General features: G+C 44.8%; 144 protein-coding genes, 2 tRNA genes, 1 rRNA gene and 1 other RNA gene (1 of these 148 only partly in view). 100 read left to right on the top strand and 48 right to left on the bottom strand.

Annotated features, from left to right (window positions below; genetic code table 11):
• The first annotated feature begins 42 nt into the window (after positions 1-42).
• From rrf to FKN16_RS16725, 6 genes are all read left to right on the top strand, one after another.
• Positions 43-159, top strand: a 5S ribosomal RNA gene (gene rrf, locus FKN16_RS16750).
• Between the two features lie 44 nt (positions 160-203).
• Positions 204-280: transfer RNA gene (locus FKN16_RS16745), tRNA-Asp, on the top strand.
• A 35-nt stretch (positions 281-315) separates the two neighbouring features.
• Positions 316-392 (top strand) — tRNA-Trp (locus tag FKN16_RS16740).
• 335 nt (positions 393-727) lie between these two features.
• Positions 728-1,060, top strand: a complete 333-nt coding sequence (locus FKN16_RS16735; RefSeq protein ID WP_005391613.1) for a DUF1904 domain-containing protein — start codon at positions 728-730, stop codon at positions 1,058-1,060.
• Between the two features lie 12 nt (positions 1,061-1,072).
• Positions 1,073-1,909: a penicillin-insensitive murein endopeptidase gene (gene mepA, locus FKN16_RS16730; protein WP_170903127.1), complete on the top strand. Its 837-nt coding sequence runs from the start codon at positions 1,073-1,075 to the stop codon at positions 1,907-1,909.
• 322 nt (positions 1,910-2,231) lie between these two features.
• The gene (locus FKN16_RS16725; protein ID WP_005391608.1) at positions 2,232-2,540 is read left to right on the top strand and encodes a hypothetical protein; all 309 of its coding nucleotides are present in this window, start codon (positions 2,232-2,234) and stop codon (positions 2,538-2,540) included.
• A gap of 42 nt (positions 2,541-2,582) precedes the next feature.
• On the opposite strand, the gene FKN16_RS16720 is transcribed toward FKN16_RS16725, so the two are convergent.
• The 3 genes from FKN16_RS16720 to rdgC form a co-directional block, all read right to left on the bottom strand.
• Positions 2,583-2,837 carry a YfhL family 4Fe-4S dicluster ferredoxin gene (locus tag FKN16_RS16720; RefSeq protein WP_170903125.1) on the bottom strand — a complete coding sequence of 85 codons (255 nt, stop codon included), beginning with the start codon at positions 2,835-2,837 and terminating at the stop codon, positions 2,583-2,585.
• A 2-nt stretch (positions 2,838-2,839) separates the two neighbouring features.
• Positions 2,840-4,240, bottom strand: coding sequence for a tRNA 5-hydroxyuridine modification protein YegQ (gene yegQ / locus FKN16_RS16715; protein ID WP_006741904.1), 1,401 nt, complete (start codon positions 4,238-4,240; stop codon positions 2,840-2,842).
• Positions 4,241-4,405: 165 nt separating this feature from the next.
• Positions 4,406-5,320 (bottom strand): recombination-associated protein RdgC, encoded by a 915-nt coding sequence (gene rdgC / locus FKN16_RS16710; RefSeq protein WP_005391604.1) that lies wholly within the window; start codon positions 5,318-5,320, stop codon positions 4,406-4,408.
• 224 nt (positions 5,321-5,544) lie between these two features.
• On the opposite strand from rdgC, the gene phoB reads away from it, so the two are divergent.
• Genes phoB through FKN16_RS16695 form a run of 3 tightly spaced genes read left to right on the top strand, consistent with a single transcriptional unit; the run spans position 5,545 to position 8,532 of the window.
• The gene (phoB, locus tag FKN16_RS16705) at positions 5,545-6,234 is read left to right on the top strand and encodes a phosphate regulon transcriptional regulator PhoB (protein WP_005381752.1); all 690 of its coding nucleotides are present in this window, start codon (positions 5,545-5,547) and stop codon (positions 6,232-6,234) included.
• A gap of 40 nt (positions 6,235-6,274) precedes the next feature.
• Positions 6,275-7,573, top strand: coding sequence for a phosphate regulon sensor histidine kinase PhoR (phoR, locus tag FKN16_RS16700; RefSeq protein ID WP_005383667.1), 1,299 nt, complete (start codon positions 6,275-6,277; stop codon positions 7,571-7,573).
• Positions 7,573-8,532 (top strand): phosphate ABC transporter substrate-binding protein, encoded by a 960-nt coding sequence (locus tag FKN16_RS16695; RefSeq protein ID WP_170903123.1) that lies wholly within the window; start codon positions 7,573-7,575, stop codon positions 8,530-8,532. Before phoR ends, FKN16_RS16695 begins: the two co-directional genes overlap by 1 nt.
• 34 nt (positions 8,533-8,566) lie before the next feature.
• On the opposite strand, the gene ppx is transcribed toward FKN16_RS16695, so the two are convergent.
• Positions 8,567-10,072, bottom strand: coding sequence for an exopolyphosphatase (ppx, locus tag FKN16_RS16690; protein WP_170903121.1), 1,506 nt, complete (start codon positions 10,070-10,072; stop codon positions 8,567-8,569).
• The gene (gene ppk1 / locus FKN16_RS16685; RefSeq protein WP_005391598.1) at positions 10,056-12,146 is read right to left on the bottom strand and encodes a polyphosphate kinase 1; all 2,091 of its coding nucleotides are present in this window, start codon (positions 12,144-12,146) and stop codon (positions 10,056-10,058) included. Before ppk1 ends, ppx begins: the two co-directional genes overlap by 17 nt.
• Positions 12,147-12,353: 207 nt before the next feature.
• Between ppk1 and FKN16_RS16680 the strand changes: the two genes are divergently transcribed.
• From FKN16_RS16680 to phoU, 4 genes are read left to right on the top strand one after another with little or no spacing between them, the layout of a single operon-like run.
• Entirely contained in the window at positions 12,354-14,558 is a 2,205-nt protein-coding gene (locus FKN16_RS16680) for an ABC transporter permease subunit (protein WP_170903119.1), read from the top strand.
• A gap of 30 nt (positions 14,559-14,588) precedes the next feature.
• Positions 14,589-16,262 (top strand): phosphate ABC transporter permease PstA, encoded by a 1,674-nt coding sequence (gene pstA / locus FKN16_RS16675; RefSeq protein ID WP_047010198.1) that lies wholly within the window; start codon positions 14,589-14,591, stop codon positions 16,260-16,262.
• 2 nt (positions 16,263-16,264) lie between these two features.
• Entirely contained in the window at positions 16,265-17,083 is an 819-nt protein-coding gene (pstB, locus tag FKN16_RS16670; protein ID WP_005381745.1) for a phosphate ABC transporter ATP-binding protein PstB, read from the top strand.
• A gap of 30 nt (positions 17,084-17,113) precedes the next feature.
• Positions 17,114-17,812, top strand: a complete 699-nt coding sequence (gene phoU / locus FKN16_RS16665; RefSeq protein ID WP_005381744.1) for a phosphate signaling complex protein PhoU — start codon at positions 17,114-17,116, stop codon at positions 17,810-17,812.
• A 62-nt stretch (positions 17,813-17,874) separates the two neighbouring features.
• On the opposite strand, the gene ppk2 is transcribed toward phoU, so the two are convergent.
• The 3 genes from ppk2 to FKN16_RS16650 form a co-directional block, all read right to left on the bottom strand.
• Positions 17,875-18,651 carry a polyphosphate kinase 2 gene (ppk2, locus tag FKN16_RS16660; protein WP_104974456.1) on the bottom strand — a complete coding sequence of 259 codons (777 nt, stop codon included), beginning with the start codon at positions 18,649-18,651 and terminating at the stop codon, positions 17,875-17,877.
• Between the two features lie 70 nt (positions 18,652-18,721).
• Positions 18,722-19,471, bottom strand: coding sequence for a copper homeostasis protein CutC (locus FKN16_RS16655; protein ID WP_170903118.1), 750 nt, complete (start codon positions 19,469-19,471; stop codon positions 18,722-18,724).
• A gap of 277 nt (positions 19,472-19,748) precedes the next feature.
• Positions 19,749-20,360 (bottom strand): peroxiredoxin C, encoded by a 612-nt coding sequence (locus FKN16_RS16650; RefSeq protein ID WP_005381738.1) that lies wholly within the window; start codon positions 20,358-20,360, stop codon positions 19,749-19,751.
• Positions 20,361-20,560: 200 nt separating this feature from the next.
• Here FKN16_RS16650 and FKN16_RS16645 point away from each other — a divergent pair, with 200 nt between their 5' ends.
• The 3 genes from FKN16_RS16645 to aceA all read left to right on the top strand — a co-directional run bounded on the left by FKN16_RS16645 (position 20,561) and on the right by aceA (position 25,135).
• Positions 20,561-21,466, top strand: coding sequence for a hydrogen peroxide-inducible genes activator (locus tag FKN16_RS16645; protein ID WP_005383681.1), 906 nt, complete (start codon positions 20,561-20,563; stop codon positions 21,464-21,466).
• 606 nt (positions 21,467-22,072) lie between these two features.
• Positions 22,073-23,701: a malate synthase A gene (gene aceB / locus FKN16_RS16640; protein WP_170903116.1), complete on the top strand. Its 1,629-nt coding sequence runs from the start codon at positions 22,073-22,075 to the stop codon at positions 23,699-23,701.
• A gap of 120 nt (positions 23,702-23,821) precedes the next feature.
• On the top strand, positions 23,822-25,135 hold the full coding sequence (gene aceA, locus FKN16_RS16635; RefSeq protein ID WP_005391585.1) for an isocitrate lyase: 1,314 nt from the start codon (positions 23,822-23,824) through the stop codon (positions 25,133-25,135).
• Positions 25,136-25,259: 124 nt separating this feature from the next.
• Here the strand turns inward: aceA and FKN16_RS16630 are convergent, their stop codons facing one another.
• Positions 25,260-25,709: a CBS domain-containing protein gene (locus FKN16_RS16630; protein WP_005391583.1), complete on the bottom strand. Its 450-nt coding sequence runs from the start codon at positions 25,707-25,709 to the stop codon at positions 25,260-25,262.
• A gap of 323 nt (positions 25,710-26,032) precedes the next feature.
• On the opposite strand from FKN16_RS16630, the gene FKN16_RS16625 reads away from it, so the two are divergent.
• From FKN16_RS16625 to secF, 6 genes are all read left to right on the top strand, one after another.
• Positions 26,033-27,199, top strand: coding sequence for a serine protease (locus FKN16_RS16625; RefSeq protein ID WP_170903114.1), 1,167 nt, complete (start codon positions 26,033-26,035; stop codon positions 27,197-27,199).
• 270 nt (positions 27,200-27,469) lie between these two features.
• Positions 27,470-28,522, top strand: coding sequence for a tRNA preQ1(34) S-adenosylmethionine ribosyltransferase-isomerase QueA (gene queA, locus FKN16_RS16620; RefSeq protein WP_074190944.1), 1,053 nt, complete (start codon positions 27,470-27,472; stop codon positions 28,520-28,522).
• A gap of 150 nt (positions 28,523-28,672) precedes the next feature.
• A complete protein-coding gene (tgt, locus tag FKN16_RS16615; protein WP_005391577.1) occupies positions 28,673-29,821 on the top strand; it encodes a tRNA guanosine(34) transglycosylase Tgt in 1,149 nt (382 codons plus the stop codon).
• A gap of 166 nt (positions 29,822-29,987) precedes the next feature.
• Positions 29,988-30,317 carry a preprotein translocase subunit YajC gene (gene yajC, locus FKN16_RS16610; RefSeq protein ID WP_005381725.1) on the top strand — a complete coding sequence of 110 codons (330 nt, stop codon included), beginning with the start codon at positions 29,988-29,990 and terminating at the stop codon, positions 30,315-30,317.
• 21 nt (positions 30,318-30,338) lie between these two features.
• Positions 30,339-32,195 carry a protein translocase subunit SecD gene (gene secD / locus FKN16_RS16605; RefSeq protein ID WP_006741889.1) on the top strand — a complete coding sequence of 619 codons (1,857 nt, stop codon included), beginning with the start codon at positions 30,339-30,341 and terminating at the stop codon, positions 32,193-32,195.
• Positions 32,196-32,209: 14 nt separating this feature from the next.
• Positions 32,210-33,157 (top strand): protein translocase subunit SecF, encoded by a 948-nt coding sequence (secF, locus tag FKN16_RS16600; RefSeq protein WP_005391572.1) that lies wholly within the window; start codon positions 32,210-32,212, stop codon positions 33,155-33,157.
• A gap of 209 nt (positions 33,158-33,366) precedes the next feature.
• Here the strand turns inward: secF and suhB are convergent, their stop codons facing one another.
• The gene (gene suhB, locus FKN16_RS16595) at positions 33,367-34,170 is read right to left on the bottom strand and encodes an inositol-1-monophosphatase (RefSeq protein ID WP_047010191.1); all 804 of its coding nucleotides are present in this window, start codon (positions 34,168-34,170) and stop codon (positions 33,367-33,369) included.
• Positions 34,171-34,401: 231 nt separating this feature from the next.
• Between suhB and trmJ the strand changes: the two genes are divergently transcribed.
• The 20 genes from trmJ (at position 34,402) to FKN16_RS16495 (ending at position 53,187) form a co-directional block, all read left to right on the top strand.
• The gene (trmJ, locus tag FKN16_RS16590) at positions 34,402-35,121 is read left to right on the top strand and encodes a tRNA (cytosine(32)/uridine(32)-2'-O)-methyltransferase TrmJ (RefSeq protein WP_006741887.1); all 720 of its coding nucleotides are present in this window, start codon (positions 34,402-34,404) and stop codon (positions 35,119-35,121) included.
• Between the two features lie 125 nt (positions 35,122-35,246).
• Positions 35,247-35,753, top strand: a complete 507-nt coding sequence (iscR, locus tag FKN16_RS16585) for a Fe-S cluster assembly transcriptional regulator IscR (RefSeq protein ID WP_005381720.1) — start codon at positions 35,247-35,249, stop codon at positions 35,751-35,753.
• A 28-nt stretch (positions 35,754-35,781) separates the two neighbouring features.
• On the top strand, positions 35,782-36,996 hold the full coding sequence (locus tag FKN16_RS16580; protein WP_005391556.1) for an IscS subfamily cysteine desulfurase: 1,215 nt from the start codon (positions 35,782-35,784) through the stop codon (positions 36,994-36,996).
• 38 nt (positions 36,997-37,034) lie between these two features.
• Entirely contained in the window at positions 37,035-37,418 is a 384-nt protein-coding gene (iscU, locus tag FKN16_RS16575) for a Fe-S cluster assembly scaffold IscU (protein WP_005381718.1), read from the top strand.
• A 70-nt stretch (positions 37,419-37,488) separates the two neighbouring features.
• Complete coding sequence (gene iscA, locus FKN16_RS16570; protein ID WP_005391554.1) at positions 37,489-37,812, top strand: iron-sulfur cluster assembly protein IscA; 324 nt, start codon at positions 37,489-37,491, stop codon at positions 37,810-37,812.
• 55 nt (positions 37,813-37,867) lie between these two features.
• Positions 37,868-38,383 (top strand): co-chaperone HscB, encoded by a 516-nt coding sequence (hscB, locus tag FKN16_RS16565; protein ID WP_012842113.1) that lies wholly within the window; start codon positions 37,868-37,870, stop codon positions 38,381-38,383.
• A gap of 21 nt (positions 38,384-38,404) precedes the next feature.
• Entirely contained in the window at positions 38,405-40,258 is a 1,854-nt protein-coding gene (gene hscA, locus FKN16_RS16560; protein ID WP_104971307.1) for a Fe-S protein assembly chaperone HscA, read from the top strand.
• 13 nt (positions 40,259-40,271) lie between these two features.
• On the top strand, positions 40,272-40,610 hold the full coding sequence (gene fdx / locus FKN16_RS16555) for an ISC system 2Fe-2S type ferredoxin (RefSeq protein ID WP_005391548.1): 339 nt from the start codon (positions 40,272-40,274) through the stop codon (positions 40,608-40,610).
• 44 nt (positions 40,611-40,654) lie between these two features.
• Positions 40,655-40,849, top strand: coding sequence for a Fe-S cluster assembly protein IscX (iscX, locus tag FKN16_RS16550; RefSeq protein ID WP_005391546.1), 195 nt, complete (start codon positions 40,655-40,657; stop codon positions 40,847-40,849).
• A gap of 161 nt (positions 40,850-41,010) precedes the next feature.
• On the top strand, positions 41,011-42,309 hold the full coding sequence (pepB, locus tag FKN16_RS16545; RefSeq protein ID WP_005391544.1) for an aminopeptidase PepB: 1,299 nt from the start codon (positions 41,011-41,013) through the stop codon (positions 42,307-42,309).
• A gap of 94 nt (positions 42,310-42,403) precedes the next feature.
• Positions 42,404-42,829: a nucleoside-diphosphate kinase gene (gene ndk / locus FKN16_RS16540; RefSeq protein ID WP_005391542.1), complete on the top strand. Its 426-nt coding sequence runs from the start codon at positions 42,404-42,406 to the stop codon at positions 42,827-42,829.
• Positions 42,830-43,206: 377 nt separating this feature from the next.
• Complete coding sequence (locus FKN16_RS16535) at positions 43,207-44,334, top strand: bifunctional tRNA (adenosine(37)-C2)-methyltransferase TrmG/ribosomal RNA large subunit methyltransferase RlmN (protein ID WP_005391540.1); 1,128 nt, start codon at positions 43,207-43,209, stop codon at positions 44,332-44,334.
• 435 nt (positions 44,335-44,769) lie between these two features.
• Positions 44,770-45,720, top strand: coding sequence for a cytoskeleton protein RodZ (gene rodZ / locus FKN16_RS16530; RefSeq protein ID WP_170903113.1), 951 nt, complete (start codon positions 44,770-44,772; stop codon positions 45,718-45,720).
• A gap of 6 nt (positions 45,721-45,726) precedes the next feature.
• Complete coding sequence (gene ispG, locus FKN16_RS16525; RefSeq protein ID WP_005391537.1) at positions 45,727-46,845, top strand: flavodoxin-dependent (E)-4-hydroxy-3-methylbut-2-enyl-diphosphate synthase; 1,119 nt, start codon at positions 45,727-45,729, stop codon at positions 46,843-46,845.
• Between the two features lie 26 nt (positions 46,846-46,871).
• Positions 46,872-48,140 carry a histidine--tRNA ligase gene (gene hisS, locus FKN16_RS16520; protein WP_046874336.1) on the top strand — a complete coding sequence of 423 codons (1,269 nt, stop codon included), beginning with the start codon at positions 46,872-46,874 and terminating at the stop codon, positions 48,138-48,140.
• A 126-nt stretch (positions 48,141-48,266) separates the two neighbouring features.
• A complete protein-coding gene (locus tag FKN16_RS16515) occupies positions 48,267-48,881 on the top strand; it encodes a YfgM family protein (protein WP_170903112.1) in 615 nt (204 codons plus the stop codon).
• A 12-nt stretch (positions 48,882-48,893) separates the two neighbouring features.
• The gene (gene bamB, locus FKN16_RS16510; RefSeq protein WP_005391528.1) at positions 48,894-50,054 is read left to right on the top strand and encodes an outer membrane protein assembly factor BamB; all 1,161 of its coding nucleotides are present in this window, start codon (positions 48,894-48,896) and stop codon (positions 50,052-50,054) included.
• 167 nt (positions 50,055-50,221) lie between these two features.
• The gene (der, locus tag FKN16_RS16505; protein ID WP_005391527.1) at positions 50,222-51,718 is read left to right on the top strand and encodes a ribosome biogenesis GTPase Der; all 1,497 of its coding nucleotides are present in this window, start codon (positions 50,222-50,224) and stop codon (positions 51,716-51,718) included.
• A gap of 59 nt (positions 51,719-51,777) precedes the next feature.
• Positions 51,778-52,653: an alanyl-tRNA editing protein gene (locus FKN16_RS16500; RefSeq protein WP_170903111.1), complete on the top strand. Its 876-nt coding sequence runs from the start codon at positions 51,778-51,780 to the stop codon at positions 52,651-52,653.
• Between the two features lie 309 nt (positions 52,654-52,962).
• Positions 52,963-53,187 carry a zinc ribbon domain-containing protein gene (locus tag FKN16_RS16495; protein ID WP_047010185.1) on the top strand — a complete coding sequence of 75 codons (225 nt, stop codon included), beginning with the start codon at positions 52,963-52,965 and terminating at the stop codon, positions 53,185-53,187.
• A 13-nt stretch (positions 53,188-53,200) separates the two neighbouring features.
• Here FKN16_RS16495 and xseA read toward each other — a convergent pair whose 3' ends face one another.
• The gene (gene xseA, locus FKN16_RS16490; RefSeq protein ID WP_170903110.1) at positions 53,201-54,532 is read right to left on the bottom strand and encodes an exodeoxyribonuclease VII large subunit; all 1,332 of its coding nucleotides are present in this window, start codon (positions 54,530-54,532) and stop codon (positions 53,201-53,203) included.
• Between the two features lie 231 nt (positions 54,533-54,763).
• Between xseA and guaB the strand changes: the two genes are divergently transcribed.
• From guaB to FKN16_RS16465, 5 genes are all read left to right on the top strand, one after another.
• Positions 54,764-56,230, top strand: a complete 1,467-nt coding sequence (guaB, locus tag FKN16_RS16485) for an IMP dehydrogenase (protein WP_005391524.1) — start codon at positions 54,764-54,766, stop codon at positions 56,228-56,230.
• Positions 56,231-56,329: 99 nt separating this feature from the next.
• Positions 56,330-57,883: a glutamine-hydrolyzing GMP synthase gene (gene guaA, locus FKN16_RS16480; protein WP_170903109.1), complete on the top strand. Its 1,554-nt coding sequence runs from the start codon at positions 56,330-56,332 to the stop codon at positions 57,881-57,883.
• Between the two features lie 165 nt (positions 57,884-58,048).
• Entirely contained in the window at positions 58,049-59,572 is a 1,524-nt protein-coding gene (locus FKN16_RS16475; RefSeq protein ID WP_170903108.1) for a Na+/H+ antiporter NhaC family protein, read from the top strand.
• A gap of 212 nt (positions 59,573-59,784) precedes the next feature.
• Positions 59,785-61,488, top strand: coding sequence for a chitinase (locus FKN16_RS16470; RefSeq protein ID WP_170903107.1), 1,704 nt, complete (start codon positions 59,785-59,787; stop codon positions 61,486-61,488).
• A gap of 182 nt (positions 61,489-61,670) precedes the next feature.
• Positions 61,671-62,261: a GPR1/FUN34/YaaH family transporter gene (locus FKN16_RS16465; RefSeq protein ID WP_005391518.1), complete on the top strand. Its 591-nt coding sequence runs from the start codon at positions 61,671-61,673 to the stop codon at positions 62,259-62,261.
• A gap of 99 nt (positions 62,262-62,360) precedes the next feature.
• Here the strand turns inward: FKN16_RS16465 and FKN16_RS16460 are convergent, their stop codons facing one another.
• Both FKN16_RS16460 and FKN16_RS16455 read right to left on the bottom strand, forming a co-directional pair.
• Complete coding sequence (locus FKN16_RS16460; RefSeq protein ID WP_012842106.1) at positions 62,361-63,908, bottom strand: alanine/glycine:cation symporter family protein; 1,548 nt, start codon at positions 63,906-63,908, stop codon at positions 62,361-62,363.
• 307 nt (positions 63,909-64,215) lie between these two features.
• Positions 64,216-65,472, bottom strand: coding sequence for a D-amino acid dehydrogenase (locus tag FKN16_RS16455; RefSeq protein ID WP_170903106.1), 1,257 nt, complete (start codon positions 65,470-65,472; stop codon positions 64,216-64,218).
• A gap of 106 nt (positions 65,473-65,578) precedes the next feature.
• On the opposite strand from FKN16_RS16455, the gene FKN16_RS16450 reads away from it, so the two are divergent.
• Positions 65,579-66,496 carry a LysR substrate-binding domain-containing protein gene (locus FKN16_RS16450; protein WP_170903105.1) on the top strand — a complete coding sequence of 306 codons (918 nt, stop codon included), beginning with the start codon at positions 65,579-65,581 and terminating at the stop codon, positions 66,494-66,496.
• 63 nt (positions 66,497-66,559) lie between these two features.
• On the opposite strand, the gene FKN16_RS16445 is transcribed toward FKN16_RS16450, so the two are convergent.
• Complete coding sequence (locus tag FKN16_RS16445; protein WP_170903104.1) at positions 66,560-68,305, bottom strand: amidohydrolase; 1,746 nt, start codon at positions 68,303-68,305, stop codon at positions 66,560-66,562.
• Between the two features lie 289 nt (positions 68,306-68,594).
• Here FKN16_RS16445 and FKN16_RS16440 point away from each other — a divergent pair, with 289 nt between their 5' ends.
• The 3 genes from FKN16_RS16440 to FKN16_RS16430 all read left to right on the top strand — a co-directional run bounded on the left by FKN16_RS16440 (position 68,595) and on the right by FKN16_RS16430 (position 72,233).
• Positions 68,595-69,863: an O-acetylhomoserine aminocarboxypropyltransferase/cysteine synthase gene (locus FKN16_RS16440; RefSeq protein WP_170903103.1), complete on the top strand. Its 1,269-nt coding sequence runs from the start codon at positions 68,595-68,597 to the stop codon at positions 69,861-69,863.
• A 208-nt stretch (positions 69,864-70,071) separates the two neighbouring features.
• Positions 70,072-71,403 carry an aspartate aminotransferase family protein gene (locus FKN16_RS16435; protein ID WP_170903102.1) on the top strand — a complete coding sequence of 444 codons (1,332 nt, stop codon included), beginning with the start codon at positions 70,072-70,074 and terminating at the stop codon, positions 71,401-71,403.
• A complete protein-coding gene (locus FKN16_RS16430; protein ID WP_170903101.1) occupies positions 71,394-72,233 on the top strand; it encodes a 3-keto-5-aminohexanoate cleavage protein in 840 nt (279 codons plus the stop codon). Before FKN16_RS16435 ends, FKN16_RS16430 begins: the two co-directional genes overlap by 10 nt.
• A 70-nt stretch (positions 72,234-72,303) precedes the next feature.
• On the opposite strand, the gene FKN16_RS16425 is transcribed toward FKN16_RS16430, so the two are convergent.
• The 4 genes from FKN16_RS16425 to FKN16_RS16410 all read right to left on the bottom strand — a co-directional run bounded on the left by FKN16_RS16425 (position 72,304) and on the right by FKN16_RS16410 (position 77,181).
• On the bottom strand, positions 72,304-73,671 hold the full coding sequence (locus FKN16_RS16425) for a Na+/H+ antiporter NhaC family protein (protein ID WP_168187822.1): 1,368 nt from the start codon (positions 73,669-73,671) through the stop codon (positions 72,304-72,306).
• Between the two features lie 180 nt (positions 73,672-73,851).
• Complete coding sequence (locus tag FKN16_RS16420; RefSeq protein WP_005391489.1) at positions 73,852-74,439, bottom strand: DedA family protein; 588 nt, start codon at positions 74,437-74,439, stop codon at positions 73,852-73,854.
• A 204-nt stretch (positions 74,440-74,643) separates the two neighbouring features.
• On the bottom strand, positions 74,644-76,179 hold the full coding sequence (locus tag FKN16_RS16415) for a bifunctional GNAT family N-acetyltransferase/carbon-nitrogen hydrolase family protein (protein ID WP_005391488.1): 1,536 nt from the start codon (positions 76,177-76,179) through the stop codon (positions 74,644-74,646).
• Positions 76,180-76,299: 120 nt separating this feature from the next.
• Positions 76,300-77,181 (bottom strand): LysR family transcriptional regulator, encoded by an 882-nt coding sequence (locus FKN16_RS16410; RefSeq protein WP_170903100.1) that lies wholly within the window; start codon positions 77,179-77,181, stop codon positions 76,300-76,302.
• A gap of 424 nt (positions 77,182-77,605) precedes the next feature.
• Between FKN16_RS16410 and FKN16_RS16405 the strand changes: the two genes are divergently transcribed.
• From FKN16_RS16405 to FKN16_RS16375, 7 genes are all read left to right on the top strand, one after another.
• Positions 77,606-78,169, top strand: coding sequence for a porin family protein (locus tag FKN16_RS16405; protein WP_012842100.1), 564 nt, complete (start codon positions 77,606-77,608; stop codon positions 78,167-78,169).
• A gap of 496 nt (positions 78,170-78,665) precedes the next feature.
• Positions 78,666-79,655: a hypothetical protein gene (locus FKN16_RS16400; RefSeq protein WP_249370554.1), complete on the top strand. Its 990-nt coding sequence runs from the start codon at positions 78,666-78,668 to the stop codon at positions 79,653-79,655.
• A 107-nt stretch (positions 79,656-79,762) separates the two neighbouring features.
• Complete coding sequence (locus tag FKN16_RS16395) at positions 79,763-79,963, top strand: AlpA family transcriptional regulator (protein ID WP_012842097.1); 201 nt, start codon at positions 79,763-79,765, stop codon at positions 79,961-79,963.
• On the top strand, positions 79,956-80,444 hold the full coding sequence (locus tag FKN16_RS16390) for a helix-turn-helix domain-containing protein (protein ID WP_012842096.1): 489 nt from the start codon (positions 79,956-79,958) through the stop codon (positions 80,442-80,444). The genes FKN16_RS16395 and FKN16_RS16390 overlap by 8 nt, the downstream gene beginning before the upstream one ends.
• Positions 80,434-81,534: a site-specific integrase gene (locus tag FKN16_RS16385; RefSeq protein WP_170903131.1), complete on the top strand. Its 1,101-nt coding sequence runs from the start codon at positions 80,434-80,436 to the stop codon at positions 81,532-81,534. Before FKN16_RS16390 ends, FKN16_RS16385 begins: the two co-directional genes overlap by 11 nt.
• A gap of 164 nt (positions 81,535-81,698) precedes the next feature.
• The gene (locus tag FKN16_RS16380) at positions 81,699-82,268 is read left to right on the top strand and encodes a recombinase family protein (RefSeq protein ID WP_031856876.1); all 570 of its coding nucleotides are present in this window, start codon (positions 81,699-81,701) and stop codon (positions 82,266-82,268) included.
• A gap of 80 nt (positions 82,269-82,348) precedes the next feature.
• Positions 82,349-83,224, top strand: coding sequence for a YDG/SRA domain-containing protein (locus FKN16_RS16375; protein WP_170903098.1), 876 nt, complete (start codon positions 82,349-82,351; stop codon positions 83,222-83,224).
• Positions 83,225-83,419: 195 nt separating this feature from the next.
• On the opposite strand, the gene FKN16_RS16370 is transcribed toward FKN16_RS16375, so the two are convergent.
• The 6 genes from FKN16_RS16370 to smpB all read right to left on the bottom strand — a co-directional run bounded on the left by FKN16_RS16370 (position 83,420) and on the right by smpB (position 89,985).
• Positions 83,420-85,084 (bottom strand): ADP-ribosylglycohydrolase family protein, encoded by a 1,665-nt coding sequence (locus FKN16_RS16370; RefSeq protein ID WP_064490262.1) that lies wholly within the window; start codon positions 85,082-85,084, stop codon positions 83,420-83,422.
• A 12-nt stretch (positions 85,085-85,096) separates the two neighbouring features.
• On the bottom strand, positions 85,097-85,735 hold the full coding sequence (locus tag FKN16_RS16365; protein ID WP_170903097.1) for a DarT ssDNA thymidine ADP-ribosyltransferase family protein: 639 nt from the start codon (positions 85,733-85,735) through the stop codon (positions 85,097-85,099).
• Positions 85,732-87,147 carry a 3'-5' exonuclease gene (locus tag FKN16_RS16360; RefSeq protein WP_050550693.1) on the bottom strand — a complete coding sequence of 472 codons (1,416 nt, stop codon included), beginning with the start codon at positions 87,145-87,147 and terminating at the stop codon, positions 85,732-85,734. The genes FKN16_RS16365 and FKN16_RS16360 overlap by 4 nt, the downstream gene beginning before the upstream one ends.
• Positions 87,148-87,652: 505 nt before the next feature.
• Positions 87,653-88,900, bottom strand: a complete 1,248-nt coding sequence (locus tag FKN16_RS16355) for an integrase domain-containing protein (protein WP_031856916.1) — start codon at positions 88,898-88,900, stop codon at positions 87,653-87,655.
• A 165-nt stretch (positions 88,901-89,065) separates the two neighbouring features.
• Positions 89,066-89,433: a transfer-messenger RNA gene (gene ssrA / locus FKN16_RS16350) on the bottom strand.
• Between the two features lie 66 nt (positions 89,434-89,499).
• Positions 89,500-89,985 (bottom strand): SsrA-binding protein SmpB, encoded by a 486-nt coding sequence (gene smpB / locus FKN16_RS16345; protein WP_005391476.1) that lies wholly within the window; start codon positions 89,983-89,985, stop codon positions 89,500-89,502.
• A 118-nt stretch (positions 89,986-90,103) separates the two neighbouring features.
• Between smpB and FKN16_RS16340 the strand changes: the two genes are divergently transcribed.
• Positions 90,104-90,547 (top strand): SRPBCC family protein, encoded by a 444-nt coding sequence (locus FKN16_RS16340; RefSeq protein ID WP_005391473.1) that lies wholly within the window; start codon positions 90,104-90,106, stop codon positions 90,545-90,547.
• Positions 90,537-90,890 (top strand): RnfH family protein, encoded by a 354-nt coding sequence (locus FKN16_RS16335; RefSeq protein ID WP_005391471.1) that lies wholly within the window; start codon positions 90,537-90,539, stop codon positions 90,888-90,890. The genes FKN16_RS16340 and FKN16_RS16335 overlap by 11 nt, the downstream gene beginning before the upstream one ends.
• Positions 90,891-90,998: 108 nt before the next feature.
• Here the strand turns inward: FKN16_RS16335 and bamE are convergent, their stop codons facing one another.
• From bamE to nadK, 4 genes are all read right to left on the bottom strand, one after another.
• Positions 90,999-91,358, bottom strand: coding sequence for an outer membrane protein assembly factor BamE (gene bamE / locus FKN16_RS16330; protein WP_005391468.1), 360 nt, complete (start codon positions 91,356-91,358; stop codon positions 90,999-91,001).
• A 331-nt stretch (positions 91,359-91,689) separates the two neighbouring features.
• Positions 91,690-93,354 (bottom strand): DNA repair protein RecN, encoded by a 1,665-nt coding sequence (gene recN / locus FKN16_RS16325; protein ID WP_170903096.1) that lies wholly within the window; start codon positions 93,352-93,354, stop codon positions 91,690-91,692.
• Positions 93,355-93,522: 168 nt separating this feature from the next.
• Positions 93,523-94,713 (bottom strand): DUF3103 domain-containing protein, encoded by a 1,191-nt coding sequence (locus FKN16_RS16320; RefSeq protein WP_170903095.1) that lies wholly within the window; start codon positions 94,711-94,713, stop codon positions 93,523-93,525.
• 265 nt (positions 94,714-94,978) lie between these two features.
• The gene (gene nadK, locus FKN16_RS16315) at positions 94,979-95,863 is read right to left on the bottom strand and encodes an NAD(+) kinase (protein WP_005391462.1); all 885 of its coding nucleotides are present in this window, start codon (positions 95,861-95,863) and stop codon (positions 94,979-94,981) included.
• 146 nt (positions 95,864-96,009) lie between these two features.
• Here nadK and grpE point away from each other — a divergent pair, with 146 nt between their 5' ends.
• The 4 genes from grpE to dnaJ all read left to right on the top strand — a co-directional run bounded on the left by grpE (position 96,010) and on the right by dnaJ (position 101,913).
• The gene (gene grpE, locus FKN16_RS16310) at positions 96,010-96,606 is read left to right on the top strand and encodes a nucleotide exchange factor GrpE (protein ID WP_012842091.1); all 597 of its coding nucleotides are present in this window, start codon (positions 96,010-96,012) and stop codon (positions 96,604-96,606) included.
• Between the two features lie 417 nt (positions 96,607-97,023).
• Positions 97,024-98,298: a dicarboxylate/amino acid:cation symporter gene (locus FKN16_RS16305; RefSeq protein ID WP_012842090.1), complete on the top strand. Its 1,275-nt coding sequence runs from the start codon at positions 97,024-97,026 to the stop codon at positions 98,296-98,298.
• A gap of 348 nt (positions 98,299-98,646) precedes the next feature.
• Positions 98,647-100,560 (top strand): molecular chaperone DnaK, encoded by a 1,914-nt coding sequence (dnaK, locus tag FKN16_RS16300; protein WP_005391455.1) that lies wholly within the window; start codon positions 98,647-98,649, stop codon positions 100,558-100,560.
• 204 nt (positions 100,561-100,764) lie between these two features.
• Positions 100,765-101,913 carry a molecular chaperone DnaJ gene (dnaJ, locus tag FKN16_RS16295; protein ID WP_005391453.1) on the top strand — a complete coding sequence of 383 codons (1,149 nt, stop codon included), beginning with the start codon at positions 100,765-100,767 and terminating at the stop codon, positions 101,911-101,913.
• Between the two features lie 68 nt (positions 101,914-101,981).
• Here dnaJ and FKN16_RS16290 read toward each other — a convergent pair whose 3' ends face one another.
• The gene (locus FKN16_RS16290; protein ID WP_054867884.1) at positions 101,982-102,413 is read right to left on the bottom strand and encodes a type IV pilin protein; all 432 of its coding nucleotides are present in this window, start codon (positions 102,411-102,413) and stop codon (positions 101,982-101,984) included.
• A gap of 103 nt (positions 102,414-102,516) precedes the next feature.
• Between FKN16_RS16290 and FKN16_RS16285 the strand changes: the two genes are divergently transcribed.
• From FKN16_RS16285 to tadA, 6 genes are all read left to right on the top strand, one after another.
• A complete protein-coding gene (locus FKN16_RS16285) occupies positions 102,517-103,023 on the top strand; it encodes a GspH/FimT family pseudopilin (protein ID WP_017635698.1) in 507 nt (168 codons plus the stop codon).
• A complete protein-coding gene (locus FKN16_RS16280; protein WP_017635697.1) occupies positions 103,004-103,594 on the top strand; it encodes a pilus assembly protein PilW in 591 nt (196 codons plus the stop codon). The genes FKN16_RS16285 and FKN16_RS16280 overlap by 20 nt, the downstream gene beginning before the upstream one ends.
• Positions 103,591-104,901 (top strand): hypothetical protein, encoded by a 1,311-nt coding sequence (locus FKN16_RS16275; protein ID WP_170903094.1) that lies wholly within the window; start codon positions 103,591-103,593, stop codon positions 104,899-104,901. The genes FKN16_RS16280 and FKN16_RS16275 overlap by 4 nt, the downstream gene beginning before the upstream one ends.
• Positions 104,891-105,304, top strand: coding sequence for a prepilin-type N-terminal cleavage/methylation domain-containing protein (locus FKN16_RS16270; RefSeq protein WP_012842085.1), 414 nt, complete (start codon positions 104,891-104,893; stop codon positions 105,302-105,304). Before FKN16_RS16275 ends, FKN16_RS16270 begins: the two co-directional genes overlap by 11 nt.
• Positions 105,305-105,698: 394 nt before the next feature.
• On the top strand, positions 105,699-107,258 hold the full coding sequence (locus tag FKN16_RS16265; RefSeq protein WP_170903093.1) for an AbgT family transporter: 1,560 nt from the start codon (positions 105,699-105,701) through the stop codon (positions 107,256-107,258).
• A 213-nt stretch (positions 107,259-107,471) separates the two neighbouring features.
• On the top strand, positions 107,472-108,020 hold the full coding sequence (gene tadA / locus FKN16_RS16260; RefSeq protein WP_012842084.1) for a tRNA adenosine(34) deaminase TadA: 549 nt from the start codon (positions 107,472-107,474) through the stop codon (positions 108,018-108,020).
• Between the two features lie 586 nt (positions 108,021-108,606).
• Here the strand turns inward: tadA and mltF are convergent.
• Entirely contained in the window at positions 108,607-110,184 is a 1,578-nt protein-coding gene (mltF, locus tag FKN16_RS16255) for a membrane-bound lytic murein transglycosylase MltF (protein WP_065645113.1), read from the bottom strand.
• 298 nt (positions 110,185-110,482) lie between these two features.
• Here mltF and purL point away from each other — a divergent pair, with 298 nt between their 5' ends.
• Positions 110,483-114,376, top strand: a complete 3,894-nt coding sequence (purL, locus tag FKN16_RS16250; RefSeq protein WP_170903092.1) for a phosphoribosylformylglycinamidine synthase — start codon at positions 110,483-110,485, stop codon at positions 114,374-114,376.
• 295 nt (positions 114,377-114,671) lie between these two features.
• The gene (locus tag FKN16_RS16245) at positions 114,672-114,980 is read left to right on the top strand and encodes a DUF3622 domain-containing protein (RefSeq protein ID WP_005391432.1); all 309 of its coding nucleotides are present in this window, start codon (positions 114,672-114,674) and stop codon (positions 114,978-114,980) included.
• Between the two features lie 90 nt (positions 114,981-115,070).
• On the opposite strand, the gene FKN16_RS16240 is transcribed toward FKN16_RS16245, so the two are convergent.
• The 3 genes from FKN16_RS16240 to FKN16_RS16230 all read right to left on the bottom strand — a co-directional run bounded on the left by FKN16_RS16240 (position 115,071) and on the right by FKN16_RS16230 (position 119,151).
• A complete protein-coding gene (locus FKN16_RS16240) occupies positions 115,071-115,514 on the bottom strand; it encodes a DNA-directed RNA polymerase subunit beta (protein WP_170903091.1) in 444 nt (147 codons plus the stop codon).
• Positions 115,515-115,632: 118 nt separating this feature from the next.
• On the bottom strand, positions 115,633-117,819 hold the full coding sequence (locus FKN16_RS16235; RefSeq protein ID WP_170903090.1) for a TonB-dependent receptor: 2,187 nt from the start codon (positions 117,817-117,819) through the stop codon (positions 115,633-115,635).
• 264 nt (positions 117,820-118,083) lie between these two features.
• Positions 118,084-119,151 carry a succinylglutamate desuccinylase/aspartoacylase family protein gene (locus FKN16_RS16230; protein ID WP_005391426.1) on the bottom strand — a complete coding sequence of 356 codons (1,068 nt, stop codon included), beginning with the start codon at positions 119,149-119,151 and terminating at the stop codon, positions 118,084-118,086.
• Between the two features lie 329 nt (positions 119,152-119,480).
• Between FKN16_RS16230 and FKN16_RS16225 the strand changes: the two genes are divergently transcribed.
• Entirely contained in the window at positions 119,481-120,020 is a 540-nt protein-coding gene (locus FKN16_RS16225) for a DUF3332 domain-containing protein (protein WP_104971348.1), read from the top strand.
• 62 nt (positions 120,021-120,082) lie between these two features.
• On the opposite strand, the gene FKN16_RS16220 is transcribed toward FKN16_RS16225, so the two are convergent.
• Entirely contained in the window at positions 120,083-121,555 is a 1,473-nt protein-coding gene (locus FKN16_RS16220) for an aminoacyl-histidine dipeptidase (RefSeq protein WP_170903089.1), read from the bottom strand.
• A 1,024-nt stretch (positions 121,556-122,579) separates the two neighbouring features.
• Between FKN16_RS16220 and FKN16_RS16215 the strand changes: the two genes are divergently transcribed.
• The 14 genes from FKN16_RS16215 to pgpA all read left to right on the top strand — a co-directional run bounded on the left by FKN16_RS16215 (position 122,580) and on the right by pgpA (position 135,457).
• A complete protein-coding gene (locus FKN16_RS16215) occupies positions 122,580-123,869 on the top strand; it encodes an NCS2 family permease (protein WP_006741838.1) in 1,290 nt (429 codons plus the stop codon).
• Between the two features lie 265 nt (positions 123,870-124,134).
• Complete coding sequence (gene tet(34), locus FKN16_RS16210; protein WP_005391418.1) at positions 124,135-124,599, top strand: oxytetracycline resistance phosphoribosyltransferase domain-containing protein Tet(34); 465 nt, start codon at positions 124,135-124,137, stop codon at positions 124,597-124,599.
• Positions 124,600-124,690: 91 nt separating this feature from the next.
• Complete coding sequence (gene frsA / locus FKN16_RS16205) at positions 124,691-125,938, top strand: esterase FrsA (protein WP_005391416.1); 1,248 nt, start codon at positions 124,691-124,693, stop codon at positions 125,936-125,938.
• Between the two features lie 115 nt (positions 125,939-126,053).
• Positions 126,054-126,443, top strand: coding sequence for a sigma factor-binding protein Crl (gene crl, locus FKN16_RS16200; RefSeq protein WP_005391414.1), 390 nt, complete (start codon positions 126,054-126,056; stop codon positions 126,441-126,443).
• Positions 126,444-126,564: 121 nt separating this feature from the next.
• Complete coding sequence (proB, locus tag FKN16_RS16195; protein ID WP_005391413.1) at positions 126,565-127,704, top strand: glutamate 5-kinase; 1,140 nt, start codon at positions 126,565-126,567, stop codon at positions 127,702-127,704.
• Between the two features lie 17 nt (positions 127,705-127,721).
• Complete coding sequence (locus tag FKN16_RS16190) at positions 127,722-128,972, top strand: glutamate-5-semialdehyde dehydrogenase (RefSeq protein WP_074190968.1); 1,251 nt, start codon at positions 127,722-127,724, stop codon at positions 128,970-128,972.
• A 206-nt stretch (positions 128,973-129,178) separates the two neighbouring features.
• Positions 129,179-129,628, top strand: coding sequence for a transcriptional regulator NrdR (nrdR, locus tag FKN16_RS16185; protein WP_005381578.1), 450 nt, complete (start codon positions 129,179-129,181; stop codon positions 129,626-129,628).
• A gap of 7 nt (positions 129,629-129,635) precedes the next feature.
• Positions 129,636-130,763 carry a bifunctional diaminohydroxyphosphoribosylaminopyrimidine deaminase/5-amino-6-(5-phosphoribosylamino)uracil reductase RibD gene (ribD, locus tag FKN16_RS16180; protein ID WP_170903088.1) on the top strand — a complete coding sequence of 376 codons (1,128 nt, stop codon included), beginning with the start codon at positions 129,636-129,638 and terminating at the stop codon, positions 130,761-130,763.
• Positions 130,764-130,771: 8 nt separating this feature from the next.
• Entirely contained in the window at positions 130,772-131,425 is a 654-nt protein-coding gene (locus FKN16_RS16175) for a riboflavin synthase (protein WP_005381574.1), read from the top strand.
• A 173-nt stretch (positions 131,426-131,598) separates the two neighbouring features.
• Positions 131,599-132,708 carry a bifunctional 3,4-dihydroxy-2-butanone-4-phosphate synthase/GTP cyclohydrolase II gene (gene ribBA, locus FKN16_RS16170; RefSeq protein ID WP_005381573.1) on the top strand — a complete coding sequence of 370 codons (1,110 nt, stop codon included), beginning with the start codon at positions 131,599-131,601 and terminating at the stop codon, positions 132,706-132,708.
• A 169-nt stretch (positions 132,709-132,877) separates the two neighbouring features.
• Positions 132,878-133,348: a 6,7-dimethyl-8-ribityllumazine synthase gene (gene ribE, locus FKN16_RS16165; RefSeq protein WP_005381572.1), complete on the top strand. Its 471-nt coding sequence runs from the start codon at positions 132,878-132,880 to the stop codon at positions 133,346-133,348.
• Positions 133,348-133,815, top strand: a complete 468-nt coding sequence (nusB, locus tag FKN16_RS16160; RefSeq protein WP_005381571.1) for a transcription antitermination factor NusB — start codon at positions 133,348-133,350, stop codon at positions 133,813-133,815. The genes ribE and nusB overlap by 1 nt, the downstream gene beginning before the upstream one ends.
• A gap of 78 nt (positions 133,816-133,893) precedes the next feature.
• Positions 133,894-134,859 (top strand): thiamine-phosphate kinase, encoded by a 966-nt coding sequence (gene thiL / locus FKN16_RS16155; protein WP_170903087.1) that lies wholly within the window; start codon positions 133,894-133,896, stop codon positions 134,857-134,859.
• A 91-nt stretch (positions 134,860-134,950) separates the two neighbouring features.
• Positions 134,951-135,457 (top strand): phosphatidylglycerophosphatase A, encoded by a 507-nt coding sequence (pgpA, locus tag FKN16_RS16150; protein WP_170903086.1) that lies wholly within the window; start codon positions 134,951-134,953, stop codon positions 135,455-135,457.
• Positions 135,458-135,503: 46 nt separating this feature from the next.
• On the opposite strand, the gene dxs is transcribed toward pgpA, so the two are convergent.
• From dxs to xseB, 3 genes are read right to left on the bottom strand one after another with little or no spacing between them, the layout of a single operon-like run.
• Positions 135,504-137,369, bottom strand: a complete 1,866-nt coding sequence (dxs, locus tag FKN16_RS16145) for a 1-deoxy-D-xylulose-5-phosphate synthase (RefSeq protein ID WP_046874309.1) — start codon at positions 137,367-137,369, stop codon at positions 135,504-135,506.
• A gap of 20 nt (positions 137,370-137,389) precedes the next feature.
• Positions 137,390-138,274 (bottom strand): (2E,6E)-farnesyl diphosphate synthase, encoded by an 885-nt coding sequence (gene ispA, locus FKN16_RS16140; RefSeq protein ID WP_005391389.1) that lies wholly within the window; start codon positions 138,272-138,274, stop codon positions 137,390-137,392.
• Between the two features lie 21 nt (positions 138,275-138,295).
• Positions 138,296-138,538 (bottom strand): exodeoxyribonuclease VII small subunit, encoded by a 243-nt coding sequence (gene xseB / locus FKN16_RS16135; RefSeq protein ID WP_005381566.1) that lies wholly within the window; start codon positions 138,536-138,538, stop codon positions 138,296-138,298.
• A 263-nt stretch (positions 138,539-138,801) separates the two neighbouring features.
• Here xseB and pomA point away from each other — a divergent pair, with 263 nt between their 5' ends.
• From pomA to rlmM, 7 genes are all read left to right on the top strand, one after another.
• A complete protein-coding gene (gene pomA, locus FKN16_RS16130; protein ID WP_005381564.1) occupies positions 138,802-139,563 on the top strand; it encodes a flagellar motor protein PomA in 762 nt (253 codons plus the stop codon).
• A gap of 14 nt (positions 139,564-139,577) precedes the next feature.
• Complete coding sequence (locus FKN16_RS16125) at positions 139,578-140,525, top strand: flagellar motor protein MotB (protein ID WP_006741833.1); 948 nt, start codon at positions 139,578-139,580, stop codon at positions 140,523-140,525.
• A gap of 211 nt (positions 140,526-140,736) precedes the next feature.
• On the top strand, positions 140,737-142,185 hold the full coding sequence (gene thiI / locus FKN16_RS16120; RefSeq protein ID WP_031780206.1) for a tRNA uracil 4-sulfurtransferase ThiI: 1,449 nt from the start codon (positions 140,737-140,739) through the stop codon (positions 142,183-142,185).
• Between the two features lie 511 nt (positions 142,186-142,696).
• Complete coding sequence (locus tag FKN16_RS16115; protein WP_005391378.1) at positions 142,697-143,617, top strand: transcriptional regulator GcvA; 921 nt, start codon at positions 142,697-142,699, stop codon at positions 143,615-143,617.
• Positions 143,598-144,221, top strand: coding sequence for an alpha/beta fold hydrolase (locus FKN16_RS16110; protein WP_104971354.1), 624 nt, complete (start codon positions 143,598-143,600; stop codon positions 144,219-144,221). The genes FKN16_RS16115 and FKN16_RS16110 overlap by 20 nt, the downstream gene beginning before the upstream one ends.
• On the top strand, positions 144,211-144,609 hold the full coding sequence (locus FKN16_RS16105) for a DUF423 domain-containing protein (protein WP_005391376.1): 399 nt from the start codon (positions 144,211-144,213) through the stop codon (positions 144,607-144,609). Before FKN16_RS16110 ends, FKN16_RS16105 begins: the two co-directional genes overlap by 11 nt.
• Positions 144,606-145,697, top strand: a complete 1,092-nt coding sequence (gene rlmM, locus FKN16_RS16100; RefSeq protein WP_005391375.1) for a 23S rRNA (cytidine(2498)-2'-O)-methyltransferase RlmM — start codon at positions 144,606-144,608, stop codon at positions 145,695-145,697. The genes FKN16_RS16105 and rlmM overlap by 4 nt, the downstream gene beginning before the upstream one ends.
• Positions 145,698-145,805: 108 nt before the next feature.
• Here rlmM and xni read toward each other — a convergent pair whose 3' ends face one another.
• The 5 genes from xni to queF form a co-directional block, all read right to left on the bottom strand.
• Positions 145,806-146,588, bottom strand: coding sequence for a flap endonuclease Xni (gene xni / locus FKN16_RS16095; protein ID WP_005391374.1), 783 nt, complete (start codon positions 146,586-146,588; stop codon positions 145,806-145,808).
• 58 nt (positions 146,589-146,646) lie between these two features.
• On the bottom strand, positions 146,647-148,023 hold the full coding sequence (ppnN, locus tag FKN16_RS16090) for a nucleotide 5'-monophosphate nucleosidase PpnN (protein ID WP_005391372.1): 1,377 nt from the start codon (positions 148,021-148,023) through the stop codon (positions 146,647-146,649).
• A 290-nt stretch (positions 148,024-148,313) separates the two neighbouring features.
• A complete protein-coding gene (locus FKN16_RS16085; protein WP_170903085.1) occupies positions 148,314-149,879 on the bottom strand; it encodes a GGDEF domain-containing protein in 1,566 nt (521 codons plus the stop codon).
• Between the two features lie 98 nt (positions 149,880-149,977).
• Positions 149,978-152,260 (bottom strand): hypothetical protein, encoded by a 2,283-nt coding sequence (locus tag FKN16_RS16080; protein ID WP_005391368.1) that lies wholly within the window; start codon positions 152,258-152,260, stop codon positions 149,978-149,980.
• A gap of 165 nt (positions 152,261-152,425) precedes the next feature.
• Positions 152,426-153,271 carry an NADPH-dependent 7-cyano-7-deazaguanine reductase QueF gene (gene queF / locus FKN16_RS16075; protein ID WP_170903084.1) on the bottom strand — a complete coding sequence of 282 codons (846 nt, stop codon included), beginning with the start codon at positions 153,269-153,271 and terminating at the stop codon, positions 152,426-152,428.
• A 108-nt stretch (positions 153,272-153,379) separates the two neighbouring features.
• Between queF and syd the strand changes: the two genes are divergently transcribed.
• Together syd and FKN16_RS16065 are read left to right on the top strand one after the other, a co-directional pair.
• A complete protein-coding gene (gene syd / locus FKN16_RS16070) occupies positions 153,380-153,925 on the top strand; it encodes a SecY-interacting protein (protein ID WP_053808745.1) in 546 nt (181 codons plus the stop codon).
• 2 nt (positions 153,926-153,927) lie between these two features.
• Positions 153,928-154,704: a Zn-ribbon-containing protein gene (locus FKN16_RS16065; protein ID WP_170903083.1), complete on the top strand. Its 777-nt coding sequence runs from the start codon at positions 153,928-153,930 to the stop codon at positions 154,702-154,704.
• 111 nt (positions 154,705-154,815) lie between these two features.
• On the opposite strand, the gene FKN16_RS16060 is transcribed toward FKN16_RS16065, so the two are convergent.
• From FKN16_RS16060 to metN, 3 genes are read right to left on the bottom strand one after another with little or no spacing between them, the layout of a single operon-like run.
• Complete coding sequence (locus tag FKN16_RS16060; protein WP_005391357.1) at positions 154,816-155,625, bottom strand: MetQ/NlpA family lipoprotein; 810 nt, start codon at positions 155,623-155,625, stop codon at positions 154,816-154,818.
• A gap of 32 nt (positions 155,626-155,657) precedes the next feature.
• Positions 155,658-156,335: a methionine ABC transporter permease gene (locus tag FKN16_RS16055; protein WP_005391355.1), complete on the bottom strand. Its 678-nt coding sequence runs from the start codon at positions 156,333-156,335 to the stop codon at positions 155,658-155,660.
• Entirely contained in the window at positions 156,325-157,359 is a 1,035-nt protein-coding gene (gene metN / locus FKN16_RS16050; protein WP_005391353.1) for a methionine ABC transporter ATP-binding protein MetN, read from the bottom strand. Before metN ends, FKN16_RS16055 begins: the two co-directional genes overlap by 11 nt.
• 341 nt (positions 157,360-157,700) lie before the next feature.
• On the opposite strand from metN, the gene gmhB reads away from it, so the two are divergent.
• The 4 genes from gmhB (at position 157,701) to treC (ending at position 162,679) form a co-directional block, all read left to right on the top strand.
• Positions 157,701-158,252 (top strand): D-glycero-beta-D-manno-heptose 1,7-bisphosphate 7-phosphatase, encoded by a 552-nt coding sequence (gene gmhB, locus FKN16_RS16045; protein WP_005391350.1) that lies wholly within the window; start codon positions 157,701-157,703, stop codon positions 158,250-158,252.
• A 103-nt stretch (positions 158,253-158,355) separates the two neighbouring features.
• Positions 158,356-159,303 (top strand): trehalose operon repressor TreR, encoded by a 948-nt coding sequence (gene treR / locus FKN16_RS16040; RefSeq protein ID WP_047010145.1) that lies wholly within the window; start codon positions 158,356-158,358, stop codon positions 159,301-159,303.
• Positions 159,304-159,481: 178 nt separating this feature from the next.
• Complete coding sequence (gene treB, locus FKN16_RS16035; protein ID WP_046874302.1) at positions 159,482-160,906, top strand: PTS trehalose transporter subunit IIBC; 1,425 nt, start codon at positions 159,482-159,484, stop codon at positions 160,904-160,906.
• Between the two features lie 87 nt (positions 160,907-160,993).
• Positions 160,994-162,679 carry an alpha,alpha-phosphotrehalase gene (gene treC, locus FKN16_RS16030; RefSeq protein ID WP_170903082.1) on the top strand — a complete coding sequence of 562 codons (1,686 nt, stop codon included), beginning with the start codon at positions 160,994-160,996 and terminating at the stop codon, positions 162,677-162,679.
• A gap of 104 nt (positions 162,680-162,783) precedes the next feature.
• Here treC and FKN16_RS16025 read toward each other — a convergent pair whose 3' ends face one another.
• From FKN16_RS16025 to FKN16_RS16015, 3 genes are all read right to left on the bottom strand, one after another.
• Entirely contained in the window at positions 162,784-163,683 is a 900-nt protein-coding gene (locus FKN16_RS16025; RefSeq protein ID WP_170903081.1) for a hypothetical protein, read from the bottom strand.
• A gap of 131 nt (positions 163,684-163,814) precedes the next feature.
• Positions 163,815-165,335: a winged helix-turn-helix domain-containing protein gene (locus FKN16_RS16020; protein WP_170903080.1), complete on the bottom strand. Its 1,521-nt coding sequence runs from the start codon at positions 165,333-165,335 to the stop codon at positions 163,815-163,817.
• A gap of 90 nt (positions 165,336-165,425) precedes the next feature.
• Positions 165,426-165,706: the end of a YitT family protein gene (locus FKN16_RS16015; protein ID WP_031780204.1), read on the bottom strand. Its footprint extends 322 nt past the window's final position; 281 of the gene's 603 nt are visible here — the last part of the coding sequence; its start codon lies beyond the right edge, outside the window — the gene reads right to left on this strand; it ends in the stop codon at positions 165,426-165,428.

The raw sequence follows: 165,706 nt of genomic DNA, 5'->3' as shown, positions 1-165,706 counted from the left end.
AGAACGAGAATTAAGAAACAGCTTTCCGGATTAAAGAATTTGCTTGGCGACCATAGCGTTTTGGACCCACCTGATTTCCATGCCGAACTCAGAAGTGAAACGAAATAGCGCCGATGGTAGTGTGGGGCTTCCCCATGTGAGAGTAGGACATCGCCAGGCTTTAAATTACGGACATTCGTTTTAATAACGGGTGATACCACTGCGGAGTGGTAGTTCAGTTGGTTAGAATACCGGCCTGTCACGCCGGGGGTCGCGGGTTCGAGTCCCGTCCACTCCGCCACTTATTTGAGAGTCGTCTCATTAAACACGAACTGCAGGGGTGTAGCTCCAATTGGCAGAGCAGCGGATTCCAAATCCGCGTGTTGGGAGTTCGAATCTCTCCACCCCTGCCATATATCAAGGCTCTGACTTAGGTCGGAGCCTTTTTCGTTTCTAACGAATAGTTGTCGATATCTGATACATATTGATCTTAAGAACATATTACATCGATGACTTAAGCCATTCTATTTCCTTTGCAATAGATTGCGTCACTAAGCTTCGGTGTATCATTTTACCCCTTCTTACCTCTCTTCATACTCCCATTATTCTTCGTTAGTGAGCTAGTTGATTTACTACTTGATCTATATGACGTGTATAGGAAAGGTTAGTGGTTACATTGGCTTGGATGATCACTGACTTGGTTCCTGTTATTATCATGAGTTAATGCTAATAATTAGGAAGTAAGTTTATGCCACATTTTCGATTCCGTGCTGTAGAGCCGCAAGCTGTTCAGGCACTATCAAAGCCTCTGACGGATGAACTTCAGCCTCTGATGGACTGTCCGCGTGAGGATTTTACTTTTGAGTATATCTACACTACGTTTTTCAATGAGGGCGAGGTGAGTGCTGCATATCCTTTTGTCGAAGTGCTTTGGTTTGACCGTGGTCAGGAAGTACAAGATAAAGTTGCTAAGCTTATTACACAGCAAGTTCGTGGTATTGCTGGTGCAGATATTGATGTTGCAGTTATCTTTTCAGCTTTATCCCCTAAAGCTTATTACGATAATGGCGAACACTACTAAAGGCTAAAAGCTATGAAGCTGAGTTTCATTGTATCTTTGGGTTTATGTTTCTCAGCTTCTGTATACTCTACTCCTTGGGAGTCTGTTGCTAACCCTACCCAAAACTCTTCTTCCTCTATTGGTAGCTATGCTAACGGTTGTTTGGATGGTGCATTACCTTTGCCTCTTGATGGCGTTGGTTATCAAGTTTTACGCAGTAAAACGAAACGCTACTATGGGCACCCTAAAACGATAGAGTTTATTGAAAACCTAGCGCTTAAAGCTCATCAAAATCTCAACACAACGCTGCTTATAGGTGACCTCTCTTTACCAAGAGGAGGAAAGTTTTCTTCTGGCCATTCTAGTCACCAAACTGGGTTAGATATTGATATCTGGTTAAGACTCGCTGACCAACCGCTTTCTTATAACGAATTGCAACTCCCCAAGCCAATGAGTGTGGTGGATTTAAAAGGTTATTCCATACTTAACCATCGCTGGGAGGATAGGCACTTTAAGCTGATTCGATATGCTGCACAGAGTGAGGATGTTGCACGAATTTTTGTACATCCTGTCATTAAGGAGCAGCTTTGCTCGCAAGAAGAAGGCAAAGAACGTTCTTGGTTACGTAAAGTTCGCCCTTGGTGGGGGCATCATTACCACTTCCACGTCAGGTTATCTTGTCCTGAGTCGAGTGGTTACTGTGTTGAACAAGCCCTGCCTCCCGCTGGTGATGGTTGTGGGGTAGAGCTTGCTAGTTGGGGACCGAAAGTTAAGCCTATCGATAAGCCTCCGTCTGCGAAAGTTATTGCTAAGCCCAAGCGAAAAACAACGATTCCACCGCAATGCCAATCACTTATCTCTACTAACTAGAGTGACTCTACAGGTTTATATTCCCTTACGTATCTCTTTTATGAAACTGGAGAAACATCATACTTTTGTCTACAGTGAATAATACCAATACAAAAACTAACCTAATTAGTTTTGGTGACATAATATAGAAATCTAAATTAAACAAAGAGTTGTAGTATAGATAAGTCGTAACTTCTCTGTTTAGAAAGATCTTTCGTCACGATACTTTGGTTTCTTAGCAATATGTCTGTCAGTTGGCTAGCGAAGCAATAACAAGGCAGACAAGTGTGTGAGGTGGGAATGGATACTTCTCCTGCTAGAAGAGTAAATCAAGGATAAAACCATGACTATGATTTGTGCAAAAGAATTTGCAGAGTGGTTAAGACACAGATTTAGCAGTGAAACGAAAGGGGTCTTATTGACTCGGGTTGATGTAAACCACCTGACAGGACGTCAGCGTCTTGATCCCGGATTTGTTAATGATGTGCATTACGAGCTGATGCAATATGGAATGGCTTTTGTTACGGACACGAGCCGAGAAAACTTTTATCTTGTGCCGGTTTCCCAAGCTGAAAATTGGCGAGATAGGTTAGAGTCTCATTTTGAAAAAGAGTTGTTTTGTAATATCTATCCTATTGAAAAGTCGGGTTAAAAAAAGGTTCAACTTTGTCTCCAAAGTTGAACCTACTTGTTCTTATGCTAACCCTTGAATAATCACGAACTTCTCCAGTAACTGCTCTTCTGTTTCTACATGATCCGGGTCTGTGATAATGCATTTTGTAATCGGGCACACTGACTGACAGGTCGGCTTTTCGTAATGTCCCTTACACTCTGTACATAGAGCTGGGTCAATCTCGAAAATGCTTTCTCCCATGCTGATTGCCCCATTGGGGCATTCGGGATCGCACATGTCGCAGTTGATGCATTTGCCAGTAATGAGCAAGGCCATGATTACTTACCAGTCGGGTTACGGGTGTCCTGCCCTGAGTTTAAGTTACGCATCAATAGACCGTATTCTAAATCTAGATCTGCTGGTACTGGAATGAAGACGAAGTGACCATTCCCTTTGGCATCCTCAATAGACTCTGACTTACGGTTTTCCATCGCTTCTAGCGTGAAAACAACATTACCTTTTGGCGTCATTAACTCAAGACTATCACCGACAAGGAATTTGTTTTTCACTTCTACTTCAGCCATATCGCCACGACGTTTACCAGTGAACTCACCGACAAACTGTTGAGCATCAGAGACTGAGTAGCCGTAATCGTAATTCTGGTAGGTGTCGTGAGTATGACGACGTAGGAAGCCTTCGGTATAGCCACGGTGAGCTAGGCTCTCTAGTGTGCCCATTAGGCTTTCATCAAATGGTCGGCCTGCTACAGCATCATCAATCGCTTTACGGTAAACCTGTGCAGTACGAGCACAGTAATAGAATGATTTAGTACGACCTTCGATTTTCAGTGAGTGCACACCCATCTTAGTTAAGCGCTCAACATGCTGTACCGCACGTAGGTCTTTTGAGTTCATGATGTAAGTGCCGTGCTCATCTTCGTACGCTGCCATTTTTTCTTCTGGACGGTGCGCTTCAGAAAGTAGAACGACTTCATCCGTTGGTTTACCACGACCAATTGTGGTTTCAGGGCGTTCGTCTTGTACTTCGACAGGCTGTGCTTCAGATGGGTCAAATTTCTCTACGATATCACCAGCGTCGTTTTCTTTGCCTTCTTCCACTTTGTATTCCCAACGGCACGCGTTGGTGCAAGTGCCTTGGTTAGGATCACGTTTGTTGATGTAACCAGAAAGTAGGCAACGACCAGAATAAGCCATGCATAATGCACCGTGAACGAATACTTCAAGTTCAGTTTCAGGACAATGCTCACGAATTTCTTCGATTTCTTCTAGAGATAGTTCGCGAGAAACGATCACACGTTCCACGCCATTCGCTGCCCAGAACTTAACAGTCGCCCAGTTTACAGCGTTTGCTTGTACAGAAAGGTGAATTGGCATTTCTGGGAAAGCTTCACGAACCATCATGATTAGGCCTGGATCTGACATGATCAATGCGTCAGGACCCATTTCTACGATTGGTTTAAGATCACGGATGAAGGTTTTTAGCTTCGAGTTGTGTGGTTGAATGTTACATACCACATAAAGCTTTTTGCCTAGAGCATGTGCTTCATCGATACCGATTTTTAGGTTTTCGTGGTTAAACTCATTGTTACGTACGCGGAGGCTGTAGCGAGGTTGGCCAGCGTAAACTGCATCTGCGCCGTAGGCGAATGCGTAACGCATGTTTTTCAGGCTTCCCGCAGGAGACAGTAGCTCAGGTACGAATGCTTTCTCAGTTGTCATTGCTCAATTCTCTTTTATCTGATCACAAGTCAGGCCAATTCCACCTAATGGAAATGGGGCGCAAATTTTACGTCAAAATGTGAACTGTGACTAGGGTAATTGTGCTTCAGATAGAAAAACACCCTCAAAAAAAGTGAGGGCGTTATGGTTAACCTTTATACAATGTTAAGCGTTAGGATTTGGTAAGCCGCCTAGCGCATCATATAGGTTGGGTAGGAAAGCACTGAACTCCCCACACATCAGAGAGAAGTCTGCATCAAATCGAGCCGCTTGATCTTCACGTGGAATATCGTCATTTTGATCTTTCAATTCATCAGAGAATTTTAGACGCTTAATACCCGCATCTTCTGTCATGATGAATTCAATACGATCTTGCCAATTAAGTGCAAGCTTCGTTACGACTTTATCTGCTGCGATGTGGTTGCGGATTTCATCTGTGGTCAGCTCTTGCTTCTTACAACGAATCACGCCACCTTCTTCAAGCACGGATTTTAGCTCAGCTTCGTCCATCATGGTGATACCTTGAGGTGTGTCGCCCGTTTTCACCCACTCGGTTAGCGTTGTTTCAATCGCTACTTCTGGAATGGCAGGAACAACAGGTAAACTACCCATGGTTTTACGAAGTAGTGCTAATACGTCTTCCGCTTTTTTGTAGCTGCTTGCGTCAACAAGGATGAACCCTTCTTTTGGCATGATGAGCACGTGAGTGTGGCTGCTGCGGCTAAATGCGCGAGGCAGTAAATCCATTACGATGTCATCTTTCAGGTTGTCTTTCTCTTTCTTCTTCAGAGGACGACCTTCTTGCGCTTCCATTGCTTCTACTTTTGCATTCAATGACTCTTTGATCACTGAGGCAGGTAGCATTTTCTCTTCTTTCTTGGCGCAAATCAGAATGCGGTTTTCTGACACGTGAGTCATCATGTCGCCATGTCTACCCATTGCACTGACCCAACCAAATTTCTGTTTATCTTGACTGCCACATGGGGTGAATCGGAATTCAGACAGTTGAGTTTCTAGTTGTTCGGCGTTGAAAGTAACCTCGCGGTTAACGCGGTATACCAGACAGTTTTTAAACCACATAAATCTTCTCTAGGCTTGATGACAAGGGACTAATCATAGGGAATTTTTGTGCTGATGTCTTAATAGAAATGAAAAATATCCGAATGAACCTCAAAAGAAAGTTATATGAAAATTTGTTTTCAAAGGTCACAAAAGTGTCATAATTGGTAGTGATAATGCTTATGCATAGAGGGGCGCTTTGTCTCTTAAATTCATTAGCTCAACGAACATAAGGTTACTCAATTATGTCTAGAAGGATTCTGGTTGTTGAAGACGAAGCTCCTATTCGCGAAATGCTGTGCTTCGTACTTGAGCAGAAAGGTTACCAAGCGGTAGAAGCGGAAGATTACGATACTGCAGTAACCAAACTGGCTGAACCCTTCCCTGATTTAGTTTTACTGGATTGGATGTTACCAGGCGGCAGCGGCATTAACTTCATCAAGCATATGAAGCGAGAGGAATTAACGCGCAACATTCCAGTTGTGATGCTTACCGCTCGTGGTGAAGAAGAAGATAAAGTGCGCGGTTTAGAAGTCGGTGCGGATGACTACATTACTAAGCCATTTTCTCCTAAAGAGTTGGTTGCCCGCTTAAAAGCGGTGATTCGTCGTGTAACCCCGACCGCACTGGAAGACGTAATTGATGTGCAGGGATTGAAGCTTGATCCTGTATCACACCGTGTCACGGCTAATGATGCACCATTAGATATGGGCCCAACAGAATTTAAAATGCTGCATTTTTTCATGACGCATCAAGAGCGTGTGTACAGCCGTGAGCAGCTATTAAACAATGTTTGGGGTACTAACGTGTATGTCGAAGATCGTACGGTCGATGTTCATATTCGCCGCCTGCGTAAAGCATTGGAAGCCGCAGGTCATGATAAGCTGATCCAAACTGTTCGTGGTGCTGGATACCGCTTCTCGACAAAGGCATAAATTAACACGCAGCTTATCGGTACCATTTCTGGAGTTATGAGTGGTTGAAAGATTAACGTGGAAAAAGCTGGCCTGGGAGCTGGCTTTTTTTTACACCCCATGGGTGATAGTAGGTTGGATATTCGGTTATATGCCGTGGTTGCTTTTGGCAGCTACGGCATTGCAGCTTGTGTGGCATTTGCATAACCAAGTACGTTTATCTTCTTGGTTATGGGATGAAAAGCGCCTGACGCCACCGTCTGGTAGCGGTAACTGGGAATCTTTGTTCAATGGCTTGTATCGCTTACAGCAGCGCCAACGCCGTAAACGCAAAGAGCTTACTAATCTCATTCGCCGATTCAGAAATGGTGCGGAATCGTTACCCGATGCCGTCGTGGTGTTCCGTGCTGAAGGCAATATCGTTTGGTGTAACAAACTGGCTCAACACTTATTGGGTTTCCATTGGCCGGAAGACTCTGGTCAACCTATCTCCAACCTCATTCGTACGCCTGACTTTATCAAGTACCTCAACAAGAAAGACTTCTCTGAGCCATTGGAAATGCGCTCACCACTCAATGTCGAACGCATGCTAGAACTACGTATCGTACCGTATACCGAAGGTGAACATTTGATGGTGGTGCGTGATGTTAGCCAGTTAAAACAACTTGAGGGAATGCGCCGTAATTTCTTTGCTAACGTTTCTCATGAACTGCGTACACCAATGACGGTCCTACAAGGTTATTTGGAGATGACAGAAGACCCTGACATGGTTGTGGGCCCAATGTGGAGTAAAGCGCATGGTGTTATGACGGAGCAGCTCAACCGTATGAACAGTTTGGTGAACCAACTACTGACGCTATCTAAAATTGAAGCGGCACCTATGCATGAGCTTGAAGAAGTCGTGAATGTACCTGCGATGCTCGAAGTACTAGAAAAAGAGGCGGTTAGCCTTAGCGGGGACAACCAACATAAATTGAAATTTGATGTTGATGCTAGCCTACGCGTACTGGGCGATGATGACCAGTTACGTAGTGCTATCTCTAACCTCGTTTATAATGCTGTCAAATACACACCGCCTGGCGCGAACATTAATGTTCGTTGGTTCCAGACATCTCAAGGCGCATGCTTAGAGGTGGAGGACAGTGGTGATGGTATAGAACCTCAGCACCTCCATCGACTTACTGAGCGTTTTTATCGCGTCGATAAAGCAAGATCACGCGATACCGGAGGGAGTGGGTTAGGGTTGGCTATTGTGAAACATGCGCTGAGCCACCATGATTCTCATTTGGAAATTCACAGTGAAGTGGGCGTGGGCAGTAAGTTTTCTTTTGTATTGCCTGAACGTTTGGTGGTGAAATAATGGCATTAAGAGTCGCAAAAGTGTTCAGTCTACTGGCTCTCGCTTGTTCCGGTATGGCTGTCGCTCAAGATAAACCATTGCCGAATTATCATAAAACGACTGGGATTGTCGGTAACTTGCTCTCTGTTGGATCCGATACACTTGCAGGCATGACAACACTTTGGGTGGAAGAGTTTAAATCCATTTACCCGAATATTAATGCGCAAGTCCAAGCGTCTGGCTCTTCCACTGCCCCCCCAGCATTGACCGAACAAACGGCTCAGTTTGGTCCCATGAGCCGCCCTATGCGTTTAAGAGAGGTTGAAGCGTTTGAACGTGAACATGGCTACAAGCCAACGGCGCTTAGGGTTGCGATCGATGCTATCGGTATTTTTGTCCATCAAGACAATCCAATTCAAGGGCTCAACTTTAGTCAGTTAGATGCTTTGTTTTCTGCAACTCTGCGCTGTGGTGAAAGTCAATTTATCACGAACTGGCAGCAACTCGGTCTTGAATCACAGTGGGCAAAGCGCAACGTACAGTTGTTTGGTCGTAACTCCGTTTCTGGAACTTATGGTTACTTCAAAAGCAATGCCTTATGTGGCGGCGATTTTAAAACACGAGTTAACGAGCAGCCAGGCTCAGCGTCAGTTGTGCAAGCTGTTGCCTCAACTATCAGTGGAGTTGGCTATTCTGGTGTTGGTTATCGAGTAGCTGGCGTACGCTTAGTTCCGGTGGCAAAAACGGGGAATGACTACGTGACGCCAACGCGAGAACATATTGTTAGTGGTAAGTACCCACTATCACGTTACTTATATGTATATGTGAATAAGCACCCGGATTACCCATTAACACCAATAGAAGCCGAGTTTATTCGCTTTATTTTCTCCGCTCAGGGGCAAGCGTTGGTTGAGAAAGATGGCTATGTGCCCATTACAGCAGATTTTGCAGAAGAAGAATTAAAAAAAGTCGGCCTGTAAGCCGACTTTTTGTTTAGGTATGAACAGCACGAGATCAGAAAGTGAGTGTCCACTTCGCGCTGTCCCAACGTTCTTGTTCTTCCTGTAAATCAGCATGAAGCAATTTGTTGTTTTCTAGCCATGCTTTATCTGTGCACGTAAGAATCCATTCATCATTTTTGATGGATAAAGTGATGTCAGGCAATGGATCTTCGTTACGCTGTCCATTTAATACGATAGAAAGTCGTAATGTTTTGATGAGGCTTATAACGTCACTCTGTTTATAGAGGTTGAAATCTGGTAGTTCTTGCAATTTGAGCGCTTTACGCTGGAAGCGAGCTAATGTTGCAAGCACTAATTGCTGCTCACGGTTGAAGCCTTGTAGGGTGGAGTGCAACAGAATATAAAAAGAGTGGCGATGGAAACTACGCAAGTTGATACTTAATCCGACTTCATGAAGCAACGCTGCCCACTCTAGTAAGTCAAATAACTCACTCTTTTTTTTAATGCCTAGTTCAGAGCGCACCTGACATAACATCTCACGTGCATGGCCTTTAACACGAGCAGCATGCTCTAAGTCAACCCGGTGTTTGTTGGCTAAATTTTCAGTTGTGCGCATACGTATATCTGAGCGCGCAAAACGCTCTTCCATTTCGTACAACAGACCTTCGCGCAGAGCACCATCGGAGAAAAACATCTGCTCAATGCGAAGTGCTTTGAAAATTGCGGACAAAATCGCCACGCCTGCCGCGAATACGGGCTTACGTTCTTCTGTTAAACCTGTCAGTTCAATCTCTTCAATTGAATCAAAATTACACAGAGTTTCAATAAGCGTGTCCAGTCTCTTCGCGGTGATCAGGCCATCTTCAAAACCTAATCCTACTAGCACTTCTTGAATTGCTTTGATGGTTCCTGATGAGCCGAGAGCGATATCCCAGCCTTTTTTACGGTATGCTGAAGCGATGGACTCGAGTTTTTGCTCGGCGGCTAACATCGCTTTATTGAAGTTTTTCCCAGACAGTTTGCCGTTTTTAAAATATTGCTCTGTAAAGCTGACGCATCCCATCTGTTTACTGTTGAGAAGCTCAGGTTCAAATTCTTGTCCAATGATCATTTCGGTACTGCCGCCACCAATATCAACGACCAACTTGGAGTTTGACTCTACTTGAGTGTGAGCGACACCTAAGTAAATCAAGCGGGCTTCTTCTTCCCCTGGGATGATTTCTATTGGGAAGGGCATCACTTCTTTCGCACGCTCAATGAATAGATGAGCATTTTTAGCGCGTCTTAGTGTGTGTGTCGCGGCGATACGCACATTCGACTCATCAAGCCCTTGCAGTCTCTCAGCGAACATGGCTAAGCACTCTAACGCACGTTCCATCGCGGAATGACTTAAGTTCAATTCACTGTCGAGTCCTGATGCTAAGCGAACACGCTGTTTATGACGGCTAACCAGTTGTAAGTCACTGCCTACAACCTTGGCCACCACCATGTGGAAACTGTTTGAGCCGAGGTCTATCGCGGCAATGTAGCGAGTATCTTGTTCAAGTATTTGAGGCATCTGAATTTTGTTTTCTAGTTTGCTTTTCTATATTTTTAAGATAGTCATAGATAGCGATTTGAGAACGAACTTTTTTGCGATTACCTCGTGGTACGTAAGCGTTGCTCATTTCCTTATCTATAAAACGAGCCTTTACTGTATCGGTAAAATGGATATTCGTTATATCAATAATTCTCTGTTTCAAACGTGGATCACGGACTGGCGCCGCCACCTCAATGCGGTGATCGATATTTCTTGTCATCCAGTCAGCAGAAGAGATATAGACTTGCGGATCGCCATCGTTATGGGTAATCACCACGCGTGGGTGTTCCAAAAAGCGGTCAACAATACTGATGATCCGAATGTTGTCGCTGATTCCCTCAATGCCTGGTACTAAGGAGCACATGCCGCGAATGATCATATTTATCTTCACTCCCGCCGTACTTGCTCCATATAGCTTATTGACGATGCCTTTATCGACTAGGTTATTGACCTTGATCGTAAGGGCGGCTTTCTTTCCTAGCTTGGCATTCGCAATTTCATTATCGATCAGGCGGTAGATTTGGGTACGAGAATTACGTGGAGATACCATGAGGTGATTGAACTTCACTGGGCGATATGGATTCTCAATGTAACCGAAGACATTACGAACTTCGTTAGTGATTTCTTGATCTGCGGTAAGGAGAGAGAAGTCGGTATAAATTCGTGCCGTCTTCTCATGGAAGTTGCCTGTGCCGATGTGCGCGTAGCGAATAATTTCTTCACCTTCACGGCGACTGATCATCAGTAGCTTTGAATGAATCTTAAGGCCAGGCGCTCCGAAGATGACGTGCACACCTGCCTCGGTCAACACTTTTGACCATTCGATATTGGCTTCTTCATCAAAGCGAGCCTGCAGCTCCACGACCACGGTGACATTTTTTCCGTTGTGCACGGCATCAATTAATGAGTTCATCAAGCGAGAATCTTTCGCGACGCGATAAATGTTAATCTTGATACTAAGTACTTTTGGATCGAAGGAGGCCTGGCGTACCAACTCACTAATGTGGTCAAAAGTGTGGTAGGGGTAATAGAGTAGAATATCTTTCGCTTTAATCGCATCAAAGCTGTTAGCGTAACCTTCGAAATCGGCGCATTTCATTGGTGGAAGCGGTTTATTTTCAAGGTACTCTCGCCCAACATTTGGAAACGCAATGAAGTCTTTAAAATTGTGATAGCGGCCGCCGGGGATAAGGTTATCGTAATTAGAGATATTGAGCTTGTTACAAAGAAACTCTAGCATTTGGGGCGGCATATCACGTTCGTAGACGAAGCGAACGGGCTTTGCTGTCAGTCGCTGATTGACACCTTCAGACATTTGTTCGAGCAAGCTGTATTCGATTTCGTTGCGTAAATCGTATTCGGCGTCACGCGTCATTTTCATCGCATAGCCGCTAAGCTCATCATAATCAAAAAAGCCTTTGAACAGCTCATCCAAACAGTGGCGGATAATATTATCAAGTAAGATGATGGTTTTTCGACGCTTTCCTTTCTGTTCTGGTACCATCACAAAGCGGGGAAGGTGATCGGTCGGAATTTCGATCAAAGCGTACTGGTAATGCTCTTCTTTACGTAGCTCTACAGCGATGTAAGCGTACTCGTCTTTGAGAAATTGCAGAACATCGATCTCATCTTTCATTAGCAGAGGGGTGATATGCGGCATGACCTCTCTACGGAAGTATTTCGCGATCCACTTTTGCTGCGATTCATCCAGTTGTTGCTCGTTGACCAAGAAAATGCGACGTCGCGCCATTTCTCGAATCAATTCGCTGTAAAGCTCATCAAATTGTTCGTTAAGCTTGAGTGCTTTCGACTGCATTTTGGTTAACAGTCGTTTAGGGCTATCGCTGCCACCGCGCTCTTGGCTGATTAGGATTCTGCGCTTCACGTCCGCAAAGCGTACTTTGTAAAATTCATCTAAATTGTTGGAAAAAATCCCAAGAAAGCGAATACGTTCGATCAAAGGGACGGTTTTATCGGCAGCTTCTTGTAATACTCGTTCGTTGAAAGACAACCAACTAAGTTCTTTTTCTATATATAGTTTTTCTGCGCTCATAACCTTACCTAGCCAAAAGTGAAGTAATACGTACTCATCTTGGAAAAATGGATGAGTGAGAACATTATGAGATTTTCATTACAGATTTATTTCATACCACGCATTGCATCAGAGTTGTATTCTTTTCAGGTGTTTAATGTGATCTGTAATATAATTGTCATCTTAACGACATATTCTAGTACTAAGTCAAAAAAGGTAGAGATTTAAATGGCACAAGCCGAGTTTTCATTGCAGGAAAAAGATAAGAAACGACTGATAAAAGATCGTTTAGTTCGACTTGCAGTGACATCCGGTGGTGTCGGCGTTCTCGCGGCGCTTATTTTGATCTTTGTCTACCTCGCCATGGTGATCATTCCGCTTTTTTCTGATGCGGAGATCAAAACCAACCAAGCCATTCGAGCCACCCATATTGAAACACCACTGGCGATTTCGGTGGATGATTACGCTCAGCTAGCGTTCGTTCTAACCCAAAGTGGTGAGATTCAATATTTGTCGATGGACGATCCTACGAAGCCTGCAGTGTATAAACAGCAAATCGTCCAGGAACCCGTCGCTTTCTCTCAATCTGCTCCTGGACTAGGTTGGTATGGGTTTGTTGATGGGCAGGGTAAAGCGCACCTTTTCAAGCCTGAATTTAATGCCACGTTGAGAGAAAATACACGTCCTCCGGAAGTGATTGAGCTAGACACCAGCATGGATCTGACGCTGAGTACGCCTCAAGATCCTGTGACTCAGTTTGTGTTTGCAGCTTCAACGCCCTTACCAACAATTGTTTGGCAGACACAAAGCGGTGAAGTGAAGGCTCGTTGGCAAGTGGCTTCGTCTTTGGGTACGCCTCCGACAACGATCGATTTTACGTTCTCTTCAGGCTTTGATGCACCTCAGCAAATGTTATTGACACCTGATGGTGAAACGCTTTATTTGCGCGATGGCTCTGAGTTGATCGTGTTAAAGAAAACCGCACGTAAATTTGCTGTGCGAGAGGTGGTCGACCTCACTCAAGGTGATAAGAAGCACTCCGTTCGTACAATGGACCTACTGGCTGGTGCTTACTCGCTTTTGGTGACACACAACGATGGTCGGGTGTCGCAATGGTTTGATACGCTGCAAGAAGAGAGACGCACGTTAACGCATATTCGTGATTTTAAATTGGCATCAGAGCTTAAGTATTTGTTGCCGGATTCTCATCGCAAAGGATTTTATAGCTTTTACACCAACGGCACGTTGCAAAGCCATTATACAACCAGTGAAAAACTGGTGTTGTTTAAGCGTGCGTACAATCAAGCGCCCGCAATCGCAGCAATGTCTAACAATGAACGCTACTTAATCACTTGGCAAAATAATGAGTTAAATGTTGCGGAAGTGGACAATGCCTATCCGGAAATTTCATTGTCCTCATTATGGCAAGAAGTGTGGTACGAAGGGTATCCTGAGCCTGAATATGTGTGGCAATCGACTTCGGCGAGCGATAACTTCGAGGCTAAGTTCAGCCTAGTACCTATTGCGTTTGGGACGATAAAAGCGGCGATGTTTGCGATGCTGTTTTCAGTACCGCTCGCAGTGCTAGGTGCTATTTATACGGCGTACTTTATGTCACCACGCATGCGTCGTGTCGTAAAACCGTCGATTGAGCTAATGGAAGCACTGCCGACGGTGATCATTGGTTTCCTCGCGGGGTTGTGGTTCGCACCTATTGTCGAAGACCACCTGATTACGATCGTCGTCATGCTGTTTGTTTTGCCCTTGAGCACCATGATTATGGGCGGGGTATGGGCGTTAATACCGCAACCTTTGCGAAATCGTCTGCCTAATGGTTGGCATGCTTTAGTGCTCATGCCTGTCATATTGGTACTGATTGGGCTTGGAGTGTGGATTTCGCCTACGATTGAGCAGACGTTCTTCAGTGGTGATATGCGCTTATTCTTAACCGAGCATGGTATTGGTTACGATCAACGTAATGCATTGGTGGTGGGGTTAGCGATGGGTTTTGCTGTTATCCCGACGATTTTTACCATCGCCGAAGATGCCATTTTCTCTGTGCCGAAGCATTTATCGGATGGCTCTTTGGCATTAGGGGCCACGCCTTGGCAAACTTTAATCTATGTTGTCTTGCTTACCGCAAGTCCGGGTATTTTTTCTGCCATTATGATGGGGCTGGGACGCGCTGTTGGTGAAACCATGATTGTGTTAATGGCAACGGGCAATACGCCATTAATGGATTGGAATATTTTGGAAGGATTGCGCAGCCTGTCAGCAACCATCGCCGTTGAGTTGCCAGAGTCCGAAGTTGGAAGTTCGCATTATCGTCTATTGTTCCTAGCTGCATTGATTTTGTTTGTGTTTACGTTTGCAGTAAACGCGCTTGCGGAGTGGGTTCGTCAAAGACTGAGAGATAAGTACCGTGCGTTGTAATAATGGTTTGAATAAAGAGCGAGTAATGACGTGTTAAATTGGATTCGTTCTGGCGCACCGTGGATATGGCTAACAGGCGGTGCAGTCAGCATCAGTTTGTTGTCGGTATTAGGGTTGTTACTCCTTATCGGCTGGAAAGGCCTGACTTACTTTTGGCCAGCTCCCTTGTATCAGTGGAATGTTGCAGCATTGACGCCTGTACAAGGCGAAGTGCTACATGAAAATACTATTCTGATTGGCCAAGTGTATGAGCGCAGCTTTGTACCGAAGAGTTATCTGCCTGAAAGCGCAGCACAGCAGTTAGAAGACGATGAAGACTTTGCCACGCGACTCAGTATCAAAATCGCTAACCGAGAGTTGTATCCCGCCGATTTTATCTCCGTATTGCAAATGCAGTTGGACGAGCCCACGACGCCAAAAGAGTGGGCTGTGATCGAGCGCAGCAGCGGTGGTTATTTCTTTGGTAAGCTGGTGGCGTTTCAAGATGGCGATAATATATACACCAGTGATATTCAATCGGTACTAAATAAAAAGCTTGATGATGCAGAAACTCTGCGCCATGAGATTGATTCTTTGGTGGTCGATCAGCTTAAAGAGCTTGGTTGGAAGCTAGAGCAGTTGCGATTAGATAAGCGCAAGCATGAGTTGAATGACACGCTGACAGAAAGCTTTTTAAAGGAAAACCAGACGAAAAAAGAGCGGATAGAGAAAGCTCTGGCGACGTTAGATTTACAGCTTGATGGCTTACGATTACAGCTTTCTGGCTATGCCCTGATTGTCGAGGATATGACGGGCTCACAAGTATCGATTCCGCTCGAAGACATTTTGGACTACTGGTACCCAAACCAAATGTCACTGCCTGATAAAGTCATGCACTGGGGGAAGCAGGTTTGGAAGTTTTTATCTGAAGATCCAAGAGAGTCGAACTCTGAAGGAGGCGTGTTCCCTGCGATATTTGGTACGGTTTTCTTAGTACTTATCATGTCGATCATTGTGATGCCACTTGGGGTGATCGCCGCTATCTATCTGCATGAATACGCTAAGAATAACGCTCTAACCAGGGTTATTCGTATTGCGGTTATAAACCTAGCGGGTGTTCCATCGATTGTTTATGGCGTATTTGGTTTAGGCTTCTTTGTTTATACGATTGGTGCCTCTATCGACAACGTATTCTATGCGGAAAAGTTACCGGCACCAACCTTTGGTACGCCGGGTTTGTTATGGTCCGCATTAACCCTTGCCGTGTTGACGCTTCCAGTTGTGATTGTGACGACAGAAGAAGGTTTAACTCGTATTCCGAGTTCAGTACGACATGGCTCTCTGGCACTTGGTGCAACTCAGTTCGAAACCCTATGGCGTGTGGTTTTGCCTATGGCGACGCCAGCTATTATCACAGGGTTGATCCTTGCGATTGCACGTGCAGCTGGCGAAGTAGCGCCACTGATGCTGGTGGGGGTCGTGAAATTGGCATCCAGTTTACCGGTTGACGGGCAATTCCCTTATGTGCATTTGGATAGAAAGTTCATGCATTTAGGTTTTCACATTTACGATGTTGGCTTTCAAACCTCCAACATCGAAGCTGCGCGACCATTAGTTTATGCCACCTCTTTCTTACTCGTGACAGTGATTGTCGGGCTAAACTTAACAGCAATCAGTATTCGCAATAATTTACGAGAAAAATACAGAACGTTAGGACAAGATTAAGTATGTTTAATTTTGATAGTACATTAGGTTATGAGCCACCATTGGACGTTCATAATTTAACGGATGAACAAACAGCAATCTCAATCGAGAACCTTAATCTGTTCTATGGTCAAACTCAGGCGCTGCATGATATTTCGATGCGAATTCCCAAAGGGCGAGTCACCGCTTTTATCGGTCCTTCAGGGTGTGGAAAGTCGACGTTATTACGTTGCATCAATCGCATGAACGACTTAGTGGAAGGGTGTCGAGTCACAGGTAAAGTGCGTCTCCATGGCAAGAATGTTTATCATCCTAATGTCGATGTTGCGACACTTCGACGCCGAGTAGGGATGGTGTTTCAAAGACCCAATCCATTTCCTAAGTCTATTTATGAAAACGTAGTTTATGGCTTACGCTTACAAGGTGTAAAAAACAGCCGCAGCTTAGATGACGCAGTGGAGCGATCCTTGCGCTCGGCGGCGTTGTGGGATGAGGTAAAAGACCGCTTGCATGAGAACGCATTTGGCTTATCTGGTGGTCAGCAACAGCGCTTGGTCATTGCGCGGGCGGTGGCGATTGAGCCGGAAGTCCTGTTATTGGACGAGCCAACATCAGCGTTGGATCCAATCTCAACTTTAACTATTGAAGAGCTTATCAATGAGCTGAAGACTCAATATACTGTCGTTATCGTTACCCATAACATGCAACAAGCGGCGAGAGTGAGCGATCATACTGCATTCATTCATATGGGTAAGTTAATTGAATACTCTGACGCGGACTCGATCTTCACTTCGCCAATGAAGAAACAGACCGAAGATTACATTACGGGTCGCTACGGTTAAGTCGCGACTCTATACGGAATAAGGAAAATCATGCACTTTGGACGTCATATTTCAGGACAGTTTAACGTAGAGCTAGAATCGATTCGTACTCATGTATTAACCATGGGTGGCTTGGTAGAACAGCAGCTTTCGTATGCTATTCAAGCCTTGCATAAAGAGGACATCGAACTGGCGCGTAAGGTTGTGCGTGACGATCATAAAGTGAATGCGATGGAAGTCTCGATCGATGACGCCTGTACACGCATTATTGCTAAGCGTCAGCCAACGGCAAAAGACTTGCGCTTAATCATGGCTATCATCAAAACGATCACTGATTTAGAACGCATCGGTGACGTGGCGACACGCATTGCTTACGTTGCCATTGAAAGCCCATCATCAAAAGAACGACAGTTCCAAGTGTCGTTAGAGCCTCTCTGCCGTCAGGCAATTAATATGCTGCATCAGGTTTTGGATGCGTTTGCCCGCATGGATGTAGAAGCGGCAGCAGAGGTGCACAAACAAGATGACAAACTAGACGCCGAGTATGAAGCGGTGATTCGTCAGTTGATGACCTACATGATGGAAGATCCAAAAAATATCCCCAACATTCTGCAAGTGATGTGGTCGGCACGCGCGATTGAGCGTGTTGGTGACCGCTGCCAGAACATCTGTGAATACATTATTTACTTCGTGAAAGGGAAAGATGTACGCCATCTAGGTGATCAAAGCATTGATGACGTACTGAAGTAACTGATTTCAATAAATAGACCAGCTTTTAGGCTGGTCTATTTATTAGAGAGAGGGAAAGTACATCAATATTTACCGGGCACGAAGGTCTGATCATCAATGGGCGCTCTGACATAACCTTCTTTATTGAGATCAGGTAATTCAATCGGTGGGTACTCAAGCGCTTTGTAATCAATCTGGCTAAGTAAATGGCTGATACAGTTCAAGCGCGCTTTCTTTTTCGAGTCAGAGGGCACGACCCACCAAGGACAGCTCTTCGTATCTGTGTAAGCGAACATTTTATCTTTTGCCTCAGAATACTCGACCCAGCGATGACGTGACTCCAAATCCATTGGGCTGAATTTCCAACGTTTAATCGGCGTATTAATTCGACCTAGAAAACGTTTTTCCTGCTCTTCGTCTGAAACCGAAAACCAATACTTAATCAGAATAATCCCAGAGCGTTGCAACATTCTCTCGAATTCAGGGCAAGAGCGTAAAAACTCTTCGTATTCGTCTGGAGTACAGAACCCCATGACTTTTTCGACACCCGCTCGGTTATACCAACTTCGGTCAAATAAAACGATTTCACCAGCAGATGGTAAATGAGCGACGTAACGTTGGAAGTACCATTGCGTTTTTTCTTTTTCTGTCGGTGCAGGCAGAGCGACCACGCGACAAACACGCGGGTTTAGCTTTTCTGTGATGCGTTTAATCACCCCGCCTTTGCCCGCAGCATCACGGCCTTCAAACAGAACCACCACTTTTAACCCTTTGTGTTTGACCCACTCTTGAAGTTTTACGAGCTCAACTTGAAGGTTTTTGAGCTCCTTTTCGTATTCCTTTTTCTTCAATTTAGACATACACCTTTCCTCACTCCTTGATAAACAATATGTTAGCACTCAAAAGCTATGCGTGTGAGGTTACGGTCGTCTATTTGAGAGCTGCTACGACATCGGTAATGGCTTGTGTACTTGTGATGGGGATTAAGAAATCATCGACATCAGTTGCGCCCATTTTGCTTTGTTCAGCAACAAAGTTCATTTTACTAGGTCGAGTCGTTTTGCCTGACAGATGGATTTCAGGAACTTGAGTGTCTTCTACTAATGCACGTACGTTACTTGCATTAACGCCAGCACCCGCCATGATTGCAATGCGTCCTTGGGCTTGTTCAACAAGAGATTTAAGTGCTTTCTGGCCTGCTGGCGCAGAAGGTGCTAGCCCTGAAGTGAGAATGCGTTCGCAGCCCAAACTGATGACCTCTTCCAATGCTGATTGAGCGTTTCTACATTGATCAAAAGCACGATGGAACGTTACGCCCAGCCCTAATTCCTGTGCGAATTCGCACAGTGCTGTTGCAAAGGGCATGTGGATATCCCCCTCTTGAGTGAGTACACCTAAAACCACACCATCCAAGCCCGATTGGTGAGCCGCTTCAATATCCCAACGCATCATTTCGATCTCTTCTTCACTGTAGAAGAAGTCACCTTGGCGCGGGCGAATCATGGCATAAATAGGAATAGTCGAAATCCTAGCGGCTTGCTGCATAAAGCCATAACTGGGTGTTAGCCCGCCTAAAGCCAAAGAGGAGCAAAGCTCAATCCGAGTGGCGCCGCCAGCAATGGCGTAGTGCAGAGATTCAATATTATCGATACAGACTTCTAGGTGAGTAACCACGTTCATTCATCCTGCTAACGTTACAAATAAGTGTTGTGGCTAAGATATTAACAGGGCCAATAAGCAGAATCTGTATGGAGGGCATGAGAAATAGAGGTAAAGTTTACGCTACAGCGTTACCTCATTTTGGCGGTTTATCTGAAGGTAAAAGAAAGCCCAGAGCATTTGCTCTGGGCTTTGATAGGACTTTACTTAGACTGATTGGCGTTTGCGGTTTTCCGCATTAGCTTTTTGCTTTATATACATCCAACCATCACACCCGTTGAGCTAGGGTGAAGGTCTATTATTTTTTGCCTAGGTCAGCTGCGTGCTCAGATAGGAACGCTGCAACACCTTTTGGAGATGCGTCCATACCTGCTTTACCTTCTTCCCATTGTGCAGGACATACTTCGCCATGCTTCTGGTGGAAGTTAAGAGCGTCAACCATGCGTAGCATTTCGTCGATGTTACGGCCTAGAGGTAGGTCGTTAACTACTTGGTGACGTACAACGCCTTCTTCGTCGATTAGGAAAGAACCACGGAAAGCAACGCCTGCTTCTGGGTGCTCAACGTCGTAAGCTTTACAGATTTCGTGCTTAACGTCAGCAACTAGTGGGTACTTAACTTGACCGATACCGCCATCTTCGATAGCAGTGTTACGCCATGCGTTGTGAGAGAACTGAGAATCGATAGAAACACCGATTACTTCAACACCTTTAGCTTGGAAATCAGCTAGACGGTTGTCGAATGCGATTAGCTCAGATGGGCAAACGAAAGTGAAATCTAGTGGGTAGAAGAATACTACTGCTTTCTTACCTTTAGTGAACTCTGCAAAGTTGAAGTTTTCAACGATTTCACCGTTACCTAGAACAGCTGCTGCAGTAAAATCAGGGGCTTGACGACCTACTAGTACCATTTTTTTTGCTCCTAAAAAGTATGGTTAGTTCCAAACCGAATTCAGTTGTGTCGGTTTGGTCCGTGTTTGTACGAGACAAACTATAGTACAGATTGTAGTATTGAAAAAAGCGAAATAAATAGATTGAGTTAATCGAAAAAAACGATAATAGCAAAACTCTTAACTCGATCACTGGAACGGCGGTAGATACAAATACAATTATGAATAAATGGCCCAGTTTGAAGCAGTTGCACTACTTAGTCACGCTGCATGAAACAAGACATTTTAGTGACGCTGCAGAGCGTTGTTTTGTCAGTCAGTCGACTTTAAGTAAAGGTATTCAAAACTTAGAGGAATTGATTGGTTGTCCATTATATGAAAAGAAAGACAAGAAAAGTCCACTGGTTTTTACCCAAACGGGAGAAATGGTAGTAAAGCAGGGGCGAGAGCTGTTAGCAAAAGGGCAAGATTTGGTCGAGCTTGGACGTATGTGCCAAGGCGACGATATGCAAGGCCAGCTAAAAGTGGGATGCATACCAACAATTGCTCCGTTTTTACTGTGTGATTTGGTGCAAGAGGTTAACTACCGTTTCCCACAACTGAATCTTTTATTAAGAGAAGACACGACAACAAACTTACTTCAAGCGCTTAGACACGGTGAGTTGGATGTGCTCATTTTAGCGTTGCCAGTGGAAATTGACGGTATGGAAAGTCGAGTGGTGGGTAAGGATCCGTTTCGAATGGTTATTAGTGCGAATCAAGCCCAATCGGTGCCTGTGCCGATTCGTTACGCAGATTTACCTGACGAATCCGTCTTTTTATTAGAGAAAGAGCATTGCTTAACGGAACACGCGGTATCTGCGTGTAAATTAACAGATAAAGAAAAAATTAATCCGTTTACAGCAACCAGCCTTCATACTTTGGTGCAAATGGTTGCGAATGGTTTGGGAACAACGTTCATTCCTCAAATGGCTATCGACCACGGCCTGCTACATAACCAGAATTTAGTCGTGATCGATCCCCCAGGAAAGCAAGCCTATCGTGAAATTGGCTTAGTTTGGCGTCCGAGTTCATCAAGAACGAAAACATTTAATCAGCTTGCAGAAGTCGTTTCCGAACTGCTTTAGCTATTAGTATTAGCCTCTACATCTCCATTATTTATCTAAAAGCGCACTGAAAACAGTGCGCTTTCTAGTATTTTATTCTGTTGGTGAACTTTGACTTGTAAAATTTTACAGCTCTTCTTTGATGAAGCTTTCATAAAATAGTGAAATTTCACAATGTTAATTTTACACAAAACCTAGTATGTCTTGTTTGACCCTTGTTTGAATCCACCTTGCCAGCCCTTGTGAATACAAGGTGTTTGTTTGCCAGTCTATATTCATACACTCGTTTGAAATGATAAATCGACCTTAAAATTAATGTAATTTAATTACGTAATAACTTACAAAAATAGGTGTTCGATAGGCGGTTTTTACCCTGCCGAATAAAACTTCGAATTTTCTGTTTTGTTTATCTTGGGGGTTTCGTTAAACCCTTTGTTGAGATAGCTTATTTAAAGGCCGATAAGACTTATGTCTAGATTGAAAATACACATAACATTACGCAATCTATCGACATAGCTAGACGAGTTGAACACAAAGTTAAAGGATGTAATTTGTTGTTCATAACTTACAAATGTAGCTTTACGCTGACTGCCCAAGATGGATAAAGCACGTTAAGGATGAATGATTATGCTTGCTCAGACAGAACAAAAAACACAACAACTAAAGCAAACCCAAGGCATGCTTGAGGTGAATGGAGTCGTTGCTCCAGAACATCAAGCAATTTTCCCTGTTGAAGCCCAAACCTTTTTATCTCTACTGTGTGAAAAATTTGCCGGACGTGTTGAGCAGTTGCTGGAAGCACGAGAAGAGAAGCAAGCGCGTATCGATGCAGGTGAGCTGCCAGACTTTTTACCAGAGACACAAGACATCCGTGAAGGAAGCTGGAAGATCCTGGGAATCCCACAAGATCTGCAAGATCGCCGTGTGGAGATTACCGGACCAACTGATCGCAAGATGGTGATTAACGCACTGAATGCGAATGTAAAAGTGTTTATGGCAGACTTCGAAGATTCAATGTCTCCAGCATGGAGTAAAGTGCTGGATGGGCAAGTGAATTTACGCGATGCCGTGAATGGCACTATCAGTTACACCAACCCAGGGAATGGCAAGCATTATCAGCTGGAAGATGACCCAGCGGTGTTGATCTGCCGTGTTCGCGGCCTTCATTTAAAAGAAAAACACGTTACGTGGCACGGTCAGATCATTCCAGGTGCGCTATTCGATTTCGCTCTGTACTTCTATAACAACTACAAAGCCTTACTTCAAAAAGGCAGCGGCCCTTATTTCTACATTCCAAAACTGCAATCGCATCACGAAGCGAAGTGGTGGAGCGAAGTGTTCCATTTCACGGAAGACTATTTCGGTCTTGATACAGGCACCATCAAAGCGACTGTGCTGATTGAAACTTTACCAGCCGTATTCGAAATGGATGAGATTCTGTTCTCGCTTAAAGAACACATTGTTGGTTTGAACTGTGGTCGCTGGGATTACATCTTTAGCTACATCAAAACCTTGAAGAAGCACTCAGAACGCGTACTGCCAGATCGCCAAGTGGTTACGATGGATAAGCCATTCTTGAACGCTTACTCGCGATTATTGGTGCGTACTTGTCATAAACGAGGTGCTTTCGCGATGGGAGGAATGGCCGCCTTTATCCCAGCGAAAGACCCGCAAGAGAATCAAAAAGTATTAGACAAGATCCAGACTGACAAATCGCTAGAAGCAAACAACGGTCACGACGGTACTTGGGTAGCTCATCCAGGTTTGGCTGACACCGCGATGGAAGTTTTTAGTGCTGTACTGGGCGAGCGCACCAATCAATTGGATGTGAGTCGTTCAGAGGATGCACCTATTACAGCGGCTGAACTACTCGAGCCTTGTGAAGGCGAGCGTACAGAAGCCGGAATGCGCCACAATATTCGTGTTGCGCTGCAATACATCGAAGCTTGGATTTCTGGTAATGGTTGTGTACCGATTTATGGCTTGATGGAAGATGCGGCGACAGCTGAAATCTCTCGCGCTTCTATCTGGCAATGGATTCAACACGGCAAGTCGCTAGATAACGGATTGAAGGTCACTAAGGATCTGTTCGAGCTCTATCTAAAAGAAGAGATTGAAGTAGTGAAACAAGAAATTGGCGAGCAGCGCTACCAAGCGGGTCGATTTGAAGAAGCGGCAGACTTGATGGCAAGGCTCACTACGAGCGATGAGCTGACCAACTTTTTAACAGTTCCTGGTTATGAATACCTGGATTAATAAAGAATAACTGTAACACCAATAACGTGAAGGATTTTCAAGGCAGATAGGGAAGTACTGCCTGAGAACGGAAACTCAACGCACACGCATAAAGTGCAAATTATAAAGAGGGATAGACCAATGACTAACTTAACTCGCCGCCAACAAATTGAAGCTCTGGAAAAAGACTGGGCAACTAACCCGCGCTGGAAAAATGTAAAGCGTACATACACTGCTGAGGAAGTGGTGGAACTGCGTGGCTCTATGGTACCAGCTAACACAATTGCACAACGTGGTGCAGACAAACTTTGGTCACTGGTCAACGGTAGCGCGAAAAAAGGTTACGTAAACTGTCTTGGTGCGTTAACTGGCGGCCAAGCTGTTCAACAAGCTAAAGCTGGTATTGAAGCGATTTACCTATCTGGTTGGCAGGTAGCGGCGGACAACAACACCGCTTCGACGATGTATCCTGACCAGTCTCTATACCCAGTCGATTCTGTACCGTCAGTAGTAAAACGCATCAATAACTCGTTCCGTCGTGCAGACCAAATCCAATGGTCAGCAGGTAAATCGCCTGAAGATGAAGGTGGTATTGATTACTTCCTACCTATCGTAGCGGATGCTGAAGCAGGCTTTGGTGGTGTGCTTAACGCTTACGAGCTCATGAAATCGATGATCGAGGCAGGCGCAGCGGGCGTTCACTTTGAAGACCAGCTAGCATCGGTGAAGAAGTGTGGCCACATGGGCGGCAAGGTATTAGTTCCAACGCAAGAAGCGGTGCAAAAACTGGTTGCTGCTCGTTTGGCTGCTGATGTGGCGGGTACAACAACCTTGGTTATTGCTCGTACTGATGCGAATGCGGCAGATCTCATTACTTCAGATTGCGACCCATACGATAAAGACTTTATTGAAGGTGAGCGTACTCAAGAAGGTTTCTACCGCGTTCGCGCAGGTATCGACCAAGCCATCTCTCGCGGCCTAGCTTACGCACCGTATGCAGATTTGATCTGGTGTGAAACAGCGACGCCATGTTTGGAAGAAGCACGTAAGTTTGCAGAAGCGATTCACGCTGAATACCCAGATCAATTGTTGGCATACAACTGTTCGCCGTCCTTCAACTGGGAGAAGAACCTAGATGCAGAAACTATTGCTAAGTTCCAACAAGAGCTGGCAGACATGGGCTACAAGTACCAATTCATCACGCTAGCAGGTATTCACAACATGTGGTTCAACATGTTCGAACTGGCACACGCTTATGCTCAAGGTGAAGGTATGCGTCATTATGTTGAGAAAGTTCAGCGTCCTGAATTCCAGGCGGCAGAAAAAGGCTATACATTTGTTGCACACCAACAAGAAGTAGGTACAGGTTACTTCGATAGAATGACCAATACTATCCAAGGTGGTAACTCTTCAGTGACCGCATTGACAGGTTCGACCGAAGAAGACCAATTCTAATTGGCAGAGAAACACTTCCTTAATCAGCGTCAGTAATGGCATTTTGAGCGGCAACCCTGCCGCTCTTTTTTCGTTTAAAACGTTTAAGAAACGAAATTTACACCCAAGATAAAGCGTTTGCGTATTATTCTTCTGGCTCGATTTCTTCGGGTTCCACTTCTTCTTGCAGTTCCAATAAGTTAATCGCAATGGTCACAAAGTCACTGTCAGTAATGATGCCTACCAATCGACCCTTGGTGACAACAGGTAAACAGCCAACTTTGTGCTTTTGCATATAGATAGCGCTCTCTTTAAGCCCCGCGATGGGTTCGGCCGTCATGATGTTGGTGTGCATCATTTCGTAGAGCGGTGTATCTAGAGTAAAAGATTGTTCAGCCTCATCTGGGTGCAAGCTCGATTCTTGAGCAGCAAGAATGTCGCGTTGAGTCACCAAGCCTTGTAAGTGGTTATTGGCATCAACAACCGGAATATGTCGAATATCAAGCGCATCCATCATGCTTTTTGCATCACGCAAGGTGTGCGTGCGCAGTAAGGTATGAGGATTACGAGTCATCATGTCTTCAACCTTGATCATAGAGACCTCCAGCGGCATTGTCCTTCTCTTAAATATAGAGAATATTTTTCTGTATATCTGGGAGCTAACTCGTTTTTCATCAATTAAATAGCACAATACACTTGCTCTTCTTTTTGTCTGCGTAATCTGTGTCTTATCGACGTTTTTATTAATTTGAATAAGTAGGTTTGTGTGCGAGTCAGTTGGCATTTTGGGTTGATATTGAATGGACCGCTAAGGTAATCCAATGAATTGAATCGCACATTTTTATTCGCTGGATTTTCCAAGATTCGTCTCTCGAAGAAGATACGTTCAGGCTTACCAAATTGAAGACAGCAACCTAAATGAAAAGAACAACGTGTAACAAACTCATTGCGCTGGCAGTGGCGGCATTCAGTGTGCAATCAGCACAGGCGATTGTGTTAGGAGATGAACTAACCGACTCTGTTGATCGTGTTACTTTACGAGCAAGTAATATGGCAGAGTTCCCACTGTGTGGCGGCACCATGCTGACGGAGCAGTGGGTGTTGACTGCGGCACACTGCGTGGTAATGGGGCAGGGAACGAACGAAGCAAGCTACTATGTGACCCCGCCGGGCGAGTTGTCGGTGAATGCGAATGTGCATGAACTTAATTCAGCAGGGCTTGATAACTTCTATCCGGTGTCTCACGTTGTGGTTCACCCTGATTACACGCGGATTTCAAAAGCTGAGACCGACAGTAATGGTAACGTGAAACCTATACAAACCGGTTTAGACTCAGACATCGCGTTGCTGTATCTCACGCGCCCAGTGGCAAATGCGAGCTTTGCTGATTTAGCAAACAAAGCCGACATGGAGAGTATCGAAGCGCGTTTGGCAGTGGATTGGAACGATAATTACCTGACCAATCAACGTGTCGAAAATGTGCAAGTGTTTGGGTGGGGGACCACTCAGCCGGATGCTTCTGAACCTTCCAATACGCTCAAAACCACCATTAGTACATTTTTACCCATCGACAAATGTTATGAGCGTTTAGAAATTGGCAGCAGTTTTCCGGGGATCATCGACTCAAGAGAAAACCAAACCAAAATTTGTACGCTACCAACGAAAAACCGAGTATTAGAGCCGGATAGCCACACCCAATATGGTAACTCTGCATGTAAAGGTGACAGTGGTGGGCCGCTGGTCGATGTGGCTACGGGAAAACAGATTGGTATTGTTAGCGGTGGACCTCTCATTCTTCCGACTTGTGGCTCTTTGACGATTCCAAGTTTCTACACCAAGGTGAGCCAATATTACGACTGGGTACAGTCTTACATTACTGCCGATGCGCCACCAAGTAGCTACATCATTGCACCGAACTTTATTAAAGAGGCTAATAACGAAGTCGGCGGAGATAAAGAGTGTCACGACGGTATTGCAACCAATAACTGTGATTTCAAAGGGTCAGATGATGATGGTGGCAGTCTGGGTCTGTGGCTATTGGGTCTATTCGTACCCTTGGCGTGGTGGCGAAGGCGTGAGGTTTGATAGGGCGATTTGAATACCAAACGAGTAAGCAGCGTTATGCGCTGCTTTGCTTTTTAATGTTCCATTTCTGTCGGCTTAAACTGAAAAACAATGCCAAGTGATCGCGGTTTTTCACGTTTTATTACACTCTTCATCATGGCTTTTACAGTGATATTCTGGGGATTTGCTTGCTATTGCAGCATGTAAACATATACTAGTCTGCTGCGAAAAACTCGTCGCAATTTTATCGTCGTCCTAGACGTGATTTGACCAATATATAAGACAAGTAACATGCAAGTATCAGATTTCCATTTCGACCTTCCAGATGAACTTATCGCTCGTTACCCTCAGCCAGAGCGTACCGCTAGCCGACTATTACAAATGGACGGCAATACCGGAGAGCTAATTGATGGCACATTTACTGATGTATTGGGCCAAGTTCAACCCGGTGATCTCGTGGTGTTTAATAATACTCGTGTTATACCTGCTCGTCTTTTTGGTCGTAAAGAGTCGGGTGGTAAGCTAGAGGTGCTGGTGGAGCGCATGCTTGACGAGAAAAGCATCCTCGCGCACGTTCGCTGCTCTAAATCTCCAAAACCAGGTACAACCATCATTGTTGGCGAGAATGATGAATACTCAGCAGAAATGGTGGCGCGTCACGACGCTCTATTTGAACTGAAATTTAACGCTGATAAGACGGTATTAGAAATTTTGGAAGAAATCGGCCACATGCCACTTCCTCCTTACATTGACCGCCCAGATGAAGATGCAGATAAAGAGCGTTACCAAACCGTATATAACCAGAAGCCAGGCGCAGTAGCGGCGCCGACCGCGGGTCTTCATTTTGATGATGTTCTACTAGAGCAAATCAAAGCGAAAGGCGCAGAGTTTGCTTACGTCACTTTGCACGTTGGTGCGGGTACATTCCAGCCAGTAAAAGTAGAAAACATCAACGATCACCATATGCACGCTGAGTACGTAGAAGTACCGCAAGAAGTCGTCGAAGCAATTAAAGCGACGAAAGCGCGCGGTGGACGAATTATTGCTGTTGGTACTACATCGGTACGCTCACTTGAAAGCGCAGCGCAAGACGCATTGAAAAAAGGGACTGAGTTGGTCCCATTCTTTGGTGATACAGAAATCTTTATTTTCCCTGGCTACGAATATCAGCTTGTGGATTGCTTGATTACCAATTTCCACCTGCCAGAATCCACACTGATCATGTTGGTGAGTGCATTTGCAGGTTATGAGAACACCATGAATGCTTACAAGCATGCGGTAGAAAACAAATATCGCTTTTTCTCATATGGTGATTCAATGTTCATCAAGAAGAAAACGATTTAGTAAAAAATAAGATTTACGAGTGCTAGCAGTAAGCTAGGAAATAGAGCAGAACCTCTGCTTTATCTCTCGCAAGGAAAAGCGACCGCTCCTTAAAGTAGGGTAGAGCCCTAAACACTCAGTCAGACTGTTTCTCTGACACCCGGAGGCATCGTGAAATTAAAATTCGATCTTAAGAAGAAAAACGGCAATGCTCGTCGTGGTCAACTGACTTTCGAACGTGGCACTGTTCAAACCCCAGCGTTTATGCCAGTTGGTACTTACGGTACGGTTAAAGGCATGACGCCAGAAGAAGTGAAAGGTACGGGCGCAGAAATCTTACTAGGTAACACGTTCCACCTTTGGCTGCGTCCAGGTCAAGAAGTCATGAAAATGCACGGCGACTTGCATGATTTTATGAACTGGCACGGTCCTATTCTTACTGATTCAGGCGGCTTCCAAGTATTCAGCCTTGGCAAGATGCGTACTATTACCGAAGAGGGTGTGCACTTCCGTAACCCAGTTAATGGTGACAAGATTTTCATGGACGCAGAAAAGTCGATGGAAATTCAAAAAGACCTAGGTTCTGACATCGTCATGATTTTTGACGAGTGTACGCCATACCCAGCGACACACGATGAAGCGAAGAAATCGATGGAAATGTCACTACGTTGGGCACAGCGCTCACGTGATCACTTCGAGAAGCTAGAAAACCCGAACAACCTGTTTGGTATTGTTCAAGGTGGTGTTTACGAAGATCTACGTGATGTGTCGGTAAAAGGTCTAACGGAAATCGGTTTTGACGGTTACGCGGTTGGTGGCTTGGCAGTAGGCGAGCCTAAAGAAGACATGCACCGCATTCTTGAGCACACTTGTCCGCAGCTTCCAGAAGACAAACCTCGCTACCTAATGGGCGTGGGTAAACCAGAAGACTTGGTTGAAGGTGTTCGCCGCGGTATCGACATGTTTGACTGTGTAATGCCAACGCGTAACGCGCGTAATGGTCACCTGTTTGTGACTGGTGGTGTGATCAAGATCCGTAATGCGAAACATAAAACGGATACAACCCCGCTGGATCCGCACTGTGACTGTTACACTTGTCAAAACTACAGTAAATCGTACCTTCATCACTTAGAGCGTTGTAATGAAATTCTGGGTGCTCGTCTGAATACGATCCACAACCTACGCTACTACCAGCGTCTGATGGAAAGTATTCGTAAAGCGATTGATGAAGATCGTTTTGATGAGTTTGTTACCGAGTTCTATGAGCGTCGTGGCCGTGAAGTGCCACCACTAGCAAAAGAACAGTCATTGACGGACTAAAAAGAATTAAAGCCTTTGGCATGTCGCCAGAGGCTTTTGCTAATAAAGTAGGCTAACGCACGTTATTTTTGAGAGAGTGATCGCTATTAGTTACTCTCAGACTTGAATCTAAAATGCGAAAGCCCAACTTGTTGGATTATCAATAAAATATAATGAGGATGTTTTAATGTTTATTTCTCAGGCTCACGCAGCAGCAGAAGGCGCGCCAGCAGGCGGTGGTTTTGAAATGCTAATCATGCTTGGCATGTTCGCAGTGATCTTTTACTTCATGATTTACCGCCCACAAGCGAAACGTGTAAAAGAGCACAAGAACCTAATGGCTTCTATGGGCAAAGGCGACGAAGTTCTAACTAGCGGTGGCCTAGTGGGTAAAATCACTAAGATTGCTGAAGACAATGACTACATTTCAATCGAGCTTAACGCGAACAATGAAGTGGTAATCAAGAAAGACTTCATCACTGCAGTGTTGCCAAAAGGTACGCTTAAGTCTCTATAAAACAGCTAAAGGATCCTCGCTGTGCTAAACCGTTATCCATTATGGAAGTACTTGATGGTATTTTTTGCCATCATCACCGCTGCGTTATACGCACTTCCAAATATCTACGGTGAAGATCCGGCTATTCAAGTTACAGGGGCGCGTGGCGCCTCTGTAGATATGTCAACGCTGGATGCTGTCACTACTGCTCTTGATAAAGAGCAACTCTCTCATAAATCCATTGCTCTCGAGAATGGATCAATTCTTGTTCGTTTTAACGACACTGACACGCAAATCAGTGCTCGTGATGTCATCAGCGAAGCGCTTGGCAAAGACACAATTGTTGCACTTAACCTTGCTCCTTCTACACCCGATTGGCTAGAAGCGATTGGCGCGTCACCATTAAAGCTGGGTCTTGACCTTCGTGGTGGTGTCCACTTCTTAATGGAAGTAGACATGGACGCTGCGATGGAAAAGCTCGTTGGTCAGCAAGAAGAAGCTTTCCGTAGCGAACTTCGTGAGGCAAAAATTCGTTATCGTGCTATCCGCCCTTCTGGCAAAGAAGCGGTAGAGGTTCTGCTACGTAACGAAGAGCAATTAGCAGAAGCGAAAGCAATGCTAGAAAAGAATCACCCGGACATGCTCTTTGTCGAATCTGATTCAAATGGCCGTTACGCTCTTACTGCGACCTTTACCGAGCAACGTTTACAAGAGATCCGTAACTACGCTGTTGAGCAAAACATTACGATTTTACGTAACCGTGTAAACGAGCTAGGTGTTGCAGAGCCTCTCGTTCAACGTCAAGGTGCAAGTCGAATTGTTGTTGAGCTTCCTGGTGTTCAAGATACTGCTCGTGCAAAAGAGATTCTAGGTGCGACTGCAACGCTAGAATTCCGTGAAGTTGACGATAAAGCTGACCTATCAGCGGCGGCAAATGGTCGTGCGCCAGCAGGCAGTGAAATCAAAATGGACCGAGACGGTCGTCCGGTTGTGCTTAAGAAGCGTGTTATTCTTGGTGGTCAAAGCATTACGGATGCAAGCTCAAGTGTCGATGAATACGGTCGTCCACAAGTTAACATCTCGCTAGACAGCGAAGGTGGTAACAAGATGTCAGCGTTCTCTAAGAAGAACATCGGTAAGCTAATGGCTACCGTGTTTGCTGAGTACAAAGACAGTGGTCGTCGTACGCCAGAAGGCAAAGTCATCCTAGATAAGCATGAAGAAGTCATCAACCAAGCGACGATTCAATCGGCTCTTGGACGTAACTTCCGTATCACGGGTATAGACTCCGCAGCTGAAGCGCACAACCTTGCACTTCTATTACGTGCTGGTGCACTGATCGCACCTATATCTATCGTTGAAGAGCGTACTATTGGTCCATCAATGGGCCAGCAAAACATCGATATGGGTATCCAAGCGTGTATCTGGGGTATGGTTGCCGTAATGCTGTTTACGCTGCTTTACTACCGTGGCTTTGGCTTGATTGCCAACATCGCTCTAATGGCTAACTTAGTGTTGATCATTGGTGTTATGTCGATGATTCCAGGCGCTACCATGACGCTTCCGGGGATTGCCGGTATCGTGTTAACGGTCGGTATGGCGGTTGATGCGAACGTACTTATCTTCGAGCGTATCCGTGAAGAGCTTCGTGATGGGCGTAGTCCACAACAAGCTATTCACCAAGGTTACGCGAATGCATTCAGTACGATTGCCGATGCGAACATCACGACACTGATTACTGCAATTATCCTATTTGCAGTCGGTACTGGTGCAGTGAAAGGTTTCGCGGTTACTCTATCTATCGGTATCTTAACTTCAATGTTCACCGCCATTATTGGTACACGTTGTATCGTGAACCTGATTTACGGTGGCAAACGCGTTGATAAATTGTCGATCTAAGGCTGGGAATTAATATGTTTCAAATTCTAAAAGCAGAGAAGACGATCGGCTTTATGCGTTGGTCGAAAGTAGCATTCGTTTTTTCAATCTTTATGATTGCTGCTTCTATCTTCACTTTGTCAACTAAGTGGCTAAATTGGGGCCTAGACTTCACTGGCGGTACGCTAATTGAAGTTGGCTTTGAAAAACCTGCGAACCTTGAAAAAATCCGAACCGCTTTAGATGCGAAAGGTTTTGGTGATGCGACAGTACAAAACTTCGGTAGTGCTCGTGAAGTAATGGTTCGTCTTCGTCCACGTGACGACGTTTCTGGTGAAACGCTGGGCAACCAAATCATTGGTGCTATCAAAGATGGTACTGGCGAAAGCGTAGAAATGCGTCGTATTGAATTCGTAGGTCCTAACGTTGGTGATGAGCTAACAGAAGCTGGCGGTCTAGCGATCCTCGTGTCGCTGATCTGTATCCTGCTTTATGTCTCGATGCGATTTGAATGGCGTCTAGCGGCTGGTGCGGTTATGGCATTGGCTCACGATATCATTATCACGTTAGGTGTTTTCTCATTCCTACAAATAGAAGTTGACCTAACCATCGTCGCAGCACTATTAACGGTAGTCGGTTACTCGCTCAACGATACCATCGTTGTGTTTGACCGTATCCGTGAAAACTTCCGCAAGATGCGTAAAGGTGAGCCAGCCGATATCATGGACGCTTCAATCACCCAAACATTGAGCCGTACGTTGATTACCTCGGGTACAACATTGTTCGTGGTAATTGCACTGTTCATGCAGGGTGGTGCGATGATTCACGGCTTCGCAACCGCACTTCTACTTGGTATCACTGTAGGTACTTACTCTTCTATCTACGTAGCATCAGCACTAGCGCTAAAACTGGGCATCCAGAAAGAGCACTTGATGCCACCTCAAGTAGAAAAAGAAGGCGCAGAGTTCGACGAAATGCCATAAGGCAGGTTGAGAATCGAAAACAAAAACCGCTGAGCAATCAGCGGTTTTTTTGTATCTGAATCGAGCCGTATGCTTGCAGAACCTCACTGTATGGAGAGCCTTACATTACAGCTAAGTAGATACGGTTCAGTAGATACAAAAAAGCCCCGCTCATTGAGTGGGGCTTTCTAAAGTCATCAGCGTGACGGGCTAAATATGACTTTCAAATCTTACTTAAGGATCGCGCTGTTACCGTTTTCGCGGATGTGCTTAAGGATAGATTTTACGCCACGAGCGCTTGAAGCAACAATGTTACCAGACTTCATGTACTCAGTGCCGCCAGCAAAGTCAGTTAGGATTGCGCCAGCTTCACGAGCAATAAGCTCACCTGCTGCCATATCCCAAGGTTTTAGACCTAGCTCGAAGTAACCATCAACACGGCCAGCAGCCACGTAACATAGGTCAAGAGCAGCAGAGCCGCTACGACGGAAATCAGCACATTCAGTGAATAGCGCACCAACGATCTTGATGTAAGACTCAGCGTGTTGTTTCTGCTTGAATGGGAAGCCTGTTGCTAGAACAGTACCTTGAAGGTCTTTTAGTTGAGCAACACGAATACGCGCACTGTTTAGTTGAGCGCCAGCACCACGTTGTGCAGTGAATAGCTCGTTTTGCATTGGATCGTAAACACAAGCAACTTCAGTTTTGCCTTTGATACGAACAGCGATAGAAACCGCGAAAGTTGGGTAACCTTTTACAAAGTTAGTGGTGCCATCCAGTGGGTCGATGATCCATTGTACGTCTTTATCTTTACCTTCGATAAGACCTTGTTCTTCAGCAACGATACAGTGCTCAGGGTAAGACTGCTTGATAGTATCGATGATGATGTATTCTGCTTCTTTATCTACATTAGTGACAAAGTCATTAGTGCCTTTAAGAGTAGATTCTACTTTATCAGTGTTTTCTAATGATTTAGCAATATGATTGCCTGCCTTTCGCGCAGCGCGAATAGCAATGTTTAGCATTGGATGCATACGAATTTCCCAACGGATGTTAAAGAACAAATGAAAGCGGCGGCGAGTATACCAGAGATCAGTAAAAAGGGAAGTGGTTATTTTTTGTTCTAAAGTCAGTGGTTTTATTGTATTTAGCTTGAGGCGAACGAGAACAATGACCAAGAATGAGAAGAGAGGCCTGCTTCGCCCTAGGGAGTGTTAAAAAACTATGGTAACATTCTGCGGTTTTAATTTAGGTAGCAAACACAGATGTTGGATCAAGTAAAAATTGTACTCGTAGGTACCTCTCATTCAGGCAATATTGGCTCAGCAGCTCGAGCTATGAAAGTGATGGGGTTAAGCCAACTAGTATTAGTCGATCCACAATGTGAAGTGGATGAACAAACTCTTGCTTTGGCTGCGGGTGCTGGTGATATTGCTCAAAATGCAAAGATTGTCGGCACATTAGAGGAAGCGGTTGAAGATTGCAGCCTAGTGGTGGGCTCCAGTGCTCGCTCTCGTACATTAGAATGGCCAATGCTTGAGCCACGTGAATGTGGTGAGAAATTTGCGGTTGAGGGTAGAAAACACCCTGTCGCGCTCGTGTTTGGTCGTGAAAGAACTGGTCTAACAAACGAAGAGCTGCAAAGGTGTCACTACCATGTTTGCATTCCTGCTAACCCTGAATATAGCTCGCTTAACCTAGCGATGGCCGTACAAACTCTGAGTTACGAAGTACGAGTTGCGCATTTGAACTTAGAGCAAAGCCAGTTTGCCCCAAATGAGCCGGAAGAGTACCCACGTCATAGAGAGCTCGAAATGTTCTTCGAGCATCTTGAAAAGGTGATGGTTGAGACCCAGTTTATCAATAAAGAGCAACCAGGGCAGGTGATGAATAAATTGCGTCGCTTGTTCTCTCGTGCTCGGCCAGAAACCCAGGAGCTCAATATTCTACGCGGCATTTTAACCTCGATAGAAAAGAAGTTCTGAATAAAGAATAACCACTTTAGGTGTAAGGATGAATACCTGAGTAAAATGGTCAAATAAATACTTGACCAAATTACTCGGGTATGGAAAAATCTTAACCATTACAAACCATGTGGATACGGTGTGGTATGAAACTTACATCTAAAGGAAGATATGCGGTGACAGCCATGCTGGATGTGGCACTGCATTCGCAACAAAACCCTGTACCTCTTGCTGACATCTCAGAGCGTCAGGGGATCTCGCTCTCTTACTTAGAGCAGCTATTTTCAAAATTGCGTAAAGCAGGTCTCGTTGCCAGCGTTCGTGGTCCTGGTGGTGGTTACCGACTTGGTGCCGACGCACACAGTATCGCTATTGGTACCGTGATTGCAGCCGTTGATGAGTCAGTCGATGCAACCAAATGCCAGGGCAAAGGAGATTGCCAAGGCGGAACACGTTGCCTTACTCACACGCTATGGCGCGACTTAAGCTCTCGCATTAGTGACTTCTTGAATAACATCACTCTTGGTGAGTTGATGACAGACAATGAAGTCCTCGAAATTTCTGATCGTCAGGACATTGATCTGGCGGTAACCCATGGGCTATCAAACAAAAATACAACCGCCGCGCCCATCGGTGTAAACGTCCGCTCTTAGCGGTCAGCTTTTTACATTGGAGTAGAGAATGAAACTGCCGATTTATCTTGATTATTCCGCTACATGTCCAGTTGATCCACGTGTTGCTGAAAAAATGGTTCAGTACATGACAATGGATGGCACATTTGGCAACCCAGCGTCGCGTTCGCACCGTTACGGCTGGCAGGCAGAAGAAGCGGTCGATACTGCTCGTGAGCAAATTGCTGACCTTCTAAATGCAGATCCTCGCGAAATCGTATTTACATCTGGTGCGACAGAATCAGACAACCTTGCGATTAAAGGTGCAGCGCACTTTTACTCGAAGAAAGGCAAGCACGTAATCACTTGTAAAACAGAGCACAAAGCCGTTCTTGACCCATGTCGTCAACTTGAGCGTGAAGGCTTTGAAGTGACTTACCTTGAGCCAGAATCAAATGGCTTGATCGATCTAGAGAAGCTTAAAGCGGCAATGCGTGATGACACAGTGCTTGTGTCTATTATGCACGTAAACAACGAGATTGGTGTGGTTCAAGACATTACAGCGATCGGCGAATTGTGTCGTGAGCGTAAAATTGTTTTCCACGTGGATGCAGCGCAATCTGCAGGTAAATTACCAATCGACGTTCAAGAGATGAAAGTTGACCTAATTTCGCTTTCTGCTCACAAAGTTTATGGCCCTAAAGGCATCGGTGCACTTTACGTTCGTCGTAAGCCTCGTATTCGTCTTGAAGCGCAAATGCACGGTGGCGGCCATGAGCGTGGTTTCCGCTCTGGTACACTTCCTACTCACCAAATCGTTGGTATGGGTGAAGCATTCCGCATTGCAAAAGAAGACATGCAAAAAGATTACGATCACGCTTTAGCGCTTCGTAACCGTCTTTTTGATGGCGTGAAAGACTTAGAAGCAGTGACGGTAAACGGTGACCTTGAGCAACGTGTACCACACAACCTAAACATCAGCTTCGCATTCGTAGAAGGTGAATCACTACTAATGTCGCTTAAAGATCTAGCGGTATCTTCTGGTAGTGCTTGTACGTCTGCAAGCCTTGAGCCTTCTTACGTTCTTCGTGCCCTAGGCATGGATGATGAATTGGCTCACAGCTCGGTTCGTTTCTCGTTTGGTCGTTTCACGACTGAAGAAGAAATTGATTACGCAATTGAACAAATCCGCGTTGCAGTGACTAAGCTACGCGACATGTCTCCTCTATGGGATATGTACAAAGAAGGGATTGATTTGAGCACTGTTGAATGGGCTCACCATTAATCTCAGGGATTGAAATAGAGGATTCGAGGTAATTTATCATGGCATACAGCGAAAAAGTAATTGATCACTACGAGAACCCACGTAACGTTGGTTCATTCGATAAAGAAGACCCATCAGTAGGTAGCGGCATGGTTGGCGCTCCAGCTTGTGGTGACGTAATGAAGCTTCAAATCAAAGTGACACCGGAAGGTATCATCGAAGATGCGAAGTTCAAAACATACGGTTGTGGTAGTGCAATCGCATCAAGCTCACTAGTAACTGAGTGGGTAAAAGGCAAGTCAGTTGATGAAGCAGCAGCAATTAAAAACTCTGAAATTGCTGAAGAGCTAGAGCTTCCACCAGTGAAAGTTCACTGTTCAATTCTTGCTGAAGATGCAATCAAAGCAGCGGTTGCAGACTACAAGAAAAAACACCAAGAATAATTATTCCGTAATATAATGGGAGCTTTGACGCTCCCATTCCAATCGAAATTTAGACAGACTAAGGTGCAGTATGGCCATCACAATGACAGAATCAGCGGCAAGTCGCGTAAGAGCATTCCTAGATAACCGAGGCAAAGGTATCGGTTTACGTCTTGGAGTGAAGACGACTGGTTGTTCAGGCATGGCATATGTACTTGAGTTTGTTGATGAGCTTAACGAAGAAGATGAAGTTTTTGAACTCTCTGGAGTGAAAATCATCATCGACAAAAAAAGCTTAGTGTACCTAGACGGTACCGAATTGGATTACGTGAAAGAAGGGTTGAATGAAGGTTTTGAATTCAACAACCCTAACGCGAAAAGTGAATGTGGTTGTGGTGAAAGCTTCAACGTCTAATTGATTGTCCTTCTGGGCAAGCGAGTCCGGAAGGCTTTACTAGGACCCGAACTTAATGAATCACTTTGAATTATTTGGGCTACCAAGTCAGTTTAAGCTGGATGGTAGCCTTCTTTCTTCTCAGTTCCGAGAACTACAAAAACGCTTCCACCCGGATAACTTTGCAACGGGATCTGAACGTGACCGTTTGATGGCGGTGCAAAAGGCAGCGCAAATCAACGATGCCTATCAAGTTCTGAAAAATCCTATCTCCCGTGCCGAGTACATCCTCGCAGAGCAGGGAGTTGAGATCCGAGGTGAACAGCAGACAATGCAAGATCCAATGTTCTTAATGGAGCAAATGGAGCTGCGCGAAGAACTGGAAGAAATTGCTGACAGCACCGATCCTGAATCGGCGCTTTTTGACTTCGATTCTAAGGTCAGCAAAATGTACAAACAGCATCTGGCAAGCGTCGAGCAAGAGCTTGATGATGGTCTTTGGGCTGAAGCCGCAGACCGAGTTCGTAAGCTAAAATTCATTGCCAAACTAAAGAACGAAATTGAACTAGTCGAAGACAAACTCCTCGGCTAGTTAGCGTGACAAGGACCTATCATGGCACTACTTCAAATCGCAGAACCGGGCCAAAGCTCGGCACCTCATGAGCATAAGTTAGCAGCGGGTATCGACTTAGGTACTACCAACTCTTTGGTTGCTTCTGTACGTAGCGGCGATGCAACTCCACTTGCGGACGAGCAGGGCCGTACTATTTTACCTTCAGTCGTTAATTACGCTGAGGAAACGTTAACGGTCGGCCACGAAGCCAAAGCTAAAGCAGAGTTTGAACCAGAGAACACGATTATCTCTGTAAAACGTTTGATCGGTCGTTCATTAAAGGACATTCAGTCCCGTTACTCTTCACTTCCTTATCGTTTTAAAGAGAGTGAAAATGGTCTTCCAATCCTGCAAACGCCTCAAGGTGACAAAAACCCGATTGAAGTATCTGCGGACATTCTAAAAGCGCTAGGTAAGCGAGCAGAAGAAACGTTAGGTGGTGAGTTAGCGGGTGTTGTGATCACTGTTCCTGCTTACTTTGATGATGCTCAGCGTGCAGGTACGAAAGACGCCGCGAAATTAGCAGGTCTTCATGTTCTCCGTCTGCTTAACGAACCAACCGCCGCGGCAATTGCTTATGGCCTAGACTCAGGCCAAGAAGGTGTGATTGCGGTTTACGATCTAGGTGGCGGTACATTTGATATCTCTATTCTACGTTTGTCGAAAGGCGTATTTGAAGTATTAGCAACAGGTGGTGACTCTGCGTTAGGCGGTGATGACTTTGACCATCTGTTAGCGGATTACCTAATGGAGCAAGCGGGTCTCGAAGCCCCACTTTCTGCTGAAAAAAACCGTACGCTACTGAACATTGCTACTGCGACTAAGATTGCTTTCTCTGAGCAAGACAGCGTTGATGTTGACGTGTTTGGCTGGAAGGGCACCGTTACTCGTGAGCAGTTCGAAGATCTGATTCGCCCATTAGTGAAGAAAACACTAATGTCTTGTCGTCGTGCATTAAAAGATGCTGATGTTAACGCAGACGAAGTACTCGAAGTTGTCATGGTTGGTGGTTCAACACGCACATTGCTGGTTCGTGAAATGGTAGGCGAGTTTTTTGGCCGCACACCGCTAACAAGCATTAATCCTGATGAAGTTGTCGCAATCGGCGCGGGTATCCAAGCCGACATTCTAGCGGGTAACAAGCCTGATTCAGAAATGTTACTTCTTGACGTGATCCCACTGTCGCTTGGTATTGAAACCATGGGTGGTTTGGTTGAGAAGATCATTCCTCGCAATACCACAATTCCTGTTGCGCGTGCGCAAGAATTTACCACATTCAAAGATGGCCAAACGGCCATGAGTGTCCATGTGGTACAAGGTGAGCGTGAAATGGTTGATGATTGTCGTTCACTGGCTCGTTTCTCATTGAAAGGCATTCCACCGATGGCGGCGGGTGCGGCACATATTCGTGTGACTTACCAAGTTGACGCTGACGGTCTTCTTTCTGTTACGGCAATGGAAAAGAGCACCGGTGTTCAGTCAGAGATTCAAGTAAAACCTTCTTACGGGTTAAGCGATAATGAAGTGGCGGATATGCTGCGTGATTCAATGACTCACGCTAAAGAAGACATGCAAGCTCGTGCGCTAGCTGAACAGCGTGTTGAGGCCGACCGTGTGATAGAAGGCTTGATTGCAGCCATGCAAGCTGATGGTGACGAACTACTATCAGAACAAGAGAAACAAGACCTGATAAAAGCCATCGAAGCCTTGATTGAGCTGCGTAATGGTGATGATGCAGATGCGATTGAGCAAGGCATTAAAGATACCGATAAAGCGAGCCAAGATTTCGCATCGCGCCGTATGGATAAATCGATTCGAGCTGCGCTGTCAGGTCAATCAGTAGACGATATATAAGAGATAAGTAGTTATGCCTAAGATTATTGTATTACCACACGACGATTTGTGCCCAGAAGGCGCAGTGTTGGAAGCAAACACTGGTGAAACCGTTCTGGACGTAGCGCTAAAAAATGGTATCGGTATTGAACATGCGTGTGAAAAATCATGTGCTTGTACCACCTGCCACGTGATCATCCGTGAAGGTTTTGATTCGCTAGAAGAAAGTGAAGAGCTGGAAGACGACATGCTGGATAAAGCGTGGGGTCTAGAGCCTGAATCACGTCTAGGGTGTCAGGCGAAAATTGCTGATGAAGACTTAGTGGTAGAAATTCCTAAGTACACGCTAAACCACGCTTCAGAAGATCACTAAAACTATCTTCCCAATATAGGGAAGAAGCAAAAGGAAGATGAGCAATGAAATGGACAGATTCTCGCGATATCGCGATTGAACTTTGTGACAAGTTTCCAGATGTTGATCCGCAAACGGTGCGTTTTACCGATCTTCATCAATGGATCATGGAGTTAGATGAGTTTGAAGATGACCCAAACCATTGTAACGAAAAGATTCTGGAAGCCGTTATCATGTGCTGGATGGATGAAGCAGACTAAGTCTGTAAAACACAGCCTAGTTAACAATTCTTACTAAAAAAAGCGGACCTTTAGGTCCGTTTTTTTATCCAATTGACATTTTTGCCCTACATAATGCTAACATCCGTGAGTTATTAAAAAGAAGCAGCGTAGGCAACGCTGCTATAAGACAAGGAGAAACCATGTCTACACAGATGTCTGTATTTTTAAGTCAAGAGTCGGCAGCACCACATTGGGGTGAAAAAGCACTGCTTTCATTCGCTGAAAACGGCGCAACCATTCATTTAGGTGAAGGTCACGATCTTGGTGCAATTCAACGTGCAGCTCGTCAGCTAGATGGCCAAGGAATTCGTTCTATTTTTCTTTCCGGTGATAACTGGGATTTAGAGAGCGTTTGGGCTTTCCACCAAGGTTACCGTAACCCCAAAAAACATGGCTCAGTTGAGTGGTCTGCATTGTCTGAAGAAGATCAAGCAGAGCTTCAAGCGCGTATTACCGCGACTGATTTTACCCGCGATATCATCAATAAAACCGCAGAAGAAGTTGCCCCTCGTCAGCTAGCGACAATGGCCGCTGAATTCATCAAATCTGTTGCGCCTAAAGGCACAGTGACAGCTCGTATCGTCAAAGACAAAGACTTGTTGGCAGAAGGTTGGGAAGGTATTTACGCCGTAGGCCGTGGTTCGGAGCGTACTTCTGCGATGCTCCAGCTAGACTACAACCCGACAGGTGACGAGAACGCACCAATATTCGCGTGTCTTGTCGGTAAAGGTATCACCTTTGATTCGGGTGGTTACAGCTTGAAGCCTTCTAACTTCATGAGCGCAATGAAAGCAGACATGGGTGGCTCAGGCACCATCACCGGTGGTCTTGCACTGGCGATTCTTCGTGGTTTGAACAAGCGTGTAAAACTGATCCTTTGTTGTGCAGAGAACATGGTTTCTGGTCGCGCACTCAAGCTTGGCGACATCATCACCTACAAAAACGGTAAAACCGTTGAAATCATGAACACCGATGCAGAAGGTCGTTTAGTGCTTGCTGATGGTCTTATCTACGCCAGTGAGCAAAAGCCTGAGTTAATCATTGATTGTGCAACACTAACAGGTGCGGCGAAGAATGCGTTGGGTAATGATTATCACGCATTAATGAGTTTCGATGACGAGTTATCGCATCAAGCGCTCACTGCGGCAAACCAAGAAAAAGAAGGTTTATGGCCGCTACCACTTGCTGACTTCCACCGTGGAATGCTGCCGTCAAACTTTGCTGACTTATCGAATATCAGTTCTGGTGACTACTCTCCTGGTGCAAGCACAGCAGCAGCATTCTTGTCTTACTTCGTAGAAGACTACAAAAAAGGCTGGTTGCACTTCGACTGTGCGGGTACATACCGTAAAGCCGCGTCTGATAAATGGGCTGCGGGAGCTACGGGTATGGGCGTTCGTACACTTGCTCGTTTCCTCAATGAGCAAGCTGGTAAATAAGATTGATTGCGGCACTCCTTGTTTGAGTGCTGCTCTTACCCAGTAAGTCACTTTAAAAACACAACTATTATTACAAGTACAGAAAGGAAATTTTATGGCTCTAGAAAGAACATTTTCAATCATTAAGCCGGATGCGGTAGAGCGAAACCTAATTGGTGAAATCTATAACCGTATTGAAAAGGCTGGTCTACGTATTGTCGCTGCTAAAATGGTTCACCTGACTGAAGATCAGGCAAGCGGTTTTTATGCAGAGCATGAAGGCAAAGAGTTTTTCCCTCCACTAAAAGAGTTCATGACATCTGGTCCTATTATGGTTCAGGTACTGGAAGGTGAAAATGCGATTGCACGTTACCGTGAACTGATGGGTAAAACTAACCCAGAGGAAGCGGCATGCGGTACGCTTCGTGCCGATTACGCACTTAGCATGCGTCACAATTCAGTTCATGGTTCCGATAGCCCTGAATCTGCAGCGCGTGAAATTGAGTTTTTCTTCCCTGAGTCAGAGGTTTTCTCTCGCTAATTAGGCGTGATACTTCACTTGTTAGTGATGCTCTGATACAGAAAAGCCTCGGAACTTTCCGAGGCTTTTTCATTTCATATACCTAAGTTGAGTGGCAATGTTGACTGCATAAGTGATCTCTTACACGCTAACTAGTCTGACTATATAATGGGCTTTAAAGCCCAGTAACGTGAGTTATTTTTAGTCTTTTCCCTTTACGATCTCTACGCTTTTACTTTTGATAGTGTAATAGCCACTTATAGCGCAAGGGGTGCTTAAAATTTAATCATTTTGATTTTAATGCCTTAGCAAACTCAGGGTTTTACACCCCTTGTTGTAGCTGCATAAAGGCTGTACAATTCGCGCCCTTATTCTTGTTTCAGTCATTGAGAGGCAACATGACCACTGAAAAAATCAATCTACTCGACTTTGATCGCAAAGGCATGCGTCAGTTTTTCGCAGAAGAACTCGGCGAGAAAGCGTTTCGTGCCGATCAGGTTATGAAGTGGATCTACCATTTCGGTGTAGATGACTTCGAAAAAATGACAAACATTAACAAGAAGCTGCGCGAAAAGCTTTTACACAAGTGCGAAATCAAGGCACCAACAGTCGCAGAAGCTCAGCACTCTTCTGATGGTACAATCAAGTGGGCGATGAACGTTGGTGATCAGGATGTGGAGACGGTTTACATTCCAGAAGATGACCGTGCAACGCTTTGTGTGTCTTCTCAAGTAGGTTGTGCGTTGGAATGTAAGTTCTGCTCAACCGCACAGCAAGGCTTTAACCGTAACTTGAAAGTTTCAGAGATCATCGGTCAGGTGTGGCGTGCTGCACGTGAAATTGGTCTTGAGAAAGAAACAGGTCGCCGCCCAATTACTAACGTCGTGATGATGGGGATGGGTGAACCGCTTCTAAACATGAAGAACTTGATCCCGGCATTAGAACTAATGCTGGACGATCTTGGCTTTGGTTTGTCAAAACGTCGTGTGACTGTATCTACATCAGGTGTGGTTTCTGGTCTTGATCAGATGACAGGCAAAATCGATGTCGCGTTGGCAATTTCCCTTCATGCGCCAAACGATAAGCTGCGTAGTGAAATCATGCCAATTAACGATCGTTGGGATATTCAAGATTTCCTAGCATCAGTTCGTCGTTACATCGCTTCATCGAATGCAAACCGCGGTAAGGTAACGGTTGAGTACGTACTTCTTGATCATGTGAATGATGACATGGACCATGCTCGTGAACTGGCTGAGCTGATGAAAGACACACCATGTAAGATTAACTTGATTCCGTTTAACCCGTATCCAGGTTCACCTTACAAGAAACCAAGTAACTCACGTATCGATCGCTTCCAAAAAACATTGATGCAATATGAGCATACAGTAACGGTTCGTAAGACTCGTGGCGATGACATTGATGCAGCGTGTGGTCAGTTAGTCGGTGATGTGATTGACCGAACTAAACGTACTGCAATGTTAAAAGCGTCGCGCGGTGCTGATACCATTGAAGTAAAAGCGGTATAAACGACCGGAACTCAAAAATAGCCAGAGCCATTTGCTCTGGCTATTTTGTTTAGCGATAAGGGCATTTCTGCCAAGATTTATGACGACAACTCTCCAACTCGAGGTTATTTGGGTATAATTTCGAATTCCTTTGTCAAAGTTTGGACAAAAGCTTGAGCTATCTGTTAGTTTGAGTGTAAAGAGTTTTTGTCTTCGTTACACATTCGCTTATCATGATATGTGACATTAACGATGACACCGATAATTCTCAGCATTTTCTCACATACGCTTTGCTGATTTTTGCAAAACGGGTATTCACACTCAAATCGCTGAGAGTTTCTTAAAATTATTATTTTGGTTAACGCGTTTAGGCTAGCTATCTTTTAAAGAGGCTTAAGAACAATAACGAAAATACATAACCACGTTAGCCACTAAAACAGATTAAATACCACCATTATGACAGAACACGAAAATACGAATGAAGTGCCACTTTCTATTGAAGCTGGCACATTACTGAAAAACAAACGCGAATCTCTTGGGATGAGTCAAAAGCAAGTTGCTGATCGCCTGAGGCTTCGCGTTTCTGTTATTGAAGATATTGAAAATAACAGATTTGAGTCTCAACAAGTTGCGACATTTACGCGTGGTTACTTGCGTTCTTACGCGAAGTTCGTAGGCCTTGATGAGAAGATGGTTTTGACTGCGTTAGAGCAGACAGCAGATGTACAGCCACAAGAGCAAGAAATTGAAATGCAGAGCTTCTCTCGCAAAACAAAAGATGAGAAGCACAATAGCCGTATCATGCTCCTGACTTGGGTTATCGGGTTGGTCATTATTGGTATTTCTGCAGCTTGGTGGTGGCAAAACCAGCAAGAGAATAGCCTAACGAAGGAAGTTACGGATTCAAGTGTTGAAGCGCCGAAGCCCACAGCGCAAGAGTTAGCTGATATCGATTTAATGACGGCTGAGGAGTTAATCGCAAGTACTCCTGAAGACGTTGTTTCAACAAGTAATGATGTCGTTGAAACGAGTGAAGTACCAGTCGAGCAGGGTAGCGATCCTCTGCTTGCTGAAACTGAAAATACAACAAGCGTAGATTCTGAAGAACCTGTTGCCGTGATTGAAACTGCGGAAGAGGAACAGCCTGCGCCAGTCGTACCTGAAGGCATGACACTTCTTACTATGAAGTTTAAAGCGGACTGTTGGATTCAAGTAAAAGACACCAATGGTAAAACGCTGGTAAGTGGTACTCATAAACCAGGACAAGATGTAGACCTTACCGGAAAAGCGCCGTTTAAAGTGATATTAGGCGCACCGGAAGGGGTTACAATGACATTTGCAAGTGAACCTGTCGACCTTTCTGGGTATACTTCAGGCAAAGTAGCTAGATTCACTCTACCGTTATAAAAAATTATGCAACACGAATCTCCAATTATTCGTCGTAAATCGACGCGTATTTATGTGGGTGATGTGCCAATTGGTGATGGTGCGCCAATTGCCGTACAGTCAATGACTAACACTCGCACGACTGACGTAGAAGCGACAGTCGCTCAAATCCGAGCACTAGAAAAAGTCGGTGCAGATATCGTTCGAGTTTCTGTACCTACTATGGACGCAGCAGAAGCTTTCAAACTGATTAAACAGCAAGTTTCTGTACCATTAGTGGCTGATATTCATTTCGACTATCGTATCGCGCTGAAAGTGGCGGAGTACGGTGTTGACTGTTTACGCATCAACCCAGGTAACATTGGCAATGAAGAGCGCATTCGCGCTGTTGTTGACTGTGCTCGCGATAAAAACATCCCAATCCGTATTGGTGTCAACGGTGGATCTTTGGAAAAAGATTTACAGATGAAATACGGCGAACCAACGCCAGAAGCTTTAGTTGAATCGGCGATGCGTCACGTAGATCATCTCGATCGTCTTAACTTTGACCAATTTAAAGTTAGCGTGAAAGCTTCAGACGTCTTCCTTGCGGTGGATTCATACCGTCTGCTAGCGAAGAAAATCGATCAGCCTCTTCACTTGGGTATTACAGAAGCGGGTGGTGCTCGTGCTGGTGCTGTTAAGTCATCTGTTGGCTTAGGTATGCTGTTATCTGAAGGGATCGGCGATACGCTGCGTATCTCTTTGGCTGCCGATCCAGTTGAAGAAATCAAAGTCGGTTTCGACATTCTTAAATCTCTGCGCATTCGCTCTCGAGGCATCAACTTTATTGCTTGCCCAAGTTGCTCGCGCCAAGAATTTGATGTAATTGGCACGGTGAACGCACTTGAGCAGCGTTTAGAAGACATCATCACGCCAATGGATGTGTCTATCATCGGTTGTGTGGTAAACGGCCCTGGTGAAGCAGAAGTTTCTCACTTAGGTCTAGCAGGTAGTAACAAGAAGAGCGCATTCTACGAAGATGGTAAACGCCAGAAAGAACGCTTTGATAACGATGACCTTGTGAATCAGCTAGAAGCTAAGATCCGTGCGAAAGCAGCCATGATGAATGGCGAAAACCGCATCGAAGTTAAAGTACAAGATTAATCTCAACGAGAATTACGGTAAGTATTGTGGCAAAAACAATTCAAGCAATTCGAGGCATGAACGATTGCCTCCCAACTCAGTCTCCACTGTGGCAAAAACTAGAAAACACAGTGAAAAATGTAATTAGCGCATACGGTTATAACGAAGTGCGCATGCCAATCGTTGAAGAAACAAACCTATTCAGCCGCGCTGTTGGTGAAGAGACAGACGTCGTTTCAAAAGAAATGTACACCTTTGATGATCGTAACGGAGACAGCCTAACACTTCGCCCTGAAGGTACGGCGGGTTGTGTACGTTCATGTATTCAAAACAGCCTGATCAACCGTGACGAACAGCGTCTGTGGTACATGGGGCCTATGTTCCGCCATGAACGTCCGCAGAAAGGTCGTTACCGTCAATTCCACCAGTGTGGTGTTGAGGTGTTTGGTCTAAATGGTCCAGATGTTGATGCAGAGCTTATCATGATGACGGCGCGTCTATGGCGTGAGCTAGGTATCAATGAACATGTTCGTCTTGAGCTGAACTCTATCGGTTCTCAAGAAGACCGCGCAGACTACCGTACTGCACTGGTTGCGTTCCTTGAGCAACATATTGATGTGCTAGACGAAGATTGTAAGCGTCGCATGCACACGAACCCACTGCGTGTTCTGGATACGAAGAACCCTGACGTTCAAGCTATTTTAGGTGATGCACCTCGCCTTTCAGATTACTTAGGTGAAGAATCTAAAGCACACTTCGCAGGTCTATGTGAACTTTTAGACGCCGCAGGTATCGAATACACAGTTAACGAACGTCTAGTTCGTGGTCTGGATTACTACAACCGCACGGTATTTGAATGGATCACTGAAAGCCTAGGTGCTCAAGGCACCGTTTGTGGCGGTGGACGTTACGATGGTCTTGTAGAGCAATTAGGTGGTAAACCAACACCAGCAGTTGGCTTTGCAATGGGCCTAGAGCGTCTTGTTCTGATGCTAGAAACACTAGAACTAACAGACGTTCGTCGCAGTGTGGATGTTTACGTAGTAACAGCAGGCGAAGGCACCATGATGGCAGGAATGAAGCTAGCAGAGCAGCTTCGTGAGTCTATCCCTGGCGTTCGTGTGATGAATCACTTCGGTGGCGGTAACTTCAAGAAACAGTTTAAACGCGCAGACAAAGTTGGTGCTGTTGTAGCATTAGTTCTGGGTGAAAACGAAGTTGCGGATAATACCGTAGTACTGAAAGACTTGGCTGGTGGTGAGCAAGAGACTTACAACCAAGCAGAAGTTGCAGAAAAGATCGCAGCACTGATTTAAGTCTTTTAGTAATCTAACAAAATTACATCCTAGTTCGTAAGCTAAGGCTCCCAAATGTGGAGCCTTTAAACGAAATAGGAACAATGGCAGCTAAGCTGCCATTTACATGTTTTAAGAGGACAGGAAGTGGAACTTTACGATACTGAAGAACAACAAGTTGAAGCCATTAAAGACTGGTGGAAGGAAAACGGCAAAGCCGTCATCATCGGTGCGGTTGTTGGCTTAGGTGGTCTATTTGGCTGGCGTTACTACCAGGATTCTGTGATTCAGGCGAGTGAAGCAGCTTCTCAAAGCTACACGACAGCAATGAATGCTTTGCAAGATAAAGGTACTGATGCTCAAGCTGACGTGAAAGCTTTCATTGAGTCAAATGAAGTAAAAGAATATTCAGTATTGGCTGCGCTTCAACTTGCTAAAGCGCAAGTTGAAGCTCAAGATCTTTCTGCTGCATTAGAGCAATTGAAGTGGGCGCAAAGCAACACTCAAGATGCTGCGCTGTTACCATTGATTAGTTACCGTATTGCGCGCATTGAAACGGAAATGGGTAACTTTGACGCTGCAACGGCAGAGCTAAGTAACGTCACTGATGCAGCATGGACAGGTCGTATTGCTGAACTTCGTGGCGATATTGCGATTCGAGAAGGTGACAAAGATGCCGCATACGCTGCGTATACTGAAGCTCAGCAAGCGGCAGACGCAAGCCCGACACTACAAATGAAATTGGACGATCTGGCGAAATAAGGACCGCATTGGATGAAAAGAGTCTTTAACAAAGCCTTGTTAGGGGCGTTAACAATGGGAATTCTTGCCGGTTGTGCTGGTGAGAAAGATACTATTGTAATGGCGCCACTACCTCAGGTAGACAGTGAGTTTACAACCAGTAGTGAGTGGAGCACATCGGTTGGCGATGGTGTTGGTCATTACTTTTCAAAGCTATCCCCTGTATTTGCGAATGATACATTGTTCGTGGCAAGTCGCGATGGCTTAGTAAAAGCGCTGGATCCTGAAAACGGTAAACAACGTTGGCAAACGGACCTAGAAGAAGATGTCATTGCTCGTCTCTCTGGTGGTATCACTGCAGCATACGGAAACCTTTACATTGGCTCTGAGAATGGTGAAGTCATCTCTCTTGACCAAGAAACAGGTGAGATTGTTTGGCGTGTAAAAGTTGGTGGTGAGGTACTGGCGAAGCCAGTTGCAGATTCAGGCCTTATTATCATCAATACTAGCCGAGGCATGTTGATTGCACTTAATGAGAGTACAGGTGAGCAACGCTGGGCATTGAGTACAGAAGTGCCGAACCTAACTTTACGTGGTGACAGTACTCCGACTGCAATTGGCGGCGGTGTATTTTGGGGAACGGCAAATGGCCGACTCGCAGCTGCTATCGTTGAGCGTGGTCAGCTGATTTGGCAACAGCCTGTTGGTACGCCAAAAGGCGCGACAGAAATTGATCGTTTGGTTGATGTTGATTCATCGCCAATTGTGCTAGGCGGTACTCTTTTCACCATTGGATACAATGGTCAACTTATCGCCATTGATTTGCGTTCAGCGAACCCGATTTGGAAGCGTAATTACTCATCTGCAACAGACATTTCTACAGATGGTAGCCGCATCTTTGTGATAACGGAAAAAGATCATGTTGTTGCCGTTGATTCACGAAGTGGGACTGAGTTGTGGGAAAACAGCTTGCTTGAGCACCGACAACTTACAGCGCCAGTTATTGTCGGCAATTATCTCGTTGTCGGTGACACGCTTGGTTACCTTCACTGGATGGATCGTTCAACGGGCGAATTTGTTGCGCAGCAGTTTATCGATGATAGCGGCTTGGCCGTTGGCCCGACGTTATTGTCGGATGGTTATGTGATTACAACTCGCAACGGCGATGTAAAGAAACTAACCATTAACGAATAATATCGTGATATAATTCACATTCGGCTCCTGGCTGGTGACAGCTAGGAGCCGTTTTGTTGTTTGAATTTATTAACCCTGACGTGGTTATAGGTAAAAAGCTGGTTTGATTTGGCATCGAGCAAGTCGTTACCTATAACTACAGAAGAAAGATTATTGTAGAGGTTGTTATGGTACCTGTTGTAGCTCTAGTAGGGCGTCCGAACGTAGGTAAATCTACACTATTTAACCGATTGACTCGCACTCGTGACGCGTTGGTTGCGGACTTTCCAGGCCTAACGCGAGACCGTAAGTATGGCCAGGCGAGACTTGGTGAAGAGCACGAATTCATTGTGATTGATACCGGCGGTATTGATGGCACAGAAGAAGGCGTGGAAACAAAGATGGCAGAACAGTCATTAGCCGCGATTGATGAGGCTGATGTTGTATTGTTCCTTGTTGACGGTCGTGCTGGTCTGACACCTTCAGATGCAGCAATTGCTGCGCATCTGCGTAAAATTGAAAAGCCAGCGATGCTGGTGGTAAACAAAATCGATGGTATTGATGCCGATGCGGCGTGTGCTGATTTTTGGCAGCTCGGCGTGGATGATATGTATCAGATTGCCGCCGCTCATGGCCGTGGTGTGACCGCTTTGCTTGAGCGTGCTTTATCTCCATTCTTTGATGATCTATTAACAAGTGAATCTGAAGAAGGTGAGATTGAAGACCTGACTGGATTCGAAGACGAAGAGCCTCTTGTTGAAGATTACACTGAAGAAGACGCAGAAGCTGAATTCAAGCGCCTTCAAGAGCAGCCGATTAAGTTGGCGATCATCGGTCGTCCTAACGTAGGTAAATCGACACTGACTAACCGTATTCTGGGTGAAGAACGTGTAGTTGTATACGATATGCCTGGTACAACGCGTGATTCTATCTACATCCCGATGGAACGTGATGGACGCGAATACGTACTAATTGATACCGCAGGTGTTCGCCGTCGTGGTCGTATCAATGAAACGGTTGAAAAGTTCTCTGTTGTTAAGACGCTGAAAGCGGTAGAAGATGCAAACGTCGTTCTACTGGTGATTGATGCACGTGAAAATATTTCAGACCAAGACCTAAGCTTGCTTGGTTTTGCACTGAATGCTGGCCGCTCAATTGTCATCGCCGTTAACAAGTGGGATGGCCTAGACAGTGACGTGAAAGAAAGCGTGAAGAAAGAACTGGACCGCCGTCTAGGATTCGTCGATTTCGCGCGTATCCACTTTATCTCTGCGCTGCACGGTACTGGCGTTGGTCACTTGTTTGAATCTATCCAAGAAGCATATAACTCGGCGACAACGCGTGTGGGTACGTCAGTACTGACGCGTATCATGAAGATGGCAGTGGATGATCACCAGCCGCCAATGGTTCGTGGTCGTCGTATCAAACTCAAATACGCACACGCAGGTGGTTACAACCCACCGATCGTTGTTATCCACGGTAACATGGTTCGTGAATTGCCAGATTCGTATAAACGTTATCTGATGAACTACTTCCGTAAGTCTCTGGAAATTATGGGAACACCGATTCGCATTAACTTCCACAACAGTGATAACCCATACGAGAACCGTACGAATAAGCTTACGCTATCACAAGAGCGTAAACGCAAACGTATGATGTCGATGGTGAAAAACCGCAATAAATAATGAAATTCGAATACCCAAGTTTCTACTTGGGTATTTTTTTATCAAAAGTAATCGTAAAAATGACTATCACAGCAACAAAGACTCGTTTTTGTCATCAAACATGGCAATTAGAAGCACAAATACAGCTCGTTCAATCTACGGAAGAAGTGACTTACGTTATTACAGATGTCACGCCGTTCCATCCCGTTAGTCACATATGGCCGGATCACCCTGCAGACAAAGGAACGTTGAAGGTGAATGGGGCTGAGCATGACGTAGTAGATTGCCAAGTTGGAGCAGTGGAGCAGGAGAGTGGTGCTTTGTATGTGGGTAGTGACATCCCTGTAAAGCGTGATGCTGAAGGTTGGGTGTTTGTCGTCGTGCATGTTTTATCACGTACGGAATCACTTGCAATTAATGACTTGGTAATATTAGCGGTAGATAAAGACTATCAAAATGCTTTGAGCCGAGGCCACACTGCAGGACACTTAGCGTATTTGGCGTTGAATAAAGTACTAGCGGAAGACTATTGGCGAAAAGACGCAGACCGCAAAGACCCGCATGGTTATTATGACTTTAATAGCTATGCGCAAGTTACGAGTTATGTCACTCCAGACAAGTGCCTCGATACGTACCGTTTAGGCAAAACACTCCGTAAAAGAGGATTAAACAGTGCAGATATGCTGAATGACCTCCAGGCGATTGCAGAAAAAGTGAATGGCCAACTGGTTGAATGGCTTCAAAGAGATGCGATGATCACCATGGAATGCCACGGCGATAGATTAACTGACTCTCGCTATTGGAAATGCGATTTAGGGGAAGGTCAATTAGCGGTAATCCCTTGTGGTGGAACGCATGCGAGCCATTTAAATGAGTTTGCTTTTATCCAAGTTAAACTCGTTGAGCTCGACGCTCAAACTATCGAAATGCACACCAATGTAAACGCGGCTTTCTGAATGAGATCTTTTTATTAAATTCTAATTTTTTGTTTAATTAAATTAACTTAAGGATTTTTATTCTGTATTAAATTGGAATGCAGAATATGTAACTTATGCTTTCGGTGTGTGGTTATATAAATATTCTTTTAAGGGGTGATCGCTGATCAAGGAGTAAATATCAGACGATCAGTATAAGATCCTACGTATCAAGTATGATTAGCGCCTCGTGAAACTTGTTAGGGCGGTGATGAAGATCAACATACTTGTTCGTTATTTTGAGTAGCATGCGTTACTCGAAATTGCTTAGTTTAGAGAGAGGAACGGGATATGCAGCAGAACATTTGCCCGACTTGCAATGTCGAACTGGAATGGACAGGACAATACCATTGTGCACAGTGTGAATCGGATTTTAAAAAAGTAGGTTTTTGCCCTGATTGTGAGGCGGAGCTGGAGAAGCTGCAAGCATGCGGTGCTGCGAGTTACTTTTGTAATGTGTGTAATGAACTCAAATCAAAATCACGTGTCCGATTTGAGTTCCAGAAAGTCACTTAACCAGAGTTTGTATTCAGTTAACGGTAGAAAGAACGTCGCCTTCGGCTAATCGAGTAATCAATACATCTCCCGATTTTACATCTGAAGATTGAGTAATCACTTTACCTTGCTCAGTTTGAGTAATTGAGTAACCTCGTTTCAATGTCGCTAGCGGGCTGACGGTGTCTAACTTCTCTGCAGCAATCGCGAGTTGATGGCGCATAGTCAGTAACTTGCGATCCATTGCATCCATGAGCTTTTGCTCAACACGTTCTAGCTTCGACTTCTGCTCGGCAAGGCGTGTTACAGGAGAATTTAATTGCAGCCGATAATGTTGACGCTCGATTCGCTGTTGACGCAAGGCAATAAAACGACTCATCGCTCGCTGTAAGCGCATGTCCAACTCATCTAACTGTTGCGTCTGACGTTGCAAGCGATAGCTTGGGTGCTGTCTCTCTAGACGGTGCACTAATTGAGCAGATTGCTGCTTTTGTTGTGCTAGGTAGTAACGCATCGCGCTCGCTAACTTATGCTGGCGAGTAACTAAAGCTTGATCTTTGTGGCTGTTATCACGGCTTACTAGCTCAGCGGCTGCTGATGGAGTAGGCGCGCGTACGTCGGCGACAAAATCAGCTATTGTCACGTCAACTTCATGTCCAACGGCGCTAATAATAGGAATTTGGCTTGCTGCAATCGTGCGAGCTAATATCTCGTTGTTAAAGCACCATAAGTCTTCTAATGAACCACCACCTCGGCCCACAATTAGCACATCACATTCATCACGGCTGTTAGCGCGACCAATGGCTTGTGCGATTTGAATGGCTGCGTCTTCACCTTGTACCACTGTCGGATAAATCACAACGGGTAGGGAAGGATCACGACGTTTCAATACGTCTAAGATATCGTAAAGCGCGGCACCAGTTTTCGAGGTGATAACACCAACACGTTTTGGGTGTTCAGGCAAAGGTTGCTTATTGGTTTGAGCGAACAACCCTTCTGCGGCAAGCTTCATTTTCAGCTCTTCAAACTCTTGCTGAAGACGGCCATCACCTTCCGGCTGCATGCTTTCGATGATCAATTGGTAGTCACCGCGAGGCTCATAAAGAGAAAGACGAGCTTTTACTAGGACTTGATTACCGTTAGCGGGCTTGAAAGTAACGCGGCGATTGTTACCACGAAACATGGCACATTTAACTTGAGCGCGAGAGTCTTTAAGAGTGAGGTACCAGTGACCAGAGACAGGAGCTGAAAAGTTGGATATCTCTCCAACGAGCCAAACGATCCCCATTTCGTTTTCAAGGAGTAAACGAACTTCTGCGTTGAGACGAGAAACAGTAAAGATGTTTTGATTGGTCTTGGAGAGCACAGCTAATCTCTTAGACGTGAGTATGGAAATTAGCGGCAATATAATACATAGCAAGGGGGTAATTGCAAGAAAAAAATTAAAAAATTTGTGGTCAAGCGATTGCGTTAACCGTATAATCCCTCCGCAATATCTAATCCAAATGTAGCTTGTTGCTAACACAGGTTACCCTCATTATGCGAAACGATGAGATTGGATTGTTCTTTTTACTCCTCTAATTGTGAGATATTGCAAATGCTAAGAATTGCCAAAGAAGCGCTGACATTCGATGACGTACTACTTGTGCCAGCACACTCCACCGTTCTCCCAAACACAGCTGATCTTCGCACTCAGCTAACTAAGAACATCACCCTAAACATCCCAATGATTTCAGCGTCTATGGACACTGTTACTGAAGCTCGTCTAGCGATCGCGCTAGCGCAAGAGGGTGGCATTGGCTTTATCCACAAGAACATGTCTATTGAGCAGCAGGCAGCCGAAGTTCGTAAAGTTAAGAAGTTCGAAGCTGGTATGGTGACTGACGCGGTTACAGTAAACCCTGACGCGACCATCGCTGATGTTGTTGCACTCACTGAAAAGCATGGTTTTGCAGGTTTCCCTGTGGTCACTGAGAGCAATGAGCTTGTTGGTATTATCACTGGTCGTGACGTTCGTTTTGTGACGGACCTTTCTAAGAAAGTATCTTCAGTAATGACGCCAAAAGAGAAGTTGGCAGCAGTTAAAGAAGGTGCAACACGAGAAGAAGTGCAAGAGAAAATGCACGAAGCTCGCGTAGAGAAAGTATTGGTTGTGAATGATGAGTTCCAACTAACCGGTATGATTACTGCGAAAGACTTCCACAAAGCAGAACGTAAACCAAACGCATGTAAAGATGAGCGTGGTCGCCTGCGTGTTGGCGCAGCAGTTGGTGCTGGTGCTGGTAACGAAGAGCGAGTTGCTGCACTAGTTGAAGCTGGCGTTGACGTTCTACTTATCGACTCTTCACACGGTCATTCTGAAGGTGTTCTAAGCCGCATTCGTGAAACACGTGCAGCTTACCCAGATCTAGACATCATCGGTGGTAACGTAGCAACTGGTGCTGGTGCTAAAGCACTAATCGAAGCTGGCGTAAGCGCAGTGAAAGTTGGTATCGGCCCTGGTTCTATCTGTACAACTCGTATTGTAACGGGTGTGGGGGTTCCACAAATCACTGCAATCGCAGATGCTGCAGAAGTGGCTAATGATTATGGTATTCCGGTTATCGCTGACGGTGGTATCCGTTTCTCTGGTGATATCTGTAAAGCAATCGTAGCGGGCGCATCATGTGTGATGGTTGGTTCTATGTTTGCAGGTACTGAAGAAGCGCCGGGTGAAGTGATTCTATACAACGGCCGTTCTTACAAGTCTTACCGTGGCATGGGTTCTCTTGGTGCAATGTCTCAAGGTTCTTCTGACCGTTACTTCCAGTCTGACAACGCAGCGGATAAGCTAGTACCAGAAGGTATCGAAGGTCGTATCGCATACAAAGGCCGCCTAAAAGAGATCGTACACCAACAAATGGGTGGTCTACGTTCAAGCATGGGTCTAACTGGTTCTGCAACTATCGAAGATATGCGTACGAAAGCTGAATTTGTACGTATCTCTGGTGCAGGTATGCAAGAGTCTCATGTACACGATGTTCAAATTACTAAGGAAGCGCCGAACTACCGTCTAGGGAACTAATTATCCAACGGAAACGTTTGCTTTTTCCTTGAAGCATTAAGAAGAGGCGAGTACACTCGCCTCGGTTTTAATCACTTAGCCTTAAAAAGACTGCTCAAAATGACTAAAAATATCCATGACCAACGTATTCTGATCTTGGACTTCGGTTCTCAGTACACTCAATTAGTAGCACGCCGCGTACGTGAAATCGGCGTTTACTGTGAACTATGGAGCTGGGATGTAGAAGAAGCGGATATTCGCGAATTCAACCCAGATGGCATTATCCTATCTGGCGGTCCAGAAAGCGTAACGGAAGAGAACTCTCCACGCGCGCCTAAATATGTGTTTGATTCTGGTGTTCCTTTGCTTGGCGTATGTTACGGCATGCAAACCATGGCGGAACAGCTAGGAGGCAAAGTAGCGGGCTCTAACGAACGTGAGTTTGGCTACGCTCAGGTTAAAGTTTCTGGTGAATGTGCTTTATTTAAAGATCTTGAAGCAACTCAAGACGTTTGGATGAGCCACGGCGACAAAGTAGTAGAAATTCCAGCCGATTTCGTAAAAGTTGGTGAGACAGACACTTGTCCTTATGCTGCGATGGCGAACGAAGAGAAGAAATACTACGGCGTTCAGTTCCACCCAGAAGTGACACACACAAAAGGTGGCCTACAAATGCTTGAGAACTTTGTTCTTGGCGTATGTGGCTGTGAGCGTCTATGGACATCGGAATCTATCATCGAAGACGCGGTTGCTCGCATTAAAGAGCAAGTGGGTGACGACGAAGTTATCCTAGGCTTATCTGGTGGTGTGGATTCATCTGTTGTTGCGATGCTGGTGCACCGCGCAATTGGCGACAAGCTAACGTGTGTATTTGTCGATAACGGTCTACTTCGTTTAAACGAAGGCCAACAAGTGATGGATATGTTTGGCGATAAGTTCGGCCTAAACATCATCAAAGTTGATGCAGAAGATCGTTTCCTTGAAGCACTGAAAGGCAAGTCTGACCCAGAAGAGAAGCGTAAGACTATCGGTCACGTATTCGTAGATGTATTCGATGAAGAGTCTAAGAAGCTGAAAAACGCGAAATGGCTAGCTCAAGGTACGATTTACCCTGATGTAATCGAGTCAGCTGCATCTAAGACTGGTAAAGCGCACGTGATCAAATCGCACCACAACGTGGGCGGTCTTCCAGATGACATGGAAATGGGTCTTGTTGAGCCACTACGTGAGCTGTTCAAAGATGAAGTTCGTAAGATTGGTCTAGAATTAGGCCTGCCTTACAACATGCTTTACCGCCACCCATTCCCGGGTCCTGGTCTAGGTGTTCGTGTTCTTGGTGAAATCAAGAAAGAGTACTGTGACTTGCTACGCCGTGCTGATGCTATCTTTATTGAAGAGCTTCACGCTGCTGATCTATACAACAAAGTATCTCAAGCGTTCACGGTATTCCTACCAGTTCGCTCTGTAGGTGTAATGGGCGATGGCCGTAAATACGACTGGGTTGTATCACTGCGTGCAGTAGAAACCATCGACTTTATGACGGCACACTGGGCGCATCTACCATACGACTTCCTAGGTAAGGTATCTAACCGTATTATCAACGAAGTTGATGGCATTTCTCGTGTTGTTTACGACATTTCAGGTAAGCCACCAGCGACTATCGAGTGGGAATAATTTTCCTCTAGACAGTTGAGTTTATAAAAACCAGCCTTCGGGCTGGTTTTTTTGTACTTCAAGTTTGTGAAGAGGTGGCTCAACTTTTTTGTGAGAGATATATACATGCGGTTAAATTAAATATATATTCATTTTAATTGTTTAATTATCATAAATGGTATTGCTATGGAACAGGCTGACGTTACCTCTCTCATTCCCATTCTTATTACTCTTTTCCTCGCGCTGACCACAAGAAATGTCGTTGTTGGTTTATTCGCCGGTGTGGTGAATGGTGTCGCTATGCTCGAAGGGACATTTGTCGAAAAAGGGCCACTAGACTCGTTTAGTGCATTGATGAAAAGCTATCTACTGCCGCAATTAACTGACAGCTACAATGCGGGTGTCATTTTGCTCTTGGTCTTTATTGGTGGCTTTGTTGCCTTGATGGAGAAATCTGGCGGTGGTGTGGCGTTTGCTAAAAAGGTCACTCAATGGGTGGCGAGTAAGTGCCAAGCTCAACTGTCCGCATGGTTCGGTGGTGTTGTTATTTTCTTCTCAGACCTTGGTACACCACTGATTGTTGGCCCTGTTTTTCGCCCTTTATTTGATAAGTTAAAAGTATCACGCCAAAAATTAGCTTTTATTATCGATTCGACTTCCTCTCCGGTGGCAATCTTGATCCCTTTTATCGGATGGGGTGTTTACATCATGGGGTTGATTCAAAAAGAGTTTACTGCCCTGAATGTCAGTATGAGTGATTGGGATGCTTTCATTGGTGCGATCCCGTATCAGTTTTACGCCTTTCTTGCGATCGCGATTGTGCCGATTGTCTCTTTCTTCAAATTAGATTTCGGACCGATGGCGAACGCTGAACAACTAGCAGAGCAGGGCTCCGACTTTGGGAAAGTGCAGGAGTCCATGAATGTGTTTACGCATAAAAATGCAAAATCTAGTTTTGTATGGGCACCTTTGCTCGTTATGCTGGTGGTTCTATGTACCATTCTGGTGCCACACGGTTTTCCATTTCAAAAAGTAGCAGGCTCAACGTTCAGGGCTGCACTTTCTTCGGCATATTTCTTCGCAGCTTTTACTTTGATTGCGCTGATGGCGTTTTATGGCGTAAGAAAACTCTCTGATGGCATTCAGGTTTACCTAAAAGGGATGTCGAACATGATGTCTGTAGCCGTGATTTTGGTATTGGCTTGGGCACTTAGCTCGGTTGGGAAAGAATTAGGTGCAGCTGCATACATTGCTGAACAAGCTCAAGCCGGTTTCCCGTACTGGTTATTGCCAGCAGTTGCCTTTTTGCTTGCTGGTGTTATCTCATTCGCTACGGGATCATCTTGGGGGACGTTCGCCATCATGATGCCATTAGTGATCCCAACTGCCGTTGCGATTGATGCACCACTGTTGGTTTGTATTGGTGCAGTGTTATCTGGTGGCCTGTTTGGCGATCACTGCTCGCCAATCTCTGAAACTACGATTTTGTCGTCAACAGGGGCGGGGTGTGAACAGTATGAGCACTTCCGTACACAATTGCCTTACGCATTACTCAATGGAATGATCGCATTAGGGTGTTTTCTTTTAGCTGGAATCAACGCCTCACCAGTGATTGTGCTTGCCGCAATTATTTCTCAGTGTGTGGTTTATTTTGTGCTGTCTAAACAAAAGTCAACCGCGAAGCTAGAGGTGGTTTCGGCAGAACAATAAAGAGAGAAACATCACAAAGCGGAGGCTCATTGGGCCTCCGCTTTTCTTTTGAGTCAAGGTAACATTTTTCTTGTGACAAAATGTGTGCGAGGACTTATTTATTCATTTTGTCTCGCAGAATCAACGCACTTAGCTCGGCGTTTTGTATATATGATCCACTATATGTCTAGTTATTCCTTGTATATTGTATTGTTGAAACCCGGAGACTAGACATGTTTGCACTCAAACATCTTCCTCTTGCATTGAGTTGTGTCCTAGCTGCACAAGCGAATGCGAGTATGAATATCCAGCCCGACCCGCAGAATCCAAACGGTTATGTCATTGCTCGTGGTGACGTTCAAGCCGTAGAGCAAAGCAAAACCTCTGACCCTATGTATGCCATTTGGTCACAAGCATTAGAGACGCGCCCGAACTCAGTGGTGGAGGCGATTGTTCCTGGAGCGGCAACCAATCCAGAAAACGTGAAGCGTGTAGAGCGTGTGTTCCCTGAAAGTGAGTGGGACTTCCTGACTCAAATGGCGGCACCTGAATACACTTACACGCGTTTCCTACGTGCAATTGGTAAGTTCCCTGCATTCTGTGGTGAGTACACGGATGGGCGCGATTCGGATGCGATTTGTAAAAAATCGATCGTGACAGCCTTTGCTCACTTTGCGCAGGAAACTGGTGGTCATATTTCGATTGATAACGTATCGGATAACCCTCTTGGATTGGAAGAGTGGCAGCAAGCTTTGGTTCATGTGCGTGAAATGGGCTGGTCAGAAGGTCAAGAAGGTTACACGACAGGTTGTGGTCAGAATGACTGGCAAAACAAGCGTTGGCCATGTGAACCAGGACAAGGTTACTTTGGACGTGGTGCTAAACAGCTTTCTTACCATTTTAACTATGGCGCGTTCTCTGAAGTGATGTTTGATGGTGATGCATCTGTATTGCTAAAAAATCCAGGCTTGGTTGCGGATTCATGGTTGAACTTAGCATCGGCTATCTGGTTCTTCCTAACTCCACAAGCACCGAAACCTGCAATGCTACATGTGATTGACCGTACTTGGGTGCCTTCACAGCGTGAGCTTGATGCTGGTATTGGTTACGGCTTTGGTACCACCATCAACGTGATCAATGGTGGTATTGAGTGTGGTGAGCAAAACAAGGATAAAGGTCAACCTGTTAACCGTATTCGTTATTGGGAAGGTCTTGCCGCCCATTATCAAATTCCAATTGAAGCTGATGAAACAAACACTTGTTGGCAGCAGACGCCTTACGGCAGTCTGAACCTAAATGGTGCGACAGACGTGCTTTACACCAACTGGGATGGTAACTGGAAATACTACTCAGATCGCCCTGGAGGCCATTCGTTTGAATGTGAGTTGGTTGGTTTCCAAACGGCTTACTCTGCGCTAGTTGCGGGTGATTACGAGAAGTGCGTAACTAACTTCTACCAATCTCATGCGGGGTGGCCAGAAGTTCGTGTGGTTGAAAAACTAGACCCTGTTGATCCGGTCGATCCACCTGTAGGTGGCGTGGCGGCTTGGGATGCAGGCAAGGTGTACAACACTGGTGATCAAGTCTCTTACCAAGGTGCGGTTTATGAAGCGAAATGGTGGTCACAAGGTAATGAACCCACGCAAGGCGACCCGTGGAAGCTGGTCTCAGGCACTCCGACAGAGCCGCCAACAACGGAACCTGAACCGCCGGTGACTGAGCCAGAGCCGCCCGTCACAGAACCTGAGCCACCAGTAACCGAGCCAGAACCACCAGTGACAGGTAATTTTATTCAGTGGGAGCCGGGCGTAACGCAAGTCGCTAACGGCGATAAAGTGACGTACCAAAACAAATGTTTTGTTGCAAAAAACGGCCCTGGAGTGTGGGAAAGCCCAACGCAAAGTAACTGGTTCTGGGACGAGATCTCTTGCCTGTAGTTGATTGAAAAGTAGTCTAACCATCTATAAAGACTCTGCTTTTTAGCGGGGTCTTTTTTTATTTGAGCGGTTGCTTATTTATGGAATCTAAGTTTTCAATAACAGTTTTTCTCTTTTGTTCTGGGGCCCATTAAAATTCGCGCGCATTTTTTATCAACATTTTTGAAAAAAGGTATTTGTACATGTCGACAAAACTGGCTAACCCAGCACCGCTAGGTCTAATGGGTTTCGGTATGACCACTATTCTGCTCAATATTCATAATGCAGGATTTTTCCCAATTGACTCTATGATTCTAGCGATGGGCATCTTTTACGGTGGCCTTAGCCAAGTAATCGTTGGCATCATGTGCTTTAAACGCGGTGACACGTTCGGCACAACTGCGTTTACTTCTTACGGTCTATTTTGGCTAACACTAGTAGGCTTGATCGTAATGCCTCACATGGGTCTTCCTGCAAGCCCAGCAAGCTTTATGGGTTGGTACCTAGCGCTTTGGGGCATCTTCACTGGTTTCATGTTCATTGGTTCTCTATGCTACCCAACAGCGAAGCAAGTGGTATTTGGTTCTCTAACTATCCTGTTCTTCTTGCTTGCTGCTCGTGATTTCACTGGTAGCGAAGTGATCGGTGCTATCGCTGGCTTCGAAGGTATCTTCTGTGGCGCAAGTGCAATTTACTTCGCAATGGCGCAAGTACTAAACAACGAGTTTGGTCGTGAAGTTCTACCTGTAGGTAAAGCAAAAATCGCTCGTAAAGTAGAAGCTGTCGCTGCTTAATCCTTTACACATAATGCAGAAAAGGGGATTAACCAATGGTTAATCCCCTTTTTTATGCCCTTAAACGGACCACTGCTTTTTCTTGTTTATGCGTTAAGGCTATGTTGATGGTTGTTCAACAGTTTCTGTCGTACTGTTGTCTGCCGTTGGCGCCTTACCCGTTTTACGCTTGTACTTATCTTCCCAGTAATCTGCGCCTTTAATGCCTAGCGCTACAGGGTTGAATGTAAAGTCGGTCACACCACGTTTTTGTTGTTCTTCGTAATCGTTCAATGCTTTGAGAGCAGGTTTCGACATAAAGAAGATGATCAAAATACCGACGATGTTAAGCCATGCCATTAGACCTACACCTACATCACCCATCGCCCAGGCTAAGTTGGCGGTTTTCACGGTTCCGTAGAACACTGATGAAATAATGATGACTTTCAGAATAAACATCAGCCCATTTACTTTGAATGTACGACGAATGTAAGCAATGTTCGTTTCTGCAATGTAGTAGTAAGCTAGAATGGTCGTAAACGCAAAGAAGAAAAGTGCGATTGCGATGAATGGTTTACCCACGCCAGGTAGTGCACTTTCGATCGCCATTTGCGTAAATACAGGACCATTCGCACCAATATCAGCCGGTAGGTTTTGAATTAGGAACGTACCTTCAACTGCACCATTTACGTTGTACGCGCCAGTGATAAGAATCATAAACGCGGTTGCTGAACACACAAGTAGTGTATCGATGTAAATAGAGAAAGATTGAACAAGACCTTGCTGAGCTGGGTGATCAACACTCGCTGCAGCTGCTGCGTGAGGACCAGTACCTTGACCTGCTTCATTGGAGTAAACGCCACGTTTTACACCCCAACCGATTGCCGCACCAACACCTGCCATTGGTGTGAACGCGTCACCAATGATCATGCCGAAAATGCGTGGAACCTCACCAATGTTTAGAAGGATGATGACAAATGCAGTGATGATGTAAGCCAGCGCCATAAATGGCACAACGATTTGGGTAAAGTTCGCAATACGTTTTACGCCACCGAAGATGATGAAGGCCAGAATGACACAGACAACCGTACCAGTGAAAATTTTAGCAAAACTGAAGGTACCAATAGCGGTTTCAATCATGTCACCTGAGCCAAATGCTGCTTCTACTGCGTTACCGATGCTGTTCGATTGAACGCCAGGAAGTAGAACACCACATGCAAAGATGGTCGCGATAGCGAAGATCCAAGCGTACCATTTTTGTCCCATTGCTTTTTCAATGTAGTAAGCAGGACCACCACGGAATTCACCTTCGTCTTCTTCTTTATAGATTTGCGCAAGTGTCGACTCTGCGTATGCGGTTGCCGCGCCAAAAAAGGCAACGACCCACATCCAGAATACGGCGCCTGGGCCACCGAAACCGATAGCGGCAGCAACACCAGCAATGTTACCTGTACCTACACGGCCAGATAGTGAAACGGCAAGTGCCTGAAATGACGATATCCCTTTTGTTGAACTCTTCCCTGAAAGTAATAAACGCCACATCTCAAAGAAGTGACGAATTTGTACAAAACGCGTCATGATTGAATAGAACAAACCTGCGCCAAGGCACAGATAGATCAGTACCGGGCTCCAAATAATTCCATTCAGAAAATCAACTAATGACTGCATGAGTATTTTCCCTGTTAGTTGTGTTTGTGGTTGTTTTTCACACAATACATTACCCTTTATGTAATGCAAATGTTAACTTTTTTGGCTATAAATCCTTTGTAGCGTGATGGTGAACACAGAATGGAGAGTGATTGTTAAAATTTAGTTCTTGTTGCTTATTTACTCCTTTGAGGTAGAAGATTTGTCTGATGATTAAATATGCAGCACATTGTCATTAAAATGTGCTGCATATTTGATGAGTTAAAAATGCCAAATATTATGCATTTTGTGGAGTAAAGGCCTGTTTGTTTTTTATGCAGATATGTCCTTATGCATAACGGCAAAGGTTAAGCTCTGTGTCATCCATCACTTTCGCTTTTTCACCAGCCATAATGCTCGCTAGTAATTGACCAGAACCACAAGCCATAGTCCAACCCAGAGTGCCGTGTCCGGTGTTAGTAAAAAGGTTATCGTATTTAGTTGCGCCGATAATCGGAGTGCCATCAGGCGTCATTGGTCTAAAGCCACTCCAAAACTCGGCTTGGCTAAAGTCGCCGCAGCGAGGGAAAAGATCACGGATGACCATTTCGATGGTATTTTTTCGTTTTTGCGGAAGGGAGGCATCAAACCCTGCTAATTCTGCGGTGCCCGCTACGCGAATTCTGTCATCAAACCGAGTCATGGCGACTTTATAGGTTTCATCCATCACAGTAGAGCGAGGAGAGAAGTGCTCATCTTCCATTGGGATGGTGAGCGAATAGCCTTTTACTGGATAGACAGGAATCTCAATGTCGAGTTGCTTGAGTAGCGCTGTAGAATAGCTGCCAGAGGCAACTACATATTGGTCCGCTTTAAACTGTCCTCGGTTCGTTTGGACACCTATGATCTTTTTGCCTACTGTAACCCAATTGCTTACTTCGGTGTCGAACTCGAACCTGACGCCATGGGCCTTAGCGAGCTCAGTTAGTTGTTGGCAAAACTGATAGCAATCGCCTGTTTCGTCATCTGGCAGGTGCAAGCCACCAACCAGTTTATCTTTCACAAGATCCAGTCCAGGTTCTTGTTCAATGCAGCGTTCTACGTCCATCAACTCAAACCGAGTCCCGCTTTGCTCTAGAAGCTGCATATCCTTTTCAATGGCTTGCAGCTGTTGAGGCGTTCGAAATACTTGCAAGGTGCCGAACTGGCGACCTTGATATTCAATGGCATGTTCTTGACGTAATTGTTCCAGACACATACGACTGTGGTTAGCGATAGAAAGCATGCGAGCTTTGTTGACTTGGTAGCGAGACAGGGTGCAGTTGGCCACCATCTTACTTGCCCAACTGATCATATCGGCATTGAGGGTCGGTTTGATTTTGAGTGGAGCATGCTCTTCCATTAACCACTTTATGGCTTTAACAGGAACACCTGGCGCAGCCCAAGGCGAAGAATAGCCATACGAGATCTGCCCAGCATTGGCGAAACTTGTTTCCATTGCACTGCTTGGTTGACGGTCAATAACGGTAACTTGATAGCCTGCTTGAGATAAATACCAAGCAGAGGTTAAGCCGATGACGCCGCTGCCTAATACGATGACTTCCATTGATGTACTCCACACATTTATCTGAGTGGTTAGTTTCTTTTCTTTACCTTTTGTTAACAATCGATATAAATTACATACAGCGTTTAGAAAAACTATAGGCTCAAGGATGAGAAGTAATTTAATAAGTGGCTTGTGTCTGTTTAGCCAAGTCGCGGAACACAGCAGCTTTACTGGCGCGGCTAGGTTTTTGCACCTCACTACGGGAGCCGTGAGCCAACAAGTTATTCATTTGGAAGCGTTATTAGGTTTTACTTTATTTGAACGCCATTCCCGCGGTATTCGTTTAACCGCTAAAGGCACTCAGTTACACCAAGCGACGCAGTTTCACTTTTCCGAGCTGAGCAAACTGCTTGATGAGCTCAAAGTAGAAAAGCACACCAATGAGATTCGCTTAAAATTAACGCCTTCTTTTGCTTTTAAATGGTTAGTCCCAAAGCTGGAAAGTTTTCATCACGAGAACCCGGATATCCAAGTGCAAATCTTCGCGGAAGGGGCGTTAGTGAATAGTGAGATAAAAGATTATGACGTCGCGATAGACTATGGTCTTCATCCTTACCGAGATGCTAACGCGGAGTTGATTTTGGATGAGCAACTGCTGCCCGTAATGAGTCCGAAATACCTTGAGGATCATGGCTGGCTAAAAGCGCCTTTTGATGAACAAGAATCCTTAATGTCAGTGAAGAAATGGCAGGAGGCGACGCTACTACACGATGCGATGCCATGGGAAAAAGCGACGCGTGACTATGAGTGGTTATATTGGGCGTCAGCAATGGGATTAGACTTTAAAACCGATGTTGGACACTTTTTCAATAGAACGGATATGGCGATGTCTGCGGCGGAAGCAGGAGTTGGGATTGCGATGGCACGAATGGCACTGATTGAGGATGAATTGACGACAGAGCGTTTAGTTTCTCCCTTTCAGCCGGTTCCAGCCAATGCAGGGTACTACTTGATCATGAACACACGAAGCCAGTCCACAAACAAGTTTCGTACTTGGTTATTACAGCAAGTGGAGAGTAAATAGATATAGCGCTTGGTGAGTCAGATAGAAAACACCGCCTCGATAACGGCGGTGTTTTATTTTGGATTACTGTCGTTGATAAACCGATTCGCCTCGGCTGATGGTTTCTTCCACGTTTAGGTCTTTTAGCGCCTTAGGTTCAATCTTCATCGGGTTGTTATCGAGGATGATTAAATCCGCATTCTTACCCACCTCGATAGAACCTTTATACGACTCCTCAAAGTGTTGGTAAGCCGGCCAAATGGTCATAGCTTGCAGCGCGGTGTACGTGTCAACGCGCTGATCTGGCCCCTGTACTTTATCGGTTCTGGTGGTGCGATTGACGGTCGCATCCAATACTCGGAATGAACTGGGCAGCGCCACAGGTGCGTCATGGTGTGTACTGAATTTTAACCCTGCCTTTCTCACCGCTTGAGTTGGTGAAATGAAATCGGCACGAGGATGGCCGAGTACCGAGTCCACATGCCAGTCACCCCAATAAAAAGTATGCATTGGGAATAGAGAAGGAAAGATGCCTTGCGCAGCTAAGCGATCCACTTGGTCTTGGCGCATGGTTTGGCCGTGAATGAGTATAGGTCGGCGGTCTTGTTTTCCCAGCTTTTCATTTGCTTTGGTCACTGCATTAATAAATTGTTCGATCGCAGCGTCACCATTGGCATGCGTCAGCACTTGCCATTCATTTTTAAAGGCCGTTTCTACGTAATCGTAAGCTTGTTGATTTTCGAAAGTTGGGTAGCCGGCGTAGTCTTTATCTTGTCCATGTGGTGGGTGGAAGTAAGGCTGACTTAGCCATGCCGTTTTACCTTGTGGAGAGCCATCAAAGTTTAGCTTTACGCCACCGATGCGGAAATGGTTGGTGTACTCTGGCATGTTGTATTCCGAGTCCATAAAATCGCTGCTCGATACCATATCGGCGTACGCAACCAAGTCGATCATCAACTTGTCGTTTTTCGACGCGCGTTTCATCGCTTCATAACCTTCTGATGTTGCTCGTCCTTCTTGAGCCGTGGTATAGCCATATTTCGCGTACATACCTTGCGAGGCTTCTAACATGCGATCTTGAAGTTCTGAATCAATCAACTTATTGAGGTTGAACAGCATTGCAAAGTGCGCGTTTTCTTCTAGGACCCCATTTGGTTCTTGGCTGTTTTCCATTCGGCGGATAATGCCACCTTTTGGATCTTCCGATTCTGATGTGATGCCTGCTAGCTCTAACGCTTTACTGTTTGCGACACTCAAATGCCCCGAAGTATGGATGATTAATACAGGCTTATCTGTGCTGACTTTATCGAGATCCGCTTTGGTAGGGTAGTAATCCAGTTGGGCGTCGTCGTAACCAAAACCTAAAATCCATCCGGTTTTCTCAATGAATAGGCGTTGCGTATTATTGTTCTCGGCATTTTTCAGAGTTTCTATGATTTTCGCAACGGTATCGGCTTCGCCATCAGGAGATGGCAGCACGTTTGCGACCATGGCTTGCAGACCAACACCATACACATGACTGTGCGGATCAACAAAGCCAGGCAACATAGTTTTGCCTTTTAAGTCGACCAACTGTGTTTTACCGAACTTGTGTTCCATCGCTCCATCTTTGCTGCCGACATAAATGATTTTCTCGCCTAATGTCGCGACGGCTTCGGCGTACTCTGGTTTATCGCCTGCCATGGTTAGGATGTCGCCACCATAATAAATTTTGTCTGCGGCGGTTACTTTGAGTGGCTCGGCGACGGCTTCTACTTCTTTCGCTTCTTCAGAAAAACACCCCGTTAAAGCAAGCCCAGATAGGGCAATGGGGATCCAGTTTTTGTTCATCGGTCATCTCCATACAGAGTAAGTTTTTTGCCTATTGCTCCCATCTCAATGAGTTTGAGAACTCAATAGGTCAAATTCACTTTAGTTCATATTGAAGGAGGATTATCAACAAGATTAAAGACTTTCAATCAAGCGCAAGTTATACCTATCGATGAATATCAAAAATGTTACCTTTTCCCATTTCATAAACGTTTCTGGACTTGGGCAATGTGACCCATAACGAGGTTCTGTGGTTAAAAAGTCGGCATGATAAGTCCACGATTTATCTCGATGACGCTCAAGGAAGAACATGAAAGACGAAACGCTATCCATCCATTTTGGTTACGAAACTGACCCTACCACTAAATCTGTCGCGACACCGATTTATCAAACGGTCGCGTACGAGTTTGATAACGCGCAGCACGGCGCTGATCTGTTTAACTTGGAAGTGCCGGGGAATATCTACACTCGCATCATGAATCCGACTAACGATGTTCTGGAAAAACGCATGGCGGCGTTAGAAGGCGGCATTGCCGGGTTGGTCGTGAGTGCGGGGAGTGCAGCGATTAACTATGCGATTCTGACCTTAGCGCAAGCGGGCGATAACATCGTTTCTACGCCGCAACTTTATGGCGGTACTTACACCTTGTTTGCGCACATGCTGCCAAATCAGGGGATTCAGGTGAAGTTTGCTAAAGATGACAAGCCAGAAAGCTTGGCCGAGTTAATTGATGAAAATACCAAAGCGGTGTACTGCGAGAGCATTGGTAACCCAGCCGGTAATATCATTGATTTAGAACGCGTAGCGGAGCTTGCTCACGCACAAGGCGTACCTGTGATTGTGGATAACACCGTCGCGACGCCAGTGCTGTGCAAACCCATCGAGTTCGGTGCGGATATCGTCGTTCACTCTCTCACTAAATACGTTGGTGGGCATGGCACCACATTGGGTGGCGTGATTGTGGATTCCGGTAAATTCCCTTGGGCGCAGCACAAAGACCGCTTTCCCGTTTTCAACCAACCAGAACCTTCTTACCACGGCGTGGTGTATACCGAAGCGTTTGGTGAGGCGGCATTTATCGGGCGCGCGCGTACCGTACCATTGCGTAATACCGGATCGGCATTATCACCGATGAATGCATTTATGCTTATGCAAGGGCTAGAAACGTTACCGCTGCGTATGGAGCGCCATACCGAGAACACTCTCAAAGTGGCTGAGTTCTTGGAACAGAATGACAAAGTCAGTTGGGTGAGTTATGCCGGATTGCCAAGTTCTGAACACTTCCATCTCGCCGAAAAATACATGAAAGGTAAGCCTTCTGCGATTTTGTCGTTTGGTTTAAAAGACGGTTATGAAGCAGGAGTGCGCTTTTATGACGCTCTGAAAATCTTTAAGCGTTTGGTGAACATTGGCGATGCAAAATCATTGGCTTGCCATCCAGCATCGACGACTCATCGTCAGTTGAGCGAAGCAGAACAAAAACAAGCTGGTGTGTCACCAGAGATGATTCGTTTATCTGTAGGTATTGAGCATGTTGACGATATTCTAGCCGATTTAGAACAGGCACTAAACGCGTAAAACGATTCTGTTTTTAGCTTTTGGTTACCCATAGGCCAGCCTTTAAAAAGGCTGGCCTGTTTTTATTTTATTATTTAAATATCAAATGCTTTGGTGCTTTTGGTTTGTGGTATTCCAAAAGCTCATAGAGGGTGAAATTTATTCCCTTGTCACGTTTGGGGTTGTTCCTGATGATGTGTGCAAATATTACACATTGGAAGGGACTCAAATGTCTTACGTATTTCATCGTCATTGCCATGCCACGCTGCCAATCATCGATAAGGGTGAAGGTGTTTATCTATTCGATAAACAAGGGAAACAGTATCTCGATGCTTGTGGTGGCGCTGCGGTATCAAACCTTGGCCACAGTCATCACGCCGTTAAAAAAGCCATGTTGGAACAGATCGAGCGAGTGCCGTTTGCTCATACTGGATTTTTTACTAGTGACAGCAGTGAGCGACTAGCGGAATTGATTTGTCAGTACATGCCTGAGCAGTTCAACCATGTGTATTTAGTAAGTGGCGGGTCAGAAGCGGTGGAGTCGGCACTAAAAATGGCGCGGCAGTATTTTGTGGAATCAGGTAAGCCAGAGAAGAAGCAATTCATCGCGCGTCAGCAAAGTTATCACGGCAATACCTTGGGGGCTCTGGCGGTCGGTGGCAATGAATGGCGACGTGAACCGTTCAAACCCATCTTGTACCCGAGCTATCATATCGCCCCGTGCTACGCTTATCGTTATCAGCAGAGTCATGAGTCGGAATTGGATTACTCATTGCGATCGGCGAATGAGCTAGAGGCAAAAATTCTTGAGTTGGGGGCTGATAATGTCATGGCTTTTGTCGCTGAGCCCATTGTGGGAGCCACAGCTGGAGCTGTGCCAGCGACTCAAGGTTACTTCAAACGTATTCGCGAAATATGCGACCAATACGATGTGTTATTGATCTTGGATGAAGTCATGTGTGGCGTTGGGCGAAGTGGCAGTTTTTTTGCGTTTGAGCAAGAAGAGGCAGAACCTGATCTGGTTTGTATGGCTAAAGGGCTTGGTGCGGGTTATCAACCTATTGGCGCGGTGGTTGCGAATGATCGAGTCTATCAAGCTATTGCTGATGGAAGCGGTTTTTTCCAACACGGTCATACCTTTATGGCACACCCTGTGGCGTGCGCTGCCGCCGTGGCAACAATTGAAACCATCTTCCAAGATGACTTATTAACGGCGGTGAATCGGCAAAGTGTTTTGCTGCGTAATGAGCTTACTTCTGCATTGGCCCATTTACCGTACATTGGCGACATTCGTGGTAAAGGCTTGTTTTTTGGCATTGAGCTGGTGGCGGATAAAGAAAGCAAGTCGCCTCTGAGTAAAGCCACATTGGCAGACAAACGCATCAAACAGCGAGCAATGGAAAATGGCTTAATGTGCTACCCAATGGGCGGAACGATTGATGGCGTTAATGGGTACCATATTTTGCTCGCACCGCCATTCATTATTCAGTCTCATCATATTGATGAACTAGTCGGCAAACTCTCACTGACGTTAAAAGAGGTGGCGGAGACATGGAAGTAGCAAACCAATATTTGCGAGAACCTATCGCCATTATCGTGGCTCCAAACGGCGCAAGAAAAACCAAGCACGATCACGTCAACTTACCCATGACAACAGACGAACTGGTTGCAGAGGCTATCGCTTGTCAAACGGCAGGGGCAGCCATGATCCATTTGCATGCTAGGGGCGCTAACGGACGTCATTCATTAGACATCGACGACAACATGGCAATTTACCATGCCGTGAAAGAAGCGGTGGGAGAAACCATGATGGTTCAGCTCACCACAGAAGCGGTGGGTTTATATTCTCCGCCACAACAGAGGGCGTTAGTCAAAGCTGTGAAACCTGAAGCGGCTTCTTTCGCATTGAGGGAGTTAATCTCCGATCGCGCAAGTGAGAAAGAAGGGCATGCCTTTTTCCATTGGGTGGCTGAAAACAACATCGTGAGCCAAATTATTCTCTACGATGCAACCGACATTGAACGTTATTTCCAACTGCGTGATGCGGGCGTGTTACCTAAAACGCATCAGCATGCATTAGTGGTGTTAGGGCGTTATCACCAAGCTCAGCAGTCTTCACCATGGGATTTACGAGGTTTGAATTTGGCGCGTTTTGTCGAGGAAGAAATTCGATGTGCCATTTGTGCTTTTGGCGCGCGAGAGCAAGACTGTTTAGCGAGTGCGATGTTACTTGGATTCGATGTGAGAGTGGGGTTTGAGAATAACCACTTCGATGTGGCAGGCGAATTAGCAATCAGTAACGCGGCTCAGGTGGAAGCTCTACGCGATGTGGCTAGACACTTTGCGATTCCTTTACACAGTGCGCAAAGTTTGCGTTCAGTTTTGAAGTAAATCTGTTCGCGGCAAGGGAAATAAAGAAGAAAGTAAAAAGGCTCCATCGGAGCCTTTTCGGTATTTGTCGTTAGTTTTCGGTTTGCACTGCGGGTTGGCGTGCTGGGTGTTTGATAAACACCGCCACAACGGCTGCAATTGCCAGCGCGAAACAGTAGTAAGAGTTGGCAACTACTTCAATTGGCGAAAGGTTAAATACTGAGCCTAGCAGCAATACTTGCGCGCCGTAAGGCAACACGCCTTGCACCACGCATGAGAAAATGTCTAACAAGCTTGCTGAGCGGCGAGGAGAGACATTATTCTCTTCCGCCAGTTGGCGAGCAACGCTGCCCGATACAATGATTGCGACCGTATTGTTCGCCGTACAGCCATTGACCATCGACACCAATCCTGCGATACCTAGCTCGCTCGCGCGGCTGTTGGCATGCTTAGAGTGGCTAGAGCCAAACGCGTGGATAAGGCTGCTAACGAAATTGGTTAGGAAAGCAAGACCGCCTTGACGACGCATCAGTTCACTCAAACCACCAATTAGCATGGACAACAAGAAGATCTCTTGCATGTTACCAAAGCCTTTGTAAACGTCTTGGGCTAGATTAGTCAGTCCGTAATTGTCAATCGATGCCAAGCTCACGCCGCCAGCCAAAAGGATACCAATCGACAGAACCACAAACACATTCACACCAGATACCGCTAGGATCAAAATAGTGATGTACGGCAAGACTTTTAGCCACTCAATATCGCCAGTTGCAGGCACTTGAGTCGCTGTACTGTTGAAAGCGAACACTGCAATCGCGATCAACGCCGCAGGTAAAGCAATACGAATGTTCTCTTTAAACTTGTCTTTCATCTCACAACCTTGAGAGCGTGTCGCCGCGATGGTGGTGTCAGAGATGATAGAAAGGTTATCACCAAACATAGCGCCGCTCAGCACAACGCCTGCGGTTAACGGTAAGCTCATTCCTGCTGATTCAGCAATCCCCAACGCTACGGGGGCAACGGCTGCGATGGTACCCATCGAAGTGCCCATCGCTGTTGCGATAAAAGCAGAAATCAGAAAAATGCCCGGCAAAATCATGCTGGTTGGAATTGCGGATAAACCAAGGTTCACCGTTGCATCAACACCGCCAGAGGCTTTTGCTACCGCAGCAAAGGCACCTGCAAGCAGATAGATCATACACATTGCGATGATGTCTGGGTGGCCAACACCACGCATGAAGTGTTCGATTGAGCGGTTAAGTTTCTCTTTACTTAAAAGAAACGCAATGATGATGGCTGGTAATACCGCGATGGGAGCAGGCAGCTGGTAGAAGGCAAATTCAACGCCTTGCAAAGATAAGTAAGTGCCTACGCCAATAAACAGCGCAAGGAATACAATCAATGGGATCAGTGCGACCGCAGAAGGTGCAACTGTTTTAGTTGTTTGTTGGGAACCGGACATGTAAACGACAATGTTAATAATAAGAGAGAAGAGCAGACTAATATCACATTTACGCATTGTCAACGTCTAGACGTCTAAATGGCCGTTTAAATTTTGCACGTAAAGAAAAAGATAAAAGCTCGTATTACGTATCTCACTGATACCACGAGCTTTAGTTATGCGCTAATGAAGAGATTGTCGTTATTGCATTGATTTGGCTTTTTTGCGTTTAACAATACCTAAAACCATCCACGTAAATAAGACAGCAGCAAATGCCCATACCAGATATTTGTATTCGGTGTACAGGTTGCTCAACACGCTTAAATGTTCAAATGCAAAGTGAGTTAACAAGCTGAATACCAATACCCAAACCGTCGCCGCGAGGGCGTTACCGAGCAAAAACTCTCTACGTGGCATTTTCGCGATACCGCACGCAAGAGGCATAAATTGCTTCATTCCTTCAATAAAGCGACTGACGACCAAGCACGTAGGGCCGTATTTCTGGATAGTCAGTTGAAGTGTTTGCATCTTCGGGCCAGAGATATAGCCTTTTTTATCCAACCAGCCTTCAAAGTAATAACCGATTAGGTAACCACAGGTATTCCCAAAAAAGCAGCTTAGCCACGATACCATCATAACCATACTTAGGTTCATGACTTGTTCTGAAGAGAGCAAAGATGCCGCGATCATCAGCGATTGACCAGGCATCGGTACACCTATCCCTTCTAGAAATATACTGACAATCAGCGCCAAGTAGCCGTATTGCTCGAGCAAAGGCTTCATTGACATGAGAAGTTCGTTAATGTGTTCCAAAAGCTTTCCCCTAATAAAAGCGGAACGAAGTTGGAGTGATACTCCGAATGTCCTACTGGGTCAATTCTTGTTTCTCACTGCTGAGAAAAACTGACATGCCTCTGATTATTGTGCGGAATCAATCTGCTGCTTGTTTTATTCGCCGCCACGCTCCCGTGTGGCGACGAATAAGGCACACCTTTATGACTCTTTAGCTTTAGTAAATGCGCCATACAAATCAAGACGTCGGTGACGTAAGTTGGTTACTGAACCCTCGGTATTCAGTTGCTTCAACTTAGTCAAATCAACATCGGCGAAGATCATCATTTCGGTGTTGGCGCTTGCTTCTGTCAAGGTCGCATCGTGCGGGAAGTAGATATCCGACGGTGAGAATACGGCAGATTGTGCGTACTGGATGTCCACGTTATCAACACGAGGTAAGTTACCGACACTACCACCAATTGCAACATAGCATTCGTTTTCAATGGCTCGCGATTGGGAACAAATTCGTACTCGTTGGTAGCCATTTTTTGTGTCCGTCCAGAAAGGAACGAATACAATTTGTGCGCCTTGTTCTGCTAACATTCTTCCCAATTCAGGGAATTCGCTGTCATAACAAATAAGTATGCCGACTTTGCCCGCATCGGTTTCGAACACTTGAACATTGTCACCACCGTCGATCACCCAGTCTCTTTGTTCATGAGGCGTGATGTGGATTTTATATTGAGCGTTAATTTCACCATCTCGTTGCAGCAAGTAGGCCACATTATACAGTTTGCCATCTTCGATAACGGGCATACTGCCTGCAATAATGTTGATGTTGTAGGTGACCGCCATCTGCGAGAAACGGTTTTTGATCTCTTCCGTAAAGCTAGCCAAAAAGCGGATTGCCTCAACGGAATTTTTGTCGTTTTGCAAGCCCATCAGCGGTGCGTTAAAGAACTCAGGGAATAGGGCGAAATCGGCTTTATAGTTCGCAAGAGAAGAGATGAAGAACTCAGCCTGATCGAGCAAATCCTCCAGGTCATTCATCGCGCGCATTTGCCACTGTACGACACCAATCCGAATCAGCGTTTTTTCTACATCGTGTACGGATTGAATATCCTCTTCGTAGAAAAAGTTATCCCACTCCAGCAGTGTCGCGTAACCTTTAGAAGCGCTATCCTCTGGCAAGTAGCCGCGCATGATTCGTTTTACATCGAAGTCGTTAGCAAGCTGAAAAGACAAAATAGGGTCATGAAGCTCACGGCGTTTTACTTTGTCGATGTACTCTGCAACGCTCAGTTCATCTGCGTATTGGTGGTAATTAGGAATGCGACCACCGGCTAAAATGGCTTTGAAGTTCTTACTACGGCAAAGCTCTTTACGCGCATCATATAAACGGCGACCTAAACGTAGCCCTCGATAGTCTGGGTGGACAAATACATCGAGACCATACATTGCATCTCCAGTTACTTGATTCTGTATGACGTTGTTTTCGGTAATGATGTCGGTATACAGGTGAGGAAGAGAAAAGCGGTTGTAGTCCACTTTAATGGTTAATGCTGCACCGACTATTTTGCCGTTATCTTCAATACAGATTTGGCCATCAGGAAACTGATGAATGAGATCCATAATAGTCAGCCGTGGCCATGAGCCGCCAACATCAGGAAACACTAAGTCCATTAGTTCTGCAAGCTCAGGGTAATCCGTTGGCTCAATGGTACGTAATGAGAGTTTGGGCGAATTGCTGTCCATATCTTTCAATCCATTTATCCTTTTGAAACAGTGTTAATGAGAATGCCACAATTTGGAGCAGACAGATACTGAAGTCTTTGAGTTGTTTTGGGTTACCAAAAGCATTTCAAGAAAATAATATTAGCTTAGTTTGCTCTTCAACCATTCGTAAAACGCCGCCACTTTCTTAGCCGATAGGCGATAATTTGGGATTATCACGTAATAACCATAACCACTCTGTAAAGATAGGTTGAGAATATGTTGGATATCCCCTCTTAAAATAGAATTCTGCGCCATAAAATCAGGAAGTAAGGCGAGTCCTTTTCCCATTTTGACGGCTTCGTAAGCTAGGTAAAAATGTTCAAAGCCTACAGAGTGATAGGTAACGGTTGATTCTACTGCATGTGCAGCCTTAAATTGCTCCCACAACTGAGGGCGAGTGATTTGAGGTATCAACGGATAGTCGCTAACAGCGTGCACACTCTTGAGTGCAGGAGTATTAGTGCAACCGACCAATAGCAGTATTTCTTGGCATAGTAAGTGGCTGTATTCATAATGCGTGGACAATGGAAGACAACGAATATGCAAGTCGCTTTCACCGCTTGAACCTTTGACGTTCCCATCTCCGGTACAGATTCTTACACGGATATTGGGATGTCGCTGGTGGAAGTCATCAATATGAGGCACCAACCAAAGGCTAGCGAAAGAAGGAGTAACATCCACGGTGAGCAATTCTTGCTTTGAATCTGATTGGATTAAGTTGGCGGTTGCATTCTGAATAAGTTCTAGTGCTTCTGTGACTTGCGGTAGGTAGCGTTTTCCTTCCTCAGTTAACTCAATACCATTCGAGCCTCTTTGTATTAAAGGTAAACCCACTAGTTGTTCAAGCGCGGCAATTTGTTTGCTTACTGCACTTTGTGTAATGCATAGGGCATCCGCCGCTTTAGAGAAGCTGAGGTAATTTGCAACCGCGACAAACGTCCTTAATGCTCGGATAGAAGGGTACTCACTGCCTTTTAACATACTTCAGTCCCATGGAGATAGCCTCTTCACAGAGTAGGAGATTTACCTATTGAAGCAAAGAGAGAAAAAGCCGATGTGTGATTACCTTCCTTACTCGTTCATAAAGAATCCAGGCCAAAAATTAAGAATCCTAAATATAATGGGTGTGTAAATAATTGATGATTGGGGTTTGTTTATTGATTTCTCCTATCTTTTGAAAAAACTACAAATAAAATAGAATGTTTTACATCATTAGTATTTACACAAATCTAATATTGTTTTCTCAAGGTAAATAAAACGGTATAACTTTTAGTTTTGTTGTTTTAATTTCAAAATAATGTCATTTTTTTATAAAGTAGAAGATGTTTTTCATTAAATTAAAATTGGCATTGCATTTGCTTTGTATAATTCGAACTTTCAATGGCACTTATATTAGGAGAACGAAATGAAAAGCAATGTTGTTACTTTGATTGGCCTTTTTTCTTTAGCAACGTTTAGTACTTTATCTCACGCAGCGGACTCCAAAGATCATGGTGTTTATGTCGGCGCCAATTATGGTTACTTAAAAGTTGATGGACAAGATGACTTTGATGATGACAGTGATGCTATTCAAGGTTTGGTTGGTTACCGTTTTAACCCTTACTTAGCGTTAGAGGGCGGTTACATTGATTTTGGTAGCTATGGTAATAACTTAGCAAATGCCGAAACGGACGGTTACACCGCAGCACTAAAAGTTACAGCCCCTATTGCTGATCGTGTCGATCTTTACGCAAAAGGCGGTCAAATGTGGTACTCGACGGATTACAACGTTGCGGGCTTCCAAGGCAACAAAGATGACGAAGGTGTATTCGCTGGTGCCGGTGTTGGTTTTAAAGTTACTGATAATTTCTTAGTTAACGCAGAATATATGTGGTATGACGTAGAACTGAATGCAGAGAACGTCGCGAATGGTGCAAGCACAAAAACTGATTTTAACCAAGCATCGCTAGGTGTGGAATATCGTTTCTAATATTGTTAACCATGTTTAACCCAAATAAAAATGCGAAGCTAAATGGCTTCGCATTTTTATTTTTTAAGAGATTTAATTATCTGCATAAAATTACTAATGAATAAAATATTTATAAAGTTGGAAGTGTTGATTATTAGAGATCGTCTGCTTATTTTTCTATAGGCTATAAAAGAAGCCGTGCACTAATAGAAAGTAACATCGTAAAAGTAGATCGTGTACTGTTGCAACATAAGTACGGATAGCAGATACAAAAAAGGCCACCCGAAGGTGGCCTTTTCCAAACGTTTGGTGGGCTGGCGTAATTTGAATTAACCTCTTTAGTATCTGATTTTTAATGGTATTAGTTGGTTTGATTTTTGTTGGTGTACCTTGTGGTGTACCTATTTCTTGACTATCCCCTAAAAATTGTTTCAATTTACGTATATTTCCTCTTATTTCCGTTAGTTCTACTTAGCATAAGACAATGTTGTATCATCCATCCCTTTATGTAGGGGCTATGCAAGGTCGAAACAAGCGTCAAATGAGCAAGTTATTAAATCTAAGAGAACTCTTCACACTAGAAGAGGCAGCAAAATTCGTAACAGATTTGCTAGGGGAGTCTGTTGTCTTGACGGATATATGTCAGTTAGCTCTAGATGGGCATTTAACTATATCGGTTCGATTGATAAACCAAGCTTATGCCCTCGCGGGGCGATGTACTCTTATGGGCAATGAGCGAAGTTCTGATATCTCATCTAAAACTGATACAAGTAAATGGATAGCTTTTGATGAGAAGGTTCAGGTCATTGGTGGTGTTTGGGATTTGCCCATGATAGGCATGGAGTCATCATGTGTTTTGAAGCAATTCCAAAACTCCTCAAGTCAACCTGCATTTGACGGAGGGGACACCAATGGGGTCTTTTTAGCTCAAGGTGATCAAGTATATAAGCTTCAAACAGTGTTAAAACCACTTCCCGGCGATAAGAAGAAACATTCTTTCTTAGCTATGATATTTCCGCCCTTGTGCTACGAAGGTATTACTCTTATGGATCTCATCTTTAGTAGAGATCATGAGATAAAAGAAATGATTTTTAAGGCTGAGAAAGCTGAGTCAGCGGCAGCACTGGAAAGGTTTAAAAGTCAGCCTAGTTTTGATTATGTTTTTGAGGATAGCCATGAGCTTGGTGAGTATGAGCATCAACTGGTTATCAAAAAAACTGAGCTTTTGAGGTTTGTTGAATCACAAAGTGAAGAGGGTTTAGGGAAACAAACAGAAGACAAGTCAAAGAAGCCTAAAGTGGAAAAAACACTTCACTCGAGAGAGCGTAATACATTGCTTGTTCTCATCGGGGCACTTTGTAAGCAGTTGAAAATCGACCCCGGAGCTCGAGGAGTTACTTCGTCTGTGAAACTTATGACAGAACAGATAGGTGCCCCTGTTTCTGATGACTCTATTCGTAACATATTGAACCAAGTAGATGAAGCGATAGAAAAAAGACAAAAATGACCTAATGAGCATACTCTAATTAGGAATTTTGTTTTCCGAATTCGGATTTACCAAGCTTCATTTCAATAACCTCTCGGCTGTCCTATGAACAACCAAGAGATTTTTTTATGTCTCATAAAATCATTCGTTTACCTGAAGTTATCGATATGACAGGTCTATCTCGCAGTACTATCTATTTGCGCATGTCTCAGGGAAGTTTTCCGCTATCTATTTCACTAGGAGAACGTGCAGTTGGATGGCTAAAAGTCGATATTGAAAAATGGCTCGATGCTTGCGTTTCTGCATCTAAGGCGGTTGATAATGACTAAACGTAATTCACCTAACTGCATAAAAAGCAATCGCAACTATACCGTTATTGATATCAGTGAAACGTTAGGGGTTCACCCTAAAACAGTGCGTAATTGGATTCGTGTTGGTTTACCTGTAGTCGATAAAAAACGCCCACTATTAATAAATGGTGCCGATTTGAAGGTTCACTTTAAACAAAAGCGCAAAGCAATTATGTTCGACTGCGAGGAGCATGAGATGTGTTGTTTTCGATGTAAACAACCAATGAAACCAAGCATTGAGTCAGTGTTTTTCATTGCTAAACCCGCTGGAATGGCTCACATGACAGGCTTGTGTGAAGAGTGTGGATGTCGAATGAACAAGTATGTTTCGTGGCGAAAAGTGAATGATATTTGGCTCGAACTTGAGGGTAAATTACCGATAGCTGAAAAACACTTAATCCTAAGAGGACAAAACCTCTTAAATTGTCCTTTCAATGGAGTTTTTAGTGATGAAAAGTAATAGTACAAATAATGCACGAATTATCTATGAATTTACCAAGTATTTAAAGGAAGCTAAGCGCTTAGATGACTCAACTATTGATGGCGTTCTTAAGTCAGTTAATCGCTTTGCGGAATATACTGGTTATGTTGATTTTAAGAAGTTTAGGGCGAAGCACGCTATTGGGTTTAAGAAGCACCTTCTCAGCAAAAAGTCCATTTCTACAGGTGAGACATTAAGTAAAGCAACTGTGCTGACAGCAACTCGTCACTTGAAGTCGTTCTTCCAATATCTGGTTACGCAAAAAGGGTATAGAGCAAAAATCAATTACAGTGATATTGAATATTTCAACTTATCGGAAAAAGATACGCGTATCGCTAACGCAAAGCGTAAGAGAAATGTGGCCACGATAGAACAGATCAAGCAAACCTTGGAGCTTATGCCTTGCTCGACGGTCATTGAAATGCGTGATAGAGCTTTAATGGCATTCGTTATCTTAACAGGAGCAAGGGACGGAGCGGTTGCTTCAGCAAAGATAAAACATATTGACCTTGTTGAACAAAGCTTTTATCAGGACGCAAGGGATGTGAATACAAAGTTCAGCAAAACATTCACAACATACTTTTTTCCTGTCGGCGAGCTGCCACTAAAGATTTTGAGTGAATGGATTGATTATTTGGTTCAGGAGCTAGGTTTCAAGCAAAACTCGCCGTTGTTTCCTAAAACTAAGTTGGCACATAACGCTAACCAGCAGTTTGAGGCTATTGGTTTACTTGAAGAGCATTGGAGCAACGCGAACCCAATCCGCAAATCTTTTGCACAAGCCTTTGAAGCTGCTGGGTTGCCTTACTTTAATCCTCACAGTTTCCGGAACACTTTGGTGCGATTGGGCGAGCGGCTTTGCCGAACACCTGAAGAGTTCAAGGCATGGAGCCAAAACTTAGGGCATGAAAGTGTGCTGACTAGTTTTTACAGCTATGGTGATGTGCCTGATTACAAGCAAGCAGAGTTATTGCGAAAGCTAGCTAAGCCAGCTGAAAACACTGCTCCAGATATGGAAGAGCAGTTCAAGCAATTTATGCAGTTTCAACAAATGATGGGAAACAAGTAATACCCATCAAATTGTTCTGACCAAGCTGGTATCAAAAAACATTCGTATATTGATACCAGCTTTTTCATATTACAACTGGTATCAAAAATTTAGCGTAGAAAATTTATGATACCATTAAAGTGTGATACCACTATTTTTGATACCAATTCTAACCAGAGTGACCAATGCGTATTTTTTCCTATTGCCGTGTATCTACTACGGAGCAAACAACAGAAAACCAAATTATCGCCATACGCCAGAAAGGCTACGAGGTAAGTGACTCTCGAGTAATCAGCGAAACGGTTTCGGGATCTGTTGAAGCGATGAAGCGTCAGCAGTTTAAAACTCTGATTAACCATCAGATGGAATCGGGCGATATGCTGGTGGTTTTAAAGTTAGACCGTTTAGGGCGAGATAACATCGATGTCCAAAATACTATCAATTTACTTACTGAGAAAGACATAAAAGTAGTCTGTTTAGATTTACCAGTAGCTGACCTTTCAAGCGCTGAAGGGAAGTTGATGCTGCAAATGTTTTCTGCCTTTGCTGAGTTTGAGAGAAACCGAATTCGAGAGCGGACTAGGGAGGGGCTTGAACGAGCTAAAGCTCAAGGTAAAAAGCTTGGTAGGCCAAAAGCTAAACACACTACAATTGCGGTACAAGTAAAGAAAGCCGAGGGGTTGTCTCAAAGTAAAGCGGCAGAAGTTCTAGGATTGGGTATAGCAACAGTTAAAAGGCACTGGAACAATACTTGAGCGCAGTAACATGAAATAAACGTTGTATCTTAAACATGCATTATAATCAGCTTGTTATGAAATCCATTTGAGTGAGATATATGTCTACTAGACCAATAAAGTTTGGCGAGATTCCTGGGTTCGAAGAAGGGCATTGGTTTGAAGACCGAAGAGCTATGAATGCATCGAGCTTTCATCGCCATACTACTCCGGGTATTGATGGTAACGGCAAAGAAGGAACCTCCGCAATTGTTCTTTCTGGCGGGTATACGGATGATGCTGATTATGGTGATGAAATTATCTATACAGGGGCTGGCGGAAACAAAAATGGTAAACAGGTTAGTGATCAGACGTGGGAACAACCTGGCAATGCTGGGCTGCTAGTCAGGATGAATAAAGGGTATCCAGCTCGAGTTATTCGCGGGCATAAACATAAGTCAGAGTTTTCTCCGCACAATGGTTATAGCTACGCTGGTCTATATAGTGTGGTAGATGCATGGGAAGAGTTGGGTAAAGATGGATTCAAAATCTGTAGGTTCCGTTTGGTTTATAGTGGTGGCAACCCTGAAAGGAAGTCAGCAGAAGACACGGAATTAGATTACTCGAAAAAAGATTCCAAGCGCCGAAAAGGTACTGTTATTAGAATTGTACGGGATACCAAAAAGGCTCAGCAAATTAAGGAGCTTTACACTTACAAGTGTCAAGTATGCAGCACCTCTATAAAAACCAAAAAGGGCTTTTATGCGGAAGGGGCTCATATCAAGCCCCTAGGAAAGCCACATGATGGTGATGATAGCATTGATAATCTGTTATGCCTTTGTCCTAATCATCACGTAATGTTTGATAAAGGGACTTTTGCGATCGCTAATGACCTTACACTGATTGGTGATGCTGAAGGGGCTTTGATTGCTCATACAAAACATTACATCAATTCTGAAAACCTAGAATACCATAGAAAAACCCATGGTTATGATTAAAGTTATTTACGAAAGCTTCTATAGCAGTGAAAAAGTATTCGTCTGTAGTCGTAAATCCCAGAAGCTTATAGGGCCGAGATTCTTCTGGTGGTAAAGTTGAATATGGCAAGTCTTAGTAAAAGCGCTTGAAGAGCTTAACTTGAGGAGACAAAAGTTGGTAGAGAGTAGTTCTACCAACTTCTTATATATACTAAATTATTTGGAATTTCTTGCCACTCGTGCTTTAGCAACTATTGCACTATAAGCGATTACGCCATTTACCCCTAAATCCGAATCCGAAATCGTGATGATATGTTCGCCAATGACCTTGTGATCAAACTTGCTAGTAATTGCTTTACTTGTTAACTGATTTATATCAGGTGTACCTGCTTTTTCTTCTACGGTGTTATGGCTTATTGAGGTTTCATTTTTTTTAGAATTATTATCGATAAGATCCATTTGAGGATTTTTATCGAGAACAAACTCGGCAGTTGATTGATTTGTGTCTTTATCTTGTGGCTCAAGCTCAATGAGAGAATCTTTATTCCTCATCTTCGCTAAAAACGTTTGACCGATAGTAGATTTTATCCACTGGTACACATAGTTATACTTTTCTGTACTGTTACTTGAATAAGCCTCGGAAACTTTGTGAACTATCCCGAAGGGTTCAAAATATAGCCCTTGTTTAGAATTCACAATGTAATCTAAAGACGAGTTAGGCCCTTTCCAAGATAGTGGGCTTGGATATTGATAGTTATGGTTTAGCTCTCCTTCTACCTTTCCCTGAGATATGTAAAAGAGTCTCTTTGCATCTAGCTCAATATAAGCTTGATCCTGAATTGGAGAGGGGGGCGAGATATCTGAAATTGACCCGCATATAGCTCCAACCATAGTTGCAATCGAGTCAGTATCTGTTCCTAAACAATTGGACACTTCTACAATCAAGCTGTTAATCCCTTGTTTAGATAGCAAGGTCGACGCTGCCGATGCCGCGATTGCGGTTAATGTACCAGAACCTCTAATTGATTCGTTAGTCAAATCTAACACAGAGACTAAGTCATTATAGCCTTGTCCGTTGTTACACCATTTATCAACAATATTGATCAGAGCTTCTAGTTCTTCGTGAACATCTTGATATGCTTCTTCGATATTTTTACCGTATTCAGATTCGAATTGAGGTATCCAAGACGTACTTAAATTTATATCTTTCTTAATTAAGTTAGGTATTTGTAAGGTCCACTCATTAAAGTTATGTAGCAGCTCAGTATTAGCAATTCTATTATTTCTTATGACATCCGCTAATGCGAGTGCGTGCATGACCGAACCAGCAATTGCTCTTGGGTGGCCATGGGTCACCAAAGTATTTTTAATTACATCTAATAGAAAACTGTTTGGATCATGAAGATGTTTCGCTGACCATACATGGGGTTGGATTCTCATTACTCCACCATTCCCACCAGCATTTACATATTGAGCTTTTTTATCATTATAAAAATTGCTAAACCAAGCGGTATTTTTTTTCGCTAGAGATGCAGCTGCTACTTTGGAACCTCGCCCAGCACCTAATGCGTAAGATTGCCAAACAGGTATCTCAATTTTAGAAAATGATTGCACTGAAAAGTGGCCATCCACATTTATAGAGCGAGAAGAAGCCAGTCGTAGCTGAGTATCATCAGAGTATGTTCCTGAAGGCATATCTACAGTTGGACCATAACCTCCTCCGATTTTTCTTTTCCAGTCGCAAAGTATCTCTACTCTTTTTTTGCCGGTTCTTGTTTTCAATATTTTTTCATCGGCTAGTTCTGTGATGAAGCCTAAGGCATCACCATATGCCGCCCATAGAGCTGAGTTGATGGCTTTTTGAACATTATAATTAGACATAAATAACAAACCCTATGACGTTTTAAACTTTTCTGGGGCTACGATAACACTTAGCTCTTTATAATTTAGAGCTGACATTTGAGCTTTGACTCCATGTTTGCTAATTTCATCCTTAACATAGATATGATTGAGATAATCTAGAGCAAGGCTATCGGGATAGAGTACTTCCGCTTGTTCACATGTGGTCCATGAGTCTTTGTGTTCCTCATTTCTATAAAATAAATTTTGGTAGAAACCTTCAACTGGGTCTGCAAACATAAATTCTAAAGCCTCAGCCCCTATTCCGCGTTTACAAGAGGGGTAGATATTGTTTGTGGTTGCAAAATAAACACCTTCATGCTCCAAAATATCAGGAGAAAAAGATAATATCACCCAAAACATCTCTTGTGCACGGTGTCTATATTCGGAGTAATCATAAAACGATTGGTTTAGTTTAGAGATAGACAAATTCACATAATCTAGCCATTTTCGATTTTTTTCTTTTCTGGTTTCAGAGTTTTGTTTGAAAATGAAGGCTAGTGTATCTTCTTCCTTTAGTTTTGAGTTTGGCAAAAGAGCATTTGTGACCAATATGCCTAGCATTCCGTGATTCGTTGTAAAATGAATGACTTCTGTTATTCCCCGCGCTTTTACTATTTCACTGATACTCACAGTACTATTTCCTCATATGTGTTAGCATCTAAATGCTTGAAAAAACAGGGGGTGGTTTCATTTTTGCAGCTTATGATGACATTGTTTTTAGCTCGAGTGATTCCCATCGAAAACAGTCGTATGGCAGACGCATAATTCGCATCTTCATGATCCAATGATTCAAACACGAAATGTGAGTCTTGTGCACCGACAATAAATACATAGTCAAACTCAAGCCCTTTTGCTGAATGAATGGTCGATAAAGCTATGTTTGTATCGGCCTTAGGCCAGTAGTTCTTGCGGGCGATTTCTACATAGTCTAATCCTTCTTCATCTAGCTTTTCTTTTAGGTAATCGAACCACCTACCTCCTTTAGGATGAAGAAAACCAACCGTATCGTTAGCTAAATCAACATATTTGTGTATGAAAGATAGTATGAATTTGATTTGAGCTGGAAACTCTCCTTTTACTAGTAAAGGCTTATTGCCATGTTTCGTTATACTCTCTAATTTAGGAAGTGTTGCGTTTTCATCTAGCACCACATTTGCTGATTGAAGTAGATTGTGTGCAAACAATGCGATTTCGTAAGTATTACGATAGTTACATTCAAGTCTCGAGTAAGACGCACCCGTGATACCTATTTCTTTCCAGGTATAGCTACGCTTATATATCTGTTGTGCGCTATCTAGGACTATAGTTGTGTAAGTTTCTGGAGAGAGTTGATTTACAATCGCTTTTAATTGTATAGAGGAAAAATCCTGAGCCTCGTCAACTATAGCGATATCGATATCTTCAATTTTGTTGGTAGAAAAGTAGTGTGCTAAATCATGCCAATCAACGAATCCCGTTGACTCTTTGTATTTTTGGTAAGGATAAACAACATAGTCCAGCAGTTGGCGGCGTATAGCTTTATCAACTCGAGGTTTATTTCCTCGGCCTGTTCTTTCTATATCTATGTATTCTTCATATTTATCGGGTGGGAGCCTACCAAGAATGTAATCTACTTCATCAATAATGAAAGCTGAACTAAGTGGAACTTTTGCGCCAGATTGTGTTAAGAACTGATCTTTGATTTTATCTTGGATGATTCTAGGAGAGCTTATTCTGTTATAAAAATACTTACCTAACGTAGTTATTTCAATATCTAGCATCTCTTCAATATTTTCAAAGTTAGCAGCCATTTCTGAAACTAGATCATTTACATATGCCGCTAGCGTTCTATTAAACGTGAAAACTCGAAGTTTTACTTGGCTGGAGTTTCCCGTCGAAAGAAAGTGATCAATGACGTAGCCTATGGCGGTTTTCATCATCAAAATTGATGTGGTTGTTTTACCACTGCCCGCAGCTCCTCTTATTATTCTTATGCCGAGCTTTGGATGAGTTATAAGTGATAGTTGTTCTGGAGTTGGAGTTATATTTTGTAGGGTTTTCATAGACTAGCCTTTTGACCACTTTATGAACAAGACTAAATTGTATATGAGTTTAAATGCAATAAAACTTATTGAAAATGAGTTATTGGCCACGTTTTATACGTCAAAGGTTCTATTGTAATTTTTAAGGTGATGATTTTATGAGGGTATGAGCTAATTTAATTTTTGGTTTACTACTTAAGTTATACAATCTTTAAAGCTAATTAAGTCTTTTATAACAATGAGTTATTGTGGTATTTAAAGTCCGTTACCTTCGAGCATAGTGAGGCTATTCGAAGCTTTATGCTCAATTACTTTTAAAGCTTGTAATAAATTGGTACTGATTTCTACAACTTGGGAGCTGGAGTATTTCAGTTCCATAGGGCCAAATAGGACAGCTTCTCTATTCATCCTGACATGGACTAATTTTCTTATGTCCCACGATTAGTTACCAATCTATAACTTGTTCCTGAGATTCACAGATAGGAAAAATGCAAAATTGCCATTTTTCCTATCTAGTACAAGTAATTTACCCTGCATTAATGACTTTTAACTGCTTTGTCCCAGTCACAGATAGGCTACCTTTAGCTGCCTCTTCTATATGCCCGCTCCACCAATTCATCATCGGTCGTCGACGTTCTAGGTAGTCAGTACGGTTATATGCACTACGTACTTGGTTATCATCGACGTGAGCTAGTGCTGCTTCAATTATATCTCTATCAAAGCCTTGCTCGTTAAGTGTAGTGCTTGCCAAGGAGCGAAGGCCATGACTAACAAGTCTCCCTGCGAATCCCATACGTTTAAGTGCCATGTTCGCAGTCTGGCTGTTGCACGGCTTTTTAGGATTTCGGTCTGATGGGAAAATAAATTCTCTGTGCCCACTGATTGGTTTTATTACTTCAAGTAATTCGATCATTTGTTCTGTGAGTGGAATACGATGCTCTCTGCGCTTCTTCATTCGTTCGGCAGGGATTGTCCATACCTTTTCATCCCAATAAATCTCATCCCATTTAGCACCGGACGCTTCACTTGGTCGAGTCATTGTATGAAGCTGCCATTCGATTAAGCATCGGGTTGTCCGCTTTATGCTGGCGTTAGAAATTGCGCCCATAAGCTCTGGCAACTCTGCTGGTGTGAGTGCTGCCATATTTTCTTTCTTGGGTTTCTTGAAAGCGGCTTTGATACCGGTAAGCGGGTTAGCCTGAATTAACCCGCAGTTAGTTGCAAAGTTCATGATTTCATTGAGTCGCTGAGCTAAGCGTTTGACGGTTTCTAAGCTGCCTTTTGCCTCGATAGGTTTAAGCATCTCAATGATTCGTGGTGCGGTGATTTCTTTAACAGGCGTTTTGGATACGCTAGGGAAGATGTGCAGCTCAAGCGAGCGCCAAATATCAACGGCATAATCTGGTGTAACGTCGTCTTTCTTTATTTCAAACCATTCTTTAGCCACATTGATAAAAGTGTGCTGGTGGATGGCTTGGTGTTCTTCCTGTTGACGTTTTCGCTCTTCTTGAGGGTCAATGCCTTGTGCTAGTAGCTCTTTGGCTTCTAAAGTTGCTTTGCGAGCGTTTGATAGCGATAGCTCTGGATATTTACCTAGACTCAGGTTGGCTCGTTTGCGAGTCACGGGGCGGTAATAATTCATTATCCATAGCTTTGAACCATTAGGTTTTACTCTTAGGCGCAGTCCATCACCATCGAAAAGGTTGTATTCTTTATCACTAGGTTTCGCTGCTTTGATTTCTTTGTCAGATAAACGGGTTGTTGTTTTTGCCATTGTAGGTACATCAAATTAAGGAACCGAATCTAGTGTACCTTCGTGTGTACCTATAAAGCAAAGAAGCAGTAGGAAGTTAAAAGATGTTAAAATACGCTAAGTTATTGATTTTTAGTTGTTGGAGGTAATAAAAAAGACGCCCTAGGACGTCTTTAATATGATAATTGGTGGAGCTGGCGGGAGTTGAACCCGCGTCCGAAAACCGTTCATCATTGGTACTACATGCTTAGTCGATCTTTAATTTCGCCACCCACCTGCGAACCGACACGCTAATGAATGACTAGCCTGAATTAAAATTCGCCGTTCATCTCTCAGGCGGGAGAATCCGGGCTAGCGCGTTTGGGTTTGATCCCTCGTTATTCCCCGTCTTACGTGCGGAAGCTAGGGCGAGAGAGCTCTGAGCAGGTTATTAAGCTGCTAGTGCGTAGTTTTCGTCGTTTGCGACTATTTTTTTGCGGTTTGTTAACGAGGCCTACCGCACCTCGGCATGCACCTCAGACTTCTGAATTCCCGTCGAATCCTAAATCAGCCCCAGGTAATATTCGCATAGTAACAGAAAAGCATTGGCTGTCCAGTACTATGCGTTTAAGTGGTCAAGATTAACGCAGTGTACTCTTCATTACGCGTGCTTTCTCTCTTGCCCAGTCTTTTTCTTTTAAATCCGTACGTTTATCGTGCAGCTTTTTACCTTTTGCTACGCCAATTTTTAGTTTCACCCAAGAGCGAGACCAGTACAGAGAGAGCGCCGTTAATGTCATACCTTCACGGTTCACACGTCCGAATAGGTTGTCTAGTTCACGACGACTCATTAGTAGTTTACGCACACGTGTGGGGTTCGCCACAACGTGTGTCGATGCCTGATTTAAAGGAGTGATTGTCATGCCACTCACAAAGGCTTCACCGTCACGCATAAATACGTAACTTTCAGAAATATTGGCTTTACCTTGGCGAAGGGCTTTCACTTCCCAACCTTGGAGCTCCAAGCCAGCTTCGATTTCATCATCGATGAAATACTCGTGGCGAGCTTTTTTATTCAGCGCGATAGTATTGCTACCCGCTTTTTGTTTCGTTTTTTTCTTTGCCATAATAGCGACATTATACGGGTTGGATATCGGATAGGAAATCCTTTTATTTGCGCAATCGTGGAATAAAAGTAAAATTGGCAGGAGCTTTAAATCTGTACATGTATCGATAGGAGTATGTATGAAGCAAGTCAGCCGTTCTGCGCTTGTGTCTTTTAGTGCTGAACAGATGTTCAATCTGGTTAACGATGTTGCTAAATACCCTGAGTTTCTGCCTGGTTGCTCGGGCTCTAGAATCATTGAGTCTTCGGGTAATGGTATGGTGGCTTCTGTCGATGTGGCGAAGGCTGGTATCAGCAAAACGTTTACTACTTCAAATGAGCTGATCCCAGGCCAAGCAATTATGATGAACTTGGTGGATGGCCCGTTTAAGACGTTGCGTGGTGGTTGGATTTTTACCGCGCTAGATGAGCAAGCTTGCAAAGTTGAGCTAAAGCTTGAGTTTGAATTCTCAAGTAAAATGATTGAGATGGCTTTCGGTAAGGTTTTTAACGAGCTTACCAGTAACATGGTAAATGCATTCACTAAACGCGCAAAACAGGTCTACGAGTGTTATGAGTATTGAGTCAGATATGATTCACGTAGAGGTTGTCTATGCTCTTCCTCATGAACAGCGTGTATTTAATTTAGTGGTGAATAATCACGCAACGGTAGAAGAGATCATTCGACAATCTGGCGTGTTAGAGTTATACCCTGAAATTGATTTATCTAAGAATAAAGTGGGTGTGTTTAGTCGTAATGTGAAGTTAGATGCGACCGTTCGAGATCGAGATCGAATAGAGATATATCGTCCGTTACTCGCAGACCCGAAAGAGATTCGTCGTAAGCGGGCGGAGCAGGCTAAAGCCGAGGGGAATGCAGACCCAGTCACCGGTGGTAAGCCTAGCTCTGTACGTAAGAATAAGTAGACTTGATATCAGTCCCAATGGATGGCGTCGTCATTGATTCAAAGTGTGATTGCGCGATATCTAGATAATAAAAAACCTCTCATGTGAGAGGTTTTTTGCAAAAGTCGTTTACTGAATCTGTTCGTAAAAAGCGTCACTTTTTGGGAAGTCACCGCTGATATCTGCGAGTGTGCCTTGATCGTTAAAGTTAACGATCAGGTCTTTTTGCACTGGATCACCGTGACCAGGAGTATGGTGATAGATGTAGTACCAAGTGTTTGGGTAGCCGTTTTCAATAAGCATTGGCGACCCTAGTACGAAGCGAACCTGTGCTTTAGTCATCCCAAACTTTAATTTATCTACCGCACTTTGTTCTACATAGTTGCCTTGGTTGATATCAATGCGATAAACCAGTTTTTCCAATACCGAACATCCTGTCAGCAATGTCATTGCTAATGGTACGGCAACTAACCACTTCTTTAATTGCATAATAATTTCTTAGTAACCTTTAAAATACTGCGCTGATAATAAACAAGCTCGACGCAGATGTAAAAAGCTATGCGTCGTATGATAGGAAATCTGACAACGAATTTTGAGTTGAGTTGCATTTATTGATTCTCTCACATGTATGTTTATGTCGATGAGCGATTTTCTATCCAGTTTAAGCGGTAACTAATGACAAATAGCCAAGTTATTGAGCTATGGGGTGGCACTGACCATTATTTCGAAAGGGAATCAGAACCCAAGCACTTTGATATGGTGATGGGGGGAGGTAGAGTCACGGAGTAGTGTTCGTGACTCTATCTTTGAAAGAGCATGGCTAAGCGGCGATGAGGAGCTCTTTGGCGTTTGCAAGGGTAGAATCTGTAATTTGGCTACCTCCAAGTAGGCGAGCTAATTCTGCCACACGTTGTTGTTCATCTAATGCGTGCATTTGTGTTTCGGTTTGGCCAGCTTTTGTTTGTTTAGCCACGAACATTTGTTGATGGCCACAACCTGCAACTTGAGGGAGGTGAGTGACACACAATACCTGAGTAGACTCGCCAAGCTTGCGTAGCATTTTGCCGACTACAGCTGCTGTTGGACCACTAATACCGACATCCACCTCATCGAAGATCAAGCTTGGTGTATCCACTTTCTGAGCGGTAATCACTTGGATAGCTAATGAGATGCGTGATAGCTCACCGCCTGACGCAACTTTTGCTATAGGTTGCAATGGCTGTCCTGGGTTGGTCGATACTAAGAAGCACACACTGTCCATGCCAAGTGGTGATGGGTGCGTGTTTTCATTGCTGACTTCGATATTGAATACCGCTTTTTCCATGCTCAATTCGTGCATGCTTTGTGTGATCAGTTTGTTCAGTTCTTTTGCGTAACGGCTGCGTGATTTGTGTAGTTTTTCTGCTTGGTTTAGGAAGCTTTGGTACTTTTGTTCCACTTCTTGCGCGAGTTCATCTAAACGTTCATCAGAGCAATCTAACGCTTCTACTTGGGCCAGAAGATCTTGGTGATGTTGGTATAGTTCTTCTGGCATCACGTGGTGTTTGCGAGCAACAGACATCACTTTAGAAAAACGTTCTTCTACATAAGCCATACGAGCAGGATCCACATCGATGCCATCTAGATAACTGCGTAATTCGTTCTTCGTTTCTTCCAGTTGAATCATCGCTTCTGACAACATGTTGGGTAGCTCAGATAGCTTTTCATCTAACTCAGCTAGTTGAATTAGGGAGTGATTGGCCGATTGCAAAATACCAAGCGCATTGACTTCTTCACCTTCGTAAATAAGTTCGATGGCTTGCTGACAGGTAGTGGCGAGTTCACCACTATTGGATAGTCGTTTGTGCTCTTGCTCGAGCTCTGCAAATTCTTCTTCACCTAGCGATAACTCATTTAGTTCTTTGATTTGGTATTCAAGCAACTGTTTTTGCGCCTGGTTTTGCTGGTTATTTTCTTTTAGTTGCTTGAGGTTATTGTCTGCCTGACGCCAATGCTGGTAAGCACTTCGTGTGCTTTTTAGTAGGTTTAGATGACCTGCATATTGGTCGAGCATAGCCATTTGGTGTTCGCTTTTCATCAATTGATGATGAGCGTGTTGCCCATGGATATTGATCAGCAGTTGCCCTAAAGATTTGAGCTGTGATAGTGGGACAGGACTGCCATTAATGAAGGCTCTTGAGCGACCTTCTTTTGTGATGATGCGACGCAAAATACATTCACTGCCATCAAGCAGATCGTTATCTTCTAGCCAACGCGTTGCATGTAGGTTGTTGTCCAGTAAAAAAGCGGCACTAACTTCGGTTTTTTCTTCACCTTGTCGAACCATGCCAGCATCGGCTCGTCCGCCTAAGCAGAGCCCTAAAGCATCGATAGCAATGGATTTACCCGCGCCTGTTTCACCTGTGATGGTGGTCATGCCCTTAGACAGCTCGAGTTGTAAAGACTTAACAATCGCAAAATTATTAACACTTAGATGAGCCAGCATTTTTTATTTACCTGTATAACTGAACAATACTGTATAAGAGAACAGTATATACTGTTTCTTTATACAGTAAAGACGGGTGAGAAAAAATTTCTGTGTGGGGTGCTTTTTTGTGATGAAGTGGGAAAAATGAGCCGAAGTGATTACAACGACTCATTAAAATTGAACAGGTTACGGACGAGTTGGGTTAATCGTGAGCGGCTCTAATGTGACTACTGCATTCACACCAGCACCTGGATGATCCACGTATGATGTGTCTTGCATTAGTGTGTAGTAAACGTCGACGAAGTCATCATCATTCGTTAGGACGCCGTCAGGGATCGTGTCGATGATCTTATTAGTGATTTGCGGAATAATCGCGTAAGCCTGAACTTCTGGATCTGGAATCGCTTTCAGCACTTCTCCAGCAACTTGAACGAGGAGTTTTGCCAACTGTTTATAGTCTGTACCATCATCTTGTTCCATGAGCACGATATCTGCAGCGCCCCAGCGGTAACGAGACCAGTGAATAATGATCTGATTTGGGTAGTAATCTTGGTTATCGTAGTCTAAGTATGGAAGCTCCACTAAATCGAGAGTCGGTTCATCACGACTTGGATTGACGCCCGTTACGATAGCGTAGATTTCTGCCTTGCCAGAGATCCAAGGTTCTTTGTCATCGGCTAGACGGATCTTTTTCAACTGCGTTGTTTGAATTGGAGCCGCTTCGCCCACTGTGCTACTTGACAATAGCGGTGCATTTTGGCGTTGTTCATCAGCAATATATGGTTGAACTAAAGCTGGCTGACCGAGTTTTTTCATCTCAGCCTGCATAGCTTGCAAGCCTGCTTTTAGCTCTGCAGAGCTGTTGTTATCAACAACGAGTACAGGTACATCTGGGAGTTGGTAAACATCGAGTTGATGGATGTTGCCATACACATCAAATGCTTCGATATATTGCCAATTCTCATCATCACCACTTGGTTCAAATGCAAATAATGGCTCGACCTCGCCACTTTGCCATGCTGTTATCATGCTCTCATTCGCTAAACGAACTTCCAGCAACTGATCTGAGTATTCAGAAATACCTTTCCAGCTACGAATTTGAGTGTCAGCTTGTACAAGCTGACGGCTAAACTCGGAGTTGGGGTTTTGTTGAACAAATGCTGATACAGAGACGTTAGTCTGTTGTGGAGTAATATCTCTTCTCAACATGGGTTCAATGGCAGCATAGTTCTCACTCAATTGTTGAGCGAGGGCACGCTTCGTCTTAGTGATATCTTCCGCTTTTGCGTTGGATACACTGTTGACTTGCGTTTCCTCTGATTGGCAGCCAATAAGTGCTAATGTACTGAGAACAGACAGAATGATGGTTTTCTTCATAATATGTCCTTTATTGATTTTATGAAATAGAGTTAATACTCTATTCATGGTGAGAATATCACCGGACATAGATCATTGAATTTGCTTTTCTATCTTTTGTGTAAACTTTGCCCACAGGATCAAAATTTATAAACTTCTCTTTAATGACAGCAAATATCGTGTCGCCTCACTACTTTGTGTCTATTTCTTGTCTAAGAAAGCCAAAAGCCAGTGGCAATTAAGCTGCTGGCTTTTTTATTGAAGTCATTTCCCTGAGTAACAAGTGTTAGAACAATTTACTAGACCAACCAAGCTTGTTACGTAAAACGTGATAGTAGCTGTAGTCTTTGGGATGGATGAGTTTGAGCACATTTGGACTTTGATAGATGTGGATTTCGTCGCCTGGAGAAACAGGGAGAGACACTTGTCCATCACAGCTAACTTCTTGTGTTCCTCGGTTTTCTGGTGACACCACCAATTTAATTCGACGCTTTCCATCAACCACCAAAGGTCGACTCGACAAGGTATGAGGAAACATTGGCACGAGTGAAATGGCATTCAAGCTAGGCGAAAGAATCGGACCACCGCCAGAAAGCGAATATGCGGTCGAGCCCGTTGGTGTGGAGACAATCAAACCATCGGCTCGTAAAGAGAAGGCGAAGCTTTCATCAATGTACACTTCAAATTCAATCATATGGGCAATTTGCCCTGGGTGAAGTACAGCTTCATTTAGCGCAGCGTTGTGGCTTTTAATTTGCCCGTGACGGTGTACTTCCGCTTCTAAGAGAAAGCGCTCTTCTTCAATATACTCACCGTCGAGTACCGCTTGCAGAGACGCTTGGAACTCGTCTGGGTTTAAGTCAGTTAAGAAGCCCAGGTTTCCACGGTTAACCCCTATGACTGGAACATCAAATCGGGATAAAATTCTTGCCGCGCCTAGCATGTTGCCATCCCCACCAACCACAATGGCTAGATCGGCATTTTTTCCTAGTTCAACTAAACTGGCAAATTGACTCTGCGGGATATCATCCAGTATTGCGGCAAGGCGATCGTCAATAAATACTTTATAGCCTTCAGAGGTCAGCCATTGGTACAACTCTTTATGAGTTTGAATTGCTTGTTGATCTCTTGGTTTTCCGATAATCGCGATCACGTTACATGGATTTTTCATAGCATTTCCGCATTAAAGAGGCTTGAATCAGGAATCTTCATCCCCATAATAATGGCAAGTCACCTAAATATGCGAATTTTTATGTGGTTAAAGCCCGCAAAAACGCGCATGGCTTTAAGGGCATTATGTTGAATTCTGGAGATATCATGAGCAACGAAGAAAACAAAGTTACAGAAGAAGAGCTTGATCAAATCATCGAAGAGGCTGAAAAAGTAGAAGCTGAAGCACAAGAAGTTGAAGCTGAGCTTGAAGAAATTGGTGATGAGACAGACGCTAAGATTGCTCAACTAGAAGCGGCACTATTGTCTAGCGAGGCAAAAGTAAAAGAGCAGCAAGATGCGGTGTTGCGTTCTAAAGCTGAAGTAGAAAACATGCGTCGTCGTACTGAGCAAGAGATCGATAAAGCACGTAAATTTGCGTTGAACAAGTTTGCCGAAGAGTTGCTTCCTGTTATTGATAACCTAGAGCGTGCAATTCAAGCGGCAGATACAGAGAATGAAACGGTTAAGCCGTTCCTAGAAGGTGTTGAGTTAACACACAAAACGTTTGTCGACGTTGTGGCGAAATTTGGCTTGAAAGCAATCAACCCTGAAGGTGAAGCATTCAACCCAGAGTTCCATCAAGCGATGTCGATTCAGGAAAGCCCAGATCATGAATCAAACACAGTTATGTTTGTTATGCAAAAAGGCTACGAACTAAACGGCCGTGTGATTCGTCCGGCAATGGTAATGGTTGCTAAATAACCTTAACTGCCTGTTTTCAAATATAAAGCGCCCATCATTTTTTGATGGGCGCTTTTTTGTTTTAAACGTAAGTTGTTGTAATGAGCTTCATTGTATATCGATAAAATGGAAGTTTGATCCCCTTCATGTTTTTTCTTATTGGTTAATTATTTTCCTATAGGAGATTTCTTCTCATCTCACTGCGTGTTTATGAACGAAGAGGGCTATAAGTAATTGTAATCATTCGTTGTGTGAATGTTTGTCCTGCATAGGAATGTAAAGATAGTCATTTTTTCTACAACAATTCCGTTAACAAAAATGTAAATTATCACTTTATTTTGTAACCTTCGTGTGTATGATTTGCGACTAATGCTTTAAAAGTAAGCATATATAACTACAAAGATGTAAATAGCAAACACAACATATCGGAGATTTATAATGGATAAATCGCTTTCTAGTAAGATTTTTATAGGCTTGTTTGCCGGCCTTGTGCTGGGAACTGCAATTCAGTACTTATTTAGCGGTATTGCGATTTTTGATACATACCTACTTGGAGCAGCAGAAGGCGTTGGCGGCATGTTTGTCTCGCTGATCAAATTGCTTGTTGTTCCTTTAGTTTACGTTTCAATCGTATGCGGCATTGTTGACTTGAAAGACATCAGTGCATTTGGTCGTCTTGGTGGAAAAACTTTTACCCTCTACATTCTTAACACCATCATTGCGATTACGGCGGCTTTGACTGTTGGTTTGATTTTCCAGCCAGGAGCTGGTGCTAATCTGGCAGGAACGGTATCTGAGGCCGTACAGCTGACGACGACAGAAACGCCGGACATTTTCTCTCTAGTTGTTAACATTGTTCCTAGCAACCCAGTACAAGCGTTTGCTAACGGCGACATGCTGCAAATCATCTTCATGGCAATTCTGACAGGTCTTGCAATTCAAGCTTTGGATTCTCGTGGTGGTCCTGCCATCCGCACGTTCAAAATGGCAAATGAAATCATGATGAAACTGGTTGGGTTAGTGATGAGTCTTGCGCCATATGGTGTGTTCGCGCTAATGATTCAACTAGGTGCAACGCTAAACGCCAATACATTGATGTCCGTGGCTGGTTATGTGGCCTTGGTGGTTGCGATGTTGGTGTTCTGGATCTTCTTCTTCTATCCAATGGCAGTAAGTCTTGCGACAGGGACCTCTCCAAAGACTTTCCTGCGCGCAACTCGTGAGCAGATTCTGTTCTCTCTATCTACCGCGAGCTCAAACGCGACTATCCCGGTAACGATGCGCACACTGACAGAAAAGCTTCAGGTCTCTAAATCGGTTGCTGGCTTCGGTGTACCACTGGGCGCTACGATGAATATGTCTGGTGTGTCTATCTATATTGCTCTAGCAACGATGTTTGTTGCGAACGCTTTTGGCCAGCCAATTAACACCGCAGACATCTTCACACTTGGCTTAACTATTCTTCTGTTATCTATTGGTGCTGGCGGCGTTCCTGGGGGCGGCGTGGTAATGGTAGGCGTTTTGCTTCACCAGCTAGGTTTACCACCTGAAGGCTTGGCAATTATTGCTGCAGTTGACCGTATTAATGATATGTTCTGTACGTCTTCAAACGTTGTGGGCGACACGGCGGTAAACACCATTGTTGCAAAAACAGAAGGTGAGATTGGTAAAGAAGAAGGCGTTGACGCTGAGCCTGCTCAAGCGAACGCTTAATGTCTTGAATCATTTATTTTAACACTAATATTGAAACGAGCTCTTATGAGCTCGTTTTTTTGTTTAGGAAGAGTCGGGCATAAATACATTTACCTGAGAAATGGTGTTTTGTTGCGCTACAGCAGTGTGACGAGTTCCCAACTAATCAGAAAGAAACACATAAATTTCGAAAAAAGACGCTTTTTTTTAATTCTGCCCTTGAAAAGCATTTTGCCGCCCTTATCTATGTGGCATAGAGAAGCAAACATTGATTATTTTTGTTTGTGAGCAAGGGTTGAAACCCGATTCTCCTCCCCCCACATTGGGGTTATAACCAAACGAAAATAGAATTTATTCGGAGATAGCCAGATGGGTAAAATCATTGGTATTGACTTAGGTACTACTAACTCATGTGTTGCTGTATTAGACGGCGACAAACCACGTGTAATTGAAAACGCAGAGGGCGAACGTACTACTGCATCGGTTATTGCTTACACTGACGGTGAGACGCTAGTAGGTCAACCTGCGAAACGTCAAGCAGTAACTAACCCAGAAAACACGCTATTTGCAATTAAGCGTCTAATCGGTCGTCGTTTTGAAGACGAAGAAGTTCAGCGTGACATCCAAATCATGCCTTACAAAATTGTTAAGGCTGACAACGGTGACGCTTGGGTAGAAGCAAAAGGCCAAAAAATGGCGGCTCCTCAGGTTTCTGCTGAAGTTCTTAAGAAAATGAAGAAAACTGCTGAAGATTTCCTTGGTGAGGAAGTAACTGGCGCAGTTATCACAGTACCTGCTTACTTTAACGATGCTCAGCGTCAAGCTACAAAAGATGCTGGCCGTATCGCCGGTCTAGAAGTTAAACGTATCATCAACGAACCAACAGCAGCAGCGCTAGCTTACGGTCTTGATAAGAAAGGCGGCGATCGCACTATCGCGGTATACGACCTTGGTGGTGGTACATTCGATATCTCTATCATCGAAATCGATGAAGTTGAAGGCGAGAAAACATTCGAAGTTCTAGCGACTAACGGTGATACTCACCTTGGTGGTGAAGACTTTGATAACCGCCTAATCAACTACTTAGTAGACGAGTTTAAGAAAGAGCAAGGTATCGATCTTAAGAACGATCCACTAGCAATGCAGCGTGTTAAAGAAGCAGCAGAAAAAGCGAAAATCGAGCTTTCTTCTACTTCTCAAACTGACGTAAACCTACCTTACGTTACTGCAGATGCAACAGGTCCTAAGCACATGAACATCAAAGTGACTCGTGCAAAACTAGAATCTCTAGTTGAAGACCTAGTACAACGCTCTCTTGAGCCACTAAAAGTAGCTCTAGCTGACGCTGATCTATCAGTAAACGACATCACTGACGTAATCCTAGTTGGTGGTCAGACTCGTATGCCAATGGTTCAAGCGAAAGTTGCTGAGTTCTTTGGTAAAGAAGCGCGCCGTGACGTAAACCCTGACGAAGCAGTAGCAATGGGTGCTGCAGTTCAAGGTGGTGTACTTGCTGGTGACGTTAAAGACGTACTACTACTAGACGTAACTCCACTGTCTCTAGGTATCGAGACAATGGGTGGCGTAATGACTAAGTTAGTTGAGAAGAACACAACTATCCCAACTAAAGCGAACCAAGTTTTCTCTACAGCGGAAGACAACCAGAGCGCGGTTACTATCCACGTTCTACAAGGTGAGCGTAAGCAAGCGATGTACAACAAGTCTCTAGGTCAATTCAACCTAGAAGGCATCCAGCCTGCACCACGTGGTATGCCACAAATCGAGGTTACTTTTGACCTTGATGCGGACGGTATCCTACACGTGTCAGCGAAAGACAAGCAGACTGGTAAAGAGCAGAAGATCACTATCCAAGCTTCTGGCGGTCTAAGCGATGAAGACATCGAGAAAATGGTTCAAGAAGCAGAAGCTAACAAAGAAGCGGACAAAAAGTTCGAAGAGCTAGCGACTGCACGTAACCAAGCTGACCAAATGATTCACGGTACTCGTAAGCAAGTAGAAGAAGCTGGTGAAGCACTACCTGCAGAAGAGAAAGAGAAGATTGAAGCAGCAATTTCTGAGCTAGAAACAGCGCGCAAAGGCGAAGACAAAGAAGCTATCGATGCTAAAGTTCAAGCACTAATGACAGCTTCTCAAAAGCTGATGGAAATCGCTCAACAACAAGCTCAAGCGCAGCAAGCACAAGGTGCTGACGCCGATGCACAGTCTAAAGAAGACGACGTTGTAGATGCTGAGTTCGAAGAAGTTAAAGACGACAAGAAATAATATTTCTTAACCAGATGGCTGCAAAGCCATCTGGGGTCGATAAGACTTCGTGTGCGGGCGTTTGGGGCAACTCTTACGCCCGCCTGTTTGTAAACGCTGTCTTTCTAGTTAAGTATGTTGCGGATAAGTGCACTTACCTAGAACGATACAAACACCAAGCGGTGAATCGATGCCGTTTGTAGTAATTAACTGGTGACGAAGAACATGTCAAAACGTGATTTTTACGAAGTATTAGGCGTAAGCCGTGATGCCTCAGAGCGCGATATCAAAAAGGCGTACAAGCGTCTAGCGATGAAATTCCACCCAGACCGAAACCAGGGTGATGAGTCTGCGGCGGACAAGTTTAAAGAAGTAAAAGAAGCGTACGAAGTTCTGACCGACCCTCAAAAGAAAGCGGCGTACGACCAGTACGGTCATGCTGCTTTTGAACAAGGCGGCGGTGGTTTCGGTGGCGGCGGCTTTGGTGGCGGCGGTGCTGATTTCGGCGACATCTTTGGCGATGTATTCGGCGACATTTTTGGTGGTGGTCGTCGTGGCGGTGGTGGTCACCGTGCTCAACGTGGTGCGGACTTACGTTACAACATGGAACTGACGCTAGAAGAGGCGGTTCGTGGTGTAACGAAAGAGATCGAAGTACCAACACTCGTACACTGTGATACCTGTGATGGTAGTGGCGCGAAGAAAGGCTCATCTGCTGAAACATGTGGTACCTGTCATGGTCATGGTCAAGTACAGATGCGCCAAGGCTTCTTCGCAGTGCAACAAACCTGTCCAACCTGTCACGGTAAAGGCAAGATCATTAAAGACCCTTGTAATGAGTGTCATGGTCAAGGTCGTAAACAGAAAACCAAAACACTTAACGTTAAGATCCCTGCAGGTGTTGATACTGGCGACCGTATTCGTCTATCTGGCGAAGGTGAAGCGGGAGAGATGGGAGCTCCAGCGGGTGACTTGTATGTACAAGTGCACGTGAAAGAGCACCATATCTTCGAACGTGATGGTAACAACCTATACTGTGAAGTGCCTGTAAGCTTTGCGATGGCGGCTCTAGGTGGTGAAGTTGAGGTACCAACTCTAGATGGTCGCGTAAGCCTAAAAGTGCCTTCAGAAACGCAAACAGGTCGTATGTTCCGCATGCGTGGTAAAGGTGTGAAAGGCGTCCGCGGTGGCGGTATCGGTGACTTGATTGTTAAGTTGGTTGTTGAAACACCAGTAAACCTAAGCTCACGCCAAAAAGAGCTGCTTAAAGAGTTTGAAGAGTCTTGTGGTGGTGAAGCGGCGACAAAGCACAAGCCTAAATCAGAAGGTTTTTTCAACGGTGTGAAAAAGTTCTTTGATGATTTAACCAGCTAAGACGTTAGTGAAAAGCACAAATACAAAGGCCTGCTAAAATGCAGGCCTTTTTGCATCTCGGTGTTCTTCTAATTCCAGCAATCACTTGGTTCTTCGACATTTGTTGACGTTAAAGTAATCGTTTTAGCGCCAGTCAAGCACTCGTCGTCGTCTTGTCCCAGAGCCGATTTTGCTGTTGCTGTAATGGTATAGGCCGTACTTGCAGAGCTCGCAATATTGAAAGAAAATCTATCTGTGTCTGAATCGCATAGAGTGCATGTGCCTCCAGAGATAATATGACTCCAGTCGTACCCACCATCATAAGATGTCTCTAGCTCTAGCTGAATTCGACTAAGATCGCTCAAGGCAACCGTCCTATGAGACTTGAGCACATGATTGGTGTAAGAAGGGTAGGCGACAGCCGCAATGATCCCGACAATCACTACGGCTATCAGTAATTCGATCAATGTCATCCCTCCCAATCTTTTTTTGTAGCTGTTACAGCGAGAAATTCGAATCATCACGAGTAGTTTCCTTTTCACTTTTCCGCCTATTTTTGGCAGGTGATAGCATCTGTGCAAGATGAATTACGGCCCTTTTGCCGTTTACATAGGAATTTGGGAAATGCCTCGCGGGTTTACGTTGTTGGAGCTTCTTATTACTGTTGCTGTCTTGTCAGTACTACTACTTTTTGTCGCCCCAAGTTTTTCAAAAGTTAGCCAACACATGAAAATAGTGAATTTAGCCAACGAATTACAGGGTTTTTTGATCCAAGCGAAATCGGAATCGGTGATGAGAAATCAAGATTTTTGGGTTCATATTCAAGGCTTGCCTTCATCCACCGGAAGCTGGAAGCTCACACTCTCGAGTGTATCGAATGTCACTGACATTACTTCAATGAATACTGTTGCTGAGCTGCAAGGTCATCTATATCGGGGTCTGGTGGTGTCGAGTAATATAACTAGCGTCAAGTTTGATCGTGTTATGGGGAATCCCAAAAATGCGGGAAGTATTCACCTGAAGAAATCTCAAGCGGATACCAGTCCGATAAAAGTAACTGTTCATAACGGAGCAGGGCGAGTAAAAGTGTGCGCTATGAATAAGGCAAAATATGGCTTTGAACAATGCTAAACAGCAGGGTAGTACACTTGTTGAGTTTATGATTGCTGCGTTGTTAGGACTTGTCGCTTTGGGCATTGTTGGCGCAGTGTTTCTTTCTAACCAAAAAACAGCTGTGCAGCGAAGCAAGGAAATAATGCTACTTCAGCAGATGAGTAGTGTAATTCAACAAGTGAAAGAGGATATTCAGCGAGCAGGGTTTGATGGTATTACGACAAAATCAATGATGCTTTCCGGTTCTCCTAGCGTTCTATATCAACAATCCGAAAAAATCGGTTATGTTTATCGAAACACAGCAAGCTCTGTGAGTAATACGATATATCGGTTAAAGGATAATATGTTGGAATATTGCCAGGATGATTCACCATCACCTTTAAGTGTCGTGTCTGCTGCTAGTGGATGTTTTGATCTTTTTGATCCTAAGCAAATTAAAGTAACTCAATTTGGTGTTAGTCGAACATTACTATCAGGTTCGTCAATAGAGAGTGCGTTTATTTCTATTTCAATGGCCGCTGAATTAAAAAATGATCCGGCAATTTCTCACGCCATTTTATTACAAGTTCAGCAAAGGAATTGGCAATGATACGTAAGCATCAACAAGGAGTGGCCACGTTACTTATTACTTCCATACTGCTCTCTGTCGCTTTGGTTGTGACGTTAGGCTCATATAAGAATCTATTTTATCAAATTAAGCGTGCGCAGAATGAAGTTAGTTCTCGGCAACAGCACTGGGAAGCGGAAGGAGGGCTTGAGTGTCTATTTGCTTATGTCACAGATGATGTATCCATAGTGAACGAGCTCATCCCAATTAATCACAATAATTTAAATACCTTATGTAAGAGGGAATTAAACCTTAGCCAGCTGAACGTTACTGATATAGGGGCAGGAGTCTATCGTATTAATTCTATATCTCACAATGGTTGGGCCCAGCTCAATAAAACTTTCAGTACACTAAGTAATCGTGGAAAAGGAGCGATACAAACCACATCCAAGTTAACTACTTATGGTGATTTAAAGGTTCATCCAGATGCGAAAGGTGATCTTAATTCTGACAATCTGTATGAATGCATATCACTGACTTATCGGTATAGTTATACCATGGAAGGCGGAAGCACAGGATCAAAATATAACACTGCATCAATAAGAGCGAATAGCTTATATGATGGTTCTCCTGCTGGAGGGTGTACCGCTGCAACGACAACCAATGTTACAGTAAAAGCTGGGAATGCAATTACGAAAACTAATAAACCTGAAACTTCTGATCCGCAGCTAAAAGGCGATTTTGTTTATGACTCTGAAGTCGATCCATTCCAAACCTTTTTTGATTACAAAAAAACACCGGAAAATATTGATAAAGTCAAAGCTTCATTTCCGAAAGCTGGGAAAATCAATTTGTCAAATGCGACACAGTGTAAATCAGCTATCGAAAATGCTTTTAAGGAAGTAGATAAGGTTTGGATTACTGGTGACTGCGCCATTCACGGGAATTTAGCACTTCAAGGCAACCATGAGAAATATACGTTAGTTATTCAAGATGGTATTTTTATCAATACTGGTTCAACAACATTTCAGGGTTCGCTTTTTCATTTAGTCGATAAAACTAAACCACAGTTTGCTCCTGATGAGTTAAAAAGCTATTGGGAAAGTTTGTTCTCGCATGCTGATGGCTCACCGACTAATTTTACCATTGGTAAACAATATACTGATCTTACACAAACTGTTTATGTTGATGCAGGGGCATTTCACGCAACGGGTGGTTATGGTTTTGATACTGATGGGTTAAAAACCTCAATTGCGGGCTCAATGGAGTTACTATTTGATTCCAGCAAAAGACCTACAACAAGGAGAAATGATGTTCGTTGGCAAGAGGGAAGTTGGAATGCCAAGTAAACAACATGGTTTTAGTTTAATTGAAATAATGATTTCTTTTATTTTAATTGGTGTCGGTGCTCTTGGATTGGTTAAGTTGCAAGCTTACATTGAGCTGCGGGCAGATTACGCGATGCATAGCATTGAAGCGCTAAATCTTGCTGAGCAGAAATTAGAGTGGTTTCGTACGCGTGGGGCTCTTTCTGCAGTCCCCTCGATGCCCGCCGCTAATTTTGATACAAATATTGTCTCTGGGGAAGATACTACGCACCCCTTGTATACTTTATCTTGGTCTGTGCCAACGGCAACTCTGTCGGGCGCACTTAAAACGATACATATGGAAGCTCTATGGCAAGATCGCCACGGTAAAATACAATCGGTAGAGCTGAAAACCATGATCTCTAAACATAGCGAATTTGATTAAATAGTCTAGGTTCCTGTTTTACGCCGATTCAATCAAAACCGATTGGAGTTCTGGATAAGGTGTTCACTGTCCGCGTTACCCTTTTTATATTGAAGAGAATTATTTCTTGCTTCTCATCACGTATAGTTTCTTTTCTTAAAACTATCTATTCATCGCTCTATGCAACCTCTGTTTTTGCCAGCTCGTTTACTAAATGTATATGTTGATTTTTCCATAATGTTTCAGGCTTGTATCTTTGGTTTTGTCTTTTTGCAAAATATGTCTCCAATTATGAAAAAAAATATAGAACCTTGTGCTTTCTCCATTAGTGTTTACTAGAATACTCGTTGGATAGTAGGCCGTCATAATTACTCAAATAGGCCTTGGCACCAACATCATTCACTATGGAGTTACCATGAGTAACCAAGCTGTAAATAAGGCACCATCATCGAAGCCGAGCGGGATGGAGCGCTTTTTAAACTTTATCGAGAGGACAGGTAACAAAATTCCTGATCCTGCGATTTTGTTCTTCTGGGCATTGATCATTACTTGGGCGGCGTCAGCACTTTTGTCGAATGTATCATTCGATCTTCCAAACCCTCGAACGGGCGAAGCTCTTACTATCACCAACTTACTTACGGGCGAAGCGCTAGCAAGTTTCCTTGCGAACATGGTGACTACCTTTACAGGTTTTGCGCCACTGGGTATCGTACTTGTCGCAATGCTAGGTGTGGGTGTTGCAGATTCTTCGGGCTTTATTACGACGGGTCTTAAGAAGATGTTGAACTTCACGCCAGCTAAGCTTCTTACTCCAATGCTGATTTTGGTTGCTATTGTGTCGCATACTGCGGCAGATGCAGGCTATGTTCTGGTTATTCCTCTGGGCGGTATTATCTTCCATGCGGCAGGTCGTCACCCTCTAGCGGGTATTGCGGCAGCATTTGCAGGTGTATCTGGTGGCTTCTCTGCAAACTTTATCCCTTCTGGTATCGATCCACTACTTGCAGGCTTTACGCAAACCGCGGCGCAGGTTCTTGATCCTGAATACGTGGTTAACCCATTAGCGAACATCTTCTTTACTGGCCTATCTTCCATCATTATTGTAGCGATTGGTTGGTACGTGACAGAAAAAATCATTGAGCCTCGTTTGTCAAAAATGCCAATTGATGACGATGCGGAAACTGCGCCAAACCTAGGCTCATTTACTGAACTGGAATCAAAAGCATTTCGTTATGCTGGTTGGGCAATGATGGCGGGTATTGTCTTACTTGTTGCAGCATTAATTCCAGAAACATCAGCGCTACGCTCGCCTGAAGGTGAAATTACGGCCTTCTCAGCACCGATCATGAAGTCTATCGTTCCGCTGATCTTTATTCTGTTTATCATTCCTGGTTACGTTTACGGTAAAGTGTCAGGTACGTTCAAGACCAGCAACGACATTATCAAAGCGATGGCTGATACCATGTCGACCATGGGCGCATACATTGTTATGTCGTTCTTCTGTGCTCAGTTCTTATCTGCATTTGCTCAGTCAAACATCGGTACGATGCTAGCGTTGTATGGCGCAGAAGGCTTAAAAGCGATGAACCTACCAGGTGAAGTGACCATCATCGGTATGATCCTTCTAACCGCGTCTGTAAACCTACTTATTGGTTCGGCATCGGCAAAATGGGCTTTAATTGGTCCAATCCTAGTGCCAATGCTAATGGCGGTTGGTATCTCGCCTGAGCTATCTCAAGCGGCTTACCGTGTGGGTGACTCTGTATCGAACATCATTTCGCCTCTAATGGTATTTTTCCCTCTTGTAGTGGTTTACTGTCAGCGTTATGTGAAGTCGGCTGGTATCGGTACGCTTGCGTCACTAATGATGCCATTCTCGATTGCAATGCTGATCGGTTGGTCTATCTTCCTAGTTGCTTATTGGATGGTAGGTATCCCGCTAGGCATTCAAGCTCCTTACACTTACACAATGTAAAAACGTGTAGGGTGTGAAAGCCGCTAATTGGCAGCCAAAAAGCGCAGGTCTTCGATCTGCGCTTTTTTGTTCTCGCAAAACGAACATCGATAGGTCTTGGAACTAGGTTTTTTGGAGTTGCAAACTTTGTCTCGTGATGTGTTGCTGTAGTGAAACCGAAGTTGGTGATAAAATTCCTGACTTCAATCGTTTTTTGTTTCTTTGGAGCCTCCTTTGTCTAACCATCCGTTTACCCCTCAAGATGAATTGTTTATGCGCAGAGCGATGGTGCTTGCTGAGCAAGCAGAAGCTGAGGGGGAAGTACCTGTCGGCGCAGTGCTTGTCAAAGATGGTGAAATTATCGCTGAGGGGTGGAATCGCTCTATTGGTACTAATGACGCTACCGCACATGCTGAGATTCAAACACTGCGTAAAGCAGGCCAAAAGATAGAAAATTACCGCCTTCTGGATACGACTTTGTATGTAACACTTGAGCCATGTCCAATGTGTGCCGGAGCCTTACTGCATAGCCGCGTTAAGCGGGTCGTTTTTGGAGCGCCAGACTTAAAAGCGGGAGCAGCAGGAACAGTGCTTAATTTGTTTGAAAGCCAAGCCGCTTACCATTACGCCTTAGTTGAAAAGGGGCTGCTAGAAGATGAGTGCCGCACTCAGCTACAAGCGTTTTTTAAGCGTCGCCGTAAGGAAATTAAAGCGAAGAAACAAGCACAAAAAGCATTAGAAAATGGAGAGAGTGGACAAAATTATGGAAATAGTGAGAGTTAGCAAACATCTACAACCGGGTAGATGTTTGCCTGAACGTACTAGTGATTGACTAAGTGTACAAAAACACGATTACGTGAACTTACTTTCTTTTTCATACATGTCAGTTTACGTTTACGTCGGATAGCAGCTACTGTGTTATTTAAACGCTTTGACTGCACTCTACGTCTTCTCATATTCAAAACCTCCTGCAGACAAGACTTATACCAGTAAATAGCGGTTCATCGATGCTTTACAATAGGCTCGATAATCGCACTAAACATTTGATGGTTTAAACGTTCTTCATTTGACTCCTGCATTGCACAGAGCCAGCAAATAATTTCAATACGATGCTTAATAATAGGAGTGACGTTATTTCGGCAGAGCGTAGCCGATAGCGCCGCTTCATCAGTGAGCTAAACCATGTGGTTACAAAGCAATCTGTTACAAAGCAATCAGTTTAACTAACGGTGAAAAAAAGGCGACCAACCAAAGGAATGGTTGAGTGTGGTTGGTGTCACTCAGAGTCTTGGATTCTAGATAAGTTTTCGCTAGGACTCAATAAAAATGACGAGCTCATGGGCTCGTCATTTTTTAGTTTACAGTGGGTCTATTCTTCAAGGCTTTCTTGTTCGGCGTCTTCTTCAACCGAGACGTCAGAAGCACCTGAGACTTGCTCGACGACAACCTCTACTGCTCCTGATATCAAAATGTCGGGGTTGAGCGGCGGAATCACTTGTAAGTCATCGCTATTCTCATCAATCGCTGGTTGTTGGCTGACATGACCAATGATGGATTGGTAGTAACGTCGAATATTTTCTACGTAATTACGCGCTTCATCACCTCTGGCGTACCCATAGCGAGTTTGACTGTAGTAACGCTTCTGACGCAGTAAAGGCAATCTGTCTTTTACATCCGCCCAAGCGTTTGGATCGCCACCTTGCGCTTTAGTAAGTCGTCGTGCGTCCATCATGTGGCCGTAGCCAATGTTGTATGAAGCCAGGGCAAACCATATTTTTTCATGCTCGTTGATGCTATCAGGCACACGACCTACAATGCGACGTAAGTACTCGACACCACCACGAACAGATTGCTCAGGGTCTAAACGGTTTGTTACCCCGACGCTTTTCGCTGTTGGCAGAGTAAGCATCATCATCCCTCTAACACCTGTTGGCGATTTTGCCGCTGGCTTCCAGTGTGATTCTTGATACGCCAATGCTGCAATTAAGCGCCAGTCGAACTCTTCGCTGTACTTTTGGAATAAAGGTGCCCACTTAGGCAATTTGTCATCCAGAGCTCGAATGAATGCGCGAGTATCAACGTAGTCAAATGCTTCAATATGACCAATGTACTTCTCTTCGAGAGTGGACAGTTCTCCTGATTGTTTAATGTTACCGAAAAACTCTATCAGCATCGCATACAAACTTTCGTCTTCAGAGCGTCGAGTAAACCACGATACTGGTTGATCTTCTGTAAGTTCAAACGCGAGCGCAAGATCGGGGTAAAGGCGCTGAGCTAGGGAAAGCTCCACAGAGTCAGTCACAGTAAAACGCAACTCACCAGTGGATACGTATTTAAGTAAGTCTCTCGTGTCAGCATCGCCAACAATTTCAAACTGCAGCTCTGGGTATTTCTTCTTTAATGCGGTTAGGGTCGGAACATATTGTGATTGTTCGACGATCTTTAGTGTTTGCGCGCCTGCATTTGTATCTTCGTCAGATTCGCTGTCTTTCGATGCTTGGTATTCAATCAGCTGTTCGATATCACGTGGTCGAAGTTGCCCCTTTTTATACACAACTTGTTGGCTTACATAATAATAAGCAGGGCCCGGTCTAAAGCGTTTTACCGCTTGTGACGTTTGATTTAAGCCCGTAGCGATGAGATCAATATCTCCTTTCTTAAGAGCAGGAAAAAGCTCGGCTTGGCGAAAGGCAGGTTTAATCTCGAGCTTGACGCCGAGCTGCTCCGCAAACTGACGCGCCAATTCGTAATCCAACCCAGCGGGACCATCGGGACCAATATAATAGGAAAGCTGATTGTTTAGCGTGCCAACACGAAGCACGCCACGTTCCTGAATTTTTTCGAATTCACTTTTGGGTTCCGACTCAATCTGGCAGGCAGAGAGTAGTAGCACAGAAACAAAAATTAGGGCGCTGCGCTTGAGTCGGTTGAGCTGGCTTATTTGCATTAATAGGTACATCTTAGGAAATTTCTATTTGCCTTTATATCAAAGCGAGCTCATGGGGCAAAGTGAATCACACACTTATAGCGTGACATTGTGTGTTTTATCGACATTTTAGTCGTAATTCAAATTTGACAAAAAAATGACGCAAACGGTTGCTTTTGGTGTTACATCACAAAAACAATTGCTATATAATGCGCTCGCAATGACGAGGTGGAATCGGCATAGGTTCGACAGTGCTTATTTTAAGTGTCTGAATTTATTCCAATATCACCTTAATCAATTGCATAAGAGACCTAAGCACATGAGAATTTTGCGTGGCTCCCCAGCTCTTTCTGAGTTTCGTGTTAATAAACTACTGGAACTTTGTCGTGAACAAGATCTGCCTGTAACTGGCATTTATGCCGAGTTTATGCACTTTGCCGATCTAAAGTCTGACCTTGATGACCAAGAGTTAGAAAAACTTGAAAAGTTACTAACTTACGGCCCAACCATCGAAGAGCATGAGCCAGAAGGTCTTCTACTTCTTGTTACGCCTCGTCCAGGCACTATCTCGCCTTGGTCTTCTAAATCTACCGATATCGCTGTTAACTGTGGCCTGGATAAAGTGAAACGTCTAGAGCGCAGTACGGCTTATTATGTCGAATCTTCAGTTGTTCTATCAGAAGCTCAAGTTGGCGCTGTCAAAGCGTTAATTCATGACCGCATGATGGAAACGGTATTTACAGAATTTGAAGCTGCGTCAGCGCTGTTTACAGTCGCAGAGCCTAAGCCAGTGGCGCATGTTGATATCTTAGCGGGCGGTCGTCTTGCGCTTGAAGAAGCAAACGTTTCCCTAGGCTTGGCACTCGCAGAAGATGAAATTGATTACTTGGTAGAGAACTTTACTAAGCTTGGGCGTAACCCAAACGACATTGAACTGATGATGTTTGCTCAGGCGAACTCAGAGCACTGTCGCCACAAAATTTTTAACGCAGATTGGACTATCGACGGGGTAGATCAACCTAAGTCTCTGTTCAAAATGATCAAAAACACGTTCGAAACGACACCTGACTATGTGCTGTCTGCATACAAAGACAACGCGGCCGTTATGACGGGCTCTAAAGCGGGTCGTTTCTTCCCAGACCCTAAATCTCGTCAATACACTTACCACCATGAAGATGCACACATCTTGATGAAGGTAGAGACGCACAACCACCCAACGGCAATCTCTCCATGGCCGGGCGCATCGACTGGTTCAGGCGGTGAGATCCGTGACGAAGGCGCGACGGGTATCGGCGGTAAGCCAAAAGCGGGTCTGGTTGGTTTTACAACCTCTAACTTACGTATTCCTGGTTTTGAACAGCCATGGGAAACCGACTTTGGCAAGCCAGGTCGTATTGTTAACGCGCTAGACATCATGCTTGAAGGTCCTCTAGGCGGCGCGGCATTCAACAACGAATTTGGTCGTCCAAATCTATTGGGTTACTTCCGTACTTACGAAGAAAAAGTGACCTCTCACGCGGGTGAAGAAATCCGTGGTTACCACAAACCAATCATGATTGCTGGTGGTATGGGTAACATTCGTGACGAACACGTGCAGAAGAAAGAAATTCCAGTGGGGGCGAGCTTAATCGTACTTGGTGGTCCGGCAATGAACATCGGTCTTGGTGGTGGCGCGGCGTCTTCAATGGCGTCTGGTCAGTCAGCAGAAGATCTGGACTTTGCTTCAGTACAGCGTGAAAACCCAGAGATGGAGCGTCGCTGTCAGGAAGTGATCGACCGTTGTTGGCAGCTAGGCGACGACAACCCAATCGCATTTATCCACGATGTGGGTGCGGGCGGTATCTCTAACGCATTGCCTGAACTTGTCGACGACGGTGAGCGTGGCGGTAAGTTCCAGTTACGTGATGTACCAAACGATGAGCCGGGCATGAGTCCGCTAGAAATTTGGTGTAATGAATCACAGGAACGTTACGTTCTTGCGGTAGCGCCAGAAAACATGGAAGCATTCGATGCAATCTGTAAGCGTGAACGCGCACCATATGCAGTGGTGGGTGTGGCGACAGAAGAGCGTCATCTAACGCTAGAAGATTCTCACTTCGACAATACGCCAATCGATATGCCAATGGATATCCTACTTGGTAAGCCACCGAAGATGCACCGTGACGCAATCACACTAAAAGTGGAAAGCCCTGCCATTGTTCGTGATGGTATTGAGCTTAATGAAGCGGTGGATCGCGTACTTCGTCTTCCAGCGGTTGCAGAAAAAACATTCCTAATTACTATCGGTGACCGAACAGTAACGGGTCTGGTTGCTCGTGATCAAATGGTTGGCCCTTGGCAGGTACCAGTAGCAAACTGTGCAGTAACAGCGGCAAGCTATGACACTTACCACGGCGAAGCAATGTCGATGGGTGAGCGCACGCCAGTGGCATTACTAGACTTTGGTGCATCGGCTCGCCTAGCGGTTGGTGAGTCACTAACGAACATTGCGGCAACAGACATCGGTGATATTAAACACATTAAACTGTCTGCGAACTGGATGTCGCCAGCGGGTCACCCAGGTGAAGATGCAGGTCTTTATGAAGCAGTCAAAGCGGTGGGTGAAGAGCTCTGTCCTGCATTAGGTTTGACGATCCCAGTTGGTAAAGACTCCATGTCGATGAAAACCAAGTGGGAAGAGAACGGCGAGAGTAAAGAAGTCACTTCTCCACTGTCGCTAGTTATCACGGCATTTGGTCGTGTGGAAGACGTACGTAAGACCGTGACTCCACAATTACGCACTGACAAAGGAGATACTTCTCTAGTTCTTGTTGACTTGGGTAACGGCAAAAACCGCTTAGGTGCGACAGCATTGGCACAGGTATACAAACAGTTGGGTGACAAACCTGCTGACGTAGATAACGCAGAGCAGCTAAAAGGCTTCTTTGATGCAATGCAAGCGTTAGTACGTGATGACAAGCTGGTGGCTTACCACGATAAAGGTGATGGTGGTCTATTTGTAACGCTTGCTGAGATGGCATTCGCGGGTCACTGTGGCGTAAAAGCGAACATCGCAGAGCTGGGTGACGATGCGCTAGCCGTTCTATTTAACGAAGAGCTAGGTGCGGTTGTTCAAGTTAAGAATGATGATCTGGATTCAGTTCTATCTACTCTGGCGGCAAACGGCTTAGAGGCATGTTCACATGTGATTGGTTCAGTTAACGCTTCAGACGACTTTATTATCACTTCTGGTGATGCAGTTGTGCTTGAACGTTCACGTACCGAACTACGTGTTATCTGGGCTGAAACAACGCATAAGATGCAGGCGCTACGTGATAACCCAGCGTGTGCTGACCAAGAGCACGAAGCTAAGAAAGACAACTCTGACCCGGGTCTAAACGTTAAGCTCAGCTTCGACGTCAATGAAGACGTTGCAGCACCGTACATTGCGAAAGGTGCTAAACCTAAGATGGCGATTCTACGTGAGCAGGGTGTTAACTCCCACGTTGAAATGGCAGCAGCGTTTGATCGCGCAGGTTTTGAAGCAACCGACATTCATATGAGCGATATCCTAACGGGTCAAGCGGTACTGGATGAATACCATGGCCTAGTAGCTTGTGGTGGCTTCTCTTATGGCGACGTACTAGGTGCGGGTGAGGGTTGGGCTAAGTCTATCCTGTTTAACGCACAAGCCCGTGAACAGTTCCAAGCGTTCTTCAACCGTAAAGAGACGTTCTCTTTAGGTGTATGTAACGGTTGTCAGATGCTTTCTAACCTGAAAGAACTTATCCCGGGTGCAGACTTGTGGCCACGTTTTGTTCGTAACGAATCTGAGCGTTTTGAAGCGCGCTTTAGCCTAGTTGAAGTTCAGAAATCTGATTCTGTATTCTTCGACGGTATGGCAGGTTCGCGCATGCCAATCGCGGTTTCCCACGGAGAAGGGCGTGTAGAAGTACGTGATGCTGAGCACCTAGCAGCGATTGAAGCATCAGGTACGGTTGCGGTTCGTTACGTGGATAACCTCGGTAACCCGACGCAACAATATCCGAACAACCCGAACGGTTCGCCAAACGCGATTACTGGCTTAACAACAGCAGACGGTCGCGTGACAATCATGATGCCTCACCCAGAGCGCGTATTCCGCACAGTTGCAAACTCTTGGGCTCCGGAAGGTTGGGGTGAAAATGGTGCTTGGATGCGTATGTTCCAAAATGCACGTAAGAATATCGGTTAATTAACCAAAGGTTAATCTAGCTTAAGTAAAGCGTTGGTTGAGAGACCAGCGCTTTCTTTTTTCTTATCACTCTTTTTTCTTCGTCGCTCTTTCTCGTGACTAGGCGAAACGTTGCTTTGTTCTGTCTCTTCTTTGTCATCTATTATCTCGCATAAAAAACTTGCAGCGTTTAGATTACTTTTATGCTCTAATACCGCGCTTACCAAGGGATGGTGTTAAACAGCTCAGCTTAGATGGAGTTATCAAGTTGACCGAATCCCTGATTGATCCCTAAATCCCTTAGGAAATGAAAGAAATGTCTAAGAATCCAAAATTTGCTATCCGCGTCACTGAAAAACGTAACGGCTGGAGCGCAGAAATCACTCGCCAAGTGACATCTCGTAAGACTGTAGTATCAAAGCGTGAAACTGGCTTTGACAGCGAAGAGAAAGCACAAGCTTGGGCTGAACAAGAACTGGCTGGTTTTATCCAAAACCAAGTGGTTCGTAACGAGCGTAAAGCAGCGCAACGTCAAGAGCGTGAAGCAGAACAACTAGCGGCAAAAGTTCGTAAAGAAGAAGCCCGCAAAGCACGTGACGCTGAAGTAGACGCTGACGAAGAATAGATTCAAGTCGGTGAGATGGTGACGTCACCCATCAAACAAAAAGTGAAAATGCCCTGAGTTTTGTCTCAGGGCATTTTTTATTGTATCGACTTAAAAACAATCCGAAGATACTGACAGACTAAACGTACCGTCTTCAGGGGCTGCAAATTGTTTATTGCCAGGAAGAAGGTGAGGGTTATTAGCATAAGTGCGATGTGTTGACTTGCCCTTTGCCGAGTGCCTCTCTGGTAAATCAAAGTGTTGCAATCCGTCAGATAGATCGTTTGCTTCACCGTAGTCGAAATGTGTTGCGACGTCCTTGGGCTGCTTGGCGTAACGACAGTGATCCGGCTTGCCATCTTCGTGCCAAGTTAACGCGTTTGCTTTGGCGTCTAGATTCAGATTATTTGTTGTTGGTTGTGCGTAATGATCCTCAATAACTTGGTGCTGACTCTGCTCTTGTAAGTAGTCAGCAATGCTCTCAGAAGGCTGTGCCAGGCTTTGACTTGCTAGAACGAAGCAAGCAAGAAGAAACAGTGTTTTTAAGTTGTTCATAGTGTGTATGCAAGCAAAAAGAAATGATAGTACTGATAAATAAAACGGTGTGCAATTATGGTTGTTCGTTAAAAAACAGCAGGGCAGTTAATGTCTGCCCTGCATCTTTTAGGTATGGTTAGTATTGATAAGTGAGGTGCAGTTTGACTTCGCGACCAGGCGAAGGCACGCCATTAGATAGGTATGCTTCGTAGTAACGATCGGTTAAGTTTTTCACAACCGCGCCAACACTCAAGCCTTCGACTTGTTGTATTTCCCAAACCACGTAAGCGTTTTGTAGCGTGTATTGCTCACTTGGCGATTTCACTTTTAAATTGTTACCGCTTGCCTTGGTTTTGGTTTGCGCATCATACCAACGGACTTCCCAGCCAGTGCGTAAACCTGGAATCCATTCGTAACCTAAACCTAAGTTGATATTTAATGGTGGCACATCAGGGTGATCATCATCTGAACCTGTGGAGTCAGATAGACTGCCGTTGTTTTTGCCGCGAATGTAACTTGCTGAGAAATTACTGTAGAAATCTTCAATCCGGTATTGTGAAATTAGCTCAAAGCCGTAGTTTTTAAAGCCATCTAGGTTTGTATTCCAGCTTTGTAACTCAGTAGTATTTGTGTCGAGGTTTTCGCCCGTTCGTATATCAACCGTGTCGCTAACATCGTTATAGAATAAAGTTAACTCTGTTGCGAGGTTATCGCGAGTATTCACCAGCCCTTCCGTTAAGTTGATAACGCTTGCTTGATAAGCATGGATACGAGACACATCCAGATTCAAAGCAGTAGCCGTAGCGGTAGCTCGTGCATATTGCACTGAGTAGATGTTATCAACGGTTGGTGCTTTTAAAGCGTAGGCGTAGGAGGCGTTTAAACGCGTATTATTGGTCGCATTAAAGTCGATATCCAAACGTGGGCTAAAGCCTTTATGCGTCGTTTCACCGTAGTCATGTCCGGCGGCTGGATCATTATAATCCGGCGCGGCGTTCCCTTTTCCTTCACTCTTGATGTATTCGTAACGCAGAGAAGGTGTGATGGTTAGACGGTCTGTTGCTTGATAGTGATCAGCAATGTAAGCCGCATAAATTGACTGAGTGCCAGATGGTTCGTAGTAAGGGGTATACCAACCGTAGTTTTTGGCTTCATTACTGTCGTATGATGCGTTGAATACTAATGAGTCTCTATCGGTTTTTTGATATTGAAGCCCTGTCACTAGAGTGTGGTCTCCGAACTGCGCTTGGTTAAACACATCAGCATAGTCACGCTCGTAACTTAACCAAGACTCGTGACCGTAACTGCCAACAGAAACGAACATTTTCTCGAATGCCACGTCAGGGCGAACCCAGTGACGATCGTTTTCAGAACGTGCCATTTTGATATTGAAATCAATATACGGGTTAGTCGGCATGTAGTGGTAAGAGATGGTCGTGGTGTTATCCGTGTATTTATTATCGACGGTGTATGCGTATTTGGCTTTTTCTAATGATCCGTATTTCTTGATGTTGTACTCAGTGATGTTAGGCATTTTTCCGCGGCGGTTAGCCCAAGGTTTACGACCTTCATCTTTGTAGCGAGTGTGGCTAATTTCAAACTCGTGATCGTTGTTTTCATAACCGACTTTTACGAGCATGTTTTCTTGCTCATAACCTGAGTAATCCAGCGTTTCACCACCACCGACTTTAATGTCATCAGAATCTTTTACCGAGCCATTCGCTAGAAAATAAAAACCAGTATCGTTTTTACCATAGAGTGTTAGCGTGTAGGCATTCTCATTGCCGTTGGTGTTGTATGCACTTGAGATGCGAGCACCAAAGTTTCTGTCGCCGTAAAGGAGATCATCGACACTTTTGGTTTTAATGCGAATGGAGCCACCAAACTTTCCGTTGAGTGCTCGATAGTCGTGCGCGCCCTTGATAATTTCTGCTTCACCAATCAAGAACGGATCAAAAAAGAAAGTTCCGTAGCGGTATTGTTGAAAGCCAATTGGAGCGCCATCGACAAATACGGCGATATCGCTTGGATCATCAAAACCACGAATGTTAATACGTTCGCCACCAGAACGACCGCCACCATCTATTGATGCACCGGGAACGGCATCGATCATTGAGGCAAAATTAGAGTACTGTTGCTCTTCAATCTCTGACCAATCAATGGTGGTTTGCGCAGGCTCAGCAACGGTGATGGGTTTGGCATAACGCACACCGATGACTTCAAGCTCTTCACTTGGAGTTGTCTCGGCATATGAATAAAGAGGGAAGAGCAAAGTCAGTGAAATGAGATTTACTTTGAATGGATGACTTTTTAATCGTTTCATATTGATGATTTATAGTGTTTTTATGAAGCTCGGATTATAAGAACATTATTACGATTAATAAATGATAATGAGATTAATTATCAAATGTGTTTTTGCGATGGCTTGTAAAGTTTTTTATCCATTCGTGGAAACTACGATGAGTATCTATAGCTTACAGAAAACAAAAAGCCCAGCATCATGGACGCTGAGCTCATTGGCTTTTAAACAAGAGGACGCGCTCACTATTACTCCTGTTGAGCTAATGAAGTGCACTCTTGGTAGGAATTACTGAGTTTCTAACGGGATCTGTCCGGTAGTCAGTGGCTCGACATCGAACTCGGTTAGTCCTTCAATGTAACTTTCAACGGCTTGTTCTACCGAATCATCACCTTGGTTGAAGTAAGCAAGGTGGAAGATCGCATCGCCTTCATTAACCAGTGGCAAAGTTTGTTGACCGATCACCAAGCCACGCTTTGGCGCTTTGAGCTCTACCTCATCATGTCCAAGAGGAGAGCTGATATAGGCGAGAGTTTCACCCTGTTCCACTTTGTCTCCCAGATTAACGACAGTACGCAAAATACCGTTACCTGACGCACGAACCCAGCTGGTGGACTTCGCTATGATAGGCTCAGGCAGCTTTTTTCGGCTAGCGCGCAGCATGCCAATGGCTTGCATTACACGCCGAACCCCGAGTACACCAGCGCTGATTGACAGTGGATCAAAACGCAATGCTTCGCCAGCCTCGTAGGTGAGCACGGGGATATCACATTTTTCTGCTTCACTGCGTAAAGAGCCATCACGCAATGCTGAATCAACAATCACTGGCGTCGCAAACGCCTGAGCAATACGCAGAGTTTCTGGGTTGCTTAAGTTTGCGCGAATCTGTGGCAAGTTCGTGCGGTGAATGGCCCCAGTGTGCAGATCCAAAATGTAGTCACAACGTTTGGCTATGTTGTTAAAGAAGCCGTGTGCCATTCGAGATGCAAGCGCGCCTTTTTCACTGCCAGGAAAACAACGGTTGAGATCTCGTCGATCGGGCAAGTACCGTGATTTATGGATGAAACCAAAAACGTTAACGATAGGTACTGCAATGACAGTGCCTTTCAGTTTTTGTGGATCCAGTTGGTTAATGATCTGACGAACGATTTCTACGCCATTAAGCTCATCACCATGGATAGCAGCATTGACCATTAACACAGGCCCTTCTTGTTTCCCATGGATGATTTCCACAGGAATAGATAAAGGCGAATGTGTGTATAGCTTCGCTGCTTCAAATTCGATCTCTAATCGTTGTCCTGGTTGTATTTGATGCCCTAAGAGCTCAAACACTTTGCTTTTTTTACTTCTGGCCATAAACCATCTCTGTCAAATGCGTTATCAGCAATGTAACAATTGCTGCAAAATCGCACTAATCATTCTCATTAAGGACACGACAAATTACTTTAATCGTCATGCGCGAAATCTCAACATGTGTGAAGTTTTTGTTTTCAATATGATCTTTTCTATCAGTTTAATACATAACGAGAGGTACAGAAGGAAGAGCAATCATAGGCTTAAAAAATGTGACTGTATTAAAAATAATACTGATAATGAGGGACAAAAAAACGGACTTTTAACCCTACTTTTTATCCGATAATATCCGCGCCGAATTTGAGGTCTAACATTTCTAACTAGAGGTTTTGATGAAAAAGGCAATTGCTAAAATTGGTGCATTGACTGCTGTAGCAGTTTCACTTTCAGGTTGCGTTGGCAGTAATGCCGTGACAGGTTATGTCATGGGGTTTAACTTGAAAGCTGTAGATAACCGTTACGCTCGAGGTGGTCTAAACATGCTTTTAGCACCTGTTTATGGTGTCGCAATCGCAGCGGACTACATCGTGTTTAACTCTCTAGAGTTTTGGACGGGTAAGAACCCTTTAAATGGTAAGCCACATATCTTCGATACAAAGATGGATACTTATATCGATGTCAATCACCAGTTAGATAAATCGTTAACGACGGCGCCAATTGCACCGTTAGCGAATAACCGTGTTATTGAGCAGGGTCGAATGCAGCAAATCGATGAGAATACTGTTCAAATGGATATTACTTACAATAACGGCGAGAAGGCGACACTCATGGGTGTGCGCGATGGTGAGCTTGTCACTTACTACATTGATGGCGAGGTCGTTGCACAAACCTCAATGGATGAATTAGCCGCTTATACGCAAAATCGCGTGTAATTTGGTCCAGCCAAACAAAAAAGGGTGCCGTAAAGCACCCTTTGTCGTTTTTCGTGCTTGAATTACGCTTTCTCTGGAATTGCCTCTAGAAGCGCTACCATTTGGTCCCAGTACAGCTGAACGGTATCAATCTTCACTTTCTCATCTGGTGAGTGAGGGAATTTTATTGTTGGACCGAAAGAAACCATATCCATGTGTGGGTATGGTTCTTTAAATAGGCCACACTCAAGACCAGCATGGATGACCATGATGTTCGGCTTATGACCGTAAATGCCTTCATACATATCACGGAAAATTGCCATGATCTCGGAATCTGCATCTGGCTTCCAGCCAGGGTAAGCACCTGAGAACTGAATTTGTGCGCCTGCTAATTCAGCAATTGAACGTAGCATACTCTCAACTTGGCTGCGGCCAGAGTCAATCAAAGAGCGAATCAGACACAGAACTGTCACTTTATTTTCTTCAGTAGTGATCACGCCAACGTTCAGTGACGTTTCGACCACACCTTCAATTTCGTCGCTCATGCGCATGACGCCATTTGGGCATGCGTTAAGTGCGGCAATGAAGCGTTGCTGATCGGCGATTGAAAATACTTGCGCGTCAGTAGCGAGCAATTCATTAAAGGTTACGATACCTGTTTCGATTTTACCCAGTTCAGTTTTCAGCAGCTCAGTGTAGTGGTTGAACAGCTCAGCAAGCTTGTCTTGGTTTTCTGCAGGAAGAGCGACAGTGACAAACGCTTCGCGAGGGATTGCATTACGTAAACTACCACCACGGAATTCTACCAAACGTAAATCAAGCTCTTGCGCATGACCCGCGAGGAAACGACCAAGTAATTTGTTGGCATTACCGCGACCTGTGTGAATGTCACAACCTGAGTGACCACCTTTTAGGCCTTTCAGCGTCAGTTGGCGTGTTACGAAACCGGCAGGCGTTGCTTCTCGAGAAATGCCGAAAGTCATGGTGCCATCAACACCACCAGCACAACCCATGTAGACTTCGCCTTCTTGTTCAGAGTCTGTGTTGAGAAGGATCTCACCTTCTAACCAACCAGCCTCAAGACCAAATGCGCCAGTCATGCCTGCTTCTTCATCAATCGTAAGCAGAACTTCGATTGGGCCGTGCTTAATGTCTTTAGATGCCAATACAGCAAGGCAAGAAGCCATACCAATCCCGTTATCTGCACCAAGCGTCGTGCCTTTCGCCGTTACCCATTCGCCATCGATGTAAGGTTGGATTGGATCTTTGGTGAAGTCGTGTTCGGTGTCTTCGTTTTTCTGCGGCACCATGTCGATGTGTGCTTGAAGTACAACAGCCTTCTTGTTTTCCATTCCAGGTGTCGCGGGCTTTTTGATGAACACGTTACCGGTTGGATCACGGCGAACGTCAAAGCCTTGCTCTGTTGCCCAGTTGATAATGTACTGTGCTAATGCTTCTTCATGTTTAGATGGGTGAGGGATAGAACAAATCTTATCGAAAAACTGCCAAAGTGGAGCAGGTGATAAGGTACTGATCTCAGAATGGAACTCAGACACGGAGGACTCCTTTTGATGTGCTTTGCCAAATATATAACGTAAAAATATTGTCGAGATAGCATTAAATGCTAGACGATTTGGCCTTCAAATTGCCGTTTAGCATACCACCAGATAAGGAGTACGAGTAGTCGCGTGCACAAGGATTTCTCTCAGAACTGTCACAGTTTGTGAACACAATAACAGGCACTATGTGTTCTTTATCATACATTCTGAAAGTGGCTTTATTTTTAATTCATAAAACTGTAATTTAATTACATTTAAACTTTGATGAAGGTCAATTTATACATTTTTTGTGATTTTAATCACTAAAATACTTGTAATTAAATTTCTTGGTGGTATATTTGTAACCAGCTTCTGAGAGAAGAATGAAATGCTCAAAGGATGAGTCCGTTTTATCGCCTCCAAGGAACCGAGAAATCAACGAATGTTTAATTGATTTAAAAGGTGATAGTTATGAAAGGTTTACCAAGTACAATGTTCTGGAATAGCAAGTCTGTTTACACCGGCAACTTTGTATACCCAACAAGCTTTGGCTACTAAGTGAAGTCAACGCATGTGACTCGAACAGTTTGTTCACCCCTATAAATTGGAATTTTTTTTCAGTGATAGTGCTGACATGATTCGCCGCCACCCAAATTGGGTGGCGTTTTTTTATCTCCACTTTCTCTTTCTGACATATTTTCTGCCATCAAGGCTGGATTCTATTCTCCGTTCTTCAGTTTTATCGACTTTCCCGTCAAATCCACCTAGATATGACGCTTAAAACGCCCAGTTTCTATTTGAAAGTTTAGTACATTGTTCAGTTTTTATTCTGTTGTTGGGTTCTGAGCAATAATTATTAATTGTTGTTTTATAAGAATATATTTTCTGTTTTGCTTTTAAGAATTAGCGAATGGGTTTCATATCCAAAGAAAAAAATCGCATTAGAGTGAAGATTCTATCTAGAATTTGCTATTTGATAACTTTATAATTCCCGCCAATCGATTACGCAACCGTTTACTTTTTACCTTTACAGGATTCGATCATGCTCGAGAGGCTTTTTAAGCTCAGTGATAATGGCACAAATGTGCGCACTGAGATCATTGCAGGTGTTACCACCTTCCTAACTATGGCTTACATTATTTTTGTAAACCCAGCGATCCTGTCGGATACCGGTATGGACCGTGGTGCCATTTTTGTTGCAACTTGTCTTGCGGCCGCTATCGGCTGTTTCATCATGGGATTTGTTGCTAACTACCCAATTGCACAAGCACCAGGAATGGGGCTGAACGCATTTTTCACTTACTCTGTTGTGTTGGGAATGGGCTATACGTGGCAAGTTGCGTTAGCGGCGGTGTTTGTTTCAGGCCTGCTGTTTATTCTTTTGAGTATATTTAAGATCCGTGAGTGGATTATTAACTCGATCCCGCATTCTCTTCGAACTGGTATTTCAGCCGGTATCGGTCTTTTCTTAGCATTTATCGCATTAAAAAATGCAGGCATCGTCGTTGATAACCCTGCGACATTAGTTTCTATGGGAGACATCACATCATTGCCATCTGTATTGGCTGCGATTGGTTTCTTCCTTACTATCGCGCTTGTTCACCGTGGTGTGAAAGGTGCGGTGATGATCGCCATTCTTGGTGTTACAGCGCTTGGCCTTCTATTTGGTGATGTGCAGTGGAGCGGCATTATGTCAACGCCACCAAGCATTGCACCCACTTTCATGCAACTGGATTTCTCTGGTTTGTTTGAAGTTGGCATGATTTCCGTTGTGTTCGCTTTTCTATTTGTCGATTTGTTTGATACCGCAGGTACGCTAGTTGGTGTTTCTCAAAAAGCAGGCCTCACGGATGAGAATGGCAACATCCCGCGTCTAAACAAAGCGTTACTTGCAGACTCAACGGCAACGTCAGTAGGTGCATTACTCGGTACCTCAAACACCACATCTTACATTGAGAGTGTTTCTGGTGTGGCGGCTGGTGGTCGTACTGGTCTAACAGCAGTGGTTGTTGGTGTGCTCTTCCTACTTGCTCTATTGTTCTCACCGCTAGCAGGAATGATCCCTGCTTATGCAACATCGGGCGCTCTGTTCTATGTCGCGATTTTGATGTTGTCTGGGCTGGTAAGCATTGATTGGCGTGACCTAACGGAAGCATCACCAGTTGTTGTGACTTGTTTGGTGATGCCATTAACGTTCTCGATTGCAGAGGGTATTACGTTAGGCTTTATCGCGTACTCGGCGATCAAATTATTCAGCGGCAAGGGCCGTGAAGTGTCGATGAGTGTGTGGGTGATGTCTGCCATCTTCATCGTCAAATACCTCGTCGGTTAATTTCTCGAGCAAAAAGCCAGTGTGGATTTGTTCACGCTGGCTTTTTCTTTTTTTCACGTTGTTCACTTAAGACGGTTTTTCTGCGGAATAGGCAGAGAATTTTGATATCACCGTTGGTATTAACGGTGTGTTTCGGTAGAATAATCGTTTGCGCAGCTTGAAATCCTCATCTCCATACGTTTTGGAGAGGTCAGTGAGCATTCCGCTTTTGAGTGAGTTCGCTAGATTTTGAGGATGCATATTTTCAAATTATTAGGTTATTACAATGAGTAAAAAATTCATTATCACTTGGGATGCAATGCAGACTTACTGCCGTGAACTGGCTGAAAAACAAATGCCAGCTGAGCAATGGAAAGGGATTTGGGCGGTAAGCCGCGGTGGTTTGGTTCCTGGCGCTATCTTGGCTCGTGAACTGGGTATTCGTTACGTTGATACAATCTGTATTTCAAGCTACGACCATGATCATCAGCGCGATATGACGGTACTAAAAGCACCTGAAGGCGATGGTGAAGGTTACCTAATCGTTGAAGACCTAGTAGACAGTGGTGATACGGCGCGCAAACTACGTGAGATGTATCCAAAAGCGAAGATGATCGCTGTGTGTGCGAAACCTTCAGGCAAAGCGTTGCTAGATGATTATGTGGTAGATATTGCGCAAGACACTTGGATTGAACAACCTTGGGATATGTCAATCCAGTACGCTGAGCCTGTTAACCGCAAGCAAAAATAAACGCTATTAAAGAATATTGAGAAATGCCCCTGTATAGGGGCATTTTTTTTATTATCATAACAACTCATGCTAATAGCCTAAGGTTCTTCCTATGTCTGAAGACGTCAGTAAAAATCTTTCCGAAACTTTGTTCGTGAAACATAAGCAAGCAAAAGAAACCTCTGCGCTTACCCAGTACATGCCGACCAGTCAAAAAATACTTGATGAGCGAGAAGCGCAGGGAGATCGCGCTTGGTATCGTCATTTGCGCCGCTTGCAATGGGCTTGGCAAGGGTTGTCTCCGATAGAGATGGAAGGTGTGCTTTCTAAAATTGCTTCTTCTTCCCACTCTCGAACCAATGATGATTGGTTAGACACCGTAATGGGATACCACAACGGCAACTGGACATTTGAGTGGATTAAGCTCGGCATGGAGCATCAGAAGCGTTCAAATGAAATGCAAGGTGAGGAGGCCGCCGATGAACTCTTCACTGCATCTCTATGTTTTAGTATCGCAGGCTACCCACATCTGAAGAATGATAATTTGGCCTTGCAGGCTCAAGTGCTGGCAAACAAAGCGTACTCTGACGGCGCAGAGAAGACCAAGTACACCATCAAGCAAATTGAAGTGCCTTACCAAAATCGCAAAATCATCGCGAACCTTCATTTGCCAAGAACCGACAAACAACTGCCTGTGGTGATGGTGAGTGCTGGTCTCGATACGTTACAAACCGACATGTGGCGTTTGTTCCGCAATCATCTTGCACCACGAGATATTGCGATGTTGACGGTTGACATGCCTTCGGTAGGGCACAGTTCTCACTGGCCTTTGACTGAGAACTCAAGCTGTCTGCACCAAGCGGTACTAAATGAGCTGTATTCATTGCCTTGGGTGGATCATCACAAAGTGGGGTTAGTTGGATTTCGTTTTGGTGGTAATGCCATGATCCGACTCTCTTTTGTTGAGCAAGAGAAGATCAAAGCTTGTGTAGCCCTTGGCGCACCCGTACATGATATTTTTACTTCCCCTGAGAAGCTGCAAAAAATGCCGAAGATGTATCTGGATCTGTTGGCTTCTCGCTTAGGGAAAAGCGCGGTTGATATTAATAGCATGGCGGGCCAGATGATGGCCTGGTCATTGAAGGTTCAGGGCTTCTTGAGCAGTAGAAAAACCAAAGTACCTATTTTAGCTTTGAGCCTTGAAGGCGATCCGGTGTCTCCACACAGTGATAACCAACTCGTCGCGCTGTTTAGCCAGTATGGCAGAGCGAAAAAAATCAGTTCCAAAACGATTACAAAAGGATATGAGCAATCCCTCGATTTAGCTATAAAGTGGCTAGAAGATGAATTATTAGGGTGACAATTCTCCTAAATTAGTTAAGAGTGATATATCTGAGCAAAAAATAAGCTCATGATAATTAAAAATAATAATCATTCTTGGGTGTTTACTTTTAACTATGAAAACGGAGATTCATATGTCAGAGACGACTCAGGGCCCGACTCACTTTCGCTTGATGTCAAAGTTGAAGGCGATAGGGCCTTACCTGCGCGAACCACAATCGCAAGAAGGGCGCTATTATTTTGATTGTCTATCTGTTTGTGTAGACGACAAAAAATCGCCTGAAAAGCGTGAATTTTGGGGCTGGTGGATGGATTTGGAATCCATCGAAGGAGGCTTTACTGCCAAATATCATATCGGCAAGTACAACAAAGAAGGGCAATGGGTATCTGAAGCCCTGCCTAAAAAAGCGGTAGAGGAAGTGTATCTGACGCAGAGCACATTCCATCAAAAGCTGGTTGATACTTTAGAAGAACACTTCAAATTAGAAGTCGAATATCACACGGAGTCTTTCGATTTCGCTTAATTTGGTTGTTTTCATTTAATACCAAACAAAAAGGTGCGAAAACGCACCTTTTCTCTTGTTAATTCCCTCTTTGATTGTTAAAACATCCTCTCTTTATTTGTTTTTCACTTCAGAAGACATCATGACAACGAATCAACAAAATGCAGTTGTTTCACAACCACAAACTGTCGTTGTGAAACTGGGTACAAGTGTGCTGACAGGCGGCACTCTGGCACTCGACCGTGCTCACATGGTTGAGTTAGCGCGCCAGTGTGCTGAGCTTAAAAAACAAGGCCATTCAGTGGTAATGGTTTCGTCTGGTGCTATTGCAGCAGGCCGTGAGCATCTTGGTTACCCCGCATTGCCCAACGAGATGGCGAGTAAACAATTACTTGCGGCGGTGGGTCAAAGTCGCTTGATTCAAACATGGGAGTCTTTGTTTGGTATTTACGGCATCAAGATCGGCCAAATGCTACTAACTCGTGCTGATTTAGAAGATCGCGAGCGATTCTTAAACGCACGTGACACCATCAATGCGCTCGTTGCGAACGATATTATTCCTATCGTAAACGAAAATGATGCCGTTGCGACCAGTGAGATTAAAGTGGGCGATAACGACAACCTTTCCGCTTTGGTGGGCATTTTGTGTGGCGCAGATAAGCTCTTGCTTTTAACTGACCAAAAAGGTCTGTTTACTGCTGACCCTCGTAAAGACCCAAACGCAGAGTTGATCAAGGAAGTAAAAACCATCGACGATACGCTGCGTAAAATCGCAGGAGGAAGTGGTACAACATTGGGTACTGGCGGTATGGCAACGAAGCTGCAAGCCGCAGACATCGCTCGCCGCGCTGGTATCGAGGTTATTATTGCTGCCGGTAGTGCACCGAATGTTATCTTTGACTCTTTGAGTGCAGAGCCACAAGGCACACGCTTCCTACCTTGCGCTGAAGCTTTAGAAAACCGTAAACGCTGGATTCTGGCGGGACCTGCGGCATCGGGCGACATCATTATTGATGACGGTGCGGTAAATGCTGTGGTCGGTAAGGGCAGTAGCCTACTTGCTAAAGGGGTAATCAAAGTAAGTGGTGACTTTGCACGAGGCGAAGTGGCGCGTGTAACAAATTCTCACGGTAAGTTGGTGGCTCGTGGCATCAGCGCCTACTCAAGTGATGACCTAACTAAAATTACTGGTAAGCACAGTAAAGATATCATCTCTATTTTGGGGCATGATTATGGCTCTGAGGTGATTCATCGCGATGATTTGGTCGTCATTCAGGAATAGAATTAGAGGGAAGCAAAGTGGATTTAACGAATATGGGTAAAGCTGCTAAAGATGCAGCTTTCGAATTAGCGACAGCGTCAACTGCGCAAAAGAACCAAGCTTTAGCGATCATCGCTGATGAGCTAGAAGCAAACTCCGCTGCTATTTTGGCGGCAAACGCTAAAGACATCGAACTTGGCCGTGAAGCGGGTTTAACCGATGCACTGCTTGATCGCCTTTTGCTGAATGAAGAACGATTGACTGCAATTGCGAATGATGTTCGCAACGTCATTAGCTTGAACGATCCTGTAGGCAGCGAAATCGACAGTAAGGTACTGGAAAATGGGATGTCACTGTCTCGTCGCCGCGTACCACTGGGTGTTGTAGGCGTAATTTATGAAGCGCGTCCTAACGTGACTATTGATATTGCGGCGCTGTGCTTGAAAACCGGCAACGCAAGCATTTTGCGTGGCGGCAAAGAGACATTTTTCTCGAATATGGAATTGGTAAAGGTTATTCAGTCTGCGCTAGCAAAGGCGAACCTTCCTGCCGCTTCGGTTCAGTACATTGAAAAGCCAGATCGTGAGCTAGTCTCTCAACTGCTTAAACTGGACGATTACGTCGACATGATCATTCCACGCGGTGGTGCTGGCCTACACAAAATGTGTAAAGAAAACAGCACGATTCCGGTGATTATTGGCGGCTTTGGTATCAGCCATATCTTTGTCGACGAATCCGCTGATCTAGAGAAATCCCTGAATGTGGTTGAGAACTCTAAAGTTCAACGCCCATCAGCATGTAACTCACTAGATACGCTGCTCGTGCATGAAAAAATTGCAGCGCAATTCCTACCAATGATCGTAGAGCGCATGAACGATAAAGTGACGTTCGTGACAGAGCCAAAAGCAAAAGAACTCATGGAGCAAGCGAAACAAGTTCGCGATGCTATTGAAGGTGACTTTGATACGGAATGGTTGAGCTACACTCTTGGTGTAAAAGTTGTGTCTGATGTGAAAGATGCCATTGATCATATGCGTGTCCATAACGCGAGCCACTCAGATGCGATCATGACCAATAGTTTGGAAAACTCAGAACTGTTCATCAATTCTGTCGGTTCGGCGGCGGTTTATGTGAATGCTTCAACGCGTTTTACAGACGGTGCGCAATTTGGCCTTGGCGCAGAAGTCGCAGTATCTACGCAAAAGCTACATGCACGCGGTCCGATGGGCTTAGAAGAGCTAACTAGCTACAAGTGGGTTGGTAAAGCGAACTACTTAGCACGCAGTTAACACATTCGACGAGATCTTGAGTGAAAAAGGGGCCTTTGGGCCCCTTTTTGTTTTGTCTAACATACCAATTCCGCTACACTACATGAGCTTTTATTTCGGTTTGAAAGCGTTATACCCAAATAGCTTTAATAGAGTCCGTATAACCATGAACGCGTGGTTATCCGTGATTGCTAATGAGGTTATTTTGGTATAGATATGGAGGTGATATGCATTGTCCTTTTTGTTCCGAGAACGATACCAAAGTTATTGATTCCCGCTTAGTGGCTGATGGCCATCAAGTTCGACGTCGCCGTCAGTGCTTGGCGTGTAGCGAGCGTTTTACTACGTTTGAAAGCGCAGAGTTAGTGATGCCTAAAGTGATCAAATCGAATGGCAACCGTGAACCATTTGATGAAGATAAAATGGTTGGCGGTATTCAGCGCGCATTAGAGAAACGTCCAGTGAGTGCCGATTCTATAGAGTTAGCGATCAGCATGATCAAATCACAACTGCGTGCGACGGGTGAACGAGAGGTTCCGAGTGAAATGATTGGTAATTTAGTCATGGACCAACTCAAAGAGCTCGACAAGGTCGCTTATATCCGTTTCGCCTCAGTTTACCGCAGCTTTGAAGACATTCGCGAGTTTGGCGAAGAGATTGCCCGCCTAGAAGACTGAGTAGCTCATGACTCAACACACTCCTGAAAGAGCGTTTTCTGATTTAGATTTCGCCATGATGTCACGAGCTATTAAGTTAGCGAGACGTGGCATTTATACCACCGCCCCAAATCCAAATGTGGGGTGCGTCATCGTTCGTGATGAAGAAATTGTTGGTGAGGGCTATCACCACCGCGCTGGTGAGCCGCATGCCGAAGTGCACGCGATGCGCATGGCGGGTGAAAAAGCAGTTGGTGCAACCGCTTATGTGACGCTCGAACCTTGCTCTCATTACGGCCGTACACCGCCATGTGCTGAAGGGCTAATCAAAGCCAAAGTGGCACGTGTGGTTTGCGCAATGGTAGACCCAAACCCTAAAGTTGCGGGGCGGGGCATCCAGATGTTGCGTGATGCCGGAATTGAAGTACAAATCGGCTTGTTAGAGCAAGATGCCCTTGCCCTTAACCCTGGTTTTATAAAGTACATGCGTACAGGTATGCCGTTTGTTCAATTAAAAATGGCAGCCAGTTTGGATGGGCAAAGCGCACTCAGCAATGGGCAGAGCCAATGGATCACCTCCCCAGCGGCCCGCCAAGATGTGCAGCGTTATCGAGCGATGAGTGGTGGCATTCTCTCTACCAGCAAAACGGTGATTGATGATAATGCTTCACTCAATGTGCGTTGGGATGACTTACCTACCAGTGTTCAAGCGCAGTATTTACGAGAAGAACTTCGTCAACCAGTACGTGTAATCTTAGACCGTCAGAACCATTTAACGGATGCGCTCAAGCTGTTCCACACCGATGGAGAGCGAGTTATTGTTAGCCCAGATGGAGAATGTATCCCTCTATTGGACAGAGCTGACCAAATTGACTTATCAACGACATTAAAACGTATCTCGGATGAGCACCACATCAATCACTTATGGGTTGAAGCTGGAGCAACGCTAGCCAGCGCGATGATAAAGGCTAATCTTGTAGATGAGCTCATTGTTTACCTTGCGCCAAAACTTATGGGCAGCGATGGTCGGGGGCTTATCGGTGCTTTAGGGTTAAGCGCTATGGCTGACGTTATAGATTTAAACATTACAGACGTTCGTATGGTTGGGGTAGACATTCGCATCACCGCCACCATAAAACGTAATGAAATTAGATAAGAAATAGTATGTTTACAGGAATAGTAGAAGCAGTTGGCAAGTTAGCTGCGATTACGCCGAAGGGCGAAGACATCACCGTCACGGTTGAAACGGGTACGCTTGATATGTCAGACGTTAAGTTAGGCGATAGCATTGCGACCAATGGTGTTTGCTTAACGGTAGTTGACTTCGGAAGCCACTATTACAGTGCTGATCTGTCATTAGAAACCTTGAAGAAAACTGGGTTTGCTGAATACCAAGTAGGCGATAAGGTGAATCTAGAAAAAGCCATGTTGCCAACAACGAGATTGGGTGGACATATCGTTTCTGGCCATGTCGATGGGGTTGGTGAAATTGTCGAACGCAATTCAGTTGGCCGTGCGATAGAGTTTTGGGTTGCAATGCCTGCGGAAATTAGCAAGTACGTTGCAGAGAAAGGCTCGATTACTGTTGATGGTATTAGCCTAACCGTCAACGACTTACGTAAAAATGCTTTTAAGCTGACGATCGTTCCTCATACGAGTGAAGAAACTACGATTGACCAGTTTCAAGTGGGGCGCAAAGTCAACTTAGAAGTTGATGTACTTGCGCGTTATATGGAGCGTTTACTGCAAGGACAACAAGAAGATAAGGCCGAGTCTCGTATCACGATGGACTTTTTACAGCAAAACGGTTTTGCATAAGTCTTAGGAGTGGCTGCGTGAGGCATGCGATAAAGAGCAGACTCACAGAACACCGCGAGATTCATTGACTTGCTTAATGCAAAGCTCAAACTATTGACCTAACTAGCATTCACTGCAACGTGATTTTTCATTGCTGTCGCAATAACAAATTTAGAATAACGGGATAACAGACTATGCCAATCAGTACGCCACAAGAAATTATTGATGATATTCGCGCAGGCAAAATGGTCATCCTAATGGATGATGAAGACCGCGAGAATGAAGGTGACTTGATCATGGCTGCCGAGCATATTACGCCGGAAGCCATCAACTTTATGGCAACCTATGGCCGTGGCCTGATTTGTTTAACCATGACCAAAGATCGTTGCGAAAGCCTAGGTCTGCCACCAATGGTGCAAGACAATAATGCGCAATACACAACCAACTTTACCGTTTCTATTGAGGCGGCAGAAGGGGTAACGACGGGTATTTCAGCCGCGGATCGCGCACGTACCGTTCAAGCAGCAGTCGCGCCAAACGCTAAAGCTGCGGATTTGGTGCAGCCTGGTCACATCTTCCCGCTCGCAGCTCAAGACGGCGGTGTACTGACTCGCGCAGGTCACACTGAAGCTGGCTGTGATTTGGCTCGTCTTGCTGGTTTAGAGCCAGCATCGGTGATTGTTGAGATCTTAAATGACGACGGCACCATGGCTCGTCGCCCAGATCTAGAGATCTTTGCAGAGAAGCACGGTATTAAATTGGGCACTATTGCCGACCTAATTGAGTACCGCAATAACACTGAGACAACGATTGAACGTGTGGCTGAGTGCAAGTTACCGACAGAGTTTGGTGAGTTCACGTTAGTCACGTACAAAGACACCATTGATAACCAAGTGCACTACGCAATGTGCAAGGGCGATTTGAAAGAAAAAGCGCCACTGGTTCGCGTACATCTTCAAGACGTTTTTACCGACTTACTACGTAGCGATCGTAATGCAGAGCGCAGCTGGACACTAGATAAGGCCATGAAACGCATTGGCGAAGAGGGCGGTGTGCTGGTTGTTCTTGGCCATGAAGAATCGACCGATCTACTTATTCATCGTGTGAAGATGTTTGAAGCGCAAGACAAAGGTGAAGCACCAACGCTTGCTAAGAAACAAGGCACGTCTCGCCGTGTTGGTGTGGGGTCACAGATTCTTGCGGATCTCGGTGTACATGATATGCGCCTTTTGTCATCGACCAACAAAAAGTACCACGCGTTAGGTGGTTTTGGTCTGAACGTTGTTGAGTACGTCTGCGAGTAACAACCGAACAATAAGTTCCTAGTCTTTTACGCACTCAACTCGTCAATGGCTAGGAACCGGTGATTTGCCTCCAATTTCCATTAGATATTGCTCACAAATTTGTGCTAGAATCCGGCGATTCTCACTTGATGAACATATTTCACTTATAAATAGAGTTAAAGGAAAGCTTATGAAAGTGATCGAGGGTGGCTTCCCAGCGCCAAATGCAAAAATTGCTATCGTTATTTCTCGTTTCAACAGTTTTATTAACGAAAGCCTACTTTCTGGTGCGATCGATACACTAAAGCGTCACGGACAAGTAAGCGAAGACAACATCACGGTTGTGCGTTGTCCAGGTGCCGTAGAACTACCTCTAGTAGCTCAGCGTGTTGCTAAAACTGGCAAATTCGACGCTATTGTTTCTCTAGGGTCTGTTATTCGCGGTGGAACGCCTCACTTTGACTATGTTTGTAGTGAAATGAACAAAGGTCTAGCACAAGTGTCTATGGAATTCAGCATTCCAGTAGCATTTGGTGTTTTGACTGTTGATACGATCGATCAAGCGATTGAACGCGCAGGAACCAAGGCTGGTAATAAAGGTGCAGAGGCTGCACTAAGCGCACTTGAAATGATTAATGTACTATCTGAAATTGATTCCTAATGGGGGCCAGTGTGAAACCAGCCGCACGTCGTAACGCACGTCAATTCGCTCTACAGGCGATCTACTCATGGCAAATTACTAAAGAGAATGTTGCCAAGATTGAAGAACAGTTTTTGTCTGGCGACAAATACGATGAAGAAGAACTTCATGCATCTGAGCCAGCGCTTGCTGCTCCAGAAACAGACGTAGCTTACTTCCGTGAACTACTAAGCGGTGTTGTACTTAGCCACGCTGAGCTAGATAGCAAAATTCGTCCATACATCTCTCGTCCTATGCAGGATTTAGATATGATGGAACTTGCTCTTCTTCGCCTTGCTATGTACGAGATGACTCGTCGCGAAGATGTTCCTTACAAAGTTGTTATCAATGAAGCGATTGAACTTGCAAAAGTCTTCGCAGCAGAAGATAGCCACAAGTTTGTGAACGGTGTACTTGATAAAGCAGCACCTCACATTCGTAAGAAATAACGATTTCTTCAATGAAAAGGTCAGCACATGCTGACCTTTTTTGTATCAAAAGCTTTTACATCAAAAAGTAAGTGAATTATGTCTGGTGAATTTAATCTGATAGACAAGTATTTCGTCGGTCGTCAGGGCCAACGTAAAGATGTCCATCTAGCCGCTGGTGATGATTGCGCTTTGGTCAAAGCGCCAGCTAATGTTCAGATTGCGATTAGCACGGATACATTGGTAGCTGGAACGCATTTCTTAGCCGACGCGAACCCAGCATGGGTCGCACACAAAGCATTGGCTTCTAACATCAGTGATTTGGCTGCGATGGGCGCAACGCCTGCGTGGGTGAGCTTCGCATTAACGATGCCTGAGCCAGATGAAGAATGGCTTGCACCTTTCTGTGATGCATTTTTCGAACTGGCTGATTACTATGGTATTCAGTTAATTGGCGGTGACACAACCAAAGGACCTTTGTGCTTAACGCTGACGGTGCAAGGTTTTGTGCCTGAAGGTAAAGCACTCACACGTTCCGGAGCAAAGCCAGGGGACTGGGTGTACGTAACAGGGAACCTTGGCGATGCCAAAGCTGGCTTGGATGTGATTCTAGATGGTTCTCTACGCAGCAGGGCAGGTGCGGAAGCTCTAGAGCGAGCTCATTACCTCAGTTCTCCGCGTGTGCTTGCTGGACAAGCTCTGATTGGCTTAGCCTCTTCGGCGATAGATATTTCAGATGGTTTAATCTCTGATATTAAGCACATTTTACAGCGATCTCAGGTTGGGGTGAGTATTGATGTCTCTCAGCTACCGATCTCTTCAGAATTAGTCCAGTTTTTAGATGATAAGATCAGCGCGCAGCAGTATGCTTTAGCAAGTGGCGAAGAGTACGAATTGTGTTTTACCGTGCCGGAGCAAAATCGAGGCTCGTTACAAAGCGCTTTATCTCATACTGGCTGTAAGGTCACATGTATTGGTCAAATCCGACCAAATGGAACCTTCGAGCTGCATGATAACAATCAACCACTTGATTGGGACTTAAGTGGCTTCGACCACTTTAAATGATCTGAGCTAAGCTCTAGCCAAGAGCCTGTTACCATTGAGCAACTCGCAGGCGTGACGATTGAAACCAAACTAGCAGTATAGGTTTAAGGATATGACCAACCCTCTTTCTCTGATTTCATTAAAGAACCCGTGGCATCTATTGGCGACGGGTTTTGGCAGTGGATTATCCCCGTTTATCCCAGGAACAATGGGGACACTGGCGGCCGTGCCCTTTTTTTTGTTGTTGGCGCAATTGCCATTTTCGGCGTACGTCATTGTTGTTCTGATTTCGTGTGTGATCGGTATTCAAATCTGCCAAGTGACGTCTGCAGACATGAAAGTACATGATCATGGTTCAATCGTATGGGATGAATTTGCGGGTTTTTGGATTACGATGAGCATCGTCCCTGCGCTAAATATTCCGTTGACCGAGTGGAAGTGGTTGATCACTGGCTTCATCTTGTTCCGTTTTTTCGACATGGTAAAACCGTGGCCAATTGGGTGGCTAGATAAGCGAGTTCACGGTGGGCTGGGTATTATGGTTGATGATATCGTGGCGGGAATTATGGCCGGTGTTGCCCTGTTTCTAGTCGCAAAATACGCTGGCTGGATGAATTAAACGCTGGACATAAAAAAGGGATGCCATGAGCATCCCTTTTTAAATTCTATTTTGCTAAATAATCCAAGATGGATTTTTCAATCCCTTTTGCATCGAGACCAAGCTCTTCATGCAGTTCATCTTGTGTTCCTTGATGAATAAACTCATCGGGTAAGCCTAGGTTTAAGACTGGCTTAATGATTTTATCTTTCATCATAAACTCAACGACACCTGCACCTGCACCACCTGCGATAACATTTTCTTCTAACGTCACGAGCACGTCATGATCTGCGGCTAATTGACGAATTAATGCTTCATCGAGCGGCTTCACAAAGCGCATATCAGCAACAGTGGCGTTAAGGTATTCTGCCGCTTCTAACGCGTTACCCAAGAAAGTACCAAAGTTCAGAATAGCAACTTTTTCACCTTGGCGAACCATGCGTCCTTTACCGATTTCTAAAGCCGTAAACTCAGTTTCGATTTCTACGCCCATCCCGCTACCGCGAGGGTATCGAACCGCACTAGGGCCAGTATGTTTATGGCCAGTGTAAAGCATTTGTCGACATTCGTTTTCGTCACTTGGCGCCATGATCACCATGTTCGGAATACAGCGCATAAAGCTTAGATCGAATGCGCCTTGGTGAGTTTGGCCGTCTGCACCAACGAGACCTGCACGGTCGATAGCGAACATTACTGGTAAATCCATGATCGCGATATCGTGGATCAGTTGGTCATAACCACGTTGCAAGAAAGTCGAATAGATAGCTACGATTGGATGATCGCCAGCAATTGCCATGCCTGTTGCAAGTGTCACAGCGTGTTGCTCAGCAATCGCCACGTCAAAGTATTGGTCTGGATATTCTTTTGAGAAACGTACCATACCAGAGCCTTCGCGCATTGCTGGCGTAATTGCCATTAGCTTAGGATCTTGGGCCGCCATGTCACATAAAAAGTCACCAAAGATTTTTGAGTAAGTTGGCTTACCGCCACTGCTCTTCGGTAAGCTATTGTTTGCCGGTGCGAACTTCGGTACTGCGTGGTAGCCGATAGGATCTTTCTCGGCAGGCTCATAACCTTTGCCTTTCTTGGTCATGATGTGCAGGAATTGAGGGCCTTTGAGCTCACGCATGTTTTTTAGCGTTTTGACGAGTTCATTGACGTCGTGTCCATCAATAGGGCCAATGTAATTAAAGCCGAACTCTTCAAACAGAGTACCTGGCACTACCATGCCTTTTAGGTGCTCTTCCGTACGGCGAACCAACTCTTTAATAGGTGGAACACCAGACAGCACTTTCTTACCGCCTTCACGGATAGAAGTGTACAAGCTGCCAGAAAGTACTTTCGCAAGGTGGTTATTCAGGGCGCCGACGTTTTCTGAAATCGACATTTCGTTGTCGTTCAAAATCACCAACATATCAGGATGAACGTCGCCAGCGTGGTTCATGGCTTCGAATGCCATGCCTGCTGTAATTGCGCCATCACCAATCACACTGACGATTTTGCGACCTTTACCTTCTTTTTGTGCGCTGATGGCCATGCCAAGACCTGCACTAATCGATGTCGAAGAGTGGCCGACAGATAAGGTGTCATATTCACTTTCTTCACGCCAAGGGAAAGGGTGTAGACCATCCTTTTGGCGAATTGTTGGCATTTTATCGCGACGTCCGGTGAGGATTTTATGCGGATAAGCCTGATGACCAACATCCCAGATCAATTTGTCGATAGGGGTGTTGTAAACATAATGCAGAGCGACAGTTAGCTCCACGGTGCCTAAGCCAGACGCTAAGTGTCCGCTAGATTGGCTCACTGAATTTAGCAGATACGTTCGCAGTTCATCACACAGATTTGGTAATGTTTCTTTCGGAAGGAGACGTAATTCTTCCGGTGTATTTGCTAACGCCAGTGTTGGGTACTTTGAAATATCAAGAGTCATATAAATGCGCGCTTATAGTGTTAATTTTTGCGCTCGATGACATATCGGGCGAACTCTTCGAGTAACTGAGTATTGTATGGGATAGCTTCCAATGCTTGAAGTGCTTCCTGTAACAGAGTGTGAGCTTTCTCTATGGCTCCCTCTAAACCCAGCAGGGAAGGATAAGTGCTCTTATTCAGACCTTGGTCGGAACCTTGAGGCTTACCCAGTGTTTCTGTGTCACTGATGATATCAAGAATATCGTCTTGAACCTGAAACGCCAAACCAATTGCTTTTGAGTAGCGCTCCAAGTGAGGTAGAACCTCGATACCTTTCTCACCAGCAGCTAATGCACCTAATTTTACCGCACAATCAATCAGAGCTCCGGTTTTTTTACGGTGTATCTCTTCCATTTCTTCAAGAGAAACTTGGCGATTTTCTGCGCCTAAATCTAAAGCTTGTCCAACACACATGCCGTTGGCGCCAGAAGAATGCGCCAACGCTTTGATCATATTGATGCGTTGAGTCTCGGCTGCCGGGTTTAATTGACCATCGGCAATAATGGTGAAGGCGAGAGTTTGTAGTGCATCACCTGTCAGTATTGCGGTTGCTTCATCAAACTTAATGTGACAAGTTGGTTGACCTCGACGCAGTTCATCATCGTCCATGGCTGGCAGATCATCATGAATGAGTGAGTAGGCATGTATACATTCGATAGCAGCGGCAGGAGTGTCTAAGTCTTCTGGTTTACAGCCGAGCATTTGACCTGTGATGTAAACAAGAAAAGGGCGAACGCGTTTTCCACCTAGCAAAAGGCCGTATTTCATTGCCTGAATCAATGGCTGCTCTTGATATGGAAGCTGATCGAGCCACAAGTTCAATTGCTGATTGTTTCTTTGTTGAAAAGACGTCAATGTCTGTTGCATCACATTGCTCACTACTGATGGTTATTCTGAATCTGGTTTGAAGTCACTCAGTGGTGCTTCATCATCTTCGCTGAGAAGAATACTTACGCGCTGTTCGGCGTCGCTAAGTTTAGTTTGGCCGGCACGAGCTAAGGCAATGCCTCGTTCAAACTTACGTAGAGCATCATCTAGGGCAAGATCGCCATTTTCTAATTGATCAACCAAGCTATCAAGCTCTTCAATGGTTGCTTCGAAGGTCATGTTTTCTGGTTTCTTGACCGCCATCTTTTTTCTGCCTTAATCAAGCCTTGGAGAAGATGCACGAAAGTTACCTTAGCCTAGTAACTTGGTCAAATTTAACCTTATATAATTGTCACAAAATTAGCGTTAAACGAGCCTAAGCGCTGAAACCCCATATTTTGGTTAAGGTTGTTAAGTCTAATTTGTGATCCATTAGCTAAGATTTTTCTAAAAATTCTGCGCGAGTTGTCGATACAGGTAATAATCCGCCCAATGGCAGTATTTGAGTATAGCGTGAGGAGTGCTTTGTGGATTTAGCAACCCTATTAGGTTTGATTGGTGGTTTTGCATTCGTCATTATGGCGATGGTGCTTGGTGGCAGCATCGGCATGTTTGTCGATGTCACGTCGATCCTTATTGTCGTTGGTGGCTCAATATTTGTAGTACTGATGAAGTTCACAATGGGACAGTTCTTTGGTGCAACAAAGATCGCAGGCAAAGCCTTCATGTTTAAAGCGGATGAACCGGAAGACTTGATCGCAAAAATTGTGGAAATGGCCGATGCAGCACGTAAAGGTGGTTTTCTTGCTCTTGAAGAGATGGAAATTAATAACACTTTTATGCAAAAAGGCATTGATTTGCTTGTTGATGGCCATGATGCCGACGTGGTAAGAGCAGCCTTAAAAAAAGACATCGCGCTTACGGATGAACGACATACTCAAGGCACTGGCGTATTTCGCGCCTTTGGTGACGTTGCCCCTGCAATGGGGATGATTGGTACCTTGGTTGGCTTAGTCGCAATGCTTTCGAACATGGATGACCCAAAAGCGATTGGACCAGCAATGGCGGTTGCGCTCTTAACCACATTGTATGGCGCGATCCTGTCCAACATGGTGTTTTTCCCTATTGCAGATAAGCTTTCTCTGCGCCGTGACCAAGAAACGCTAAACCGCCGTTTGATCATGGATGGTGTATTAGCGATTCAAGATGGTCAAAACCCGCGAGTGATTGATAGCTACTTGAAGAACTACCTCAACGAAGGTAAACGTGCCCTTGAGATTGACGAGTAACTTGGAGAGTAGTGATGGATGATGAAGATAACAAATGCGATTGTCCGCCACCCGGTCTCCCGTTATGGATGGGGACATTCGCGGACTTAATGTCGCTACTGATGTGTTTCTTTGTTCTTCTGCTCTCGTTTTCTGAGATGGACGTGCTGAAGTTCAAACAGATTGCGGGGTCAATGAAATTTGCCTTCGGTGTACAAAATCAACTTGAAGTGAAAGACATTCCCAAAGGTACCAGCATCATTGCTCAAGAGTTTCGACCGGGCCGACCGGAACCAACGCCGATTGATGTCATCATGCAGCAAACCATGGACATCACTCAGCAGACGCTCGAATTTCATGAAGGGGAGTCTGACCGAGCTGGTGGCACAAAGCGTGATGAAGGCAAGTTAACGGGGGGCCAGTCGCCAGAAACGTCAACGCAAAACAATCAATCTGCAGAAGCGGACATGCAACAGCAGCAATCTGAAGAGATGTCGCAAGAGATGGAAACCTTGATGGAAAGCATCAAGAAAGCCTTAGAGCGAGAGATTGAACAAGGTGCCATTGAAGTTGAAAATCTTGGCCAACAGATTGTTATACGTATGCGTGAAAAAGGTGCATTCCCTGAAGGTTCGGCCTTCTTGCAGCCTAAATTCCGCCCTTTAGTTCGACAAATTGCAGAGTTAGTAAAAGACGTGCCAGGCATTGTGCGAGTATCTGGTCATACGGACAACCGACCGTTGGACTCTGAGCTTTATCGTTCTAACTGGGATCTCTCCTCTCAGCGCGCCGTATCGGTCGCACAAGAGATGGAGAAGGTGAGAGGTTTCTCTCATCAACGTTTGAGAGTGCGAGGCATGGCAGATACTGAACCATTGTTGCCGAATGATTCTGATGAAAATCGCGCGCTTAACCGGCGGGTTGAAATCAGCATCATGCAAGGCGAGCCACTATACAGTGAAGAAGTGCCTGTAATTCAATAACTAGACTTTGGTTTTAAGTCAGTAGAGAGATAAGAAAGCGAGCAGATTGCTCGCTTTTTTTGTTTTTCCAATCCGCTTGGGTGTATAATCTTGCGCCTTAAAAGTGAGCTCAGACTACTTTTTGTGACTGAAACGCGGTTTTACTGCGTATGAAGTATTGAAGTTGAGTGTCACTCTTTGTTGATTGCGAAACTAACCTGCGAATTAGACTATGAAATTTATTGTAAAGCCCCATCCAGAAATTTTTGTAAAAAGTGAATCTGTGCGTAAGCGCTTCACAAAGATTTTAGAGTGCAACATTCGTAACATCATTAAGAGCCGCACGGAATCTGTCGCGGTATTCAACCGTCGTGATCACATTGAAGTGACCTCTGAGAGTAACGAATTCCACGCTGAAGTTCTTGAGGTTTTGACTCATACACCAGGCATTCACCACGTACTGGAAGTGAAGCAGACCGAATTTAAAGATTTGCACGATATCTTCGAACAAGTACTGGAGCTAAATCGCTCTGCACTCGAAAATAAAACCTTTGTTGTACGTGCGAAGCGTCGCGGTAAGCACGACTTTACCTCTATCGAACTAGAGCGTTATGTCGGCGGTGGTTTAAACCAAGCTATTGAGAGCGCAAGAGTTAAGCTGCAAAACCCAGACGTGACGATCAAGGTGGAAGTCTCGAATGATAAGCTAAACCAAGTGCTGGCTCGTCATAAAGGTTTAGGCGGCTTCCCACTGGGCACACAAGAAGACGTGTTGAGCTTGATCTCTGGTGGTTTTGACTCTGGTGTTTCTAGCTACCTTCATATCAAGCGTGGCTCAAAAGTACATTACTGCTTCTTTAACTTAGGTGGTCCAGCACACGAAATCGGCGTTAAGCAGGTTTCTCACTACCTATGGAACAAATACGGTTCTTCTGCAAAAGTACGTTTCATTTCAGTTGATTTCGAACCTGTGGTTGCGGAAATCCTAGAGAAAGTCGATGACGGCCAAATGGGTGTTATCTTGAAGCGTATGTTCATGCGTGCAGCAGGCATGATCGCTCAGAAGATGAAGATCGAAGCATTGGTAACAGGTGAAGCGCTAGGTCAAGTATCGAGCCAAACGCTAACCAATCTACGCCACATCGATAACGTAACGGACACGTTGATTCTGCGCCCACTTATCAACTGGGATAAAGAAGACATCATTAACCTAGCACGCGAAATTGGCACGGAAGACTTTGCGAAGACTATGCCAGAGTATTGTGGTGTTATTTCTAAGAAGCCGACAGTAAAAGCGATTAAAGCGAAGCTAGAAGCGGAAGAAGAGAAATTTGACTTTAGCATTCTTGAGCAAGTAGTTCGTGATGCACGCATGATGGACATTCGTGATATCGCGAAAGAGTCTGAGCAAGCTGCACCAGAAGTCGAGCAGGTTGAAGCGGTAGAGGAGCACGCGGTTGTGCTAGATATTCGTAGTCCTGAAGAGGAAGACGATAACCCGCTCGAAATCGAAGGTGTGGATGTGAAACATATTCCATTCTACAAGTTGGGTACACAGTTTGGTGATTTAGACCAATCTAAGACATATCTATTGTACTGTGACCGTGGTGTGATGAGCCGTCTGCAAGCACTTTACTTGCAAGAGCAAGGCTTCAATAACGTAAAAGTTTACCGCCCATAGTTGACTGATAAAAAGACGTTAAAAGGCGCAAATTGAGACATCAATTTGCGCCTTTTTTGTTTTTGATCGCGTTACAGCTAATCATTACTTAGCATAATGTTGAGGCTTATCGCAAAGCCATACACTTTGTGTTGATATAACGATAATTAATCCGAAAGAAGAGAAATAAAGTGATGTTGCTGCCAGATATACGGATGAGATTTTCGATAGATAAAAAAACACCGCCTAATTTAGGCGGTGTAACAAATTTGACAGACAGGTCAAAAATAAATACAGGAAGTATATGTTTTGTCACAGGGAGTGTGGACAAAACATTATGGTAGAAATCTACCTAACTCGAAATACGAGTTTGCAAACACAACATCGCAACAACGAAGCCAATTGATTTCCAAAGAAATCAAGCCGTTCAGGCTCGTGTTGCGGGGTGAAATATAGAATTTATCTGGCTGTTCGACAACGGACATTTTATAATGTTTCAGATTAAAAAAACTAATCCTATTTGAGGTCCCATATGTCTCGCAGATTGCCTCCATTAAATTCGCTTCGAGTCTTCGAAGCGGCTGCTCGCCATCTCAGTTTTACGCGAGCGGCAGAAGAGTTGTTTGTTACTCAAGCCGCAGTCAGTCACCAAATTAAAGCACTCGAAGAGTTCTTATCGTTGAAGCTCTTTCGTCGCCGTAATCGTTCGCTATTGTTGACAGAAGAAGGGCAAAGTTACTTTCTCGACATCAAAGATATTTTCACCTCGATTGCCGAGGCGACAGATAAGGTATTGGAACGTAGTGAAAAAGGAGCATTGACGATCAGTCTACCGCCGAGTTTTGCTATCCAATGGTTGGTGCCTCGTTTGGCCGATTTTAATGCTCAAGAGCCAGATATCGATGTACGTATTAAAGCTGTAGATATGGATGAAGGTTCACTGACTGATGATGTAGATGTCGCTATCTATTATGGCCGTGGGAATTGGCCGGGTTTGCGAGCGGATAAATTGTACCAAGAGTTTCTGATCCCACTTTGTTCACCTTCGTTACTTTTAGGCAACAAACCATTAGAATCTCTAAGTGACCTCAAATTACACACTTTGTTACATGATACTTCGCGTAAAGACTGGAAGCAGTTTGCTCGTCATTACAACATCGAAGGTATCAATGTAAACCACGGTCCTATTTTCAGTCACTCGACGATGGTGCTACAGGCTGCTGCGCATGGTCAGGGGGTCGCGCTTGGTAACAACGTACTCGCCAAGCCAGAAATGGAAGCTGGACGACTCATCGCGCCATTCGACGAGGTGTTGATCTCCAAGAATGCATTCTACGTGGTGTGTCATGAACAGCAGGCAGATATGGGCCGAATCGCAACGTTTAGAGACTGGATGTTAGCGACCGCGAGAAAAGAGCAAGAGGAAGTATTAGATGAGCCAATGGATAGTTGAGGGACCTGAGAGCGGTCCTCTATTTATCTTTGCCCATGGCGCTGGAGCGGGGATGGAACATGATTTCATGACCGCCGTTGCCAAAGGATTAGTTGAGCAAGGAATTCGCGTGGTGCGATTTAACTTCCCGTATATGATTAAGCGAGCGGAAGATGGGAAAAAGCGCCCACCAGATCGTGCGCCAAAACTGTTGGAAGCCTATGAAGAAGTGATTGCTCACTTTACCTCTCAACCTATTGTCATTGGTGGCAAGTCAATGGGTGGTCGCATGTCGAGTTTACTGGCTGAAAATGAGCTGGTGGCGGGCATTGCCTGTTTAGGGTTTCCATTTCACCCACCGGGAAAACCAGAGAAATACAAAGGCGAGCACTTAGCAACTATTGAGAAACCTACGCTGATTCTACAAGGGGAGCGAGACACCTTTGGTAAGCGTGAGGAGTTCGATGACTTTGTCCTTTCATCGCAAGTTAAGGTGAGTTTTTTACCCGATGGTGACCACAGCTTTAAACCGCGCAAGAGCTCAGGCCATACCGAGGCGGGTAACATCGAGCTCGCGGTAGAGCAGTTAGCGGCGTTTATCAAAGGGGTGTACCGTGAAAAGTAAGTGGTTACTCTCATTTTCTGGTCTGTCTGGGCTGGTTTCTGTCGCTCTAGGTGCCTTTGCTGCACATGGGCTAAAAGCTCAGCTGGCTCCGTATTTGCTTGGCGTATTTGAGACCGGAGTGTTGTACCAATTTATTCACACGCTGGCGATTGTGTTTTGTGCGGTTTTATTGCTATTGAATTTGGGACAAAAAGCACAAAAATATTTTTTCATTGCAGCGATTTGCTTTATCATCGGCATCTTTTGTTTTAGCGGCAGTCTTTACGCACTGGCGCTGACAGGCATTAAGTGGTTTGGCCCGATTACTCCAATGGGAGGATTGCTGTTCATGATTGGTTGGTGTCTGTTCTTTTTTGCTGCGTTCAATATCAAAGAGGTCTCCAAGTGAAACAACTAATGCTCTATTGCCGTTCTGGCTTTGAGAAAGAGTGTGCTGGTGAAATTCAGGACAAAGCGACACAGTTGGAAGTGTATGGCTTCCCTCGTGTGAAGAGAAACTCAGGTTATGTTGTCTTCGAGTGTTACCAAGATGGAGATGCGGACAAACTTGCGAGAGGTTTGGACTTTAAGTCGTTAATCTTCGCTCGCCAAATGTTTGCGGTAGCGGCTGAGTTTCAATCGCTGCCAAGTGATGACCGCATTAGCCCAATTTTGAATGAGCTAGCAGACATTGAAGCGTTTCCTCGCTGTGGGGATTTGAGAATTGAAACTCCGGATACGAATGAAGCGAAAGAGCTACTGAAATTCTGCCGTAAATTTACTGTCCCAATGCGTCAAGCGTTGCGCGGTAAAGGTTTAATGTTGAACAAAGACAACGCGAAGAAGCCAGTACTGCACATTTGTTTTGTGGAGCCTGGCCACTGTTATGTCGGTTATTCTTACACTGACAATAACTCTCAGTTCTTCATGGGTATTCCTCGCCTTAAGTTCCCAGCAGACGCCCCAAGTCGTTCAACGCTAAAACTGGAAGAAGCATTTCACGTCTTTATTCCACGTGAAGAGTGGGATGAGCGTTTGGCTCCAGGAATGTGGGGGGTCGATTTAGGGGCATGTCCAGGCGGTTGGACGTACCAATTGGTGAAGCGCTCGATGTTCGTTCACTGTGTCGATAACGGCATGATGGCAGACAGCTTGATGGAAACCGGCCAGATCAAGCATCATATGGTGGATGGTTTTAAATTCGAACCAGACCGTAAGAACGTAACATGGATTGTTTGTGACATGGTAGAAAAGCCAGCTCGTGTTGCTCACCTTATGGGCCAGTGGCTGTTAAAAGGTTGGGCGAAAGAGGCAATCTTTAACCTTAAGCTGCCAATGAAAGGCCGCTATGACGAGGTGCTGCAAGACCTTGAAAACCTGAAGCAGTTCCTGATTGATAATAAGGTAAAGTTCAGACTACAAGCTAAGCATTTGTATCATGATCGTGAAGAAATCACGATTCATATCCAGTGTCTATCGAACATTTCGCCGTACTAATTCTATCTCCGAGTCATTTGGGGATAGTCCCGAGAATAGAAAAAAGCGCCTTCAAATGGCGCTTTTTTATTGTCTGAGAGCTTTATGGTTTGAAACCATCATCAGACACTATTCCGCTTTATTTGGTCCTGTAAAGCGAATGTCCTGTAAGTTAAAGCCGAGTTCAATGTCGCACTTTAAAGCCGCGACGCGTTTACATAGGCGTGCAGACTCAATGTGCTCGTCTAATTTTTTACGGTATTTCGGTGCGAGGTCTTCACTGGCGTAGGCTGCTTCAATATTCTCAAACTGAGTAAGAATCTCTTTCGCCGCTTTCGGTCCAATGCCCGGAACCCCTGGCACTTGGCTAGAGCTGATCCCCGTTAACCCCCAATAATCGGCCAGTTGGCTCGGTTTTACGCCGAACTCTTTTTCGATAAACGGTTCATCTAACCAACGATGTTGGAAGTAATCACGGATCTGTAGGGTAGGAGAAAGCAGCTGACAGTAGCCTTTATCCGTAGAAACGATGGTGACCTTTTCACCATGACTGGCCACTTTCGTCGCGAGAGTAGCAACCAAGTCGTCCGCTTCATCGCCTTCAGAAAGCAATGAATCAATACCTTGTTCCCACCATGCTTGCTGAATCGCATCTAGACCTTGCATCAGTGGTTCCGGCATTGGTTTTCGATTTTGCTTATAGTCTGGGAGAATCTCTGCTCGCCATCCTCTGTCTTGTTCATGGTGATCGAAAACCGCGATGATGTGTGTCGGGTTGGCTTCTGACAGAATGCGAGTGAGGGTTCTTTGTGTCGTGGTGATGGTTCTTGCTATATCGGTTGGATCCGGTTGTGCAGAGTGCACACGGCGGATCAGGTTTAGGGCATCAATAATAACAAGGTGAATAGACATAATGACTTAGCAATAAAAAAGGGGCGTAATGCCCCTAGTGTAACGAATGCTAGCCTGACTATCGACCACCAATTTCTGGGTGAGCGATACGATAACACGGTTCGTAGTCTGAACCGCCAGGCAATTTCATTCGGTGTTGTTCGACAAAGTCTTGTAGTAACTTATCGAGCTTTTTCATTAGCACAGGATCACCGTGAATGGTGAAAGGGCCTCGACGTTCGATTTCTCGAATGCCTTCGGCTTTTACGTTACCAGCCACGATACCGGAGAAAGCTTGACGCAGGTTGGCCGCTAAGACTTGAGGTTCTTGATCTAAGCTTAAATCCAATTGCTCCATCGACTCATGAGTTGGATCGAATGGTAACTGGAAGTTAGGCTCGATTTTTAATGACCAGTTAAAGCTATAAGCATCGCCTTTTTCTTTTCGGTGAAGGCGTACAGAGTCCATGGAGCGCTTCATGATGCGTGCCACTTCTGCCGGATCGTCAATGACGATCTCGTAATGCTTTTGACCTTCTTCGCCAAGTGTATCGCGAACAAACTCGTCGATAGAGCGGAAGTACTCTTCACTCTCTTTTGGTCCTGTTAACACGATAGGCATTGGCTGATCGGCGTTGTCTGGGTGCATCATAATGCCAAGAATATACAGCAACTCTTCTGCAGTGCCCGGACCACCAGGGAAAATCACAATGCCATGCGCCATACGTACAAAGGCTTCCAAACGCTTTTCGATGTCCGGCATGATAACCAGCTCATTCACGATTGGGTTTGGTGGCTCGGCTGCAATAATCGAAGGCTCGGTTAAACCAAGATAACGTTGCTGAGTATAACGCTGCTTCGCATGTCCGATAGCGGCACCTTTCATTGGCCCTTCCATCGCACCAGGGCCACAACCCGTGCAGATATTAAGTTCACGCAAGCCAAGCTCGTTACCGACTTCACGTGTGTATTGATATTCCACGCCATTGATAGAGTGACCACCCCAACACACGACGAGGTTTGGCTCGATACCTGGTGTGAGTGCTCTGGCATTACGCAGAATACCGAACACGAGGTTAGTGATGTGAATTGGGTTCGTCAGGTTGAGTCGTTGTGCGTCTGCTAAATGCATATTGACATAAACGATATCGCGTAACACGGAGAACAGATGCTCTTGGATACCTTTAATTATCTCGCCATCGACAAAGGCGTGTTCAGGTGGGTTAGTCAGCTCAAGCTTAATACCACGTTCGCGGCGCACTACGTTGACATCAAACGACTGGTGTTTATCGAGCAGCTCTTTCGAGTTATCGGTATGACTGCCGGAGTTCAACACCGCTAACGTGCAGTTGCGGTACAGTTGATAAAGTTCACTCGAGGCCGTGTTTTTTAAGCGCTCTACTTCTAATTGAGATAGCAAGTCCATGCTACCAGCGGGGCTTATATGGGTAATCATAACGCCTCCTTGTGTTGCATTATTTTGAGGGAAAGTACCAACTCACCTTTTTGGGTTATACGTATGGTTTGATGAAAGGTTGTTGGCCGATTTGGTTTTATGGTTATTGACTCCCAAGCAACCTCAAGATGGTACATTCGCGTTCTGTAAATGCATCATCTTGAAGTGACTTGGGTTTTTACAGCTTAGCAGACTGAAAGGGAAGAAATGTGATAACTCGTTGAAAATGGGTGGTTATAAAGCGTAAATTGCGCCAATTCTGGTTTGTTTGTTCGCTTTTTGTACGAAATCTAGCTCCAGTTAAGCTGATTTGTTCCACGTTTTTTAGCGTCCGCAAGCATCTTGCCGAGTCGATCGAGTACATACTCTGGCGTATCGGACTCTTTAAAAGAGGTCGACACAGCCGCTAGGGTGATCATGATATTTTGCTCACGGAACTTAAATGGTAATTGGCTAATATCACGCTGGATATGTTTAATGAGATCCAGTGTGTATTCTTCAGATTGTTCTGGAACGAGTAAAATAAACTCTTCACCACCAAAGCGAGCTACCGTCTCAGTTTCTGATACGCGTTTATTAATGGTGCGAGCGATGATCTTCAACGCTTTATCACCAGCCGTATAGCCATAGCTGTCATTCACCGCTTTGAAGTTATCAACGTCAAACAACACTACACGCAGGTTCTGTTGAGAGCGAATCCAACGGCGATACTCTAGCTCCAGTCGATCATTAAATGCGGTGCGGTTATAGACTTTAGTCAGAGGGTCGAGCAACATGCGCTGAGCTTGGTCATCTAAGCGTCGACGATGATCTTGGGTGGTTTCAAACACGGCTTCGAGCTGGTTCTTACTGTAATTCAAACGCTCTTGCAGCGCTTGTTCTCGTTCTTCCGTCATTTTAAGTCGCTCTGTCAGCGACGCCATTTTCGCAAGTAACGGGGCGATTTCTTTTTTTACATCCGCTAGATCTTGAGCTTGGTCGAGCGATAGTTGACTCAATTCAATCAGACTGTTCATTTCTGTGTTGAGCTCTTGGCGGTGCTCAAAGTAGGTATGATGTTGGTCGACGTTCTGATGAACGGTTTTTAGGTTACTTGCGAGAGAAGTGTTCAGCTGCTCAAGGAATTGGCTAGACGCTTCGCGCTCGAACTTTGTTGCTTCGACAACCAATTTCAGCGTTGAGAGCGTAAGCTCAATGAGAGACTCTGCACTCACGCCAAGAAGCAGCTTAGCCCGAATATCGAGCAATCGATCTCCCGTTTCTCCCTCAAAATCCAGCTCGGTGATGGTATGTTGTAGATCGCTGGCTAAGCACTCAAGTTGAGACTTATCAGGATTATTCTCAAACTCACTGAGATGCAAACGCGAGTTGGAAGTGATGATTTTCAGAGCGCGTTCGTAAATGCTCAGTAGCTTAGTGGCTTGATCGGCTTTATTGCTGGCATGAGCTTCTGAGAAACTCATTAAGTTCCGTAGTTCACGTTTTAACTGCGCAGGTAAACCTGTGACACGTTGGAGTGTTTCACCACTGTGTTTGATTTGTTCGTCTAGGTAGCCGTTCTGTTTGTCCATCGTCTTCGACTGCTGTTTGAGCATTCTCTCTAATACCGCTAAACGTGGAATAAGAGTACTGATATCTTTTTGATGTTGCAGCTCTTGTTGGATTTCAAACAGGTAATTGGATACCTGGGTATTCGAACCCTGGCAAGCTGAAGACAATGATGCCACAACGCGTTTAAGAACTTGTTGTTCACGTTTGAATTTGAGTGAAGTATCACGATGTGTCAGTCTGAGTTGGTCAAGTTGACAACTCAGCTGATGAAGCTGCGACTGAATATCGGATTCCAAGATTCCCATGAAGTGACTACGGTTAAGTCCATGTACTACTGACAATTATCCGATAATAACAAAAAACGTTATAGCGTCATTAGTTATTATGTCTAACAGGCGTTTAATTATCCATTTTTTAATATTTTCTTGATGTCGTCCTCATTCTTGTAGGACGAATGGATCTTAATCAGGCCTTGGCTAATGGCATGCTGACAGGCGGTTCTTATGTTACCCGTTGCAAAGCTCGCGGCGGGTGCGTTATCGATGGCTTTCAAGAAAACCCAGTGGCTTTGCTTATCCTTCAAGCTGACTTCTCGCGCAATGTGAGTCGCAAGCAGCAACAGATCGAGTAATTCCTCGTCGTTAATTGCAGTGTAGGCTCGTGGTAAGAACGGATAATCGCTGATACCCATGCGAATAATACGGTTGACGTTGTGCTGCTGAGCGAACTCATCCACCCAAGTCTGGAATTTCTCGAACATGACTTCGGCAGAAGCATCACGGTCAGCGTTCGGTTCTATGTAGAGTAGGTTTGCATCTGAGAAATGGTAAAGGCGCGACGGTTTTTCTATCTTTTCCGCTAGGAAGTCACCAAATGCGCGCTCCAGCTCCAAGCCCGCTTTATAGCCGTTATGGACGTACATGCTTCGTAGGAATGGCAAGTCGATCATGACAAAGCGCAGGCGATCGTTAAGTGGCTCGTGGATCAATTCGCCCATTTGCCATTGCTCGAAAGTTTCGCTCGACTTTTTCAATGAGCGAGACAGCTTCACGTTCAGCATACGCAAGTTACGTAAACGGGAACGAGAGTGAGTGAAGAGATCATTACGCAGTTTTTCGATTTCACTTGCTTGGCGCTGCATGATCACGCCGCGGCGCATAATGAACAAAAACATCACCAACACAGTAATAAACAATGCGAATGAGATTTTCTGGAATTTGCGGTGTTCCCTTTCCACTTGCTCAAGGCGTTCCGATTGACCGATATAGTGGATGGTTTGTTCAGCAAATTCTTTTTGTTGGCGGAATGCATCCTCACTGATTTGGTTGAGCTGCTTTTGCTCTAAACGCACAAGGTTGGTGTATTTCTTATAAGCCTGCAGAGAAAGTTGGTATTCGCCTGCCTGTTCGTAACCAAGCCCGAGTAAGCGGTAAGACTGCTGCTTAATGAAGTTGTTATTTTCAGGTGACTTTTCAGCAAGTGCTAACGCCAGCTTTGCATTGGTAATGACGTTTTTACTGTCGTTTTGATGATAAGCCAAACCTGACTGAAGCAACGCTGCCTTTGCTTCAAGCTTAGGTATGTCAGTGTATTCTAAAAGCTCTTTAGAGCGGTCTAGGTATTGTTCTGCTAGCGCGTAATTGTACAGTTGCAGATAGGTAGCCGCCAAGCTTAAGCGAATCTTAATGATCCGATTAATGTTCTTACTGGTGCTTTCATGGTCCAGCACGTTGAAGTAGTGCACTAAGGCAAGGTTAAACTTGCCTTGGTAAAAATAAATGTCACCCATTTGCTCAAGGACATCCGCTAGGATGGGAGAGCTAGGGTAGGAGTCATAGAAGTCTGCGGCTTGAGATAAGTATTCGATCGCTTTGTCGTAAACTCGGCGCTCTTGGAATAGCCTCGCCAACAGGCGATTAACTTTTGCTAACCTTGCGCCACTGTCACTCTCAATAGATTGCCAATAACCGTAAAGCAGTTCCGACAAAGCCAAATTGTATTTTTTGCTATTCAGATAAAACTCGCCGACGGCTGTGTAATAGTCGATCAAGGCTAAGTCAGATCGGCTGTCTTCAAGCATAGTTTTGGCTTGAGAATACAAACTTTCCGCTTTAATCAGATCGCCACTATGTGAAGCGAGGAGCGCTCTTTGCATCACTAATCGATAGCGAACGCTGTCGGTACGTTGCAATACCGCATCAGCTTCATCAAGTTGCTGCTCAATTTGGTTAAGCGTATCTTCCGCTTTTGAATAGTTTTTGTCGTACATCCAAATCATTTGGTTGCGCATCAGCTGGAGATCTAAGTCCATGTACGGCAATTGATATTCTTGCGCTAAGCGCTCGGCTTTGTTTAGGTGTTCGATAGCCGAACGAACGTTACCCATGGCGTAGTCTGCCTGAGCGATAATCTTGTGTGCTTCGATGGTGCTGCTTGGTGTGCGAACGCTACGATCGGTCTCGTCACGAGACATAGCAGAAGGGCTGTCACTCTCTTTGCGTTCCGTTAGCTCACGTTGTGACAAGTAGTTGGTTGCCGCTTGTTTTGCTTGTGATGGCTCTATTTCCGCCAATTGTTGTGCTTCGTTGAGTAACGCGGACGATAAAATGGTCGCGTGAAGCGGCTGTACAAACAGCAAGCAAAGAAAGCCAATCAACTTGAATAGACGCGAACTGTCCCAAAACATCCTTTCGTTCCCTCGAACTGTTTTTAGATATGGCGGATAACGGTAAAAGACCTCAACAAGCCTCTTAAATGCAGGTTGAAGCCATTTGATATAGTAACATGCTTGGACAATAAAAACGTCCGGTAACCCTTTAGATTACCGAACTTATTTCTGTCACTAACGCGATTACTGACGAGCCATGCGGTGGTTGTGATCTGGCTTGTCTTGTTCCGTTGAGCGGTACGGGTTGATGTCCAAGCCACCACGGCGCGTGTAGCGGGCGAATACGGTCAGTTTGCTTGGTTGGCAGTATTTCATTAGATCAGTAAAAATACGCTCAACACATTGTTCGTGAAATTCGTTGTGCTCGCGGAAAGATACCAAGTAACGCAGCAGTTTCTCGCGATCTATTTTCGCACCTTGGTAGCGAATTTCTACACTGCCCCAGTCAGGCTGGTTAGTGATTAAACAGTTTGACTTCAATAGATGGCTATGTAGGATTTCTTCCACTTGCTCTTCACCTGCTGCGCCTTCAAGCAAATTGGCATCAAAATCGTAACTGGTGATGTCAATGTCTTGGTCATCAATGCATTCGCCTTCCATTGTCACAATAGGCTGATTGGTGTAGTGAGTAACCGGGTTCACCTCGACCAACACCTTTTCACCGGCACATTCAGATAGGTCTTGCGTTAAACGCTCTTCAACTTCTTCCCAGCTTGAAAAACGGGTTTGGTTGTAGCTGTTTAAGTACAGTTTGAAAGACTTCGACTCAATCAAGTTTGCACTGGTAGCTGGAATGTATACTTCGCCAACGGCCACTTGTGGTAAGCCTTTACTATTTAACCAAGATAGCTCGTACAGCGTCCAAATGTCGTGGCCCATAAAAGGAAGGCTGTCGCCTAACTGAAGGTCATCTCGGTTTAGGCTACGAGGAACTGGTTGCAGCAAGCTTGGGTCGTATTGGTTCGCATACTCGGTCTGTTTACCTAGTGTTAGGCCAGCAAGCTCTTTAGCGTCAGAATATTTGCTCATACTTTGTGGTCGTTTTCGATTAGAATGGCGAGAATTTTACTGAATCCGCTGGTCAATTGCCATCCGGCAAACACGGCTATCTGATAAATAAGGAATGAGGAGACCTTCATGACCCAAAACGTTACTCAGGCGCTACAAGAGTTCAGCCTGCGCTACCAACAAGCTTGGCAAGCTAAATATAATGAGTTGCCAAGCAGTGAAGAGCTTGCAGATCTTGTTTCTCCTTGTGTCGAAGAGAAGCGTGATGGAAAGGTGCTTTGGAAAGCGGTCGCACGTGATGAAATGGCCGATTTCACTAATGTGGAAAATGCGATTGAGTTGTCACTGCAAGATGATGTAAAAGCCTTTTATGGTTCTCAATACAGCGCCGATATGGAGGCAACTTGGCAAGGTAATTCGTTGACGCTGCTGCAAGTGTGGAGCGATGATGATTTTGTGCGCCTACAAGAAAATATTCTTGGTCATTTGGTGACGCAACGTCGCCTGAAACTTAAACCAACGGTATTTATCGCGGCGACAGATGAGGAAATGGATGTAATCTCTATTTGTAACCTCACTGGTAATGTGATTTTAGAGCGTTTAGGTACGTCTAAACGCGATGTGCTGGCGGATTCATTGGCTGAGTTCTTGAGCAAGTTAGAGGCCGCTGTCTAAATATGTACGTTGTTGAGTTGCAGTTTGAGTGTTTTGATAACACCACCGTCAGCGCGGTAGACAAAGCCATTAATGGCTTGATGGATGCGTTGCGTTACAACGGCCAAGTACTAGGCCGTGAATTCCCGATAGTGATGGGAGATGGCGAGTTTTATGTTCGTGTCGTTTGCCCAGAGCAAGACAGTTTGCATCCACGTTATCACTCAGATTTTGTCAAAGTGTGCATGAACCGTTTGTCAGACGCGTCTTTGCTTGCACCGAAAATGCGTATGCTTGGTCGTGATTTAAATTCAGAACAAGCGGCCGAAGACGAAGCGCCAAGTTGGCAAGTGCTCTACACGACGTATGTGCACACATGCTCGCCACTGCGCAGTGGTGAAACCTTGTTGCCGATTCCTTTGTATCGCAATGAGCCGACGCTAAATGGTGACCATAAAGCCGTCATCAAATGGCAGACAGAATGGCAAGCGTGCGATGAAATCCAAATGGCTGGCGGGTGCCGTGCAGAGCATGCGGCGCTGCACGAGATTTGCGATGTAGACAGCGTGTTGTTCCGCCGCGGTTGGGATTTGCGAGGTCGTATCGAATACATCACCAAGGTTCCTACGTACTATTACCAATATCGTGTCGGTGGTCAGTCGCTGGAGAGTGAGAAAGCGCGCAAGTGCCCAAAATGCGGTGGAGAGTGGCTACTCGATGAGCCACTACATGACATATTTCACTTTAAGTGTGATGACTGCCGAATCGTGTCGAATATCTCTTGGGACCACCTTAAGTAACTAATTGAGGTTACTAAAATGGTTAGATAGAGAAATAAAAGGGCTGATGTTTTCACATCAGCCCTTTTTATGTTCAGACTATTATTTTCAGTACGGTTTAGAAAAGTGGGATTACCAACCTTTCACTACGCCGCCTTTGAACAGCTCTTTTGCCGCTTCGTAAACTTCTTCCGTTTGGTAAGCTTTTACGAAGTTTTGTACGTTTTGCGCATTAACATTTTCTTCGCGAGCAACAATTAGGTTTACGTATGGTGAGTCTTTATCTTCAACGAACACGCCGTCACGCTCTGGCGATAGGTCGATAGAGCTTGCGTAAGTGGTGTTGATGATAGATAGCGTTACGTCATCCAATGAACGTGGAAGTTGTGGCGCTTCTAACTCAATGATTTCGATATTTTTAGGGTTGCCTACGATGTCACGTACTGTAGCGAGTAGACCAACGCCATCACGTAGCGTAATCAAACCTTGTTGCTCAAGAAGCAGTAGTGAGCGACCTAGGTTCGTTGGATCGTTTGGAACTGCGATGCGTGCGCCATCTTGGATTTCATCGATTGACTTCACTTGCTTAGAGTAACCAGCAATAGGGTAAACGAATGAGTTACCCGCGATAGCCAGTTTGTAGCCGCGGTCTTTCACTTGTTGATCTAGGTATGGTTTATGTTGGAACGCATTCGCGTCTACTGAACCATCATCCAGAGCGGCATTTGGCGTTACGTAATCGGTAAATGTTACTAATTCAACGTCTAGGTTGTACTTTTCTTTTGCTACTTTAGCTGCAACTTCGGCAACTTGTGCTTCAGCACCAGCAATAACGCCAACTTTTACTTTATTTACGTCTACTTCTTTGTCGCCACAACCCGCTAGAACAAGAGCAGAAGCGGCCGTTGCTACAGTCAAAAGACCTTTAAGGCTAAATTTCATCTTTATCTCCTTATAATTTGTATTTTCAATGCTTATCTGTGGTCTACACGGCGCACCACTGCGTCACCGATAGACTGAATAATCTGTACTAGAACAATCAGCATCACGACAGTCACAGCCATGATAGTTACATCGTAGCGGTGGAAACCGTAACGGATGGCTACGTCGCCGAGTCCGCCGCCGCCTACCGTACCCGCCATGGCCGAGTAGCTAACGAGAGTGACTAAGGTGATCGTTACTGAGTTAACAATAGTCGGCATTGCTTCAGGTAGTAGAACTTTTGTGATGATCTGTGTTGGTGTTGCCCCCATTGACTGCGCCGCTTCCACCAAGCCTGTTGGTACCTCTAACAAAGCACCTTCAATAAGACGGGCAACAAACGGAATGGCACCAATAGTCAGTGGGACGATTGCTGCGGTTGTACCGATAAAGGTTCCAACTAGCATTTTTGTCACTGGAATAATCGCAACCATCAGGACGAGGAATGGCACAGAACGACCAATGTTAACGACAGCGCCTAAGCTGCTATTTAGTTTGGTGTTTTCAAGTAGGCCGCCTTTCTTAGTAATATGGAGGATTACGCCTAATGGAATACCCACGGCAAAGCCGACTAATCCGGCAACCGCAACCATGTAAAGCGTTTCCCACGTTGCACCTAAAAGTAGTTTGCTGTTTAAACTCAGCCATTCAGAAATTGTGTTAAAGGACATAACCAAGTACCTCTACTTTTACGTTGTGCTTGCGCAGGTATTCCAATGCTGCGTTGTCATCTTCTTCGTTACCAAATAGCTCTGCGACCATCATGCCGAATTTCACGCCGCCAGCGTAATCAAGATCGGAGCTCAAAATACTCACATCAATATTGTATTTACGAGAAATTTGCGACATTAACGGTGCATCGACGGTTGCGCCAGTAAACTCTAAGCGAACCAACGGGTAGCTGCCATCAACACGCTCTGCTTGCAGACGTGCTTGGTAATCTTCAGGAATGGATAGATCCAGCGTTGAGCGAATGAATTGGTGCGCCAGCTCCGTTTTAGGGTGCGCGAAAATATCGCCAACGGTGCCTTTCTCCACCAACTCACCACCACCGATGATCGCCACTTCGTGACAGATGCTTTTTACCACTTCCATTTCGTGGGTGATCAGTAGAATCGTGATGTTGAGTTTGCGGTTGATCTCTTTCAATAGCTCAAGGATAGATTGAGTTGTTGCAGGATCCAGTGCGCTAGTGGCTTCGTCACACAGTAGTACGCTTGGATCGGATGCCAATGCGCGAGCAATAGCCACACGTTGTTTTTGACCGCCACTTAGGTTGGACGGATAGCTTTCGTGTTTGTCGGCTAAGCCAACAAGTTTTAGTAACTCAGTGACTTTTGTTGTGATTTGCGATTTGTCTTTGCCTGCCAGTTCCAGTGGTAGCGCCACGTTATCAAACACAGTACGAGACGAGAGCAGATTAAAATGCTGGAAGATCATGCCGATGTTACGGCGCGTTTCGACCAACTGCTTTTTGCTGAGTTTTGTTAAATCAATGCCATCAACGATGATGGAGCCAGATGTTGGTGCTTCTAACATGTTTACGCAGCGGATCAGCGTACTTTTACCAGCACCAGATGAACCGATAACACCGAAGATGGTGCCCTTGGCGATGTGTAGGTTAATGTCTTTCAGGGCAAGGATTTCCTTACTGCCTTGGTAGAACACTTTATTGACGTTTTTTATTTCTATCATGTTTCAACCTGCCCAAAGATACGGGGAACTTCGCTGTCAAAAACGGCCTTTGACAGAACTTAATGTTGAGCTTTATCTCACTTCTCAGTTGATGCTATGGGTTAACCAGAATGAAGTCAATAGATATTTTTACGTCTAGACGTCTAAATGTATGGATGTTCTGTTTTGAAGAGAATGAGGAGTAAGTTACGAGGAGAAGATAAGTGGAGAGCCCACTCAGAATTACCGATTCTTGCCCAACAAATCAACTGTTTTGTCGAGGCCTAGAATGAATTAGATAGTGTTGAAGTTTATAAGGTATGTAATAATCTGATTAAACCGAGTTAATAGAGAAATACGTTTTGGCAAAACCTGCTGTTTTTATCGATCGTGATGGCGTGATAAACGTTGATCACGGCTACGTTCATGACGAACATGATTTTGAGTACATTGATGGTGTGTTTGAAGCGACGAAAGCGCTGAAAGATCAAGGTTACCTCTTAGTGCTAGTGACGAATCAATCGGGCATCGCACGTGGTAAATTCAGTGAAGACCGTTTCTTGTCTCTGACTCAATGGATGGACTGGAACTTTGTTGATCATGGTGTTGAGTTTGATGGTATCTACTACTGTCCGCATCACCCTGAGCATGGCATTGGCGATTACAAGCAGGATTGTGATTGCCGCAAGCCTAAACCTGGTATGTTTATCTCTGCTCGCGACTTCTTGAAAATCGACATGGAAAAATCTGTGATGATTGGTGATAAAGCCGAAGACATGATGGCAGCAGAAGCCGCGGGCGTTGGTACCAAGATTTTGGTTCGCACAGGTAAGCCTATTACTGAGCAAGGTGAAGCATTGGCAACGGTTGTGCTTGATAGTGTTGCTGACGTGCCTGCATATCTAAAGAAATAATCTGCACAATTCGCATATTTAAGGGAAGCGTTTGCTTCCCTTTTCTCTTATTACTGTTAAAGTTCAGTCACCTAAGCATTCATCCATTCTAGTTTGATCACTTATGAGCAAAAAACTCACCATTCTTGATATCGCGAAATTGGCAGGCGTTGGCAAATCAACAGTAAGCCGTGTGCTTACCAACGATCCAAAAGTGAAACCTCAAACGCGAGAGAAAGTAGAGCAAATCATTCGTGAATCTGGTTATGTACCGTCCAAATCTGCGCAATCAATGCGTGGCGGTAGCCAAAAAGTCATTGGTGTTATCATCTCCCGTCTGGACTCACCATCAGAAAATCGCGCCGTTGGTACAATGCTCAATGCATTGTATTCCGCTGGTTATGATGCGGTGATCATGGAGAGTCAGTTTGACCGAGACAAAACCAATGAGCACTTGAGTGTGCTTAAGCGTCGCAATGTGGATGGCGTGATTGTATTTGGCTTTACTGGATGCGATGAGCAAGCCTTAGCTGAGTGGGGCAATCGCATTGTGGTGATTGCGATGGATACCGATAACGTCTCTTCCATCAATTATGATAACCAAGGCGTGATAGACATGGCTTTGTCTCACCTTGAGCAGCAATCTTTATCTCGCATTGCTTATATTGGTGTTGATCCCGAAGATAAAACCACAGGCTTGGCTCGTTTAAATGCTTACAAAGCTTGGTGTCAGCGCAAGCAACTTACGCCTTGCTTCCAAACCGGTAAGCTTAGCCATGAAAGTGCTTATCAGCTGGTGGACCACGTTCTCAATGCAGACACGCAAGCCATTGTGTGTGCCAGCGATACCATTGCATTGGGCGTAATCAAGCGTCTTCAAGAGTTAGGTCGTGAAGACGTGGTCGTGACAGGCGTGGGTGGTAACGAGTTGCTTTCTTTCCTTTTCCCTAAAGTATTTAGTGTCGATCCTGGTTATACCCTTGCGGGTGAAAAGTCCGCTAAAATGCTGATTAATCAATTAAATGGCGATGAAGAAGTCGTCCACTTCACTCAACAACCTATTTGCCGCTAATCCACACTACAACGATTTGCTCTAGAATTATACTGTGATCATTCTCAATTAATGGGACTGTTCCCATTTTGTTTTTTGTCTTTGAGTGGCAATATTAAAATTAAGAAATGGGAATGTTCCCATTTATAAAAAAATAAAATGATGAATCGAATGTATCCAATACAGGGTGGACAAAGTTATGAGTAAGATTGCGCGTAAAGACGTGGAGCGTCTTATTGAGCTGGTCGGGGGGCCGGACAATATTGCCAGTGTAAGCCACTGTTTAACTCGCTTGCGTTTTGTTCTAAACGATACGGACAAAGCAGACACAAAACAGTTAGAAGCATTACCGATGGTGAAGGGCTGTTTTACCAACGCAGGTCAATTCCAAGTCGTCATCGGCACTGAAGTTGATGAGGTTTACAAAGTTCTGATCGAGCTAAGCGGTAAAAGTGAAGCGAGCAAAGACGAATCCAAGAATGCTGCTCGCCAAAACATGAATATCGTTGAGCGTGGTATTTCCCACCTTGCAGAAATCTTTGTACCGTTGCTACCTGCGATCATCACTGGTGGTCTGATCCTTGGTTTCCGTAATGTGATTGGCGACATCAAAATGTTTGATGGTCAAACCCTAACGGAAATCAGTCAGTTTTGGGCGACTGTTCACTCATTCCTATGGTTAATTGGTGAAGCGATTTTCTTCTTCCTACCCGTTGGTGTGTGTTGGTCGACCGTGAAAAAGCTCGGTGGTACACCGATTCTGGGTATCACGCTTGGTGTAACTTTGGTTTCGCCGCAGTTAATGAACGCCTACCTGATTGGTAAGCAAGTACCTGAAGTGTGGGACTTTGGGTTGTTTGCGATTGAGAAAGTCGGTTACCAAGCGCAGGTGATTCCCGCGATGTTAGCAGGTATCGCACTAGCGTTTATCGAAACACGCTTAAAACGCATCATTCCGTCTTACCTTTACCTAGTAGTAGTGCCGTTTGTTTCTATCATTGTGTCTGTGATTCTTGCGCACTCTATCATTGGCCCATTCGGTCGTATGTTGGGTGACGGCGTTGCTTTCGCAGCAAAAGCAGCTATGACGGGTGACTTCGCGATGATTGGTTCAACCATCTTCGGCTTCTTATACGCGCCACTTGTGATAACAGGTATCCACCACACAACCAACGCCGTTGACTTGCAGTTGATGCAAGAATTGGGTGGCACGCCGATTTGGCCTTTGATTGCACTATCGAACATTGCTCAAGCATCGGCAGTGGTTGGCATCATTATCATCAGTAAAAAGCAGGATGAGCGTGAAATCTCAGTGCCAGCAGCGATTTCTGCCTACCTTGGCGTAACAGAGCCGGCGATGTACGGCATCAACTTGAAATACAAGTTCCCAATGTTGAGTGCGATGATCGGTAGTGCATGTGCTGCTGCTATCTGTGGTAGTGCGGGCGTCATGGCGAACGGTATCGGTGTGGGCGGCTTGCCGGGTATCTTATCTATCCAGCCGCAGTTCTGGGGCATCTTTGCTCTGGCGATGTTAGTCGCGATGGTGGTACCTGCCGCATTAACATTAATTCTTTATAAGCGTGCACAAGCCAAAGGTGAGCTTGAGGCGGCAAACGCGTAATTCAATTTGAGGCAGTGACTTGGCTGCCTCCTCCTATTTTTCTTTTCAAATTTTAAGTTTCCGATTACTGGTAAGTGAGTGTTAGAAATGGCTATGACCAAGCATGATGAGAGCTGGTGGAAAACCGCAACCATCTATCAAATTTACCCAAAAAGCTTTTGTGACAGCGGCAGTAAAGGCACGGGCGATATTAAAGGGATCATTTCTAAACTGGATTATCTAAAACATCTCGGTGTGGATGCGATTTGGCTGACGCCAGTGTATCAGTCTCCAATGGTTGATAACGGTTACGATATCTCCGATTACTACGCGATCAATCCAGAGTTCGGCACTATGGAAGATTTCGATACCCTGTTGGCAGAGGCTCATCAGCTGGGCATTCGAATCATCATGGACATCGTGGTCAACCATACTTCGACAGAACACAAGTGGTTCCAATCGGCGTTAGGGGACAAAAACAGCCCTTACCGTGATTACTACATCTGGAAAGATCCGATTGATGGCGCAGAGCCCAACAACTGGCAATCGAAGTTTGGAGGCAATGCTTGGGAATTGGATGAAGCGACAGGGCAGTACTACTTGCACCTTTTTGCTAAAGAGCAGGCGGATTTGAACTGGGAAAACCCAGTGGTGCGCGAAGAAGTCAAAGAAGTCATCAGCTTCTGGGCAGACAAAGGAGTGGATGGTTTCCGTCTCGACGTCATCAATCTGATTTCTAAACAGCAAGACTTCCCAAGCGATGATATTGGCGATGGCCGTCGTTTCTATACTGATGGTCCTCGCGTGCACGAATATCTGCAAGAGATTAGCGAAGCCGTGTTTCAAAAATACGGCAGCGTGACGGTGGGAGAAATGTCTTCGACCACGCTAGATCACTGCCAGCAATACTCTTCGCTAGACGGCAAAGAGCTATCCATGGTGTTCAACTTTCATCATCTGAAAGTCGATTATCCGAATGGTGAAAAATGGACCAAAGCGCCATTTGATTTCATTCAGTTAAAGCAGATCTTCAACCATTGGCAAACGGGCTTAAATGGCAAAGGGTGGGGGGCGCTGTTCTGGTGTAACCACGACCAACCTCGTGTGGTAAGCCGCTTAGGCGATGATAAACAATACCGCGTCGAATCTGCCAAGATGCTGGCGGCGTCTGTACACATGATGCAAGGCACACCTTATGTTTACCAAGGGGAAGAGATTGGCATGACCAACCCAGGTTACACGGAGATCAGCCAGTACCGCGACGTAGAAAGCACCAACATGTACGACATCATGGTCAACCGTGATGGCGTATCACACGAGGAGATGATGGCGATTTTGGCGCAGAAGTCGCGTGATAACTCACGTACGCCAATGCAATGGAACAGCCAAAAGCACGCCGGTTTTACCGAAGGCACACCGTGGCTTGAAGTGGCGCAGAACTACTCTGAAATCAACGCAGAAGCTGCGGTTGCCGATTTGAACTCGGTGTTCTATTTCTATAAACGTTTGATTGAGCTACGTAAACAGGTTTCGGTGATCACCGATGGTCGTTATGAAGATTTATTGCCAGAGCATCAACGCATTTTTGCTTACGCTCGCCAGAACGACAAACAAACGCTGCTGTGTATCAATAACTACTACGCTGAAGAGGTGGAATGCGTTCTGCCAGAACGTTTGGATATGAGTAAAGCGAAAAACTTACTATCTAACTATCAAAACTCAGCGAGTGCAGTCGCATCAAACCATCAAGTGTTACGACCTTACGAAACTCGTATTTTATTGATAGAAGAATAAACTAGGGTGTCATCACCCCTAGGATTGATGTTCGAGATGAAGGCTTTGGTGTGCTCCCCAAAGCCTTCTTTTATTGAGATGCCGTATCTCAAAAAGATGCGAGCTTATTTTGTTTCAATCGCTGTTAGCTGCACTTTCTCTTCGTTGATTTGTACTTGTTGTACTTTTAGTAGTTCGATTTGCTCAATCAGACCTAAGCTCGGGTTAAACCAACGTTCTGCTGAAGTGGCGAATTCCATTGAGTCCATATCATCGCAGTTTAGGTTGTAAGTATTCTCTTCCGTCAGGTACGCCGCTTCAATTGTCTTGCCCGAAATCGAGAACGTTTTACGTACGCCCGTCTCTCGGATTTGCTGTTGCCAAACCACTTGGCAAGATGCTGTCATTGGCAGGTTTTGTACCCACTCATGTTCTTCAAAACTGTCTAACAGGTGGTGTACTGCGTTACCTGTAAGAGTGGTTTGCAGAGACATGGTTTCTTCACCGATATCAATGTTCGGGCTTTTCTCTTTTACGTCGTTACCGTTCAGGCGGAAAATCGGGCTACTGTGCATTAGCATGGCAATAAACTGATTGCCAATGGAATAAACGTCGGTGACTTCATGAAGTGCACCATCAGAGCCTGCAAAATAAAGTGTATTGCTCTCTTCTTCGTTATTGAACTGTTCGTCAGAGTAGTAGAACTGTTGAGCGCCGTAGTTCACCAAGTCATTAACCAGCTGGATGATTGCCTCGCTGTTTGGGATTTGTGCCAATGCTGCCAACAATTGCTCGCTATCCATCGCTTGAAAGCTCAGCTTCATGTCACCTTCAGATTGGCCATCCAAGCTAAACGAGTAGCTAAGTTGTGTGTTTGTCTCGGGAGCGAAAATGGAGTTTTGAATCGCGATGTCGAAACTTTCTTGAGGCACTTTGTTTGGATTAGCACTGCCAGAAGACGAACCTCCGCCACAGCCGTAAAGAGCCAGAGTTGCTGCTGCGATAAGCGTCATTTTGTTTAGCATGGTTTATATTCCTGATTGATAAGGCCGCTTCATGTTGGGCCGTTGCTTGAATGCGAGCATGCTAAGTTCAGTGAGATAAAAAGGGCAAAAAACAAAAGCTAATAGCGCTTAACGAAAGCTTAATTTTATATTTAGGTCTTTGTTTTATTAGGGCTTATTTCGTTAGCTACGTTGGTGCAATACTCGTTGATGAGCGCTTTCCATCGGCTGATAATTTCTTGATCGGTCAAACTGACATGCAACGTTTTCCATGGTTGAAGGCAAGTCTCTTTCGATTCAGATTGAGAAAGACGTTCAAACAATGTCTCGGAAGGCAAAACGCGCAGCAGTGCCACCAGTGATTCCATGTAGTTGAGACGGAACTGTTCGAGTTTGTTTTGTTTATAAGCGATGTGAGACACAAACGTATAAATCAGCGCGTTTTGAATACGTGAGTCGCCATCTGGTGTGGTCAGCAGAACTTTTGCTCGGTCTAGGTTACCTAGTTTGAAATGCAACACGCCCAACCAGAGGCTTAGCTCATCTGGCAAAACATCGAACGACGACTGCACTTGCGTCAAATACGCTTCCAGCTTTTGAGGTTCTTGCTCGTACAAAGCGAGATGCCTTGCGGTTGTGATAGCTGCAAACTCATCAGCTTGTTGGAGAGGTTGGTTAGAAAAGACATTCTCAAACAGCATTTTTTGGTGAACGTCTGACAGCTGCCATGTGCTTGCCGAAGGTGCAGGCAAGTTGAAGTATTGCGCGACATCTGAGTGAATTTGGAAGATATCCGATTGTAGGTCGGATAAGCGCAGTGTGTATTCGTTGCGAAACGCCAGTTTCCCTGTCGCAGGATAAATAAGGCTCATCTGAGCTTTCAAGGTGCCTTGCTCTGCGCCGTCTTTTAACTCTATGTTGAGTTCGTAATCACTGGTCTGCATGTTTCGCGCGCCAGGGAAATACGGCGTATGACCGATAGGATCAAGAAAGTAACTGGGAGCGTCTTGGTTAGCGATGTCGGTGTATGGATATTCGACCTGTTGTTGCAGCAAGATGGCTTTGACCAGTATGCGATACTTTCTTGCTTGGGAGCCAATCGCATCGACACGGTTGAGCAGCAGTTCGACTTTGGGGATAAGTAACTGATGACGTGTTTGTTGCGTTGAAATCTCTTGGCGTTGCCATAACAAGCTTGCGAGCGTCACGCTACAAACCGTAAGTACGGCACATAAGCTATAAGCAAAAATCAGCTTGATGTTCTTACGGTTCGTAACTTGAGCTGTGATAACGCGTCGATGGTTTTTCGCTGGTGGCACTAAACGGATATTCGCTGGGTTTAGAAAGTAACCTTTGCGAGGATAAGTGACCAAGAGCTTAGTCGCATCGTACTCGGGGAGATGCTGTTGTAGCAGCGCACGTAAGGTGCTAATGCGGTTAGTGAGTACATTCTTAGAGATGAATTTGCTCTGCCAAATGGTTTCGATAATGGTATCGGCAGAGAGCGGATGTCCCACGCTTGTTAGCAGCAGCTCTAATAACTCAATGGTACGAGGTTCGAGATCAATCGCGACAGTGTCTTGATGAAGAGTTTGTGTCTTCGGATTATAGACCAACTCGCCAATCGCAATACAACTGTGAGTTTGTTTGGCTTGTTGCAAAAAATCGCGCATACCGCACCGCGTTATTTGGAAATGGCGAAATATTATATAGCGATTGGAGCGCAAAATCTTATAAATTGCGCTCCAATTATCATCAAAAGTTTATGAACCGTAGGTCACGGAATAGCGATGAGGCTTGTGGTTCATCGCTAACACGACATTCAGTGCAAACGCGCCCAAAATCGAAAGACCAATTACTTCTGGAGTAACAAAGAAGAATGACGCAAACAGAATGCACGCATCGATTGCCATTTGGCTTTTACCAACTGAAATGCCAAATTTATCCTGAATAAATAAACACAGCACGTTAAAGCCACCTAAGCTGGAGCGATGTCGGAACAAGATCAGCATACCGAGTCCCATTAAAAGCCCACCTGCGACGG

This window comes from Vibrio sp. 11-4(1) (assembly GCF_013048625.1).
GTDB classification, from domain to species: Bacteria; Pseudomonadota; Gammaproteobacteria; order Enterobacterales; family Vibrionaceae; genus Vibrio; species Vibrio diabolicus.
Note: the sequence above shows the minus strand (reverse complement) of the source record. Positions and strands in the feature narration are given on the sequence as shown.

What these genes read in the sequence shown, in the direction of transcription:
- FKN16_RS16060 (WP_005391357.1), bottom strand. Translation starts at nt 155,625, where the DNA reads ATGAAATTTAGCCTTAAAGGTCTTTTGACTGTAGCAACGGCCGCTTCT.
- iscA (WP_005391554.1), top strand. Translation starts at nt 37,489, where the DNA reads ATGGCCATCACAATGACAGAATCAGCGGCAAGTCGCGTAAGAGCATTC.
- FKN16_RS16655 (WP_170903118.1), bottom strand. Translation starts at nt 19,471, where the DNA reads ATGAACGTGGTTACTCACCTAGAAGTCTGTATCGATAATATTGAATCT.
- grpE (WP_012842091.1), top strand. Translation starts at nt 96,010, where the DNA reads ATGAGCAACGAAGAAAACAAAGTTACAGAAGAAGAGCTTGATCAAATC.
- pstB (WP_005381745.1), top strand. Translation starts at nt 16,265, where the DNA reads ATGTTTAATTTTGATAGTACATTAGGTTATGAGCCACCATTGGACGTT.
- FKN16_RS16080 (WP_005391368.1), bottom strand. Translation starts at nt 152,260, where the DNA reads ATGTTTTGGGACAGTTCGCGTCTATTCAAGTTGATTGGCTTTCTTTGC.
- recN (WP_170903096.1), bottom strand. Translation starts at nt 93,354, where the DNA reads ATGCTGGCTCATCTAAGTGTTAATAATTTTGCGATTGTTAAGTCTTTA.
- thiI (WP_031780206.1), top strand. Translation starts at nt 140,737, where the DNA reads ATGAAATTTATTGTAAAGCCCCATCCAGAAATTTTTGTAAAAAGTGAA.
- FKN16_RS16390 (WP_012842096.1), top strand. Translation starts at nt 79,956, where the DNA reads ATGACTAAACGTAATTCACCTAACTGCATAAAAAGCAATCGCAACTAT.
- nusB (WP_005381571.1), top strand. Translation starts at nt 133,348, where the DNA reads ATGGGGGCCAGTGTGAAACCAGCCGCACGTCGTAACGCACGTCAATTC.
- trmJ (WP_006741887.1), top strand. Translation starts at nt 34,402, where the DNA reads ATGTTGGATCAAGTAAAAATTGTACTCGTAGGTACCTCTCATTCAGGC.
- FKN16_RS16110 (WP_104971354.1), top strand. Translation starts at nt 143,598, where the DNA reads ATGAGCCAATGGATAGTTGAGGGACCTGAGAGCGGTCCTCTATTTATC.
- FKN16_RS16290 (WP_054867884.1), bottom strand. Translation starts at nt 102,413, where the DNA reads ATGATTCGAATTTCTCGCTGTAACAGCTACAAAAAAAGATTGGGAGGG.
- pepB (WP_005391544.1), top strand. Translation starts at nt 41,011, where the DNA reads ATGTCTACACAGATGTCTGTATTTTTAAGTCAAGAGTCGGCAGCACCA.
- treC (WP_170903082.1), top strand. Translation starts at nt 160,994, where the DNA reads ATGGCTATGACCAAGCATGATGAGAGCTGGTGGAAAACCGCAACCATC.
- guaA (WP_170903109.1), top strand. Translation starts at nt 56,330, where the DNA reads ATGACTAAAAATATCCATGACCAACGTATTCTGATCTTGGACTTCGGT.
- FKN16_RS16395 (WP_012842097.1), top strand. Translation starts at nt 79,763, where the DNA reads ATGTCTCATAAAATCATTCGTTTACCTGAAGTTATCGATATGACAGGT.
- FKN16_RS16280 (WP_017635697.1), top strand. Translation starts at nt 103,004, where the DNA reads ATGGCTTTGAACAATGCTAAACAGCAGGGTAGTACACTTGTTGAGTTT.
- FKN16_RS16625 (WP_170903114.1), top strand. Translation starts at nt 26,033, where the DNA reads ATGAAAAGAACAACGTGTAACAAACTCATTGCGCTGGCAGTGGCGGCA.
- xseB (WP_005381566.1), bottom strand. Translation starts at nt 138,538, where the DNA reads ATGGCGGTCAAGAAACCAGAAAACATGACCTTCGAAGCAACCATTGAA.
- mltF (WP_065645113.1), bottom strand. Translation starts at nt 110,184, where the DNA reads ATGCAAATAAGCCAGCTCAACCGACTCAAGCGCAGCGCCCTAATTTTT.
- treR (WP_047010145.1), top strand. Translation starts at nt 158,356, where the DNA reads ATGAGCAAAAAACTCACCATTCTTGATATCGCGAAATTGGCAGGCGTT.
- FKN16_RS16285 (WP_017635698.1), top strand. Translation starts at nt 102,517, where the DNA reads ATGCCTCGCGGGTTTACGTTGTTGGAGCTTCTTATTACTGTTGCTGTC.
- aceB (WP_170903116.1), top strand. Translation starts at nt 22,073, where the DNA reads ATGCTTGCTCAGACAGAACAAAAAACACAACAACTAAAGCAAACCCAA.
- FKN16_RS16230 (WP_005391426.1), bottom strand. Translation starts at nt 119,151, where the DNA reads ATGGCCAGAAGTAAAAAAAGCAAAGTGTTTGAGCTCTTAGGGCATCAA.
- FKN16_RS16355 (WP_031856916.1), bottom strand. Translation starts at nt 88,900, where the DNA reads ATGGCAAAAACAACAACCCGTTTATCTGACAAAGAAATCAAAGCAGCG.
- FKN16_RS16650 (WP_005381738.1), bottom strand. Translation starts at nt 20,360, where the DNA reads ATGGTACTAGTAGGTCGTCAAGCCCCTGATTTTACTGCAGCAGCTGTT.
- ppk1 (WP_005391598.1), bottom strand. Translation starts at nt 12,146, where the DNA reads ATGAGCGCAGAAAAACTATATATAGAAAAAGAACTTAGTTGGTTGTCT.
- ribE (WP_005381572.1), top strand. Translation starts at nt 132,878, where the DNA reads ATGAAAGTGATCGAGGGTGGCTTCCCAGCGCCAAATGCAAAAATTGCT.
- FKN16_RS16240 (WP_170903091.1), bottom strand. Translation starts at nt 115,514, where the DNA reads ATGAACAACTTAAAAACACTGTTTCTTCTTGCTTGCTTCGTTCTAGCA.
- FKN16_RS16360 (WP_050550693.1), bottom strand. Translation starts at nt 87,147, where the DNA reads ATGAAAACCCTACAAAATATAACTCCAACTCCAGAACAACTATCACTT.
- FKN16_RS16535 (WP_005391540.1), top strand. Translation starts at nt 43,207, where the DNA reads ATGACCACTGAAAAAATCAATCTACTCGACTTTGATCGCAAAGGCATG.
- FKN16_RS16695 (WP_170903123.1), top strand. Translation starts at nt 7,573, where the DNA reads ATGGCATTAAGAGTCGCAAAAGTGTTCAGTCTACTGGCTCTCGCTTGT.
- yajC (WP_005381725.1), top strand. Translation starts at nt 29,988, where the DNA reads ATGTTTATTTCTCAGGCTCACGCAGCAGCAGAAGGCGCGCCAGCAGGC.
- pgpA (WP_170903086.1), top strand. Translation starts at nt 134,951, where the DNA reads ATGACCAACCCTCTTTCTCTGATTTCATTAAAGAACCCGTGGCATCTA.
- FKN16_RS16025 (WP_170903081.1), bottom strand. Translation starts at nt 163,683, where the DNA reads ATGCTAAACAAAATGACGCTTATCGCAGCAGCAACTCTGGCTCTTTAC.
- FKN16_RS16405 (WP_012842100.1), top strand. Translation starts at nt 77,606, where the DNA reads ATGAAAAGCAATGTTGTTACTTTGATTGGCCTTTTTTCTTTAGCAACG.
- FKN16_RS16445 (WP_170903104.1), bottom strand. Translation starts at nt 68,305, where the DNA reads ATGAACAAAAACTGGATCCCCATTGCCCTATCTGGGCTTGCTTTAACG.
- FKN16_RS16245 (WP_005391432.1), top strand. Translation starts at nt 114,672, where the DNA reads ATGTCTAAGAATCCAAAATTTGCTATCCGCGTCACTGAAAAACGTAAC.
- FKN16_RS16495 (WP_047010185.1), top strand. Translation starts at nt 52,963, where the DNA reads ATGCAGCAGAACATTTGCCCGACTTGCAATGTCGAACTGGAATGGACA.
- syd (WP_053808745.1), top strand. Translation starts at nt 153,380, where the DNA reads ATGACCCAAAACGTTACTCAGGCGCTACAAGAGTTCAGCCTGCGCTAC.
- suhB (WP_047010191.1), bottom strand. Translation starts at nt 34,170, where the DNA reads ATGCATCCAATGCTAAACATTGCTATTCGCGCTGCGCGAAAGGCAGGC.
- dnaK (WP_005391455.1), top strand. Translation starts at nt 98,647, where the DNA reads ATGGGTAAAATCATTGGTATTGACTTAGGTACTACTAACTCATGTGTT.
- FKN16_RS16470 (WP_170903107.1), top strand. Translation starts at nt 59,785, where the DNA reads ATGTTTGCACTCAAACATCTTCCTCTTGCATTGAGTTGTGTCCTAGCT.
- FKN16_RS16415 (WP_005391488.1), bottom strand. Translation starts at nt 76,179, where the DNA reads ATGGACAGCAATTCGCCCAAACTCTCATTACGTACCATTGAGCCAACG.
- FKN16_RS16270 (WP_012842085.1), top strand. Translation starts at nt 104,891, where the DNA reads ATGCCAAGTAAACAACATGGTTTTAGTTTAATTGAAATAATGATTTCT.
- FKN16_RS16340 (WP_005391473.1), top strand. Translation starts at nt 90,104, where the DNA reads ATGAAGCAAGTCAGCCGTTCTGCGCTTGTGTCTTTTAGTGCTGAACAG.
- FKN16_RS16400 (WP_249370554.1), top strand. Translation starts at nt 78,666, where the DNA reads ATGCAAGGTCGAAACAAGCGTCAAATGAGCAAGTTATTAAATCTAAGA.
- ppk2 (WP_104974456.1), bottom strand. Translation starts at nt 18,651, where the DNA reads ATGTCTAAATTGAAGAAAAAGGAATACGAAAAGGAGCTCAAAAACCTT.
- FKN16_RS16580 (WP_005391556.1), top strand. Translation starts at nt 35,782, where the DNA reads ATGAAACTGCCGATTTATCTTGATTATTCCGCTACATGTCCAGTTGAT.
- rodZ (WP_170903113.1), top strand. Translation starts at nt 44,770, where the DNA reads ATGACAGAACACGAAAATACGAATGAAGTGCCACTTTCTATTGAAGCT.
- crl (WP_005391414.1), top strand. Translation starts at nt 126,054, where the DNA reads ATGTCAGAGACGACTCAGGGCCCGACTCACTTTCGCTTGATGTCAAAG.
- FKN16_RS16455 (WP_170903106.1), bottom strand. Translation starts at nt 65,472, where the DNA reads ATGGAAGTCATCGTATTAGGCAGCGGCGTCATCGGCTTAACCTCTGCT.
- FKN16_RS16085 (WP_170903085.1), bottom strand. Translation starts at nt 149,879, where the DNA reads ATGGGAATCTTGGAATCCGATATTCAGTCGCAGCTTCATCAGCTGAGT.
- FKN16_RS16440 (WP_170903103.1), top strand. Translation starts at nt 68,595, where the DNA reads ATGAAAGACGAAACGCTATCCATCCATTTTGGTTACGAAACTGACCCT.
- FKN16_RS16500 (WP_170903111.1), top strand. Translation starts at nt 51,778, where the DNA reads ATGACTATCACAGCAACAAAGACTCGTTTTTGTCATCAAACATGGCAA.
- FKN16_RS16265 (WP_170903093.1), top strand. Translation starts at nt 105,699, where the DNA reads ATGAGTAACCAAGCTGTAAATAAGGCACCATCATCGAAGCCGAGCGGG.
- FKN16_RS16275 (WP_170903094.1), top strand. Translation starts at nt 103,591, where the DNA reads ATGATACGTAAGCATCAACAAGGAGTGGCCACGTTACTTATTACTTCC.
- iscX (WP_005391546.1), top strand. Translation starts at nt 40,655, where the DNA reads ATGAAATGGACAGATTCTCGCGATATCGCGATTGAACTTTGTGACAAG.
- treB (WP_046874302.1), top strand. Translation starts at nt 159,482, where the DNA reads ATGAGTAAGATTGCGCGTAAAGACGTGGAGCGTCTTATTGAGCTGGTC.
- FKN16_RS16375 (WP_170903098.1), top strand. Translation starts at nt 82,349, where the DNA reads ATGTCTACTAGACCAATAAAGTTTGGCGAGATTCCTGGGTTCGAAGAA.
- FKN16_RS16370 (WP_064490262.1), bottom strand. Translation starts at nt 85,084, where the DNA reads ATGTCTAATTATAATGTTCAAAAAGCCATCAACTCAGCTCTATGGGCG.
- phoU (WP_005381744.1), top strand. Translation starts at nt 17,114, where the DNA reads ATGCACTTTGGACGTCATATTTCAGGACAGTTTAACGTAGAGCTAGAA.
- yegQ (WP_006741904.1), bottom strand. Translation starts at nt 4,240, where the DNA reads ATGACAACTGAGAAAGCATTCGTACCTGAGCTACTGTCTCCTGCGGGA.
- der (WP_005391527.1), top strand. Translation starts at nt 50,222, where the DNA reads ATGGTACCTGTTGTAGCTCTAGTAGGGCGTCCGAACGTAGGTAAATCT.
- thiL (WP_170903087.1), top strand. Translation starts at nt 133,894, where the DNA reads ATGTCTGGTGAATTTAATCTGATAGACAAGTATTTCGTCGGTCGTCAG.
- FKN16_RS16680 (WP_170903119.1), top strand. Translation starts at nt 12,354, where the DNA reads ATGGCACAAGCCGAGTTTTCATTGCAGGAAAAAGATAAGAAACGACTG.
- FKN16_RS16335 (WP_005391471.1), top strand. Translation starts at nt 90,537, where the DNA reads ATGAGTATTGAGTCAGATATGATTCACGTAGAGGTTGTCTATGCTCTT.
- FKN16_RS16410 (WP_170903100.1), bottom strand. Translation starts at nt 77,181, where the DNA reads ATGTTAAAAGGCAGTGAGTACCCTTCTATCCGAGCATTAAGGACGTTT.
- frsA (WP_005391416.1), top strand. Translation starts at nt 124,691, where the DNA reads ATGTCTGAAGACGTCAGTAAAAATCTTTCCGAAACTTTGTTCGTGAAA.
- FKN16_RS16115 (WP_005391378.1), top strand. Translation starts at nt 142,697, where the DNA reads ATGTCTCGCAGATTGCCTCCATTAAATTCGCTTCGAGTCTTCGAAGCG.
- dxs (WP_046874309.1), bottom strand. Translation starts at nt 137,369, where the DNA reads ATGACTCTTGATATTTCAAAGTACCCAACACTGGCGTTAGCAAATACA.
- FKN16_RS16645 (WP_005383681.1), top strand. Translation starts at nt 20,561, where the DNA reads ATGAATAAATGGCCCAGTTTGAAGCAGTTGCACTACTTAGTCACGCTG.
- FKN16_RS16215 (WP_006741838.1), top strand. Translation starts at nt 122,580, where the DNA reads ATGCTCGAGAGGCTTTTTAAGCTCAGTGATAATGGCACAAATGTGCGC.
- FKN16_RS16720 (WP_170903125.1), bottom strand. Translation starts at nt 2,837, where the DNA reads ATGGCCTTGCTCATTACTGGCAAATGCATCAACTGCGACATGTGCGAT.
- purL (WP_170903092.1), top strand. Translation starts at nt 110,483, where the DNA reads ATGAGAATTTTGCGTGGCTCCCCAGCTCTTTCTGAGTTTCGTGTTAAT.
- FKN16_RS16020 (WP_170903080.1), bottom strand. Translation starts at nt 165,335, where the DNA reads ATGCGCGATTTTTTGCAACAAGCCAAACAAACTCACAGTTGTATTGCG.
- dnaJ (WP_005391453.1), top strand. Translation starts at nt 100,765, where the DNA reads ATGTCAAAACGTGATTTTTACGAAGTATTAGGCGTAAGCCGTGATGCC.
- ribD (WP_170903088.1), top strand. Translation starts at nt 129,636, where the DNA reads ATGACTCAACACACTCCTGAAAGAGCGTTTTCTGATTTAGATTTCGCC.
- ribBA (WP_005381573.1), top strand. Translation starts at nt 131,599, where the DNA reads ATGCCAATCAGTACGCCACAAGAAATTATTGATGATATTCGCGCAGGC.
- queA (WP_074190944.1), top strand. Translation starts at nt 27,470, where the DNA reads ATGCAAGTATCAGATTTCCATTTCGACCTTCCAGATGAACTTATCGCT.
- ispG (WP_005391537.1), top strand. Translation starts at nt 45,727, where the DNA reads ATGCAACACGAATCTCCAATTATTCGTCGTAAATCGACGCGTATTTAT.
- aceA (WP_005391585.1), top strand. Translation starts at nt 23,822, where the DNA reads ATGACTAACTTAACTCGCCGCCAACAAATTGAAGCTCTGGAAAAAGAC.
- FKN16_RS16460 (WP_012842106.1), bottom strand. Translation starts at nt 63,908, where the DNA reads ATGCAGTCATTAGTTGATTTTCTGAATGGAATTATTTGGAGCCCGGTA.
- rdgC (WP_005391604.1), bottom strand. Translation starts at nt 5,320, where the DNA reads ATGTGGTTTAAAAACTGTCTGGTATACCGCGTTAACCGCGAGGTTACT.
- FKN16_RS16065 (WP_170903083.1), top strand. Translation starts at nt 153,928, where the DNA reads ATGTACGTTGTTGAGTTGCAGTTTGAGTGTTTTGATAACACCACCGTC.
- iscR (WP_005381720.1), top strand. Translation starts at nt 35,247, where the DNA reads ATGAAACTTACATCTAAAGGAAGATATGCGGTGACAGCCATGCTGGAT.
- FKN16_RS16430 (WP_170903101.1), top strand. Translation starts at nt 71,394, where the DNA reads ATGGAAGTAGCAAACCAATATTTGCGAGAACCTATCGCCATTATCGTG.
- phoB (WP_005381752.1), top strand. Translation starts at nt 5,545, where the DNA reads ATGTCTAGAAGGATTCTGGTTGTTGAAGACGAAGCTCCTATTCGCGAA.
- FKN16_RS16735 (WP_005391613.1), top strand. Translation starts at nt 728, where the DNA reads ATGCCACATTTTCGATTCCGTGCTGTAGAGCCGCAAGCTGTTCAGGCA.
- FKN16_RS16725 (WP_005391608.1), top strand. Translation starts at nt 2,232, where the DNA reads ATGACTATGATTTGTGCAAAAGAATTTGCAGAGTGGTTAAGACACAGA.
- FKN16_RS16425 (WP_168187822.1), bottom strand. Translation starts at nt 73,671, where the DNA reads ATGTCCGGTTCCCAACAAACAACTAAAACAGTTGCACCTTCTGCGGTC.
- FKN16_RS16305 (WP_012842090.1), top strand. Translation starts at nt 97,024, where the DNA reads ATGGATAAATCGCTTTCTAGTAAGATTTTTATAGGCTTGTTTGCCGGC.
- FKN16_RS16235 (WP_170903090.1), bottom strand. Translation starts at nt 117,819, where the DNA reads ATGAAACGATTAAAAAGTCATCCATTCAAAGTAAATCTCATTTCACTG.
- FKN16_RS16435 (WP_170903102.1), top strand. Translation starts at nt 70,072, where the DNA reads ATGTCTTACGTATTTCATCGTCATTGCCATGCCACGCTGCCAATCATC.
- FKN16_RS16175 (WP_005381574.1), top strand. Translation starts at nt 130,772, where the DNA reads ATGTTTACAGGAATAGTAGAAGCAGTTGGCAAGTTAGCTGCGATTACG.
- metN (WP_005391353.1), bottom strand. Translation starts at nt 157,359, where the DNA reads ATGATAGAAATAAAAAACGTCAATAAAGTGTTCTACCAAGGCAGTAAG.
- FKN16_RS16450 (WP_170903105.1), top strand. Translation starts at nt 65,579, where the DNA reads ATGAGAAGTAATTTAATAAGTGGCTTGTGTCTGTTTAGCCAAGTCGCG.
- FKN16_RS16465 (WP_005391518.1), top strand. Translation starts at nt 61,671, where the DNA reads ATGTCGACAAAACTGGCTAACCCAGCACCGCTAGGTCTAATGGGTTTC.
- ispA (WP_005391389.1), bottom strand. Translation starts at nt 138,274, where the DNA reads ATGCAACAGACATTGACGTCTTTTCAACAAAGAAACAATCAGCAATTG.
- nadK (WP_005391462.1), bottom strand. Translation starts at nt 95,863, where the DNA reads ATGAAAAATCCATGTAACGTGATCGCGATTATCGGAAAACCAAGAGAT.
- secF (WP_005391572.1), top strand. Translation starts at nt 32,210, where the DNA reads ATGTTTCAAATTCTAAAAGCAGAGAAGACGATCGGCTTTATGCGTTGG.
- xni (WP_005391374.1), bottom strand. Translation starts at nt 146,588, where the DNA reads ATGTCTATTCACCTTGTTATTATTGATGCCCTAAACCTGATCCGCCGT.
- proB (WP_005391413.1), top strand. Translation starts at nt 126,565, where the DNA reads ATGACAACGAATCAACAAAATGCAGTTGTTTCACAACCACAAACTGTC.
- FKN16_RS16380 (WP_031856876.1), top strand. Translation starts at nt 81,699, where the DNA reads ATGCGTATTTTTTCCTATTGCCGTGTATCTACTACGGAGCAAACAACA.
- hscB (WP_012842113.1), top strand. Translation starts at nt 37,868, where the DNA reads ATGAATCACTTTGAATTATTTGGGCTACCAAGTCAGTTTAAGCTGGAT.
- smpB (WP_005391476.1), bottom strand. Translation starts at nt 89,985, where the DNA reads ATGGCAAAGAAAAAAACGAAACAAAAAGCGGGTAGCAATACTATCGCG.
- iscU (WP_005381718.1), top strand. Translation starts at nt 37,035, where the DNA reads ATGGCATACAGCGAAAAAGTAATTGATCACTACGAGAACCCACGTAAC.
- FKN16_RS16125 (WP_006741833.1), top strand. Translation starts at nt 139,578, where the DNA reads ATGGATGATGAAGATAACAAATGCGATTGTCCGCCACCCGGTCTCCCG.
- bamB (WP_005391528.1), top strand. Translation starts at nt 48,894, where the DNA reads ATGAAAAGAGTCTTTAACAAAGCCTTGTTAGGGGCGTTAACAATGGGA.
- ppnN (WP_005391372.1), bottom strand. Translation starts at nt 148,023, where the DNA reads ATGATTACCCATATAAGCCCCGCTGGTAGCATGGACTTGCTATCTCAA.
- bamE (WP_005391468.1), bottom strand. Translation starts at nt 91,358, where the DNA reads ATGCAATTAAAGAAGTGGTTAGTTGCCGTACCATTAGCAATGACATTG.
- fdx (WP_005391548.1), top strand. Translation starts at nt 40,272, where the DNA reads ATGCCTAAGATTATTGTATTACCACACGACGATTTGTGCCCAGAAGGC.
- FKN16_RS16320 (WP_170903095.1), bottom strand. Translation starts at nt 94,713, where the DNA reads ATGAAGAAAACCATCATTCTGTCTGTTCTCAGTACATTAGCACTTATT.
- mepA (WP_170903127.1), top strand. Translation starts at nt 1,073, where the DNA reads ATGAAGCTGAGTTTCATTGTATCTTTGGGTTTATGTTTCTCAGCTTCT.
- ndk (WP_005391542.1), top strand. Translation starts at nt 42,404, where the DNA reads ATGGCTCTAGAAAGAACATTTTCAATCATTAAGCCGGATGCGGTAGAG.
- FKN16_RS16630 (WP_005391583.1), bottom strand. Translation starts at nt 25,709, where the DNA reads ATGATCAAGGTTGAAGACATGATGACTCGTAATCCTCATACCTTACTG.
- guaB (WP_005391524.1), top strand. Translation starts at nt 54,764, where the DNA reads ATGCTAAGAATTGCCAAAGAAGCGCTGACATTCGATGACGTACTACTT.
- ppx (WP_170903121.1), bottom strand. Translation starts at nt 10,072, where the DNA reads ATGCCTCAAATACTTGAACAAGATACTCGCTACATTGCCGCGATAGAC.
- FKN16_RS16420 (WP_005391489.1), bottom strand. Translation starts at nt 74,439, where the DNA reads ATGTCAATGAAGCCTTTGCTCGAGCAATACGGCTACTTGGCGCTGATT.
- nrdR (WP_005381578.1), top strand. Translation starts at nt 129,179, where the DNA reads ATGCATTGTCCTTTTTGTTCCGAGAACGATACCAAAGTTATTGATTCC.
- hscA (WP_104971307.1), top strand. Translation starts at nt 38,405, where the DNA reads ATGGCACTACTTCAAATCGCAGAACCGGGCCAAAGCTCGGCACCTCAT.
- FKN16_RS16225 (WP_104971348.1), top strand. Translation starts at nt 119,481, where the DNA reads ATGAAAAAGGCAATTGCTAAAATTGGTGCATTGACTGCTGTAGCAGTT.
- FKN16_RS16055 (WP_005391355.1), bottom strand. Translation starts at nt 156,335, where the DNA reads ATGTCCTTTAACACAATTTCTGAATGGCTGAGTTTAAACAGCAAACTA.
- FKN16_RS16475 (WP_170903108.1), top strand. Translation starts at nt 58,049, where the DNA reads ATGGAACAGGCTGACGTTACCTCTCTCATTCCCATTCTTATTACTCTT.
- FKN16_RS16385 (WP_170903131.1), top strand. Translation starts at nt 80,434, where the DNA reads ATGAAAAGTAATAGTACAAATAATGCACGAATTATCTATGAATTTACC.
- queF (WP_170903084.1), bottom strand. Translation starts at nt 153,271, where the DNA reads ATGAGCAAATATTCTGACGCTAAAGAGCTTGCTGGCCTAACACTAGGT.